Source organism: Lewinella sp. IMCC34183 (assembly GCF_003390915.1).
GTDB lineage: Bacteria > Bacteroidota > Bacteroidia > Chitinophagales > Saprospiraceae > Neolewinella.
Genome location: NZ_QMEM01000001.1, coordinates 575,185 through 805,870, shown reverse-complemented (window position 1 = coordinate 805,870; position 230,686 = coordinate 575,185). Strand labels below are relative to the sequence as shown.

Sequence of the window (230,686 nt, the reverse complement as noted above, 5' to 3'; positions counted from 1 at the left end):
AATCAGCTGGTTTAACTGGGACTGGACCGACGAACAGAAGGCCCTGCACGCGTTCACCCGTTACCTGATTACCCTGCGGCGCGAAAATCCCGTTTTCCACCGCCGGCGCTTCTTCAGTGGTCTTAAGATCAAGGAAACCGAGATTGGTGATATCCTCTGGCTCAACCCCGCCGGCCACGAGATGACCGCCGCCGACTGGAACGACGGCAACCAGCTCAGCGTAGGCATGATCCTCAACGGCGAGGGCATGGACGAGTACGATGAGCGCGGCCGGCGCATCAAGGACGACATCTTCCTCCTGATCCTCAACGGCTACTGGGAAGGTGTGGAGTTTACCCTCCCCGGCGTGCGCGAATTCACCCGCTGGGAACTGATGGTGGATACCCACACCAGTGATATCCCCAAGCCGAAAGAATACACGGCCGACGAGCCCTTCCTCCTCGGCCCCCGCAGCCTCTACCTGTTCCGCCTCAAGCTGCAGAAGGCCAACCGCACGGCGACCGGCAACCGCAAGGTGTCGATTGTGGAGCAGGTGCGTAAATTGCTGCAGATGATTCAGGAGTAAGCCTATGCAGTTACTGACCCACGACCAGATCAACGCCAAGGTCACCCGGCTGGCGATGGAGATCCTGGAGCGGAATACCGAAGAGAGCGAACTCTATATCCTCGGCATAAACAACCGGGGTATGGAGCTCGCCCGCCGCTTGCAGCACGAGCTGCAGCGCATTTCGGATGCCCCCCTCCACCTCTGGAACCTGCGGATTTCCCCTTCCGACCCCCTCGCCGCCGGCCCCGAACTGGACCACGACGTGCGGGAACTCAACGGCAAGCCCGTGCTCGTCGTCGACGACGTCGCCAATACCGGCCGCACCCTCTTCTACGCCCTGGGCGCCCTGCAGGCAGTGCTGCCCAGCAAGATCGAGGTCGGCGTGCTGGTGGACCGGCGGCACAAGAACTGGCCGATCTACGTGACCTACAGCGGGATGGTCTTGTCCACCACCCTCGGCGACAATATCCTCGTAGAGTTCGGGGAGAAGGACGTCGCCCTCCTCGAGTAAGCCCTATTCGGGCGTTCCGGCCAGGTCGACGCCGACCGTCAGGTAAAAGGTGCGCGGCGCGCTGGGCAGGATGCCCGGTCCCGGGTAGCCGGTCGCCCGGCGGGTGAAGTAGATCTCGTCGGTCAGGTTATTGACCCCGGTTTCCACGCGAAGCCACTGCCACCGGTACGCCAGGCTGAGGTCGGCCACGCCGTAGGCCGGGATAGCGCCCACGATGCCGCTCTGGTTGTCGCGGCGGTCCTGGGGCGCATTGCTGGCGTCGGTGAATTGCCGGGAGAGGTAGGTGTACTGCAGCGTACCGAGGAGGTTGGCGTACCCGAACCGCAGTCCCGCCTTCACGTTGGCCCGCGGGATGAATTCCACCTCGCGGCCCTCCACGCCCGGTATCTCCGAGCGGACGTACCGCGACCGCGTGAGGCTCAGGTTGGAGAAGGCAGTCGCGGTATAGGGCCGCTTTTCCCCGCCGGCCACCCGGTCGAGGATGCGCCATTCCACCAGGCTTTCCAGTCCGTAAAGTAGCGCCGTACCGATGTTGCCCCGGCGGCGCACCACGCGGCCCGTTTCCACCGTACGGCCGTCGGCGTCGGTGCGCACCTCCGGGGTGAGCACCTCGCCGAGCCGGTTGCCGTAGCGAATGAGGAAGCCGTTACCGGCGTAGTTGAACCGCCCCTTGCGTCCGCGAAGGCCGGCATCCGCCGTGTAGCCGCGCTCGTCGCGGATGTCCGGATCCACCTGAAAGCTGGGGTTGACGGTGCGGATGTCGTTGAAGGTGACCGAGCGGTAGTTCTGACTGACGTTGGCGAAAAGCTCCAGCGCCTCGCTCCGGCGGTAGCTGGTCCCCACGCCCAGGAGCAGCAGGTTGCGCTCGAAGGTGCGGTCGTCGGCGAATTCCTCGTCGCGGATGGGATTGCCCGCGAGGTCAAAATCGAAGCGGCGGTAGGTGCCGCGGCTCTCCGTACGGATGTACTCGAAGCGGGCCCCCGGCGTGATGCTGAGGCGGTCGCTGAGGTAGAAGATATGCTCCCCGAAGACGGCTACGTTGCGGTTTGGAAAGGTGAACTGGCTCTGGTTCGGGTAGCTGGGAAAGCGGTCCGTGGCCAACCGGAAATCAGCGTCGTCGCCCGCGCTGCCGGGCCCCTGTACCGCGGCGTTGTTGGCCCGGTAGACCTTGGCGCCGACTAGGGCCACTGCCTCCTGTCCACCGAGGGTATAGCGGTGCAGCAGGCGGGCCTCGGCTCCGTAGTTGCGGAATCGGCCGACGAGCAGGTCGCGCGGGGCGTCGGGGTCGTCGGTCTGGCTCACCCGGTTGGTGCGGAAACCTACGGCCCGGCGCCCCGCGTCCAGGCCGAACACGCTGAGGCTGGCGTTCGTGCGCGGACTGAAGCGGTGGTCCACCCGTAGGTTGTACAGCTTCCAGTCCACCGCGAACCAGTTGCGCGTCCGGTTGCTGCCGTAGGGATCCCGGTAGAACTGGGCATCCGTCAGTCCGCCGGGTTGCTGCGCGAGGTAGTCCAGGTAGGTGAATTCGGCCGCCACCCTGGTGTTGGGCGCGGACGCAGGTGCCAGGTCCACGTGGACGAAGGCGTTGTGCGCCCGGTAGCCGCTGTTGGGGCGGAATCCGTCGCCGCGTTTGAAATTGTGGAAGGCGTAGTACCCCACGGGGCCGAGCTGACCACTGAGCCGGTTGAAGGAAGTGAACAGCCCGTTGGAGCCCACCGTCTGCCGGCTCAGCAGGCTGATCGGTCGCCGCCGGTCCGGCTCGTGGAAGACGAAGTTGACCAGGCCCCCAAACTGGGTACCGTACTGCAGGCTGGCCGCCCCCCGCACCACTTCGATGCGCGCGAGCGCCTCCGCCGGCGGGGTGTAGTAGCTCTCTGGGTAGCCCAGCACGTCGGCGCTGATGTCGTAGCCGTTCTGGCGGGTGTTGAAGCTGGCCGAGCGGTTGGGATCGAGGCCGCGCCCGCCGATGTTGAGCTGCAGGCCGGCGTCGTCGTTCTCGTAGATGTTGAGGCCGGATACCTCGGCGTAGATCTGCCGGGCCTGGTTGGTCGCCAGGTTGACGGTCAGTGCCTCGAGGCTCACCACCTCCGTCTTCCGGCCCGCGTAGATGGCCGTGCCCTCCACGGCCCGCAGGCGGGTGAGGGCCTCCCGCCGGCGGGCCTCCGCCACGACCGTGACGGAGCTGAGGTCCTGGCTCAGCCGCTGAAGGGTGACCGTGAGCGCCGGCTGCGCCCCCGTCAGCTCCAGTTGGCGCGTGGCGTAGCCGACGGCGAACACGGTAAGGGTGGCCCGGCCCGCCGCGGGCAGGGCCACCACCGCCTCCCCCCGCACATCGGATGTGGTGAGGCGACCGGTCTCCGCGACGTAAAGTTCCGTGCCGGGCAGGGCGCCGCCGCTGCTGTCCACCACCGTTACGCGCACCGACTGCTGGGCGGCGGTCCACAGGGAGAGCAGAAGGAATAGTAGAAGCAGCGAACCGCGGTCAAAAGCCATAGATGGTGTCTTCGAAGGGCAGTAGCCAGGTACACGGCGGTGCGTCGGGTGAAATTTCGGTGAGGTCGAGCTCCGGGTCGACGTAGCGGGTACTGAGTCGTCCGTTGAGGGCCACGTAACTGTCTACGTACACCCGTGGGTCAGCCATTCCGCGCGACCGGTAGTGGTCGGCCAGAAAGTGACCGAACTCCAACAGGAAATCCGGCTGGGTGGCCATCTGCTTTTCCTGGAAGGCGGTAAGGAACTCGCGGTTGTTGACCACCACGCGGTCACCCGTGGCGGCGTCTTCCACCCGGAAAGTGGCCATGCCGGCCTTTTCCATCAGCATGACGCGCCACGAGAAACGGTAGCCGTTTTCGGTCCAGAACACCTCGCCGGGGTGCAGCAGGTACCGCCAGGGGAACAGCAGGTGAAAGGCCAGGACTACGGCAACCGCCACGCGACGGGCCGGCGACACCGGCGCGCAGGCGGTGGCTACGGTATCGCGGCCAGCCCGGAGGAGGGCCGCGATCCGGTCCAGGATCTTGGCGTGGGTGGCCGGCTCAAGAAAGATGAGGGCGCTGACGATCATGATCCAGGGGAACATGCCGATGGGGAAGAGCACCCACGTCAGGAAGTGGAATACGACCACGAGTACGAAACCCAGGTGGCGGGTACGCGGCGCCAGCAGCAGAAAGGGGATGACCAGATCGTACAGCGCGCCGCCCCAGGCGAAAGCGTAGTGTACCCAGCGTTCCTGCATCCACGCACCCAGCAGCGGCAGGTGGGCGCGGGCCGGTAGCCAGGTGGCGAGGGGCTGGGCGTCGAGCAGCCAGTCGCTGTTCAGCTTGGCCACACCGGCGTAGAAGTAGACCACCGCCACGAAAAGCCGGAGGGCGTTGATGTATACCGAGTTGACCCGGCACCCGCGCGCCGCCGCAATCCCCGCCGGGATGGGGATCCAGAAGAGGAGGAGGGCCATGAGGCTGACGAAGTAGTAGTGGTTGAGGTAGGTGGTCTTGTCCATCAGCTCGATGTAGGTGAAGCCGAGGAAGAAAACGGCCGTGGCCAGGCGGTAGCGGTAGCCGACGGTAATGCAGGCCGCCGCCACGCCGACGACGGCGAAGAGCAAATAGGTCCAGTCGCCCAGCGGCTTGACCCAGTCGAAGTAGCGGTAGGAAAAGAAGAACTGGGGCCAGATGTACAACTTTTCGATCCAGCCGTACACCCAGAAGCGGACGATGCCCAGGAGCATCATCAGCCCGAAGCCGATGCGGAACACCACCAGGGGGGCCGCGCTAGTCTCCGTCTGCGTCCACATAGTCGACGTTGATGCTGAGGGCCTGCAGGAGGTCGACCTTGAGCAAGATCACGTTGGCCTGCAGGGCATCGTAGAGGCGCAGCATGGGGGTATTGACGAGGCGTACCTGGGTGGCGAAGTCGGCGTTGAGGTCGGTGGCGATCGCGTCGGCGGATACGAAGCCCGCATCGATGCGCTCGCTGAGCAGTTGCCCGTCGCGCTCGACGCGCAGGGCGTCGAGGTAGTCCGCCAATCCGGGCTCCGAGCGGTAGAACGCCCGGCCGGCGGCCAGGGCTTCCAGGAAAAGCCGCTTGCTGAGCGCGCCGTGGTAAATGGCCTCGGCCAGTTCGGGCCGGGGTTCGCTGGAGAAGACGCCGGCGGGGATGCCGACCTTTCCGGCGCGCAGGTTGCGCTCGTACCAGTAGAGGAAGTCATTGACGGTGCGGTCCACGGAGGCGGTGGCGCTGCTGCCGGCGCTGGCGACGTAATCGTCGCGGTAGCCGTCTTGCCACCCAGAGAGCGCCTGCCCGCTAAGGGTAGAGATCCGGCCGGCGATTTCCGCGATTCGGGCGCGGTGCAGCGCGGGGTCCTCGACGCCGAAGAGGAGGAAGTCGAGGGCGGGCATGCCCTGTACGTCGGTGTTGGCGGGCAGCTCGTAGACGATCTCCTGCCGGGCCGTGAGCCGCTGGGTATCGGTGGGGTAAGTATTTACCTGCTCCCGCAGCCGGACCGATTCTCCGGGGCCGGTCATGTAGGGCGACACGCGCTGCCACGCGAGGTAGGCTTCCTCGAACTGCTCTTGCAGGCGGCCGAGGGAGGCCTCGGTAGGCTCGGTGGCGTAGTCGGTGGCCGCGGCGGATTGTGCGGCGGCGGCGGCCGAGAAGTCTTCGAAGGCGGGGACGATGAGGTCGTCGGCCCAGTGCCGGAGCAGGGTGGCTCGGTCGAAGGTAGTAGTGGCCTCGTCCGGCTCGGTTTCGGACTGACAGCCGAGCAGGAGCAGCAGGGCGATGGGCAGCAAGCGGAGCATAGTAGTTATTCAGCGGCCTGGGCCAGGGTGAGGGTAAAGCTATCGGCGATGGTAGCGGCCTGCGCGCGGATGGTGGCGGGGGTAAGGTCCCAGAGGCCGTGGGCGCCGTCGCCCAGCAGTCGGGCCTGGATCTGCAGGGCCTCCTCCCGGTCGAGGTAGGGTGCCCCGGTGGCCGGGTCGTGGGTAAATTGCAGGGCGTATACGAAACCGTAAGCCTCGCTGAGGGCGTGGAAGGCGGCGGTGGGGGAGGAGCCGGTCTCGATGGCGTCGGCACCGCGCATGAGGTAGAAGATGGCGCGCACGGCGGGTACGCGGCTGAGGCGTTCTTTGATCCGGTCGGCCTGGGCATCGCGGGTGGCATAGTCGCCGGCGACGATGGCGGCCCGTCCGGTGCGGAAGGCTTCGTAGACCTCCGCCGCGATGCCGGCGTAGTCGGGATCGTCGTTGACGCGGTCGAGGTATTCGTTGAGGAAGCTGTCGTCGTCGCCCAGGGTGGCGAGGGGGTCGGCCGGGTCGGCGGCGGCACCGAAGACGTAGCCGTAGGCCTCGTCCCACTTATGTTCCATGGTCGTGTAGACTGCGCCGTCGGCGGGGGTACCGGCGTCGTTGGTCTGCCGGTTATCGGCTTCGTCGAGGACCGCGGGGCTCAGGTAGTTGTTCAGCGTCTGGTCGAGCATGAGACCGCCGATCAGGGATTTGGCGAAGGCCTGGTTGTATTCGAGCCCTTGGGCGTTGACGTAGCGGGCGCGGGATCCGTCGGCCACCTGGCCGGGAACACCGGCGGCGGCGAGCGCTTCCCAGCGGGGGAAGACCTCGTTCACTTGTGCTTCGATCCAGCCGTCGAAGTCGGCGCGCACGGCGGCGGAGGTGGTGGCGTCGGCGAAGAAGTAATCGCGGCTGGCGGCGACCTTACCCCGTACCGATTTGGTGGAGGCGTTCAGGGCGGGGTCGGCGTAGGGGCTGACGTCTTCGCCATTGGGGCCCTCGTTGCGGAACATGTCGTCGAGTTGGGCCTCCGAATTTTGGGGGTCGAGGAAGGCACCGACGAGTTCCTCGGACATCAGGATGCGTTCGGTCTGCCCGGGGAAGGAGACGGTGGAAGCACCGTTGCGGCTGAAGGTGTACGTTTCCGGCACGTTGTATGCCGTGATCGGCTCGTCTTCCTCACAGGCGGTAAAGAAGAGGACGCAAAGGGCGAATAGGGGCAGTAGTCGGGTCATGGTCACGCTTATCTGTACTAAGTCTTAATAAACGCAAAAATAGAACAGCGGTGCCGGTACCTGCAATCCCGGCGGGTATTATTTCAAATTTGTCTAAATAAGTGGGGTCGCCGACGGTATTTAGGCCGGGTTGCCGTCGGCGGGGTGACAGTATGCGGGCCGTTCTTATCTTTCCCCACCCCAAGAGATGAACGACATGGCCACCCAACAACGAAAGCGTTTCAAGAAAATCCTCGTAGCCAACCGCGGCGAAATCGCGATCCGCATTCTGCGGGCCGCCAGTGAGCTCAAGTTGCGGACCGTTGCGATCTACACCTACGAGGACCGCTACAGCCTCCACCGCTACAAGGCCGACGAGAGTTACCAGATCGGGCCGGATGACGAGCCGCTGCGTCCGTACATCGATATCAAGGCCATCATTCAGCTCGCGAAGCAGAAGGGGGTGGACGCCATTCACCCCGGCTACGGCTTCCTGTCGGAGAATGTTGACTTTGCCCGCGCCTGTCTGGAGGCGGGCATCGAATTCGTGGGCCCCTCGCCCGACAGCATGGACCAGCTCGGCGACAAGGTCGCCGCCAAGAACCTGGCGCGCCGGGTGGGCGTACCCCTGATCCAGGACAGCGACAAGGACATCTCCGATCCGGAGACCGCCGTCTCCGAGGCCGCCCGCATCGGCTATCCCGTCATCATCAAGGCGGCCTCCGGCGGGGGCGGGCGCGGCATGCGCGTGGTGCGGGATGAGAAGCAGTTGCGTACGGAAGTCGTGGATGCGAGCAGCGAGGCCGAAAAAGCCTTTGGCGACGGTACCATCTTCCTGGAGAAGTTCATCGAAAATCCCCGCCACATCGAGGTGCAGCTGCTGGGCGACCGCCACGGTAACCTGGTGCACCTCTTCGAGCGCGACTGCTCGGTGCAGCGGCGGTTTCAGAAAGTGGTAGAGGTGGCCCCGGCGGCCAACCTGTCGCAGGAAGCCAAGGACAAGCTCTACGCATACGCCCTCAAGCTCGGTGAGGCAGTGGGCTACTACTGTGCCGGTACGGTCGAATTCCTGGTCGACCAGGACGACAGCATCTACTTCATCGAGGTCAACCCGCGGATCCAGGTCGAGCACACCATCACGGAGGAGATTACCGGTATCGATCTGGTGCGCACGCAGTTTCTCGTTACGATGGGGTACCGGCTGGACCACCCGACCATCTTCATCCGCAGCCAGGACGACATCCGCGCCAACGGCTTCGCGGTGCAGTGCCGCGTTACGACGGAGGATCCGGCCAACGACTTCAAACCCGACTACGGTACCCTGATCGCCTACCGTTCGGCTAGTGGCATGGGCATCCGCCTCGACGCCGGCTCGGCCTTTCCGGGGGCCATTATCAGTCCCTACTTCGACAGCCTGCTGGTGAAGGTCACCGCTTCCGGGCGGACGCTCAAGGGCGCCGCCGAGCGGCTGCACCGGGCCCTGCGGGAATTCCGCGTGCGGGGCGTAAAGACCAATATCGGCTTCCTGCTCAACCTGCTGCAGAACCAGGATTTTCAGGAGGGCAAGGCCACCGTGCGGTTTATCCCCGACCACCCGGGTCTGATGGAACTGCCGCAGTTCCGCGACCGGGGTACCCGCCTGCTGCGCTACCTGGCCGACGTGATCGTCAACGATAACCCGGACGTGGGCGACAAGAAGGACCCCAACCGGGAGTTTCTCCGTCCCGTCGTGCCCGCCTTCGACCCCTACGCCGAATTTCCCAAGGGAAGCCGCGACCGGCTACGGGAGCTGGGCCGCGACGGCTTCGTGGAGTGGTTGCGCAACGAAAACCGGATCCAGTATACGGACACGACCTTCCGCGACGCTCACCAGAGCCTGCTGGCCACGCGGATGCGCATGATCGACCTGCTCAACGTATCGCGCAGCTACGCTATGAATCAGCCCGGTGATCTCTTCAGTATGGAAGTGTGGGGCGGTGCCACCTTCGACGTGGCCCTCCGCTTCCTAAAGGAAGACCCCTGGCGCCGGCTGCGCAAGCTGCGTACCGCGATCCCCAACACGATCTTTCAGATGCTGCTGCGCGGCAGCAACGCGGTAGGGTACAAGGCTTACCCCGACAACCTGATCGTGAAGTTCATCGAGGAGGCCGCCCGCGGCTCCCTGCTGTACGATGCCCAGGGGCGGGAAAAAGGATACGCCGGTGGCATCGACCTCTTCCGAATATTCGATTCGCTGAACTGGATCAAGAACATGGAGGTGTCCATCAAGACGGTCCGGGAAAACACCGACAGCCTCGCCGAAGCCTGTATCTGTTACTCCGGTGACCTGACGGACCCCAAGGAAACCAAGTTCACCATCGGCTACTACGTCGACCTGGCCAAGCGCCTCGAAAGTGCCGGGGCCCACATGCTGGCCATCAAGGACATGGCCGGCCTGCTCAAGCCCCTGGCCGCCCGCGAACTGATCACCGCCCTGCGCGAGGAGATCGACCTGCCGATCCACCTGCACACCCACGATACCAGCGGCATTCAGAGCGCTACCTACCTGGAGGCCATCAACGCCGGCGTCGATATTGTCGACGTGGCCATTAACAGCCTCTCCGGCCTTACCTCCCAGCCGGGCTACAACAGCATCGTGGCCATGATGGAGGGCCACCCCCGGGAAAATCCCGTTGACCTGCCCCTTCTCAACAAGTACGCCGACTACTTCGAGGCGGTGCGTAACTACTACTATCCCTTCGAGACCGAGTTACGCGCCGGCACGGCCACGATCTACGACACCGAAATCCCGGGCGGACAGTACTCCAACCTGCGGCCGCAGGCCCGGGGGCTGGGCCTGGAAGAGGAATTCAGTACGATCCGCGAAAACTACTCCGCGGCCAACCGGCTCTTCGGTAACCTGGTCAAGGTGACCCCCTCCTCGAAGGTCGTTGGCGACATGGCCATGTTCATGACCAGCAACGGCCTGACGGAAACCGACGTCCGCGAGCGTGGCGATAAGCTCGACTTTCCGGATAGCGTGAAAAGCCTTATGCGGGGCGACCTCGGGCAGATCGAGGGCGGGTTCGATAAGCAGGTGCAGGCTATGGTCTTGAAGGGCGAGGAGCCCTATACCGACCGGCCTAACGCCCACCTCGAGCCGGTCGACTTTACTGCGGTGGCCCGGGAGTACACCGAAACCTACCACGAGGAACCCAGCACCATGGACCTGCTCAGCCAGCAGCTGTATCCCAAGGTCTTTGTCGAATACAAGGATTTTCAGGCCGCGTACGGCCAGGTGGCCAACCTGCCGACCCCGGCCTTCTTCTACGGGCTCAAACCGAACGAGGAGATCCTGGTCCGGCTGAGCGCCGGAAAGCGGATCGCGGTCAAGTACCTCAACATGACCAACGCCGACGAGCTGGGCAACCGATTGGTCTTTTTTAGCCTCAACGGGCAGACGCGCAGCATCACCGTCCGCGACCGCAGCCTGAAAAGTAAGGTAGCGGTACACACCAAGGCCGGCGGCAAGAATGAGGTGGGGTCACCCCTGCAGGGCAACCTGAGCCGTATCCTCGTGAAGGTGGGCGACACCGTTCGTGCCGGGGATCCCCTGTTCGTCATCGAGGCGATGAAGATGGAGTCAACGATCACCAGCCCGCTTGACGGCGAGGTTACCCTGATACCTCTGAAGGAAAAAACCCTGGTGGAAGCCAACGATCTGGTCGTGCGGGTGGAATAGTTGGTTAAACTTATTCGGCGTTTTGCGGTCTACCTCCCAAAGTCACCGGTAAACATGCTGAAGGGAATCAGCTCTTTCGTATTTCTTCTTTTGGTATCCGCCTGTATGGAAAGCGGCGATCCTCCGACCAGCCAGTCCGCCTACGGCCCGCTCCCGGCCGGGGCGGTTGAGGTGCCACGGGAGAGCGACCGCAGCTTCGTCGCCGGTGAGCGAATCGGCGGTATCACGGCGGGAATGCCGATGTCGCTAGTGGAGAACCTGTACGGTTCCGATCAGCTGACTCCGCGCGACTTGCCGGCCGGGGAGGGTACCACGGTCCCGGGCTACGTCCTATTTCCCGGCACCCGCGACGAGCTGTTCATCGAGCTCGGACACGATAAGCAGCCGGCGCGCGTACGGTTCAGCCATCCCCGGTCGGAGTGGCACGACGCGGCCACGGGACTGAGCATCGGCACCACCCTCGAGGAACTCCGGGAAATGAACGGCCGGCCCTTTACCTTTTTCGGCTTCGGGTGGGACTACGGCGGTACGGTAGGCGACTGGTCCGGCGGAAAGCTGGAGCAACTGCTGGTGCGACTAACGTACTCCCCGGAGCGGGTACCCCCCACGGGGCTGCCCGACACGCTGATCGGGGATCACCCGGTTTCGAGTACGGCCGATAGCCTGGACGGACTGGGCTTGCGGGTGCGGGAGATCATCGTGCCGATTCGCCGGCCCGCGGAGGAATAAAAGGAACGGGGGCCGCCGAAGATTCGGCGGCCCCCGTTTTCCGGCGGTAGCAAGGGAAGCCTAGCCTACGACGCGCTGGACCTCGCGGGCCGCGTCTTCCAGCGAAACGGCGGAGCGAACGTTCAGTCCGGAGTTGTCGATCAGCTCCTTGGCGATGTCGGCGTTGGTCCCCTGAAGACGGACGATGATCGGCACCTTGATGTCGCCGATGTTCTTGTAGGCATCGACCACGCCCTGGGCGACCCGGTCGCAGCGGACGATACCGCCGAAGATGTTGATCAGGATGGCTTCGACCCGTTGGTCGCGGAGGATGATGCGGAAGGCCTGCTCAACGCGAGCGGCGTCGGCGGTACCGCCGACGTCGAGGAAGTTGGCGGGTTCGCCACCGGACAGCTTGATAATGTCCATCGTGGCCATGGCGAGCCCGGCGCCGTTAACCATGCAGCCTACGTTGCCGTCGAGGTTGACGAAGTTGAGGCCGTAGCTCTGGGCTTCGACCTCCGTGGCGTCCTCCTCGGTGGTGTCGCGCATCTCGCCGATGTCCTTGTGGCGGTAGAGGGCATTGTCGTCTACGCTAAACTTGCAGTCGACGGCTACGATGCGGTCGTCTCCGGTGTGCAGGCAGGGGTTGATCTCGATCAGGCTGGCGTCGGCGCCGAGGTAGGCCTGGTAGAGCTTGGCGATGAACTTGGTCATGTTCTTGAAGGCGGTGCCCTCCAGGCCAAGGTTGAAGGCTACTTCCCGGGCATTGAAGCCCTGCATACCCAGCTCGGGGTCGATGTAGGTCTTGTGGACGAGGTGGGGGGTCTCCTCGGCTACGGCTTCGATGTCCATACCACCCTGGGTGGAGTGGATGATCACGTTTTGCTTACGCTCGCGGTCCATCAGGATGGAAACGTAGTATTCCTTGTTGGCGTCAAAGTCGGGCGCGTAGGCGTCCTCGGCGACGAGGATCTTGTTTACCTGCTTTCCTTCTCCCTCCATGCCGCCGGGCGTTTGGGGGGTCTTGAGTTGCATGCCCAGGATGTTGGAGATATGGGTTTTTGCTTCGTCGCGGTTCTTCGCGAGCTTGACGCCGCCGCCCTTACCCCGTCCACCGGCGTGAATCTGCGCCTTCACGACCGCGTAGGGACTGCCGGTTTCCTTGGCCAGCTGGTCATATTTGGTCATCGCCTCGTCGACGGTGTCGGCCGCGTAGCCGTTCTGGATCGGTACGCCGTACTTGCTGAGGATGGATTTGCCCTGGTATTCGTGGAGGTTCATTAGCTAGATTTTGGTGGGTGGTGAAGGTAGGAAAAATGTCGCGTAGACCGCAGGTACTCCCGGACGGGGGCTTTTGCCCCAGCTAGCGTCTGTGCGATGGTGCGGCACGCATCCCCCATAGGTGATCAGGGCGAATGTCACCCCACCCTGGTGCTACAGCTCTTCCGCATGTTCCTTCACCCAAGCCGCCCGCTCCAGGATGGCCGCCTGTTTCTCCGAGCCCTTCTTGTCCCAGGTGCTGTACATGAAGCCCATGCGGTAGTTGCTCTCGAAGCGGTCGCGGTGGCGGTCGAGGAAGTCCCAGTACAGGCTGTTGAAGGGGCAGCTCTTCTCGCCGGTGCGTTTGGTGTGCTGGTAGTGGCAATTCTTGCAGTAGTCGCTCATCTTGTTGATGTAGTTGGCGCTGCTGCAGTAGGGTTTGGTAGCGATGCGGCCGCCGTCGGCGCGCTGGCTCATGCCCCGGGTGTTGGTGATCTCAACCCACTGGATCGCGTCGATGTACACACCCAGGTACCAGGCATCGACCTCGTCGGGGTGGGCCCCGAGGATCAGCGCGAAGTTGCCCGTGATCATCAGCCGCTGGATGTGGTGGGCGTAGGCGCGGTCGAGGCTCTGGTTGATGGCGTGGCTGAGGCAATTCATCTTGGTATCGCCGGTCCAGTACCAGGAGGGTAGATTACCCTTGTGCTCAAGGTGGTTAACCGTCTCGAACTCCGGCATCTGCGCCCAGTAGACGCCGCGCATGTATTCCCGCCAGCCGATGATCTGCCGGACGAATCCTTCCAGCTGGTTGAAACTTATCTCGTCCTGCCGGTCCTTCCAGGCCGCGATGGCCGCGTCGATAACCTCCTTCGGGGAGATGAGCTTCGTATTCATGGCGAAGCTCAGGTTGGCGTGGTAGAGTAGGGGATCCTTCTCCGTCATTGCGTCCTGGTAAGTCCCGAAGTAGGGCAGGCGATTCTTGCAGAAATCGTCCAGCGCCCGCAGGCATTCTTCCCGCGTGACGGGGTAGGTGAAGCGGTTGTCCTTCATCCGGCCCATGGTGGGAATCCGGTGGCGCTCAATCAGTTCCACGATTTCGGTAGCGTCGCGCTCGAAGATCATGGCCTCGGGAAAGTCAATGTCATTTGGCAAGGTGCCGCGGTTATCGGCGTCGTAGTTCCACTGTCCGGTAGTCGGCTCGTCGTTGGCGTCCATCAGCACGTCGTGGCGTCGGCGCATCTCCCGGTAGAAGGTTTCCATCAGGTAGGTCTTCTTGCCTTCGAAGAGCTTTTCCACGTCGTCCCGTGTTGAGAGAAAATGCTCCGTATCGCAGCTTACTCCGCCAACCTTTTCTGAAAACGATTTCAACTCCTGGTCCAACCGCCACTCGTCGGGTAGCTGATATTCGAACGATTCGGCTTCCACCTCGCCGGCGAGTTGTTTTACGCATTGCGTGATGGTGAGCAGTCCGGCACCGTGGGTTTCGTCGAGGGTGCGGTAGAGCACTTTGTGACCGAGTTCCCGCAGGCGGTCGGCGAAGGCCCGCATGGCCAGGAAGAAGCCCGTGATCTTCTGCACGTGGTGCTCACAGTAGGTAGCCTCCGAATGGGTCTCGAAGATGCAGTACAAGGTGTCGTCGTCGGTCTCGGAGAACCAGGAGTGCTTTTCGTTGAGCTGATCGCCGAGGATCAGGCGCAGGCGGGAGTAGGGCAAGGGTGGTCTTTTCTGGTCTAACTGGAGCTACGTGGAAAGGGTTTAGGGGCGGGGGCGCGGGTGCCGTGCTCCCGGGTTGAGGACCTCCGGTCCGATTCATTGCGGGCGCGGCTAAGGATCAACCACAGAGGCTGCGCTCACGGAGGATTGCACAGAGTTACCACAGAGAAGTTGAGCAGAGGGCGCTGCGCGCGGGGGAGGCTAAACGCAGAGGAAAGGAGGGACGCTGAGGTGCGCAAAGATTCCCGGGTTGAGGACCTCCGGTCCGATTCATTGCGGGCGCGGCTAAGGATCAACCACAGAGGCTGCGCTCACGGAGGGTTACACAGAGTTACCACAGAGAAGTTGAGCAGAGGGCGCTGCGCGCGGGGGAGGCTAAACGCAGAGGAAAGGAGGGACGCTGAGGTGCGCAAAGATTCCCGGGTTGAGGACCTCCGGTCCGATTCAATGTAGGCGCGCCTAAAGGTTAACCACAGAGGCTGCGCTCACGGAGGGCTGCACAGAGTTGCCACAGAAAAGCTGAGCAGAGCGCGCTACGCGCGGGAGAGGCTAAACGCAGAGGAAGGGAGGGGCGCTGGGGTGCGCAAAGATTCCAGGGTTGAGGACCGCCGGTCCGATTCATCGTGGGCGAAAGATTCCGTGCAAATCTGGGTGAAACCAAAAGCGCCACAGGCGCGCAAAATTAAACCAGCCGGTAACAGCGGCACCCCCCCGAGCCCAGCATCCCCAGCGAAAGCGACCTCGCCCGTACCGGAAGCAGGTGGTGAGCGGCCGGCAGCGAGGTAAAGAGCAAATCGGCCTGGGTAGCGGAAGTGACTACGTCGAGTGTCAATTCCCGTTCCTGGGCGGCGAAATTGACGACAAAGAGTAAATCGGCGTCCCCGTAGGTGTCGGGCCGGAGCCAGTATGCGCAGCCGTCTTCGCGGACCGACACCGCACCCGCGGCCGCGCCCAGATGCGGAAGCGTACCCGCCGCGAAGCGATGCACCTGCTGCAGGGCCGTGAGGAGTTCCAGGTTGCCGCCCCAGCGCCAGGGCCCCGAAACGGCCTTCGGACTATTGCGCTCGCGGAAAACGTACAGCTTGGTGTAGTACTCGTTGGGGGCAGGGGAGTAGTGGCGGTCGCGCTGCTCGAAGCCGAGGGAATAGTAGAGCGGCAGCCGCCCTAGAAAGAGTCCGGTGAACAGCCGCGCCACCTCCCCGTGGTGGTGGAAGTGGTCGAAGCGGGGATCGTCCTTGTCGCCCGTAATGACGGTAAAGGCCGGTGTAACCGAGGTGACCTCGGCGATCTCCAGATAGGATTCGAGCGCGTTAAGGAACTCGGTGGTACCGGGCACGATGCTCTGCAGATTGCCTAACGTGACTTCCGCTTCGGAAGCCATAAGGTGCTGTACTTCATCGCCGTAAGCCATGGTACCGGAAGGTGCAAGGAAGCTCTCGGCGAAATAGGCGAAATGGGGAACCTTCGCTGCGATGTGCTGCTTCACCGCCCGCAGGGGATCATAAAACCCGTCGATGGTATCGGGTACGCCATCCGGGCGCATCTGCACGTGGGACATGTCCCCGCGCATAAAGTCGAAATTGTAGCGGGCCTGTTGCTCCGCGTATCTCTGCGTGAAGTAGTCCCAAACCTCCCGGCGGGGATAGTCGAAGTCGATGGCCCAGTCGCGGTTATCGTTCTTACGGCCGTACAACTTGAAGCGCGTGAGGGGGCCGAAGACCCGGCTCATGGGCTCCGGGCGCGTGATCCGGTAATCGCGCCAGCGGTGGCCGGCGTCGTCTACGGTGAGGGCTTCCGGTGAGGGGTCCACTTCGAGTCCGCGGTAGGGCGGACCCATGGTGGCGGGTACCGGCTCGAGATGAGCGTGGTAGAGGAAGTCGACCAGGTCCACGCGGCGCTCCACGCGACCGTCGTAATCGTCAGGGGACCCGAAGAGCCAGGTCAGCCGCTCCGTCTCGGGCATCTCGTAAAAGAACCCGCGTCGGGTGAAGGTCTGGTCCGGATGGTACTCGCTCAGCCATTCGAGGATTGCGGCCTCGGCATCCTCGTGGAGGTTCTCTCGGTGGTTGACGATGCTCAGGTCGTCCCGCTCGAGCCACTCGAAGTAGGAAGGGTTAGCCAGCACGATCTCGCTGTAGCGGTCGGTGTGGGGGATCACGTCCATTCCAACCACCTTGCCCATCGCGTGGAGGAGGTTGACGGTGACCTTGAGCTGATTTTCCAGGGAGCGCAGTTGGGGGAACATGTGCAGGGCCTCGTGGTCGAGGAACTCCCCGTTGAGGTTCCAGCTGGCCATCCCGTATAGACTGCCGACAACACCGGGCTCCCAGATCGGTAGGAGGTGAATGCCTCGGATGTGGTCGGGCAGCGTGAGGGCGTACTTCAGCACGTTCCAGAAGCTGCCCACCGTACGTACGTTGACACCGACGGTATGGCAGCGCTTGAGCCACTCACCGTCGGGGCGGTCGGCGAGATGGGAAGAGACCTTGTTTTCCGGATCCACTGCCCCCTCGAAGGCCTCGGCACCGAGGCGATCGCGCAGGATGCCCGCCAGTTGGATTCCGGTGTACTCCATTGCCCGCTGCGGGGCCAGGCCTACGACATAGGAAGTCTTTCCCTCGGTGTAGTCGGCAATCGCGGATGGACCGTTCGTTCGCCACCAGGCGCGGTATGCGTCGTAGTCCCCGGCCATTTTACTCGGTTTCTGCCAGCATCTCCCGGAGCAGCGACTGGGTTTCTTTCGGCTCCGCGCTGCCCTTGCTCTTTTTCATCACTTCGCCCATAAAGAAACCGATCAGTCCCTTTTTGCCCTTGCGGTAGGCGGCCACTTTGTCCGGATTGGCGGTCACCACCTCGCGGGCGATGCTTTCCAGGAAGCCGGAGTCGGTGTTCTGGATCAGACCCAATTGCTCCGCGCGGCCGGCCGGGTCGCCGGGGCGTTCCAGTAGGTCGGGGAGCAGGCGGGAGGCGGCATTGGCGGCGCTGACCTTTCCATCGCGGATAAGCCCTTGTAGAGCACTAAATTGATCGGGGGCGAGGGCGGGCTCGGCGTCGCGCGTGTTTGGCAGGACGCGGTTTACCCACAATTTCGCGAGCTCGGCCGGGGCGGGTGACACAGCGGCGTAGCGGCGGAAAGTCTCGAAGCGCTGGCGGTCCTCACCAATAAGGGCGGCCTCGTCGGCTTCCACGCCCAGCGCTACCAGTTCCTTGTAGGCCTCCCAGGGGAGGATGCCGAGAGATTCCCGCAGCTGAGTGATGTAATCTTCCGTCAGCACTACCGGTGGCAAGTCGGGGTCCGGGAAGTAGCGGTAATCGTGGGCGTTTTCCTTGTCGCGCAGGGCGGAGGTGGTGCCTGACTCCGGGTCGAACTGCCGCGTTTGTTGGGTGACTTCCTGGCCGTCCTCCACGAGTGCGATCTGCCGGTCGACCTCGTAGGCGATGGCTCGACGCGCGAAGCGCATGGAGTTCATGTTCTTAATCTCGCAGCGGGTACCGTATTCGGCACTTCCTTCCGGTCGTACGCTGATGTTGACGTCGCAGCGCAGGCTGCCCTCTTCCATGTTGCCGTCACTGATGCCAAGCCAGCGGACGAGCTGCCGCATGCCGCTCATGAAGGCGTCAACCTCCTCGGCGGACCGCAGGTCGGGCTCGGTAACGATCTCAAGCAGGGGCGTACCCGCCCGGTTGAGGTCGACCTGGCTGTGGGGATCGCCGGCGGCGTGGATCGACTTTCCGGCGTCTTCCTCCATGTGGATATGGTGAAGCTTTATGCTGCGACCTGTGGCCCCGTCGAGGCGGATCGGCAGATGCCCCCCGATGCAGATGGGGTGCTCGTCCTGGGTGATCTGGTAGCCCTTGGGCAGGTCGGCGTAGAAGTAGTTCTTCCGGTCGAAGGTGCTGCGGCGGCTGATCTGGCAGCCCAGGGCCAGTCCCAGTTTGACGGCAAATTCCACTTGCCGCTCGTTGAGGAAGGGCAGGGTGCCGGGGTAGCCCAGGCTCAACTCGCTGACCTGGTGGTTGGGGTCGGCTCCGAAGGCGTTGCGGTCGGCGCAGAAGGCTTTGCTCTCGGTGGCTAGCTGTACGTGGGTCTCGAGCCCGATGACGGTTTCGTAGTTGGCCATGGGGGCGAAGATAGCAGTCGCGGGTGTAGCAATTGGTGGTGGGCTGGCGATGGGCGCCGCAAAAATCGATTTGCATTTTTGCGGAAGACTTACTAGTACTCGCGCGGCGAGTTGCCGCCGCGCCACTAGCGACGCCAACGATATAGCTAAGGTGCACCCACCCGGACGGTGGCAAACTCGGTCCGCATATCCAGCTTTTCAAAGCCGTCGATACGGGTGAAAACATCGGGACGAAAGCTGATCATGATTTCGTGGAAGCCACCATCGGTTACTTGCAGCGGCCGGTCCATGGGTAACACGTCGGCGCTCTTCACCAAATAATCGAGGACTTCTCAGTCGTCCAAATTGCGCAGTTCTGCGGTGAAGATCTCGGTACGGATATAATCCACCCGCTGCGGAGGGAGGGAGGTAGTGAGGTAAGCCGGTCCGTCGGCAAGGTCCAATTTTTCGTCAAGGAAGCCGGACTGATTTCTTTGGTCGGGCAGGGACTGGAACGCATCACCGTTGCGTACCCCCGCGTCGCCGGCTTGCCCTTTGTGGATGGATCTGACGTCCATCGAGATTACTTCGAAAGCGTCGCTTTCGGTGGGCTGAAAGTAGATCCTCACCTCTCCCCAGGCGGGGTCTTCCCGGCAGCCCGTAAGGGCCAGGAGGCAGAGGAAGATTATCGGGAAGCTGCGTTGAATCATAGCATCCCCCCCAGACGCTCCACCACGTAGTCCACCTGCTCCCGCGTATTGTGGTGACCAAAGCTGAAGCGGATGGTGTGCCGTTTTGAGTCGGGGTGCAGGTGACCGACCACGTGGCTGCCCACATCGATTCCGCTCGAGCAGGCCGAACCACCGCTGGCGGAGATGCCGGCGAGGTCGAGGTTCATCAGGAGCAGGTCGCCCTTCGGCGATTCGGGGAAGCTCACCGAAAGCACCTTATAGTGGCTCCGCTCGGGGTCGCCGTTGAAGTTCACTTCGGGGTAGGTAGCCCGCAGCCGTTCCATCATGTACCGTTTGATGTCGGTGAGGTGGCTGGCCCACGCTTCCCGCTCCGCGACGGCCTTCTCCAGGGCTTTGGCCAATCCCACGATACCGTAGATATTTTCGGTGCCGCCGCGCATGTTGCGCTCCTGGGCACCGCCGTCGAGGTAGGGCTTGACGATATTTTCGCTGTTTATGTATACGAAGCCCACGCCCTTGGGTCCGTAGAATTTGTGGGCGGATCCCGAAAGGAAGCCCACCCGGGTGCGGTCGAGGTCAATGGGGAAATAGCCCATCGTCTGTACGGTATCGCAGTGGAAGAGCACGTCGTATTCGGCGCAGAGGTCGGCCACCTCCTGGAGGGGCAGCAAATTGCCGATCTCGTTGTTGGAGTGCATGAGGCTCACCAGCGTCTTTTCGTCGGTTTCCTCCACTCGGCGGCGCAGGTCATTGAGGTCTACGTGCCCCTTTTCGTCGATAGCCACCATCTCGATCCGGGCCGCCCCGGTAGCCGCGATCGCATCGAGACTGTGGAGGACGCAGTGGTGTTCGAGCGGGGAAGAGACGATGCGCGTAACGCCGAGGTCGCGCACCGCGTTCTTCAGCGCCATGTTGTTGGCCTCGGTACCGCCCGACGTAAAGAAGATCTCGCCAATGCTGCAGTTGAGGGCATTGGCCACGGTCTTGCGTGCCGCTTCGATGAGGCTGCGGGCCTTGCGTCCTTCAGCGTGGATGCTGGAGGGGTTGCCGTAGGTGGCGGCCATCACCTCGGTCATCGCGGTGAGTACCTCAGGATCGAGGGGAGTGGTGGCGGCGTTGTCGAGAAAAATGCGGTCCACGGGTCAGTCGGTTAGTTCAATCAGGATGGGGCAGTGGTCGGAATGGAGCGCGTCGTCGAGGTGCTCCACGCGAGCGATGCGGTCGGCCAGCTGGGCCGGGTAGCTGTGGTAGTCGATCCGCCACCCCTTGTTGTTGTTGCGGGCGTTGGCGCGGTAGCTCCACCAGCTGTAGGCGACCCGCTCGGGGTGGAGGTGGCGGAAGGCGTCGACCAGCTCGGTCTCGGCGAACCACTTGGTCATCCAGGCCCGCTCCTCGGGGAGGAAGCCGGTGGTCTTTTCGTTGCGCTTCGGGGCGTGCAGGTCGATCTCGTGGTGGGCGATGTTGTAGTCGCCGACGACCAGCAGGTTCGGGCGGGTCTTCCGTAACTCCTTGACAAAGTCCAGAAAATCATCCAGGAAGCGGTACTTATACGCCTGACGGTGTTCGCCTTGTCCGCCGTTGGGGAAGTAACAGTTCAGGATGGTCAGGTCACCGTGGTCGGTACGCAGTACCCGCCCTTCGCAGTCGTAAACGTCCAGTTGACAACCTTCGATCACCTGGGTGGGGGCTTCCTTGCTTAGCGTCAGTACGCCGGAGTACCCCTTCTTGCTCGTGGCGCTGTGCCAGGCGGCGTGGGGGTAGCCCGCGGCGGCCAGTTCGTCCAGTTCCACTTGGTGGGGGTGCGCCTTGGTTTCCTGCAGGCAGAGCACGGCCACGTCCACCTCGGCGGCCCATTCGGCCAGGCCCTTGCGGAGGGCGGCGCGGATTCCGTTTACGTTGTAGGTGGCTATGGTCACGGCTAAGGAATTAGGGGTGAGGGGGGGCGGATCAGTTCTTGAACAGTTCTTTCAGGCGCGGGGCGTTCTCGGGCTTCATCCGGCCGGCGAGCACCAGTCGGAGCTCGCGGCGGTTCATGGCGGCCTCGTAGCGCTGCTGCTCGATCTCGGTGAGGGGGAGCAGCTGGGGGACCTCCACCGGTGAGCCGTTGTCTTTGTTCAGGGCCACGAAGGTGAAGTAGGCGTGGTGGGTACGCCGGGGGTCGGTACCCTGCATGCTGGCCGCGAAGACCTCCACGTATACCTCGATGCTGGTGTTGAAGGCCCGGGTGACGCTGGCCTCGAGGGTGATCACTTCGCCGTTGCGGATGGCGCTGTTGAAGGCCACGTTGTCGACGCTGGCGGTGACCACCGGGCGCGCGCAGTGCTTGCCGGCGCAGATGGCGCAGCAGATGTCCATCCAGCGCAGCATATTGCCGCCCATCAGGTTGTCCTGGGGATTGGTGTCGTTGGGCATCACGAGCTCCGACATGGTCGTGAAGCTCTCGGCTACCCGCTTGGCTGGGGGGCGGCTCATTGCATGACTACTCCGGGGCGGCCCACGACGGGCAATTCGGTGAGGGCGTCCGGGCCGATGGTGCCGGCCGGGAAGGTGTAGCGCTTGTCGAGCATGTGCTCTCCGCGGTTGAAGCTGACCCAGTACTCGTTGGTAATGCCGAACAGGGCCGGCTGGATGGGCTCGATCTTTGCTGCCTCGCGGGCACCGAGCGACTGGTGGAAGTGGCGCAGCACGGTGGTCGTCTTATCGACGCCGTCGATGCTGCCGTAGCCCTGGCTGGTGATCAGTACGTTCTGCAGGGGGGTATCTCCGAGGTTGATCAGGTAGATGTCCCACAGTTCTTCGCCGGCCTCCCGGCGCGGTACTACGGCTACGGCTACGTCGGTTACTTCGGGCGTTGCTATATCTTTCTTCATGGGGAGGCAAGCAATTGGGCCGCAAAGGTAACAAGAAAGGCCCAGCCACGAGGCACCTACCCCCGGAGGTGTCGGCGGGCACAAACAACGCCGCCCGCCGCACCCGTCAGAATCCGTACAAAAGGCCCAGCTCCAGGCGCGACCCCTCCACCCGCAGGTCTCCGTCGCGGTACAGCGGCGTGAGGTGGCGGGTGTAGCCGAGGGTAAGGTTCAGGTGTCCGGACAGGCGGTAGTCGGCCCGGAGCCAGGCGGATAACAGGGAACGGTTTACGGTATGCACGGAGTAGTCTCCGGCGCGGGGCACCCCGCTGGCGACGGCGTTCAGGTCGGCCTGACGGACGCCGTTGAGGTCGAAAAAATCGGCGGTGGCGGGTGCGGCGACCACTGCCCCGTCCCGCTCATTCAGATTCACGGCCGGTCCGGTGCCCGCGAGCAGGTAGGTGTATTCGCCGCCCGCGGACAGGGACAGGCGCGGTATGACGTACCGACCCGCTCCGGCCCGGAGCGACGCGGAGTGGGTGGTGACGGTCAGCGATTCGTCGAGCGCTACCTGGTAGGCCATGACGCTCCCGTTGGCGGTCGTCGGATTATAGCTTACATATTCCAGCGCCAGTTCGTCCCCGGGGGAACTCTTTACACCCCGGCGCGCGTAATCGTACCGCAGGGCTACGGGAAAGAACCAATCGCCCCGTCCGAAGCGGCGTTCTACCATCCCGTAGCTACCGGGTAGAAAACTGCCGGGATACACCTGGGTGCCCGCCGCCAGGAAGTAGCGGCTGTGGGCGCTGGCGGGCACCAGGGGATCGGCCGGCGTGGACAAGCGGACCTCAGGCAATTCAGGGTTTACCGACAAGGCAGCCAGTGGAGCGAGGGGCAACGGCTCGACTATCAGGGCAAGTTTCGTGACCGGCTCCGGTGCGGAACCGGATGGGGCGGGCGGGGTAGGGGAGGTCGCTTCCCCCGAAACCGGGGCGGGGGCCGCAGGTGCCATGCCGCTTCGGAACAAGCCAGGGGATGTGGTTCGCCGGGCCGTTGCTGATCCGCTGGCCGCGGGGTTCAGCGGTTGAGGCGACCGGTCGGTGCCCGGAGTGGCGGCCCGGGCGGGACCGGGAGCTGCCGCGGGGGCGGGACCATTGGTTGCCGGAGCATCGGCGTAGGGTCGGGCGACGGGTGCCGGACCGTCAGCCGGGGAAGCCTCCGGCGGGAGGTTATACAGCACCAGCGCGCCCGCCCCGGCAAGGAGCAGGCACAGCAGGAGGGGAAGCAGGAACCGGCGCCGCCGCTGGCGGTCCAGACGGTGCTCCATATCGTTCCAGCCTTCGTCCCAGAAGGATTTGTCCGCGGTCCAGTCGGTATTCTTATCCGGCATAGCGATTGTGTTTGTGGGTTTCCTGACCCAGGCGTTCGCGCAGCAGCTGCCGGGCCTTATTCAGGTGCCAGCGGCTGTTGCCCTCGCTGAAGTCAAGCTTGTTGGCGATCTCGGCGTGGCTATAGCCCTCTACGGCAAAGAGCCAGAAGACCTCCTTGCTCGTTTCGGGCAGCAGGTCGATCAGTTTGCAGAGGTCGTCGGCGTAGAGCTGGTGGGTGGCGTCGTCGTCGGTGGGCCGGTCCCAGTTGGCGATCTGCAGAGTGGGGCGGCGGCGGTCGCGCCGAAACTGATCCACCGCGCTGTGGAAGACCACCCGTTTGACCCAGCCCTCCAGACTGCCCTCCCAGCGGAACTGGTCGAGCTTTTCAAAGACCTTCATCATCCCCCCGTTCAGCAAAGCCAGGGCCTCCTCCCGCGACGTGGCGTACCGCCTACAGGCCTGCAGGGCCGCGGGACCGTACCGGCGGTAGAAGGTCTCCTGGGCCCGGCGGTCCCCCGCCAGGCAGCCCTTCACAAGCGTTCGTTCTTCGGGGGTGGCGGACAAGGTCAGAATCGGGTGGCGAGGGAAAGGGTGAGGCGGCGGTAGTTGAGGTCGCGGTCGATGCGCCGGTTGCCCTCATCGACGAGGGTGTAGCCGGTATTGACCAGCCGGTAGCCGATATCCGCCGTCACGGCCCCCCAGTTGCCCGCGGGCGGCCGCAGTTCGAGCCCGAGTGAGGGGTGCAGCAGCAAGCCCGTCCGGCGGTCCTGGACGCTGACCCGGTCCTGCGTCACCACGGGAAGCCCGACCCCGGCCCGGAGCCGCAGTGCCGGGCGGAGCCGCCCGTGGCCGAACTGCCGCTCGAGCAGGGCGGTAGCACTGAGGAGGCGCTCGCGGCGCGTGGCGTGCAGGAGCTCGTAGCCCCCGCCGAGGCCCGCTCCCCAGCCGCCGAACTGGCGGATCAGGTGGTAGGCCCCACCGAAGCCGATGGTCCGGGCGGCGGCGCTGCTGCCGTCCAGGTCCTCGCGCACGAAGCCCAGCATCACGCTGATCTCGTGCCGCCACGCCAGCTCAGTCGGTTCAACGGGCAGCCCGTCGGGCAGCTCGTCCGCCGGACCGCGCGGGCGGCGCAAGGTGACGCGCTTGATCTGCTCGTAGGGTACGGTCACCGTCCGCCCGTCCTTCGTTTTTATGGTGGCTTCCCCCCCGTATACGTATCCGATCAGCAGGCCCTGCAGCTGGCCCCCGCCGCGCCGCAGCGTGACCTGGTCGAAGGTGTGTACCGTGACCGCTTCCTGCGCCGGCAGGGCAGCGGCGGCCAGGAGGGAGAGCAGCAGCGTAAGCAGGATGAAGTAGGGCTTATTCACCGTCGCATACGTTGATGGCGCCGGCGTAGGTTGGCTTTCCGTTGCTGGCGTAGTCGTACTGCCGGATACCTCCCTGCTGCCAACCCAGGACGATCAGTTCCCGCTTGGCGGGCAGCACGATCACGTCCTTGGCACTGAATTCGTCGGCTACGAAGCGCTCGTCGCCGAGCAGGCCCTCGTCGGTCAGGTCGAAGACCTTCAGCCCCTCCTCCCCGGAGCAGAGGAACAGCTTGTCGCCGTCGACGCCGAGGCCGTGGCTGTTGGACATCGGCACGCTCTGCAATTCCCGCGGGGAGCGCGGATTCGCTACGTCGATGACCGTCAGCTGGTCGCCGCGGGCGCCGCATTCCGAGCCGCCCCACATGGTCACGTAGGCGATGTCGTCCTGCACGACCACGGGGTCGCACGACAGGACGTGCTGGAAGGTAGACAGGTGCTCCGGGGCGGCGGGGTTATCGATCCCGTAGATCAGCATGCCGGTCTGGGAGCCGAGGAACAGCATATCCTTGTAGGGGAAGATCGTCTCGATGCCCCACCCCAGATCGGTGGTGGCCACCAGGGCGGGCGCGGTGGCGTCGGCCAGGGAGAAGGTCCGCAGGTCGCTCTCGCTGACTACGTACAGGTTGCCCCCGCTGATGGTGAAGCGGGCCAGGCTTCCCCCGATGCCTACGGTACCCGGGGCGCCGCTGGCCAGCGGAGCGACGGAGAAATCGCGCCCCGCATTGCTACTCACCTGGTTGAAGGCAAAGAAAATCAGGTCGTCCTCGAGGAAGAGATCCCGCCCCTGGTAGAGGGAGCCGCAGGAGACTTCGCGCGTCTCGGTGGTTTCGGCGTAGCCGAGGAGGATGTCGCCGCCGGCTGCGTTCAGGTAGCCGTAGCTGTAGTCGCTCTCGTTGCGCAGCACGTCCTCGGTCCGGCTCAGGAATTCGGGGCTGGCCGGATCGCTCAGGTCGAACGCCAGCATATCCACGAACTGGTTGACGTACAGGATCCCGTTGCGCACCGCCAGTCCGGTGCCGCCCTTGACGGGGATGAACTTGAGCGGCCGGGGGTTGGCGTTGTCGGCGTTGTCGAAGATGTGGAGCCCCTCGCCCTGGTCGAGGATGAACAGCAGATCGCCGTATACGTAGAAGGCGCCGGGATTGCATACGCTTTCGGATTCCAGTTCCGGGAAATCATCGTTCCGCCACTCGGCGGCGCTAAGCAGGATGGGTTCGTAACCGACGTAGGTGATCGTTTCGTCGCACGTCTCTTCCAGACAGCCGGTGAGCAGCAACACGAACGGCAGTAAGGCCAGCAGGGGGTGTTTCATTGTGAGGGTATTTACCGGGCAGACGCAAATCAGCCGTAGCGGCGTTGGTGCAGGAGAGGAAAAATGCCCGGTCCGCAAAAAAACGAACGATCAACCTTTTTCGCCGCCCCGCTTTTAGTACCAAAGCAGTTACCGCCGATGACTACCCTTCGCCGGGTCAACGATTACCTGTCCCTCGTCAAGTTCGCGCACACCGTCTTTGCGCTCCCCTTCGCCCTGCTGGGTTTTTTCCTGGCTACGTTCGACCACGGGACGCTCAGCCTGTACAAGTTAAGCCTGGTCCTGCTCTGCATGGTCTTCGCCCGCTCGGCGGCCATGGGGTTCAATCGTTACCTCGACCGCGACATCGACGAGCGCAACGCCCGCACCGCCGTGCGGGAAATCCCGGCCGGGACCATCTCCGCCCGCGCGGCCCTGGTCTTCGTGATCGTCAATTGCCTGCTCTTCGTGGGCACGGCCGGTCTGCTCAACCCGCTCTGCCTCGCGCTCTCTCCGGTAGCCCTGGCCGTCATTCTCGGGTACAGTTATACCAAGCGCTTCACTTACCTCTGCCACTTTGTCCTGGGACTGGGGCTGGCCCTGGCGCCCGTGGGGGCGTACCTGGCCGTTACGGCGCAGTGGGCGCTGCTGCCGGTGCTTTACGGGACCACGGTGCTGCTGTGGGTGACCGGCTTCGATATTCTCTATGCGCTGCAGGACGAGCACTTCGACCGGCGGGAACAACTCTACTCCATCCCCGTGCGCCTGGGAACCAGGAGCGCCCTGCGCCTGGGCCGCGCCCTGCATCTGCTCTGCGCGGTCACGCTCATCACGGCCATCACCATCCAGCAGCGAACCTACCCCGAAGTGGGCGCCCTCACATGGCTGGCCGGGGGCATCTTTCTCTCGCTGCTCGTCTACCAGCATATCATCGTCCGGCCCGACGACCTCTCGCGGATCAACCTGGCCTTCTTCACTACCAACGGGGTGGCGAGCCTGATCTTTGGGGCGCTGGCGGTCCTGGATATGTATGTTTAGGGATTGAGGGATTGAGGGATTGGGTTGAGGGATTCTTCCGCGTGTATGGAATACGGCGGTAATTCATCAATTCACTAACTCACCAATCTCGCCTCAAAGCACGCTGGCAAACTGCCGCAGGAACCGCACGTCGTTCTCAAACATCAGTCGGATGTCGGTGATGTTGTAGAGTAGCATGGCTTGCCGCTCGATGCCCATGCCGAAGGCGTAGCCGGTGTACTTCTCCGGGTCGATGCCGCAGTTTTCGAGTACGGCCGGGTCGACCATGCCGCAGCCGAGGATCTCGAGCCAGCCGGTGCCTTTAGTGATGCGGTGATCGTGCTCGGTTTCGAGGCCCCACCAGATGTCCATCTCGGCGCTGGGTTCGGTGAAGGGGAAGTAGCTGGGCCGCAGGCGGATCCGGGTATCAGCACCGTACATCTCCCGGGCGAAGTGCAGCAGGGTGGCCTTCATGTCGGCAAAGCTCACCTTTTCCGCGATGTAGAGTCCTTCCACCTGGTGGAACTGGGCGTGGCTGCGGGCGCTGATCGTTTCGTTGCGGTACACGCGGCCGGGAGCGATGATACGTATCGGCGGCTTTTGGGTTTCCATCGTCCGCGCCTGTACCGAACTGGTGTGGGTGCGCAGCAGCATGGCCGAGTTATTGGGGCCCGCGGGCAGTCCCTCGGCGACGTAGAAGGTATCCTGCATATCCCGGGCGGGGTGGTCTTCCGGCGTATTCATGGCCGTGAAGTTGTGCCAGTCGTCCTCGACTTCGGGACCTTCCGCCACGGCAAAGCCGATCCGCTCGAAAATCGATACGATGCGTCGCATGGTCAGCGCCACGGGATGGCGGCTGCCCAGTGGGAGGGGCTCGGCGGGGGCGGTGAGATCCAGCCCCTGACCTGCGACGCTGTCCTCCGTGGTCGCGGCGGCGCTGCGCAGGGCATCGTACTTTTCCTGGGCGGCCGTCTTGGCGCGGTTGACCAGCTGGCCGAAGTCGCGCTTACGGTCGTTGGGCAGGCTGCGCATGGCGCCCATGAGGGGCTTGAGCACGTTCTTGCTGCCCAGGTACTTAATGCGGAAGGCCTCCACGTCCTCTGGGGTGGGGGCGGTAGCGGCCCCGATCTCGGCGATGAGTTCTTCTACGCGGTCGAATACGTCCATGGCGGTGGGTTTGGCGGCGAAGATAGGCACGAAGGGGCGACCCGGGGTATCTTGCCCCCGATGAACTGGATCACCCGCCTGAGCTGGGCCGACCGACTGGTAGCCCTTGGCATTGCCGGACTGGTGTTCGGCCTGGTGCTTTCGCCGGCCGTACTGTCGATATCGGTGATCGTCACGGTGGCCGCGGCGCTGTTATTCCATCCCGGCAGTTTGCCGGGCTTCTGGCGCCACTCCCTGCCGCCGGCCCTGCGCAGCAGCCTGTTTTGGGGGCTTACCGGACTTTATTTGCTGCTGCTCCTTGGTGCCCCGCAGACCTGCGACTGGACCTATTACCTGGAACGGTTGCGGGTCAAGCTGCCGCTGCTGATGCTGCCGCTGGCGTGGGCCGCGCGCCCCTTCGCCTCGCTGGATGCGGCCGATCGCGCCGCGGCCGGGCGGACGGCCCGCACGGCCCTACTGGTTTTTCTGGCGCTGGTACTTGCCGGCGTGCTTATCAACTATGCTCTGCACTTCACGGAGATCAACGTACGGATCGGCCGCGGACAGCCGGTGCCGGTGCCCCGCGACAATCATATCCGGTTCAGCCTGCTGCTCGCCATCGGCGCGGTGCTGGGGCTCGACGGCGCGTTCCGCTACCGCAGCGCCTGGCAGCTGGGCCTGTGCGCCTTCCTGTTTTTGGGCCTGCACCTGCTCGCGGTCCGCTCCGGCTTACTCGCCGCCTACGCGGGGTGGGCCGTGGTACTGGCCGGGCGGGCGCTGCGGGCGGGACGCTACGGGTACCTCGCGGCGGGGCTGCTGGGAATGGCCGCCCTTCCGGTGCTCGCCTATCTGTTTGTTCCGTCTTTTCGGACCAAGGCCGACTACACGCGCTTCGAGGTAATGCACCGCGGCCTGGGCCGGAATGCATCGCAGTACAGCGACGAGGGGCGCTTCACCAGCGTCCGGTTGGGCCTGCAGCTCTGGCGTGAGCATCCCGTGATCGGGGTGGGACCCGGCAACCTCCGGGCGGCGATGGACACCCTGTACGCCACCGAGTTGCCCGGGGCGGAGGGCAAGCGACCCCACAACCAGTTCGTGACCGCGCTGGCCGGCGGCGGGCTCGTCGGTGGCGTACTTACCCTGTGCTGCTTTGCGGCCATCGGCTACGGCGACGGACGGTGGCGGCAACCCGTCTACGCGGCGGTCTTCGTCCTGCTCACGCTGAGTTGCCTGGTTGAAAATACCCTGGAATCAAGCGTAGGGGTAAGCCTGTTTACCTTCTTTCTGCTGGCCGTGGCCTATCCGCCGTGGCGGAAACCGGGGTAGAGGGTCATGCCACCGTCGATGTAGGTGGTGGTGCCGGTCATGTAGTCGCTCAGGTCGCTGGCCAGAAATACGCACAGGTTGGCGATATCCTCCGCTTCCCCGATGCGTCCGTAGGGGATGAGGGTAAGGAGCTTGTTCAGCGCATCGGGGGTGCCCCAGGCTTTCTTATTGATGTCGGTCTTGATCGCCCCGGGCGATATGGAGTTGACCCGGATCTTGTCGGCGGCCAGCTCCTGGGCCATGCTCTCCATCATCATCTTCACGCCCCCCTTGGCGGCGGCGTAGTTGACGTGGCCGGCCCAGGGGATACGGTCGTGCACGCTGCTCATACAGATGATCTTGCCGGCGGCCCGTCCGTGCTGGTGCACGCCTTGCTTGCGGAAGATGCGCGCCGCGTGGCGGGCGCAGAGGAACTGTCCGGTCAGGTCCACCTCCATGGCCTTGTTCCACTGTTCCAGCGTCATCTCGGTGAAGGCGGCATCCGCCTGCAGGCCGGCGTTGGCGACGAGTACATCGAGGTGGCCGAAGGCTTTTTCGCATTCGCTGAAGAGCTTCTCTACGTCCTCCTCCTTCGATACGTCCGCCTGTACTACGATGGCGCGGCCGCCGAGCGACTCGATCTGTTCGGCGGTGGCGTGGGCTTCCTCATCGCTGCTGTGGTAGTTGACCACCACATTCATACCCTCTTTGGCCAGACCGATGGCGCAGGCCTGTCCGAGGCCGGTGCTTGATCCGGTAACGATAGCGGTTTGTCCTTTCAGCTTGGTATCCATAACGTTTCTTTTGGCGGTGGAACGTCAGGGTGGTGGAGGGGTTCGGTAGCCCTATTTCCCGGTCGGCCCGCCCGTGCCCTTACTGCCGAGGTAACGGAAGCTGCGGAAGAAGGTATCGGAACTTTCGCCGAGCCCCCGCCCGGTAAGGGTAAAGGTCTTGAGCTCGTAGTACCGCCGCCCGGCTACGAACGCCAGCGTGCGCGCGCTGGCCTCCCCGTCCTTATAGTCGATCCGCCACAACCGGCCGGGAAAGCCCTCCACGGCCCGGTCGGTGGCGTAGATCACCTCCCCGCGGAGCGCCTCGGCGGCCGATTCCTGGGTGTTTACCAGGAACTCTTCCACCAGGTCGGTACTATCCTGGTGCAGGGCCCCTTCGGGGTAGTCGACGTAGCTGAGGACGTAGATCAGGTTCTCCGCCCGCTGCACGTCGGGCACCTTGAAGAAGAAGGTGTGGAAGACCTGCTCGCCCATGGCCGTGGCCAGGGTATCTTCTTTATGCTCCAGGGGGCCGGGGGTGAGGATGCGGAAGCGGCCTTCCAGGTCGTCGACCTCCGTCCAGCCGTGGTCGGCCTCGTAGCTGCGCACGGGTTCGGCGTCGGGGGCGGCCATGGGGGTCTGGGCCACGGCAAGACCGGGCAGGATCAGCAAAAGCAGGTAGAGGTAAACGCGCATACCGGAAAGACACCGGGCGACCCGGCGGGGTTGTGTGGCCGTTGCCGGCATTCGGAGTTCCGGCCGACGGACGTTGCGGTTACGCGATCCGCCGCACCTGCGTGCCCGCCCCGATGCGGAAGTCCTCGGGGGTCGTACCCGTCAGGTCCGTCAGGTTGAGCAGCCCCGGGGTCTTGCCCCGCTCCAGGCTGCCCAGGTCGGCGTCGAACTGCAGCGCCTCGGCACCGTTGAGGGTGGCCCAGCGCAGCAGGGAGGCCAGGGGCACGTAGCTCTGGTAGCGACTGATGGTCCTGAGCTCTTCCAGGATACTAAGCTGCCAATTCGAGGTGAGGCTGTCGGTACCGATGCACACCTTCGCCCCGGCGTCGAGGAAGTGGTCGTAGCGCGGCAGCCGGTTCTCGATGTAGAGGTTGGCGTTGGGGCAGGTAACCCAGTACACGCCGTTCTCGCCCCAGGCTTCGGCGGCCAGGATCGCCTCCGGAGCGGTGAGGGTGTTGTGGACGAACAGCGTGCGCTTGCGCGGGTCCATGTGCTGCAGGGCGTGGTAGATGGAGGGGGTGCCGGGGGCCTTGAAGTCGTCGAGCGAGGCTCCAAAGCCCGCGAAAAACTCCCGGAAGGCGCCCTGACCGGTCTGGAAGAGTTCGTCCTCGGCCGGCGTTTCCTGGTTGTGGATGCTGACGGATTCCGTACCGGTATTGAGGGCGTTGATGCGGGAATAGAGCGGCTCGCTTACCGTGTAGGGGGCGTGGGGCACGGCGCTCTTCGGTTCCGGCTGCGCGGCGTAGGCGGGCAGGTACCGCTCGTAGCTGGCCTCCGCCTGCCCGGCCTGCAGAAAGTCAAACATCTCCACGAAACTGTAGTACCGAATCGGGCTGTCGCGCTTGGTCGCCGCGGTATCGTCCTGGTTGCAGATGTCGCCCACGGCCTGAATGCCGGCCTCCCACATCAGGCGGTCCTGCTTGCGGATGGTCGCTTCGATCTCCTCCGGGGAGGCGCCGCGCAGGGTCACCACGTCGACCAGGAAGGGCAGCAGGGTTTTGCCGGTGGCACTGCGGCCGCGCAGGTGGCTCAGCTCCAGGTGGCAATGGGCGTTCACGAAGCCGGGGATAAGGATTCCTCCGAGTTTTTCGGGCGGGGTCGCGGGTGCGGTGTAGTCCGGGGCGGCGGGGTCCTGTATATAGATTATGGTGCCGTGGTCGTCGAGGGTAACGATGCCGTTTTTGATGGGCTCGGCGGCGATGGGGTAGAGGTAGTCGGCGGTGTAGCTGGGCATGGGGCAAAGGTAGCAATTAGGCTTCCGCACGGTGCGCTTTCGCCCCCTGCCGTGCCCCTCCGGAGGTTCGGTCTGCGGGCCGTAGCTTTCCGGCCCGTCAATCCACCGTCATGCGTTACCTTTTTCTCTGGCTCTGCCTGCTTACCCTTATCGGCTGCAACGCGGATCGATCCCCGGACCCCGCCGCAAGCGTCTCCGTCACCGCGGATACCCTCTCCGACGAGCGGTTGCGGGCCCCCGACGAACTGTTCGGCGAGCTGTTCCGGGAGGTGCAGCTGCAGCAGGTCTTCGCGGACGGCAAGACCTTCGTCGACATGGTGCCCCGGCGGAGCGCGCGCGCCATCATGACCGATTACGCCGACCGCCGGGGAACGGAGGACTTCAACCTGCGGGCCTTCGTCGAGGGCCACTTTGACCCGCCGGCGACGCCCGAGAGCGGCTTCGTCAGCGACGGCGAACGCAGCATCGGCGAGCACATCAATGCGCTCTGGCCGGTGCTCACCCGGCAGGCGGCTAGCGACGAGGGCAGTGCGGGCAGCCTCATCGTGCTGCCCGAAGCCTACGTGGTGCCCGGCGGGCGCTTCCGGGAGGTGTACTACTGGGACAGCTACTTCACCATGCTCGGACTGGCGCAGGCCGGACAGGATTCCCTAGTGCGGGACATGGTAGAGAACTTCGCCTACCTCATCGACGAACTCGGCTTCATTCCCAACGGCAACCGCACCTATTACCTGACGCGCTCCCAACCCCCCTTCTTTTCGCTGATGGTCGGCGTCCTGGCGGACATCGAAGGTGAGGAGGTCTACGCCGAGTTCCTGCCGGAGCTGAAGGCCGAGCACGCGTGGTGGATGCGTGGCGCGGAAGAAACCGGCGCGGATACCCGGGCAGTGAACCACGTCGTCTGGATGGCCGACAGCACCTACCTCAACCGCTACTACGACGCCGGCGACCGGCCGCGCGCCGAGAGTTACCGGGAGGACGTACTGACGATCCGGGAGAGTGGCCGCGACAGCCAGACCGTAGCCCGTCACCTGCGGTCCGGCGCGGAATCCGGTTGGGACTACAGCGCCCGCTGGTTCGCCGACGGGGAAAATATCTCCACCATTATCACCACCGATATTCTGCCGCCGGACCTGAACAGCCTGCTCTACCACCTGGAACGGACCATCGCCGATCATACCGAACTAGTGCCCGAGCGGGAGGCGTGGGAGCGGCGCGCCGAGCGCCGCCGCGCCGCCATCGAACAGTACCTATGGAACGACACCAGCGGCTGGTACGAGGACCGCAACTGGACCACCGCTGCCTTCACCGGTTACCTCACCCTGGCCGGAGTCTACCCCCTTTTTGTAGGGGCCGCCGGGGAGGACCACGCCGCCCGCGTGGCACAACGGCTGGAGCGTGACTTCCTCGCGCCCGGCGGCCTGCGGACCAGTCTGAAGCGTACCGGGCAGCAGTGGGACGCCCCGAATGGCTGGCCACCGCTGCAGTGGATGGCCTACGCGGGCCTGCGCGACTACGGCTACGATGCCCTGGCGATGACCATCCGGGAACGCTGGATGGACAACAACGAGCGAGTGTACCAGAACGTGGATAAGATGGTCGAGAAGTACAACGTGGAGGACATCACCCTCGAAGCGGGCGGCGGGGAGTACCCCGTGCAGGACGGCTTCGGCTGGAGCAACGGCGTCTACCTGCGCATGTCCGACGAAGCCCAATAACCGTGGAGCGGCAAAAAGCAACACCGGACCTGATAGTGCTGCAGCAAGCGGTGATCTTCCAGGGCCCCCTCCGCCCGCTGGACCTCCGCGTTCGCGCCGGGCAGCACTTGCTCGTCACCGGCGCGCGCGCGACCGGCAAAACCCTGCTGGCGGAGACGTTGGCCGGCCAGCGGCGGCTCACGGCGGGAACCCTGACGTACCCCTTCCTCTCCGGCGCACCGGGCTACGAAGCGCGGCGCACGGCCCTGCGGCTGGTTTCCTTCATGGATAATTCCCGCCTGGCCCGCAATCCGACGAACGTCCATTACTACCAGCAACGCTACAACGCCTTCGACGCCAGTGGCCACCCCACCGCCCGGCAGTACCTCGCCGCCGGTGGGTTTACGCCGGAGCAGCACGCTGCCCTGCTGGATGCATTCGGTATCCGGGAGCTGCTGGACCGGGAGATGATCAAGTTGTCGAGCGGGCAGACGCGGAAGGTCCTGCTGGCGCGGGAGTTGCTGCGCCGGCCCCGCATCCTGGTGATCGACAATCCCTATGTGGGACTCGACGCCGGTAGCCGGCAAGTACTCAATGACCTATTGGACGATCTGGTAGCCCGTCTCGACCTGACCCTGGTGCTCTGCGGCCACGCCGATGCCGTACCGGATGCGATCACCCATCGGCTGCACCTCTACGCGGACGGCAGCAGCTGGCAGGGGACGATCGGTGACCTGCCGCCGGAACGGACTACCGCGACCGTCGACGGAGACGCACTTGGCCGGATCTCGGATATCTGGGCGGAGTCCCCCCGGGAAAATACGGGGGAAGGAGTGGTCCGCTTTACAAACGTGACCATCCGCTACGGTGACCGGGCCGTGCTGGATGGGCTGGACTGGCGGGTGCGGCGGGGCGAAAAGTGGGTGGTCAGCGGTCCCAACGGTTCCGGAAAATCTACCTTGCTCAGCCTGGTGTACGCCGACAACCCGCTGGCCTACGCCAACCAGGTCTGGCTCTTCGGCCAGCGGAGGGGTAGGGGCGGCAGCATCTGGGACATCAAGCGGCGCATCGGGTATACCTCCCCGGAATTGCATACCTACTTTCGGCAGCGGCTGTCCGCCCGTGGGGTGCTGCTGACGGGCTTCTCCGATACCTTTACGCTGCCGCGAACGTATACCCTGGAACAGGAAGCAATGGTGGATCTTTTGCTCCGCTACTTTGAGTTGGCGGAGGTGTCCGAGCGGCCATTTCTTGCACTATCCGCAGGAACCCAGCGGCTGCTGCTGTTCTGCCGGGCCCTCGTAAAGGCACCGCCGCTGTTGCTGCTCGACGAACCCTTCCAGGGCCTGGACCGGGCGGCGGTGCACCGGGCGCGGAAACTGCTGGAAACCGTCCTCGGGCCGCGGGATACCGCGGTCTTTATCTCCCACTTTCGCCCCGAAGTGCCGGGCGGCAGCGAGTGGCGGGTACTGGAATTAGGCCGCGCGCCCGCAGTGCCCTAGACGGTACCGCCGGAGGCCTGCGCTACGGAGTTGGCTTCCAGCGCACCCGCGATCTCGTCCCAGAGACCGATGCGCCGCCGCAGGGCTTCTTCGGCGACGGCCCGGGCCTCTGCCCATTTTTCTTCGTCCGTACCGCAGAGTTCGGTGACCATGGCTTCGGACAGGGGGCCGTGCTCGTCGCCGTCGACCTCGATGTGCCGTTCCAGGTAGTACACCAGGCGGGGAAAGGCGGCCTTATCCTCCGTCGACTGGCCGAGAATCTCGATGAACAGTTCCGGGATCAGGCTCTCCCGACCGAAGGTGAAGGCCGCCGCGATCTTGTGCGGCGCGCCCTCCTGGATCAGCTCGAAGGTGTAGTCCACGAAGCGGGTCACCCCGGGGCCGAGGTCCGCCGCCCGCAACGTGTCACGGGCGTCGGCAAGGCCGCGGATGTTGCCGAGCAGGCGAATGATGGGGACGGTATCGGCATCGACCTCATCCATGGCTTCCAGGTACAGTTCGAAGTGGCTGGCCGGTACACCGTGGCGGTCGATGTCGGTTTCCTCACCGAGGACGATCTCGTTAATAAAGCGGGCCGTCTTGGCGTTGTTGCTAGGCTTCCAGGGCAGGGTGATGCAGGTCAGTTCCCGCTGCAGTGCCTTGAGTAGTGACATGAAGTCCCAGACCGCGAATACGTGGTACTCCATGAAGGTGCGGATGCCCTCCACGTCGTTGAGCAGGTGGTAAATGCGGTGGTCGGTGAGCTGGCGGGTGAGCGGCGCGGTAGCCCGCTTGATGGTCGTGATATCTGACATTCCGGAAGGTTGGACCAGGTTAACACCGCACCTTCCGCCTGGTTTGGCGGCCCGGCTACTCGCGCAGGGGCGCTGGGCGGTTAAGGTTTTTCCAGATCAGCAACAGCGCGGCGATGCCTACAGCGGCCACCAGGGCGGCGATCACGGCCGCCGTCAGATTAGCGTAGAGGTAAAATCCGGTGGCGAACAGGATAGAATAGACCGTGACCGCACCCACAAGCATGGCGAGGATACGCAGCGGCAACTGCCCGTCGGCCTGTGCGTCGGTGCCGGCGGGCAGCGTAGCCACCACCGGGTCCCAGCCGGGACCCCCCGGTCGGGTGGTCGTGTAAAAATTCTGTAAGGTTGCCATGTCGGTCGGTCGGGTCAGGAAGGTCACGGCCAGCCAGCCTACCGTCGTGATGGCGATCCCGAGCAGCAACTGCTCGTGACCGGCGAGTTCGGGCAACCCCAGGGGCGTCCAGGCAAATTGCAGGAACAGGGCCACCGCGAAGGAGATGAACATGCCGGCCACCTCGGTGTAGGCATTGATCCGCCACCAGAACCACCGCAGGATAAAGATGAGTCCGGTACCCGCCCCGATCTGCAGCAGAATGGCGAAGGCCTCCAGCGCGTTGGACAGGGCCAGGGCGAACAGGGCAGCCATGATCATCAGGGCTACGGTACTGATCCGGCCGATCAACACCAGCCGGTCCTCACTGGCATCCGGTTCCACGAAGCGGTGGTACCAGTCGTGGACCACGTAGCTCGACCCCCAGTTGAGGTGGGTCGACAGGGTCGACATGAGCGCCGCGATGAGGGAGGCGACCACCAGCCCGAGCAGTCCCGTGGGCAGGAAGCTCAGCATGGCGGGGTACGCCAGGTCATCGTTGACCACGTTGGCGGGGACGTTGGGGAAGGCGGCGGCGATGCTGTCCAGGTCGGGGAAGATGATGATCGAGGCCAGCGCGATCAGGATCCACGGCCAGGGCCGCAGGGCGTAATGGAACACGTTGAAGAGCAGCGTGGCCCCCACGGCGTGGTTCTCGTTCTTGGCCGCCAGCATGCGCTGCGCCACGTAGCCGCCGCCCCCGGGCTCGGCACCGGGGTACCAGACGCTCCACCACTGCACCGCGATGGGCACCACGAAGAGGGGCACGTAGACTTCCGGGTTGTCGAAGGCCGGGATGAGGTCGAGTTGCGAGGTCACCTCGGGGTGGGAAAGCAGCCCGTCGAGGCCGCCCACTTCCGGCAGGTTGATGATGACAACGGCTGCCCAGACGGCCCCGATCATGGCGAAGGTGAACTGGACGAAGTCGGTGAGGATCACGCCCTTAAGTCCGCCCGACGCCGAGTAGATCACGGTCACGATGGACACCAGGGCGAGCGTGGTCAGGGGGTTGATGTCGAGCAGCACCCCCGCGATCTTGATGCCGGCCAGGCACACCGTGGCCATGATCATCACGTTGAAGAAGACGCCCAGGTAAATGGCCCGGAACTGTCGCAGGAAACGGGCCGGGGCCCCGGCGTAGCGCAGTTCGTAGAACTCCAGGTCGGTCATGACGCCGGACCTGCGCCAGAGTCGCGCGTACACGAACACCGTGAGCATACCGGTGAGCAGGAAGGCCCACCAGGCCCAGTTGCCGGCTACGCCCTGCTTGCGGACGATGTCCGTCACCAGGTTGGGGGTATCCGCCGAGAAGGTGGTCGCCACCATCGAGACGCCGAGCAGCCACCAGGGCATGTTGCGGCCGGAAAGAAAGAATTCGGAGGTGGACTTCCCGGAGTCGCGGCTGGCCCACAGGCCGATGGCCAGGGTGATTGCGAAAAAGAGGAAGACGATGATCCAGTCGAGGGAAGTGAGCTGCATAGTGGGGCGCAAAGTGCGCATCCAAGGTAGAAATACCAAACTATAAATCGACGGAATCCCCCGATTATACCAAATCGCGGAACCGTAAGGCCGGCGGCCGAACCGGCAGTAGTTTGGTTTTTACCACAACAATTTTCCCTCCGCCGCGGTACCTATTCCCGTGAAGTGGCTCACCCCGGCTATCCTGTTTCTGTTTCTCGGTGCCTTCGCGCCGGTCGCTGCCCAGGACGCGGTGCGTACGGCGACCGGCCCCGATCCGCATTCCCTTCACCTCCTGCCCCAGCGCGCTTATCCGACCTACGACCTGTACGAAACCATCATGTACGGCCTGGCCCGCCGCTACCCCGACCGCTGCCGCGTGGAGGTGTGGGGGCGCCTGCCCTCGGGCCGGCGGATCCTGGTCCTCCGGCTGGGCAACCGGCCTGCGGCAAAGCAGGCGCGGCCGCAGGTGCTGTGTACGGCCGCCATGCACGGAGACGAACTGGCCGGGTACTGGATCCTGCTCAAGCTCGCCGAATCCCTGCTGGAAGACGACGCCAGCGGCCTGCTCGACGACGTGTTCCTCTACATCAACCCGCTGGCCAACCCCGACGGCGCCTACCGCGGCGGCAACCACACCCTGGCCGCCGCCCGCCGCGGGAACGCGAACAACGTCGACCTCAACCGCAACTACCCGGACCCGGATGACGGTCGCTTCCCCGACGGTAACCAGCACCAGCCCGAGACCCGCATCTTCATGCGCGCCGCCGATACCCACGGCTTCGACCTGGCCATCAATTTCCACGGCGGCGCCGAGCTCTTTAACTATCCCTGGGATACCTTCCGCAGCCGCCACCCCGATACCGACTGGTGGCGGGACGTGAGCCGCGATTTCGCCCGTACCGCCCAGAACGACAGCCAGCTGGGCGACTACTTCAAAGACCGCGCGAACGGCACCACCAACGGCCACGACTGGTACCCCATCGCGGGCTCCCGGCAGGACTATATGAACTACTACCACCGGACACGGGAAGCCACCGTGGAGATCACCAACGCCAAACGGTTTCCCGCGGCCAGTCTCCCCGACCTCTGGCTCTCGCTGCGCGGTGCCCTGCTCAGCTACCTGAACGAAGCGCGCCTCGGCATCCACGGCATCGTAACCGATCGCCTTACGGGGCGCCCCGTGCGCGCCCACGTGACCATTCCCGGCCACGACGAGATGCACTCCTCGGTCTTCAGCGAGGCCCTCACGGGCGATTTCTACCGCTACCTGGCCCCGGGCAGCTACCGCTTGCTCATCTCCGCTCCCGGATACCGCTCCCGGAGCGTTATCGTAAGTTTGCGGGACCGGGAGCGCCGCTCCGTGCAGGTCGCCCTGGAGCGCCTGGACGATGCGCTGCCGGCCCGAAAGAAATAGTCGGCACCGGCATCTCCCCGGCACCGGCCTCTCCCTGTACCAAGCAAGCTACCAACCTTATGTCAGACGCCATTTTCAACCTTTCCATTCCCCCCAACGAGCCGGTCCTGGCCTATGCGCCCGGCAGTCCCGAGCGTGAATCCCTCAAGCAGGCGCTTGCGGACGCCAAATCCGCTGCCCGCGAGTTGCCGGCCTTCATCAACGGCGAACGGGTACTGGAGGGCGAAAAGGTAAGCGTACATCCGCCCCACGAGCGCTCCTTCACCCTGGGGCATTTCTACCGGGGCACCGACGACCACGTACACCGCGCCATCGACGCCGCCCTGGCGGCCAAGCCGGCCTGGGAGGCCCTGCCGTGGCAGCAGCGCGCCGCCGTCTTCCTGCGGGCGGCCGACCTGCTCGCCGGTCCCTTCCGCGCGCGGATGAACGCGGCCACCATGCTCGGGCAGAGCAAGAACGCCTACCAGGCGGAGATCGACGCCGTCGCCGAGATGTGCGATTTCTTCCGCTTCAACGCCTACTTCCTGCAGGAAATCTACCGGGAGCAACCCCTGCACTCCCCGGACGGCATCTGGAACCGCCTCGAGTACCGCGCGCTGGAAGGCTTCGTGCTGGCCATCACGCCCTTCAACTTCACCAGCATCGCGGCCAACCTGCCCGCCGCGCCCGCGCTCTGCGGCAACACCGTCGTCTGGAAACCCGCCGAGACGCAGATCTACTCCGCCGTCGTCATCATGGAGCTCTTCGAGGCCGCCGGCCTCCCCCCGGGGGTGATCAACCTGATCTACACCGACGGGCCGCAGGTGGGCGATATCGTATTCAAGCACCGTGACTTTGCGGGCCTTCACTTCACCGGTTCAACCAAGGTCTTCCAGGAGCTGTGGAAGGAGATCGGCAACAACATCGGACACTATCGCAGCTACCCCCGCATCGTGGGCGAAACCGGCGGCAAGGACTTCGTGGTGGCCCACCCATCCGCCCGCGCCGAGGAGGTCGCCGTAGCCCTGCTGCGCGGCGCCTTCGAATACCAGGGGCAGAAGTGCTCCGCCGCCTCGCGCGCCTACCTGCCGGCTTCGCTGTGGCCCGCCATCAAGGACCGGCTGGTGAGCGATATCCAGACACTGAAGACGGGTACCGTCGAGGATTTTGGCAACTTTATCAACGCCGTCATCGACGAGCGGGCCTTCGACCGGATTGCCGGCTACCTGGAGGGCGCCAAGGCCAACGACGCCGTGGAAGTGATCGCCGGAGGCAACTGCGACAAGTCGGAAGGCTTCTTCGTGGAGCCAACCGTACTGCTCAGCTCCGATCCGCGCTCGACCACCATGGTGGAGGAGATCTTTGGTCCCGTCCTGACCGTCTACGTTTACGAGGACGACCAATGGGAAGAGACGCTGGAGCTGGTGGATTCCACCTCACCCTACGCCCTTACCGGCGCCGTATTCGCTACCGACCGGACGGTCATCGAATCGGCCTCGAAGGCCCTGCGCAACGCCGCCGGTAACTTCTACGTCAACGATAAGCCCACCGGAGCGGTGGTCGGTCAGCAGCCCTTCGGAGGTGCCCGGGCTTCCGGCACCAACGACAAGGCGGGCAGCGCCATCAACCTGCAGCGGTGGATCAGTCCCCGCTTGATCAAGGAGAACTTCGTGCCGCCGGTAGACTACCGCTATCCCTTCCTCGGAGAAGACTAGCCCGGTACGGCACACGTATAAGCCCGTCGCGAAATGCATTCGCGACGGGCTTTTTTATTCTGTGCATCACTGCACCCGCGTCCGCGCCTAGACCTTGCCGGCGATGACGGACTCCACCGCCTCCGGGTTAAGCAGGGTGGAGGTATCCCCGAGGTTGTCGGTTTCGCCGGCCGCCACCTTGCGCAGGATGCGCCGCATGATCTTGCCCGACCGCGTCTTGGGCAGCTCGTCCACGAACTGGATCTTGTCGGGCTTGGCAATGGGGCCGATCTCCTGCCGTACGGTAGCGACGATCTCGTCGCGCAGGGTGCTCTCGTCGTGGTTGCCCTCGGAGAGGATAACGTAGGCGTAGATGCCCTGCCCCTTGATGTCGTGGGGGTAGCCGACAACCGCCGACTCTACCACTTCGTCGTGCTCGTTGATGGCGTTCTCCACCTCGGCCGTACCCATGCGGTGGCCGCTGACGTTGATGACGTCGTCGACGCGGCCCACGATACGGTACATGCCAATTTCGTCGCGCCGGGCGCCGTCGCCGGTGAAGTACATGCCCGGAACGGTGCTGAAGTAAGTGGTCTTGCACCGCTCGTGGTCGCCCCAGGTGGTGCGCAGGATGCTCGGCCACGGGAACTTGACGCAGAGCAGGCCGCTCTCGGGGTTCTCGGTGAGCTCCTCTCCGGTGTTCTTGTCTACGAGGGCCATCTGGACGCCGGGCAGGGGGTAGCCCGCGAAGGTCGGCTTCTGGGGACTGAGCCCACCGAGGCCCGAGATCATGATGCCGCCGGTTTCGGTCTGCCACCAGGTATCCACGATGGGCACCTTGCCCTTACCGACCTCCTCGTGGTACCATTCCCACGCCTCGACGTTGATCGGTTCACCGACGGAACCGATCACTTTAAGGTCGCTCAGGTCGTGACCCTGGACGTACTGCTTGCCGCGGGCCATGAGGGCGCGGATGGCGGTTGGGGCGGTGTAAAACTGGTTGACCTTGTGCTTGGCGCAGATTTCCCAGAAGCGGCCGGCATCGGGGTAGGTGGGCACGCCCTCGAACATCATGGTGGTGGCGCCGCACAGCAGGGGGCCATACAGGATGTAGCTGTGGCCGGTGATCCAGCCGATGTCGGCGGTGCACCAGTAGACGTCGCCCGGACTGTACTGGAAGACGTTGAGGAAGGAAAAGGCCGTGTACACCATGTACCCCCCGCAGGTGTGCACCACGCCCTTGGGCTTGCCGGTACTGCCGGAGGTATAGAGGATAAAGAGTACGTCTTCCGCGTCCATTTCCTCGGCCGGACAGGTGGTGGACTGTCCGTCCACGCGCTCGTGGTACCACTGGTCGTAGCTCGGGTCCCAGGTGACCTCCTCCCCGGTATTGCGGTGTACGAGCACGGTTTCCACGCTGGGGCAGCCGATGGCCAGGGCCTCGTCGACCACCTCCTTGACCGGGATGTTTTTGTTGCCGCGGCGGTTGTAGTCGGAGCAGACGATCACTTTGCAGTCCGCGTCGTTGACCCGGTCCGCGAGGGCCTGGGCGCTGAAGCCGGCGAATACCACGGAGTGAATGGCTCCGATGCGCGCGCAGGCGAGAACCGCAATGGCCAGCTCCGGCACCATGGGCATGTAGAAGCAGACGCGATCGCCCTTGCCGACCCCCAGTTTGCGGAGGGCGTTGCCGGCCTTGCATACCTCGGCGTGCAGCTGGCGGTAGGTGAGTCGGATCACTTCGCCATCGGGCTCGTTGGGTTCGTAGAGAATGGCCGTCTGCTCGCCGCGCTCCTCCAGGTGGCGGTCGAGGCAGTTTTCCGTGATGTTGAGCTTGCCACCCTGGAACCACTTAACGTCGGGGCCGGTGAAGTCCCACTCCAGCACCTGCTGCCACGGCTTGCGCCACTGGAAGGTGTTGGCCTGTTCGGCCCAGAAGCCTTCGGGGTCGCTGATGCTGCGGTCGTAGGCCGATTGGTAATCCTGGAAGGTAGATAGCTGGAGGGGAAGGGTAGTGGGCATGATCGTTCGCGTTGGGGCGCCAATATAGGCAAACCGGGATGCTCCGGTACCCGCGGCCGGATCACTCTTTTCCGGGGGCTGCCGACCGGGGTTGGGGCACCTGCTGCGTCAAAAACTCCAGCGTATCCACCCCATCGGCGTAGTCGGTCAGGGAGGGCTGCTGCGCCTCGCCAAAATCGTAGGTGGGCAGGTCCAGCAGTCCGGGGGGCGCGACCACGAGCTGGATCTCTCCCGCCCGGCGCCCGAGTTCCTCCGTCACGGTTGCCGGATCATCGTACTCGGAGTAGTAAAGCCCGGCGATGTGGCTGGCTATAGCATCGTCGGGACGCACGATGATGGCGCCGTTGTGGCGGAAGGATTCCTTGTTGAGGGTGAGCAGGGCGAAGTTGTAGTCGAAGTTATTCTTCCACTTGGTGTGGTTTTGGTATTCCCGCCAGTCGTGCAGCACCTCCAGCAGCGGGGCGAAGTCGTAGTCGCGCGGCACGTAGATCTTGGACACGTTGCGGCACCCCAACCCGAAATAAGAGAAGATGTCGTCACCGAGGCGGCGGAGTTGCTCTTCGGATTCCTCGCCGCTCAGTACCGCTACGGCATTCCGGTTGCGCCGGATGATGTGGGGGTATTTGCTGAAGTAGGCTTCGAAGTAGCGCGAGCTGTTGTTGCTGCCCGTGGCGATGATGGCGTCGAAGCCGGACAGGTTATTCACGATCTCGAAGTACGGCTCGGCATCGGGCGTGAAGCGGGCCAGGAGCTTCAGCAGGTACGGCAGCACGTAGGGATCCTTGCTGCTGGGCTTGATCTGCGCGCGGTGGCCGGCCACGAAGGTGCTCACGATATCGTGCACGCCGACCAGGGGGATGTTGCCGGCCAGCACCAGTCCTACGGTGGCGTACGGCGGGGACGCAGGTGCGGTGATGGAGTAACCGGCGGCCCACTTTTGCAGCCGGTCGCCGTCGAGAAAGCGGTCGGCAATGGCGCGGAGCGCGCGCTGCTGTTGCTCGAGGGTGAACCAGCCGTTATTGAAGGCCGTGCGCTTCATGAGGGCGGTGAGAAATTCATCCTCCGGTCCGCGGAGGTGGTCGCCCAGGCGGGCGAGGGCTTCGATTCGTTCTTCTAGCTGCATCGGGAATGGTACAATTTGGGTGCTCCCCGGGTTGAGGGCCTACGGCCCGAACGGTGGGGTGTTTGTTGCTCGCGAGAGCAATGGGTAGAGGGCCTCCGGCCCGAGCGTTGAATTCTGCCGCTAGCTTAGCTCGCGTGTGTATCGGGCCGGAGGCCCTCCACCCGGGACGGTAATGGGTAGAGGGCCTCTGGCCCGATGCTTAGTGCTTGCCGCTCGCTTAGCTCGCGTGTGTATCGGGCCGGAGGCCCTTCACCCGGGACGGTAATGAGTAGAGGGCCTCTGGCCCGATGCTTAGTGCTTGCCGCTCGCCTAGCTCGCGTGTGTATCGGGCCGGAGGCCCTCCACCCGGGACGGCAATGGGTAGAGGGCCTCTGGCCCGATGCTTAGTGCTTGCCGCTCGCCTAGCTCGCGTGTTTATCGGGCCGGAGGCCCTCCACCCGGGACGGCAATGGGTAGAGGGCCTCTGGCCCGATGCTTAATGCTTGCCGCTCAATTAGCTCGCGTGTGTATCGGGCCGGAGGCCCTTCACCCGGGACGGCAATGGGTAGAGGGCCTCTGGCCCGATGCTTAGTGCTTGCCGCTCGCTTAGCTCGCGTGTGTATCGGGCCGGAGGCCCTCCACCCGGAACGGTAATGGGTCGAGGGCCTCTGGCCCGATGCTTAGTGCTTGCCGCTCGCCTAGCTCGCGTGTGTATCGGGCCGGAGGCCCTTCACCCGGGACGGCAATGGGTAGAGGGCCTCTAACCCGATGCTTAGTGCTTGCCGCTCGCCTAGCTCGCGTGTTTATCGGGCCGGAGGCCCTCAGCCCGGGGGGGGCTCACGCAGCAGCGCCGCGCTGCGAACGGGGATACCTTTTGGATCGGGATAGTGCTCTACCGCCCGCGCCACGCTATCGACCCGCAGCAACTGCACGGTAGGGTAGGGGGCCCGGTTGGTGGCGTTGGCGGGGTCGTCCGGGGGGGCATCGGCGAAGGTGTAGCGGGGGTGAAAGTGGGCCAGTTGTACCGCCGCGTCGGCCCCGGAGTCGGCGAGGAAATCCTCGATGGCCTCCACGAAGCCCAGGAAGTCGGTGAAGTCATCCAGCCCGGCAGGAAAGATCAGCAGGGCGGTATCCACCCGGGTCGCCGGGGTAGCCAGCAGACCCTGCACCTGCGCGCCCGCCCAGTAAAAGGCATCTTCGGGGTTCGGCTCGCCGCAAGCGAGGAACGCCACCTGGCCCGCCCGCAGGGGCCGCGCCGCGAAGGGGCACAGACCCAGGGCCACGACGAAGTCCGTCACCCACGCCTCCGTAGCGGCTTCGGGGCTCACTGCTCCAGGGTATTGTTGTGCCGGCGGTGACCGACGTAGGTGCGCCAGCGCTCCAGGGCGGCGTGCATATCCTCGGGCAGGTCGCTGTCGAAGTGTACGTATTCGCGGGTGGTGGGGTGCACGAAGCCGATGCTCTTGGCGTGGAGCGCCTGCCGCGGACACAGGGCGAAGCAGCCCTCCACGAAGGACTTGAACTTGCTGTACACCGTGCCCTTCATGATGCGGTCGCCACCGTACTTCTCGTCCTGGAAGACGGGGTTGCCGATGCTCTTCATGTGCACCCGGATCTGGTGGGTGCGGCCGGTTTCCAGTTTGAGCTCCAGGAGGCTGACGTAGTAGAGGTCCTCGAGGGTCCGGTAGTGGGTAATGGCGTGCTTCCCGGCCTCCTCCTCGTCGAATACCGTGTAGATCTGCCGCAAGCGGGGGTGGCGGCCAATGTAGCGGTCGATCGTGCCGTCGGCGGGGTCGGGCGCCCCCCAGACGAGCGCCTGGTAGGTGCGGTCGATGGAGTGGTCGAAGAATTGCTTGGCCAGGAAGCTCATGGCCGCGTCGGTCTTGGCTACCACCAGCAGACCGGAGGTGTCCTTGTCGATGCGGTGGACGAGCCCCACCCGGTCGTCGTCGTTGCCCGGCAGCACGGGGATGTCGTCCTGGGCCCGCAGGTGGTGGGCCAGGGCGTTGACCAGCGTACCGGAGGGGTTGCCGACCCCCGGGTGCACGACCATGCCCGGCGGTTTGTGTACGATGAGGATGGCCTCATCCTCGTAGCGGATGTCGAGGGGAATGTCTTCCGCGAGCAGCCCTTCCTCGCGGTCGCCGTGGCGGGGCAGCAGCACGGTGATGCGTTCGCCCGGGGAGAGCTTGTGGTTCGGCTTTACGGGCCGCCCGTCTACCAGGATGCTGCCGGAGCGGATGCCGTTCTGCACGCGGTTGCGGCTGATGCGGGGCAGCTTGTCGGTAACGAACTTATCGATGCGTACGGGTGACTGCTTGGGGTCGACCAGGATCTCCTGGACGTCGAAAAGGTCCTCGCTGTCGGCTTCGTCTTCCATCCCGCAAAGGTACTCCGGCCGAAGCGGTTCCGATTAATTCCGGCGGCGCGGGAACCGGAACAGTATATTGTGCCCGTCCACGACGTTATCTATGTTCCCGTCCGTTGTGCGGGTACCAACTTACTTAACGGGCCCGCCACGGCCACGCCCCCTACGATATGAAATTAGCCAGCCTAGCTGCACGGGATCCGCAGCTTATGAATTATAACCCGCCCCACCAGGTTCCCCTCGTTGCCGCCTCTAGCTTCGTATTCGATTCCATCGAGCAGGGCATGGATATTTTCGACGGGGTGGAGAAAGGACATATCTACGGCCGGTTCGGCAACCCGACCGTCGACGCCGCCGCCGCCAAGATCGCGGCCCTCGAGAATTACGGCGGCGAAGGCGAGGTGTACGGCCTCTTCTGCGCCAGCGGTATGGCCGCCATCGCTACGGTGCTTACGGGACTCTGCCGCCCGGGCCACGTCATACTCACCCAGGGGGATCTCTACGGCGGCACGAGCGCGCTCATCGACGACCTGGCCCCGCACGGCGTACGCCGGATCACGGCCGACCTGCGCGACAGTGAGCGGCTGGAGGACCGCCTCGCGGAACACTCCGATCTCAGCATCGTCTACGTCGAAACGCCCAGCAACCCCACTCTGCGCTGTACCGACCTGGCCTACCTGGCCGACCTGGTCCATCATTACGGGGCGCGACTCGTGGTCGACAACACCTTCGCCACCCCGATCGGGCAGCAACCCCTGCTGCTCGGGGCCGACGTGGTGCTGCACAGTACCACTAAGTACCTCAACGGCCACGGCACGGGGGTCGCTGGCGCCATCGTGTGCAAGGACAAGCAGTTGATGGACGAGGTGTTCGTACCCAATTACCGGCTCTACGGCGGTACGGGCAACCCCTGGGACGCCTGGCTCGTGCTCAACGGCCTGAAGACCCTGGCCCTGCGCATGGAGCGGCACTCCAGCAACGCCCAGCAGGTCTGCGACTTCCTGCTCCGCCACCCGGAGGTGGTGACCGTCAATTACCCGGGGATCCCCACCCACCCCGACTGCGGCACGATCGACCGGCAGATGAAGCTGCACGGCGGCATGCTGAGCTTTGAACTGAAAGGGGGGCTCGAGGCGGCCAAGGCCTTCATGAACCGGCTGAAGTTCTGCACCCTGACCCCGACCCTCGGTGACGTGGATACGCTCGTCCTGCACCCCGCCACCATGAGTCACCGGTCCATCGACCGCGAAGTGCGGCTGGCCAATGGCATCACGGACGGACTGGTGCGGCTGAGCATCGGGATCGAGGACATCGAGGATATCGTGGACGATATCGACCAGGCCATCGGAGGCGGCAAAAAATAGCTCGGGGTGTGGGGGTTATGCACCAACGGCAGACCCGGCAGCCGCCGTCTACAGGGAAATCCACGCCATGCTGCTTCGCATCCTGCTTGTTCTCGCTTTGCTGGCCCCCTCCTTGTCCTGCTACGCGCAGCAAGGGAGTTGGACGGCCCACCTGGTATATGGCCGGGCTATCGGGGCATCCGCCAACCTGGAGCATACCGCCAGCTACGGGCTTTTGCTCGAGCGGACCGTAGCCTCCACGGGCCGCTGGTCCTTCGCGGCGGGGGCGGGCCTTAGCCGCATGACCACCGACGTAATCGATACCGAAGGTCCCGGCATCCTGAAAATCGTAGACGGGGTGATGCCGCGCGGAAACGTGCGCTTCGCGGCAGACCCACTACTCGCCGGGCTGAGCCTTTCCGCCGGGTACCGGCTGGGCGATTTCCGCCTGCGTGCCGCCCTGCTGCCCGCGTACGTAGTGGCCGGCGGCGTTGCGGTCAGCGCGGAGCAGGAACATGCCGAGTACTTCGCCCGAGAGTACTCCGCCGACTTCGACCGCCGTTTCACGCTGGGCGCGCGGACGGGCATCAGCCGGCGCATCACCGGACCGTGGTCGGCGGGGGTGATGCTGGACGTTGCCGTGGTGGCTCCGCGGGTGAGCTTTACCTACGATTACGTCATTTGTCCGTTGCTGCCGCCATGCTTTACCCGGACGGACGCTGACTACGATACCGCGGCGTTGCGGCGGCCGGTCTTGTCCGTATTGCTCAGTCGTGCTTTCTGAGGCGTTGCCCATTAGGATTGACCGGGTGGCCCGGGGAAGGGAGGGCTACTCCGCGGGGGCGGGCCGAATTCGGCAATTCGGTCCCTCACCAATTCAGTCCTTCCGCCGGTGCCTATCTTCGCCCTCCCAAAGCCACGACCCATGTCCGCCAAAGCCACCTACGACAGCAGCCAGGTAGAAAAGAAATGGTATGCCCACTGGATGGAGCACGACTACTTCCGTAGCGTACCCGACGAGCGGGAGCCCTACACCATCGTGATCCCGCCACCCAACGTGACGGGCGTCCTCCACATGGGGCATATGCTCAACAATACGGTACAGGACATCCTCATCCGCAAGGCCCGCCTCGACGGCAAAAACGCCTGCTGGGTACCCGGTACCGACCACGCCAGCATCGCCACTGAGGCCAAGGTCGTCAAGCGGCTCCGTGAGCAGGGAGTTAAGAAATCGGACATCGGCCGCGAGGAATTTCTCAAGCACGCCTTTGCCTGGAAGGACGAGTTCGGCGGGATTATTCTGCAGCAGCTCCAGTTGCTGGGCGCCAGCTGCGACTGGGAGCGGACCCGCTTTACCATGGAGCCAAAACTTTATGGGGCCGTCATCAAGGTCTTCGTCATGCTCTACAAGCGAGATAAGCTCTACCGCGCCAAGCGCATGACCAACTGGGACCCCGAGGCCCAGACCGTCCTCAGCAACGAGGAGGTCATCCACACCGAAGAAAACGGCAACCTTTACCACGTCCGCTACCGAATGGAGGGCACCGACGACACCTACATTACCATCGCCACCAGTCGCCCGGAGACGATCATGGCCGATACCGCCATTGCCGTGCACCCGGACGACGAGCGCTACACCTCCTTCCACGGCCGCAAGGTGATCGTACCACTGGTGGACCGCGTGGTACCCGTCATCCCCGACGACTACGTCGACCCGGAGTTCGGTACCGGGGCGCTGAAGATCACCCCCGCCCACGACCCCAACGACTACGCCCTCGGCGAGAAGTACGGATTGGAAGTGATCGACACCATCAACGCCGACGGCACGATGAACGAGCGAGCCCAGTTCGCGGTCGGCCTTGATCGCGCCGAGGCCCGGATAGAGATCATCAAGCTGTTGAAGGAGCGCGGCGACCTCGTCAAGATCGAGCAGTACCGCACCAGCGTCGGGCGCAGCGAGCGGACCAACGCCGTCGTGGAGCCCCGCCTCACGCTGCAGTGGTTCATGAAGATGCGCGACACCGCCGCCACCGCCCTGGAAGCCGTGGAATCCGGGGAGGTCACCTTCCACCCCGAGAGCATGGTCAATATGTACCGCTCGTGGCTGAACGAGGAGAACGTCCGCGACTGGTGCGTGAGCCGTCAGCTCTGGTGGGGGCAGCGTATTCCCGCCTGGTACCACGGCGACGAGGTGTACGTGGCCGAAACGGCCGAGGAGGCCTTGGCGGAAGCCCGTCACCATCACCCTGGCCTTACGATGGACGACCTGCTGCAGGATGAGGACGTGCTGGACACCTGGTTCTCCAGCTGGCTCTGGCCGATGTCGGTCTTTGACGGCTTCGGCGAGGACAAGACCGAGCTAGCCTACTACTATCCCACGAACGACCTGGTCACCGGATGGGACATCATGTTCTTCTGGGTGGCGCGCATGATCATGGCCGGCTACGAGTTCAGCGAGGACCTGCTCGGCGAGGAGTTCGTCACCGAGAACGGCCGTCAGCCCTTCCGCGACGTCTACTTCACGGGCATGGTGCGCGACGAGAAGCGTCGCAAGATGTCGAAGTCGCTGGGCAACAGTCCCGATGCCCTCGAGCTCCTGCGTACCTACGGGGCCGATGGCGTCCGCTACGGCATGCTCTCCAGCGCCGCGGCCGGCAACGACATCATCTTCGATGCCCCCCTGCAGGACGGCGAGGTGCTCAACGAGAGCCAGCTTTGCGAGCAGGGCCGCAAGTTCTGCAACAAGATCTTCAACGCCAACCGCCTGATCCAGAGCTTCGAGGTCGCCGACCGCGCGCCCGAACCCGCCGCCGCCCTGGCGACCCGGTGGATCGAGGCCAAGCTCAACGAGACCATCCGCGAAGTGGACCGCCTCATCGCCGAGTACCGCCTCAGCGAGGCCATGGTCACCCTGTACCGCCTCATCTGGAGCGACTTCTGCAGCTGGTACCTCGAGGCTATCAAGCCCGCCGACGGCGTGATCAGCCGGACCTCCTACGACGCCGCCATTTCCGTATTCGAGCGGATGATGACGCTGCTGCACCCCTTCATGCCCTTCATCACCGAGGAGGTCTGGCACCAGCTGCGCGACCGCAAGGAGGGGCAGGACTGCATCGTGAGTACCTGGCCCGTCGCCGGCGAGTACGACCGGCAGCTGCTGCGCGATTTCGACCTGCTGCAGGACACGGTCAGCCACGTGCGCGACCTGCGCAACCAGCGGGGCATCTCGCAGGGCGAAACGCTGCAATTGGCCGTCAAGCGCGGCGCGGATGCCGAGCGACTGCTGGGCGCGGACGCGGGTGCGGTGGGATTCCTGAAAAAGTCAGCCAATCTGGGTTCCGTAGAACTGACCGACGCGGCACCCGGCAACGGCCTTCCCTTCCTTATCGGTACCGACACCGGCTACCTCATCCTGAACGAGGAGGTCGACCTGGCCGCCGAGCGCGCCAAGACCGAGGAGGAACTCACCCGCCTGCGCGGCTTCCTGAAGGGCATCGAGAAAAAGCTGGCCAACGAGCGCTTCGTCGCCAACGCCCCCGAGGCCGTCGTCGAAATGGAGCGCAAGAAGCAGGCCGACGCCCAGGCCAAGATCGCCAACCTCGAAAAGATGCTCTAGTACAACGCTGCCTCCGGCAGCAGAAGTACGCTGCGGTCTCCGACCGCGAAACAACGCCGTCCGCCAGGTGTACCATTTATACATGCTCCAAGACCAACACGGCCGGCAACTCACCTACCTCCGCCTGGCGGTAACCGACCGTTGTAACCTGCGGTGTCGCTACTGCATGCCGGAAGAAGGCATCGACTTCGCCCCGAAGGGAGCCCTGCTGGACTACGACGAGATCCTTTACCTCTGCAGCGTACTCGGCGAGCTCGGCGTCACCAAGGTGCGCCTGACCGGCGGCGAGCCCCTCGTCCGCCGCGACCTACCCGTGCTGGTCCGCGGACTGGCCGATATCTTTCCCCGCTTGGCCATGACCACCAACGGGGTTCTCTTGCCGAAGTACATCGACGAGCTGGAGGCAAGCGGGTTGCGTCACTACAACCTGAGCCTGGACACCCTGCGTCCGGAGCGCTTCCACCGGATCACCCGCCGCGACAATTTCGCCGAGACGCGCCTGGCCCTGGAGGAGATGCTCCACCGGGGGTATCCGGTAAAGATCAACGCGGTAGTGATGCGCGGCGTAAACGACGACGAACTGCTGGATTTCGTTGAGCTTACCCGGGAGAACAGGGTAGGGGTAAGGTTCATTGAGGCCATGCCTTTCAACGATGACGACGGCAACCACGACGTCTTTCTATCCTACGCCGATATGCTGGCCCGGATTCAGGCCGCATACCCCGACCTCGAACGGGTCGGCGACGCGGGCGGTAGCTCCGTCAACTTTCGCGTGCCCGGCTACGCGGGCCACGTCGGTATCATACCCGCCTACAGCCGTAGCCTCTGCGGTTCCTGTGACCGCCTGCGGGTGACGCCTAAGGGGACGATGCTCAACTGCCTGTATTCGACCAAGGGACTAGAGCTGCTCCCGCTACTCCGCGCCGGTATAGGACGGGACGAACTCGCCGAGCTTGTCCAGGCCTTCGTGTGGGGGAAGCACGCCACCGGTCACGATACCGAACGGGCGGAGCAACAGGGAAATATCTTCGCCAGCATGACCAGCATCGGCGGCTAATAAAAACCACTACCATGCCCTTTACCCACCTTGACGATTCGGGTCGGCCGTCCATGGTCGACGTCGGCGACAAGTCCGTCACCAAACGCGTAGCCACCGCGCGGGCTACCGTTGTCCTGGGCGGTGAAATCATGACCGAACTCCGCAAGTCGGGATTCACCACCGGCAAGGGATCGATAGTCCAAACCGCCATCGTAGCCGGTACGATGGCCGTCAAGCAAACCTGGTCCGTCATTCCCCTCTGTCACCCATTGCCCATCAACGGCGTACAGCTCACCGTTGAGGAACTGGACGACACCACCCTGGAAGTACGCTGCACGGTAAAGACCGAAGGCAAGACCGGTGTAGAGATGGAAGCACTACACGGAGCCTCCGTGGCGGCACTGACGGTCTACGACATGTGCAAGGCGATGTCGCACGGCATCACCGTCCGGGAACTGGGCCTAGTCAGCAAGCGGGGGGGTAAAAGCGACTTCGATCATGGCTGAACACAGGTACGCACGACAGACCATTTTGCCCGAGATTGGCGCGGACGGACAGCAAAAACTGGCTAAAGCCAGAGTGGTCATTGTTGGCTGTGGCGGACTCGGTAGCCCCGCCGCTGCCTATCTGGCCGGTGCCGGAATAGGGGCGCTTCGCCTGGTCGACGGTGACCGTCCGGAGACCACTAACCTGCACCGGCAGCCCTTCTACGATGCAGACGCGGACGGAACAAAGGTGCAGCAGTTGGCCCGCCACCTCTCGCGCCTCAATCCGGACGTAAAGGTCTCCACCGTCCCCAAGGCGCTGACTCCGGACAACGCACGCGTCCTCCTTACCGGGGCTACCCTCGTCCTCGACGGCACCGACGACGCCCGCACCAAGCACCTCATCAGCGACGCCTGCGTGAAGCTGGGTATTCCGTTGGTCTACGCAGCGGCCCAGGGCTTCGGCGGCTACGTAGCCCTCTTCGAAAACCGGCCGGGGGGCATCAACCTGCGCGATGTCTATCCTGCACCGGATCCCAGCTTGCCCGACTGCGCCACGGCCGGCGTGCTGCCCACTGCCGTCGGCATCGTGGCGCTGTTGCAGGCCAACGCCGCCCTCTGCTACCTGCTCGGCATTGGCGATCCACCGGTAGACCGGCTACTTACCTACCAGGCACTCGACAACAGTCAGCACCGTGTGAAGCTCAGGAAGACGTACTTCGATCCCATCCCGGCGCCCTGGTCGGCCACCTGTCCCGAGGTTGACCGCGATGCACTTGAAGTTGTCGCGGACACGCTTACGCCACCCGGCTACGATGCGGTCTACAGCATGCTTTCCAACGCACGCGAACCGGAGCTGCCCACAGGTGTACGACGGCTCGACCAGCGGAACCCCCTGGGGCAGTGTCTGCGGGAAATGGAGGACGACAAACGCTATCTCCTTTACTGCAATTCCGGAAAGCTCAGTCTGGTCCTGGCCGCACAGATCAAGAAGGAACGACCTGCGGTGGAGGTAGTGAGCTTGCGGGGTGGGATCAAGGGAGTTGGTATGAACTGAAGTCCGGGTAAAGGAGCTGTTTGTCTGATTCGGGTACAAAACCGGGAATAACCCCTCCTGAGATAGGCTGGACTGGCGCTAATTACCGCGAAACCGGTGAGTTGGGGGGATTTCCGCTTTGTTGAGCACGTCCAGGGTCGTAAACTACCCAAAGTAACCGCGTATTCCTGCTCAGGACATTGCGCACCGTAGGCTACGGGAGGTCCGTGCTCCAATCAATCATAAGGTCTCTATGTGACGAATTACTTGAGGGTCGTGTGCGACAATCCTGTATCAGTTGGAGTAGATCACGGCAGGGGGGGTATTACGCGGTTTCGGTATCGTCCGCCGGTGGTGGCATCGGATCCCCGGGCGGTAGGTTATCGCGTAGGCGGTTCAGCTCCCGGACGCGGGCCGGATCAACCGGCTAGTCTGCGCTCAGTTCGGCCTGCGCCAGGCGAAGGGCCTCGGGGTGAGTCTGCGCGTACTGCCGGGCGGACAGATTGAATCGGGCCTGGGCGAAACCCGACAACTTGGCGGTGGCCAGGTTGCGATCCATCTCAATGATCCGGAAGAACGCGGCCTGCCAGTCCTGGTACTCCTGCAGGTGGCGCAGGGCTTCGTTGATCTTGTAGACGGACGTATAGTTATCGGACATAGCGAATTGAAGTGATCCCACATTGAGTCGGTTGAGGCTCTACCGTCGGTGGGTGTTGTTGGATTGCGCGCGCTCAGTAGACCGGCGCAACGCCGGGATTCGGCCGCGCCGGGATGCTGTCCAGGGTGCTAGCTAGCTCTTTGCGGGCAACCTTCAGCTCGTAGGCCTTCTGCAGGTTCATCCATAGCTCCGCGGACGTACCAAAGTAGCGGCCGAGCCGTAGGGCGGTGTCGGCCGTCACGGCCCGCTTGCCGGCCATGATGGCGGTGATGCGGTTGGGCGGGACCTGAATGGCCCGCGCCAGCTCCGTGGCGGTCATCTCCAAAGCTTCGAGCTCGTCGGTTAAAATTTCTCCGGGGTGAATTGGTGTTCTGCTCATGATTGAGGTGCTTAGTGGTAGTCTACAATTTCTACGTTCTCCGGACCGTCGGACTCCTTCGGCCACTCAAAACAGATGCGCCACTGCAGACTTATGCGGATACTGAACTGCCCCTGCCGGTCCCCCTGCAGGGCTTCGAATCGGTTGCTGCGCAGCGCCGTCAGATCCTGGACGTCCGTGGCCGCGTCCAGTAGCTCCAGGCGGCGCTCGGCCTGCCGGCGGAAGGCCTCAAACTGTTTGACCCGCTCGCCGGCGGTAAACTGCCGAGTCTTTTTATCCCGGTAGCTCTTGATCATGTAACCGCTTTGAGTGCAAATATGCGTTACGTAACGCATATTTTAATGGACTTTCGTCGCCTATGGGAAGATCAATGGATCGAACTTGGTAAGCGGCCGCGCCTGGAAAAGAATGAAGCCACTAGATCAGGCCCTCTTCCACCCGCGCTCGCCAGCGGGGGAACCCGTCCACGAATTCCGATCCAATGGAGTCGTGGCGTACCGTCCAGAAGGGGTAGGGGAAAGTGTGGGTGCGGCGGTAACTGCTGCGGCCTACGGCGTTAAGGTGCTGCACCTCCGCGGTGACCCGTTCCAGGTGATCGGCCAGGGTGCCTTCCACCCGGGGGAAGCTCCAGACGTAGGTGGCGTGACTGTCCAATAGCTCCAGCAGGAAGTGGTGCATCCCCGCGCCGCGGACGAAGAAGAGAAAGCCAAAGCGGGGCGAGAGCACGAACCGCAGCTTCTGCCCCGCCTCCTGCCGGCTGGCTAGGTGCGCCAGCTGAGCGGCGTTGCGAACGTCCCGGGTACGCAGGATTTCCTCCAGCAGTTCCGCGCCCGGCGGCGGCAGCAACATCCGGGCCGGATCGTCCGCGGCGTAGTTGGCCAGCAGTTCCTCCGGCGTAAACAGCCGCCGGTCCGTTTCGTCCGGCCGGAGCAGATCCTGCAGGGAGCGCGCCCGCAGCACCTCGAGGAACCGGTCGTCGATGCGTCCAAGTTGGGCTGAGCGCGCCAAAAGGATTTCGGGTTCGCCGGCGGCGTCGAAGGTCAGCTGCGCGGTGACGTCCACCGTCTTGCGCCGCAACTGGCGGGCGAAAAAGCCGCGGATGGGGTGGAACTCCCGGCGCAGGTACGGATTGGGAATGCGGTAGCGGAGCGCGCCCAGCCATTCCCGGTAGTAGCCCTCCGCGTAGCCGTCGCCGATGGTGAGTTCCGTGATGGGTACCGCAAAGGTGAGGGGGAAGGAACGCGGCGGAGCAGCCTCCGGGTCCGGTCCGGTAGGCGGGCCCTGAAGGGTATCGGTAGCGGGTGGATCTGGCGGATCGGCCGCGGTGATAATTGGAGGATCGGGGACACTCAGGGGCAGTTCGCCGGCGCGGTAGTAGGTGAGCTGGGCGCAGAATTGCTCCCGATCAAGGGGGGCGAAGGTCACCGTCCGCACGGCGGACCGGGCCGGCCGGGTGGGCTGGTACTGCCCGGCGTGGGCGGCGTAGTCGACGATCCGCACGGCCAGGGTTTCGCTGGTCCGGTCGTAGCCGATCATCTCGGCTTCCCAGTAGACCGGCTCACGCGTCCGGAACCGAAAGTTACCGGCGCCGAGATTGGTCGCCGTCCAAGGCAGCGCCAGCTCGTCGGTCAAATAGAGCCGTTCGTTGGTTGGTCGCAGAACGATAGTGGCCACGGTCGGTAAGGTTCGGGGCGCGGGTGAGCGCTAGTCCACCAAAAGGTACGGCGGTTCCGGTATTCCGTTTATCCGTGCTCGGTAGGCTTCCAACCGCAATCATCTGGTATGGTGGGGGAGCCCTCTCAAATCCCCCCTACTTAACATAAAAATCTATGGTCTGCAACTGGCCAAACCTGAGCCAACATAGTATTTGTTAGGTCGAATAGCAATGTATGATTGGGTCGTTCAGGATTGGGGTGGTGATGTATTCAGAACGGCCGCGGGCTCCTGTTCAGCAGACTGTGCATTGTATGCCCCTACAGGCGCCCGCTTACCAGCCAGTGGAGCTGGGACCCGGCGATTGTGGGCCTCATTCTGTTATGGCGTACGTGCAAGCCGACGACCGAGTAAGGTCCCAAGAAAATACGCGCCAAACCCGCCCCCCCCCCGAGCTCCTCGTCTTTTTTACCTACTTCCCACCCAATGCGGATAGATCGGTTCCCGCTTTGAAGCTTCGTCGAGTCGATCCAGCTGTGACGAGCTCAGACTCCATCCCACCGAGTCGATGTTGGCGAGCAGCTGAGCTTCGTTTCTCGCGCCGATGACCACATTAGAAACCGTCGTATTCCGAAGCAGCCAATTGATTGCAACCTGCGGAATTGACCGGTCCGTCTCCCGGCTGATTTCCGTCAATACATCCACGACATCGAGCAGGTATTTTTCTTCGATGGGAGGTGACCCGACATCTCCCCCGGACTTGATTCGGCCTGCTTTGATCTCCATGCCCCGCTTTATCTTGCCCGTCAACCGTCCCCATCCCAGAGGGCTCCATGCCATCAGCCCCATGTGCTGATCTCTCAATAGTGGCATGAGTTCCTGCTCGTAATCGCGCCCGATCAGAGAGTAATATCCCTGGTAAACGACGTACTTTTCAAGGTTCATCCTTTCCGCCGTGGAAAGTGCCTTCATCAATTGCCAGGCAGCAAAGTTGGAGCACCCAATGTACCGCACTTTTCCGCTCCTCACCATATTATCGAGGGTTCTTAGTGTCTCCTCGATAGGGGTGGTTTGGTCGAAGCCGTGCATGATGTACAGATCGATATAGTCCGTATCGAGCCTGGTCAGGCTGCCCTCAAGGGCACGCATCAGATGGTGCCGGGATGAGCCCTTATCATTCGGATGCTCGCCCATCTGAAAAGTTGCCTTCGTCGAAATAATACTCTCGCTTCGGTTACGCTTCAGGGCTTTGCCCAAAATCCGCTCCGAGTCTCCGGTGGAATACACATCCGCCGTATCGAAAAAATTGATGCCCCTTTCCAGGCATATATCGATTAGTCGGGTAGCCTCGTCGACGTCCGTCTGCCCCCAACGCCGGAAAAATTCATTGGTTCCTCCGAAAGTGGCCGTCCCAAAGCTGAGGGCGGGGACGCTTAGTCCCGACTTGCCCAAATTTCTGTATTCCATGCTATATGATTTTTGTAAACTTATTTTCTTGCTTCCTACTCATGACCGCTACCCCAAAGGCAACTGCCGAAAACAGGGCGCTCATCATGGTGATCGAAGCTATTCCCGGGGAAGTGGAAATGAGGATTCCGCCGCCGATCGAGCCTGCGGCAATTCCCACGTTGAAGGCGGAAATATTCAGCACCGAGGCGACGTCTTCCGTTCCGGGTAGGTACTTCTCTGAGAGTTCGATGACGTATAACTGAATTCCGGGAACAATCGCAAATCCGAGGAAGCCCATGCCGGCGACTACCGCAAGTGCCGGGATTTTGTAGGGTAGCAGGAGAAACATCAGGCAGAACGTGACGACTAGCAGGGCCAACAGGTTCGCGATAACTCTTGCGGGCTGATAATTGGCGAGCTTTCCGCCCATCAGGTTCCCGAGCGCGACCGCCACTCCGTAAAGCAGTAGTATGAGGGTGATCTGATCCTCCGTGAACCCCGCCTGCATTTCCAATAGCGGCGACAGGTAGGTGAACGTTCCAAAAAGCGCGGTAAACGAAAGGGCAGTCAAGGCAAAAGCCAGCATCATCGATTTATGCCTTAACACCCTCAACTGGTCGGTAAATTCGATTGCCCTGCCCCGCTTGATGTAGGTGGGCAGCCAACGCTGGTTGGCCACGAGACAGAACAAACCTACGATCGCAATGCTCCCGAAGGTGAACCGCCACCCCACGCGCTGACCGATGTAGGTGCCCAGTGGGACGCCGGTGACCATCGCGACGGTCAGGCCCGTAAACACTATCGAAATAGCCGTAGCCCGCTTCTCCCTGCTTACCATACCGCTGGCAACATTCGCGCCGATACCCACGAAAACGCCGTGGGCGACGCCGGACACTACCCTACAGAATAGCAGTAGACCAAACGTTGTCGCCAGGGCGGCGAGGCCATTCCCCGCCACGAACAGCAACATAATGGCAAACAGTAACTTCTTCCGGTGCATCCGGTTAGTTAAGGCCGCGACGAGTGGCCCGCCAACCGCTACTCCTACGGCGTAGGAGGTGACCAGCCACCCCGTCGAAGCGATACTGGTCGACAAATCTTCGGCAATCGAGGACAGCAATCCGATCATTACAACCTCCGTGGTTCCAATGGCGAAGACGCTTGCCGCGAGAGCCCAGATGGCGGTCGGCATGCCGAGCCATTGCTCCGGTAATGCGATATCAGTTTTCATACAGCAAAGGTCCGGAGGGCCAGCCTGGGCCGACAGGACAATTGTCACTGATCCGCTGTGACCTTTATCACACGCTAGGTATCGGCTTTCGAGAGTCGGCTTAGGGTTTCGCGAGTGACGCCGAGGTAGGAAGCGATCATGGACTTGGGTACTCTCTGGATCAGGCCTGGATAGAGCGTTGTAAGATTATGGTAGCGCTCGTGGGCGTTACTACTCAGAAAACAAAGGATACGCTTCTGTAAGGCGATATACCCGTTCGTTGTCTTTTTGAGAAAGAAGGATTGCATCTTAAAAAGCTCCCTGCTCAATTTCTCCTTGTTTTCCAAGCTGAGTGCCAGCGCTTTGGTGTCCTCGAGGCAGTCCACAATAAGGGTCGATTTGCTTTTGCGGTGGAAAGCCTCCGCATCCGTGATCCACCAGTTTTCCATTCCAAACTGGAGAATGTGATCCTTGCCGTCGAGATCAAGTCTGGACACCCGCATCAGTCCCTCCACCACGAAGTAGTCGAAGTGGGCGTAATCCCCTTCGTGCAGCACGATCTGGTGCTTCTTGAAAGTTTTCGGCCGGAAATGCTCTAGCACAAACACGAACTCGTCATCGCTGAGCTTGACGATTTCTTCTATTTGCCTTCTTAGCGGATGACTCTTCATTTCTATAAGACGTACTGGCCTAAAGTTATACGCCACGAGAACCTGCTTCAAGAATTTCAGGCATTCGTATTTGACATGGGTCGGACAGCGTTGTTGCCAAACTGTAGACCGCTTCAGCATCAAACACCCCCATTCGTGGCTGGTTGCCCTTCCACCTCTCGGTAGGTTTTAATAGACAGTAGTGCTAAGTGAGCGCAACGCGTGAACCCCCGTGTGGTCACTCAAGATTTAGGCCTGTGGGCGAGACGACTGTTGCTCGAGTGCGCAGTTTCGGGAACTGAGAACGGTAATTCGAGGTCGTAGAGGCGTGGGAATCAAGGCGAAAAGTGGGGTCATCCGGTACGGAGGGGAAGGCCTTCAAACCGTCTACTTGGCATTACGAAAGACATGGTCCGCCACCGGCCGTCCGTCTATCTCGCCGCAGATATTCCCGAGGGAAGCACCGAGGTAAAAATCCTTGGGGGCGAGTCTCTCCCCATCGTCAACCAGGACGGATTGATCCGGACCGTGCTGCCGGCGAGTGGCGAAGCGAGGGTCGTGCGGGCGGAGATCCAGGCGGTAAACGGCGTCGTTCAAGCCATCAACGAGGTCATTACGACCGCGGAGCGAGTCGTTCCCCGCTACTTGAACGATTCGACGATCCGTTCGAATACCTTAGCGTGATGATTGCCAAGACCGTCATGGATACCTCCCTGGATTTTTTTACCGATTTGCCCCGGGAGCCGGAGCGGAAGCTCGCTTATCTGTACACGCTGCTGGATCTAGGCGAGGTGGAGGACCTTTCTTACGATACCGCGGAGAAGATTACCCTGAGGGTGATGAAGTGGAAGGGCAACTCCGACGACCTCTTCCTGCACTGGCTGCACTTCATCGGCTATTACGTAAAGGTCAACTACGGCGGGAAGTGGCACCTGAGAAAAAGGGTGCTTACTGAATCATTGACCACGTACTATCCATGCATCATAAATTCGGAGGACCGTCTCTGGAATGTGGGTGACTTCTGCTGGAAAACGTACTACGTTAAGGGAAAACTGGGAGGTATCGGATTCCCATTATTCTATAAACTGCACATCGCTCAGGTGCTCGGACCCTTGAAGGCATCTTATTACTGCGGCGCAGCATTTGAGGCTTTGGAGTAAGGGATATGGCGGTGGGCGGCCGTCCGCCAAGGCCGGCGAGGCGATCTTCTATCCCCGTTTCGACGTTGCCTGACTACTTTTGACCCGCCGGCGCACGAACAGAACCCGGTCCGAATACGCATACCCCTATGGCCACAGGACTTCTCGCATTACTCGACGACGTTTCGGCGCTGGTTAAGGCCAGTGCCGCCAGCCTAGACGACGTACCAGCCCAGGTTTCGAAGACCACGGGAAAGGTGTCAGGCATCGTCATTGACGATACGGCGGTAACGCCCAAGTACGTAGTGGGACTGGATCCCTCCCGGGAGCTGTCCATCATCTGGCAGATCGCCAAGAAATCACTGATTAACAAGGTATTCATCCTGAGTCCGGCGGCACTGTTGCTGGGCTTCTTCGCCCCCTGGGCCATCACGCCGATCCTTATGCTGGGCGGCGCTTACCTGTGTTTCGAGGGTTACGAAAAGGTCCACGGTATGTTCGTCACCCACCACGAGGGGGACACCGACGACCCGGCGGAGGCAAAAGTCGTCACCCCCGAGGAACTTGAGGCGGAACGCGTGAAGAGCGCCGTCCGCACGGACATGATCCTTTCCGCCGAAATCGTCGCCATCACCTATAGCACGGTGGCTGGCCAGGACCTAGTAAACCAGATCGTAGTGATGCTGGCCGTGGCGGTGTTTATCACGCTGGCCGTTTACGGATTCGTGGGGCTCATCGTTAAGGCGGACGACATTGGCGTACACCTAGCTAAGACCGGTAAACAGGAAAGCATCAGGTCACTCGGACGGGGCATCGTGAAGGTAATGCCTAGCTTCCTCAAAATACTGGGCTACGTCGGTACGGCCGCCATGCTGTGGGTGGGAGCCGAGATCATCGCCCACGGTATTCCCTTCCTCGGTCATGCGCTGGACGATATGGTAGAGGCCCTCTCCCATCTCCCAGTGCTGGGCTGGCTCGCCAAGGTGACCGTCTGCGCACTGGGCGGCCTGCTGTTGGGGTTCATCATCGAGAAGATAGTGGTACTGGTGCGCAGGGCGATCTGAGGAAATCTACGGTCCGGGAACGTCAGATCGTGAACGCCAAACGGTAATCCTTCCTACTACCCTGGCATTTACTCAGGTGAATCCATAACACGAAGCAAGAACTCAGATGCTTGACCGTAAGCCCTAAAAAGGGTCCGCACGATGCAGCATGCGGACCCCAGAATGAGTTGTAAAAATCTATAAAGCGAATTGTACAAAGGGGGGGGAGTACCTAGGTTCTTGCCAAGCCACCTTGGATGGGGGTGTTTTTCAACCGATAGGGCTCAAAAAAGGGCTTTAGCACGGCCAGCAGGTCCTCCGGACATTCCTCGGGTATGAAGTGGCCGCAGTCGGGTATGATCGTGCACTGTACATCGGTGGCTACCCGGCGGAGCTGTTCTTCCACCAGCTCGCCACAGGCGAGCGCCCCGGCGAACCCCAGTACCGGCATGGGGAGTTTGGTCTTTTTCCGTGCGTAATTTTGCGGCAGATCGTCGTCGATGGCGCGGTAGTATTCGAAGCTGGCCCGCAGGGCGTTGCGGTCACGCTTCAGCAATTCGATAAAGAAGTTCCGGGCGTATTCCGGCAGGGGGTGGGGGGTGTCGATCTTGGTAAACTGGTAGCCGAAGAAGATCTCTTCCCGCCCTGCGACCATCTCCTCATTGATCCCGCGCGCGCGGCAGAAGTTGTTGTGCCAGAGGAAGTCGCTGATCTTTCGATCATCCGGTATGAGCGGGGGCGAGTCTGCAACTCCGGGGATGATCGCTTCTCCGAGGGCGATACGCAGGATGCGTTGGGGCTGATCGGCCGCCATGGCGTAGCCGACCCACATGCCGCAGTCGTGGCCGACCATGGCAAAGTGCTCGTGGTCTAGGGCGGTCATCAGGGCAAACAGATCGCCGCCCAGGGTGCCGGTATCATAGCCGGTGGCGGGCTTGTCGGAGAGGCCGAGTCCCCGCGGGTCGGGCACGATTAGGGTATAGTGCTTGGCCAGGGGCAGCATCATGTCGCGCCAGGCGTACCAATTCTGCGGCCAGCCGGTCAGCAGCAGCAGGGGAGGGCCCTCGCCCCCGATCACGGCGTGCAGGGATACGTCGCCCACCGGGATGCGGTAACTCTCAAATACATCGAGGAATCCGTTAGGTAGTTCGGGCACCTCGTGGACCGAACCGAAGTCGCGTACAACAGGAAAGGAAAGCGCTTGCATAGCGGGTAATTTGATGATGTCGCAAATTGCAGCAGCTACCCCTATCTTTGTACGTACCTACAAATTTGTACGGTACGTACAAAAAAGTAAGTAATGGATACGCGCAAGGCTAACAGTACCAATGCGGAGAACGAGCGGTGGATGGTCCGGGAGTGCGACTCCGTCTACGCCATCGGTAAGATCGGCGGCCGCTGGAAGATGATCATCCTCTGCCGCCTCAAGCGCCGTATCCTCCGCTTCGGCGAACTGAAGCGCGAAATCGACGGCATCTCCGACCGGATGCTCACTGCCCAGCTCCGCGAACTTGAACGTGATCAACTGGTCGTCCGCACGGTCTACGCTGAGGTTCCCCCGCGGGTCGATTACCGGCTCACGCCGTTAGCCTGTGAGTTGATCCCGCTCTGGGATCAGCTGGCGGCCTGGGGGGGCAGGCACAAGGAAGAATTGAGGGAGGACAAGTAGGGCAGGCCGTGAAGCTGCGTTTCAACGCTACTTAACATCGGTAAATTACGAGCTGGCCTACCTCCACAACCACCGCAGCAAAAGGACTCGCCGGCGGTTAGCGGTGCGGGTGTTGTTTCAACATATCCGGTTGTCCTACTTGCCTGAAAAAACATGCACTGCCCCCCAGACAGTCGGGAAAAATAAAAAGGCGCGGTGAAGCACCGCGCCTTTTTAATTGGCTAATCCTGCAGGGGGATTGTGTCGCTTGCGAACCCAATGACCCTGAGTCACCCTACAGGCTCGCAGGGGGCATGGTTACAAGCAACGTTGCTAGACCGCCTTCTTGTTGATCTCCTGGATGGCCAGATCGTTCAGTTCCTCGTTGAACCTGGATTCCTCATCGAGAATGGCGTCGAGTACTTTTACCATCTTATCGTGTCCGAGGGTCATGGCGTACTTGGTCGCCGTACCGTATCCGGAAATCTCATAGTGCTCACAGCGCTGGGCGTCGGCGATGAGTCCCGCGTCCATAACGGCGGGGGTGGCATCCTCTCCGATCATCTCTACGCATTCCTTCACGAGTCCCTCCATGGCTTTGCACTTCACGCCACCGGGCTTGACGTTGATGTCTTCCAGAAGTTGGCGGACGCGGTCCTGCTGGGACTTGGTCTGATTCAGGTGGTCGGTGAACATCTTTTTGAGCTTGTCGTCCGAAGCGGCCTCGATCATTTTCGGGAGGATCTCGGCGTACTGCCCTTCCGCGGAGTACAGGTCCCGCAATTGATGCTCGAGTAGTTCTTGTAAGTTTTTCATAGTTCTGATGTATTGATTGTCATTTAGTTATAAATGCAACCTCGTGGTAGTGCCCATGTTCGGTTTCGTCCCTCCCCGTGCCCGATTAACCCCAGGCGTGTACCGCTATTTAGCATCAGGTAGCAGGTAGCGTATAGTGCCCGGCTACCTGCTAGCCACTACACGCTAACCACTACCCGCTACCTACGGTCTAGCATTAAGCCAGTGCGTACCGTCCGCCCGAAACTCTCGCTTCCAGATCGGGACGGTCTTCTTTAGTTCATCGATGACGAATTCACATCCCTCGAAAGCGGGTTTGCGGTGCTTGCTGCTGACGGCGACGATGACGGCGGTATCGCCGATGGCCAGGTCGCCCGTCCGGTGGTGGAGGGAGACGGCGTGGAGTCCGAAACGCTCGCGGGCGGCGACGGCGATCTTGCGCATCTCGCGCACGGCCATGGGAGCGTAGGCCTCGAATTCGAGGTGGGTAACGGTCTCACCGAGGTTGAGGTCGCGGATGGTGCCCACGAAGAAACAGAGCCCGCCGCAGGAAGGGTGGGCGACGAACGACTGGCAATCGTCCAGGGAGAGCGGCTCACCGCTGAGCACGACGTCGATGTGTGGATCCCGATCAGCCACCGGCAACGGGGGGAATGATGACGACTTCGTCGCCGGCCTCTACGATATCGGTGTCCTCAGCGTATTCCTCGTTGCGGGCAACGGCGAAGCTGACCAGTTCGCCGAAGGCCGGGTAGTCGCGCAGCAGGCGCTCGCGGAGGGAAGCGACGGTGCCGCCGGCTACGTCGTCCAGGAAAAGGTGGGAGCCCCCGGCGATCTCGCGGGCGACCCCGAAGCAGAGAATCTTCATAGGCGTCAGGTGGGCCAGTTTGTCCATACTAACCTGAGGCCTACCAAAAGGATGAGCGCCGCGGCTACTTTTTGGATGACGTGGGGAGGGAAGCGTTCCAGCGTCAGCCGGGTCCCCAGCCAGCCGCCGACCAGCACCGCCAGCACCAGGACGGCGGTGAGCGAAAGGTCGAGATCGATCCCCACGCTGAACTGACCGGCCAGTCCGGCGGCGGAATTGAGCACGATGAACAGACTCGTGGTCGCCGCGATGGCCCGCGCGTGGGCCCACCGCGTGAGGAACAGGATGGGGGATAGGAAGATGCCCCCGCCGATGCCTAACACCCCGGATACGAACCCGACCACGCCCCCGATACCGACGGCCACCGCACCCGCGGCCGCGCCACCCGCACGAGCCGTGTCCCGCGGAGCCGGTCGGAAAACCATAAGTATCCCCGCCAGCAGCAGCAGGCCGCCAAGCAACAGAAGGTACTGCTCGCGGGGAAGTGCCTGTCGCCCCCCCAGGAAGGCGGCCGGCATGCTAGCGGCAACCAGGGGCAGGGCGCGCCGCCAGGGCGTGACACCCGCCCGGGCGAAGGCGTAACTCCCCCCACCGGTCACGACGAGGTTGCAAATCAGCGCTATGGGCCGGATGATCCCCGCCGGCAGGCCCGCCAGCGCCAGTACCGCCAGGTAGCTGCTGCCGCCCCCGAATCCGGCGGAGGCGTAGAGCAGGGCGACAACGAAGAAGGCCATGAACAGCCAGAGGGTTTCCAAGGCGGAAAGTTAGCGCGCAAACCCCAACAAAGCACGGGGCGGCGGAACCCCGCACCCCCCGCGCGACATCCACCACCATGACCCTACGCGAACGCGCCCTGACCATCGACGAGATCCTCTGCCGCGAATACGGCGCGCCCTTCGAGCCCTTCGGCTACCGCGATCCGGTGAGCGAATTGGTGGGCAGCCTGCTGTCCCACCGGACGAAGAACCCCGTGACCCGCAGCGCCTTCCTGAAGCTGACCGAGACGCTACCCACCTGGGAGGAAGTGATCGACGCCCCGACGGAGCAGGTACAGTCGGCCATCGCGGCGGTCACCTACCCGGAGGTGAAGGCCCCCCGCATCCAGGAGGCCCTGCGGCAGGTGCGCGAGCGACGGGGCGGCAAGCTGGACCTGGAATTCCTGGCCGACCTGTCCGTGCGGGAAGCCCGCGACTGGCTGGAAGAGATCCCCGGGGTGGGAGCAAAGACGAGCGCCGCCGTGCTGAGCTTCAGTCGCCTGCGTATGCCGGCCCTCGTGGTCGATACCCACCACCAGCGCGTGGCGCAGCGCAGCGGTATCGTGCCGCCGAAGGCGAGCATCGAGAAAGCCTCACAGATCCTTCAGGCGTACCTGCCGGAGGAGTGGGACGGACTGCGCGTCTACGACTCCCACCAGGGATTCATGCGCCACGGGCAGCGGGTGTGCTTCTACCGCCATCCGGCCTGCGACCGCTGCGTGATCCGGGAGCTTTGTGACTTTCCGCAGAAGACGTAGCCCGCAGGGATGTACTACCTTTGCGCGCTTAACTTATCGCCCCCATGATCGAACGCCAGGAAATAAGGACTTTGCTACAGGACCCACCCGTGGGTGAGGAAGTTACCGTAATGGGGTGGGTACGCGCCTGGCGCGGCAACCGCTTCATGGTCCTCAACGACGGCAGCGGCCCCGAAACCCTGCAGGTGGTCGTCAACGGCGATACGTTCGACGAGGAGACCGTCCGTGCCATCGGCTTCCACGCCTGCGTGGGCGTGACCGGCACCCTCGCCGAGAGCCAGGGCAGCGGGCAGGCGGTGGAGGTGATCGCGGAGCGTATCGAGATCTTCGGCGCCAACGACCTCAGCCAGTACCCGCTGCAGCCCAAGAAGCAGTCGATGGAGTTCCTGCGCGATAACGGACAGTTCCGGATGCGGACCAGCACCTTCAGTTCGGTCTTCCGCGTACGGCACGGCATCGCCTACGCCGTCAACAAGTACTTCCACGACCGGGGCTACTACTATCTGCATACGCCCATCATCACCGGCAACGATGCCGAGGGGGCGGGGGAGATGTTCCGCGTGTCGGTCTTCGATCCCGAGCAGCCGCCGCGCAACGAGGAAGGGGCCATCGACTACCGGCAGGACTTCTTCGGCAAGGCCACGAACCTCACCGTGAGCGGCCAGCTGCAGGCCGAGATCGGCGCCCTGGCCCTGGGCAAGGTGTACACCTTCGGCCCCACCTTCCGCGCCGAGAACAGCAACACCAGCCGCCACCTGGCCGAGTTCTGGATGATCGAGCCGGAGATCGCCTTCGCCGACATCGAGAACGACATGGACCTGGCCGAGGACTTTGTCAAGTACCTCATCAACTACTGCCTGGAGCACTACCGCGGCGACCTGGAATTCCTCGATGCGCGCATCAAGGACGCCGAGAAGAACATGAAGGCTGCCGACCGTCGCCCCATGGGCCTGATCGAGATGCTGGAGTTCGTGGTGCAGAACGACTTCGCCCGCGTAACCTACACCGAGGCGCTGGACATCCTCATGCGCTCCAAGACCTACAAGAAGGGGAAGTTCGAGTTTCCGCTCGAGTGGGGCACCGATCTGCAGGCCGAGCACGAGCGCTACCTGGTCGAGAAGCACTTCGAAAAACCCGTCATCGTACGCGACTACCCCAAGGACATCAAGGCCTTCTACATGCGGCAGAACGACGACGGCAAGACCGTCGCCGCCATGGACGTCCTCTTCCCCTACATCGGCGAAGTGATTGGCGGCAGCCAGCGCGAAGAACGCGAAGACAAGCTCCGGCAGCGCATGCAGGAAATGGGCATCCACGCCGAGGAACTCGACTGGTACCTCCAGCTGCGCACCTTCGGCGGTTGTCCCCACGCCGGCTTCGGCCTTGGCTTCGAGCGTATCGTACAGTTCATCACGGGGATGGGGAATATCCGGGACGTGATTCCGTTTCCCCGGGCTCCGAGGTTGGCCCAATTTTAATCACTGAATTACTGAATTACTGAGTTGCTGCGTTGCGCGCAGGACATGCGCGCAACGCAGTAATGCACCAACTCAGCAATTCACCAACCATAAGAAATGATCCGAATCGGCACCCGCGGCTCCCGCCTGGCCCTCTGGCAGGCCCATTTCGTACAGGCGGAACTCCGCAAGCACGGCATCGAGAGCGAACTGGAAGTCATCAAGACCCAGGGCGACCGCGTACAGCACCTCGGCTTCGACAAGCTGGAGGGTAAGGGCTTCTTCACCAAGGAGATCGAGGACGCGCTGCTGGAGGGCCGCGTCGACTGTGCCGTGCATAGCCTCAAGGATTTGCCCACCAATCAGCCGGAAGGGCTGGTGCTGGCCGCGCTTAGCTACCGGGCTTCGGTGGAGGACGTGGTGCTCATTCACAAGGACCGGGTGGTGAAGGGACAGCCCCTCTGGCTCGGGGAAGGGGCCACCATCGGTACCAGCAGCAACCGGCGCAAGGCCGTACTGCGCGACCTGCACCCCGGCCTGGTGCCGGTCGATATCCGCGGCAACGTGCCCACCCGTATGAAGAAGGCGCTAAGCGGTGAACTGGACGCCGTGGTGCTGGCCGCCGCCGGGCTCGAGCGACTGGAGCTTGACCTGAGTGAGCTGGAAGTCATTCGGCCCAGTCCGCGGGAATTCGTGCCCGCCCCCGGGCAGGGCGTCATGGCCGTGCAGACCCGCGAGGACGATATCGAGATGCGCAAGAAACTATCCCTGCTGCACCACCCGGTGGTCGGGGAGTGCACCAACGTGGAGCGCACCGTCCTCAACCTGATGGAGGGAGGCTGTTCCATGCCCCTGGGCGTATACTGCGAGAAGGACCAGCTGGGCAACTACCACGTCTGGGCGGCCTACGCTCCCGATGCCGCTGCCCCCCTGCGACGGGTGCAGGTGAGCCGCTCCACGCGGGCGGGCCTGCCGGAGGAGGTCGTGTCACAGCTGCTCAACGGGACATCCGACTAACGGCAGCCTCCTGCAGCTGTAGCCGCCGACCGCTGCCCAGCGGTACCGTGAGCCCCGCCCCCGTACCGGTGTCGGGACCGCTAACGGGCCCCAGGTGCAGGCTCAGGTCGTCACTGATATCGAAATTTTGCAGGTGGGCGTCGGTAAAGGCCTCCACCGCCTGCAGTACGTAGCCGGCGATCACGAAGATGTAGGCGGTCTGCCGGTTGCGGTTCACGCTGTTGCGGGCCCGGATCAGGGCCTCGGTGGGCACGGCGGCCAGTGAAGGCTCGTTGGGGGTAGGGGTGCAGGCCGCGTTGGGAATGATAATGATGCGGCCGTTGCCGAGGCAGCGCTCCTCCAGGGCCGTGACGTAGCGGGAGAAGAGCGTCTGGTTGTAGTCGGCCACCGCTACGATGCCGAGGAGGCCGCCGTAGACCAGGGGTACCTTCCACCAGGCCCGATTGTACACCTGCCCGCCGCCGGGAATGATGGACCAGAGCAGGGCCTGCTTGGGCTCGCGGTTGATCTCCCGGAGGGTACGAATCTCGTCGCCCCCCGGCAGGGTATCGCGGACGGGTTCGGTCTGCGCGGCCGCGGGTGCCAGGGCAGCGAGCAGGAGGAAGGCCAGCAGGCAGGAGCGGATTAAGGAAGTAGAAGACATACGGGCAAGTGATGCCGGACGTGCGGGATTGGTTGCCTGCCGGCTACTCCACGGCCTTGTAAAACTGGTCCAGCTGCTCCTTGCTTTCGAAGCGCAGGGTGATAGTGCCCGAGCGGCCCTCCCGGTTGTCGACCTTGACCTTTACTTTTTTGGTGCCGAAGAACTCGGCGAAGGCCTGCTCCACGCGACGGGCCTCGTCGTTGGAGGGCGGAGCGCCTTTAGTCACCTTGTTCTTATTCTTGTACACGCGGCTTTCGCGCTCGATGTCGCGTACCGACCAGTTGGGGTGGGAGAGGATATCGTCGAGGAAGGTCTCCTGCTGGCCGATGTCCTTAATACCGGAGAAGGTCTTGGCCGCGCCGATGCTAATCTTGCGGTCCTTGATGGCCTGCCGCACCCGGTTGGAGGTACTCAGGATCGTGAGGTAGTTGGTTATCGTGGAGCGTTTCTTGCCTACCCGGGCGGCGAGTTGCTCCTGGGTGAGGTCGAACTCCTCCTGCAGGCGGAGGTAGGAGTAGGCCACTTCCATGGGGTTGAGGTCTTCCCGCTGGATGTTCTCGATGAGGGCCATTTCCAGCAGCGTCTGGTCGTTGGCCGTGCGGATAAAGGCGGGTACCTCCCGCAGTCCGGCCAGCTGGCTGGCGCGGTAGCGGCGCTCGCCGCTGATGATCTGGTAGGTACCGTCGCCCATATGGCGAACGGTCATCGGCTGGATGATGCCGTGCACGCGAATGCTGTCGGCCAGTTCCTTAAGCGCCTCCTTTTCAAACTCCTGTCGGGGCTGATCCGGGTTGGCCGAAATCTTGTCGACGGGCAACATCGCGAAGTTGCGGCTGAGCGTCTTGATGGTTTCCTCCTCGCTGGCCCGGTCGAGCCGCTGGCCGGGGAACAGGGCACTTAGTCCGTTTTTCAGGTCGCTGCTGCTGGGTTTTCCTCGCTTCAGTTTTTTGGCCATAGGGCAGGGTCGGGTTTGCCCGCAAAGATAGCAAACCCGCGCCGCCCCCCGCACCCGCGCCCCGCCGCCCGGTAACGGCCCGGATTTTCTGAAATGACAGAAGTGAGTGAAATAAGGGCCTGCGGCCGCAATCGGATCTAACGGCCCCCCAGGGGCGCTTAAAAACGAACTTGACCGTCAGAAAAACAGTTAAAAATAGGCGGATTTCTCCGTCCCTACTTAACTCCACCACGCGCCGATGAAGATTGCATTCCTGGGAAATTATCCGCCGAAAGCCTGTGGCATAGGCACCTTTACGAACAGCCTGGCCCGCGCCATCCTGAGTAACCTCAAGGCTACCGCCATCGAGGAGTACGCGGAGATCATTGCCATGGAGGATCCCAGCGACAATCACGATTACCCGGTCGAGGTCACCCGCCGGATCCGGCCTCAGGTAGCCAAAGACTACCGGGATACGGCGGATTACCTGAACGATAACGACTTTGACCTGCTGGTGCTCCAGCACGAATACGGCATTTTCGGCGGCGACGACGGAGCCTACGTGATGCACCTGCTGGACAAACTGCGCATCCCCCTGATCGTAACGTTCCATACGGTACTTAAGGAGCCCAGTTTCGGACAGCGCAACGTACTCACCCGCATTGCCGACCGCGCGCAGGCCGTGGTGGTCATGACGCAGTTGGCCTCCCGCCTGCTCCAGGAAGTCTTCAGCGTATCCTCCGAAAAGATCCAGGTGATCGAGCACGGGGTTCCGGTGATTCAGTCCGACGACCGCGACGTCCTGCGCGAACGCCTCGGCTGGACCGATCGGCGCGTCCTTTTCACCTTTGGTCTGCTGGGACGTGGCAAGGGCATCGAAACCTCCATCCGCGCCCTTCCGGCGATCGTCAAAGAATATCCCAATACGCTCTACGTGGTACTGGGCAAGACCCACCCGCACGTCGTGCGCGACAACGGTGAAGAGTACCGCAATTACCTCCAGGATCTCGCGCGGGAGCTCGGAGTGGGCGATAACCTGCAGATGATCAGCCGCTTCGCTTCCGAGCAGGAACTGTTCGACTGCTTGCGGGCCACCGACATCTACGTCGTACCCTATCCCAACGAAGCCCAGATCACCAGCGGTACCCTGGCCTACGCCGTAGGTGCCGGCGCGGGCATCGTAAGTACGCCCTTCTGGCACGCCAGTGAGCTGCTGCAGGAGGGTAGGGGACGGCTGTTTCCCTTCCACGACAGTCCTGCCCTGTCGCGTACTATCCTCGAGTTGTTCGGCGACGACGCCGCCCTGCGCGATATGCGACAGCGGGCCGCCGCCTACGGGCAGTCGCTGCTCTGGCCGCGCATCGGCAAGGAATACCTCCAGGTATTCGGCCGCGCCCGGGTATCCTACAAGAGCTACCGCAGTTCCGGCGTGCCGGTCACCGACCTGCCGGAACTCAAGCTGGACCACCTCTACCGCCTGACCGACGATTGCGGTATTCTGCAGCACGCTAAGTACGCCGTCCCGGCCCGCAGGGAAGGCTACTGTCTCGACGACAACGGGCGTGCCCTGCTGCTGGTCGGTATGCTGCTACAACGTGGCATGGGCGACCGGGATCGCCTGCTCGCGCTCTCCGATACCTATCTCAGTTACATCTATCACGCCCAGAAGGAAAGCGGTACGTTCCGCAACTTCATGTCCTACGAGCGTAGGTTCCTCGAGGACCAGGGCTCCGAAGACAGCTACGGCCGCGCCCTGTGGGGCGTCAGCTACTGCCTGGCGCATCCGCCGCGGCCCGACCAGCGGCCGCTGCTGGAAGAAATTTTCATCCGCGCCATCGGCCACCTCGACGAGATGCGCAGCCCGCGTACGGTGGCCTACGGGGTCCTGTCCCTGACCTACTACCTGGACCACAAGCCCTCGGACGAGGCAATGCTCAACCTGCTGGACCGCCTCTGTAACCGCCTGCTGGACCACTACGGCGACAGCCGCCGGGAAGGGTGGGACTGGTTCGAGAACTACCTCACCTACTGTAACGGTATCCTGCCGCTGGCGATGTTCCGCGCCCTGCGCCACATCAGCAAGGAAGCCATCCGGCAGGCCGCCGTGGACTCCACCAACTTCCTGGCCTCACAGACCATCATCGACGGTATCCTCTGTCCGATCGGCTGTGAGCAACCCTTCCTCCGGGAACAGGAGCGGCCCCACTACGACCAGCAGCCCATCGACGTGATGTGCAAGGTGCTGCTCTTCAGCGAAGCCTGCCGCCACCAGGGACTGCAGCCGCACTGTGACAACCTCTACGTGACCTTCGGCTGGTTTACGGGCCAGAACGAAGTGAAGGCTACCATGTATAACCCAGAAACCGGGGGATGCTACGATGGACTGATGTCGGGCGGTGCCAACCATAATCAGGGCGCCGAAAGCCTGCTGGCCTACCTCATCAGCCGCGTGGAAGTCGAAAACTTTTGCCGCGACCGGCCCGCGGGAAGGTGCGAAGGGGACGAGGAAGAAGATTCCGAATCGGCCCTACGCCGGTTGCTGAATGGTTTTGCCATGCCCGAGGTGCGCTCCGGCATATCGAGTGACGCGCCGACCGAATCCGTGACGGAGTAGTGCGGGTCGCCATGCTTGCCCCCATCGCCTGGGCTACGCCGCCCGCGGCGTACGGCCCGTGGGAGCAGGTTACCAGCCACCTGACCGAAGGGCTCGTTGCCCGGGGCATCGATGTCACCCTCTTCTCCACCGGCACGAGCCGCACCGCGGGCACTCATGTGGCTACGGTCGCGGCGGGCTACGCCGAACGGGAGGGACAGGATCCCAAGGTGCTCGAATACCTGCACATCAGTCAGGTGATGGGGGCCGCGGGGGACTTCGATCTCGTACACAACCAGTTCGATTTTATGCCGCTCGGTTTCAGTCAGCTGATCGCCCCGCCGATGGTGACCACCGTACATGGCTTCAGCAGCGAGCGCATACTCCCGGTTTACGAAAGATTCAACGCCGACAATCACTACGTCTCCATCAGCGACGCGAACCGCAGCGAACGCCTGAAGTACGTCGCAACCGTCTATAACGGGGTGGATCGTAAGCAATTCACCTTCCGCGAGGTCGCCGGGGATTACCTGCTCTACTTCGGCCGTATTCATCCGGAGAAGGGAGCGGCCGAGGCCATCGCCATCGCCCGGCGGGCACGGCGCCCCCTGTGGATAGCCGGCCTGGTACAGGACCGTGCGTATTACGAGGAGCAGGTGGCTCCCCACGTCGACGGAGAGAACGTGCGCTACCTAGGCAACGTAGGTCCCGCGCAACGCGACCGCCTCCTGGGCGGCGCGGCGGCCCTGCTGCACCCCATCAGCTTCGCCGAACCGTTCGGGCTGAGCGTAGCCGAGAGCATGATGACCGGCACACCGGTCATCGCCTTTGCGCTGGGATCAATGCCGGAACTGATCGACCACGGGCGCACGGGCTTTCTGGTGGACACCGTCGAGGAGGCGGCCGACAGCGTGGCCGACCTGAGCCGCATCGACCGCTTCCTGACGGCCGAGATCGCCCGCGACCGGTTCAGCGTGGAGCGCATGGTCGCCAGCTATATCGAAGTCTACCGCAAGGTACTGGCCGGCGTGGCCTGATCAGTCCGCCAGCAGGGCCTCCAGCAGGGTATCGAGGCGCACCGTCGCGAAGCGGGCCGCCTCGTCGCTGATGCCGTACGGAATGAATACTTCCCCGTTGTGAATGATGCTGCCGCAGCTATAGACCACGTTGGGAACGTACCCTTCGCGCTCGTCGTCCATCGGGCTGATGAGCGGTTCGCGCAACTGACCGATCACCTTGGTAGGGTCATCGAGGTCGAGGAGCATGGCCCCGAGGCAGTACCGGCGCATCGGACCTACGCCGTGGGTAATTACGAGCCAGCCCTTGTCGGTTTCCAGAGGGGCTCCGCAGTTACCGATCTGGTACAGCTGCCAGGGGTACTTGGGCTCCGACAATTTGATGGCGTCGTCCCAGACCTGCAGCCGGTCACTCTTGATGATGTAGTTGTTGATGCCGTCGATGCGGCAGAGCACGTAGTAGGAACCGTTGATCTTGCGGGGGAAGATCGCGTGGTTCTTGTTCACGGCCGCGTCGCCGTAAACGGGCCGGATCGTGAAGCTGTAGAAGTCCTGGGTCTCGATGATCATCGGCCGGATCTGCTTACCGTTGTAGGCCGTATAGGTGCCGTAGTAGACGGTAGACCCGTCTTCGTGGACGAACTGCAGGAAGCGAGCGTCCTCCATACCCTTCATCTCAAAGTCGATCATCGGGTAGAGTACCCGTTCGCTGATGTCGGTATCCAGGCTGAAGTGCAGCTCGTAGTACCGGTCGGCTACGGTCATGAGGTGGTTCAGCTGGTCGCGTTCCTCGCTGTCGGTAGGGTACCCGTTCCACAGGCTCCAGTACCGCTCGTATAGCTCGCGGTGGTTGAAGTTCTCCGGCAGGTCTCCCACGAGGCGCTCGTACATCGCTTCGTCGACGTCGTCGCGCTGGTGGGCGAGCTCGTTGAAGTTTTCCTTGGTGTACTGGGAGTAGTAGATGCGCTCGGCCAATCCTACGAAGGGGTTGGTAGGCTCGGCGAGGGGGTCGTTGTTCTGATCAAGAATGATGTTGCGGAATACCACCGAGCTGGTGTGCCCTTCGCCCACGGCACGCATGCTCATGACGATGCGCATCTGTCCCCGCTGCAGACCGGTCTGGTCGAGGGCCGGCACTACGGAGGGGTTAAAGAACGCCGCTGACTCAATGCTGTATTCGTGGGTGAAGTAGGCACCGATGAGGGCCTGCTTTTCCTCGCTGAGCATCATCACCTTTTCCCGTTGTTCCGGGACCCGTTCGAGGGCCGCGTTGAGGTGGCGCCGGTAAATGCCGATGGTGTTGCGGTGGCGGCGGGCGAAGTCGCGCAGGGTGCGCATCAGCGTGTCGTGCGTTTCTTGGTCGTCGAGGTCGATGACCCGGTCGATCAACTGGTACGCGCGGTCTTTGCCGGCCCAGAAGAAGCGACCGATCACGCGGCTTGAATCGCCATACATGCGCAATGGTTTGCGCTCAACGGGTAATTGCATAAAGGTAGGTGGTGCTTAATAGGTCGCGAAACTAACGAAATGAAACTGAGAGCCACCCGGGAGGGGGCCGTGAGCCACTAACGCGGCGGGCCCGGCTGTAGTATCTCCGGCCCGGGGGGGGGAAAGCGGGGTCAGACCGCCGGGTTGGGGTACCGTTCGTGTACGGCCTCCAGGTCGGCGAGGACGGCTTCCGATAGGTGAACGTCGATGCTGTCGAGGTTATCCTGCAGCTGATCCAGGGTGGTGGCCCCGATGATGTTGCTCTGGGTGAAGGGGCGGTCGGTCACGAAGGCCAGGGCCATCTGGGCCATATTCAGGCCGTGCTTTTGGGCCACCGCCGCGTAGGCCTCCGTGGCCGCGAGGCTGTTCGCACCGTTGTACCGGGTGTAGTGGGTAAACTGGTTGAGCCGGCTACCAACGTCGGCCGTTCCGTTCAGGTACTTGCCGCTCAGGCGACCCATGGCCAGCGGGGAGTAGTGGAAGCCGGCCACGGACTCCCGGAGACAAATTTCTGCCAGACCGTTCTCGAATCCCCGCGCCAGCAGACTGTAGGGATTCTGTATGCTTACCGGGGCCGGGAGGTCGTACCGCTCCGCCGTACGCAGGGCGTGCATGAGCCCCCAGGGAGTCTCGTTGCTCATGCCCCAGTGGCGGATGAGGCCTTCCGACTGCAGGTCGCGCAGGCCTTCCAGCATCTCCTGGAAGTTATCCTCCCAGGCGTCGAGTTCCTGCACGCCCCGCACCCCGAAGAAGTTGGCCCGCCGTTCGGGCCAGTGCAGCTGGTAGAGGTCGAGGTGGTCGGTCTGCAGGCGGTCCAGGCTCTTGCCGATGGCCTCCCGCAGTTGCTTCTTCCCGTACCCCAGGTCCGGGCGGATGTGCTCGGCCATCTGGTTGGGCCCCGCGATCTTGCTCGCCAGGTAATACTGCGATCGGTTGTTGCGGGCCCGTATCCAGGTGCCGATGATGCGCTCCGTACTGCCCTGGGTCTCGGGCCGGGGCGGCACAGAATACATTTCCGCCGTATCGATCAGGTTGATGCCCCGCTCGAGCGCGTAATCGAGCTGCCGGTGGCCGTCGGCCTCGGTATTCTGCTGCCCGAAGGTCATGGTGCCGAGGGCGATGCGGGACACCTGCCAGTCGGTGGTGCCGAAGGGGCCGTACCGCATGGCGGCGTTGTGGTTCTTGACGTTCATAGTGCCGTAAAGCGGCGGGTACGCACAAAGTTTCACCCCCGGCCGGTGTAGTTACTCGTCGGCGGAGCGCGGGTGCGGAGCGAAGCGGTACAGGTAGGGGGCCTTGTGCGCCGCCCCCGTAAGGAGCTTTTCACAGCGCTCGAGCAGTCCGGACGCCAGCATCTTGCGCTGAAAGCTGCTGCGGTGCTGCGGCTCCCCCAATATGGCTTCGTAAACGCACTGAAGATCCTTCATGGTGAAGAGGGGGGGCAGCAAATTCGTCTCCATCAGGTTCCTACCCAGGTTTTCGCGAAGGGTCCGGAGTGCCTCCCGCACGATGTGCTCGTGGTCGAACAGCAGCGGCGGCAGTTCTCCGACCGCGTACCAGTTGACCGAATCCGACAGTGCGTCCGGCTGCAGGGTAACCTTCTTATAGTCGATCAGTGCATAGTAGGCTACCGTAACGAAGCGCCCGAGCAGCCAGCTATTGGCCACTGGATCAATATCGTTGGCGACCATAATCGCCTCCATGGCCGCCGCGTCAAAACGGTCAGTGGCCCCGAAGGTGTGGAATTGCCTCAAGAAGATATTGTCCAGCGCGGTGCGCTCCTTGAGCCCGCGCTTGACCGCCGTGTCGAGGTGCTCGTCGCGCCGCACGAACCCTCCCGGCAGGGCAAACCACCCGGTTTTGTGGTATTCCATGATCAGGATCCGCAGGCTGTCCCCGGAAAATCCAAATACGACCGAGTCGTAGGCCAGGTGGGGGAGGTAGATTGCCGAGGACGGAAGGTGCATAAGGGTAAAGATTCGTCTATGACGCCAAGGTATTGCGCGGAATTGAAATAGTCTGTATCATTGTCGCACGGTGAGACAATAGTATGTGCTTACCCCCCCGATGTTATGAAGCAAGCCATCCTCCTTTCAGTACTTCTTTCTGTTCTCATGCCCTACGCCTCCGCCCAGGACTCCAACTTCGCCTTCGGGCACCAGGTGACTACTACCTCGGGTACCGTGGAGGGCATGTACGATGTACGCGACGGCGTGCAATCCTACCTGGGTATCCCCTTTGCTGCGCCACCGGTGGGAGACCTGCGCTGGCGGGCCCCGCGGTCCCCGGAACCGTGGGAGGGGGTGCGGATGGCTAAAAACTTTGGCCCCCGCGCGGTACAGCCCGCCGTATTCGGCGACATGGACTTCCGCTCGGACGGGATGAGTGAAGACTGCCTCTACCTCAATGTGTGGTCGCCCGCCACAAGCAACACTGCCGGCCTGCCGGTCCTGGTCTACTTTTACGGGGGCGGCTTTGTGGCTGGCGACGGTTCCGAACCGCGCTACGACGGCCGCAGCATGGCCCGGGAGGGCATCGTGGCGGTGACCGTAAACTACCGCCTCAACATTTTCGGCTTCTTCGCCCACCCGGAACTGAGCGCAGAGGCGGAGTACGGCGGCTCAGGTAATTACGGCCTCCTGGACCAGCAGATGGCCCTCCAGTGGGTCCGTGACAATATCGCCGCCTTCGGTGGTGATCCCAGCCGGGTAACGATCGCCGGCGAATCTGCGGGCTCCGTTTCCGTGAGCGCCCAAATGGCCAGCCCCCTGTCGCGCGACCTGATCGCCGGAGCCATCGGGGAAAGCGGAGCGAGTATTGCACCCACCCTTGCTCCGGTCCCCCTGGCGGAGGCGGAGCAGGTAGGCCGGGAGTTCGCCTCCGCCGCCGGGTTCACTTCCCTGCAGGAACTCCGCGAGCTTAGCACCCGCGATGTCTATCAGCTCTACGTCGATTCGCGGCGCTTCGGCTTCCCCCTGGTGGTCGATGGCCACTTCCTGCCCGCGACCCTGCCGGAGATCTTCGCCGCCGGGCAGCAGGCGCAGGTACCCCTGCTGGTGGGCTGGAACTCCGCCGAGATTCCCGGCGGGGCATTGATGCAGGGCCAGCCCTATACCTCCGGCGATTTCGCCGCGGCGGTCACCCGCGCCTTCCCGGAGGCCGGGGGGGAACTGCTGGCCGTCATGCCCGCCGGTACGGAGCAGGAGATCGAGCTGTCGGCTACCAACCTGGCCTCCGACCGCTTCATCGTGTACAGTACCTGGAAGTGGTTTGACCTGCAGCGAAAGAATGGCAAGGCACCGGTGTATCGCTACCTCTTTACCCGCATCCGGCCCGAGTTGCGCGACCAGAACCGCATAGCCGCCCTCGCCGGGGGCACCGTGGAACGCTCGGCCGATGCACCCCCGCCGCCCCGCCCGGTCGGTGCTCCGCACGCCAGTGAGATAGAATACTGCCTCGGCAACCTCCCCCTCGTCGACGACTACGCCTGGACGGCGGAGGACTACCAGGTGTCCAAGACCATGAAAGCCTACTTCGCCAACTTCATCAAGACCGGCGACCCCAACGGAAAGGACCTACCGCAGTGGCCCGCCACGGAGGCGGGCGATCCAACTCCGCCTGTCATGCACATCGACGTAACCAGTGGCAGTAAGGCCGCCGACAACGACGCACGCTTCCCCATTCTGGACCGCGTCTACTCGGCCGACTGATCCGGGCCGGGACTTAACTCTTCTAAATCAGTAGTCATGCAGAATCTTAAATACTTTCTCCTGTTCTCAGGACTGTTCTTCCACGCAGCCCTCCACGCTCAGTTGGAAACAGGAATGGACGTAGCCGTAACCGATACCGAAGCCGGCAAGGTCCGCGGGTATGTGTCCGACGGTATATATACGTACAAGGGCATCCCCTACGGACAGGCCGGTCGCTTCGAGACGGCCACCAAGCCCGAACCCTGGGAGGGCGTGCGCAGCTCCATGACCTGGGGGCCGGTTTCCCCGCTGATGAATGAGACGACCGTCGTCCAGGACGAGTCCGAATTCGTATTCGACCACAGTTGGGGCTACCCGAACGAAGACTGCCTGGTCCTGAACGTATGGACGCCGGAGATCAACGACGGCAAAAAGCGCCCGGTACTCTTCTGGATCCACGGCGGCGGCTTCGCGGCCGGCTCCTCCCAGGAACTGCCCAGCTACTACGGGGAAAACCTGTCCCGCAAGGGCGACGTGGTCGTCGTCTCCATCAACCACCGCCTCAATATTCTCGGTTTTCTCGACCTGAGCGCCTACGGTGAGCAGTACGCTACCTCCGCCAACAACAGCATCGTCGATATGCAGCTGGCCCTGGAGTGGGTACGCGACAACATCGAAAACTTTGGCGGTGATCCCGACAACGTCATGATCTTCGGACAGTCCGGTGGCGGGGCCAAGGTCAATACTCTCATGGCCATGCCCGCGGCCCAGGGGCTGTTCCACAAGGCCGTCAACCAGAGCGGTGCGTTCCGCTCCGCTTCGCCTACCAAAGAAATGACTCGGGCCATCGGGGCCGCCACGGTAGCCGAACTGGGGCTCGACGCCTCCAGTATCGACGACATTCAGAACGTTCCCTACGACACCCTGGTAGCCGCCGGTCAGCGTGCCCTGAAAAAAGCCTCCGACAAAATGCGCGCCGAAGGCCAGGACATTCCCGCCTTCGGACTCAGCTGGGGACCCAGCGTCGACGGCAAGGTGCTTCCGTACCAATTTATGTCCGACGAGGCACTCGCCCTCTCCAAGGACGTGCCCCTGCTCATCGGTACGGTCAAGAACGAGTTCATGCCCTCCCTGCGTAGTGGCCTGAGCGACGCCAGCGAGGAAGAGATCGACACCTACCTCAATAACCAGTACGGCCAGAAAGCCGAGGCTTTCCTCGATGCCGTCCGCGAGGCCTATCCCGACGATACCCGGCCCAGTGACCGCATCGACGTAGACATGATGTTCCGCCCCGGTGCCGTACACCAGGCCAACCTGAAGTCGGCGGTTTCCGGCGGGGCGCCGGTGTACATGTACCTCTTTACCTGGCAGTCGCCCGTACTGGATGGAAAGTATAAGGCCCTGCACTGCATGGAGATCCCCTTCGTCTTTGACAATATCCAGCGTGCCAACCAGATGACCGGGGGTGGGGTCGATGCCCAGGCGCTGGCCGACCGGGTCAGCCAGGCATGGATCAATTTCGCCCGCACGGGCAATCCTAACGCAGAAGGCCTGCCCACCTGGCCACCGTATACCCGGGAGAACGGTAACACGATGATGCTTGACGTTAAGAGCGAAATCCGTCAGCATCCCGACCGGGCCCTACTCGAGTTTACCTCCTCCGCGGCCAGATAGTGTTTTCCCGATTTTTGAATGAATTCCATTCTGCGTCCCCGGCCCCTCGGCCGGGGACTTTTTTTGCGGGGAAGCGCAGGTGCGGAGCCCGCTAGTAATCCCTGACGGGGGCGGGCTTTAACGCCGTGGTAACGGTTGGAAGGAGTGATGACGGGTAGCTTTACGCAAATCCCGGCTATGAAGGCTCTTTTCCTCGTTTCCCTGTTTGGTGTATCCCTGTCGCTGACGTCCTGCCTCGCGGCGCTGGCCGTTCACAACGTGACGGCCCCCGATACCGGCATGGCTGCTTTTTCCGTGCCGGCCGGCGCTACGGTCAAGGTGGTGACCGCCGATTTCGATCAATCGCTCCAGTCCTTTGTCGAGCAGGCGCTGGCCGGTTGCGGGCTCACGGTAGTGGCCTCCGGTGAACTGACCGGGACCGTCGCGGCCGCCCGACTCCCGTACGGCCAGGGAGACACGACCGGTTACCGCCTCGGAACGGAGCCGGTGGTACGCCAACTTTACGACGAACCTTCCAGCGATCTCCTGCTGCGGTATGCCAGCACGGGAGAGGCATTGGCGCTAAACTCCTTTTCTGCCTCGCTGATCGACCCGGCTACCGGTCGGGTGCTGACCACCTTTGCGCGGAGCTACGCGCTGCCCCGGGCCCCCGAGCGGGTGATGACCGAATTCGCGGAGGCATTTCGGGCCGCTGTGGAGTAGCGGGAAGGGGTGGGGGAGAGACTTCCGGGTTTCTTCAGGGGATGACCTACTACGGTGCGTGGGATACGCTGGACAGGTAGGTGTTCGGGTACGGTCTGTCGTCGGGGCACGAACAGCAGTCTGCGCTTCGGGCGGCCCGTCACGCGTTGCCCATGCTCCGTCGGTGTACCATATCATGAAGGCTGTGTACCGCCCGAAACCGGATTTCGGGGAAAATCATCCCGAAACGGAGCAAATTTCGGTCAATTGCGTAGACGAAATCTAAATAAGGGATACCCATTGACCTAAGTTTGTCCAAGAATTGTCACCAAAGTATCTTTGCCCGACCAGCGGAAAGGCCCTTGATGGGGCCGACCCGCAATCCCTTAAATGTCAACCGTATAATGACATATTTAACCAAAACCTTCTCGTCGCTTCTGCTGCTCTGCGTCTTCCTGCTACTCGCGGGCGGATTGTCGGCCCAGGCGGATCAATCTGCTGCCCCCACCGCCGCTTCGGTCGCTGACGGCGATCCCGTTGCTACGGCCGCGGCCGATTCCGCCGCCACTCCGGCCGCCGCTGCCGCGCCGGTTGCCGCCGGCCAGGGCGACCCCGCCCTCGGTGCCGCCCTGTGGAAAGCCAACATCTGTGGATCGTGCCACGCGGCCAGCATGAAGGACAACATGACCGGTCCCGCCCTCGGCGGCGTACAGGAACGCTGGGCCGGTGAGCCCCGCGAGCACCTCTACCGCTGGGTGCAGAACTCACAGAAGCTGATCGGATCGGGCGAAAGTGCCCGCGCCCTTGCCGTATGGTCGCAGTGGAAGCCGACGAAGATGTCGAACTACACGAACCTGAGCGACAGCGACGTAGAAAACCTCCTGGCCTACATCAACGGCGTGTACACCGGTAGTTACAACCCCGCCGGCGTCACGAACGGCCCCGCCGTCGTCAGTACGGAAGAAGAAACCGACAACACTTGGCTGTTCGTCGTTCTTGGTGGTGCGCTCATTCTACTGTCGCTGATCCTGGCCCGCGTGACCAGTAACCTGCAGTACATGGTCGAGACCTCCGAAGGATCGGCCCCCGCCACGCGGCGTACCCTGGCGCAGATCCTGACCAGCCGCGGCATGATCGCCTTCGTGATCTTCGCTTTCGTCGTCTTCGGCGGTTACACCACCGTCAACCACGCCATCGACTTGGGCCGGCAGCAGGACTACCAGCCCGAGCAGCCCATCAAGTTCAGCCACGAGACGCACGCCGGCATCCACAAGATTGAATGCCAGTACTGCCACGACGGTGCCCGGCGCTCCAAGCACTCGGTAATCCCGGCCGTCAATACCTGTATGAACTGTCACCGGGCCATCAACTACGGTAGCCAGTACGGAACCGCCGAGATCACCAAGATCTTCGCTTCGGTAGGTTGGGACCCCACCGAGGGTGCCTACATCTCGAACTACGACAAGATGACCAACGATCAGGCCCGCCGGATCTACAGCAAGTGGATTGCCGACAAGTACATCAGCGAAGGCGGCGACATCGACGAGGTAGAAAACGTGGTCGAGGAGCAGTGGGACGGTATCTACGCCGCCCTGACCAACGAATACACCGACGACGATCGCGTTCCCGGCCCCATCGAGTGGAACCGCATCCATAACCTGCCCGACCATGCTTACTTCAACCATGCTCAGCACGTGACGGTCGGCAAACTCAAGTGCCAGAACTGCCACGGGCCCGTAGAGGAGATGGAGGTCGTGTACCAGTACAGCCCCCTAAGCATGGGCTGGTGTATCAACTGCCACCGCGAAACGCAGGTACAGTTCAACGACAACCCGTACTACGATTCATACAAACTCTACCACGAGGAGCTCGACGAGGGCACCCGCGACGGAGTCACCGTAGAGGACGTCGGAGGCCTGAACTGTCAGCGCTGCCACTACTAAGAATATCTTTCCAAAATCGCCGCCCCCGGCGGCATCCCGGTGTGCGGGAAGCCCTCCCCACCCAAAGCAAAGTTGCATGAAGAAGCAAGTCAACAACGTCTGGATAGGAACCGACCAGTTAGCGGATACCCCCGAATACCGGGCGGCCACCGACGGCGAAGTCGCCCAGCAGCAGCAGCTTGAGAACCCCCGTCTGGAAGCCAGCCGGCGCGATTTCCTCAAGTACCTCGGCTTCGGCATGACGGCCGCTACCATCGCGAGCTGTGATATTCCGGTCCGTAAAGCCATCCCCTACGTCTCCAAGCCCGATACTATCGTGCCCGGCGTAGCCACCTATTTCGCTTCCACCTTCGTACAGGGCGGCGACTACGTTCCCGTGCTGGTGAAGACCCGCGAGGGACGTCCCATCAAGATCGAGGGCAACTCCATGAGCCCCATCACCGAGGGGGGTACCAGCGCCCGCGCGCAGGCCAGCGTCCTCTCCATGTACGACACAAGCCGCTTTGACGGACCCTACCGCCTCCGCGGCGGACAGGTCGAGCGCGCCCGCAAGTACGCCGACAACACCAGCTGGGAAGAATTCGACGCCGAGATCGGCGACCGGCTCCGCGACGCCCGCGAAATCCGTATCGTTTCCCATACCATCCTAAGCCCTTCGCTGAAGGCCTCCATCCGCGACTTCAAGAACCGGATGCCCGGCAACACCGTGCTCGTCCAGTACGATCCGGTGTCCTCTTCGGCGCTCCTCGATGCCCACGATTCCGCCTTCGGCGTCCGTGCAGTGCCCCACTACCGCTTCGATAACGCCAACGTTATCGTCGGTTTCAACTGTGACTTCCTCGGTACCTGGATCTCGCCCGTTGAGTACGCCCGGCAGTACGCCACCGGCCGCCGCGCCAATACGGGCCGCATGTCGCGCCACATCCAGGTCGAGAGCCACATGAGCCTCACCGGCTCCAACGCTGACAACCGGATCATGGTCAAGCCCAGCCAGCAGGGTCAGGCGCTGCTCGCCCTCTACCAGGCGGTAACCGGCAGCGGCGGCGGTTCCACGAACCTCGACGCGGCCGTTACGGCCAAGATTCGCGCCGTGGCCCGGGAGCTTCAGCAGTCCAACGGTGCCGGTCTCGTAGTCTCCGGTAGCAACAACCTCTACGAGCAGCAGCTCTGTATAGCGATCAACCGCGCGATCGGCAGCTACGGCAGCACCATCGAAACCAACCGCTGGAGTTACCAGCGGCAGGGTAGCGACCAGGACCTCGCCCGCTTCGTGGACGAGCTGGAGGCCGGCCAGGTCGACGCCGTCATTGTCTTCGACGGTGCCAACCCCGCCTACGATAACCCCTTCGCCGCCCGCTTCACCGAAGTGATGCGCCGCAACGACCCGAACTGGAACCAGGTAGGCAACGGCACCGCGCTCGACGCCGACGAGGTCGGCGACCGCAGCGAACAGGCCGACGTCAACGACGAGAATGACCCCGGACTGGATCCCAGCGTAGTGGACGGCGACCCGATCCGGGCCGGCTTCCGCCGCATCCTCGCGATCTCCATGGGCAGCGTGGCCAACGACACCACTCCCTACTGCGAATACGTCACCCCCACGAACCACTACCTGGAGAGCTGGGGCGACGCCGAGGCTATCCAGGGGGTCTACTCCCTGATCCAGCCCGCTATCGTGCCGATTTTTGCCAGCGTCAACCGGTTCGGTACGCGGCAGGAGGCCGAAAGCCTGCTGATCTGGTCCGGTGAGAACCAGCGATACGACGCCGCCGCCGACCAGCCGTACATGCAGTACGTAATGAATAACTGGCGGGAAACCGCTTTCCCCAACCAGACGCGGTTCGCCTCCTTCCAGGCCTTCTGGGACAGTGCCCTCCACGACGGTGTTTTTAACAGCAACGCTACGGGTGGTATCCAGGACCTCGGCCTCGGCTACGGCGGAACCACCGCTCCCGCGGCCGCGCCTGCGGAGACGATGGAAGAGGACGGCTCCCCGCAGCAGCCCCCCGCCACCGGTACGGCCATTACGGCGCGTTCGGTAGATGACTTTGACGCATCGGATGCCGCACGGCGCATCGGCAGCGAAGCCGGCGGCGAAAACGAGATCACCTTTTTTGAAACGGTCAACATCGGCAACGGCACCTACGCCGGTAACCCCTGGCTGCAGGAGCTGCCCGACCCCGTTACCCGTACGGTCTGGGGCAACTACCTGACCATCCCCGTAACTTGGGTGGAGGGTAACCGCTACACCGCTTTCAAGGGGCTGAACGAAGAGGAATACAAAGGAAAGGCCGACATCGTCGAGCTTACGGTAGGCGACGCTGCCGATAACCCCGCGACCATTACGGCCGTGCGTCAGTTCGGTCAACTGCCCGGAACCCTAGGACTCGCCATCGGTTACGGCCGCAGCATGGTGGGTGACCCCGGTCGTGAAATCGGACAGGGAGTCGGTGTCAACGTATACCCCTGGCTGACCGTAGACGGCGATGGCTACATCCAGTACTACGCCACCAGCGCCACGGTGTCCGACCGCGTCGCCACCGAGCACGAGTTCGCCAGCGTGCAGTACCACCATACGATGGGCCTTACGACCCAGAACGAGAACGGTACGGTCTACTACAACAAGCTGACCAGCGACCGGGAAACCATCGCCGGGGAGCTCACCGAGGAACAGCGCGAGTACCTGGAGCCCTTCCACGTCGACGAAGCTACCGTAATGGAGATCGGCGAGGGTATGCAGGGCGGCCTGACGGATCGCTCGATCATCTTCCAGGGAACGATGGAAGACCTGCCCGCCCTCCGGGAGGAGATCGCCGAGCGCCGCGCCGAAGCTCAGCACCTGAACGAGCAGACGCTGTACCCCTACGAGGAGTACGCCAAGGACATCTACAGCCAGGGTCACTGGTGGGCGATGCACGTGGACCTCAACGCTTGTATCGGCTGTGCCGCCTGTGAAGTAGCCTGTGTGGCGGAGAATAACGTCCCCATCGTCGGTAAGTATGAAGTCTGGCGCCACCACGAAATGAAGTGGCTGCGCATCGACCGCTACTTTTACGGCGACGTGGAAAACCCCCGCGCCGTTTACCAGCCTATGATGTGCCAGCACTGCGACAACGCACCCTGCGAGAACGTATGTCCGGTAAACGCTACCCAGCACAGCGACGAGGGGGCCAACCAGATGATCTACAACCGGTGTATCGGTACCCGCTACTGCGCCAATAACTGTCCCTACAAGGTGCGGCGCTTCAACTGGCTCGACTTCACTACGGCCGACCTCTTCAGCAGCAACGAGCCCGAGGTCGCCGACGAGGAACTGCCCTTCGGTGCCGACAACCTCACCCGTATGGTGCTGAACCCCGACGTGACCGTCCGCAGCCGCGGCGTCATCGAGAAGTGTAGCTTCTGTGCCCAGCGCCTGCAGGCCGGTAAGCTGACCGCCAAGATCGAGAAGCGCGCGCTGCGCGACTCCGATGTACGCACGGCCTGCCAGACCGCCTGTCCCACCGGCGCGATCACCTTCGGTGACCGCAACCACACCAACGGAGACGTACGGCAGAAGCTGGACAACCCGCTGAACTACCTCGTCCTCGAGGAAACGAACACCCAGTCCTCGGTCTTTTACGCCGCCCGCGTGCATAACCCGGTCCCCGAGCTCGAAGCCTGATACGAACGAAGCACGCCGGCCCCGGTCAACGGACTGACGGTCAGCTTCTTCGATTTAAATTAAGAACCCGCAACAACAACTGAACCGATTTGCTTTAGCTGCCGGGGCTTCCGGACCAACAGCCCGTAAATCGAAAATTGCACATCCCTATGAGTGGACATATAGCACCGGTTCGCCAGCCGCTGATCACGGGTCACAAGACCTACCATCAGATCACGGAGGACATCTGCCGGCCAACGGAGACGGCGCCTTCGCTGTCGTGGGTGGTCACCTTCATCATCTCGGTCATATGTCTGGGGCTGTTCGCCTTCAGCGTGGCCTGGACGATCTGGATCGGTATCGGCTCCTGGAACCTGAACCGAACCATCAACTGGGGTTGGGACATTACCAACTTCGTGTGGTGGGTCGGTATCGGTCACGCCGGAACGCTGATCTCCGCGATCCTCCTCCTTTTCCGCCAGAAGTGGCGGACGGGCGTAAACCGGGCCGCGGAAGCCATGACGATCTTCGCCGTCATGTGCGCCGGTCAGTTCCCGCTCATTCACATGGGCCGCCTGTGGCTGGCGATCTTCATCTTCCCGTACCCCAATACCCGGGGTCCATTGTGGGTGAACTTCAACAGCCCGCTGCTCTGGGACGTATTCGCGATCTCGACCTACTTCACGGTATCGCTGCTGTTCTGGTACGCCGGTCTGGTTCCTGACCTCGCTACGGTCCGCGACCGCGCCGTGGGCCTGCGCAAGAAGATCTACAGCGTCGTTAGCTTCGGCTGGAACGGTTCGGCCAAGCACTGGCAGCGGTGGGAGAGCCTCTCCCTCATTCTGGCCGGTCTGGCTACGCCCCTGGTACTTTCGGTACACACCATCGTATCCTTTGACTTTGCTACCTCGGTCATTCCGGGCTGGCATACCACGATCTTCCCTCCCTACTTCGTGGCGGGAGCTATCTTCTCGGGCTTCGCGATGGTACTTACCCTGATGCTGATCGCCCGTAAGGTGCTGCACCTGGAGGACTACATCACCATTGAACACATCGAGTCGATGAACAAGGTGATCCTGCTGACCGGCTCCATCGTCGGCGTGGCGTACCTCACCGAGCTCTTTATCGCATGGTACTCCGGCTACATTTACGAGCAGTTCGCCTTCCTCAACCGCGTCCTCGGTCCCTACTACTGGAGCTACATCGGCATGATGCTGTGTAACGTGGTATCGCCCCAGATTTTCTGGAGCCGCCGCCTGCGCACCAGCCTCTTCTGGACCTTCTTCATGTCGATCTTCATCAACATCGGTATGTGGTTCGAGCGCTTCGTCATCATCGCCACCACCCTGGCGCGGGACTACCTGCCCTCCAGCTGGAGCTACTACGTGCCTACCTGGGTAGAGATCTGCATCTTCATCGGTACGATCGGTCTCTTCTTCACGCTCTTCCTCATCTTCACCCGGGTCGCTCCGGTGGTCGCCATCGCGGAAATCAAGAGTATCCTGAAGACGGCCGGCGACCAGTACATCGGTCCCAATGCGCTGGCACACGCCCATGCCGGTACCCCCCACACGCCCCATCCCGTCAAGGGAGGCACCGCCCCGGCCCACGGCAAGACCACCCGTCCGGAGGTCAACGACATCCCGGCCGGCGGAACGGTCGATATCGACGGAGAAGACGACAAACCCCTAGACTAAGCCGCTTAACGCGAATTATACCATGGCAACAATCAGAATAGAACGAGACGGCGGGGACGCGGGTGCAGTGAAGCCCAACCAGGACTTCGTATCCGCCGGCCAGCGCGATATCCTCTTCGGACTTTACGACGACGAGGTGAAACTCCTGGATGCCGTAAAGGCGGCCAACGCTGACCACCTGGACATCGACGACGTATACACGCCCTTCCCGGTCCACGGCCTGGATCCCCTGCTGGGACTTGAGGAAAGCCGCCTGCACATCGCCGGCTTCGTATTCGGTACGATCGGCTGTCTCTTTGGCTTCGGTTTCATGACGTGGGTCTTCACCCGCGACTGGCCGATCATCTTCGGCGGTAAGCCGTACTGGTCGGTACCGGCCTTCATTCCGATCACCTTCGAGCTCACCGTCCTCTTTTCGGCGGTAGGTATGGTGACGGTGTTCTACATCATCAACGGCCTGGGCCCCGGCGCCGAGCCGCGTCGCCTGCACGACCGCATTACCGACGACAAGTTCTGTATTGCCTTCGACGTCACCGAACGCAGCCGTTCGGAAGTGGACCAGCTGCGCGAATACTTCAGCCGTACCGGCGTGGAGACCGTGCACCAAAAAACGGTAGCGGCCTAATCGGGCGCTACCACTAAACCCTTCAGCATGAAATTGCATAACCTGATCCTGACGCTCGGCCTTGCGGTGGTCCTTACCGCCTGCAGCGACGCCGAGGGCGAGTTCACCGGCAGCGAGTACATGCCCGATATGGCACACTCGGTGGCTATGGAGGCGAACACGTACAACTACTACTACTACAATACCTGGAATGACCGGTCTACCGTCAAACTCGGAGAGTTGGCCTACCCCAAGTACACCGTAGAGGGCACCGTACCCCGCGGATACGCCGGCAGCTACACGCCCGGCATGCAGCCGCCCACCAACCTCGACGAGGCCGAAAGCATGCGTGGCAGCATCGTCGACGGAGACCATATGAACGCCATTGCCATCCCCACCAACGGCCACGTCCCGTACTACTACGACGACACGCCGGAAGGACGGGAAGCCGCCCTGGCCGACAACTCCACCAACCCCTTCCCCATCACGGAAGCGGGACTCGCCACCGGCGCCAACCTGTACGGCATCTTCTGCGCCATCTGCCACGGCGAGGCCGGTGACGGACTGGGCTACATCTACGATACCGACAAGAACCCCCAGGCGAAATATCCCGCAGCACCCGCGAGCTTCCTGCGCCCGGAATTCCTCGAAGCCTCCAACGGCCGGTACTACCACGCCATCATGTATGGCTACAACGTCATGGGGGCCTACGCCGATAAGATGAACTACGAGGAGCGCTGGCAGGTGATCCACTTCATCCGTACGCTACAGGCCAAGGAGACGGGCACCGAGTACAGCCCGACGGTCAATACCTTCAATCCCGCGGTAGGTACGCCCTCCGGTGAGATCGATCCACTGGCCCAGCAAGCTCCGGCCGCCGAAGATGGCGAACTGATGACCGACGCCGGGGGGGGTACGACCAGCCCCACGCTCCGCAAGAAATAAAGCAACTTCCCATTGGCGGCGCTCAGGCTCCGCAAAACCGAATACTCCCCATGGAGAACTTTGTATTCTCTTCCCGCGCCAAGACCACTAACCTAGCCCTCATGGGCGTGGGCCTGGTGTGCTTGATCATCAGCTACTTCGTGGACGGCGGCGAAGGCCACCACATGCGGTTCTGGACCAATTTCCTCCACAACACCGTGTTCTTCCTGGGCATCGGGGCTATCGCCGGTTTTGCGCTGGCCGCCTTTACGACCGCCTATGCCGGCTGGTTCGTCCAGTTCAAGCGCGTGTGGGAAAGCTTCTCTTCCTTTCTGCTGCCGGGACTCTTCCTGATGGGCGTGATCATCGTAGGTCTCTGGCTGCACAGTCACCACCTGTACCACTGGAACGACGAGGCCGCTGTGATGGAGGACGCGATCCTGACCCACAAATCTTCTTTCCTCAATAAGTACTGGTACACCTTCGGAACCATCGGATTTGTAGGACTGTGGTACTTCCTGCTCGGCAAGATCCGCAACCTGAGCCTGGCCGAAGACGCCGACGATAAGGACAGTACCTTCAGCTACTTCCGCAAGTACAAGGTATACGCCGCGATCTTCCTTCCGATCTTCGGCTTCACCAGTGCCGCCCTGATCTGGCAGTGGATCATGTCGATCGACAGCCACTGGTACTCCACGATGTTCGCCTGGTATGCTTCCGCTTCGCTGTTTGTAGCCATGACTGCCCTGACGATCATGCTGCTTATCTACCTGAAGAGCCGTGGCTACTACCCGGGGGTCAACGCCGAGCACTTCCACGACCTGGGCAAGTACCTCTTCGCGATCTCGATCTTCTGGACGTACCTCTGGTTCAGCCAGTTCATGCTCATCTGGTACGCCAACGTAGGGGAGGAGACGATCTACTTCCGGGAGCGGATGGACAATTATCCCGTCCTGTTCTGGGCCAACCTAGGCATCAACTTCGTACTGCCCTTCCTCATCCTGATGCGGAACGACACCAAGCGCAAGATGGGTACCCTTTTCTTTGCCTCGGCCCTGGTCTTCTTCGGCCACTGGCTCGACTTTTTCAACATGATCAAGCCCGGTGCCCGCCTGACGCTGATCGAAATGGAAGCCCACGAGGGCGGCCACGGCGTGGGTGAGGCCCATGGTGAGGATACGGCGGTGATGGGACACGATCAGCACGCCGAAGGCCACGACGGCGACGAGACCGCCGCCCTTGCGGCGGGGGAGGTTGTCAGCGAGGGGGACAACCTGGAGCAGACCGCAGGTACCGATGACTCGTTTGACAACGACAACGTCCACTTCGATGCCTCGGAGACGGACAGCGGTATTCCGGTAGCGAACGAATTCCGCGGCGGTACCCCCGAGACCCGGAGCACCGGAACGCAGGCCCTGGCCACCGCGGCCGACCGCACGGATGCTGATGTCTTCGAACCCAACAAGTTTATCCAGGAGGAGAACGTCGAAGAAACCGAAATGCAGGGTCACCTTGAAGTAGCCGGTGGGCACAGCGAAGCACTGCATACGCTGGGCTATAAATCGGGCTTCACCCTTCCCGGCTTGCTGGAAATCGGTATCTTCCTAGGGTTCCTGGGTGGCTTCCTCTACTTCGTCCTCTCTCAGTTGGCGCGTTACCGCCTGGTACCCAAGCACGACCCCTACCTGGAGGAAAGTATCCACCACCACACCTAGGCACTTGTCTAGACTCAGTCTAAACAGTGTGTTCGGGCGTAACCAAGAATCTTACCACTCGTTAACTTTACAGCTGCTGCCGGAAACGCCGGTCTGTGGTACGAACGAAGCTAATTAACCGGAATGACTACGTTGATCGTCTTACTTTGCATTGCGCTCCTCCTGCTCATCATCGTGCAGGTGGCCCGGGTCCGTGACCTGGCCCAGCGCCTGCGCGGCAGCGAGGAAGTGGAAGCAAAAGCCACGGCCGCTACCGGTCGGGGGCTCATGTTCTTCATGATCGCCCTGCTGGTAATCACCAGTGCCTCCGCGCTCTACTACAAAAACTACATCCTCGGATTCGGTCCCAATGCCTCCGCTTCGGAGCACGGTGCCGAAATCGACAGCATGATGAAGTGGACGCTCGGCGTCACCTACTCCGCCTACATCCTCACCCACATTGCCCTGTTCTACTACGCCTACAAGTTCCGCAGCCGCAAAGGCCACAAGGCGCAGTACCTGAGCCACAACAATACGGTGGAGCTGGTCTGGACGGGTATCCCCGCCATCGTAATGACCTTTCTGGTGGTCGGTGGACTGGATGCCTGGAACACCATCATGAGCGACGTAGGCGACGACGACAACTACATGGAGATCGAGGCCACCGGCTACCAGTTTGCCTGGGCCATGCGCTACCCCGGACCCGACGGTCTGCTGGGCCGCAAGGACTTTCGCCTGATCACGGGTGCCAACCCCCTGGGCGTAGACTACACCGACCCGAAGAGCTGGGACGATATTCAGATCAACGACGTTACGCTTCCCGTCGATCAGAAGGTCCGCGTGCGGATCACCGCCCAGGACGTCCTTCACGATTTCTACCTGCCCCAGTTCCGCGTCAAGATGGACGCTGTTCCCGGCCTGCCCACCTATTTCGTCTTCACCCCCCGCACCACTACCAAGGAGTGGCGGAAGGGTCTTTCTGAATACCCCGAGTACCAGCTGCCCGACCCGGAAACGGAAGGCAAGCAACTCTGGGAGACCCGCAATTTCGAACTGGCCTGCGCCGAGCTCTGTGGCATCGGCCACTATTCCATGGCGCGTACCGTCAACATCCTCGAGCAGGATGATTTCGACACCTGGTACGCACAGCAGGAGTCGTACTATGAAACCAGCGTAAAGGGCACCAAGGACGATCCCATGTTCATGGCCGACGTCAAGCAGCGCCGCACCGACTTCAATCAGGCGGTATCCACCGCGATGGGCACTTCGAGCGACGAGGACAACTACCTTACCCTGGATTACGTGACCTTCGAGGAAGGTACGGCTACCCTTGGCGGAGATTCCGAGTACCAGCTAGACGATCTGCTTTCCTACCTGGAGCGCAACGAGAATGCCGGTGTCGTCCTCATGGGCTACGAAACCGGAAACGCCGCCGACGAAGCTGCTAACATCAGCCTCAGTGACCAGCGTGCACAGGCTGTACGGGATTATCTCATTGAAAACGGCATTGAAGCTGACCGGCTGCGCAGCCGCGGCTACGGTTCCAGTCGGCCGATGACCACAATGGGTGGAAACCCCGGGGAATCCCGCAACTCTGGCATCGAAATGTATATTACAGAAGGAGAGATCGCCATACCCGAAAATGCGGCTCTCTCCTCCAAGTAAGCTATCCTTTAAAGAAATACCTACAATCTAAATTCCATGGCTACAGCAGTTATTACGGCCCCGCTGAAACGCGACGAAGCACTGATTGAGGAATTTGGTTACGACGATCACTTCCACGAGCACCACCACGGGGATAAGTATCAGTCGAACTTCATCTCTCACTACATTTTCAGCATGGATCACAAGATGATCGCCAAGCAGTTCCTGATCACGGGAATGTTCTGGGCCATCATCGGTGCCGTAATGTCGCTCATCTTCCGGATGCAGCTCGGCTTCCCCGAGGAGAGCCTTGCGTGGCTTCAGCCGCTGCTCGGCAAGTGGATTACCGTTAACGCCGAAGGAGTAGGAACCCTGGCTCAGGACTTCTACTACGCCCTGGTGACCATGCACGGCACCATCCTGGTTTTCTTCGTGCTTACCGCCGGTCTGTCCGGTACATTCAGCAACCTGCTGATCCCCCTGATGATTGGTGCCCGCGACATGGCCTCGCCGCTGTTGAACATGCTCAGCTACTGGTTCTTCTTCGTTTCCGGTACCATCATGTTCGCCTCGCTGTTCCTGTCCACCGGCCCTTTCGCCGGCGGTTGGGTAGCGTATCCGCCTCTGTCGGCCCTTCCCCAGGCCATGGACGGTTCGGGTGCTGGTATGACCCTGTGGACTATCTCGCTGGTACTGCTCGTTGTCTCCCTGCTGCTGGGGGGTATCAACTACATCACCACGGTACTTAACCTGCGCACCAAGGGAATGAGCATGTGGCGCCTGCCGCTGCCGATCTGGGCCTTCTTCGTGACGGCCATTCTCGGTCTGCTCTCCTTCCCCGTACTTACCTCCGCCTTCTTCCTGCTGATGCTCGATCGTGGTATCGGTACCAGCTTCTATCTCTCCGATATCTACATCGGTGGTGCGGCGCTCGATCACGTAGGCGGTAGCCCGATCCTATACCAGCACTTGTTCTGGTTCCTGGGTCACCCCGAGGTGTACATCATCATCCTGCCGGCCTTCGGTATCGTATCCGAAGTATTGGCCGTCAACAGCCGCAAGCCGATCTTCGGCTACCAGGCGATGGTGTTTTCGATCCTTGCGATCGCCTTCCTGGCATTCATCGTATGGGCTCACCACATGTTCATGTCGGGCATCAACCCCTTCATTGCCAACTTCTTCGTGATCTTCACCCTGATCATTGCCGTTCCCTCCGCGGTTAAGGTGTTTAACTGGATCGCCACGCTGTACGGGGGTAACATCCGCTACAATCCCGCCAGCCTGTTCGCCATCGGCTTCGTATCGATGTTCATCTCTGGAGGTCTTACGGGTATCTGGCTCGGTAACTCCGCGCTCGACATCCAGCTGCACGACACCTACTTCGTAGTTGCTCACTTCCACATCGTGATGGGGGTTGCTGCCTTCTTCGGCATGTTCGCGGGCATCTACCACTGGTTCCCCAAGATGTACGGTCGCTTTATGAACGGTACCCTCGGTAAGATCCACTTCTGGGGTACCACCATCGGTGCGTACTGCGTTTTCTGGCCGATGCACTACCTCGGTATGGCCGGCGTACCGCGCCGCTACTACAGCTTCGACAGCTTCCAGACCTTCGGTCACTTCGATGGTATGAACAAGTTCATCACGATCGCTGCCATCCTGACCTTCGGTTTCCAGCTGCTGTTCGTCATCAACTTCTTCTGGAGCATCTGGCGCGGCAAGAAGCTGACCACCAAGAACCCCTACCAGGCCAACACCCTGGAGTGGACGACCCCCATCGAGGTGGGCCACGGCAACTGGCCGGGCAAGCTTCCTACCGTACAGCGCTGGGCCTATGACTACAGCAAAGACGGTATCGACAACATCTCCCAGATGCAGCCGACCATGGAAGGCGAAACGACCGACCACTAATTAACTCTTACCCGGTGCGCGCTTGCGCGTACCCTTGGCGACCCGTAATTCGTGAGGCCCGTCGCCGCGAATTACGGGTTGTTTTTTACTCCCCATGAAAGCATCATCCACAAGTCGGGTAGAGGTTGCCGAACAGACTTCACGGCTCGCCGATCTGGCGGCTCTGGTGAAGTTCCGGCTTTCCATTACCGTTGTCCTGTCTTCGGTGCTGGCCTACCTGGTCGCCCTCTCGGGTACCGGAGTGAGCTGGTGGGCCGTCGCGGTCCTGACCGCCGGCGGTTTTCTGACCACGGCCGCCGCGAATATCCTGAACGAAATCCTCGAGAAGGATTACGACCGGCAGATGGAGCGGACCCGCCGTCGGCCCCTGGCCGAGGGGCGGATGTCCACCAGCGAAGCACTCCTGCTTGCCGGTTTCTCCAGCCTGGGCGGCATTGCCCTGCTGGCACTCTTCAACCCCTGGACGGCCGTGCTCGGTATGGTGTCTTTGATGAGCTACGCCTTCGTGTACACTCCGCTGAAGCGGGTAGGCCCCGTCGCCGTAGCGGTAGGTGCCGTACCCGGCGCCCTCCCAGCCCTGATCGGCTGTGCTGCGGCGGAGGGATCCATCACGACCCTGGGGATTACCCTTTTCACCCTGCAGTTCTTCTGGCAGTTACCCCACTTTTACGCTATCGGCTTTCTCGGCGCCAGGGATTACCGCAAGGCGGGATTCCGGCTGGTTCCCGAACGTGATGGCGAGGTGGACGCCCGGCAACTCGGGCGGGACGCCGTACTGGCAGCTGCGGCACTTATTCCGCTGGGTGTCATTCCCTATCTCCTGGGAATCACCTCCGCCGGGGCTGCCGGGTTCGTGGTCGTTTGCGGGGCCGCTTTCTGTTACTACGCCGTACAATTTTATCGTCGCCCGGAGCGGTCGACGGCACTCCGGATGATGTTCTTTTCCTTCGCCTATCTGCCGCTGGTTTTCACGGCTTACTGGGCGGGTAAATTCTTTATGTAATGAGTGCAATACAAACAACCGCGGATCAGCAACTTGCGGCGGTAACCCGCCGCAGCAAGCTGCATCCGCTCAAAATGGTCATGTACATCGGACTGGGGAGCCTGGTCATGATGTTCATTGCCCTGACCAGCGCGTACATCGTACGTCGCGCCTCGGGAAACTGGTTGGAATTTTCTATCCCAACCATTTTCTACGTCAACACTTTGGTCATCCTCGTCAGTAGCCTAACTTTGCACGCTGCATACGGGGCCTTCAAACGGGAGGCCGCAAATGCGTACAAGATTTTGCTCTCGCTGAGCTTCGTCTTGGGTATTGCCTTCCTCGTGATGCAGTACCTGGGGTGGGAGGAACTGGCCGCACAGGGCGTTCCGCTCAAGATCAACCCGGCGGGTGATTTCGTGTACGCGATCAGTTGGCTGCATGCCCTGCACGTAGTGGGGGGACTGGCGGCGCTGGCCGTCGCGCTCGTTCTTGCTTTCGTGCTGAAATTGCGGCGAACACCCGCACGCCAGCTGCGGCTCGAACTGACCATCATCTACTGGCACTTCGTAGACGTGCTGTGGATCTACCTTATCGTTTTCCTGAGCCTGCAACGCTAGGCTTACCACTCATACTTTATCAACGACACCGATATGACCGAAGAAAGAGATACGGATATCATCATCGCGGAAGACCAGAAGCCCGAACTGAATAACGACTGGTCGGGCGGCGACCGCAAGCCTTTCCGTACGTCCTACGGAAAGCTGATGATGTGGTACTTTCTGCTGTCCGACGCCTTTACGTTCGCCGGATTCCTGATTTCGTACGGCGCCCTGCGATTCAGCAGCCCCAGCTGGCCGGTACCCGATAAGGTATTTGCCACCGCGCCGTTCGGCATCAACGAGTTGTTTCCCAACAATGAGGCACCGCTCATCTTCGTGACCTTCATGTCATTCCTGCTGATCATCAGCTCAGGTACCATGGTCCGGGCCGTTCAGGAAGGCGCCCGCGAAAACAAGCGCGGCGTGGTTTTCTGGATGCTGCTTACCGTTATCGGCGGTGCGGGCTTCCTCGGTTGCCAGGCCTGGGAATGGACGAACCTAATCGTGCGGGAAAATATGACCGTCACCACCAACCCCTTCGGTACCTATACGGAGAACGGCTTCTACCTGGATCCTGAAACCGGCGAACCCACCGAGGAGGAAGTAGTCGAGGGCGAAACCTACCTGCTGCACGTGGCGGGTGAAAGCCACGGTGAGGAAGAAGCCGATCCCGGCGGCACCCAGCACACCGCAGGCGCGGATCACTTCTCTTATTCCACGACCCCCGGCGACTACCCGGGCTACGTGGTCGACGGCCTGCAGGCCGACGGTACGGTAAATCCGGATTCGAAGCCCTTCATCCACCGCAAGTACGTAGTGACCGACGAGCTCTCCGGCGACCTGGTAGTACGTACCCAGGAGTTCGGCCCCTCGGCCTTTGGTGCCCTCTTCTTCGGCATTACCGGCTTCCACGGTTTTCACGTGGCCACTGGCGTTATCTTCCTGCTCATCATCCTCATCAATGCCGGCAGTGGCGTCTACGTCGCCCGGATGAACGGCTACGAGATGGTGGAGAAGATTGGCCTGTACTGGCACTTCGTCGACCTCGTATGGGTGTTCGTATTCCTGGTATTCTACCTCCTCTAATAGCTGTCCGGGCCGTATCCGGCCCCGTATCCATCGCATACCTTCCCGCCCGGCGGGTCTAAATTATCTCCCCATGGCACAACACCTTAGTTACGAAGAGTCCAAAAGCGCCGTCTGGAAAGGGCTGGGTTTGCTCGCGGCGGTGACCGTTGCGGAAGTTCTTCTCTCGCTGCTCAAGGCTGCCGAGTTCGCGGAAAGTATCCGTCCGCTCATTTACGTTGCCTCCCTCGCCATCATCGGCCTTTCGGTATATAAGGCGTACTTCATCATTTACGAGTTCATGCACATGGGCTACGAGGTCAAGGGCCTCGCCATGACCGTACTCTTACCCACCATGCTGCTCATCTGGGCCCTGATCGCCTTCTTCAATGAAGGTGATGCCTGGCGCGAAAAGCGTGAGAAGGTACTGTACAAGAACTCCCTGCAGGTGCCCCAGGGCGGGGACGTCGGCCTGGCCCATGACGTTCTCCGGCTGGAGCTGGATTGCTAAACGGATACCGTCATTGCAGTACGGCAAAGGTCCGGGCTCGGTACGTGCCCGGACCTTTGTCGTACCGGCCGGCGCCTTCTCACCTGGGCGTCATAATTCCGAGGTCACGCATCCGTGCCGCTTCCCCCGCGTTATCTAACAAAGCAAATTCCGTGACCGGTAAGAAGAAACTCCTGAACTCGGGCGTCCTGCTGCTATTGCTTGTGGTGTTTCCCCTGATTTCGTTCCTGTACCTGCGGCAGGGGTCCAACTACCGTCGGGACGCGATCCTCACCCAGGGTGACTACGGCACCATGCCCGACCTCTACCGCCTTACGCCGGTTCGGGGACAGCTGCCGGATCAGTTGCGTGGGGCAATGACGGTAGTGGGGTGGCTCGATCCGACCAAGGAGGAAGGTACCCGACTGTACGGCCACATGCTCGACAGCCTGTACCAGCAGTTCCAGGATAGTCCGAATCTCTACTTCACCACCATCGTTCTGGCCGATTCTGCAAGCCGGGCGGCTGACGCATTCGCCGATACCTACAACCTGCCCGACGACCCGATGATCAGCTTTCTCCGCGCCGACGAGCGGACGTTCGGGCAAACGGCCGAGAATTTTCGCCTGCCGCTCGGCACGTACGACTCTCCCGGCATCCAGCCGGTAGTGGCCCTGGTCGATAGCTCTCTGACCATCGTTAAGCACTACGACCTCGCCCGCCGCGACGAAACTATCGGCCTGGTCCAGCTCGTATCTCTCATCATCCCTCTTCCCCAGAAAAAGGAAATCATCCTCGACCGCGGTAAAGAACTGTAACCATGAACGGACGGCCCCATCCCGAACTCACCACCTATCCGGAAAGCGAAGGCTGGCTCAAGACGGCTACCTACGTATTTTCGGCCGTTGTGCTCATCCTGGTCTTCGTGATGCGGGAAGTGAGTCTTCCCATTGACTGGGACGTGAGCTTCCTGCCCGCCGTCAACGCTGCCCTGAACGCCCTTACCGCCGTGGCCCTGCTGTTTTCTCTGTACTTCGTTAAGCAGGGAAAATTCGTCCGGCACCGCAACGCCAACGCGGTGGCACTTGGCTTGTCGGTGATTTTTCTGCTGTGCTACGTTGCCTACCACTTCACCACTCCCGAAGTCCTTTTCGGCGATGCCAATGCCGATGGCGTGCTGTCCGACGCCGAACGGGTCGCGGTGAGCGGTACCCGCCCCTGGTATCTCGTTATCCTGATCAGTCACATCACGCTCGCCGGCATCCTTTTACCCTTTATTTTGTTAACTACAGTACGGGCGATCGCCGGCAAATGGATGCTCCACCGCCGCATGGCCCGGTACGTATGGCCGCTGTGGTTCTACGTAGCCATCACCGGTCCGGTTGTCTACCTGATGCTCCGTACCTATTACCCCTAATCCGCTATCATGAAAAAGCTGCTGCCCATTTGCCTCGTCCTGGTTCTGCTGCTCGCCGGCGGCACCGATCTGCTGGCCCAGTGCCCTATGTGTCGAGCCACCGCCGAAAGCAATCTGGCTAACGGGGGTACGGAAGGACAAGGGCTCAACCAGGGGATTCTTTACCTGCTCGGTATGCCCTACGTACTCGTGGGCGCCATCGCCTTTATCTGGTGGAAGAACCGGAAGCGGGAGGAGGAGATTGTCTAGCCACCAAGAGCTTTTCGGCCGTCGCGCGCGGCAAGACCGCCGTGCGGCCCGCGTAGGACAGGGTGACCGTTCCGTCAAAGGCCTCCACCTCCTCCACCGTAATCAGGCTCCCGAGTTTCAGTTGCTTGGAGTCGAGGTAGGTCAGGAAGTCCGGCGTACTGTGATCCAGGCCCACCAGCTTTACGGCCGTACCCGCCCCGCAGTCACTCAGCCGGTCGCCCCCCTGCTCGCGTAGATTGCCCTCCCGGTCCGGGATCGGAGAACCGTGGGGATCCGCATGCGGGGAGCCCAGTAATTCATCCATCCGCTCGAAGAGGGCCGGACTGTCGATGTGCTCGATCTGCTCGGCGATCGGGTGGACCTCTTCCCAGCCGAAACCCATCTTCTTTACCAGATACATTTCCGTCAATCGGTGCTTCCGTACGATGAGCGCCGCCTGCCGCCTCCCCGCCTCGGTAAGCCGCAGCGGCCGGTACCGTTCGTAGATCACTAGTCCCTGCTCGTCCAGCCGCTTGACCATACTATTGGCCGACGGCTTGCTGACCCCGAGCGTTGCGCTCAGGTTACTGACGGTAACCGTTCCCTGCTGTCCGCTCAGCGCCAGGATCGCCTTCAGGTAGTTTTCCACGGTGGGTGATGCCATGGACCGAAAGTAGAAATTAAGTTTGGTAAACAAAGTTAGTCTTTGCTAACTTAATGATTAGTTAACTGATCGATCTATGTTTTACATTGCTTACTCGCGCCGGCGCGCGGGTGCCGTGGGGTGGGGGAGTCCAACCCCTATGGGGCTGGGTGCCCTCGTTCTTTCCTTGCTCGGTTCGTTGCCGTTCGGGACATCCCTGGCGGCGCAGGAATTGATTACGGGGCTGGTCATAACGGCGGAGGGCCTCCCGATCGAGTCGGCTACGGTGCAGGTTACCGGTACGGACCGGGGTACCCTCACCGGTGCGGACGGTTCCTTTATGATCGAAGTACCGTCCGGTGATACTGCCCGCCTGCGCTTTTCCAGCCTCGGGTACCAGCCGGTGGAGGAAGCGGTGCGCCTGCCCCCAAAACAGCCGCTGACCGTGGTACTGCAAGCCCGGGGCGAGTTGCTCGATCAAGTGGTGGTGAGCGGATCCATGAAACCCGTGAGCCGCAGCAACAGTCCCGTACCGATCGAGGTATATACCGCCGAATACTTTGCGGCCAATCCCGCGCCGAGCTTCTTCGAGTCCCTGCAGCAGGTCAACGGCATCCGCCCCCAGCTCAACTGCAACGTCTGCAACACGGGAGATATCCACGTCAATGGACTCGAGGGGCCCTACACTATGATCCTGATCGACGGAATGCCGATCGTCAGCGGCCTGGCGTCCGTCTACGGGCTGAGCGGTATCCCCCAGGCCCTGGTCGAACGGGTCGAGGTAGTGAAAGGACCAGCCTCCACCCTGTACGGCTCCGAGGCGGTGGGGGGGCTCATCAACGTTATCACCCGCAGTCCCGGTACGGGCCCCCGGGTTACGGCCGATGCCATGACTACCGGCTGGGGCGAAACCAACCTTGACCTCGGCCTTACCCGAAACCTCGGCACCCGCGTCCGCGCCCTGCTCGGGGCGAACGTCTTCCACTACGGAAATCCCCGCGACGATAACCGAGACGGGTTTACGGATGTCACCCTGCAGGACCGCGTCAGCGTTTTCTCCAAGTGGAACGTCACTCGGCCCGACCACCGCGCCCTGACCGTGGCCGTACGCTACCTCTACGAGGACCGCTGGGGCGGTCAACTGGCCTACGGCCCGGAATACCGGGGTGGGGAGGAGGTCTACGGAGAGAGCATCCAGACCCACCGGTGGGAGACCTTTGGCACTTACGCTTTCGCGACGCCCCGCCCCCTGGAATTCCGGTACAGCCTGACGGGGCACTACCACGACAGCGCCTACGGGAGTACGATCTATCTGGGTTCCCAGTACATCGGGTTCGGCCAGCTCACCTACCGCCCCGCCGACGTGACCAACCACGATCTCCTCCTCGGGGCGGCCTACCGCTACACCTGGTACGACGACAATACCCCCGCCACCGCCGGGGAAGTGACGAACGCTCCCTCGCGTACCTCCCTGCCGGGGCTGTTCGCCCAGGATGAGTGGACCCTCAGCCGACGCAGTACGCTACTGACAGGACTGCGTCTCGACCACAACAATCGCCACGGTATGATCCTGACGCCCCGCCTGAACTACAAGTATTCCGGTCGCGATGGAGGGCACACCCTGCGCCTGAGCGTGGGCAACGGCTACCGGGTAGCCAACGTCTTCACCGAGGACCACGCTGCGCTGACCGGGGCCCGGGAGACGGTTTTTGCCGAGGCCCTCCGCCCCGAAACCTCGTGGAACGGCAACGTCAATTACGTCCGGCGGATCTTCGACTGGGGTCCGGGCATTATTAGCTTCGACGGTAGCCTGTGGTATACCCGATTCGGTAACCGCATCCTGCCCGATTACGAAACCAATCCCAACCAGATCATCTACGCCAACCTGGACGGGCACGCCGTGTCACGGGGTGGGAGCCTCGCGATCGACCTAAGCCTCAATTCCGGCGCCACGGCCAACCTGGGGCTCACGGTACAGGACGTATATACCGTCAGCGGTGGACGCCGCCGGCGGCAACTGCTCACCGAGACGGCCTCGGCGGTATGGCGGATCAGTCAGCCCCTGCCGCGGGGCTGGTCGGTGGACTACACCGGCAACCTGTACGGACCCATGCTGCTGCCCCGGCTGGGCGAGCTCGATCAGCGGCCGGGCCGGTCGCCGTGGTTCAGCCTGCAGAACCTGCAGGTCACTAAGCAATGGGACTCCGGACCGGAAGTGTACCTGGGAGTAAAGAACCTGCTGAACTTTACGCCGCCCGCAAATAGTATCGCGCGGGCCTTCGACCCCTTTGATAAGGAGGTGACCTTCGCGCCCGGGGGTGGGGTAGTGCCTACGGCCGACAATCCCCAGGCGCTCACTTTCGACCCCTCCTACGTGTTTGCCCCCAACCAGGGCCGACGGCTGTTCGTGGGCGCGCGCTATACCCTCAAGTGAGCTTACCTTGGCCCCCAACAAACCAGTTAGCCATGTCCGTAATCAACCTCGAGGATAAGTTTTCCCGCTTCAACGACCACTGGTCGCCCAAGGTGGTAGCGGAGCTCAACGGGCAGGCCGTAAAGCTGGCTAAGGTAATGGGGACCTTCGTATGGCACGACCACGCCGAAGAAGACGAGCTCTTTCACGTGGTACGGGGGACGCTCACCATCGATTTCGAGGACCGGGACCCCGTGGTCCTGCACCCCGGCGAGTTGTACGTGGTGCCCCGGGGAATCCGCCACCGGCCCCGCACCGCGCCGGACGAGGAAGTATGGTTGCTGCTGCTGGAACCCATTGCCACCCGGCATACGGGAGATGTAGACAGCCCCATGACCGTCCGGAACTACGAGCGTCTGTAGCCCCCGGCGCTTACTTTTGGGCCATGGCAGAAGAAACGAATCCCTGGACCCGCAAGTCGACCGACGTCCGCTACGACAACCCCTGGATCCGCGTGGAGCACCACGAAGTGATCAACCCGGCGGGAAACGACGGAATTTACGGCCTCGTGCGCTACAAGAATCACGCGGTGGGAGTCGTGCCGATTGACGAAACGGATCATACCTGGCTGGTGGGGCAGTACCGCTACGCCCTCGATGCCTACAGCTGGGAGATCCCCGAGGGTGGATGCCCGGTGGGAACGGACCCGCTCGAAACGGCCCGGCGCGAATTGCGCGAGGAAACCGGACTGGTCGCAACGGAGTGGACGCGCCTTTTCGAATTTCACCTGAGCAATTCCGTAACTGACGAATGGGGGGTGGTCTATACCGCGCGCAACCTGCGGCAGGAAGCCCCGGAGCCCGAAGACACCGAAGACCTCCGACTGCGCCGCGTCCCCCTGCGCGAAGCCATAGCGATGACCCGCGACGGTCGGATCACCGATGCGCTCAGCATTATGGCGTTACAGCGGGTGGCATTGGACCGGATAGGATAGGGCAATCCCCCCGACGAAAGAAATTTTCGAAACAAAATGCTTTTTGCTTAGGGGGGGACGGCTGGTTTCGTGTCCTACAGACAGACGGACGAAGACAAAAGTCTGCGGGCGTCTCGGGAGACCAAATGGTCTTCGTCCTAACCACAACGTGCAATCATGGATTCTGTCAACAAAATTAACCTCCTCGAGCAATTCGATCTGTTCGACGGCCTCAGCAACGAAGAAAAGAAACGCCTCAGCGAGGCTATGGAGTTTAAGAAAAAGCCCCGCTACTCCGTCATCTACCAGCCCGGTGAAGCCAGCGAGCACATCTACCTGCTGGCCAAGGGCCCGATCAAGATCAGTACCCACAGCAACGAGGGTAAGGAGGTGATCAAGCAACTCATCCACCCGGAAGCCGTTTTCGGCGAGCTTTCCCTGGTCGGTGAGACCACCCGCTCCGAGACGGCCCAGTCGCTCAAGGAAGAGGTGCATTACTACACCATCCGCGTGGCCGACTTTCAGCGGATCATCTTTGGTAACCCCGTCCTGAGCCGCCGCATTCTCAACCTGTTCGGCAAGCGTATGATGGCCGCCGAGCACAAGCTGGAGGACCTCATATTCAAGGATGCCCGCAGCCGGATCGTCGGATTCCTGCACCAGGTCGTCAGCGAGCGCGGTCGCCGCGTGGGGTACGAGATGCTGCTGAAGCACAGCCTCACCCACCAGGACATCGCCAACATCACCTGCACCAGCCGGCAGACGGTGACGCTGGTCCTCAACGAGCTCCGCAAGGAGAACCTGATCTACTTCAACCGCGGCCGTATTCTGGTACGCGATATGGACGAGTTGCTCGCGAGCGCCGCTTAGGACTTTTCTATCCCGGGAATCCTTCTACCTTTGCGTGTAACAAACATTATGATCCCAAAAATTTGTATCCCCGCTGGCGGCAACGCCGGCGGGGATTTTTTCGTTTCCTTCCCATGCGTCTGCTGACCCTTTACTGCCTCACCCTTCTCCTAACGGCCTGCTACACCTTTCGCGGCATATCCATTCCCGCCGGCGTGGAGCGGGCCTTTGTCCCCGTATTCGAGGATAATGCCCTGAGTGCCCCGCCTACGCTGGCCCTCGACATTACGGAATCCCTGCGCGACAAGGTCCGGGATGAGGCGCGCCTTGTGGTCACTGAGGAGGATCCGGACATTGAATTGCGCGGTACGCTGGTCGATTTCCAGGTGACCGCGGAAGGCGCGAGCGCCGGCAACGAGACGGCCGCCTTCGCCAAGCAGAACCGCCTGACGGTGGTGGTTGCCATTGAGTACACCAACCTGCGGGACCCCGATGCCGAAAACTGGCGTAGCAACTTCACCGAGTCGTTCCCCTTCGACGGCAATCAGACGCTCGCCAGCGTGCAGGATGAGGCCATCGCCTTCATCCTCGAAAACCTGAACGAGAAGATCTTCAACCGGGCCTTTGCTGACGACTGGTAAAATTTAGAATGTAAAATTTTACATTCTAAATTTTCAGCACTCCGGCAGGGCGACGGAAACGTGCACGGCCAGCCCGCCCTCCGCGGTCTCCTTGTACTTGCTGTGCATGTGCTGGGCGGTTTCCCACATCGTAGCCACGACGGCATCGAAGTGCACGACCGCCTCGCTGGCGTTGCCCGCCAGGGCGAGGTTGCTGGCGGTAATTGCCTTCATCGCCCCCATGGCGTTGCGCTCGATGCAGGGCACCTGCACCAGCCCCCCGATGGGGTCGCAGGTGAGTCCAAGGTGGTGCTCCATGGCAATTTCGGCGGCCTGCAGCACTTGCTTGGTACTCCCCCCCAGCACCTCGGTCAGCCCCGCCGCGGCCATGGCCGAGCTTACGCCCACTTCCGCCTGACAGCCGCCGACGGCCGCGGAGATGGTTGCCCCCTGCTTGAAGAGCGCGCCGATCTGGCCGCTGCTCAGGAAGAAACGGAGCAGGTCGTCCTCTCCGAAGTTGCCGAACAGGTAATGGTACAGGAGGACGGCGGGGATCACGCCCGAGGCGCCGTTGGTGGGGGAGGTAACCACGCGGCCCAGGGCGGCGTTCTCCTCGTTGACCGCGAGGGCGAAGCAGCTGATCCACTGGTTGACGGTGCTGAAGTCGCGGGTGGTCCGCCGGATGGCCGCCAGCCAGCTCTGACGGTCGGGGCATACCTTGCCGGCCAGCAACTTGCGGTTGAGGGCGGCGGCCCGCCGCCGCACGTTGAGGCCGCCGGGCAGTACGCCGTCGGTGTGGCAGCCCCGGTATACGCAGTTGAGCATCACCTGAAACAGGCGCTCGATCCGGGCGTGGATCTCCGCGCTGGAGCGGATGCAGCGCTCGTTCTCGTACAGCAGGCGGGTGACCGTCTTGCCGGAATGGGCCGACAACTCGATCATTTTGCGGCCCGAGGAGACGTCGTGAACGAAGCCGTACTCCTCCTCCACCGCCGCGGCCTCCCCCTCGCGCTCGATGAACCCGCCACCGAGCGAGAAGTAAGTAGTGCGCACCAGCTCGCCGGCTTCGGTCAGGGCCGTGAAGATCAGGGTATTGGGGTGACCGGGGTGGGTGGTCGGCTGAAATACGATGTCTTCCCGGAAGGAAAAGGGCACGGAGTGTGCGCCGAGCACAAGGCGACCGGACGTCTTCACCTCCTCAATCAGCCGGGGAATATCGGCCGTCACTACCGTAACGGGATCGTGGCCCAGGAGCCCGAGGACCACCGCCAGGTCGGTACCGTGCCCGACGCCGGTCTTGGCCAACGAGCCGAAGAGTTGTACCGAGATACTCTGCACCCGCGCACCCGCCAGGTGGGTCACGAAGTCCTGGGCGGCACGCCAGGGACCGAGGGTGTGGGACGAGGAAGGCCCTACGCCGATCTTGTATATGTCGAAAACGCTGAGCCGGGTCATGGGGGAGAGGTGTCGGTGAAATCAGTTGCCGTGACAACAACGTAAAGATACGGGTAGTACGTGCTCAGTCGCGCCACACGAAGGGGAACAGCACGATGCCCACCGCCACGGCGATCAGGTCGACGGCCAGGGTAAGGTAGATGGGTTGCCAGAGGTCGTTGCTGCCCGCGTCGATGGCGTACAGGCCGGTGTCGAGCAGCAGCTTCAGCAGGGGAATGACCAGCGGGAAGGAGAGGATGGCCATCAGCGTACCGCTGCCGCCCGCCCGCGCCGTGATGGCGGATACGAAGGTAAGAATGGCCGAAAGCCCCACGCCGCCCAGCAGCACGCCCAGGACCAGGGGGAGGGGGCGCGTCACCACATCCGCCGGAGCGAACAGGGTAAGCAGCACGAAGGTGAGCCCCGCGATCATCCAGATGACCGCCGCGTTAAAGAGCAGTTTGCTGAAGAGCAGCGCCAGCGGGCTGGCCAGGGTATAGTAATAGTAGTGGCGCCGTCCGCCCTCCCGCAGAAAGCTGCGCCCCGCCGCCACGGTGGCGCCGAAGAAAACGATCACCCAGTATAGGGCGTTGAATACCGGGCCTTCGAGCCCGTTGCCCACGGCCAGGTAGACGATGACCACCGTGGTCACTACGTACAGGAAGATGCTGCCCAGCGCGTACTTGTCCCGCCACTCGAGCCGCAGCTCCCAGCGCAGGAGTTCATAAATTTGCCGTACCGTGGACATAGGACGGGCAAAGATACGTTGCGCCCCACGCTATCTTGCCCCCGCCGCGTTTACGCTTTCCCTCGCCCGCCATACTTACTGAACCGTTGTTGATGCCCCTGCCGTTTCGCCTGCTTCCCCTCCTTCTCCTGCTGACCGGTCCCGTGCTGTCCGCTCAGCAGCTGACCGTGGAGGCGCGCCGCGGCGACGGGATCTACTCTCTCCTGCGCCGCTACGACCTGGTCGCCCACGGCTGCAACATCGATGAATTCAAACGCCTGAACCGCCTCACCAGCAACAGCAAGCTGATGGTGGGCGACCGCTACGCGCTTCCCGTGGAGATCTTTACCTACGACGGCACCAGCATCCGGACCACGACCGGCAACGACGACTGGGACCGGGCCGTGGCCATCAAGGAGTACAACGAACAGCTCTTGAGCGCCGGGCTCCGCGACCGCGACTACCGAAAGGACCGCGTCCTGTACCTGCCGTACCACATCGACCACTGCTCCTTTTCCGCTTCGGTCGCCGCGGCCCTGCAGCCGGAGATCGTCAACCTTGGCGAGAACGCCGGCAGCCAGGAGGAGATCGACCGGCTCAAGGACCGGGCCGCCGAGCGCGATCCGATCGCGGTGCCGGACCAGGTTACCCTCGCCGGGCCGCGGACCTTCCGCATCTTCGGCCCCAAGTACGCCGAGGTGCCCCTCATCGACCGGGAGCTAGCGGGCCGCATCTTCTACATCGTCTCGGGACACGGCGGACCCGACCCGGGGGCCGTCGGCCGCCGCGGCAACCACCAGCTGCCCGAAGACGAATACGCCTACGACGTCGCCCTCCGCCTCTGCCGCAACATCCTGGAGCACGGGGGCACCCCGTACATGATCGTCCGCGACGAGAACGACGGCATCCGCGACGACAACTACCTCAAGCCCGACAAGGACGAAACCGTCTGGGGCGGTGCCTCCCTGCCCCGCAATCAGAAGGCCCGCCTCTTCCAGCGCTCCGACATCGTCAACGCGCTCTACGAGGAGAACCTGGCCAAGGGCATTACCGACCAGACCATGATCGCCATTCACGTCGACAGCCGCCACCGCGGTCAGCGCATTGACGTGTTCCTGTACTACGGGGAGGGCGACCTGGTGGGGGAGAAGACGGCGCAGCGCATCCAGCGCACCTTCGCCGGCAAGTACGAGCAATACCGGCCCGGCCGCGGCTACGAAGGCTCGGTCACCGAGCGCGACCTGCACATGCTGCGGGAAACCAAGCCCAGCAGTATCTATATCGAGCTGGCCAATATCGCCAACGCCAGCGATCAGCACCGCATCATCAACCCCCAGAACCGGCAGCTGCTGGCCGACTGGCTGCTCCTGGGCCTGATCGAGTAGGGCTGATCTAGCTGCCGTGATCCACCACGTCGAGCACCGACCGGAAAGTCACGAACTGTCCCTTGAACTTGCGGTCGTGCAACTGCTGGTGATCGTAGGCGAATTTTTCCTGGTAGATGTCGAAGGCCGGCCGCGAGCTGACCGTGAACTGGAGCGCGTAGGTGAAGCCGTCGGACTCGTCTACGCCCAGCAGGCGGCTCAGTTTATAGTCCTCGAATACGCCGCTTTCCATCACGTGGGGGATGTAGGACTGGCGCATCCAGCTTACCCACTCATCGTGGACGGCGTGTTCGATTTTGTTGGTTATGTTATACAACAGCATGTAGGGAAGTTAGTCCTCGCGGACGATCTGGGCCCCGAGGGCCTGCAGACGGGTATCGATATTCTGGTAGCCGCGGTCGATCTGGTAAATGTTGTCGATCCGGCTGGTGCCTTCGGCCGAGAGGGCGGCGATGAGGAGGCTGACGCCGGCCCGGATGTCGGGGCTGGTCATCCGGATACCCCGCAGGGGCGTACGGCGGTCCATACCGATGACGGTGGCCCGGTGGGGATCGCAGAGAATGATCTGGGCCCCCATGTCGATCAGCTTGTCGACGAAGAAGAGGCGCGACTCAAACATCTTCTGGTGGAACAGCACGGAACCGCGGGCCTGGATGGCCGTCACCAGCGCAATGCTCATCAGGTCGGGCGTGAAGCCGGGCCAGGGCGCGTCGTAGATGGTGAGGATGCCGCCGTCGAGGAAGTTCTGCACCTCGTAGTGGTCCTGCGGGGGGATGCGGATATCGTCGCCGTTGTACTCCAGTTTAATCCCGAGCTTCTCGAAGGTGCGCGGGATGATGCCGAGCATGTCGAGGCGTACGTCCTTGATGGTGATGTCGCTCTGGGTGATGGCCGCCAAGCCGATGAAGCTGCCGATCTCGATCATGTCGGGCAGCATTCGGTGGGTGCAGCCCTGCAGGCTGTTCACGCCCTGGACGCGGAGCATATTGGAGCCGATACCGCTGATCTTGGCGCCCATGTGGTTGAGCATGTGCGAAAGCTGCTGCAGGTAGGGTTCGCAGGCGGCGTTGTAGATGGTGGTCTCCCCCTCGGCGAGCACGGCGGCCATCAGTACGTTGGCGGTACCCGTTACGCTGATCTCCTCCATGTGCAGGAAGGTGCCCTTGAGCCCGTCGGTCTCGAAGGCATAAATTTTCTTCTCGTCGTCGTAATCGAAGGAGGCCCCCATGGCCTGCAGGCCGAGCAGGTGGGTGTCGAGGCGGCGGCGTCCGATCTTGTCGCCCCCCGGTTTGGGCAGGCTGGCGCGGCCGTAGCGGTTGAGGAGGGGAGCGATGAGCATCACTGACCCGCGGATGCGCTGGGCGTCGCGTACGTAGTCGGCGCTGAGGACGTACTCCAGGTCGATTTCGGCGGCGGTGATTTCTACGGTGTGGCGGTCGATGCGGTCGACGCGGGCCCCCAGGCCGGCGATCAGGTCGATCATCTTGTTCGCGTCCTCGATGTCCGGCAGGTTCTCCACGCGCACGGTATCCGCCGTCAGGAGGGTGGCACTCAGGATTTGCAGGGCCTCGTTTTTGGCCCCCTGGGGGATGATTTCGCCCGACAGGCGGTGGCCGCCTTCGACGATAAAGGTTCCGTTGGTGTTCATTGGGGGCAAGGTAAGTTTAGTTGATGGATTGCTGAGTAGGTGTACGGTGCCCCGGCCGGCTGGGGGGAAGGGTTCGGCGCCGGAGCGCAGGTGCAACGACGGTCGCGGACCGCAACGTACCCGGCATACCGTACTTTGTGGGCTTACGTACCTATTTATGCCCGCTACCCACCACCTTCCGCTCTACCTCGTTGCCCTATGTTTCCTGTTCGTCGCCTGTGAACGGGAGCCGTCTGCCGGAACGGAAAACGGCGCGCGCCTGCTTGTCTACAACGCCGACGTCTGGGCGGGCGTCGATAAGGCACCCGCCAGCGCCCTGCTGGTCGGCAACGACGGCACCCTGCTTGCGCTCGGACAGGACACCACCGAGTGGGCGGATCGCCTTGGCCCCGACGTAACCCGCCTCGACGCCGGCGGCCGCTTCCTGATGCCCGGCTTCATCGAGGGGCACGCCCACTTCAGTGGCCTGGGCAACAGCCTGCGCAACCTCAACTTCCTGCGGTCGCGCAGCTGGGACGAGATCGTCGCCATGGTGGAGGACCGAGCGGAAGAAACACCGGAGGGCGTCTGGATCACCGGCCGCGGCTGGCACCAGGAAAAGTGGGAGCAGCCCCACGACCACAGCATCGGGGGCTACCCCCTGCACGACGAACTGAGCAAGATCACCCCCAACCACCCGGTGGTGCTGCGCCACGCCAGTGGCCATGCGCTCTTCGCCAACGCCAAGGCCATGGAGCTGGCCGGCGTAAGCCGGGAGACGCCCGACCCGCGGGGCGGACGCATCCTGCGCGACGAGGTCGGTGACCCCACCGGCGTCTTCGAGGAGCGGGCCATGGACCTGATCGCGGATGCGTACCAGAACTTCGTACAGACGATGTCGCCCGTCGAGCGCAAGGACGAGTGGCTCGCCGGTATCCGCGCCGCCCAGGAAGAGGCCCTCAGCAACGGCATCACGTCCTTCCAGGACGCGGGCAGCACCTTCCGCGAGATCGACTGGTACAAGGAGCTGGACGATACGGACAGCCTGCGTCTGAACCTGTGGGTCATGCTGCGGCACGACTACGACGAGATGGCCGACCACATGGAAGGCCTGCCGTACTACGGCGACCGCTTCACCTGCGCCGCCATCAAGAGCGAGCTCGACGGGGCCCTGGGCAGCTACGGGGCGTGGCTGCTCGAACCCTACTTCGATAACCCCGGCTTTACCGGGCAGAATACCACGCTGGTGGCAACGGTAGACAGCATCGCCCAGCTGGCCGCGGCCCACAATATGCAACTCTGCGTGCACGCCATCGGCGACCGGGCCAACCGGGAAACCCTGGACGTGATGGCCCGCTACGTGGATACGACCCAGGACAAACGCTGGCGCATCGAGCACAGCCAGCACATTGACCCGGCCGATATTCCCCGTTTCGCCGAGCTTGGCGTGATCGCCTCGATGCAGGGCATCCACTGCACCTCCGACGCCCTCTTCGCGGAAACGCGGCTCGGAACGGAGCGCGCCCGGGAGGGCGCCTATCCCTGGCGCAGCCTGCTCGACGCCGGGGCCGTCGTCACCAACGGTACCGACGCGCCGGTAGAGGACGTCAACCCCATCGAATCGTTCTATGCCTCGGTCACCCGGAAGCGGGCCGATGGAAAGGCGACCTTCTTCCCTGAACAGGCCATGACTCGCGAAGAAGCCCTGCACAGCTACACGGCCGCTCCGGCCTACGCCGCTTTTCAGGAGAAGGAGCGCGGTACGCTTGCACCGGGGATGCAGGCGGACTTCGTCATCCTCAGCAATAACCTGCGCGACTGCGCGGATGAGGAAATCCTGGGCACCGAGGTCCTCGCCACCTACGTCGGGGGCGAACGGGAGTACCAGGCCAAGTAACACGCTGCCTGCCCCAGCGCAGTACAATGCTGCCTCCGGCAGCGCCAGTACGATGCTGCCTCCGGCAGCGCCAGTACGATGCTGCCTCCGGCAGCGCCAGTACGATGCTGCCTCCGGCAGCGCCAGTACGATGCTGCCTCCGGCAGCGCAATACGACGCGCTCCAAAAGCGCATAAGCAACGCCGTCGGGTCTGCCAGAAAGTCTTCCGGGAGCGGGAGGCAATCGGCGACTATCTTGTAGCCATTCACCCTGAAAGACGCCATGAAACACGCTCTCCTTGCCTGGTTTACCCTCCTGCTCGCCGGGCAATTACCTGCCCAGTTGTATGACCTGTTTGGTTCTATGCAGCCGACCTACGCCCGGGTAAACTTCATCGGTCAGTACGGTCACCTCCCCACGCTGGGTTCCGAAGCCAACGAGTCAATGATCGCCGGACTGGCGCAGCTTGAATTGTCGGCCGTACCGGGAGTCATCCGAATAGGCGATAACTACCTGGACACTGTGTCGGGAACCTCCCTGCTTTCCCTGCGCGCGCCAAATGGGGAGGCCTGGTTCGGCATCTGGAAACCGACGGATCCCGCAGCCGACCTGCGCCGTATTTGGGGGCACGTGCGGGGCGTTTATTCCGGCATCGATAGTCCGTACTCCGTGTATTACCCGGAAAGCGATACGGCGTTTACGATGCAGTTCGTCTTTCACACCGACAGCACCATCGTAGCGGGTGGGGTGAAGGTTGCTACGGTAGCCAGCCCACCGGCATTCGAATGGAGACCTACCTCCGCAGAGGAGGATCAATACGAGAGGGCATTGGCCCGCCTCGCCACGATGGTCGATCAGGTGTACCAAGTCAGCGTAGACCCCGCCGATACCGTCTACGCCGCCCACCCCGACCGACAGTTGACCGCCGACGAGCGAGTGTACGGCCTGGTACAGTTCTGGACGGACGTCAAGTACAACTTCGCCTTCTTCGACCAGGTACCGGACCTCAACTGGGACGCAAAGCTGCTGGAGTACCTCCCCCTGGTGCGGGAAGCGGACAGCGACTACACCTATTTCCGGCTTTTGCAACGGCTCTGCGCCCAACTGCAGGACGGCCATACCAACGTGTACCCCCCGGGCTCGTTCTACCGGACGCGGGTAGCACCCCCCGTCCGCATCGGGGTAGTCGACGGGCAGTTCATCGTTGAGAACGTCGATTCATCCTTGCTTGCGGAACTGCCGCTGGGCAGCACCATCACCGCGGTTGGGGGAGTAGACATCGACCCCTTCGTGACGGATAGTATCTACCCCTACCTGTCGGCGGGCAGCGATCACGTACGTCGCATCCAGGCTACCAACGAGCTACTGCGCGGGCGGGAAGGAACCGTGGAGGTCACCGCAGTCACCCCGGCGGGCGAAACCGTACGCACCCGGTTGCAGCGTCCGGGGAACCGGCAGGGCACCCGCTGGGCCAGGACCGACCCGCAGCTGCCGCCCGCCCGCTTTGCGTTGCTGGCGGATGGTGTAGGCTACCTCCAGTTGAACACCTTCGCTGACCCGGCGGTCGCCGATTCCTTCCAGGTCTACCGCCCGCAGCTTGAAGGGGCCAACGCTCTGGTCATCGACCTGCGAAACAACGGCGGTGGCAACTCCTCCGTAGGATACGACGTACTGCGCCACTTTCTGCAGGATCCCGTGGTGACCTCCGCCTGGCGCACGCGGGAGCACCGCTCCGCCTTTCAGGCCTGGGGACAGTACTACGCAGATAAGGGAATCACCTCCCCCGACGATTTCACGCAGCGGGCCCTGCGGACCTTCCGCGGCGACTTCTGGTACTACGGAGATGCCGACACCCTGACGCCGGCGGACACCGTATATCATCTGCCGGTGGCGGTGCTGGTGAGCCACCAGACGGCCAGTGCCGCCGAGGATTTCCTGGTGGCGGCCGATGCCGTACCCACCTTCACCTACGTGGGGGAGGCCAGTTTCGGGAGTACGGGGCAGCCCCTGGCCATCTTCCTGCCGGGCGGGGCCTCGGCCCGCGTGTGCACCAAACGGGATACCTACGCGGACGGGCGGGAGTTCGTGGGGCCGGGGGTGCAGGTAGATGTGGAGGCGCAGCCGTCCGTGGCGGATTTTCTTGCGGAGCGGGACGTGGTACTGGAGGCTGCGCTGGAGTTGCTGCGTAGTAAGCGGTAGGCTGGCGCGGTCGGAGACCGCATTTTACTAGCGCGGTCGGAGGCCGCATCCTACTGCGCGGTCGGAGGCCGCATTGTACTAGCCGACGATGGCGGCGGCGTAATTGTCCCAGCTCATTTCTCTGGTGGTCTCGTAGACGTGCGCGCGGGGGATCGGCGACTCGATCATCCGCTCGAGCTGGCGGGCCATGTCGGCTACGTCGCCGGGTGCCGCGAGGTAGCCGTTGTAGCCGTCCGTGATAGTTTCCGGGAAGTGGCCGACGCGGGTAGCTATCGCAGGCAGCTGGAAGTTATAGCTGATGCTCTCCACGCCGGAGGGGGTGGCATACTCGTAGAACAGTACCACCGCATCGCTGGCCTGGAAATACTTATGCACTTCCTCATTGGCCACGAACTCGTTCTTGACCATGACCCGGTCGCGGATGCCCAGTTCGTCGAGCAGTTCGAGGGGGCGGTACTCGCGTTCGTCGTCGGCCTTTTTGAGGAATAGCTGCTTGGCCAGTCCGAAGGTGACGTTCTTCAGCTTCGTACTGAGCTTGTCGCTCTTCAGCGTATCCCAAAAGGACTCTCCGCAGATAATCAGGCTCACGTCTTCCCGCCGGCCCGCCAGCTCGGCGAAGGCCCGGATCACGTGGTGGAGGCCTTTGTACTTGCGGATGAAACCAAAAAAGAGGAAGACGTGTTCCCGCAGCCCGTGCTCGCGCCGGAAGGCCGTGGCATCGAAATCTTCCCGTGGGGCAAAGAGGTCGTACACCGGGTGGTACAACTTGATCACCGGGGTCGACCCCTGCACCTGCGCTCCGCCGCCGGCCCCCTCCGCAATACTGCGCTCACCGGTCTCCGTCACGTCGAACGCGCGGCCGGGAAAGAGTTCCTTGAGCTCGTCGACCGTTTTGTACGCGTGGGCGATGAACGTATCGGCCGGGGCGATGCCGTACTGGGTGAAACGGCGGTCGAGGCTGCTGTTCTCCTTCTGGATCACGAAGTGGAGGTCGAAGATCACTTCGATCTCCGGGTGGCGCCGCAGTTTGCGGGCGATGTACCCCATGGGCAACCCCTGGATGGCGATGGCCCACTGAAAGATCACCTTGTCCGGTTTGAGCTCCACGATCCGCCGGTAGGTCTCCTGCCAGGTCAGCGGATTGTTGTAGTTGGTGACGTACTGCACCTTGATGTCGGTCCCCTCGAGCAGGTCCACCTTACTGGTCTTGTCCACGAACTCCCGCGGGATAATCGCCGGATATTGCTGCGTCCAGCTCACGATGTGCACCTCGCAGTCGCCCCGTCGGTCCAGCGCCTTGGCCAGTGAGGTATTGTAGTTCGAGATGCCTCCTTTGAATTTGGGACCCGGGCCGAAGCAGACTATGGTCATGTTGGTTGTTGCGTTAGTGATTTACTGCGTTGTTGCGTTACTGATTCACCGCGTTGAAGCGTACGAAACGCAGTAATGCGGTAACGCAGTAACTCACCAACTACCCCTTTTGCGCCTCCAAAACCCGCCGCATACCCTCCCGCACGGAGATGCTCGCCCGCCAGCCCATGTTGTGGACCTTGTCCATATTGGAGTAGCGGCTGAAGACGCCTACGGGCTTGTTGAGGAGCTGCTTGATCTCGGGGTCGTAGCCCTCGATGTCGCACATGGTGTTGATGATGTCGATGAAGGAGAGTAGCTCCCCGCGGCCGATGTTGATGGCCGAGCCGTCGGTAACGCGGTCCATAGCCCAGAAGATGCAGTCCAGTACGTCGTCGATGTGGACAAAGTCGCGGCCCTGCCGGCCGGTGCCCCATACCTCGACCGGGTCCTCGCGGTTGGCGATGCGGTTGGCGATGGCCGGGATGGGGTAGGAGAGGTCCTGGTCCTCGCCGTAGCCGGAGAAGGGGCGGATGCAAGTGACGCTCAGGTCGTAGTGCTCGGCGGCCGTTTTGGCCAGGAACTCGCCCGTTAGCTTGGACCAGCCGTAGGTCATGTCCGGCTCGCCCATGGCCTTGAAGTTGATGTCGGACTCGGCGAGGGCGATGGCGTCGCCTTCCGTCTGCAGGTCGATAGGGTAGGCCGCACTGCTGGAGGGGTAGAGGGTGCGATCCGGGCGGTGGCGGGTGATCCAGTAGAAAAACTCCGCGTCGATGCTGAGGTCCAGGGCCACCTTCATGGGATCCCCTTCGATCGTCGACCGTCCGCCTACAATGGCGGCAAAGTGAAACACGTCGCTGAAGCGCTCGAAATTGGGCGCGTAGTGTGTCTTGATGTAGGCCTCGTCGTCGATGATGTCGCGCAGGAACTTGCGAAAGTCCTGCTGCAGGAAGAGCAGACGTCCCTCCTCGCCGAAGACTTCCAGATCACCGTCCTGCCGCGTGACGGGCACGTTGAGCCAGGTGGACGGGTGGGTACCCACGCTCAGGTTATCGACGAAAATGATCGTGTCGCTGGTGGTGGCGTAGAGCCGCTTGACCATGTTACGGCCTACGAAGCCACAGCCGCCGGATACTAGGTGGTATTTCAAGGGGGTGAGGGGTTAAAGGTTGAACGAAATGCCCTGCGCCAGCGGCAGCTCGGTAGAGTAGTTGATGGTGTTTGTCTGCCGGCGCATGTACACCTTCCAGGCGTCCGAGCCCGATTCGCGACCGCCGCCGGTTTCCTTTTCGCCGCCGAAGGCGCCGCCGATCTCGGCCCCGCTGGTGCCGATGTTCACGTTGGCAATGCCACAGTCGCTGCCGGTGGCGCTCAGGAAGCGCTCGCTCTCGCGCATGTTGGTGGTCATGATGGCCGAGCTCAGCCCCTGGGGGACGCTGTTCTGGATCTCGATGGCCTCGTTGAGGTCGCCGTACTTCATCAGGTAAAGGATGGGGGCGAAGGTTTCCGCCATCGCGATCTGGCTGTTGGTCTCCACTTCCGCGATGCAGGGCTTCACGTAGCAGTCGCCGAGGTTGTTCAGGCGTCCGCCCTCCACGACCATGGTACCACCTTCCTCCTTGACGGCGGCGATGGCTTTCTCGTACATCTCCACGGCCTGCGCATCGATGAGGGGGCCTACGTGGTTTTTCTCGTCGAGGGGGTCGCCGATCTTCAGCTGGCCGTAGGCGGCGGCGAGCTTGTCGCGCACCTCGTCGTAGCGGCTCTCGTGGATGATGAGGCGGCGGGTGCTGGTGCAGCGCTGTCCGCAGGTACCGACGGCTCCGAAAAGGGCGCCGGTCAGGACCAGGTCCATATCGGCCGAGGGCGTGATGATGATGGCGTTGTTGCCACCAAGCTCGAGCAGCGATTTCCCCAGTCGGCCGGCGACGGTCTGGGCGACGGCCTTGCCCATACGGGTGGAGCCCGTGGCGGATACCAGCGGGATGCGGGTGTCCTTAGTCATCAATTCGCCGACGGTGTAGTCGCCGTTTACGAGATTGCTGATGCCTTCGGGCAGATCGTTGTCGGCGGCCACTTGCGCCCAGATGTTCTGGCAGGCGACGCTGCAGAGGGGCGTCTTCTCACTGGGTTTCCATACGACCACGTCGCCACAGACCAGCGCCAGCATCGTGTTCCAGCTCCAGACGGCCACCGGGAAGTTGAAGGCCGATATCACGCCCACGATCCCCAGCGGGTGGTACTGCTCGTACATCCGGTGGAGGGGGCGCTCGGAGTGCATCGTCAAACCGTGCAGCTGCCGGCTCAGTCCCACGGCAAAGTCACAGATGTCGATCATCTCCTGTACCTCGCCCCAGCCTTCCTGCAGGCTTTTTCCCATCTCGTAGCTGACCAGGCGGCCGAGGGCATCCTTGTGTTTCCGCAGGGCCTCTCCGTACTGCCGTACCACCTCGCCGCGCCGGGGGGCGGGTACGGTACGCCAGTGCCTGAAGGCCTCGGCGGCCTGGCTTACGATCTGTTCGTACTGTTCGGGGGTGGTGATGCTTACCCGCCCGATCAGCTCTCCGTCGACCGGCGAGCGGCTTTCGAGGTGGGCATCGGGATTATGCATGCCGGTCTGTCCGGTACTGCTGCCATCGTTGTCGGCGGCGAGGCCGAGTTCCTGGAGAAATTCCTTGTTCATGATCGTTGGTACGGTTAGGGAAGGCAAAGGTAGCAAGGGGCAGCCGGAACGCGTAGCGCGGCCGCGGGTGCCGTGGTCACTCGGAAGAAGCCAGCAAATACGGTCCTGGCGTCCGGCCCGGCACCTGCGTTCGCGCCCTGATCGAGATGGGAACGCACATTTTTTCCTCGATCTCTTTTCCATGCGGATGAGGCTCCTTACATTTGCGTCGCTTTAGCAACGACGGCACGGCAACTTTTACCGGATTCCGCGCCGTTTCAACAAACCCGGAGACGTGGGTGAGTGGCTGAAACCACCAGTTTGCTAAATTGGCGTACGTGCAAGCGTACCGCGGGTTCGAATCCCGCCGTCTCCGCCATTCGGGGCATAGCGCAGTCCGGTTAGCGTGCCTGCTTTGGGAGCAGGAGGCCCCAGGTTCGAATCCTGGTGCCCCGACCAGGAGTAATTGAAGGGACGATCGCCGCAGGGCGGTCGTCCCTTCTCTATTTCGGCAACAGCGTGGTGCGTACCGAGCGCGAGTATCCGTCCTGTACGAGCGTAAGCATGAGCTCGTACCGCAGGTGGTCGGGGGGCAGTTGCAACTTTAGTACCGGCCCGGTCCCCACCCGGGTCATCGCCGTGGCGTTTCCGTAGCCGTCGGTGCGGATCAGCCGCCACTCGTACGTGCCGTTAGCTACGGCCGCCTGATCCGCCATCCGCCAGTCGTTGTCCAGAAATACGGCGGCGCGGTACGTATACCACGCATCGACGTAGGGCAGGACGGCCGGCAAGATCACTCCCGGTTCGGGGAGTTCGCGGATCGACGTGGTATCGTCCCACCGGTGGGCGATGGTGGTAAAGGCAACCGTAGGTCGGCCCTCGAAATCAAGCAGTCCGTCAAAGGTCACCGACTCTTTCTTCCATTCGTTCTGCCAGTTCGTCAGCACCTGGTAGTCGGGCAATACGTCTGCGGGCAACCTAGCGAGTTGCCCGGCCCGGATGTCGCTCAGCGCGAGCCCGTCCGGGTAGCGGGCAAGCAGTCGCGCTACGAGTTCCGGTCCCGTACCCCGCGGAACGGACAGTCCGAGCGCGTCGCCCCCGGTTTCCAGCAGGCGGTACTGTCGGATGAGCGGGTCGGCGCTTTCGGTGGCTGCGATCGTGGTCATCACCGCGTGGGCGGGGTCAAGGTCATGCATGTCCCCGATCAGCTCCGTCAGCCAGCGCAGGTAGGCGAGGCGCTGCTCGTGGAGTTCCGGCTGCAGGTAGTAGTCAGACAGGCCAGTCAGCACGTCGTTGCTGAAGTCCCAGTTCAGCAGGGCGGGGGTGGTGTGGTGATCTGCGACGGACTCCAGGATTTCCCGCCGAAGATCAGCCAGGGCTACCGTGTCGCGCAGGAAATTCAGCGTATCCGGAACCCAGAAGTTGTAGATCACCCGCAGGTCGTACTCCGGCGCGATGGTCAGCAGGTTGTGGCTGTAGATGCCGGGAGAGGTGATGCGGATCGCGTTGATGCCCAGCTTGCGCATACGCCCGAAGTCCTCTTCCAGGTTTTTGCGGGAAGGGATATAGAGGTGGGACCTCCATCCCTCGGCTTTCTTATATCCGACGGCCCGAACGATGCCGCGCGGCAGCTCCACGCGGGTGCGGGGTGCCGTGACCTCATCACCTGCGCCCCGGCTTTCCTGGCCCGGGTAAAAGAACTGGGCGGGGTCCAGCGTCCAGTCCAGCGTCTGTCCCGCGGCGGGGTGGTTGTCCGGCAGGTTGGTATCGTATGAACTGTTAAACGCCACCAGGGCCGCGATTTCCGGGTGTTTGGTCTGGACTTCCGTACGAGCGGCGCGCAGCCATTCTTGTTTTTGCCGTGGATCACCGAGCGAAGCAAATTCGGCCAGGATCACATTTTCGGTCGGCAGGCTGTCGAGGACCTTTGCGAAGGGCGTGTACAGGTCGGTGAACCGCTGACTGGTAGCGGGACGTTCGGCGGGGCCGTAGTTGAGGAGGGTGAGCCCTACGTAATCCACGAATTCCGCTCCGGGATAGTAGGTGGTCATCGCCTCCGGTCGCCAGGGATTCCAAACCCAGTCGACATTGGTCGCACCTGCCTGCTGAAAGAGACGATGGACGTGCCGCCAGGCAGCAATGAAGTCCTCCGGCCGGTTGTTGCCGCTCGGTGACCAGGGGTAGTCGGGGTTATCAAATTCGTGGGCGAAACGCAGGTAGACCGGCTCTTCCAGATCGCTTAGCATCGTTGCGAAGTCCAGGACATACGCGTCAAAGCGACCCGCCGCGATGGCCGCCAGAGCGCCTTCCTCACGGGACAGCGCGGGCAGGCTGTCCACCCCCGGAAAGTGACTGACCCAGGGCTCCCAGGTGATTAGTGGGGTGGCATCCAAGTTGACCACCGCCCGTAAGTAGACTGCGGTAGCGGTCGTGTCCGCCCCCCCGCTCCAGGGTATGTACGCCGAGACAATGTCCGTCGAAACGTTCCGCTCTTGCTGGAGGGCCCGGACCGCCTCCAGGTCGGAAAGTCCACCGTTATCCGACGGGTAGAAGATCCCCAACTGGGGGGCGGTGCGTACGCCGGTGGAAAGGGGAGGAGCAGAGCGCATATAAAATTCGGGTCGGTTGAACCGTTGCATGAGAAAGAGCGATCCGACAAGCACGCCGAGCAGCAGCAGCGGACCCACGGTACGTACCGCTACCGTCATCGCGTCCAGGCTCCATAGTAACTGCCGCTTGGCGCGCCTACCGATGGACCGCGCCGTGACCGGCAATTTTCTGCGCATCACCCCGAAATGGTTCGTGGAGCCGTATCCCAGGTAGATTGTGAAGAACATGAAGGCGGCGTTAAGTAACGCAAAGGCGGCCATGGCCAGGGAGAAGGGGGTGAAGTCGCGGGGAAGGCCGTAGGCGATGGCCGCGAGAGAAACGACGCCGACCAGCAAGTTCGGCAGTAACAGCGAAAAGTGGGTGACGTCGTCGTCATTCTTGGGCGTGGGCAGGTAGGGCACTTTCTTGTCCACCAGCGTATACACGAAGCCGAGCGTAAAAATCCACCAGGTTAGTATCTCCAGGATGCCGCCTACGATGTGGAAACCGCGTTCGTCGTCCGAGATCAGCCACTTCTGAATGTAGAATCGCAGAATGAATGAGGTGAACAATACCGGCCCGATCAGGAGCAGGAAGTAAAAGAAGTTGCCCGTCCACGGCACGTCGGACATGACCAGGGAGAGCACCGGTATCAGGAACCCCATCAGGTAAATCAGGCCGGCCAGGTAATGGATCGGCATCAGGGCGTAGTGCAGCCGTTGGCGCCAGGTGAGCTGGGTAAAGATGCGGGGATACACCTTGACCAGCAGATCGAAGACGCCCCGCGACCACTTGATCTGCTGCTTGAAGTAGGCGGTGAGTGAGGCCGGCACGAGCCCCTTGGCGAGGATTCGCGGGACGTAGACCGATTTCCACCCCTTGCTGTACAGCCGCATGGCGGTATGCATGTCCTCCGCCAGGCCCGGCGCGTGGCCGCCGATGGTGTCCAGCGCCGCGCGGCGGAACGTACAGTTGGCCCCGATCGCGTTGACCGTGCCATAGCTGTTCATGGTCATCATCATCGGACCGTAGAAGTGGAAGGTCTGCTGGGCCGATCCCTTCGCCACCAAGGTGTCGAACTTGTTGTAGTAGGCCTGCACCGTCTGTACGAAGCCGATCTCCGGGTCCTGGAAATGCGGTACGATGTGATCGAGGAAGTCGGTCTGGGGAATATGATCCGGATCGAGCACCAGGCATATGTCACCGGTAGCCTGTTGCAGCGCGTTGTTGATGTTGCCGGCCTTGGCGTTCACCCGGACCGTGCGGGTGACGTGAATGATCCCCATCTCTTTACAGAGCCCCTTGAGGTAGGGGTCGTTGGCTTCGTCGCACAGGTACGTGGTGTGGGGGTAGGTGATTTTCTGGATTGCCCGCAGCGTATTGACGACCATGTCGTACGGTTCGCCGGGGAAGTACGTCGTCAGAACATCCACCGTGAATTCACCGCGCATGGGCGGCGTTTCCGGTACCTTGATGTCAGCGTAGTAATACCACAGGCTCAGGTCACGCACGAGTCCGTATACGAGGACCGTGCACAGGAGGCCGAAGAGCAGGGGATGGCCGAAATACTCGTCCTGGGAAAAGAAGTGGTAACAGAAGTTTCCCACGAACAGCAATCCAATCAGGATGAGCAGGCGAATGACCGCCAGTTGACGGCGGGTCGGGGAACGTACTACGGGGTCATTTAGCACGATCGGAGCTTAAGACGTAAAAAGGTACGTTGGCGGTAGAATAGTAGCCCCGGCCATCGGAGATGTAGCAGTACAGGCGGTACGGGCCCGGTTGGCGTGGAGTGAGAAAAGTAGCCGCTGTACTGCCCGTTTCCAAGAAGAGGCCGGGCAGTGGCTCGGGACCCCGTCCCTTTTCCCCGGCGGCCAGCCAGTCTTCGCCGCGCACCTCCCAGGTCGCGGAATAGCTGCTGTCGGGCGGGGTGCGGTAATCAACCGTGGCGGTCATGGTCCGTCCGGCGGGCAGCAGAATTTCATCGTTACTGCCCTGCCCCCCCAGCAGAAGGTAGTTTACCCGGGGGCCGGGGAAGGGGGTAGTGCGGTCCCGCCAGAGATTTCCGAGTTCAAAGGCCATTTCGCTGACTTCGCCCGTCTCGGAGAACATACTGAACCAGGTGGGCGTACGCTCGTACTTGTTGCCCCAGTAAAAGGCGAGGCTGCCCAGTACGCGGGTGTGGTCCGCGGAGGCGGTCACCCGCCGCTCGTAGCGGCCGCGGAGGTGGTCGGTCTTGGTGGGGCCAGGCGGTTCCAGGGGCGCGCGCCAGGTGGTCGTCTGGGATTCCCACGGTCCGTTGTAGCTCCATTCCGAGATCAGGTAAGGGCCCCGCCACACGGGGTAGGACCAAAACATCAGATCCTCCAACGTCTTGAAATTGCCGAATACATTGAAGGACAAAAAGTCAACCCCGATGGACCGCCGGCTTAGTTGTATCCCCACGAACTGGTGTGGAACCAGCGTGGTGCTTACGGGGTGATCGGGGTCGGCAAGTCGCACGGCCGCTACCACATCGGTATAGGCGCGCAGGTAGTCCACGTCAAACCCACTCTCGAACAGTTCGTTACCGACCATCCAGCAGAGCAGGGCGGGGTGGTTACGGAAGCGTTCGACTACCCCGACCAAGGAATCCTGAAGCGCCCGCATCTCTGCCGACGCCCCCCGACTCTCGCCCCTGAACCGGGGAAGGGGCAAGTCGGCGATTACGGCCAGCCCCAGGCGATCCGCCTTGTCGAGTAGGTTCGCCAGGCTGTCCGGGTGGTACGCCCGTATGGTGTTGCCGCCGTATTCCTTAAGTAGATCCAGGTGGCCGGTCCCGGCAACACCACGCACGGTAAACGCCCGTCCGTCGCGCACGAGGGTGTAGCCGGTAGTATCCGTGAAGGCCAGGTGCACGCGCCCGGTGGTGACACTATCGGTCCCGGAAGTTCCACAGGCCAGCAGGGTCGCAAGGATGGCCAGTCCCGCGAGGAACGGACCAAGTGTGGACATGCACCGTCGATGTGCGGAAGGGGAGGTTCTCACTGTATGTAGGGGGGGCAGGTAAAACGCAGCGGGCAAGGCCCATAAAAGCGGCTGCGCAGATGTGTGTGGGTACGTGAAACTACAGTAACTATACGTATAAATAAAGAACGGTAGATTTCTATACGGCGTATAGTAGCTGCCAAATCGAGTTGCTCTACTGTACGGCGGGTTTTGCATGATTGTTCAAATCGTTACCCGCTCCGGTTGTCCGTCTCCTTGCGTCGCTAATCCCCCGGATCGGTCACGTTGTCAGTACATTAAATGTTGGTGACCGGATTGGCGAATTGTTTGAATTATTGACGCCGGTGGAAAAAATTCTTCAACAAAAGTCCCGATCCGTCAGTTAGGCGTAGAATTTGAACACACATACATGACCAACATAGAGAGTCTCTACAGCTACACCCCCACGCAGTACGAAGCCATCGACCACCTGCTCAGTATGGGGGTGGGCGCACACTTCGCGGCACTGGTTTTCTTCTTCCTGACGTCGCGCTTCATCGCGCCCCGTTACCGCACCGCTACCGCCTTGAGCTGTATCGTTATGGTGTCGGCCGGTTCGATCCTTTACGGCCAGTCGGGGCTCTGGGAAACCGCTTTTTCCTACAACGGGGCATCCGGTACTTACGAGCCGGGGGAGGCAACTTTTAGCAACGGCTTCCGCTACGTCAACTGGATGGTGACCATTCCGTGTCTGCTCACCCAGTTGCTGCTCGTCCTTAACATTCGTGGCGAACGGCTCTTTCGCGACGCAGCGCTGCTCGTGCTGCTGGCCTGGGGCATGATCGTTACCGGATACATCGGTCAGCTCTACGAAACCACCGATCTGGCCAGCCTCACCCTGTGGGGGGCTATCTCTACGGTCTTCTTTATCGGGATGAACTGGATCGTCGGTACCCGCATCTTCCGCGGTCTCCACGAAATGCCCGCCCCGGCCGCGAGTGCCATGCGCAAGGTGTTCTGGCTCATGATGTTTGCCTGGACGCTCTATCCCCTGGCTTACGCGGTCCCCTACTTCGCACCCAGCGCGGGCGGCGTCGTACTCCGGCAGGCCTTTTTTACGGTGGCTGACGTCAGCTCCAAGGTTATCTACGGCCTGATGATCACCTACATCGCCCTGCAGCGCAGCGCCGCCGAGGGGTTCGAGCCGGCCATGCAGGTCACCGACCTCGCCCCGCAGAAGGGCATCGTCGCCAGTTAAGTTACCGTGCGCCGCTTCTTCTTCCGTGGCCGCGACCTGCTACGTTCGATCGCCAGTCTGCCGGCCCTCATCTTTTTCGCCTTCGTGGTGGTGGCCTTCGTGCAGCTGGCTACCACCGATGACGCGCAGCGGTTACCCCGCTGGCTGGAAGGGTTCAACATTCAGGATCTCGACACCATCCGGACTATCCTGGCGGCGGTCGTCACCGGGGTGTTCACCCTCACCATCTTCGCCTATACCATGGTGATGAACGTGATTGACCGGTCCATCAGCTCCTATTCCCCCCGCTTGCTGCCGCTGATCCTTGCCGAGCGCTACCACCAGGAGATCCTGGGGGTTGGCGCGGGTACCATCGCCCACAGTGTTATCCTGCTCCTCGGGGTGGCCGATCCGCCCGACGCCGCGCGCCCCCCCGTGCTTGCCGCTGCATCGGCCGGTTTCTTCGCGGTGGTCAGCCTGGTGCTCTTTATCTACTTCATTCACCGCGTGTCCCGCAGTATCCACGTCAACGTGCTGCTGCGGAAATCCTTCGAACATACCCTCCGGCGCCTGCACGAGATTACCGGTGGTGGAGCGAGACTCGTGCTAGTGGAGGTTGCTCCCGACCACGACCAATACTTCCGGGCCGATACCTGCGGGTACCTGGATGAGGTCGATATCGACGGGCTGTGCAAGCTCAGTACCCGCATCGGTGCTCCCCTCCACCTGCTGGCGCGTCCCGGTTCCTTTGTATTCGTCGGTGATCCGGTGGTTGGCTGGTCGGGCGGATCGCCCGACAAAGCCGACGAGCCAGCGGATTACTTCAAGATTAGCGCCAACGAACCCGTGGATAGCTACGCCACCGGCTTTCGTCATCTCGTGGAAGTAAGCATCAAGGCCGCCAGCCCTGCCATCAACGATCCGGCTACGGCCATGACGGCGGTCAATTACCTGGGGCAGCTGTTCCGGGTACTGACCGACGTTCCCGTCCATAATGCCGCGGAGGATACCGCGGGGGAGGGTAGACTGCTTCTTAACGACTGGACCTACGCGGACCTCCTGGAAAGCTGCTTCCGGCAACTCCGGTGCTACCTCGATTCCGATCCGTGGGGCGTCGACGTACTGCGCAAGAACCTCTCGGGCGTGGAAGAGGCCTGCAAGCGGGCCGACCGGCCCGAAGACGCGGCCGCGGCCCGGCGCGAGCTTGCCCTGCTGGCCAATAAGCCCGATTAGTAGCGGCGCATTCCGTCCTCGCGGAACACGCGCCGGAGGCTCTCTGCCAGCCGGTCGGCATCCCGCCGGCCGAAGCACAAGGGCGGCTTGATCTTCAGTACGTTCTCGTGGGGGCCGTCGGTGCTCATCAGGATGCCGAGTTCCCGCATCCGGTTTTTGAGGTATGCGGCGGGCGCAGTCGCGGGTGCAAGGTCGGTACCGGCCAGCTCAAAGCCCAGGAACAGCCCTGCGCCCCGTACGTCGGCTATCAGCGGCTCTTCGTCCCGGAGCTGGTTCAGCAAGCCGGTCAGGTAAGTGCCCGTTGCATGGGCGCGCGCCTGCAGATCCTCGTCCCGGAGCACTCCCAGCACGGCCAGTCCGGCCGCCGCGCTCACCGGGTTGCCGCCGAAGGTGTTGAAGTATTCCATGCCGTTGGCGAAGGCCTCCGCAACGGCGGGCGTACACACCACCGCGGCCAGCGGGTGGCCGTTGCCGAAGGGTTTTCCTACGGTCACGATATCGGGGATCACCCCCTGCAATTCGAACGCCCAGGCGCGGCTGCCTACGCGCCCGAGGCCGGTCTGGACCTCGTCGGCAATGGTGACTCCCCCCGCTCCCCGAACGTGATCGTACACCCGCCGCAAATAGCCGGCGGGAAGCATCAGTTGTCCCCCGCAGCTTACGATCGACTCGGCAATAAACGCAACCGCGCCCCGGTCGGGGAGGGGAGGATGCAGGTGTAGCCCGCGCAGCGTGTCCGGCAACGGTAGTAAGTCCGTCTCCGCCGGCCGGCCGCCGCCGCCGCGGCGGTCAAACTTGTAGCTGCTTACGTCCACCGTGCGACTCGTGTTGCCGTGGTAGCCCATTTCCAGGGCGAGGACTTGCCGGTTGCCGGTAACCGCCTCGGCCATCCGCAAAGCCAGCTCGTTCGCTTCGCTGCCGGAATTGACGAAGTGTACGACCGACAGTGGCTCGGGCAACAACCCGGTGAGCTCGGCAGCCAGTTGCAGGACGCCCGGGTGGAGGTACCGGCTGTTGGTGTTGAGCACGGCCGACTGCCGGGAGATGGCCTCTACTACCCGGGGGTGTTCGTGACCGACGTGCGCCACGTTGTTCACGGTATCGAGGTACCGGCGGCCGGTAGCATCGTAGAGGTACTGCCCCGCGCCCCGCAGCACCTGCAGGGGGCTGGCGTAGGAGACACTGAGGCCGTAGCCCAGGACGCGCTTTCGTTGATCGAGGAGCTCGTCGTTCGCGGGCGGGGCGGGGATTTCACGGGGCACGTGGTGCGGGAGTAAGGTGCGCGGATCCGGACAGATGCCCAGCCAGATATCCCGTTCCTCGGGGTAGGCTACCCCCGGGAAGTCGGCCCAATTATCCAGTAGGTCCAGCATGACCTGAAAATGCAGGTGGGGAGGCCAGCCGCCATTCTCTTCGGTACCCCCCAGCGTGGCGATGGCCTGTCCCCCCTGCACCTGCGTCCCCGCCGGCGCGTCGGCAATCGAGTCCGCGGAGAGGTGTCCGTATAAGGTATAGAAGCATAGGTCCGGTCGGGGAGTATGCTCCAGAATTATGACGGCCCCGTATCCCCCGGTGGTGGGGTCGACGCCACTGACGTACACCCGCCCGTCGAGGGGGGCAAACACCGTGTCCCCGGCCCGCCGTGTCCAGAAATCCAGTCCGAGGTGAACGCTGCGCCAGCGGGGCCCCGCATTGCCCTCGCTCTGAAAATCATCGGTGGTATAGACCGGCCGCACCTCGCCGTAGCCGCCTACTCCGATGTCCGCGCCTTTGTCTTCCAGGTGGCGGCGCAGCCGCCGGACGAAGCGGGGCAGCTCCTCGAAGTTCCGGTTCAGGCCGAGAACGGGGCTGCCGACGCTCAGGTCCAGGGGGATCAGCCTCCCCGACACGTCCATGACCGGAAACGGTTGTGCCGTGGCGGCCCACTCCAGGTAGGTTTCCCGTAGCGGATGCGCCGGCAGGCCCGCCGCGTCGCGCAGGGCCGCCGTAGCGAAGGCCGGTGCTACGGAGCGCAGGTAACGGAGCAGGGTCCAGGCCGTGGTTTCGGATACGGTGAGGTAGGCATTTTCGGGGTGGCGCTGGCGGTTTTCGGCCGCCGCGGTGACGGTCAGGACCAGTCGTGCCCCGATGAGGGTGCAGAGCGCGTCGGCCTCTGCGGGGAGCAGCGGCCGGATTTCGCAGTAGCCGGCGACCACCTCGCGCATGGCCCCCAGGGGGTCGGCGGTTCCCATGCCCGCGTAGGCGCAGGCGATGGCCACCTCGCACACCGTAGCCGTGACTACGGCATCGCCGAAATCGATGACCCCGGTCACCCGGCCTTCTTCCGTGAGCAGGTTACTCTCGTGGGCGTCGTTGTAGTTGACCTGCCGGGGGAGCGTTGCGCACGACAGTTCTTCCAGCCGGTCAAGAAAGCGGGCGGCAAGCTCCCGCTCATCTTCCCCGAGGTACTCCAGCAGGGGGCGTGCGGCACCCGCCTGCAGCGGATCCCATTTGTAGGCGCGGCGGGCAGCTGGCAGGTCGAGGTCGGAAAGGTGCCGCGACAGCAAGCCGCACGCCCGCCCCCACGAACGGCGCAATGCCGGGGTCCGTGGGTGAAGGTCGGCCACCGGCCGGCCGGGGACCCAGCTGTGGATACGGAGTACTCCGGGGCCCGATGGCGTAGGGAAACCGTCCCGCACGAGCAGCACGCGGGGAAGGTGCAGGCGGATGGGCTTGCCGGCCAAATGGTCCAGCAGGGGGGTGGGGTCGAAGCCGCCGGGGCGGCAGACCTTGACGAGAAAAGTGCCCCCATTTTCCGACCCAAGGCGGTAGTTGTCGTCTACCTCACCGGGCAGCTCATCCAGCGACAGCGGGCGCCCGACTTCGGGGGGCAACTCCATCGTTTGCAGGGCGGAAAGGAGGTCTTCGGCGGGTGTCATGGCGGCGAAGCTACGGGGTGGCGGGCGATCGAAGCGGCCGGTGTACCGTTCGTAACATCTGACCTGCTATTCAGCACATAAGCGAACAAAGGCTTGCATGCGCCTGCCTACCCGGCCTACTTTTGAATCATGAGAACATTTAGAGTTTGAGTTTCTCCTTACACTATGACTGCACACGCTTTTCTTTTTTTATCTAGGCTACTTTGAGACACTTATATAACACTCTTTCGTAAAACGGAGTCAATTTGGACGCCCGTTATGAATCATCACCCGGACACAGTTATTTGTCCGGGTGATTTTTTTGTCTGATTTCCGACCGTTGTTTTCCGCAAACAACAAAATGCTTACGTGGTATGCGTAGCATACCCGATCGAAAGCTTAGTTTAGTGCATGGCAGTTTGGTAACGTTAGCCAGGTTCTTCTATTTCTACTCCAGTTCAACTGTGTACCACCGATTTCTCATCCTGCTGATTTCCGTACTGCTGGCTTCGCCGGGGGTGAGCGCGCAGCCGCTTCCCTCGTATGCGGAGGGGGTACCCGCCCGGGAATACGAGGTGTTCCTGCGGGCTCAGGAGTTGAACGATAATTCCCTACACGAAAGCGCCAGGGTACTGCTCACGGAACTCCACGGACTGCTGTCCGCCCGGCAGGCCCTATATACACCCTTCGGGCTCCGGGTGCGACTGCAGCTGGCCTACAGCTGGGAGCGTAACGAGCAATTTCCGGAAGCCGCCGCGGAGTTGCTGTCCGTGATCGGGGAAGCGCGCTCGTTGGGGGAATGGCAGACCGAAGCCTCGGCAAGGTTGCTGATGGCACTGATCTATGAACAGGAAGATGCACCCCAGCTCTGCCTAAACTACCTGACTTCCGCGGAGAAGCTTATCCGGGAGCACGACCTGTGGGAGCTGAATGCGCTGCTGGCCATCCGCTTTGCTTCCTATCACCGCTTTTTCGATTCCATGGAGCAGGCGGAGTATTTCGCCCGGTTGGCCCTCAACGAGGCTACCAATCACAAGCAGATCGCCCATCAGGCTACCGCCAACCTGCTGCTCAGCGTTATCTTCAAAGCTACCGATCCGGCCAGAAGCCAACTTCACCTCGAGCAAGCGGCCGCACTGTACCGCGAGTCCGACAGCGAGATCACCAGCATTATCGTCTCCTTGAACCGGTGCAATCTCCAGTTGGCCCAGGGTAGCCTCCTGGCAGCCCTGCGCCACAACGACGCCGCCCTGGCCATCCTCCACCGAACCCGCGGCGACAGCAGCACCCTCGTGGAGTATGCCGGCAGTGCCTACCTCCAGCGGGCAAAGATCCTTCAGCAGCTGGGTCGGCTCGATTCCGCGTTCGTATACCTGGACCGGGCGCGGCTGGCGGAGAACGAACACCAGAGTAATCTGGCCCGGTCCCGCGTCAGTGAGATCGAGGCCCGCTACCGCGATGAACAGCAGGAACAGCGGATACAGGAGCAGGCCCAGTTGCTGCAGTTCCGGCAGAAACGGGAAACCTGGATGCTGTGGTTCATCCTTATGGCGATTACGAGCCTGGCCCTGATGGCCTTCAGCCACTTCCGTCTCCACCGGGCCAAACGTGACGTATCCACGCAACGGGACGTGATCGCCGGCAAGAACGAGGAGCTGGCCGGCGCACTCCGCGAGCAGCAACTGCTGCGGGGCGAATTGCACCACCGGGTAAAAAACAACCTGCAAATCATCATCGGCCTGCTGGATCTGCAAATCGGCGAAACGGACGAGCCAAATTTGCGCGCGGGGCTGGAATCCACGGCGGGCCGGGTCTACAGTATTGCGGCGATCCACGAAATCCTCTACCGCGAGGACCGCGTCGGGGCTATAAACTTCTACCGGTACGTTGAAAAACTCACCGACCACTTCTGCTCGCTCAGCTATGCCAATACCAATTGTACGTTCGAACTGAATATTCCAGAGAGCGACTTCTGTCTCGAAACCGCGATTCCCTTGGGCACCATCCTTAATGAGCTGCTGACCAACAGTTTCAAGTATGGCTTACGTCATGCCGAGCTCCTTCGGATTTGCATTTCCTTGTCCGTCGAGGGGGAAGAATTCGTCTTGCAGTACTGCGATAACGGACCCGGGTTCCCGGAGGGAGAGCTGAAATCGAGGGGTGGCGGTATCGGCAGCTACCTGTTGCGCGGTATGGTGCGGCAGCTCGGCGGTTCCTTCCGCACCTTCAACCGTAAAGGTGCGTGCTGCGAAATTCGCTTTTGTCCGCAGGCCATGGTCAGGGAGACCGAACCCGGCCCGTATCAGGTTGCCGAAGCCATGCAGTAAGTCGCTACGCCCGGGATGCGTTACCTTATTTGAGCTTTAGCCTGAATTATTTTTTTACACTCCTCACGTATGGTAAACAGCACAACTTCCGCCTACCGCATCTTACTGCTGGAAGACGAAGTCATCATCGCCGACACCATCGCCCGCCACCTCGAGCGTGCCGGGCACACGGTGGTAGCCTCGCCGATCTCCTTTTCGGAGGCCGTAGCCGCCTACCGCGCCGACCGGCCCCAGCTCGCCATCCTCGACATTCGCATCAAGGGGGACCGAAACGGCGTAGAATTCGCGCGTTTCTTGCGCCAGCAACCCGATCCGATCCCGTTCATCTACCTCACGTCGCAGACCGACATGCGCTACGTCAACAGCATCAAGGATACTTACCCGAGCGGCTACCTCAGCAAACCCGTACAGGTTGGCAGCCTGCTGGCTACGGTAGAGGTGGCCATGCACAATCACCGCTCGCTGAACGTCGCCGCACCGGTGCCGCAGGCTACCGTCGTGCTGCGCGACGGCCGCCATACGCACCGGCTCGTGGTGGCCGATATCGCCTACCTGCAATCGCGTCACGTATACGTGCACATATACCAGCGTGGGCAGGATCCGCTGATGTTGCGGGCGACCCTCACTGACCTGCTCAACCAGTTCGGGAGCGCCCCCTTCGTGCAGGTTCACCGGAGCTTTGTGGTAAACCTGGATCACGTGACCCGCTACGACCGGGAGCAGCTACAGGTGGGCGGTACGACGATCCCCATCTCCCGGGGTCGCCGGGGACAGGTATTCGACCGGCTGGAGAAACACTGTCAACATAAGGGGACGCCGGACAGTATGTAGGGTATAGTAACCTGCCTATGCTCCGAATTTTATGTTTGCTTTTACTTTCGATTTCCCCCCTGGCGGCCCAGGACGTCCTGCGGGTAGGGGTGGTAGAGCGACCTCCCTACAGCATACAAGACGAGCGGGGCAACTGGTACGGCATGGCGGTGCAGCTGTGGCGGCACGTGGCCGAGGTGCAGCAGCTGCGTTACGAGTTCCGCGAGTACCCGCCCGAAGACACCCTGCTGGGGCGGTTACGCTCGGGGGAGATAGATGTGGTGCTCGTCGCCCCCCTCAACGCCGAGGAAGAAGAATTTGTCGACTTCCTCCAGGCCTACCATCGCACGGCACTGGGCGTGGCCCGACCGCGGAGCAACGGGCTGAAGAATACCATCAACGGCCTGTTCAGTCTGCAATTCCTTTACATCGTTATCGGCCTTTCCGCCCTGTTGCTGCTCGTGGGAGTGATCATGTACTTCCTGGAGCGGGGCGGCAACGGCGAGCAATTCGGCGGAGAGCGTACGTGGTACCAGGGTATTGGAACGGGATTCTGGTGGGCGGGCGTCACCATGACCACGATCGGATACGGCGATAAGGCACCCGTCACCCTGGCCGGCCGGGCCGTGGCCATGCTGTGGATGCTGCTCGCCCTGGCGGTCACCTCCAGCCTCACCGCCGCCATCGTATCGGCCACCAACCGTTCCCAGCCGATGCAGTTTCCCCGGGACCTGCGCACCCGCACGGTCGGCGTTACGCTTGACTCTCCGGCAGCAGCTTTTCTGACCTCGCGGGGACAAGCGTTCCAAACGTTCGACTCCCCAAGGTCGGGGCTACGGGCACTGGCCGATAAAGAGATCGAAGCCTTCGTGGACGATGAAACCGCGCTGCGTTACGTGATCGACGAGTACCGCTCCCTATCGGCTACCATCGACCGGACCAACGCCGAAATCGAAGCCTATGCTTTCGCGGTGCCGCAGGGGAGCCCCCTGCGCGAACCCCTCGACCGGACCGTCATCCAGATCACCCTCACGGAAATGTGGCGGGACATCATGACGGCCTACGATGCCATGCGTACCGATGGGCGATATAAGTAACCTCCGCAGATACCCGCCGACCTCTAACCGGTCGCTGCGGGCGGTAAGCGCCGCCGATGAGCTGTTGCTGGGGTGGGCGGCGGACCACGTCGCTCCGGGGCAGCGGGTGGTGGTTGCCCACGACCGCTTTGGGGCGCTGGCGATCGGCCTCGGCAGACCGGTCACCTTCGTAGCTGCCTTCCACAGCCAGGAGGAGGCCCTGCGCCGGAACGGGGGTAGTGCGGAAAATACCACGGTCGGCCCGCTGGCCACGTTGGAGGCGGTGGACCGGGCGCTCCTGCGCGTCCCGAAGTCACTGGAGCTTTTCGAAGTATACCTATCCCAGATCGCCGCGGCGGCCGGTCCGGACACCATCGTGGCGGCCGGCTTTTTCACCCGCCATTTCACGCCCCGCTTACTCGAGATCGCGGGCCGGTACGCAGCGGGCGTCGAGCAGGGCCGGGCGCAGAAGAAGGCCCGGTTGCTGGTCCTTTCCGGATTCAGGCCAGTGGCGAGGACGCAGGTGCAGTGCCATGTCCTGGAATTTGCGGGACGTGGCTACCGGCAGTATCCCGGCGTGTTTTCCGCCGGGCGGATCGATCTGGCCACGCGGTTCCTGCTCGAGCAGTGGGAAACGGTACCGGAGCTGAGTACGTTGGCCCCCGGGACCATCACAGATTTCGCCTGCGGTAACGGCATCATCGGGGCGGAACTGCTGCTGCGGTATCCGGAAGCGAAACTGATCGCCACGGACGATTCCGCGCTGGCGGTAGCCAGTGCGCAGCTCAACCTACCGGCGGATCGTACCGAAGTATACTACGACCACACGTTGGATCGGGTGGAACGGGGATCCCAGGACCTGGTAGTCACTAATCCCCCTTTCCACTTCGGTTACGAAACTAATATCGAGGTGAGCCTTGCCCTGTTTCGGCAGGCCCGTGGCCTACTACGTACCGGGGCGTATCTGGTCGTGGTGGCCAATGCCCACCTCAACTACGCCACCCACCTTCGCCGGCTCTTTGGGGAGGTGGGGGAGGTAGCGGCAACGGACCGGTACGTGATCTACCGGTGCGCGAACGGATGAGTTATCCGAAGGTCTTGTAGTCGGTGAGGTAGGAGAGGTTGGCTCCGAAATCGGGGGATCCGCCGCGCAGAATCTGGCGGCGCCACCGCCACAGGCTGCCGAAGCTCAGCTTCCAGAGCTTACGGCACTCCTTCAGGTACCGCAGCACGCTGTGGCGTTCGCCGGCCTCCAAGAGGCCGGCGGCCAGCAGCATATTGGGGCCGAAGGCAGTGAGTTGGGGGGAGCCCGGCGTACGGGCGGAGTCCAGCAGACAGGTAGCGGCCCGCTCGACGTCACCCTCCTGCAGGTGTACCAGCCCGAGCAGAGTGTTTGCCTGGTGGATGGCATTGCCGTAGTGAGAGCTGTTGCGGTGCTGCTCGGCGGCTTGGAGATAATCTTGGGCGATCGAATTGACCGCCAGATAATCCTTCCGGGCGTAGGCGCGAAGCAGCCTGCGGCCAAGGTGGACAAGTTCAGTTTCCATGGTTGAGGTTTAGGTGGAACGTAAGTAAACCTCTACAACAAGATTTTTCCCTGCCGGATCGGGAAATGCAAAAATTTTCGTGTGAAAGTAACGCATGTAGCTACGCATTAATTTCTCGCGACCGCGGTCACCCCAGACTAGCCAAACGACTTGTAGTCCAGCAGGTGATGCAGGTTGGCACCAAAGTTGGGTGTGCGGCCCAGGCGCACGTCGAACGCCCAGAGCCACAGGCGGCCGAAGTGGAGCTTCCAGATCTTGCGACAGCGCTTCAGGTAATCGAGGACGGGCTCCCGCCGGCCCGCTTCCAGCAACTTTCGGGCCAGTAGCATATTGGGGCCGAAGGCAGTAAGCTGCGGAGAGCCCGGCGTCCGGGCGGCATCGGTCAGGTGGCGTTCGGCCCGGTCAAGACAGCCGCGTTCCACTTCCAGTAACCCCAGTACGATGTTGGCCTGGTGGATGGCGTTGCCGTAGTTTTTGCAATTGGTATGCTGCGCCGCGGCGGCGAGGTACTCCTCGGCGAGTTTACGGACAACGTGTCGCTCGCAGGAGGCGTAAGCCCGCAGCAGCGTGCTGCCGTGGTGAACAAACCGGTTGGCCCGCGGCGGGGTGGGGGGCAGAGCGGCAGCGACGGAAATGTGAGTGTGCATGAGAGAAGGCATTATCCGGATGCGCCGCAACAGTGGACGATCTTCTTCCTCTAACGGCGCAGAAGGGACTTACCGTATACTCTTAAGACGCGCATTCGGTGCGGATGGTAATTTTCGCTTTCGGCCTTCACCGGCGCACCCGGACTGAACCTCCCGCCCGGTGATGTATTTGTTGAGTGAGCCTGATCCCATAACCAACCCAAGTCCGTATGACTACCACCGAAGAACTGTTTGAAGCCATCCGCCAACAACGCACCGATCACGTCGCCACCCTGGTGCGGCAAGACCCGGCATTGCTGCAGAGCCGCGACCCCCGCGGCTCCACGCCACTGGTGCTCGCTACCTACCTTGGCGACCTTCCGACGACCCGTGCCCTGGTGGACGCCGGAGCCGACCTGAACGCTCGCGACGGCGCCGGCAATACTCCCCTGATGGGGGTGTGCTTCAAGGGTACCGCGGACATCGCCAATTACCTGCTGGAGCAGGGGGGCGACCCGTTGGCTACCAATCAGACGGGGGCTACCGCCCTGACCTTTGCCGCCATGTTCAACCGTACGGAGATGGTCGACCTCCTGCTACGTGCCGGGGCCGACCCGGCCAAGGCGGATGACCGGGGACTCACCGCCGCCGATCACGCCCGCAGCCAGGGACTGACCGCAATGGCCGATCGCCTCAGCTCATCCCGGTAGGGTAGGGCCGGCGGCGCTGGCACAACTGCAGCGGAATGCCGAAGGGGTCACGTAACATCACGAGGTGCGTCCCGGGCTCGGGCTGCATCTCCTCGAGCAGTTCCGCCCCCGCAAGCAGTAGCGCATCCCGGAGCTTTCCGGCCGCCTGGGTTTGCAGCGCGAAGTGAAAGGTCAGCGGGTGGCGCTCGGCGAATGCGTCGATTTCGGCAAGCCCGTTCCGGTATACTTCCAGAAAAACCCGCCCCGACGCGTCGGCCAGAAAGGTGGTATGCTTGGGACCGTCTTCCCGGCGCAGGATTGTGGCACCGAGGTGGGCAACGTACCAGTCGCCGACCGCTACCGGATCCGGGACATTCAGCGCAAAGTGTTCAAAAACCATAGATAACGAGAAGACTGGGGCTTAGGGGCAGCTAGCCGAAGTGAAGAAAACTGTTTCGCAGCCGGGATTCCACCTCCTCGCGGCGTCCGCGGCTGACCGGTATAGTGCTGGTGCCGATCTTGATCCGCTCGGGGCTCCAGGCGTCTACCCACGATAAATTTACCAGAAAGCTGCGGTGGGGCCGTAGGAAAGTCTGTGGTGGTAGCACTTCCTCCAGGGCCGTTAACGTGCTGCGCCAGACCACGGTTTCCCCTCCCGGGAGATGACCTTCCACGAGGACGTGACTGGCCTGTACGAAGCGGATCGCCCGACTGTCAAGCTTGCGTTCTCCCGCCTGGATCATAAGCCCCTGGGGGACCGCTCGTGGTTCGGGTGGCGGGGACGCTTCCAGGGTCATTTCCACCGCAACCCGCAGTTGCAGTTGCCGTACGGGTAGGGAAAGCACGGTGACGGACGAATCGGTCGGGACAAGGTGGGTAGGATGATCCCCGCCGACCAGCAAGATTACTGGCAGAAACGGATACGTGATTCTGAGCCTCCGCAGCACCCCGGTACCGCCACCACGGACCAACGCCATCCGCGGTCGCGCTTCCTCCGACAGATCAGCCTCCGTAAGCAGGCGGTAACCAGTATGGGCACAAAGTTTTTCTACCTGCCGCCGCAGCCCGGAGTCGCCCTGGTCGATCAGGAGCAGGGTAGCGGAGGATGATGGCGGTGCCAGAGTGGGCATAGCAAAGAATTGGAGATACAGTATACCATAGTTGCGCGGGACAGGCGGCAAATCGCCACCGGGTCGAACAGGTGCTGCCTACGCGCCCGGGATTTTCGTGTATACACCTTATATTTAGAAATTGTTAATAGGTTAAGGTGACCGGTCGGATCTGGTCGCTACCGTTTTCCTACTACGGCCCGATGTCTCCAATCGGTTTCCCGGGAACGTAGCTGACATATGGCAGATCGCGTGGCACGCACGCACGAAATAATGAATCAACGCCCCGCTGTTTTACTGGTGGAAGACGATAACGTCGTCCTGCATGATCTGCATACGCTGCTTACGGCGGAGGGCTACTCGGTAAGCGGATTCGCAACCAACGTAGCCGAGGCGATCGATATACTACAAGCGGGGGGGACGGACATGGCCATCGTCGATATTCGCCTGCGTGACGGCGATAGCGGCATCGCCGTGGGGGAGCTGCTGCGGGAGCGCTACGGCAGGCCCTTCATATACCTTTCCGGGGCTAGCGACCCGGCCACGTTGCGGGCGGCCGCCGCCAGCCGCCCGACCGCCTTCCTGGTAAAGCCGGTTTCGGGAACTGATCTACTGCGCGCCCTTTCGGTGGCCGCTCAGGCTACGCTGCCGGGAAGCAAGCCGCAGCCGCCCGGTACCGCCGAAGGCGTACTGCTCGACGGCTGTGTCTTCGTGAAGGACGGGACCGTCTATCGACGCGTATCCGTGGAAGAAATCCGCTACGTAATGGCCTTCAGGAATTACCTGGAACTGCACCTGGCCAACCGCCGGTTGGTGGTACGGCACACGCTTTCCGATTTCTTCGGCAGCATGCCGGCGGGGCAGTTCATTCGACCCCACCGGTCGTACTTGGTCAACCGTCAACACATTACCGGCTTCACGGACGGCAGCGTGCTGCTGGATACTATCCGCATTCCGCTGAGCCGTGACTTAGGTGAGAACCTGGGGGAAGGTCCGTTGTGGGCGGGCTGATGCCGACCTGCCGGCCCGCCGCGGTCACCGGTGGACCACCTTCATGCCGATGGCTACCTGCCCGGCACGAAAGCCGTTGTCGCGGCGGTAGAAACTCGTATTCAGGTCGACGCTCTTCAGTCCCCAGCCGAGTACGGACCGGTCGCCGAGAATGTCCAGGTAGCTCAGGCCGAGGCTGTACTGACTGGCGGTAAAGGCCGACAGATCAAAGTCAGAGGTGTAATAGGTCTCCGTGGAAAGGTGGCCGTTGAATCCGGCAAAATAATCGGCGGCCGTTTGGTGGTAGAAACGGTAGCCGGGGCGGAGGCTGAAGTACTGTCCCATTTTTATGGGCACTTCCAGGTTAGCGGTATGGGAGCCGATGCCCCAGTCGTCGGTGTAGTAGCGGTAGAAGGTGCGCACCACGAAGCGTTCGCTCAGGTAATAGTGCAACCGGCCGCCAAAGGCCAGTTTGGTACGGGTACCGGGCAGTCGCTCGACGTCGTCGGCCAGGGGAAAGTCCTGCACGTAGCGGTCCGCCACGTCCCCGAAATACACCCGCTGGAAGGGTGTGGACAGCAGGCCCTGCTGCTGCACGAAGTCGAAGGAGAGAGAACCCTGTGCGCGGCGGGAAAGCAGCTGAGAAAAATTAATGCCGGCGTTGTAGCTGTTGCGGGCCGTCTCGTCCAGCAGTTCCTCGTTGGTCCGTAATTCGATCGGGTAGATCCGCTTCCAGTTGTCGAGGTAGGCGCTGCCGTGTACGGTGAGCTCGGTATTCTGCTCGTTCATCAGTCGCGTATAGCTGCCCCCTACGCCGAAGGACTTGTAGTCGTACTCGTTGGAGCCGCTCAGGGTGGCGGTCACTACGTTGTTGCGGTCGTCGGAGCTGTGGGCGTAGGTCACCGTGCCGTTGATCCATACGTCGCTTCCCGAAGCACCCGAGGAAGCCTGAAAGGGAGAGGCCTCGCCCCGCCCGTCGAAGGGATCGACGTTGCTCGAACTGGCCGAGGTATAGGCCGACACGCCGAAGCTTGCGGTGAGTACGTCGTCGTCGTTGAGGGGGACGGCCATGATGACGGTGGGGTGCACGTCGGTGAGGTATTCGGTGCCCCGCCCGCCGGTGACCGCGGCATTGTTGCCGTCCTGCTGGTAGTAGCTCGTGAGGATCTGGAGCTCGGCGGACTCCAGCACCCGTTTCTTATAAGTGGTAGCGCCCGGGGTAGTCACTTCCTGGGCGCGCACGCAGGTGCAGAGGACCAGGGCAAAACCGAGGAATACCGGTTTCAGCCATCCGCGGGACGGGAAATTAATTGCAACCACAGCCACCGCCCGTTTTGCCGCCGTTGGCCCCGGAAGCGGCCTCGCGGTAGGATTGGAAATCGCCCTGCTGTACCTCCACACCGGTGGGGGAGAGGGCCATGTCGGGGTCGTTAAGTTGCACCATCTCGTAGCCCTTCACCGCCACGCAGGACGAGAGGGAGAGCGCGCAGCAGATGCCGAGGAGAAGCTTACTCATGGTTAGCGGTTTTCAGGTCTATGCCCGCAGAGGACAGAACCCGGTTGTCAGTAGTAACGATGATGACATCGATTCCGGGCAACTGGTTTACAAAATCGATGCCCGTATCGACGCCCATGACGAAAATCGAAGTGGCCAGGGCGTCCGCCAGTTCGGCGCGGGGTGCGAAGACGGTGGCGCTGATGATGCCGGTCGCCGGGTACCCGGTCCGGGGATCGATAATGTGGGCATAACGGACGCCATCGAAGGAAACGTATTTTTCGTAGTCGCCGGAGGTGACTACCGCCCGACCCGCCACGGGCAGCCAGGCGAAGGCGTTGGCTTTATTCAGGGGATTGGTGATGGCGACCATCCAGTCGGTGCCGTCGGGCTGCTTGCCCCAGGCCGTGAGGTCCCCGGAAGCATTGATGATGCCGGACCGCACGCCCGCTGCTTCCAGCAGGGCCCGGGCCCGGTCGGCGGCGTAGCCCTTTCCGATGGCTCCAAAACCGATCTTCATCCCGGCCTCGGGGAGGTACACGGTGTGGAGGTCGGCGTCGAGCCGGATCTTCTGGTAACCGATCTTTGACACGGAGGCGGCAATGGCGTCCGCGGCAGGCATTTCCTTCAGGCTGCCGTCGAAGTGCCAGATCTTGTCCATCGAGGCGTAACTGATGTCGAACGCGCCGTCGGTCAGTCGGGAGATGCCCGTGGCCCGCTGGATCAGGTCGAAGAGTTCCGGGTCGACCTCCACCGCGGAGGAACCGGCCTGGCGGTTGATCTCCGAAGTCTGTGAATCGGCATCCCAACTCGAAATAAGGCGCTCGATGCGGGAGATCTCCCCGATGGCGAGGTCCAGGTAGCCGGCGGCCTGCTGCTCGTCTTCCGCGACGACGGTCAGGTCGAACCGGCAGCCCATCAGCTTTACCGTACGGTGATAGCTGTTATCCTGTCCACGAAGCAGCAGGGGCAGGAAAAGGAAGATCAGGACTACGGCGCGATTCATTTGCGAAAGCCGGTCAGCACCGCCAGGTATTCGTCGGGGGACACTTTCTGGTAGCCGGTTTCACCGAGTACCTCACCCTCCGGTGTCAGGACCACGACGAGCGGAAAGGCTCCGCGCCGGTTGTATTGTTCGGCGAGCTTACCGTTACTGGCGCTCAGCTCGGCCGGGAGCTGGTTTTCCTTCTTGCGGGGAAAATCGGCCCGGTAGAAGACGAAATCCGCTGCGGCCTGCTCCTGGAAAGACGCGTCCTGCCATATCTCGCGGTCCAGTTTAATGCAGGGGGCACACCAGTCGGAGCCGGAAAATACGAGCACTACGGCTTTGTCTGCCGCCGCCGCTTCCGCCTCCGCGGTTGCGAAATCGGGGGCCCACTCCTGTGCCGTGGCGGTAAGGGAAACGAGTAGAAAAGTCAGGCTAAGGATCAGCGTTTTCATGGCGTCAATGTATTAGCACGTATAACAGATGTCCCCGCGGAAGGCACGATTCGATTACCGACTTTAACGTACCGATATGCCTCCCTTACTCTTCCGTGTTGCTATAGTACTCAGATCGTGATGGGTCTCCCAGCCTTTTCGGTGGCCGTGTGTTTACTCACAAAGTTCCGCAACATGCCTTTTCTCGCCCTGCCCCAGATCCTCGGTGGATATACGCCGATCGCCTGGGTGGTTTTTGCCGCCATCGTCATCGTCGTGCTGCTGATCATTCGGTATTTCTACCTCATACTGCGCGAGGAATAGGTGGGCTTTTACCGGGGCGAGCCGGCTCCTTCGGTCGTGGTCCATTCCCCGGCTGCCAGCTCGGGGCGTGCGTTCAGCTCTCCTACCGGCTGGCTGAGACGTTGCCGGCGGGTGTAGGTACGCTGGGGGTTGACGGTGTAGTCGGTAACGGTTTCGGTCAGTTCCGATCCGCCGGGCTTAGCCTCGTACCGAAAGGCGCGGGTCTTCAGCAGTTTGCCGCCCATGGTGGTGAGCGTATAGAGCCGGGAGTAGTTTTTGTCCGCCGGGACTTCAGTAGTTTTGACGGCGAGCCGGCGATCGTCCTTTTGGTAGATAAGGATCTCGCTGACGGATTTGCCGGCGCGGGCTTCGTAGGGGGCCTGGCGCTCCCAGTCCGTGAGGTCGAAGGAGCCGAACTGCGGGAAGGTAAATTCCAGGTTGCTGCGGTAGCCGTCATCCTTCTGCTCGCCCGGTGCGGTGGTGGCCCCCCCGAACACCCATCCCTCGCGGTTGTCAACGGTCCGTACCTCCAGCCACGGCTGGCGAAAGGCGATACCGCGCAGTACGATGGTGGAGGTGGTATCGGATTGCCGGCCGGTGTAGGTGAGCTCGGCACCACCGGGTACCTGGGCCACAATCGTACCGCCGGTAGCCGGTTGGGCGCGGAGAAAGAGCCCGTCCACCCAGGCGGTCAATACGGTACCCGGGGCCAGCTCAGGCGCGGGTTGAACGTTGGTAGCCAGCGAATCCGCGGCCGCGGCCGGCGGACCGGTCGGTTCCGTCGCAGCGGGGTCGTCCCCGCAGGCGCACAGCAGCAGGATCAGGGTAACGAAAAGGGTAGGAAAGCAGGAGGCGGCTAGGTGGGGCATACGGTCAATAGAAAACACCCGCAAAGGTACCCGTTTTCCGGCAACCGTACCGGGCTATAACCAGTTTCCGGGGGCGAGTTTGGAGTCGCTGACGGCACCTACCGCCATCTCGCCGAGTTGCTCGCCGGCTTCCGCGAAGGGCTTCGGAACGGGTGCAAAGGCTGCGGGAATCAGCTTGGACTGACTCCGGCAACCTGCCGCACCGTCGCTTAGCCCGCCCGGTACGGGCGCTACCCCTATGCCGATTTCCTTGGCCGGGGGGACCACGCCCTTCTCCGTACGGACCGGGTCGCTACCCAAGGAAGCGTCGAAACCGAAAATGGAAATCTTGCGCCCGATGGAGCCGCCTACGCCGGCGACCCTGAATTCCACGCTATCGTCCTTACTACCGGCCCCCGTACGGACGCCGACCACGAGGTTAATATCGAAGATCGAAACTTCATCGCCGGCGAGGGAAACCCCGGCCGAAGCACCCCGGAACATCGAACTCCAGGTCAGCTCGGCGTGGCCCTCGCATCCGGACACGTCAACCGCGTCGAGGCCAGTGCCCGTACCTTCCCGGGCGACGTGCAACACGGCGGCCGAGGTAAGCAGGCAGTACCTGGGACCGGTCGTGGTAAGGGGCACCAGGACGCCTCCGACGAGGGCGACGGTAGAGACCGGACTGCCGGGCAGGGCAGTAATGAAATTACCGTCCGCCGTCACGCCGAGGAGGGTCGATTCGCCGATATCCAGCGTCGGGTAATCGGCAGCATTTTTCCAGTTGAGCCTGGCATTTTTGAGGGCATTAGCCAGACCAAAGGGAGTTGGTCCGGCGGGCGAGGGCTACACAAGTAACATTCGGGCACCGGGGGGCTACACTGCACAACAGACGTACCGGCGCCGTGCCGAATTGAGCCTGCAACCGAGCAAAGATGACGGGGTGCCTCCCGGCCATCCACTGAAGAAGTTCCCGCCGACATGGCACCCGCGCGCCGCCGCCCAACCGTTTGGCTGTGGTCACCGTTATTGCAGCCATGACGACGGAAGACTTCAAACGCATCGCCGACACCGTGCCGCGGCAACCCGGCGTGTACCGCTTTATCGGGGCCGACGATACTATCCTGTACGTGGGTAAGGCCAAAACCCTGCGCAACCGGGTGGCCAGCTACTTCGGCGACCGCAAGGACCGGCTGAACCGTACCCGCGTGATGGTGAAAAACGCCCAGCGGCTGGAGTTTACGATCGTGGAAACCGAAGCCGATGCCCTGCTGCTCGAGAACGCGCTGATCAAGACCCACCAGCCGCGCTACAACGTCAACCTGAAGGACGACAAGAACTACAGCTACATCTGCATCAAGAACGAGCGCTTCCCGCGCGTTTTCATCACCCGGCAGGTGTGGCGTGACGGGAGTCACTACTTTGGTCCCTACACCAGCAAGGGACGGCTGAAGATCATTCTGGATCTGGTCAAGACACTGTTTCCGCTCCGCACCTGTAACCTGAACCTGAGCCAGGAGAATATCGAGTCGGGAAAATTCAAGGTTTGCCTTGAGTACCACATCAAGAATTGCGAGGGCCCCTGCGTGGGCGAGGAATCGGAGGAGGCCTACAACGAAAAGATCGAGCAGGTAAAGAACATCCTGAAGGGCAACTTCGCCGAAGTGAAGCGCCACTTCCAGGGGGAGATGGAGCAACTGGCCGAGAACCTCGAATTTGAACGCGCCCAGCAGATCGCCGACAAGTTAAAGGCCTTCGAGAAGTACCAGAGTAAATCGACCATCGTAAGCACGAGTATCCGGGACCTGGATGTCTTCGGGCTGGCCATGGACGAGAAGGAAGCCTACCTCAACTACATTAAGATCGTCAACGGGGCGGTGATCCATACTCATACCCAGGAGATCGAGATGAACCTGGACGACGACGAGGAGAGCCTGCTGAGCTACGCCATCCCCGAACTGCGCGACCGCTTCAACAGCATCGCGCCGGAGATCATCCTGGCGCAGGAGCTGGACCTGAGCGGCATCGAGGCTTCGGTGACCGTACCCAAGATCGGCGACAAGAAGAAATTGCTTGAACTCAGCGAAAAGAACGCCAAGTACATGCTGCTGCAGCGCAAGAAGGCGCGCATCAGCCACGCCAACCGGCAGACGCCCGCCGAGCGGATCCTGAAGCAGTTGCAGGCCGACCTGCAGATGGATGAGTTGCCCTTTCACCTCGAATGCTTCGACAACTCAAACATCCAGGGTAGCAATCCGGCCAGTGCCTGCGTGGTATTCAAGAACGCCAAGCCCAGCAAGAAGGACTACCGCCACTACAACATCAAGACGGTGGTGGGTCCCGACGACTTCGCCAGCATGAAGGAGGTGGTGCACCGGCGCTACCGCCGCCTGATGGACGAGGGCGAGCCGCTGCCCCAACTGGTCATCATCGACGGCGGCAAGGGGCAGCTGAGTCACGCCATGGAAAGCATCGACCTGCTGGGCCTCCGCGGCAAGATGACCGTGGTCGGTATCGCCAAGCGGCTGGAGGAGATCTACTTCCCGGACGATCCGGTGCCCCTGCACATCAACAAGAAATCGGAATCGCTCCGCCTTATCCAACAGGCGCGCGACGAGGCCCACCGCTTCAGTTTGCGCCACCACCGCAACAAGCGCAGCAAGGGCATGATCCAGACCGAGCTGACCAACATCCCGGGGGTAGGGGAGAAGACCGTCCAGAAGCTCATTGCTCACTTCGGCAGCACCAAGAAGGTCAAGAACGCTTTGGCCAGCGAGATCGCCGAGGTCACCAACCTGAGTACTGCGAAGAAGGTACTGGATTACTTCCGGCGGCAGGAGGTTGCTGCCGGGGAGGTGCCTAAGGATCGGGGGGAGTAGTGTAGTCTTGTAGTAGGGTAGCGCAGGTTACCGGATGCGCGGCGACGCAGGAGGCCTCATCCGATGCCCGGAGCGGTAATTCAGTACTGTAGTCTTTTAGTCGGGTAGCGCAGGTCATCGGATGCGCGCCGACGCAGGAGGCCTCATCCGATGTCCGGAGCGGCAACATTAGGCACCCCCGAGGTCTTCTCATGCAGTTCCTCCGGGACGTTTACTGCCAGGTTGCTGCTCCTGATCCCGACTTCACTAACTACTCCTCATGGACGGTATCTTCTATCTAGTCGCATGTCTTTTCGCGGGAATACTGCTGCGGAAAAGGCTGGGCCCAAAGGGTCCGGAGGTATTGAACAGTCTCATCATTTATTTTTTTCTTCCCCTCCTGGCCCTCCATCAGGTACCCCGGATTCACTTCGAATGGAAGCTTGCCTGGTTGACGATAATTCCATTCGTGGTCTTTGGAGTATCCCTGGTGGCCGGTAACCTGGCTTCCGGCACGTTCGGGTTCGACCGCGATACGAAAGCTGTACTTATTTTGACCTGTGGCATCGGTAGTACCTCCTTCGTGGGGTTTCCCATATTCGAGATGCTGTACGGCGACACCGGTCTCGCATACGGTATACTTATGAGTCTGGGGGGGACGATCCTAGTATTCAACACGGTCGGTTTAGCGACGCTATTTCACTACGCCAAATCGGGAATGTCATGGATGGCGACCGCGGGAAACATACTCGTGTTTCCTCCCTTTCTGGCCTTTTTGGTGGCCCTGCTAATGAATCTGTTCAGCCTTACCTTTCCGGTACCGATCGAAACACTTCTTGCTAAATTGGTAGCTCCGTATTCCCTTGTAGCATTTCTGAGTATCGGCCTGCAGGTCGAGCTGGGAGACATCAGGGAAGTAAGGAAGCCACTGCTGGTGGGACAAGCCATCAAACTCTTTCTTATTCCACTCATCATTTATGTACTCCTCTGGCACGTGATGGGACAGCATAACCTGGTTGCCAAGATCTGCATCCTGGGCGCGGCTATCGGTTCCATGAGTTCCGTTTCGATCCTGGCCGCACAGCGCGGGCTTAACCCTAAACTGGCCCTACTGATGCCCGCCATCGGAATACCCCTTTCTATCCCCCTTCTTTACCTTCTGGAAATATTTTTACGATGAAATCAATTACCAATGCGCTAGCGTTCGTTGGGGGGCCATTGCTATTCGTAGTCATCCTGCTGTTCTTTCACCCGCCGGGAATGAATGACCAGGCTAACGCCGTCCTGGCCAGTACCGTCTGGGTCGCCATCTGGTGGATTTTCGAAGTACTCCCCATCAGCGTAACCGCCTTATTACCCCTAGTCCTGTTCCCGCTCTCCGGAGCCCTAACCATTGACGAAGCGGCTACCTCTTACGGCCATAAGTATGTTTTCCTGTACCTCGGTGGTTTTGTACTTGCCATCGCCATCGAACGCTGGGGCCTGCATCGCCGCATCGCCCTGACGATCATCGACCTCATGGGAACGGGAATATCCCGGATCATTTTAGGTTTCATGGTAGCGACCGCCGTGCTGTCCATGTGGATATCAAATACGGCCACTTCCGTGATGATGCTGCCCATCGGAATGGCCATCGTCCAACAACTAAAGGATAACCCGGCAACTAAAGCGGACGAAAACCTCCTGTTCGGTAAGTCCCTGATGCTGGCCATCGCCTACGCAGCTTCCATCGGGGGCATTGCTACCCTCATCGGCACCCCTCCTAACCTGGTGCTGGCGGGGGTATTACTGGAGATATACGGCATCGAACTGTCCTTCGTCGGCTGGATGAAGTTCGGTCTTCCGATCTCCGTCATCATGCTGGCCAGCTGCTGGTGGTACCTCACTCGGGTGGCCTACAAATTCGAAGACAGTGAGTTTCCCGGTGGCCGGGCCGAGATCAGGCGACTCTTGAAGGACCTGGGGCCCATGAAATACGAAGAAAAGGTCGTCTTCGGCGTCTTTATTACCACGGCTTTACTGTGGATACTGCGCTCGCTGGTGCTGACGCAGTACTTGCCCGCCCTCGACGATACCATCATTGCCGTGGCGGCGGCGATCGTCCTGTTCATCCTGCCCAATCGGGACGGATCCCGCAAGCTCATCACCTGGGAAGAAGCCGTTGCGTTACCCTGGGGAATTATCCTGTTATTCGGTGGGGGGCTGACCCTGGCCACGGGGTTCCAGTCCTCCGGACTGGCCGAATGGATCGCTACCCAACTGACCCTGTTGCAGGGCATCAGCTTGCTGCTCCTGCTCTTCATCATCATTGCAGCGGTCAACTTTCTGACCGAGATCACCTCCAATCTGGCGACCACCGCCATGCTTTTGCCGGTACTGGCACCCATGGCGTACTCCCTTGGGGTACACCCCTACATCCTGCTGGTGGCAGCGACGGTGTCGGCATCCTGTGCGTTCATGCTTCCGGTTGCCACTCCACCCAATGCCGTAGTCTTCGGCTCCGGCTACCTGCGCATTCCAGATATGGTAGGGAAGGGGATCTGGATGAACGTGTTCTCTATTGCACTGGTGGTACTCGCGGTCTATTTCTTTCTCCCCTTAGTCTGGGACTTCGACCCGTACACATTTCCCGCCGGCTTTCTGCAAGAATCCGAGTAAATCTATTAACTGGTACCCACCAATTGCGTGAGGAAGCGGCTGCGAACGAAGATCTCATCTAACCCTATTCACTGGCGCAAAAACTCACCCTGGAACACGCAGGCGTACAGCGCAATCTCCCCGTCTCCGCCAAGCAACCATCAAAACCGGGGAAGGTCACCTCTGCGATACCGGTGCGCCCATCACCACTACCGGAAAATACCCCGGCAGATCCCCACGCGACCGCTATATCGTAGAAGACGACACCACTAAGGACACCACGCGGAGTCCTTCCTCGGACTTAGCCTTCCGCCTTCCCGCCCCGACGTCCCCACTGCCACTTTCGATACGCGGAACACCTGGAGAAACGAGGACAACTACGATGCTGCTGCGGAGAAATTAGTAAATCTGTTCAAGGACAACATTTCAACCTACGCCGGGAAGTCCAGTGCGGAAATTTCAGCCGCTGGGCCAACCGCGGTGAAAAGCCAATCCCCTCTTCTGGTTAGCTCATCACCCTGCACCTGCGGCCGCGCATAGTATTACATTCCTGCCGTCAGGTCTTGTCGGTTTTCGCTTCGTGGCGGCAGGATAGGGCCCTGACCCGAACGGCAGGGGTGGCGGGGGGTGGTTTCTCCTATCCGGGGTACCCGTGTACGCTCGGACAGGCAGCGGGTTTCAGCACATCTCGTCTGGTTGTCGGTTGTAGGAGCGTCGGGCGGCGCGGAAGACCAAGTGCCCGACGCTATTGTTTAACTCCTAGACAACCAAAAGCTTATGCGACTGCAAACCTTTACTCATTACTTACTTGTTTTTCCTGCCCTTTTCTTCGCTACTGTCCTGGCTGCCCAGGTGCCGGCCTCGGGCGTGGCGCGTCTCAGTGGGCAACAGGAGGTCATGCCCGTGGTCACCGAGGCCAGCGGGCTGGTCAACGTGACCTTCACGGATATGCCCGACGACATGATCGAGGTTCTGGTGACCGGATCCTTTTCCGATCTCAGCTCACCGCTCGCGACCGATATCAATATGGGCGCCCATATCCACATCGGCTATCCGGGCCAGAACGGCGGCATCGCTGTCCCGCTCAATCCGAGCCTGGATGCTGACTCCCGTGGCGGATCCTTTACGGCTGAAGACAACACGTTTATGGTAGCCGATGCGGTTTTTTCGGATGCCGCGCCGGGCCAGCTGTACGTCAACCTTCATACGGTCAATTACCCGGGCGGGGAAATCCGCGGGGCTATCGTAAGCAACAGTACCGAACAATATTATGCCAACCTGTTCGGCAGCAACGAAGTGCCGAGCGTACTTAGCCGCGCCTCCGGCGCGCTGGTGTTGGAGCTTGACGAACAGGACCAGCTGATGGTCACCGGCTCGTTCAGGAACCTGTCGGACACCCTGGCAACCGCTATAAACGGAGGTTCCCATCTGCATTTCGGGTTTCCGGGCGCCAACGGCCCCGTGAATATCCCCCTGAAGGCTACACTCGATGCGGATGGCCGCGGCGGGGTGTATACTATGGGGAACAACACCTTCGAACTGGATGACGTACAGGTCGATGCACTGCGCAGCGGCGAGTACTACGCCAACCTGCACAGCGGCGCCCACCCCTCCGGGGAAATTCGCGGTCAGGTGCTGCCGCCCGCCGACATGGTTTTCCGGGCCCACCTGTCTGGTGCTAACGAATGGCCGGTGGTTTCCACCGATGCTTCCGGTCAGGTCCTGGTACACCTCGACGGAAATACCATACGCGTGCTGGGAACCTTCGGCGACCTGAGCGGGCCCGTCGCGACCACCATTGGCGGAGGCGCTCACCTGCACCCGGGCTACGCCGGCCAGAACGGAGCGATCGCCGTGTCGCTCCTCCCCAGGCTCACCCCTGACTCGCTGGGTGGCACCTTTCGCCTTACGGACAACCGCTACACCGTGACCGACGCACAAAAGTCGGCCATGCTGGATCGTGGACTGTACCTGAACATCCATACCAGCCCGCATCCCGCCGGGGAACTGCGCGGACAGGTACTCCCGGAGAGTCAAGCCATATTCACCGCTTTCCTGAGTGGCAACCAGCAAATCCCCTCCGTAATCACCACCGGCCGTGGGCTCGTAAAAGTAGAACTACGGGGAGAGACGATGACGGTCACCGGTAGTTTTCAGGGCCTTATGAGCGACCTCAATACCGCCATCTCGGGCGGCAGCCACCTGCACGCCGGCTACCCCGGCCAATCCGGTCCCGTCGTATATCCTTTGAGCGCCACGCAGGAGAACGGCGACACGGCCGGGGTGTACCGTCCCATGGATAACACCTTTAGCATCGGTGGCGGGGGCGTGGATACCCTGATGCGCCGCTTCTTCTATACCAACGTTCACAGCATGGAGTACGGCGGCGGCGAAATCCGCGGCAGCGTCCTGGCCGAGGCTGAGAGCTACTACCTGGCGCCCCTCTCCGGGGCCAGTGAACCCCGGGGCGTAGCCACCATGGCTACCGGATTCCTCGCCGTGGAGGTGGTCGATACCAACCTTACGCTCGTGGGTTCGTTCTCGGACCTCGACAGCGACTTCGCGACCGCCATACAGGGCGGCATGCACCTCCACCAGGCCATCGCCGGGCGAAACGGCGACATCATCCAACGAATCCGCACGGTGGTCGGAGACGATAACCGCAGTGCGGTCATTCCCGCCGACAGCAACCGCGTGGCCCTCTCGATGGAAAATTTTGAACTGATGACCAAGCGCCGCGTGTACGCCAATGTACACAGCGCCGATAACCCCTCCGGTGCCATCCGCGGGCAGCTGCTCCCCCTGGCGGGCAGCTATTTCCATACGACCTTCTCCGGGGTGAACGCCACCAACTACGTGATGACGACCGCCGAGGGTGGCCTGAAACTCGAACTGGTCGACTCGGTACTCACCGTTACCGGTGCCGTTGTCCAACTGGACGGCGATTACGACGAATCCATTCAAAACGGCGCCCACCTCCACCTGGCACCGGCCGGACAGAACGGCCCGATCCGCATCGCGCTGAATCCGGACGTGATCCTCGACCGTAAGGGAGCGCGCTTCTTCGCCGAGGAGAACACCTTTACTCTGGCCGACTCCGTGGTGACGGCGCTCCGGGAAGGCCGCCTGTACGCTAACGTGCATACCACCGAGGTGGCCAGCGGCGAAGCCCGCGGACAGGTGCGTGGCGAACTGAACCTGCCCCCCATGCCCTCCGCCATCGCCTCGCCGGCCTCCGGTGCCAGTGTCACCATCGAGGGCGATCCCAACCAAGCCTTTGTCGCCACCTACCTGCCCACTACCGACCCCGACGGCGATACCGTCATCTACGTTTGGCAGCTCTCGGCCATGGAGGACTTCACGGACATCCTCTTCGCCAGCAACACCGGCCGCGACACGGCCTTCACGACCGACTTCGGTACCGTTGAAACCCTGCTCGACGGCGCCGGCGTCGACGTGGGCAGCTCCGTCACCCTGTACCACCGCGTACTGGCCAGCGACGGCAGCAACTACTATCCGAGTGCGCCCGCATCGATCGTCCTGGAGCGCGGTGACCTCACCGGCGTGCGCGATTTCCGGCCCGACGGCTTTGCCGCCCGGGCGTACCCCAACCCGGCACGCAGCAACGCAGACGTCAGTTACGAGCTCTCCACGCGTGAGTCTTTCACCGGCCGCCTGTACCTGCATAACTCCCTCGGACAACTCGTGCAGGACCTACCGGTCAACGCGCAGGTCGGTACCCAAATCTTACCGCTCCGGTCCGCCTCCTTGTCCGCCGGACAGTATTTCCTGACCCTGCGCCACGCCGACGGTCGCCTGATCGACGCTACGCGCATCGTCGTGCAATAAATCCTGCTATCTGAAGATCCCTGTCGGAACAGGGTGGTTCGCGCCGAGGTTATACAGTAATGAACGACACCCTTACTGTATCCCTCGGCGCGGCCGTTTCGGGAGACGCCGTGACCTTTGGCCTCTGGGCCCCCAACGCAAAATCCGTCGCCGTAACCGGTGACTTCAACAAGTGGAGCAAGCGCGGTACCGCGCTCGAGCCCGACGGCTCCGGCAACTGGTACGGCACCGCCAAAGGGGCCAAGAAGGGCTCCGAATACCAGTACATCATCGTCGGGGCCGACGGCGAGCGTCGCCAGCGGATCGACCCCCGCGCCCGCCGCGTCACCCAATCGGTTGGCAACGCTATCGTCTACGCCGACGACTTCGACTGGGAGGACGACAACTTCACAATGCCCGGCTGGAACGAGTTGGTGATCTATGAGCTGCACGTCGGCACCTTCAACGTGAAGGAAAAAGGCCGTCCCGGCACCTTCGACTCGGTCATCGAGAAGCTCGATTACCTGGTCGACCTGGGTATCAACTGTATCCACGTCATGCCGGTCTGCGAATTCGCAGGCGATTTCAGCTGGGGCTACAATCCGGCCCACCCCTTCGCGGTCGAGGAAGCCTACGGTGGCCCGGACGGGCTCAAGCGGTTGGTCAAGGCCGCCCATGCGGAAGGAATCGCCGTGGTGCTGGACGTGGTCTACAACCACTTCGGACCGAGCGATCTGGCCCTCTGGCAGATCGACGGCTGGTACGAGAACGACAAGGGCGGCATTTACTTCTACAACGACTGGCGGAGCAGCACCCCCTGGGGTGACACCCGGCCCGACTACGGCCGCGATGAGGTCCGCGTATACATCCACGACAACGCCCTCATGTGGCTGGAGGAATTCCGCTGCGACGGGTTGCGGATGGACATGATCCCCTACATGCGCCACGTCAGCGGTGGTGAGGACGATGGTGACCGTCTCGAGGAAGGCTACAGCTTGCTGCGCTGGATCAACGAGAGCATCCGCGAGCAGTACCCCCACAAGATTACCGTAGCGGAAGACCTGCACGGCAACGCCTTCGTGACCGATAGCCCCGAATCCGGCGGCTGCGGGTTCGGAACCCAGTGGGACGGTGACTTTGTTCACCCCGTCCGGGAGGCCATCATTACCTCGGAAGACGCCCACCGCAATATGCACACGGTAAGCACCGCCCTGCTGCGCCGCTACTCCGATAACGCCTTTAGCCGGACGGTCTATACCGAGAGCCACGACGAGGTCTCCAACGGCAAATCGCGCGTCGTAGAGGAGATCGCCGGCGAGGAAGGCAAGGTGGACAATTACTTTTCGGTCAAGCGCGCCGCCCTTGGGGCCGTCATGACCCTTACCGCGCCGGGTATACCCATGCTCTTTCAGGGGCAGGCCCTGCTGGAAGATCGCTGGTTCAGCGACCAGGATCCGCTCGACTGGAAGCGCCTGAAGACACACAGCGGCATCAATGCCATGTACCGCGACCTGATCCGCCAGCGCCGTAACCTGAATGGAAACACCCGCGGACTGCAGGGACAGCATACCCAGCTGCTCAAGGTCGACGACCACGACAAGGTGATCGCCTACCTGCGCTGGTACGACGATCCGACCCGCGACGGTGTCCTGACGATACTGAACTTCAGTAACGACAGCTTCGACGGATACGCGATCGGCATAAACTTCGACAGTCACTGGCAACTCACCTTCGACAGCAACTGGGTAGGCTACAGCGACCACAACGTGGACGCCGCCGTTTACCCCCACCTGGAATCGGAGGCCGTGGAGCAGGACGGTCATCACCACCGGGTGATGCTGTCGCTGGCCCCCTACGCCGGGCACATCTACGCCCTGATCCCGCGGGAAGACTGATTGCACAACCACACTACCCGCTATTTACTTTAAGGGGTATGAACGACTCACTCTCCCTCCGCGACATCGACCGGGTCATTGAAATGGCCTGGGAAGATCGTACGCCCTTCTCGGCGATCGAATTTCAGTTCGGTCTCGCGGAGCCGGAGGTGATCGAGCTCATGCGCCGGGAGCTCAAGCCCGGCAGCTTCAAGCGCTGGCGGGCCCGCGTGCAGGGTCGGTCGACCAAGCACCGGGCCCTGCGGCAGGAAGGCATGACGCGCTTCAAATCGGACAACCAGCGGACGATCAGCCACAACCGCAAGTCGAAGGACTAATCCAGGCTGCCCGCTGGGAATCTTGCGTCTCCGGACTATCTCAACGTGCCCAACGATAGGCTGCCATGGGCCGGCAGGCAGGTGCGATGTACACTGGCCGTGCTGCGGGCGGCACGTGGTGTGTAACGATCAAGCGCGGATCTGGTGGCTCGCTATGAACCCGAAAGCCACCACCGGGTATCTAGGAGAAATTCGTCGTCACTAAAGATCCAGAGGCAATGACCATCATCGTAATTCTAGTCGTATCCGGTGCTCTCGTCGCGGGTGCCGCCTGGGGGGTGTATGGGAGCTTATCCGAAGCTACCGAGGGCTTTATTGTTGCGCTGGCGGGTGGTGCGCTGATCGTCTCGGCCGTCCTGGAACTTATCGAGCCTTCGATCAAGGAAGTACCGGTCGGGTGGGGCCTGGCGGTCGTACTGGCCGGTGCCTTGGTATTCGCCGGTCTCGATTACCTGGTAGATGAGGTGTGGAGTTCCGGGGCAGGGGGTGGTCTGCTGGCGGCGATAACGTTGGATGGAGTACCGGAAAACCTGGCTTTGGGCGTATCCCTGATCGGGGCCGACCCAATGGCGGTGGCCGCGCTATCGGGTTCTATCCTGTTATCTAATCTTCCGGAAGCGGCCGGCGGGGCCCGGCGCATGTCACAGGACGGTACCTCGGACGGGGAGACGATGTGGCTGTGGGGGGGAGCGGCCGTGTTGCTTTCCGGAGCGGCACTTGCCGGTCACTACCTGCTGGCGGACGTCCCCGAGGAGATTCTGATGTACATCCGCTGCTTCGCCGGCGGGGCGGTGGTGGGCTCCCTGGCCATCGAAGTATTTCCCAAGGCCTTCAAACAGGACAACTACGTCGCTGGCGTGGCGGCCGGTATTGGGCTGTGCGTGGCCCTCTACCTGGATACGCTGGGGTAAGGGGTGCGGTATTGACCGACGGCTGACAATTTGTCAACTATGGCACCGCTGTACCCTGCCAAATCGCCCCGCACCCGCGTCCGCGTCCGAAAAACCGGCAGAAAACCCGAACCGCGCCGGTTGGCACGGTGGTTGCACTATAAGGGGCGACAGTTTTGTCGAAAAATTTAGAAATAACAATCGTATGAGCAAGATTATCGGAATTGATTTAGGTACGACCAACTCATGCGTGGCGGTAATGGAGGGCAACGAGCCCACCGTAATCTATAACGACGAGGGCCGTAACACGACTCCCTCGATCGTGGCGTTCCTGGATGCCGGAGAGCGCAAGATCGGCGAGCCGGCCAAGCGCCAGGCCATTACCAACCCCACGCGGACGGTCGCATCGATCAAGCGCTACATGGGACAGCGCTTTGACGAAGTGAAGAATGAAGTGGACCGCAGTGCCTACAAAGTCGTCAAGGGCGACAACGGACTGGCACAGGTAGAGATCGACGGGCGGAAGTACACCCCCCAGGAGATCAGCGCCATGGTCCTCCAGAAAATGAAGAAGATCGCCGAGGACTTTCTTGGTACCGAAGTGACGGAAGCCGTAGTGACGGTGCCCGCCTACTTCAACGACTCCCAGCGTCAGGCCACCAAGGAGGCCGGCGAGGTGGCCGGACTTACCGTTCGCCGCATAATCAACGAGCCTACCGCGGCCGCCCTGGCATACGGCCTGGACAAGCGGAGCAAGGACATGACGATCGCCGTCTATGACCTCGGTGGCGGTACCTTCGATATCTCCATCCTGGACCTGGGTGAGGGTGTATTCGAAGTGAAGTCTACCAATGGTGATACCCACCTGGGTGGTGACGACTTCGACCGCGTACTCATCGACTTCCTCGCCGACGAATTCAAGAAGCAGGAGAACATGGACCTGAAGAAGGATCCCATGGCCCTCCAGCGCCTCAAGGAAGCCGCCGAGAAGGCAAAGATCGAGCTCTCCAGCTCCATGGAGACCGAAGTCAACCTGCCCTACATCACCGCAGTAGACGGCGTGCCCAAGCACCTGGTCATCAAGATCAGCCGCGCCAAGTTCGAGCAGCTCGCCGACCAGCTGGTCCAGCGTACGCTGGAGCCCTGCAAGAAGGCCATGGCCGACGCCGGCGTGAGCAACAGCGAGATCGACGAGGTCATTCTGGTCGGTGGTTCCACCCGGATCCCCGCCATCCAGGAAGCCGTCGAGAAGTTCTTTGGCAAGAAAGCCAACAAGAGCGTCAACCCCGACGAAGTAGTAGCCATCGGTGCCGCTATCCAGGGTGGTGTACTCAGCGGCGACGTACAAGACGTACTTCTGCTGGACGTAACCCCGCTCAGCCTCGGTATCGAGACCATGGGTGGTGTATTCGACACCGTGATCGAGTCCAACAGCACGATCCCCGTCAAGAAGTCCAAGGTGTACTCCACCGCCAGTGACAACCAGCCCAGCGTGGAAATCCACGTACTCCAGGGTGCCCGCCAGATGGCCAAGGACAACCGCCCCATCGGCCGCTTCGTCCTGAGCGACATTCCGCCCGCCCCCCGCGGCGTACCCCAGATCGAGGTGACCTTCGATATGGACGCCAACGGTATCCTCAGCGTAACCGCCAAGGACAAGGGTACCGGTAAGGAGCAGTCGATCAAGATCGAGGCCGGTACCGGACTCAACAAGGAAGACATCGAGCGCATGAAGGCCGAAGCCGCCGCTAACGAGGAAGCCGATAAGGCCGCCCGCGAGCGGATCGAGAAGCTGAACGGTGCCGACCAGTTGGTCTTCCAGACGGAGAAGCAACTCAAGGAGTTCGGCGAGAAGATTCCCGCCGAGAAGAAGACGGCCATCGAGACGAGCCTCAACGACCTGCGCGAAGCCCACAAGGCCGAGGATATCGACAAGATCGATTCGGCTACGGAAGCGCTCACCGCCGCCTGGAACGCCGCCAGCCAGGACATGTACCAGGCCCAGCAGGACCCCGGTGCTACGGCCGACGCCGGAAAGGGCAACGCCGGACCCGGTGCGGGTGCAGGTGCCGCTAATACCGGAGCAACCGGTGGAGCCGACGACGTACAGGACGTGGAGTTCGAGGAAGTGGAGGGCAAGTAAGCCTCCCGCCTGACCGCGTCAGAAGAGTAAGCCCCCCGGCCACGCGGTCGGGGGGCTTTTTTTATGCCGGTCAGTCATCGTGACGGGTAACTCTTGTCCGGCGGGAGGTATAGACCGGTGGGAAACAGCGATAAATCCGGTAGCTCAAGAGTGATTTGCGCTACTTCGCTTCCCTCCGTTACACTCGCGACGCTATGACCGAACCCTACACCCTCACGATCCGTGGAAACCGCCTGACCGAGCGGGAAATCGGTGATCGCATACCCGGAGATTTTACGGTACGTGCGGCCTACGAATTACAGAATAACCGGGCGCAGAGCATGTCCTACCCGGAAAACCTGACAACGGAGATCGTCAACCTTCGTACGGAGGAAGGGGTGGAGTGGCTCGGTCTGCCGGACGACCTGCCGGAAGTCTACGGAACCTACCTGTCGCCCGCCCGTGGGGATTCGAGCGGCTTCCTGGTGCCCAATACCATCGGGGCCCCTACGGACCAGACCCGCGGGTTCCTGCAGGAGGTGAAGGCCAAGGTACTCGAGATCATTACCCGCCGTGCGGTCGACACGGCCGCACGCACCACCGCCGGTCAGGTGGCCCACCGGATCGATGCCCACCTCCTGGCGCGGCGGGGGCTATTTGCCGTGTCGGCGCGGGGGGAGCTGGGGGCAGCGGTGCCTGCCATACACCCCGGTGGCAAAGCATTGGTTTTCATCCACGGCACCATATCGAATTTCGAGCAGGGCTTTGCCGGTGTCGAGCCGCGCTTCTGGCAGCGGATCCACGAACGGTACGATGGGAGGGTGTACGCCTTCAATCACGCGACGCTCACGGTGTCACCCGTCGGTAATGCCCTTGAGTTACTGGCTACGCTGCCGGACGACCTGGAATTGGACCTGATCACCCACTCCCGGGGCGGGTTGGTCGCGGACGCCCTGGCCCGCTGCGACGGTCGACTGATGGATAAGGGGTTTCGGAAGGAGGAAATCGGACGGGTGCAGGCCGATTTCGATGCGTCGGATGCCGACGGTAGCGAACTGCTGACGGCTATGGAGCAGCTGGGCAGCGCCGCAGCGTCGCGGAACCTACGCGTGGACCGGATCGTACGCGTAGCCTGTCCCGCGCAGGGGACCGTGCTACTCTCGGAGCGGCTGGATCACTACCTGAATGCCATGCTCGCGCTGGTCGGTCAGGGTACGGGGTTGGGGCTGAGCCCCCTGTACCAGCTCGTGAAGGAATTTATCCTGGAAGTCATTGACCAGCGGTCCGATCCCGCCATCTTTCCGGGACTCTACGCCATGGTTCCTGATCGCGCCTACAGTAAGGTCAATAACAATCCGACGCTGCACCTGCCCTGCAAGCTCTTTAGCATCGTAGGCGACGCCGACGTAGGGGGTGGGGTGCTCACGTCGCTCAAGGTCATCCTGGCCAATTTGTATTACTGGCACGAAAACGATCTGGTGGTGAATTCCTCCAGTATGTCACGGGGTATACTCCGACGGGAGGTCAATCAGGTATGCCGGGTGGAGGGGGAGCACGTCGATCACTTCAGCTACTTCGACGAGCCCTTTCACATGGAGATCGTGGTGAGCCTGCTGGAGGGGAATCCGCCACCCACCGGGGTGACTCTCCGCGACCAACTGGGGGAGGAGGCCACCTCCGGACCCGCTTCGGATGTGGGGGACCTGATCTCGAACGGAAACAACTTTACCAAACCTACGATCGTACTGCTGCCGGGCATCATGGGGTCCAACCTCTACGCCGGCAACGACTGCCAGTGGGTGAGTGTCGGCGCCCTCCACCGGGGTGGCTTCGTGCGGCGATTGCACGTCGGTGCCAACGATGTCGAGGCCCGCAGCCTCGTTGAGCGCTCTTACGGCGGCTTCGTGCGAAAGATGGAGGAGCAGGGGGTGGGCGTCCGTGTCCTGCCTTACGACTGGCGGCTGTCGCTCGAAGAAGCAGCTACCGAACTGGAAAGCGTAATGCAGGCGGCGCACAAAAGTGAGTATCCGGTGTACGTGCTGGCCCACTCGATGGGGGGGCTCGTCGTACGCGAATGGATCGGCAAGTATTCCGATTCCTGGAAGCAATACCGCGGCCGTCCTGGTGCGCAGGTAGTCCTGCTGGGGACGCCCTGGCGGGGGTCCCACCTCATCACCGAGATCCTGACGGGCCACGGAAAACGCGTGCGCCAACTGGGGCTGCTGGATTTTGAGCACAGCCGCCAGCAAGTGCTGCATGTGCTGGCTCGTCTGCCGGGACTGTACGAGTTATTGCCGCTCGACGAGCCGGAAATGGTCAAGGCCGGGTACTGGCGCGATCTCCGGAAGACCGTCGGGGAGGAACATATGGCGGAAATACCGGAAGAACTGCTCGAGCACCTGGCGGATTACCGCCAACGTGCCCGGGACTATATCGACAAACTGGAAGCGAAAGACTGGAAGCACATTACCTACGTGGCCGGTCACTATCCGACCACGGTCGACGGCTTCCGGGAGACCTATTCGTTCTTCCGGAAAGGAAAACGCATCCGGTATACAACCGTAGCCCAGGGCGACGGCAGCGTGACCTGGGCCCGCGGGATTCCCCGCAAGATTCCGCGCGGTAACGTTTACTATACCGGGGTACCGCACGCCGAGCTGGCCAATGCCCCGGAACTCTTCGCCGGCCTGCTGGACCTGCTGCGCACGGGCAAAACGGCTCGACCGACCTTTTCCAACACCGCGCCCCCGGGCAGCGGGTACCGCGGCGCCGTCGGTGTGGCCAACCGGGTGACCGCCGCGCAGCCACCCGTAGCCGAACTTTCGCCCGTAGAAAATCTGCTGGGCGGCCAGCCCGGCCGGCGTCGGGCACCGGGGGAGGTTGCCCCCGTGCGGGTCACCGTCTTCAACGGCGATCTGCGGTGGGCCGAGTACCCCGTGATGGTCGGTCACTTCAGCCACGACGGGATCGTTAGCGCGGAAAGGGCACTGGACGGCTACCTGAACCGCACGCTCAGCGAACGGCACGGGATGGGCTTCTATCCCGGTGACGTCGGGGAGCAGGACGTGATCGTTGATCCTGCTTCCTATCCCCGCGGGGCCCTGATCGTGGGATTGGGAGACAAGGACGAACTGACCGGATACAACCTTATGCGAACCGTGGAAAAGGGGGTACTCAAGTATGCCGTATTCTGCCGCGACCACTATCCGCCCCCCGGTGGAGCCTTTTCCCAGGGCATCAGTACGGTACTGATCGGAAGCGACTACGGGCAGATGCCGCTGCGCGAGTCGGTGCGCAGCATCCTGATGGGCGTGCAGCGCGCTAACGAACTTATCGTACGGCTCCGCAGCCAGCGACCCGGTTTACGGCCCATCACCAACGTGCAGTTCGTGGACTTTTATGAGGACCGGTCGTATGAGTGCTTCAAGCTGTTGCAGGACATCGCAAGCCGTGAGCGATCACTTCCCCTCGCGGTTACTCCCTCCATCACGCGCGGGTTCGGTAGCCGGAAGCGGTTCCTGCGGGAGAACGGGCGAAGTTGGTGGCAGACCTTCACCACCGTGGTACGCAGCGAACCGCCCAAAAAACCGGGGGGGCACTCCCGAAAGTACCTGGACTTCACCGCCGACAACCGGGCCGCGGCCATCAGCAGCGACTTCGTCATCAGCAACCTGCGGCAGGCGCGCTTTCTGGCCGAGGAAATGGCCCGCGAGAGTACCTGGGATCCTGTCAGCGCCAAGGTGCTGTTTGAGATGCTCGTACCCAACCGGTACAAGGACTTCATCCGGAACCACCGCAACATCAGTTGGCGGATGGACGAGGAGAGCGCTTCCTTCCCCTGGGAGATGTTTCACGATCCCCAGTGCGGCGAGCAGCCGACCTTCGTACGCAGCGGCATGATCCGGCAACTGTATTCGGCTACGGCACGGGTGCGGCCCGCCCTGGTCCGCGACAACTGCGCGCTGGTCATCGCGATGTCCGACTTTTCGGCTACCCGGGAACCGGGGTACGAAGGGATTGCGCTCGGGGACATACCGGGCGCGGCAAGGGAGGGGGCAGCGGTAGCCGACAGGCTGAATTTGTACGGCTATAGCGTCAACAGCCTAATCAATTCCTCGCCGCTCTCGATCTACAAAGCGCTGCTGGGACGCGGCAGCAAGATCGTACATATTGCTTCCCATGGCATTTACGATCCCGAAAACGACCACGTAGGAATCGAAATCGGCTCCCCGGATCCGATCACGCCCGGCAGCCTGCGTCAGATGTCCGATGTGCCCGAACTGGTATTCATCAATTGCTGCCACCTGGGGGCGACGCGGTCCGGTGTCGAAGCCTACGACGCTCACCGTCATGACCTTGCCGCCAACGTTGGCACCCAGCTGATCCAGATCGGGGTGAAGGCCGTGATCGTGGCCGGCTGGGCGGTCGACGATGCGGCCGCGGCCACCTTTGCCGGCACATTCTACGAGGAGATGCTCACCGGGTGCTACTTCGGGGAGGCGGTGCGCCGTGCCCGGCAGGTGTGTTACGAGCAGCATACCCAACGCAATACCTGGGGGGCTTACCAGTGCTACGGCGACCCCTACTACCAAACCGAACTGATAGCGAGTACGCCCGCGCCGGAGGGCTCCTTTTCGCTGGAGCAGGAACTGCTGCTGGAACTCGAAAACCTCATCTCCCGATCGCGGAGCCTGCCCCCTTTCCGCGACGCAAGCCTGCTACAGGGACTGCGTACGGACGTACACGCCATCGTGGCGCGGGCGGAGGCCGCGCCCTGCTATACCTCCCGGATCAAGCGGCTGGAGGCCCGGTTCCACGTGCTCATGGGAGATTACGCCGTTGCCCTCCTGCGGCTGCGCGAGCTCTTCGAGGCAACGGACGATGCCTACGGCGTGGAAGATGTCTACCTGTACTGCAACATCCGCGCCAAGCACCTGGTGGCCCAGCGGGCCTGGAAGCAGGAAACGGGGGCCGTCGCGGCGGCGGACACCGCGTCCACCGAAGTTTCGGGGGGAGAAAACGGGGCTGCGCAGAACGACGAGCTAAGGAGCATTCTCAACGATCTGAGACTTCCCAGGCTTATCTCACCGGGCCACGCCCTGCTGGCATCCAAGGCGAGTACCTACAAGCGGGCGGCCATGCTTTGTGTTGCAGACAACACCACCAGGTACCTTCGGTACGCGGCGGACAACTACCTGGCAGCGGCCCGTCGCGACGGGACCGGGCAGCGTAGCAGCATTTACTACGTCACCAGCTTTCTGACCCTAGCGACCTTCTGCAGTACCGACCCGAAACGCGCGGTGAACGTACCGAAAGCTCTCGGATTCGACGCTTATTCGTACCTGGATGGGTGGCTGCAGGAACCCTCCGGCAGCCGCCAGCGATTCGAGGAACTGTACGAGCAACTGGCCGATACGCAACTCCGACGGTGTAAACTGGTGGTTTCCGCCGCCGGTAATGACCTGTCCGGAGCGGAGCGCAATGAACTGGTCCGCGAAATTATCCTGCTCAACGACGAGCAACTGGGTACGGCGATTAATGTCCGCGACTACTTCGGCGAGAAAGAGCACCTGGAATTCCTGATCCGGATGTCCGACCGGCTGGGGAGTCCGTTTAAGCAACTGCGCGCCGAGGCGGAGCAGATTCTGGACGCACTTACGGACAGTTGGCCGGGCTGAACGTAGACTGGATCCCGCGCCGCGGCGGAACTAGAACCGCGCCAGGTCCACTTCCGGCGGGAGGGCAGTCCCATCCTCCAGGTGATCAACCAGCCACCGGCTCGTGAGCGGAGCCAGCGAGGCCCCCTTGGTGCCCAGTCCGTTAAAGATGGACAGCGCCGGATGTTTCGGGTGCCGGCCGAGCAGCGGGCGCCGGTCGCGGACCGTGGGGCGCACCGCCGACTGGTGTTCCAGGATCTCGTAGGGTACGGTGAGCACCTCCCGCAGCCGGTCCTCCAGGTACTGCCGGTTGGTCGGGGTGGGGGAGTCGTCGTCGAAGCGGTTGGCGTTGGTAGCGCCTACCCAGTAGGTGTTCCGGCCCTGCGGCACGAGGAAAATCCGGTGCTTGAACAGGCGGTCGAGCGCGGGTGCGGCGGTACGCACGATCAGTACTTCACCCTTGGTTCCGCCGTGGGGCAGGTAGCCGAACCAGGGATTGTGTCGGGCAAGCCATCCCTCGCAGAATACGACCCGGTCATACCGCCGCGGGTCTCCGCCGAGCGTTACCCGGACGGACGCACCCTCGGGCACCACGTCCGGGTACGCAAGGGCTACGGCGTGGAACCGGCCGGCGTCCCGTTGCCGGACACGAAAGGCGGAGACGAGCGCAGCTACGTCGACCCGCGCGCTGTGGCCCACGCCGGCGTAGGCGTAGGCCGGTTGTGTGAGCTCCGGAATGCGGCCGAGGGCGGGATCGTCGATCAGGTAGCCGGCGTAGGCGGGGTCGCCTCCCCGCGCCAGCCAGTCGTTCTCGTCGCCCCGGTTGAAGAGGGTGCGGATCAGCGGCAGCTCGTACCACAGTTGCACCCCCAGCAGGGCTTCCAGCTCGCCGTAGAGGCTGCGGGCGGCCGGCAGCAGTTCGTCGATGCGCCAGCTCTTTACGAACCGCCGGCCCGTAATGGGGTTGATGATGCCGGCGGCCACGCTGCTCGCGGCGCGTTGTTCGGGCGCGTCCACGTAGTCGACGTGGTGCCCCGCCCGTTCCAGGCGGTAACCGATAAGAGTGCCGGCCAGGCCCTGGCCTACGATCAGGTAGTCGATGGTTTTTGCCGCAAGGTACACCCGCGGTCCCCTTCCCGGTCCGCATATCCCGACCGGCAAATGCGTTACTTTGGTCGCGGTGCCTCACCGGCCCGCCAACAGAGAGATTTTGCACTATGTACCACAAACCAGTTCTTCGGCCCGCTGGCCATCCACAACCTGTCTCCTTTCGCACCCGGCTCCGTGGGGTGCTCACCCTGTGCTGCCTGCTCGTGCTGACCGGCAACGCCGTGGCTCAGCGGCAGACGCTTGATGAGTCCTCCAAGGTCGTACTCGACGTCGACCACCCCGGACGTGAACTGATCAACTTCCGCTTTGGCACCTCCATCGACAGCGTGTACGGCCTGCAGCCCGGCCAGTACACTACCTCCATCGAAGGCACCTCTATCCTGCGCGTGCCGGCCGAAAACATCGGGCAGGTCATCCTGTACGCCCGCATCATCGGCTCCGGCGATACGAGCATCTTCGTGGACAACCCCAGACTCGAAGGCACCATCACGATCCAGCCGATCTCCGACAACAAGCAGATCGAGGCGGCCCGGGCCGTGTACCAGTTCGGCGGTCCGGATACCTACCGCCAGATCTACTACCTGAGCCAGACCGTGGGCGTAGACGAGGTAGAGATCACCCTGCAGAGCCAGAACGGATACTTTATCCTCAGCCGGGTAGAGGTAATTCCCTACACGGCTTACGGCCTTGAGAATATCCGTAACCAGCTGGCGTACGACAGCCAGCTGAGCTCCAAGCCAGACCGGTACCGCAACCTGCGCAACGGCTACACCGAGGAGCTAAAGCGCATCGAGAACTACCACAAGGTGCTGCGCGAACTCATCGGCCGGGAGGAAAGCGCCGGCCTGGCACGGCTGAAGACCCAGAGTTACAACCCCTTCGGGGCACCCGAATTCCAGCAATACTTCAACGACCTCATCAAGAAGGCCGACTCCGGTGAAAAGGCCGAGCTCTCGCAGGTACGGCGCGACATCTCCCAGTTTAACTTCGAGGAGATCGCGCTGACCGTCGATAACCTCCTCCTCGGCGGCAAGTTTTCGACCCTGATCGGCCTCATGGGCAACGCCTTCTCCGGTGGACTGGCCCTCGCGGACCGCCGCGGCGAAGAGCGCGCCATCCTCGAGCTCGACGGCACCCACTACTTCCGCGACGACCGCGGCAACAAGATCCGCCTGGAGGCGATCGAGGACGAGGAGGTGCTCCGGAAGGTCAACGAACTGACCACCCGGAACCACCAGTATCAGCAGTACATCTCGATTCTGCAGCGCTTTATGGGGCAGGACCTCGACCTCCAGAACAAGATCAACCAGGACGTTATCGTCGCGCGCACCCTCATGAACGAGCTGGAAAACGTGCAGTGGCAGCTGATGGACGATATCACGGACCGGCCGCGCAAGGAATTTATCGCCGACAATACCATCAACTATACCGCTTCTTACGATGCCATCGTACGCTCGTTCCCGGAACTCGACGCGGCCTCCCTGGATTTTCTGGACGCCCAGGAACTCCGGATGCAGACCGTGCGCAACGAGCTCAAGGAGATCCGTACCAAGTACCAGCGTCTGCTGGGCAACCTCAAGACCCACTACGATAATCTCTACCAGGATTACCCGCAGGACCGCCTGGCCGCCTTCCAGCCCCTCAACGAATTGCCGGTCTCCCTGGGGGAGGCCTGGAACGCGAACCAGCGGGAGATCATCGCCCGCTATAAGGAAAGCACCCTGCTGAAGATGCTGACCGGAGCACTCTCGGGGCAGTAAACGACGATCCCCCGCCGGCAGCTGCCGGCGGGGGATCGAAAATGCGGTAGGACCTTATCAGAAGATCAATCCGCTCAGGGTCAGGTCGACGGTGGTGCTGCTTTTGGCGTTCACCTTCAGGCCGGTCAGGTTGAGGTTGGCGGCGCTGGACATGTTGAAGGTGCCCTGCATCTCGGTCTTGCCGTCGTCGTCGCGGTCGTCGTAGGCCACGGCCACCAGCTCGTACTCTCCCTCGCTGAGGAAGGCCAGGGTGTACTCCATGTTGCTGTTGACGGTGGCGCTGCTCACGGCGTTGAGGAAGAGCTCGTCGTCGCTGTCGCCGGTGGCCTCGCTGCTGCGGTAGGTACCCTTGGCGTAGGCGTAGACCACGATCTCGGTTTCGGTATCGGAATTATCGGTTACCGTGCCGGTGAGGGTGCCGCTGCGGTCCTTGTTAACGAAGCGGAGGGAATTCTCCAGCCGGCTCTCGGCGGCAAACTTGTAGGGCTTGGTTTCGTCTTCGGCGCGCACGAGGGCCTTGCGGAGGTCGAAGTCCACGACGGCGGAGACCGAGGCGCTCTCGGTGATGGTGAAATCCGAGTTGTTGACGGTGAGGACGCCGTCACCGGTGGCTTCCAGGGCAACTTTGGTGTCGTCCTTGGTGAGCACGTAGCAGCCGGGGCCGCCGTTTACCGCTTCCGCGCCATCCTCCAGAACGAGTTCGAGCTTCGAATAGCTGTCGGCGGCAAGTTGCCCGTCGAAAAGGGTTTCGGTGGTGCCGTCGGTGAGGGCGGACACGTTGACGGTGGTAGCACTGAAGCCTTCGATGGCCTGTCCGTCTACGCGTACTTCGGAGACGGTGACGAATACGGCCTTCACGTTGGCGTCGTCGAGGGGGGCGTCGGTCATCTCGACGGTAAAATCACCGCTGCCGCTCCCGCTGGGGGTTGCGGGCTCTTCCTCACCACAGCTGAAGGTGAAGAACATGACGGTGAGGGCAACCAGCAACTTGCTGGAACAAAGGGAAAATTTCATTGGGGAAAGGTTTACTCCGTCGCTGCGGTGTACGGCGCGACGACGCGAGAATTAGGGGAAATTGGCAAGGTGGAACTGCTACATAATATAGGAGACACGTGTAGGGTACTGGTGAGAATCCCGGAAGAACACACTGTATCCGCTCCGGCAATCGGGTAAACGCCCGGATTGCGCTGACGGGGCGGAGGTGCCACCGGCGTACTGCCTCATAACGTGCCGCGAATGATTTGTAGTATACCGGTCTATTCGTAAAGACTAGCGGCCGCTGCTCCCGGCGGAAGTTCTACCTTTGCCCGCCAAACCCGGTACCATGAAATCCCTTACCCTCCACCGCGGCCGCGAAGGCGCGCTGCAACGCTTCAGCCCCTGGGTGTTCTCGGGTGCCGTCAAGACCGAAGCGGAAGGGCTCGAAGACGGTGACCTGGTGCAGGTGTCGGACGCTTCCGGCCAGGCCCTCGGTACCGGCCACTACCAGGAGGGGAGCATCCGGGTACGCATGCTGCACTTCGGCGACGCACCCTATCCCGAGGACCTGATCGACCGGCGGCTCGCGACCGCGCTGGCCTTGCGGGGCCGGCTCGGGCTCGCCGAAGACCCCCTCACCAACGCCTACCGGCTGGTCCACGCGGCCGGCGACGGGCTGCCGGGCCTCATCGTGGACCGCTACGCCTCCGTGGCCGTCGTGCAGTGCCACAGTATCGGCATGCACCGGCAGCGCGAGCGGATCGCCGCGGCCCTGCTGCGGGTGCCCGGCATCGATTCGGTCTACGATAAAAGCGCGGCGGCGCTGCCGCAGCGGTACGCGGGGCAGGCAACCGACGGTACCCTGGCCGGATCGGCGGTCAACGAGGTGGTCGTGCTGGAGAACGGCCGCCGCTTCCAGGTGGACCTGGTGAACGGACAAAAGACGGGATTCTTCCTGGACCAGCGCGACAACCGCTGGCTGCTCGGCAGTTACGCCCGCGACTGCCGGGTGCTCAATACCTTCTGCTATACCGGAGGCTTCAGCGTATACGCCCTGCTGGGCGGCGCCGCGCAGGTGCAGAGCGTAGACCTGAGCGAACGCGCCACGGCACTGACCGAGGCAAACGTGGCCGCGAACGGCGACTTCGCGGACCGGCACACCGCCCACATGGCCGACGTCATGGACTTTCTCAAGGAAGCGGAACCGCGCTCCTTCGATATCGTCGTAGTAGATCCCCCCGCCTACGCCAAGAACAAGCACCGCCGGCACAAGGCGGTACAGGCCTACAAGCGCCTCAACGCCCGGGCCATGGCCGCCCTCCGCCCCGGGGGACTGCTCTTCACCTTCAGTTGCAGCCGCGTGGTCGACCGGCAGCTGTTCTACGATACCATCGTCGCGGCCGGGCTCGAAAGCGGCCGCAGCGCCCGGGTGTTGCACCGACTCGCCCAGTCGCCCGATCATCCGGTCAGCCTCTACCACCCCGAGGGAGAGTACCTTAAGGGGCTGGTGCTGCAGGTCGACTGATGGCGGCGGGCGTACGGAACCACCGTACAAATTAGCGAACCTCGGTTTTGAGTAGCCGTTAGGCTACAATATTCCCCGATCAACCATACCCCGCATTGGCAACACATATAGGTAAGCAGATAGGACGGTTCGTTTTCTGGCTCGTGGTGTCCCTGCTGGGGCTGCTCGTGCTGGTATTTCTGCTCATCCAACTGCCCTTCGTCCAGGATCGCATCACGCGTGAGGTCGAGAAAGTGGCCCAGTCCACCCTAAACACCGACGTGGGGATTGGCAACATCGACCTGGAATTCCCCACCCGCCTCGCCATCGAGGGGGTCTACGTAAATAATCCCGCGGGCGATACGGTCGCACGGCTGGGATCGCTGGACGTCGGCCTGGATATGTGGGCGCTGATCCGGTCCACCGTGGACATCAAATCCATCACGATCGACGACGTCTACGCCAACGTCGTCACCACGGACTCCACCTCCAATATCCAGTTCCTGTTCGACGCCCTCATGCCGGTGGATACGGTGGCCATGGAGGACAGCCCGCAGGCCGATTCGGTGGCCAACACCTCGGGCGGTTTCCTGATCAACCTCAACGGAGCCAAGCTACTGCTCACCAACGCCGACATCTACTACCAGGATGACCCGGCGGGCCTGCTCGCCGACGTGACCGCGCATCGGCTGGAAGGGGAGATCGACGAGGCCGACCTGAATACCATGGACTTTGGTATCGACTTCCTGGAACTGGAGGCGGCCGTTGCGGACATTCGTCTGGGCGAAAGCACGACCCCCGTGGACACCACCGCCGAATCGGCTCCCCTGGCCCTGCGTGCCGGGCGCATCACCATTACGGAATCCTCCCTGGCCCTCGGCATGGACAGCCTGGAAATCAAGACCGGCCTGCCCTACGTCAACCTCGAAGGAGCCGACGTGGGCGTGGGCGACAGCATTGCCTTCCGCGGGGACCTGTTCCAACTGCGGGATCTTTCCTTCAGCATGGACACCCCGGCGCCCGCGCTCGAGGGCCCGGGAATCGACTATGCCCACCTGGCCCTGGACAGCGTGGAGGCCGAAGCCACCGACATCAGCTACCTGGTGGATTCCCTGCACCTGCGGCTGCGCCAACTGAGCGGCGTAGAGAAAAGCGGCCTGGCGATCCGACGGACCGAAGGGGAGATCACCTATGACCCGAACTACCTCGCCCTGCGCGATTTCCTGCTGCGTACCGACAACAGCGAGCTGCGGTCCGAGAATACGGCGGTCGACTACGACTTCGCAGCCGCCAATTTGGAAGAACTGGTGGCGCGCGCCGAGCTCGACGGCTACCTGGGATTGCGTGACATCGCCCTGGTCGCGCCGGACGTCGCCACGGAAAACGTGGTGCGCAACAACCTGGCGGACCGCCTGGAATTCAGCCTGCGGGCCAACGGCACGGCCGCCGACCTGGAAATTGGCCGTATCAGCCTGGACGGGCCCGGCATCAAGCTGCGCGCCAACGGCCGCGCCCACGACATCCTGAACACAGAAGCGGCCGGCGGCCGGCTGGTACTGCGCGAACTGAGCATCGTACCCGGACCCCTGCTGCCCCTGCTGCCCGCGGGCACCCTGCCCCCCGACATCGACTGGCCGAAGCGCATCGTGGCGGAGGGGTCGGCCAGCTACGACAACGAGCGCCTGGAGCTGGACCTATACGCCCTGGAGAACCGTGTTTTCGGCAACGGCCTGAACAGCCGCGTACGGACGAGCGGCGTAGTGAACGGAGTGACCACCTACCCGAGTACCCGCCTGGACGTGCGCCTGGACACGCTGCTGGCCACCCGGGCGACGATCCTGGCATACGTACCGCCCGGCTCGATCCCGGAAGACTATAAACTGCCCGACTTCGTACGGGGCAGCGGCTCGGTGAGCGGCCCCATGGAGAACCTCGACGTGAACCTGCGGCTCAACCTGCCGGGCGACAGTACCTACGCCCGCATCAACGGCAACATCCGCAACGCGACCGACCCCGATCAGCTGGCGCTGAACCTGGAGATCAGCGACCTCGGCATCAACATCGCCGACGTACGGTCCATCCTCCCGGACAGCCTCCTGCCGGCCAACCTTAACCTGCCCAGCCTGCGTATCCGCAACGCCAGCGTCTCCGGCAGCCTGGCGGACCTGACGTTCGACGTACCGCTGGAAACAACCAACGGCAACTGGAACCTGCAGGGGCGGTACAATCCCGAGAACCTGGACGTCACCGCCGACCTGACCAACGTGAGCATCCCCGACCTCTTTACCGGGCCGATGCGCGACTCCCTGCTGTCCCTCGAGTTGGGACCCCTCGACCTGCAGGCCCAGGTGACCGGGCGGCTCGAGCCCAGCATGGACCTGGCCATCGACGCCACGGTGGTACAGGAAACCGGCAGTCAGCTGCTGGACCTGACGGCTTCGGTCACCGACTTCCGCTACGCCGCCGAATTTGACGTGACGCACCCCTTTTTTCGGGCCGACGGCTCCGCGCGCTACATCATCAACGCCGACAGCTCGGTGTTTGCCGAGGCCCTCGTCGACGTCGGCACGGTGCAGCTGGAACGCTGGAACCTCACCGCCGTGCCGCTGGCGATATCCGGCCAACTCGTGGCCCGCACCGAGGGGATCGACCCCTACGACCTGGACGCGTTCGTCCGCCTGGATAGTCTGATCCTACGCACTGATGAGGGGAGCACCTTTGTCGACAGCCTGTTGATGACGGCCGCGATGCACGACTGGGACAACGAAATCTACATTCGCTCCGACGTGATGGACGGGGAGGTACTGGGGTACTTCGACCCCCTGACCACTCCCGAGAAGATGGTCAACTTCCTGCTGGCCTACGTCGACGAGGACATGCGGCAACCCGATCCCGTAGAGGACGGCAACCGGCTGGACGTGGCGTTCCAGCTCAAACGACCGCAGGTGCTGACCGGGGGGATCATCAACGGCCTGACCCAGCTTTCCCCGCTTTCGCTTTCCCTGCTTTATCGCGACGCGTCCCCTGAGTTTGTTGTCAACCTGGACGTGCCCGAGATCGAATACGCCGGACTGGAGGCGCGGAACCTGGCCTTCCAGGCTGTGGGCGATACCGCCAGTCTTGGCTTCAATGCCGACTGGGAGGACATCAACCTCAACGGCAGCCTGGAACTGGGCCGAACGGTCATTTCGGGAGAAACCATCGATGACCGTCTGCAGGTCGAGCTTAAGCTGTATACGGAAGAAGACAGCCTGCGGCACTACCTCGGCACCTATATCGACCAGCGGGGCGACTCCCTGATCGTCAGCCTGGAACCGGAGCAGATCCTGAACTTCGAGACCTGGACCGTGCCGGTGGACAACGTCATTATGCTCTACGATTCGACGCTCATCGTACGCGACCTCGCCCTGGAGCACGCGGGACAGTCGCTGCGGGCGGAAACTAAGGATCCGAGCGACGTACTGATCTCCTTCACGGATTTCGATCTGCGGACGCCCAGCCGCCTGGTATTTTCCGAGGAAGAAACCGCGGCCGGAATCCTCAACGGCACCGTGAGCCTAAATAACGCGATGACCAACCTCGGCATCAGCACCAACCTGACCATCGATCAGTTGGCCTACGCCGGAACGCTGCTCGGCGACATGACCGCCGACGTGACGACCACCAACGAACAGGCGTATAACCTCGATATCGGCCTCGAGGGCTCGGGTAACGACCTCGACGTGACGGGTACCTACCGGCTCAACGGACCCATGGACATCATGCTTGACGTGAACGCTCTGCAGCTGGAGAGTGCGGAGCCCTTCAGCCTGGGTTATCTCCAGGACACCGAGGGTTTCCTGGAGGGGCAACTTGCCCTCACCGGCACCATAGAAAATCCGGTCATGGACGGCCGGTTCTCCTTTAACGAGGCCAGTTTGATTATCAGCCTGCTGGGCGAACGCTTCCGGCTGGGAGAGAATCCGATCGTTTTCGAAGATCAGCAAATAACCTTCTCCAACGGATTACAGATTTACGATACCAACGGCAACGAAGCCGAGGTGAGCGGTAACATCATCCTCAACGGGCTGGACGACATCAAACTCGATATGCTCGTGGTCGCCGAGGACTTCACGGCCATCAACTCGACCGTGGAGGATAATCCCGACTACTACGGGTTCATGTCCGTCGACGCCCGTGTAGACATCGGCGGAACCGCTACGCTTCCCGTCGTGGAAGTGGAGGCGACTACCAACGAAGGGTCCGATATCACGTATGTGTATACTGTCCCCTCCGCTACGCTGGTGGACGCCGAGGGCGTGGTGGCCTTCGAGGAAGAGTACCAGTGGTCGGATATCCTGCGCCGCGACACCATTACCGACGACAGCACGGTCACCTCGCGCACCGGGCTGAGTATGACGCTCAACCTCGAGGTCAAGCCCAACCTCCAGGTGACGGTGGTCGTGGACCCGGTTACCGGGCAGACCTTTACGGGGCGGGCCGAGGGTAATCTGGCCCTGCGGATCAATCCCGACGGCAGCCAGGAGGCTACGGGCCGCGTGGAACTGGTCGAGGGCAATTACGACTTCGTTTACCAGGTCATCAACAAGGAGTTCGAGGTGGTGCCGGGCAGTAGTGTCACGTTCAACGGGGAAATCGAGAACCCGACCCTCGACCTGACCATCCGTCACCGGGTACAGACCTCCCCGCTGCCCCTGGTGGAGGCACTGAGTCAGGGCACGCCCACCGACGCGGCGACGCTGCGCCGGAAACAGACATTTTACGTGGTGATCGGACTGAAGGGCGACCTGCAGTCGAGTAACCTGACCACGAACGTCGTCTATCCGGAAGATGCCTACGGTAACCTCGGAATAAACTCAGTCGATAACGCCCTGGCCAAGCTGCGGCAGGACGACAGCCGCCTGACCACTACCGCCTTTCAGTTGCTGGCCTTCGGTGGATTCAACATACCGCTGGTGGACCAGGGTGGGGGAGACGGTACCAGCCTGGTCAATACCACGCTGAACAGCGCCCTGGGTGGCTACCTGAACAACCTGGCTAACCAGTACGTCGGCTTCGTGGAGCTGGACTTCGGACTGGACAGCTACCAGGACACCGACGGCACCACCAACACCAACCTGCGGGTAAGTCTGCGCAAAACCCTGTTTGACGACCGCGTGGTGGTCAGCGTGGATGGGGTGGCCGGCAACGACGCCGATGAGGTAGCGGGGACCTCGCAGACCTACCTCGATAACATCACCGCGGAGTACCTGATCAATCCTGACGGCTCCCTACGCCTCAAGTTCTTCAACGACCGCGACCGGGACGCCCTGATCGGTGGTAACGTGATGCGCTTTGGAGGGCGCCTCACCTTCAGCAAGGAATTCAACCGCTTCTTCTGGAGCCCGGACAAAACGAAATAATGATGCGCAGACTGTTGTTCGTATTCTTGGTCCTGAGCGCGATGGGCTGCAACGTTACCCAGTTCCTGCCACCGGATCGCTACCTATACCAGGGGGCCAGCGTCTCGATCTCCGCGGCGGACTCCATTCCCACCGCTGAGCTGGAGACGCAGCTGAACGCTGTCCTGGACCAGAATACCAACTCGAAGATCCCCCTGATCGGATACCGCAACATCTGGCGGTACTACAAATTCGAGGAGAAGAAACGCAAGAAGCCGGAGAAATACGCCGAGGACTCCACCGAGACCCGGGGGGAAGAGCCCATCTTCTACGACGAGGCGCTCGCCGAGGGGGTGACCACCCTGCTACAGAACCGGGCGGCCAACATCGGCTACTTTACTAACGACGCCAGCTACCGCGCGGATACCCTGCTCGATGACCGGGAAGTGACGGTCGACTATACGGTGACCGTAGGCGCTCCCTACGAACTGGACACCGTGCTGCATTACTGGAGCGACACCGCCGTGGCCCGGATCATCGACAGCGTGCAGGAAGAGACGGTGCTGAACCCCGGGATGCGCTACGATCTCGCCCGGATAAAGGCCGAGCGGCAGCGTTGGCAGCAGTCGCTGAAGGACGAGGGTTACTTTTACGCCAACGCCAACGATTTTCTCTTTCTGGCCGATACCGCCCAGGGGGAGGAGCGGGTGAAGATGCTCGCCAAGCTGAAGAGCGACGTACCCCCCCAACACTTGATTCCCCAGCGCATCGTCGCGGTCAACGTCTACCCTAATATAGACGTAACGGATACCCTCGGCCGCGGCCGCCTGCCGGTACACCGCACCGGCGGCCTGAACATTTACTGCGATGACTGCCCCCTGCGGCCCTCTATCCTCGACGAAGGGTTCGCGATCGAGGAGGGGATGTTGTACAACCCTGAGCGGCACCGCAAGACATTGCGCCGTCTCGCCAGCTACAATACCTTCCGGTACATCAGCCTCGATTACCAGACCGTACCCGGCTCGGATTCCACCCTCATTCTGAACGCCTATATGGAACCCCAGCTCCGGCGGCGCATCGACGGGGAGCTGGGCCTGACGTACAACTCCGCGCGCTACATCGGTCCCAACATCCGGCTGGCCTATACCAACCGTAATCTCCTGCGCGGGGCGGAATTATTTACCCTGGAGGGCGACTTCAGTTACGTGGTGTTTATGGGCAACACCGACCAGATTCGGGTCCCGCGCTCCGGGATTTACGGTCTCACGGCAACCCTCAACGTACCCCGCCTCTGGCTACCCTGGCGCCGGAAGATCATCCCCCGTGTAATGACCAGCGGTACGGTTATGAGCCTGGGCGCTAAGGCGGAAAACCTGCGGCTCACACTGGCCAAGTTCTCCCAGGAGATTTCCGACCAGGAACTGACCGACCTGGCGCAGGTAATTGAACAGGATCCCGAGGCTACCGAATCGGTGAGCCTGCTCCAGATCCGGGCGGAATACGGCTATACCTGGCAGCGCCGGGTGAAAAAGACCCACCTGCTGAACCCGCTGTCGGTACGCGTGCAGGATCCTGTGGTGAGCAATTCCGGCGTACTGCAGCTGGCCAATAACCTGGGCATCAACAACGCCGTAGAATCCGACGCGGCGGCGGTTAGTCGCTTCGACCGTATGATCGTGTACTCCCCGAATTACACCCTGACCTACGATACCCGACTGGACGGGCAGGACGACAACAACGTGTTCTGGCAGCAGTACCTGTCCATGAACTTCAACAACGTGTTTCCCCTGGACGCCGAGCTCAACCGGAGCAACCGCGTTCAGAGTATTTACCCCCAGGTGGAGACCGACCTGCGCTACTACCACAACTTCAGCCAGCAGACCCAGCTGGCTATGCGGATACACGGCGGGGTTGCCTTCCCCTTCACGGATCGGGCGATCGTACCTTACTTCGACCTGTATTCGGTCGGTGGTCCGAACAGCCTGCGCGGCTTCGCGCCCCGTCAACTGGGCCCGGGCCGTACCGCACCGATCAACAACAACCTGCTAACGCTGCGGGGCTATGGTAACCTGATGCTCGAATCCAGCATCGAGATCCGCCAGAAGCTAAACGCCCTGATCGAACTGGCGGCCTTCGTGGATGCCGGCAACGTCTGGACCTATAAAACGGAAGTAGAGCCCCTGGATACGGATTTCCGGTCCACCTCCTTCATCAACGAGCTGGCGATGGATTACGGCATCGGCTTCCGCTTCGACCTAACGTTCCTGATCTTCCGACTGGACCTCGCCAAGCCGTTCCAGATCCCGTACGAAGAAACCGTGGAGGACTTTCAGATCCCCCAGACCTTCGTCGGTGACCCGGTCGACCGCAGTATCCGCCTGGTGGTCGGCTTCGGTTATCCATTCTGACCGCCGGGCGAAGATTCGCTGACCTAACACTGGTCACGTACGAACTGATCGCTCTCTATTCCGGTATATTAGAAAACACACTACATGAGAGCATTAACGTACCACGGCCAGGGAGATGTCCGCGTCGACACCCACCCCGACCCCAAGATCGAACTACCCACTGACGCCATCATCCGCATCACGTCGACCGCCATCTGCGGTTCCGACCTTCACCTCTACGACGGCTTCGTACCGATGATGAAGGCCGGCGATATTATCGGCCACGAGCCCATGGGCATCGTGGAAGAGGTAGGATCCGCCGTCAAAAACATCAAGAAAGGCGATCGCGTGGTCGTCTCCTTCACCATTTCCTGCGGGCACTGCTGGTTCTGCGAGCAGGACCTCTACTCCATGTGCGACAACTCCAACCCCAAGGCGGAGAATGCCGTCAAGGCCATGGGCCATTCCCCCGCCGGACTCTTTGGTTTCTCCCACCTGCTGGGTGGTATTCCCGGTGGGCAGGCCGAGTACCTCCGCGTTCCCTACGCCGACCACGGTACCATCAAGATCGAGAGTGACCTTGCCGATGAAAAGGTCCTGTTCCTCTCCGACATTTTCCCCACCGGCTACATGGCCGCCGAGAACGCCCAGATCGAGGAGGGAGATACCGTAGCCATCTGGGGCTGTGGCCCCGTGGGGCTCTTCACCATGAAGAGTGCCTGGATGATGGGGGCCGGCCGCGTAATCGCCATCGATCAGGTGCCCGAGCGCCTCGAAATGGCACGGCAACACTGCAACGTGGAAACCCTGGACTTCTCCAAGGAGGACGACATCGTCGGCAAACTCAACGATATGACCGGCGGCCGCGGCCCCGACCGCTGCATCGACGCCGTCGGCGCCGAATCCCACGCCGCCAACATGGTATCGGCCACCGCCGACAGCCTGAAGCAGACCGCTCACCTCCAATCGGACCATCCCTACGTACTGCAACAGGCGATCATGGCCTGCCGTAAGGGAGGTACGCTGTCTATCCCCGGGGTATATGCACAGAGCGTAACCGTACCAATGGGAGCCGCCATGAACAAGGGCCTCACCTGGAAGATGGGACAGACCAACGTTCAGCACTACATGAAGCCGCTGCTCGAGAAGATCGAAAAGGGAGAGATCGACCCCAGCTTCATGATCACCCACACCGAACCGCTGGAGAACGCCCCGGCGATGTACGCCAAGTTCCGCGATAAGGAAGACGGCTGCATTAAGGTCGTCCTGAAGCCGTAAAACACCACTGTGTGCCCGCCTGGCGGGCAACACTCATTGGCCACGCCGGAGCATTCCGCGCGTGGCCACTTTTTTGCAAAAAAAATCCAACCGTCATGAACGTTACCTTCCTTGGACTGGGCATCATGGGCTCCCGCATGGCCCGCCACATCCTCGCCACCGACCACCGCCTCACCGTTTGGAACCGCTCGCCGGAGCCGGTCAGGGACCTGGTCGACGCCGGGGCCGCATCCGCCGACTCTATTACCGGGGCAGTTTCCGAAGCCGACCTGGTTCTCTCGATGCTCGCTACCCCGGAGGTAGTCCGCAGCGTCGTGCTGGAGGGAGGGGTACTCGAGGCCATGCAGGAGGGCGCCATCTGGGCGGACGCTTCCACGGTCGGTCCGGCCTTTGCCGGCGAAAGCGCCGCGGCGGCCCGGCAGGCCGGGGTCCGCTACCTGGGCGTCCCCGTATCGGGTACCCGCGAACCGGCGGAGCAGGGCACGCTTAAGGTACTGGTCGGTGGCGACGGGCAAACCCTGGAGGAATGCCGTGACGTCCTGGCGGCCTACAGCGATGGAATCGTCCACGTGGGGATGGAGCCGGACCGCGGCGCGGTCTATAAGATCCTCATTAATAACCTGCTGGCCCAGAGCATGGCCGCTTTTTCCGAAACGGTTCGTCTCGGGGAAGCCCTCGGGCTGAGCCACGACTTCCTGCTGGACAACCTCCCCGGCCTGCCCGTCATTGCCCCCTTCGTAAAGAGCAAGGTGGAGAAGATGCGGAGCGGGGATTATTCCGATGCCTCCTTTCCACTTGAATTGATGCATAAGGACGTCAACCTCGTGGTCGAAGCGGCCTTCGCGGCAAACTCCCCGGTGCCCCAGGCCGCCACCGGCCGGGAAATCTACGGACGCGCCAAGGCCGCCGGCCTCGGGCGGGACGACTTCAGCGCCGTACACGGCTGATCGCCTACTTCACCTTCAGGGGCGTAGTAGCGGTCTCTCCACCCGCTTCGAGCTCCAGCGTATAGGTGCCGGCGCGCAGGTAATAGCTCCCGTTTTCGGCGGCCTCCACCGTTACCGGTTTTTTGTTGTCCTTGCGCTCCGCGTTGAGGGCTTCCTGTATCTCACCGGCCTTGTCCGCCGTAAAACTGAGGTCGTACGTGATGGTGTTGAAGCCGCGGGTCAGGTTCACCGCCTGGGTGTGCAATACCGAACCGGCCGCGTTCTTCACCCGCAACTCCGCACCCGCGTCCGCCGCCGGTACGTAGGCCTGCAGGGTGACCTCCGGCGTGGTATCGTCGGTGTACCAGCTCGCCGAGCCGTAGCGGCTGGAGTAGCGCTGGTCGGGGACCTCGGCAAGCGTGAGGGTGGGGGAGGCCGCCCCCGCTATCTGCTGCAGCAGGCCGACGGGGCTGCGGTAGAGACTGCGGCCGTGGGTGCCGACGATCAGGTCGTGGGCCGTGGGTTGAACGACGACGTCGTGGACGGCCACGGCGGGCAGGTCGATGGCGGTGGTAAAGGTGGCGCCGGTGTCCAGGCTGACGTAAAGCCCGTGGTCGGTGCCCACGTAGAGCAGGGCGGGATTGAGGGGGTCTTCCTTGATCACGTTGACCGGTTCGGCGGGAAGATCGGTGCCGATGCGCGTCCAGGTATCTCCGTAATACGTGCTGCGGTAGACGTGGCTTTCGAAGTTGTCGTCGCGGTAGCCGTTCAGACCGAGGTAAACGACGCCCTCCGTGGCGTGGGAGGCATCGACGCGGGCTACCCAAAGGCCGTCGGGAAAGCCCGTGAGGCGCTCCCAGTTCTGGCCGCCGTCGCGGCTGCGGTGCACGCGTCCGTCGTCACTACCGGTATACAGCAGGCCGAAGCGGAGCGGCGACTCGTCGATCGTCGAAAGGGTGCCAAAGGCTACGTCGCCGCGCCTTCCGCCGCCGGTCAGGTCGGGCCCCAGGGTCTCAAAATTATCTCCGCGGTCGAAGCTGCGGTGAAAGTGATTGGAGCCCATATAGAAGATATCGGGCTGGTGCGGGCTGATCAGGATGGGCGTCTGCCAGTTCCATCGGTAGGGGCGCTGGCCGAGCTCGTGCCGCGGGGTGACGTAGGTACGCGTACCCTCTTTCGGGTTAACGCGGTAGTAGTTGCCGAACTGGAAGCCGACGTAGGCCGTCTCGTTGTCCCGGGGATCGACCTCAACCTGCATGCCGTCGCCGCCAAAGAGCGACTTGTAAGGATATTCCCCGTCTTGCTGCCAGCCAAGGCTGGGCGTGTAGTCGTGGGGCCCGCGCCAGGTCCCGTTGTCCTGCAGTCCGCCATAGACCCGGTAGCCGTCGGGGTGATCGTCCACGGCTACCGCGTAGTACTGACCTACGGGCGGCACGTTGGCCTTCAGCCAGGTATCGCCGCCGTTGTAGCTGATGTTGATGCCGCCGTCGTTGCCGTTGATGAGGTGATCGGGCCGGTCGGGATTGATCCAGAGGTAGTGGTGGTCGGAGTGCACGTTGGCGCCATTGGCCCCGCTCCAGGTCTTGCCGCCGTCGGTCGACTTGACGATGGGTACACCCATGGCGTAGATCGTCTGCGGATTATTGGGATCCACCGCCAGGGAACCGAAGTAGTAGCCGTAGCTGTAGTAGATATCGTCGAGGTAGTCGTCGTGGGTCCGGCTCCATTTTTTGCCGTCGTTCGTGGAATGGTACAGCTCGAAACCCTTCACCGGTGTCTCGAACAGGGTGCTGTTAGCGTCTTCAAGGTACTCGACGAGCTGCAGGGGCGTAAGGTCACCGTCCTCGACCCGCTGCCGCACGGTGGCGGCGTCGAGCTCCCGCGGGAAGCCGTTGGAGCGCAAAAAGTCCTCCAACAGGTAGGTTTCCAGGCGCAGCAGATCTTCCTTGGGCATGGTCCGCAGCTGGTTCTTGGTCAGGGTCGTGGAATCGGGAGCTTCCGGGTCACGCAGAAAGTAATTATCGAGACTGGCGTACAGGTGACGCCGCCCCCGCTTGTCGTAGCTGACGGCCAGGCCGATGCGGCCTACGCCCTCACCGACCGGGAAGCCCGCGCCTTCCGTGGATAGTAGCGACCAGGTGCGTCCCGCATCGGTACTGCGGTAGATGCCGGAACCGCGGCCGCTCTCCGTGAAGTCCCACGCCTTGCGTTCGCGCTGCCAGGCGGCGGCGAAGAGTTCGTCGGGTTTGCGGGGGTCGCGGATCAGGTCCACCACGCCGGTACTGTCGTTGATGGCCAGGGTCTGCTGCCAGGTGGCCCCGCCGTCGGTTGTGCGGTACACACCGCGCTCGGGATTGGGGCCGTACAGGTGCCCCAGCGCGGCTACCCAGACCCGGCGGGGATCCTTCTGGTCAACGATCACGCGACCGATGTGGTGCGTTTCGTCAAGGCCCAGGTGCTCCCAGCTTTCTCCTCCGTCGGTACTCTTGTACACGCCATTGCCCGCGTAGGAGCTGCGGCTGCTATTGACCTCGCCCGAACCCAGGTAGATGGTACCGCTCGGCCAGTGCACGTCCAGGTCGCCGATGGTCATGACCGCCTCCTGCTGAAAGAGGGGCGTAAAGGTGCTGCCGTTATCAAGTGTCTCCCAGAGGCCGCCGCTGGCGTAGGCTACGTAAAAGTGGGTGGGATCGGTGGGGTCCACGGCTACGTCGGCCACCCGGCCACTCATGATGCTGGGACCGATATTGGTAAAGGGTAGTCCCTGCAGGGGAGACGCCTCGCGGAGGGCCGTCCGTTGGGTATACCCGGCTTCCCGCTCGGCGGCGGGCGTCGGCCGTTGGGCGCGGACGCAGGTGCAAAGGAAAAGCAGGAACAGGCAGAGAATCCGGTTACGAGGCATGGGGGGCAATTTGACCCCCAAGGTAACTGTGGGATAGCAACCAGCAAAAACCGGAACGGAGCTCAACCGGCGTGTCGAGCGATAAGAACACCAGTGAACTTGGCCAGACTGCGTTCACAGCGTCTCTCTAACAAATAAAACAGTCAAGGCGGTGGGTACCCGTCGCCGTAACGTCGGAGAGTCCGTTCCGTTAGGTTTTATAATCCGCAAAAAAGGGTTGTCAGGATTGGGGTCCGCTACGCAGCGCGTAGCCCAGGTAATATAAGCATAATATCAATATGTCTTCATAGCGGGGACAAAAGTTTCGGTGGCCCCAAAATCACGAGAGCGACCGCCACCCGAAGGTGACGGCCGCTCTCACGATGATATCAGGCGGGAGTTACCGGTTAGTTGCGGGGCGTCAGCACGCCGTCGATGGCGTGGATGATTCCGTTGCTGGCTTCAATATCGGTGTCGGTTACGGTGGCGTACTCGCCGTTTCCGTCGGTCAGGATGACGTTGTCACCGTCCATGGAAGCGATCAGGCTGCTGCCGCTAATGGTTTGGATGCGGAAGTAACCGTTGCTCTTTTCAATGGCCTTCATCAGGTCGGCGGCGGAGATCTTGGAAGCGATCACGTGGTAGGAAAGCAGGGTCTTAAGCATGTCCTGATTTCCGGCCTGCATCAGCATGTTAGAGGTGCTGTCGGGCAGGGCGTCAAAGGCAGCGTTGGTCGGGGCGAACACGGTGAACTCACCGTTGCTGTTCAGCAGGTTGACCAGGTCGGCCGACTTGGCGGCGGTGACCAGCTTGCTGAAGTTGCTGTTGCTGGAGGCTACCTCGGCGATGGTGGCGTCGGGTGCGGAACCGGTATTGGCGGTGCTGCGGTTCATCGTAGAGGTGGTGGTGTTCATGGCGTCTTCGTCCATGTCGCGGTCGGAGGTGGTCACCTCATTGTAGGTTTCCTTCACTTCTTCCTTGGCACCTTTATAGGCACTCGAAGCGGTGTTGGCTACGGCATCGGCGGCGTTGCCAATGGCGTTTCCTACTTCCTTACCGGTTTCCTTTACATCTCCCCACAGACCTTCGCTGGAGTCCTTGGCGTCCTTTTCCATGGCCTGCATGGCCATATCGGAATCGGTGGCCAGGCTGGCTACGTCTACGTTTCCGGGTACCAGCACTTTGTCGATTACGTGAACGACTCCGTTGCTGGCAACAATGTCGGCCTGGGTTACGGTGGCGGTGCGACCAGCGGCGTCCTTGATCATCACCTTACCGTTCTGTTCGGTTACGGTAAGGTCACCGTGGAGGGTCTGGGGCGAGATCTGGCCGTTGTCGGCGTCGGCTACCTTAGTAGCGATGTCACTGGCCCTCACCAGGTTGGGCGAGACGTGGTACATCAGCAGGTACTTCAGCGAGTTGGCGTTCTCCGGCTTCATCAGGTTATCCAGTACACCGGCGGGCAGGGCCTCGAAGGCGGCGTTGGTCGGGGCGAAAACCGTGAAGCTGGCGCTTGCGTCGGAAAGGGGTTGATCATATCCGGTAGCTTTCAGGGCCTTTACCAGGATGCTGAGGTCGGGGTTTTCCGCCGCCAGCTGAGCGATCGTCTGGGCATCGCCCATATTCGATTGGCTCATGTCGTCGGTCGATCCCGAGTTGGTCATCGGGGTTTGTGCGGAAAGATTAGAAGGCGTAAGCGCTGCGACCACAAGCAGGGCCAGCAGGGTGGATAATATAGTTTTCATCTTTGAAGGTTTTGTAAACAGAAATATGCTAGAATCCGGAATACCGGATGTTGGTACCTCTAAAACGTGACCCCCGGTGGCGATGTTCGGAAACGCGCCGGCGCCGGCCCACTCCACCGAATCCTTCCCCGGCGGTGCACATATTCCCGGGGGAGGCGTATCTATGGCGAATCGCAAAAATTACACCCATGCTCAGTACCCTGAACCCCACCACCACCCTCAGCTGGAAAGAACTCGAGATCCACGCTCACGAGATGCAGCAGCGGCACATGAAGGACCTCTTCGCGCAGGACCCGGAGCGGTTCGCCTCGCTCAGCCAGCAGTTTGAGGACATCCTGGTGGATTATTCCAAAAATATCCTTACCCAGGAAACCCTGGACCTGCTGACCCGGCTGGCCGAGGAATGCGGCGTCAAGGAGGCTACCGAGAAGATGTTTACCGGCGAGGTGATCAACGGTACCGAGCAGCGGGCCGTCTTGCACGTCGCGCTGCGCAACCGAAGCGGGGAGCCCATCCTGGTGGACGGCCAGGACGTGATGCCGGAGGTGAAGGAGGTACTGGACCGTATGAAACGCTTCAGCGACCGCGTCCACGCGGCCGAACACGTCGGGTATACCGGCCGGCCGCTCACCCAGGTGGTCAATATCGGTATCGGGGGGTCGGATCTCGGTCCGGTCATGGTGACCGAGGCCCTGAAGCCCTACTGGATCGACGGCCGCGAGGTCTATTTCGTTTCCAACATCGACGGCACCCACCTCACCGAGGTGCTGAAGCAGGTCGACCCCGAAACCACGTTGTTCCTGGTGGCCTCCAAGACCTTCACTACCCAGGAAACGATGACCAACGCCCGCAGCGCCAGGCAATGGTTTCTCGATAACGGCGGCAGTCAGGAGGACGTGGCCAAGCACTTCATCGCGCTGTCCACTAACGCGGAGGGCGTGAAGGACTTCGGCATCGACGAAGAGAACATGTTCGGTTTCTGGGACTGGGTGGGCGGCCGCTACAGCCTTTCCAGCAGTATCGGCATGAGCATTGCCCTGACGGTGGGATTCGACAACTTCGGCAAATTGCTGGACGGACTCCACAGCATGGATGAGCACTTCCGCCACGCCCCCCTGGAAGATAACCTGCCCGCCAAGCTGGCGCTGATCGGTATCTGGTACACCAACTTCTGGGACGCCGAAACCGAGGCCATACTGCCCTACGACCAGTACATGCACCGCTTCCCCGCCTATTTCCAGCAGGGTAATATGGAAAGCAACGGAAAGAGCGTGGACCGCGACGGCAACCCCATCGAGGACTACGACACGGGCCCCATCATCTGGGGCGAGCCCGGCACCAACGGGCAGCACGCCTTCTATCAGCTCATCCACCAGGGCACGCGGATCATTCCCTGTGACTTCATTGCACCCGCGGTATCGCACAACCCCCTGGGCGAGCATCACCCGATCCTGCTGAGCAACTTCTTCGCCCAGACGGAAGCGCTTATGAATGGCAAAACCGCCGCCCAGGTGGAGGAGGAGCTGCAGGCCGACGGGAAGAGCGACGATGAGATCGCCAAGCTGGTGCCCTTCAAGGTATTCGACGGAAACCAGCCCACCAACAGCCTGCTGGTGCGGCAGATCACCCCCTACACCCTCGGGCAACTGATTGCCCTCTACGAGCACAAGATCTTCGTACAGGGCGTGATCTGGAACATTTACAGCTTCGACCAGTGGGGCGTGGAGCTCGGTAAGCAACTGGCCAAGGCCATTCTGCCGGAGCTCAAGGGAAGCGAGCAGGTCAGCAGCCACGACAGCAGCACCAACGGACTCATCAACGCCTTTAAAGAGTGGCGAAAATAAGGCGCCGTTAAAGCGGGGCAGCGGGGGGATAAAGCCGCAGGAGTCAAGTACTTTTGCGGCCCGCAACGGGATGCCCCCCGTTGCCCGACCAACCGTAGTACCCTATGAAAGACCGCAGCCTCGCCGGAACCCTGGCCTTCCTGATTTTCGAGGTCCTGGTCCTCGCGCTGGGGATCTACCTGATCCAGTTCGACGACCGTATCCTTTATACCACGGGCCGGCCCGAATTTTGGCGGGTGCTGCTCTATTTCGTGATGACGGTCGCCGTGCTGAACATCATCACCCGCTTCATCAAGTGGCTCTACCAGCAGCAGAATTACGCCAAGCGGCGGGGCGCGAAGAACTTCATCTACGGGGTCGAGAATATCCGCAAGCTGCTACTCTTTGGGGTGGTGGTCTTCACCATCTTCAGCTTGCTGGGTATCGATTTCCGTACGCTCTTCACCTCGCTGAGCATCGTGGCGGCGGCCATCGCCATCGTCAGTAAGGACTTCGTGAACGACCTCATCGTAGGGATTTATTACAGTTTTACCGATGTTTTCGAGGTCGGCGACTACGTGAAGTTCTATACCTACCGGGGGCGGGTGGCCGACATCGGCCTGCTGAAGGTGAAGATCATGAACGACAACGACGACGTGGTCATTCTCCCCAACGGCAAGGTGTACACCAGCGAGATCATCAACTACACGCGGCGCGACGTACGCCTGCTGAGCATCGACTTCGAGATGGACATCCGGGCCATCCAGGACGTGGACAGCCTGGAAAGTGAACTGACCGAATCCATCGCGCAATTCGCCGACGTGATCGAGCCCGACAGCTACCTGCTGAAGATCGTGGAGGTAAAGAAGGACTTTATGGAGCTGAAGTTTCAGTTTCGTCTGATGAGCCTCGACCGGGAGCGGCAGCGGGACATCAAGCGCCAGGTAGTACGCAAAGTCTTCAGCTACGTCAGCTCCCATAAGCCCAAGTAAGCACGGCGCAAGGTCCGGCACCCTCACGACAACGCTGCCGGTAACCGGCCGGCGATCCGGGCGGTTGTAGTACCTTAAGCACCTACTAATTCAGCTTTCCGTATGCGTTTAATATTCTGCCTGCTGGTGGCCGCCGCTTCCGCCAATCTCCTCGCCGACGACGGCTACCGACTGTGGCTCCGCTACGACCCCATCGCCGATACCCAACTGCGGAATACCTACGCACGACAGCTCGGCCGACTGTACGTCGAGGAGGGGACCGATACCACGTCGGCCACTCTGGCGGTAACGCTGCGGGAATTACGCAATGGATTGCAGGGTTTGCTGGGATCCGGAATGCTGACGGGAACGTCCGAAGACGGGAAGCCCGGGCTTACGCTGGCCCGCGTCAGCGACGGTGAGGTGGGGCCGGAAGGCTACCGCCTGCAGCAGAACGCAGGCGGACTACGGCTATCGGCCAGTGACGACGCGGGTTTTTTGTACGGCACCTTTCACCTGCTACGCCTTCTGCAGACCGGCAGCTCACTGGACGGCCTGGACAATACGGAGGAACCGGCCAAGGAAATCAGGATTCTCAATCACTGGGATAACCTGGACGGTACCGTGGAGCGCGGCTACGCCGGATTCTCGATCTTCGACTGGCACACCCTGCCCGAGGTGATCGACCAGCGCTACATCGATTACGCCCGTGCCTGTGCTTCGGTGGGCATCAACGGTAGCGTAGTGACCAACGTGAACGCCAATGCCCTGATCTTCCGCGACGACTACCTCGACAAGGCCGCCGCTCTCGCCGACGTGTTTCGGCCCTACGGCATCAAGCTGTACCTCACGGCCCGCTTCAGTGCTCCGATGGAGCTCGGGGGACTGGACACGGCTGATCCCCTCGATGCCGACGTGATCGCCTGGTGGAAGGAAAAGGCGGATGAGATTTACAAAAGGATCCCAGACTTCGGCGGCTTCGTGGTGAAGGCGAACAGCGAAGGACAGCCGGGCCCCAACGAGTACGGCCGCACCCACGCGCAGGGTGCCAATACCCTGGCCGATGCCCTGGCACCCCACGGCGGGATCGTGATGTGGCGTGCCTTCGTGTACGGCAGCAACCCCGACGACGACCGGGCCGCCCAGGCCTACGACGAATTCGTACCGCTTGACGGGCAGTTCCGCGACAACGTGCTGGTGCAGGTCAAGAACGGCCCCATCGACTTCCAACCGCGCGAGCCCTTCAGTCCGCTGTTCGGGGCCACCCCCGAAACGCCCCTGTTGCTTGAACTGCAGATCACCAAGGAATATCTCGGACAGGGCACCCACCTGGTCGGACTCGCACCGCTCTTCGCGGAGGTGCTGGACGCGGACACCTACCGCGGTGGGGCCGGCCATACCGTGGCGAGCACCGTAACGGGGCTGGCCGGCGTCAGCAACGTGGGCACCGACCGCAACTGGACGGGCCACCCCTTCAACCAGGCCGACTGGTATGCCTTTGGGCGACTGGCCTGGGAACCTACCCTGACCCCCGAAGCCATCTACACCGAGTGGGCGGCCATGACCTGGAGCCACACCGCGGCCGTCCAGGATGCGGTCACGGAGATGCTGCTGGCCTCCCGCGAGATCTGCGTCAACTACATGACGCCGCTTGGGCTGGCCCACCTGATGGCCACCGGCCACCATTACGGCCCCGGCCCCTGGGTGGCCAACCTGGGCCGGCCCGAGTGGAACCCCGCCTACTACCACCGGGCCGACAGCGCGGGGATCGGGTTCGACCGCACGGCTACCGGCAGCAACGCGGTGGCCCAGTACGCGCCGGAAGTGCGGGACCGCTTTGCCGACCCGGCGACCTGTCCAGAAGATCTGCTGCTCTGGTTCCACCACCTGCCGTGGGATTACCAGATGGACAGCGGCAACACCCTCTGGACCGAACTCTGCCTGAAGTACCAGTCCGGCGTGGAGGGTACGGAATGGCTGGCCGAAAAGTGGGCCGCCCTGGAGGGCGAGGTGGACGCGGAACGCTTCACCGAAGTCAGCCAGTTGCTGAAGGTACAGCAGCGGGAAGCCGCCTGGTGGCGCGACGCCAGCCTCGCCTACTTCCGGTCGCTCAATGGGCTACCGCTGCCGGAAGGCGTGCCGGAGCCGGCCCACGACGTCGAGTACTACAAAGGTCTGCGTTACCCCTACGCTCCGGGCATCGCGCCGCAATGGTAGGCGCCTACCGCAGATCGATGTGCCCGATGCCGATGCCGTGGGCCCGGGTCCGTTCACTGACGCTAAGTCCCGGGCCTATGCGAATTTGCACCGTCTGAGCCGCGGACAGGTCGAAGGGTTGCGGAGTTTCCGACTCGAAATAATAGGGGAGGAAGGAAGGGTAGGGCCGCGGCATCGTTACCGTCGGTTCCCGGCGCAGCCTGGAGAGGGGGATGAGGTGTTCCCGGCGCTCCGGCGTCAGGGTGACCGGGGCGGCGTAGCTGGTCCCGTCTTCGAGAACGAGCGCTACCTGTACCGTTTCGGTGGACTCGCTGAGGGAACGGCCGGTGACGACGAGCGTAGAATAGTCGGGAAGCTCCGTTGCGGGCAGTCGGTCGTCCAGGAAGTGGGCGATCGTATAGTCCGCAACCGGGCTTGCCGTCGTGTTTTCGGGGTCGACGGGTGCGAGTTCCTCCACGGTCACGTGTAGCTCGTCTTCTCCGCCCGCCCCCACGGGATACCGCGACAGGCTCGGTAACCACCGGGAATAGGCCAATTTCTCAAAGTCTCTCCCCGCGTCGAACAGCCGTAGCGGCGTTCCCTCGGGTACGACGCGGATTCGGTAGGGCAGGTCGGCGTAGAAATCCCACGCGTACGGCGAGCCCGCCGCGTCGGCGGGGAAGGTGCGTACGGAATCGCCCGCGGCCACGGTCAGGAAATAGGTAAGGTAACCGGCCATCATCCGGTCGGCGGGTACGGTGCCTGTGTAGGTGAAGCCGCCCCGGTGGGTGAGCTTGATGGGCGGTCCGCCGGCCCCCACCAGCGTGACAGCATCGGGTAAGCCGTTTGGGGTGGTGGCACGTACCTCTATGTGCAGCTCCCGGCCCGCCACGGCGACGGACGGCGCTTCGTGGGTCAGGTAGGTCCGGTCGACCCGTCCGGCCGGTCCCCCGTACTCTCCAACCAGGCGGTTGCCGACCCGGCGGTCCGCGGGCCAAGTCGCGGTCGCATCGGGCTTTCCCAGTAGGTATACGCCGGGGCGGACGGCGAAGCTGTCGCCGGCGACCTCTACGGCATGGTCGTTGCCGGGAGTTACAGGGCTTACGGTAAACGGTCCGGCGAGGCCGGGCAGGCGTACGGACATCCCGCGCAGGTTATGTTGGAGGACCGTCACGGCCTTGTCCGGGCTGTTGCTTCCGTAGGCGTTGCCCACCCGAAAGGCGTCGGGCATCACCTCCAGGCGCCAGGTGGCCGCGTCGAGCCGGTCGAGAAAGTAGGCCCCGGTACCGTCGTAGGTTACTACCGGCGAACTGCCCGTCCCGGCGAGGTGAAGCAGGGAATCGATGGCCCGCGGACCGACAGCAACGTCACCGGAATAGTAGTAAGTTTCCGCTGCGTTCAGGAGCGCCAGGTCGCGCCGGTAACTCACGGTGAAGTCTCCGAAGGTCGTATCCCGCGGGTAGGCGCCGAAGTCCGCGTAGCGGGGCACGCGGTGGAAGACCTCTCCAGCGATCATGAGCCCGATGGCCTTGGCCGGTGTGTAGGCCAGGTTCATGTAGTGGGTATTGTACTCGGTATTGGCGTAGGCCAGGAAGGTGGGGTCGTAGGCGAAGTGGGTGGCCAGCTGGATGCCCGCGCTGCGGAACGACCGGGCCATGGCGGGGTAGGGGTAGGCGTGGTCGATGTCGGCCGGGTCGAACTCGTAGACGATCTTGGCTCCGCCGTTGGCGCGCACTACGCTGTCGAAGGGGATGGCGTAGTCGTCGACGTACGGCAGGGCATTGACCGGCAGGGCTTCGCCGTAGACGAGTCCGGCGGGATACCACTGAAAGGTGCCGCCGTTGATGCCGCCAGCGAAGTAGTCCGGTACCCGCTGTACGCTGTGACTGATGTTGTAGAACACCGGCTTCTCCGTGCCGCTGGCCCGCACGGCTTCAACCATCCGTCGTACGAAGCGCGTCACCTCCGCCGCCGTACCCCGGTGGTGGGGCTCGTTGCTGATCTCCACGGCGATGAGGCGCGGATCGTCGCGGTAGGCCACGCCCGTGTAGGGATTGACGTGGTTCATGAACTGCGTTAGGTAGTTTTCCTGCGCGCGGATAGCCGCTTCATCGGTCAGGCTTGCCGCCTTCCCGTACCGGTGGCTGAAGCCCGGAGTATCTTCATCGGGCTCGGGCCAGCCGTTGCCCCAGAAGGCAATGGGGGTGAGGACGTAGTTGATGTCGCGCTTGGCAAGTTCCGCCAGCAGGTAATCGAAGGCGTTGAGGTGCCGGTTAAAGATGAGATTGCCCAGGGTATCGGAGATCTCGGTGTCCCAGACATGTATGCGGTACAGGTCGAAGCCCATGCGCGCGAAATGATACACGTCGCGGTCGATGGCGCGTAGCGGATCTACGCCCAGCCGTTCGGCCGAGCGGTAGGCGTGGGCGAAGGGTACCGTATAGTTGACGCCGAAGCCGTGAACTTCCGCGTCGGTTCTCGACCACCGGATCACGCCCTGATCATCGACGTAGGCGGGTCCGTGCGCGGGCAGGTCGGACGACTGGCCCCGCAGCGGACCGGAAGCCGTTGCCGTAAAGAGCAGGAAAATGACGACGGTAGACAGGATGCGGTACGACATGGCGGGAAATTTCCGGGGGCGAACGGTTGAACAACAATCCATTCCCTCCCTTTAGCTACGGAACCGCCAAGGTACGCGGCACCCGCGCTTCGCGCCTGATTTGATCCCCCGCATGAGCGACTTCCACCTACTGACCCTCGTACTCTTGCTTATCGGACCGGCCCTGCCCGGCCAGGTGCCGGAGGAAGACTGGACCCGCGAGGCCTGCATCGACTACGCCCTGGCCCACCAGCCCGACCTGCTGGCGGCCCGCGAGGGGCTGGAGCTTACCCGCCTGGATAACCAGATCGCCCTGAGTGACTGGTACCCGGAAGTACTGATCTCCGGCAACCTGCAGCACTACTTTCAGCGCCCCGTTTCCATATTCCCCGATTTCGAGAATCCGGAAAGCGGCGCGACCACCGAAGTGGAGGTGGGCACCATCAACAGCTCGAACCTCAGCCTGCAGGCCCGGCAGACTATCTACAATCCGACGGTCGCCGCCGCCCTGCGCCGGCAGGATCCCCTTGTTGCGGCGGCCCGCCTCGACATCGAGGCGGTGGAGATCGACCTGCGGGAGTCGGTGAGCCGCGCCTGGTACGCCGCGGTCCGCGAGCGGGAGCGGCAGCAACTGCTGCAGTCCGACCTCGATCGCCAGGAGCGGGCCCTGCGCGACGCCCGCCTGCTCTACGAGGAGGGCATCAACGACAAGGTCGACTACAAGCGGGCTACCATCACCCGCAACCGTACGGCCCTCGACCTGCAAAACGCCCTGATTGGTTACCAGAGTCGCGTGGCCGAACTGAAGGCCGCCATGGGCTACCCGGCCAGCCGGGAGCTGGATCCGGCCTACGACATCGACCGCATCACCCTGGAGACCTTCGTTGACAGTTTTCCCGTCCTCCGGCCTACCGACCGGGTCGAGCTGCGGCAACTGGACCTGCAGGATCGCCTTCTCGGGCTCGAGTTGTTGTTTTACCGCCAGTCCTGGCTACCCGATTTCTACCTAGGAGGTACCTACAATATGACGTGGCAGGACAACAGCCTGACCGACCTCTATAACCGCGTATTTCCCAACTCCCTGGCCAGCCTCAACGTAAGCGTACCCCTGTTCAGCGGCGGACGGCGCGGACGACAGGTGCAGCGCCAGCGGGTACTGCAGGATCAACTGGCCTACGACGTGGCGGCCGTCCGCGACCGCATCGACCGGGAGTACCGCGTGGCGGTCAACACCTTCGAGCAGGCGCGTAACGCCTACGAAGTGGCCCGCGAGAACTGGGACCTGGCCGAGGAGATCTACGAGGTGGTCGACCTCCAGTACCGGGAGGGGATCACGCCTTTCCTGAGTGTCATCATTGCCGAGAACGACCTGCAGGCGGCCCGCCTGGCCATCGTCAACAGCCTCATCGACGCCGCCCTGGCCCGGGTAGGCGTACGCTTCGCCGCCGGAACGCTTTAATCCCTTCGACCATGAAAATCTACCCGCTCCTGCTTTTTCCGTTGTTGCTGGCCTGTGGCGGCGGCGGTTCCGATGCCGGGCAGGAAGGTTCGGCGAAGGAGCAGGAGCGCGCCGTTGGGGTTCGCGTGGCGGAGGTGGAGGCCCGCGACCTGGTGTTTTATGAATCTTTTCCCGGGACCGTATCGCCGCTGGAACGGGTGGAGGTGCGCCCCCAGGTGAGCGGCTACATCACGAAGAAGCACTTCGAAGATGGTGCACGCGTCCGCCAGGGACAGCAGCTCTACACCATCGACGTACGCCGTTACGTCGCCGACGTCAACCAGGCCGAGGCGGGCATCGAGGCCGCCCGCGCCGACGTGGCGCTTGCCGAGAAGAACGTGGCCCGCTACCGCCGCCTAGCCGAGGCCGAGGCCATTGCCATCCAGACGCTGGACCAGGCGGAGGCGGAGCTCGAAAGTCGCCGCCAGGCGCTCAACCAGGCGGAGGCCTCCCTCAACTCGGCCCAGACCCAGCTCGACTACGCCGCCATCCGCGCGCCGCTGACCGGCATCACCGACCTGGGAAGCGCGAAGGTGGGTACCCAGGTTTCCCCGGGCAGCCCCGTCCTTACCGCCATCTCCCAGGAAGAACCGGTGGGGGTGGATTTTGCCCTGCCGCAGGACGACATTCCGCGCCTGGCAGGTTTTGAGCAGATGAGCCGGGAGGAGCTGGACTCTACCTTCCGTCTCCGCCTCCCCGACGGGACGATCTATCCGTTCTTCGGCGTCGTCTACGCCAGTGATCAGGCGGTGGACGCCCGTACCGGGGCACTTACGGTGCGGCTGCGTTTCCCTAACCAAACCAATGTATTACGTAACGGCATGAACGTAACGGTGGAACTGCTCAACCGGCAGTCAGGTCGTCAACTGGTGATCCCTTCCAAAGCCCTCGCCGAGCAGATGGGGGAGTTCTACGTGTACACCGTCCGCGACAGTATGGCCTTCCGGCAGAACGTGACAACGGGCGAGCAGGTACGCGACCTGCAGATCGTGCTGGACGGAGTAGAGGAGGGGATGCAGGTCGTCGTGGAGGGCCTGAAGGCCGTCAAGGACAGTTCCCGCGTCAAGATCACTCCCCTGCAAAACTAGCCGCCGGTCATGCTCAAGTTCTTCATCTACCGGCCCAAGGCGGCCATCGTCATTTCCATCGTGCTGGTGCTCGTGGGGGCGGTGTCGCTGATCTCCCTGCCCATCACCCAGTTTCCGCAGATCACGCCGCCGAGCGTCTCCATCAGCGGCACCTACACCGGGGCGGATGCCCGCACGGTGGAAGAAACCACCACCACGCCCATCGAGGTACAGGTGAACGGTACGCCGGGCATGGACTACATCACCAGCAGCAGCACCAACAACGGCGTAGTCAGCATCGACGTCACCTTCGAGTTGGGTACCGACATCGATATTGCCGCCCTCGACGTACAGAACCGGCTCGGTATTGCCGAGCCGGTGCTTCCGGAGGCCGTACGGCGACTGGGGCTGACCGTCCGCAAGCGAAATCCGGGACTCTTCATGCTGGTGGCCCTGCAATCCCCGAACGGAACCCACGACGCCGAATTTCTCGACAATTACGCCAGTGTCTACGTGAAGGACCGCCTGCTCCGGGTGGAGGGGATCGGCGACGCTTTTGCCGTCACGAAGGACTTCAGCATGCGCCTGTGGCTGTACCCCGACCGGATGGCCCAGCTCGGCCTGACCCCGGACGACGTGATCGCGGCCGTGCGCAACCAGAACCTGCAGGTGGCGGCCGGATCGGTGGGGGCACCCCCGCAGCCCTACGACCAAGCGTTCGAGTACACGGTGTTTCTCGATGGCCGCCTGGAGGAAGTTTCGGAGTTCGAGAACATCATCATCCGCAACGACCCCGCCAGCGGCGGTCTGCTGCGCATTAAGGACGTTGGCCGCGTGGAGCTGGGTACCTTCACCTACGGTAACCAATCGCTGGTCAATCACGAGCAGGGGGCCATCCTGATCCTGTACCAGGCTCCCGGCAGCAACGCCCTGGCCACGGCCAAGGGGGTCTACGCCGCCCTGGACGAGCTCAGTGCGGACTTCCCGCCGGACGTGACTTACCAGGTACCCTACGAGGCGGCCTCCGTGGTGGAGGTGTCCATTCGCGAGGTGGTCAATACGCTGCTGATCGCCCTGGCCATTGTAGCCTTCATCGTATTTCTGTTCCTGCAACGGTGGCGGGCCTCCCTCATTCCGTTACTGGCGATCCCGGTCTCCATCATCGGTGCGCTGATCTTCTTCAGTCCGCTGGGTTTCAACATCAACACGCTCACGCTCTTCGGCTTCGTACTGGCGATCGGCATCGTGGTGGACGACTCCATCGTGGTCGTGGAGGCCATACAGACCAAACTCGACGAGACCGACCTCAGCGTCCGCGAGGCGACCGCCGCCGCCCTTGACGACGTGGCCACCCCGGTCATCACTACCTCCCTGGTCCTGGTGGCAATATTCGTACCGGTGGCCTTCATCACGGGGCTCACCGGCCAGCTTTACCAGCAGTTCGCCATCACCATCAGCGTAGCCGTACTGCTGTCGTCGTTGGTCGCGCTGACCCTTGCACCCGCGCTCGCCGTCATGTTATTTCGCCGGGAACAGGAACAGCCGCAGTGGCTGGAGAAGGTCTTCCGGCCCTTCAACAAGGGCCTGGACAAGCTGCGTGGCTCCTACGGCCGGGGCCTCGATTGGGTGCTGGGGCACTACTACATCGCGCTCGGCGTACTGCTGGCGTTGCTGGTCGGTACCTACGCGCTGTTCATGATCGAGCCCACGGGCTTCGTACCCACAGAGGACGAGGGCCGCGTATTCGTCACCTTCGAGCTGCCCGAGGCGGCGGCCAACCAGCGGACGCTGGCGGTGATGGAAACCATGATGAGCACCCTGGACACGGTACCCGAGATCGAGTCCTACACCGCCGTGGCCAGCCTCAACGCCATCACCTTCACCGAGCGGTCGAATACGGGTACCTTCTTCGTACAGCTGACCCCCTGGGACGAGCGCAAGGGCGACGACCAGGGCATTTTCGCCATCGTGGGGAAGCTGGAACGCTACTTTTCCACGATCGTCGACGCGCGGGTGGTCGTCATCCCCCCGCCGCCGATCCCCGGTCTCGGGAGTACGTCGGGCTTCAGCTTTATCCTCCAGGACCGGTCGGGCAATGCGTCCGTGGCGGAGTTCGAGCAGACCATGAACGAATTCATCGGGCGGATCAACCAGCGGGAGGAGATCACCGGGGCCTTCAGCTTCTTTACGGCCCAGTCGCCGAGCTACCAGCTTACCGTGGACCGCGTGCGGGCCAAGCAGCTGGACGTGCCCCTCACCAATATCTATAACACCCTGTCTACGTACCTCGGCAGCTCCTACATCAACGACTTCACGCTGTACGGGCGCACCTTCCGGGTGGTGGCCCAGGCCGATACCAACTACCGGGCGGAGATCGAGGACCTGCAGGACTACTACGTGATGAATACGGAGGGTACGATGGTCCCGATGTCGAACCTGATCACCTACGAACTGGGCAGTACTGCTCCCCTGATCAGCCACTACAACCTTTTTCGCTCCGCCAGCATCAGCGGTAATGCCGCGGAGGGCTTCAGCAGCGGTCAGGCCCTGGAGGCACTGCGCGAGGAGGCGGAAATCCTGCCCTCCGGCTACGGCTACGAGTTCTCCGGACTGAGCAAGGAGCAGGCCGAGTCGGGCTCCACGACCATCTACATCTTCGCCTTTTCCATCGCGCTGGCCTTCCTGATCCTCGTGGCCCTCTACGAGAGCTGGACGGTACCCTTCGCCGTATTGATGGCGGCCCCTACGGGCGTGTTTGGGGCGTTGCTTACGCTGTGGTTGCTGCCGGACATCGACAACAATGTATACGCACAGATCGGGCTGATCACTATCGTGGGGCTGGCGGCCAAGAACGCCATCCTGATCGTTGAATTTGCCAAGCAGAAGGTGGAATCCGGCATGGACATCGGCGAGGCTACCGTAGCCGCGTCCCGCGAGCGACTGCGGCCCATCCTGATGACCAGCGCCACCTTTGTTTTCGGCATGATCCCGCTTGCCCTGGCCAGCGGTGCGGGGGCTAATTCGCGGCAGACCATCGGCTTCGTGGTGATCGGCGGCCTAGTGGCCGTTACGGGGCTGGCGATCTTCTTCGTACCGGTGCTTTACGACCGCATCACGCGGCTGGCGTACAGCGACGAAGAACTGCAGGCCTTCAAAAAGGAGGGTGGGGGAGAAGAGGAGTAGGCTAGATCTTGCGCCGCTTGACCATGCCGCCGTGCACGTCGTTGATGCTGTTCATGGTCACGAAGGCGCGATCATCGATCTCGCGGATCACCTTCATGGCCCGGTGGATCTCGAGGCGGGTAATGACCACGTAGAGTACCTGCGACTCCGGACGGTCCGTGGGGGCCCCGTAGCCGCCCTGCCCGCGCAGTTGCGTCACGCCGCAGCCTACTTCGGTGATCAGGGCATCGCGGATGGCGTGGTTTTGGGGGCTCATCACGAACACGCCAGTGTACTCTTCCACGCCGTCGATGATGAAATCGAGCGCCTTGGAGGCTACGAAGTAGGTAAGTACGCTGTACAGGGCCTGCTCCACCGAGAGCAGCAGGGCCGCCGACCCGAAGATCACTACGTTGATCAGGATCACCCAGTCGCTTACCTTGGCCCCGATCCGGCGGCTCAGGTAAATGGCCAGTACCTCGGTACCGTCCAGCACGCTGCCGCCGCGCATCGACAGGCCGATGCCGGTACCCAGGAAGAAGCCCCCGAATACGGAAACCAGCAGGGTGTCATCCGTCAGTTGGGGGAAGTGGACGAAGTAGATGCTCAGGGCCAGCAGCGCGATGGCTGCGGCGGTCTTGACGGCAAAGGTGCGCCCGATCACCTGGTCGGCGAGGTACAGGAAAGGGATGTTGATCACCACCAGCAGGATCGGCAGCGGTACGCCCGTCGTCTGGGACACCAGCAGGCATACCCCGGTCACCCCGCCGTCGATGAAGTGATTGGGAAGGAGGAAGCCTTCGAGTCCGAAGGCGGCCAGGGCTACCCCCAGGACGATGAAGAGCAGGTCGGCGAAAGAAAGATTGGGCAGGTAGTTCATAGCGGGCGGCGGAGCGGGCAAAGATTGAACGCCTTGCGGAATAGTTCGGCCATCAGCGGGTAACTTTACCGCAATTCCCCGACCATGCGCTACCTCTTCCTGGCCTGTCTCGGCCTGCTGGCCTGCTCCGACGGCCCCCCGACCACCCCCGAAACCCGGCCCGTCGAGTACCCCAACGCGGGGAATACGGCCATCTACGACGTCGACCCCGATGACCCCTACGAGATCGATGGCAACCGCTTTCTTGACCTGCGGCCGGGGGAACCGCTCAGCGAAAGCCAGTACCTGATCGACGCGGGCCTCGTCGACACCGAGGAGGGGCAGGCGGACCGCTACCACATTCGCGGCGACCGCAACGATACCCTGGGTTACCTCCTGCAGCCGCCGGGCGACCAGCAGATCGGAAATATCTACATTACTTCTCCGGACGTGGTGACCACCAACGGCCTGCGCGTCGGCGTGACCCTGGCCGACCTCCGGGAACGCCTGGGCCGGCTGGAGTTCTCCCGGGTCCCGTACGGCACGGCCATCGTAGCTGCCCGGGACGGTATGGGCTTTGTACTGGAATTCTACCAGCCCGACCTTGGAGCGCCGCTGCCCGAAGTTCCCGACAGCATCCCGGTACAGGCCCTCATCATCCTGCAGTAGGGTGCGGCCGGCGATCATCCTGCTGGCGGCCGGTCGCTCGTCGCGTATGGGCACCGCCAAGCAGTTGCTCCCGTGGGGCGACACGACGCTGATACGTCACGCGGCCCGGTGTGCGTTGGCCGTGGAGGTAGCTGATGTATTCGTAGTAGTGGGGGCGGAAAGGGAAGCGGTAGTCAAGGAGTTAACAGGATTGAACGTAAGGATTATTTACCATTCAGGTTATGCCGGGGGGCTGGGCAGTTCCCTTGCGGCGGGTGCTACGGCCGTGACTGGAGCCACCCCGGATGGATACACCCACGTGCTGGTGCAACTGGCCGATCAGCCGGCCGTGACCGCCCCTTACCTCAAGGTACTGCTGAGAGAGGCCGCCGTGCAGGATACCCTGGTCGCGACCGCCTATCCCGGACGCCCGGGCGTACCGGCCGTGTTTCCGGCGCGCTACGTTGCGGAGCTCCGTGCGTTGGGCGGGGACGCAGGTGCGGGGAAAGTGCTGCGGGCCGCGGGCGAAGCGGTACACCTCATCCATCCGCCCTTCGATTTGTTTGACCTCGACACGCCCGAAGATTACCGCCGCCATGAAGGAGATTCGTAACATCATTGCCCTCTACGACCAATTGCGCGAGCAGAGCACCCCCAGCGCCCTGGCCACGGTGGTCAGCGTGGAGGGTTCCTCCTACCGCCGCATCGGGGCGAGGCTGCTGGTGGGGGCCGACGGGCGCTATACCGGGGGCATTAGCGGAGGTTGCCTCGAAGGGGATGCCCTGCGCCGGGCCCAGCGGGCCATCCACCAGGATCAGCCGTCCAAGCGTATCTACGACACCCTGGACGGTGATGATCGCGAGATCGGCATCGGTTTAGGCTGTAACGGCCGCATCGAGGTGCTCTTCATCCCCCTTGATTACGCGGATCCGGACAACCAGGCAGAAATTCTTCGTGCCCGCACCGACACCCGCGTTCCCCGCATTCTGGTGCAGACCGTGACGGCACCGCCCGGGGAAGCCCTTACCGGCCGGCTGCGGGAGATTCCGGCGGAGAGCGTGGAACTCCCCCACGGTCGCAGTACCGTAGTCGACTACACGGATGATGCCGGGCGCACCTGGCAGCGGCTCTACGAACGCCTGCGGCCCGAGCTCCACCTCATCGTGGTCGGCGACAACTACGATATCCTGCCGCTGGCCACTACCGTCCGCTACCTGGGCTGGCGCTGCAGCGTGATCGGCACCCGCCGGAAATTCACCGCCGAACTCTCCGCCACCGTCGAGCGCCTGTACGACTACAGCCAGGCGGCCTCGCTGCCGATCGACGACTACACCGCCGTAGCGTGCATGTCCCACGACTTTCACCGGGATAAGGAAATGGTGCAGGTCTTTCTACCGCAATCGCCCCGCTACCTGGGGTTGCTTGGCCCCCGCAAGCGCACCCGCAAGATGGACGCCGAACTGCTCGAGGAATCGAATGTCCGCCTGCTAGCGTACCCGCACCTTTACAGCCCTATCGGACTTGACATCGGGGCCGAAACGCCGGAGGAGATCTCGGTGGCGGTGGTTACGGAAATCATCAGTGTGTTCCGCGACCGGTCCGGCACCCTGCTCAGGGACCGGGAGGGTACGATCCACGCCCGCTAACTTCGGGTGGAGGGCCTCCGGCCCGATCTCATCCTTTCCGCTCGCTACGCTCGCGCATTAGTCGGGCCGGAGGCCTTCAACCCGACAGGAGTATGTGACGGTACTCGCCCCTTTCGGGTGGAGGGCCTCCGGCCCGATCTCTTCCTTTCCGCTCGCTACGCTCGCGCATTGTTCGGGCCGGAGGCCCTCAACCCGACACGAGTTTGTGACGGTGCTCGCCCCTTTCGGGTGGAGGGCCTCCGGCCCCATCTCCTGCTTTCCGCTCGCTACGCTCGCGCATTAGTCGGGCCAGAGGCCCTCAACCCGACACGAGTTTGTGACGGTGCTCGCCCCTTTCGGGTGGAGGGCTTCCGGCACGATCTCCTGCTTTCCGCTCGCTACGCTTGCGCATTGTTCGGGCCGGAGGCCCTCAACCCGACACGAGTTTGTGACGGTGCTCGCCCCTTTCGGGTGGAGGGCCTCCGGCCCGATCTCCTGCTTTGCGCTCGCTACGCTCGCGCATTAGTCGGGCCAGAGGCCCTCAACCCGACACGAGTTTGTGACGGTGCTTGCCCCTTTCGGGTGGGGGGCCTCCGGCCCGATCTCATCCTTTCCGCTCGCTACGCTCGCGCATTAGTCGGGCCAGAGGCCCTCAACCCGACAGGAGTATGTGACGGTACTCGCCCCTTTCGGGTGGAGGGCCTCCGGCCCGATCTCCTGCTTTGCGCTCGCTACGCTCGCGCATTAGTCGGGCCAGAGGCCCTCAACCCGACAGGAGTATGTGACGGTACTCGCCCCTTTCGGGTGGTGGGCTTCCGGCCCGATCTCATCCTTTCCGCTCGCTACGCTCGCGCATTGTTCGGGCCGGGGGCCTTCAACCCGACACGAGTTTGTGACGGTGCTCGCCCCTTTCGGGTTGAGGGCCTCCGGCCCGATCTCCTGCTTTCCGCTCGCTACGCTCGCGCATTGGTCGGGCCGGAGGCCCTCAACCCGGGAAACTTACTCTTCCAACTCCATCTTCTCCGCTACCAGGGTCCGTTTGATCAGGTGGTAGGTTTCCTCCTGGCTGCGGATGGAGAGGTCGCTTCCGCCACGGTAGTAGGAGTTACCCTGCTGATCGCTGAGGAGGCGGGCCTTGACGTTGTCGGCGAGCTGGATGTCGAGGATCTCGAGGATCTTGTCCTTGAGTTCCTCGTTGTAGATCGGGAAGGTGGTTTCGATGCGGTGGCTGAGGTTGCGCGTCATGAAGTCGGCCGAGGACAGGTACACCAGTTCCTCACCGGCGTGGTGGAAGTGGAAAACGCGGGCGTGCTCGAGGTAACGGTCTACAATGCTGATGCCGTGGATATTGTCGCTGTAGCCCTTGCGGCCGGGGATGAGGCAGCAGATGCCCCGCACGATCAGGTTGATCAGTACGCCGGCCTGACTGGCCCGGTAGAGCAGGTCGATCATGGCCTTATCCTGCAGGCTGTTCATCTTCAGTGTCATCGCGCCGGTACGACCGGCCTGCGCCTCGGCGATCTCGAATTCGATAAGTTCCTCCAGGCCGCTGCGCAGGTTGAATTGCCCCACCATCAGGTGCTGGAAGGGTTGGTCGGGAATCATCACGTTCTCTAGGAAACTGAAGATCCGTGAAACCTCGCTGGTGATGCGCTCATCGGCCGTAAAAATGCCGAAGTCGCTGTACACCTTGGCGGTATCTTCGTGGAAGTTTCCGGTAGATAAGTAATTGTAGATCTGTTCTTTACCGTTTTCGACCCGACGCACCAGCGCAAGCTTGGAGTGGACCTTCACACCGGGGAAACTGTAGTGCACGTGCACGCCGGCCTGTTCCAGCTTCTCGCCCCAGCGGAGGTTGGCCTCCTCGTCGAAGCGGGCCTTCACCTCGATGAATACGCTGACCTGCTTACCCAGGGACACCGCCCGCATCAGCGCCTGCATGATCCGCGACTTGCGAGCCACGCGGTACTGCACGATCTTAATGTGGCTGACGGCGGGGTCCTCGGCCGCCCGCTCGAAGAAGCGGACCACCGACTCGTAGCTGTGGTAGGGGTAGTGCAGCAGGTGGTCGGAGGCGCGGACGGACGCCCAGAAGTCCTCGCTCTCCTCCAGGGCGGGGTAGGGCAGGGGCGGCTGCGGGGGGTTCTGCAGCTTGGTCATCCCGAAATTCGGGAAGCCGAAGAAGTCGAAGTTGTTGTGGTAGCGGCCCTCGGCCAGGATGTCGTAGCGATCCAACTCGAAGGTATCTTCCAGGTACTCGCGCAGCTGGGGCGGCATGGTGCGGTCGTACACGAAGCGGCTGGCGGGCCCGACGTGGCGACGGTTCAGACTGGTCTTGATCTTGGCCAGCAGGTCTCCCGAAAACTCATCGTCAATGTAGAGCTCCGCATCCCGCGTGAGCTTGATGCTGTAGGTATCCTCGATGTCGTAACCGGGGAACATCCACGACACGGAGTGCCGCACAATGTCGTCCAGCATGATGATGTTGCGGTCGTCGTCGGTACTGGGCAGCTCGATGAAGCGCGGCAGGTGATCGCTCGGGATCTTAACGATCGCGTAGGCCGTCTTGCCCTTGGCCTTGTCGGTCATCAGGATGGACAGGTACAGCTGGGCGTTGTTGAGGAAGGGGCGCACCATGTCTTTGACGAGGAGGACGGGCTGCACGAACGGAAGCATGTACTCCCGGAAGTAGTTCTCCACGAACCGCTGGTCTTCTTCCGACATGTCCAGGCGGCGCTTCAGGTAAATGCCATTGCGGGCCAGCTGGGGGATGATCTTCTTCTCGAAAATACGGCTGAACTCCTCCTGTTGGCGGTTCACGATGCGCTGGATGGTCCGTACCGTCTGCTTCGGGCTGATGTCGAGCTCGCGCTTGGTCTTCTTGTTGACCCGCAGGAGGTTACGGTGGTTGGCCATGCGGACCCGGAAGAACTCGTCCAGATTCGAGCTGTAGATAGCCAGAAACTTAAGCCGCTCGAAGAGGGGCAGGCTTTCGTCTTTGGCCTCCTGCAACACCCGGTGGTTGAAGGAGAGCCAGCTGATGTCGCGGGGAATAACCGGGTAGTCGTTTTTCATAGAACAGGGTAGTCGTCTAAAACAGGCTCATTTGCTCGGGTCCCTGCCGGGGGGCGGGGCCGCGGGTTTCGGCGAAGTCCAGGGCAGTGAGGTGGTCGGCCAGCCAGGCGGCTGCATCGGGCGCCAGCACGTTGTCCGGTTCGTGGGGAAAGATAAACGTTTCCGGCAGATTCCATTCCCGCAGGCGTTCGCCCCACTCGGCCAGGCGGGTAAAGTCGCTGTCGATCAGCCCGTTGCCCACGAAGCGTACCATCGTGCGCGGGGCCGTGACGTAGCCGTGCAGGACGTCGCGTCGGCCGGCCACGTCCGTGATCACCGCGGCGGTTTTATGGGCGGCCAGGGTATCCATGAGGGCCTCCGTGGCGAAGGGGTCGCTGAACCAGCTGGGGTGACGGACTTCGACCGCCAGCGGCAGCACCTGCGGCCAGCGCCCCAGGAAGGCACGCAGCACCTCCAGCCGGTCGGCACCGAAGTAGGGCGGCAGCTGGATGAAGGCGCAGCCGAGCTTTTCGCGGAAGCTGTCGAGGGCGGCTACGAACTTTTGCAGGCCCCCGTCGCCGCGCCCCAGGTCGCGGCTGTGGCTGATGAACTGGGGCAGTTTCGGACAGAAGCGGAAGTCGGCCGGTACGCTGTCGTACCACCTGGCCACCATCTCCGGCGAGGGGATGCGGTAGTGGGTGGTGTTGAGTTCGATGGTATTGAAGAGTTCGCCGTAGTGGGTAAGGTAATCCGCGGACCTGGCCCCCTCCGGGTACCACCGGCCCACCCATTCCTTCATGCTCCAGCCCGTGGCCCCGATGTAGATGCGCGGCCGCTCCTCGCCGACACCGAGCTCGTAGCGGTCGAGCCGCGCCCGGTTGGCAAGCGGCTCGACGGGCAGTTGGTATTCGACGGCGGCGGGGTCGGGGACCTTTCCGAACTTCATGGGGCAGCGGGCTTGAGGGGTTAAGAGATGCGGTACCATCCAATAAGTGCCGCGGCCGATAAGTTTACTTTCTACGTGCTATTGCATTTATCCGCGGATCGTGCCTTGTGGTTTCGTTCCGCCCAAGCCCCCCGCCATGGTCCTCCGCGTGCTCGGCCCCCTGCTCTTTGTTTTATTTACCACGGGACTGCTCGCGCAGGACTATTCGGACGTCCGCTTCGGAAAGCTCAGCGACTCCGACCTTGCCGCCCTGCCGCCCGCTCCCGACAGCGCGGCCAGTGCCTACGTCCTGTACGACCACCTCGACCTGAAGTTTGATTACCTCAGCGGTCAGGGTCCCGTCCTCCAGGAGTACGTTCACACCCGCGTCAAGCTCCTGACCCCCGCTTCCTTCGATCGGGCCAACGTCACCCTGCGGTACAACCCGAGCTACCAGGACATCAGCGGCATAAAGGCCGTGATCCACCTGCCCGACGGCGAGCGGATCAAACTTAGTGGCCGCGCTATCGTCCGGGAGCGGGACGGCGACTACCGCACCATCAAGTTTGCCTTTCCGCAGGTCACCGCCGGCGCCGTCATCGAGTACACCTACAAGCGGCGCTCCGACAACATCCTCATTCCCACCCCCTACGCCTTCCAGCGCGACGTGCCCGTGCGCTGGGCGGAATACAGCGCGCTCATCCCCGACTATTACCGCTACGTAAGCCTGGGAACGTCCGGAGAGTACGCCATCGATGAGGTGAAGCAGAGCAGGATGCGCTGGGGACCGGTGTTCGCCAAAGCCCCGACGGCACACGAAAGCGTGAGCCACAACGATATCCGCTGGGCCATGCGCGACGTAGCCGCTTTTGAACGGCAGCCCTACACCAACAACGCCACCGATTACCTGCCCCGCGTGCGCCTGCAGTTGCAGTCGGTCAACTACCCGGGAGAGATCGTGGAACCGATCTTCCACAACTGGGAGGAAACCGTCAAGGAACTGCACCAGCGGCGGGACTTCGGCGGTGCCTATACCAACCGGTCGAACTACAATCAGCTCTGGAAGGCCGCCGAACCCGTGATCATGGCCGAACCCGACTACAAAAGCCGGATCGACGCAGCCTACACCTTCGTCTGTCGCAACCTGCGCTGGAACGGCAGTACCAGCATCTTCGGTAGCGAGAGCCCCAACAAGGTCTTTACGGCCGGAGAGGGCAACAGCGCCGACCTCAACCTGGCGCTGCTGGCCCTGCTGAAGGAGGCCGGCATTCCCGCCCGTCCGCTCCTGGTGTCCCTGCGTGACGGCGGAACGCCCATTGAGGTCTATCCCATCCTTACCCAGTTCGATCACCTGCTGGTCTATACCGAGCTGGACGGGAAGCCCTACTTACTCGACGCCAACGGCCCCGGCCGCGCCGCGGGCCTGCCCCGCCTCGAGGCCCTCAACCACCGCGGGTGGGTGGCCGACCCATACGCGCCCCGCTGGGTGGACGTGGAGGTACCCCGCGCCCGGCAGGTCGTGATGGCCAACATCAACTTCAACGCGGAAGGCGAACCGTTGGTGGACCTGCAGAGCCGCCTCAACAGCTACTTTGCCCTCCAGGGGCGCTACGCCCTGGCGCGCACGGAAACGCCGCTGGACTGGCCCGTCGTGCAGGATATTGCCGCGACCTTCCCCGCCACCCGGGTGATCGCCGAACTCGGCCACGAGGGTGAGAACGATACCGCCGGCCCGCTATCGCTGCACGTGAAGCTGCGCGTTCCCGCCAGCGTGGTAGCCGACGAGTACATCTACCTGCAACCCGTCATATTGCCTGTCCTGGACGACGAGCTCGACGACGTGGAGCAGCGCCTGTACCCCGTGGACTTCCCCTATCCCTGGCAGCTGCACTACGTGGCGAACGTACAGGCCCCCGAGGGCTACGCCGTAGACGAGCTGCCCGAGTCCATTCGCCTGGTAAGCGAGGACCGGGGCATGACCGCCACCTACACCGCCGTAGAGCGGGCCAGCGGGACCGTCAGCATCACCCTGCAGGTGCAGCTGGACCGCACGGTTTACCCCGCGACTGCTTACCCGACCCTGCGCCACATGTACCGCCGGATCATCGAAATGCAGGAGGCAAATATTGTCTACCGGCGGGCCAAATAATTAATGAATTATCCCGCGAACCCTACCTAATTTTAGTGTCGCAAAGGTCACAGGCCTTTCCCATCCCCCCATGCTGCACTACCGCCTTATACTGGTTTACCTGCTCTCCGTAACGGCCCTGGCGGCCCAGGAAATACCCGACATCACCTACGGGCGCGTTTCGGACGAGGACCGCGCGCTGCGGCAGGTTCCCGGCGATTCCACGGCCGACGCCTACGTACTCTACGACCGGCTGAGCCTCGGCTTCAATTACAATGAGCAGGATGGCCCCTCGCTCGCGGAGCGGCACCACCGGCGCGTGAAACTGTTGCGGCCCTCGGCCTTCGACCGTGCGGACGTGGAGCTAACCTTCGACCGTGAGTTCTCGGAAATTTCCGACCTGGAAGGTATAATCCATCTTCCCACCGGCGGATCCTTGCCCCTGTCGCCGGCAGACATTCACCAGGAACGGGTGGGCGGCACCCGGGAGGTGATCAAGTTTACCTTTCCCCGCGTGACCGAGGGGGCGATCATCGAGTACCGCTACGTGGCGCGGCGCAAGAGTATCCTCATTCCCTCGACCTACTACTTCCAGGAAGACATTCCGGTGCGCTGGGCGCAGTACGACGCCCTGATCCCGCCCTACTACCGCTACGTGAGTCTTACGACGCCGCGGCTCGACGTCAGTCAGACCAAGTTGACCGCCCGGGCTTGGGGACCGCGCTTTAAGGTCGGGGCCTACAACGCCGGGGAGCAGAAGCTGGAACACGCCGATGTGCTCTGGGCCATGCATGACCTGCCCGCCTTCCGCGATCAGCCCTACAGCAACAACGTCTCCGATTACCTGCCGAAGGTGCGCCTCCAATTACAGGCCGTGCAGTACCCCGGCCAGGCCGAGATGTCGATCTTCGGCGACTGGGAGGAAACCGTGAAGGAGCTGCAGGACCGGCAGGACTTCGGCCGCTACTACCGCAACAAGATCAACTACGGTAATCTCTGGAAGGCCGCCGCCCCCGATATCGAGGCCGCTGCCACGCCCCGCGCGAAGATCGAGGCGGCCTACGCCTTCATTAACCGGAACATCAGCTGGGACGGGGATTTTGCTTTGCTCGCCAGCGAGTCTCCCAACCGCGTATTCCAGAACGGCACCGGCACTACCGCCGACCTTAACATCGCCCTGCTCAGCCTGCTGAACGAGGCGGGTATCGAGGCCCACCCCCTGCTGGTTTCGCTCCGGAACACCGGCGCGCCCATCGAGAGCTACCCCATCATGGAGCAGTTCAATCACCTACTGGTCTACACGGAGGTCGACGGCGCCCCGCTGCTGCTCGACGCCGGCTCCCGGGACCGTCCGGCGGGCCTTCCCGCGGAAGAGGCCCTCAATCACCGGGGCTGGGTGGCGGACAAGAACAATCCCCGCTGGGTGGACCTGGAGGTAGGTACATCGCGGCAGGTGCTGATGCTCGACGTCGACGTTGCCGCCTCCGGTGAGGCCACCATCGCGGTTGTCTCCCGCATGCAGGATTACTTCTCCTTTGCCGGCCGCCGTGCCCTGCGCGGCCTCAACGACCCCAGCCAGGCCCCCCTGGCACCCGGCCTGCTGCGTATGTTTCCCGGGGCGCGCATCACCTCCTACGCGGCGGTGGACGATACGGATGCCCCGCTCAACCATCTGAGCTACGAGATGCAGGCGACCGCACCGGTGGCCCAGCCCGTCGAGGACTATCTGTACCTGCAGCCGGTCCTTATCCCCCTCATCGACGGCGAGCTGGCCGACGCCGAGACCCGTGACCTGCCCATCGACTTTCCCTACCCCCTGCAGCAGCAGTACCTTGCCAAGGTGCACCTGCCCGCCGGCTACGTCCTCGAGGATGCCCCGGCCCCGGTCCGCCTGCGGACCGCCGATGGCAGCCTGGTCGCCAGCTACAGCGTCCAGCAGGTAAGCCCGGAGGTGGTTTCGATCATGTACAGTGTGCAGCTTGGCCGCACCCTCTTCACTGCCGAGGAGTACGGCGACCTGCGCGAGATGTTCCGGCGCATCAGCGAGCTCCAGGAGTCTCCGCTCGTATTTAAAAAGCAATTATGATCCGTCTTTTATTCCTCGTCCTTCTCCTTACGCTGGCGGGGCCGCAGGTGCGGGGGCGATGCGCGGGCCCGCCGACGCCCGGGGTACCGGACAGTCTGCTGGCGCACGCTAATTCGGTGGTGCTTTCCCACGACAAGGAGTATCACGTTACCTCGCTCCGGACCGCCACGGTCCGCGACCGCTGGGTCATCCTGCTTCTCAACGGGAAGCACAACGCCGAGAACGTGATCGGTACCTCCTACGACGACGAATCCAAGATTACCACCTTCGAGGTATCGGCGACCGATGCCTTCGGGAGGGAATTCTTCCGGGCCCGGAAAGCGGACATTACCGACGAGCGCTACACTTCGGAGGGCACCTTTCTACAGGACAGGTGGGTACGTTACACGACGGTGCCCTGCGGGGCCTACCCCTGCACCATCACGGCGGAGGTAGAGCGCAAGCTCACCGATTTCGCCGCGATGGAATTTCCGCACTGGGCACCCGTAGCGCGCGATCAGTCCCTGGTTTCCGCGACCTTCACCGCCACCGTACCCGTAGACAACGAGCTGCTCTTCGACGAACGGGGGGTAGGAGAACCGGAGATCAGCAGCGACGGCAAGGAGCGCCGCTACCGCTGGCAACTGGCTAACCTGTGTGCCCAGGTTACTGAACCCCTGGCCCCGGTGGAAACCGAGACCCTGCCCTTCGTGCGGGTGGCGCTGGCCGACTTTCAGATCAACGAGTACCGGGGAAGCTTCCGGGACTGGCAATCCTTCGGCGCCTTCATTGGCAGGATCATGGAAGGACGCGATGCGCTGCCGTCACCGCTCGCCTTCGAAGTTAACCAGCTCGTGGAGGGCGCCGCCGACGAGCGGGAGAAGGTCGATCGACTGTACCGGTTCATGCAGACGCGTTGCCGGTACGTCGGTATTCAGCTCGGAATCGGCGGCTGGCAACCGTTCAGCGCTTCCTACGTGGACCAGCACCGCTACGGTGACTGCAAGGCGCTGAGCAACTACATGGCCGCCATGCTCCGGGAGGTCGGTATCGCTTCTTATCCGGTACTCATCCAGTCGTCGGAGGTACCCTCCTACGCGATCGGTCCCGAGTTTGCCACCTCCGCCTTCAACCACATGGTGCTCTACGTACCCTCACAGGACATGTACCTGGAGTGCACGAGCACTTACGCCCCACCGGGCTACCTGAACGAATCGACGCTGGACCGTGGCGTCTTGTGGATCACGCCCGAGGGGGGAGAACTGGCGCGTACGCCGCCACTGGAACCGGCGGACCACGGACACCTGCGTACGGTGACTCAGACGATCACCGCCGATAATACCGTCGACTTCCGTTTGCGGTCCACCCACTACGGAGCGGCGCAGGAGCTTTTCCGTAGCCTCGGCGCCTACATCGCCGACCGGCGCGACCAACTGGAATGGTTGCACCACCGCGACTTTCTTCCCGACGTCTCGGGCAGCGAATACAGCTATGAGGTCTCGCGGGACGCGCCTGAAGTAAGCCTCCGGTACGCTACCACCCTGAACAATCGCCTGCGGAACCTCGGGAAGCGACGGTTCTTTCCCCTGAACCCCTATCCCCAGAGCTGGGTGCCCGACCTCCAGGAGGAGCGCACCCTGCCGGTCGATTACCACAATACCCGCTTCCTGGTGGATACCGTACACGTGTCGTTTCCGGCGGACCTGGAAATTGAGACCGGCCTGTTCCGCACGCCGGTGGTGCTCGAACACGCGGTGGGCGAGTACCGTGCCGAGATGCGGCCCGAGCAGGATGGCGTAACCTGGATCCGGACGCTCAAGCTCCGCCCCGCCCGGTTGCCCGCCGGGGAGTACGCCGACTTCCGGCAGTTTTTCGTGGAGGTGGCGAAGGCCGAATCCGTCCAGCTCGTTCTGCGGGAAAAACGCACGAAATAACCGGCCTTAATTGCCCAGGTTAACGCCCTGATTTTGCTGGTCTTCGTCCACTCCCGCGTACAGCCATTCGGAGAACAGGGAATCGACCACCGGGGTAATTACGTAATTCAGTAATGGAACCAGGAACAGGGTTTCCAGGAACAGCTTGAACCACAGCGGCTCGATCTTGAGCCACTGCAGGAAATAGGCAATGAGCAGCAGGGGAGGGAAGAGGCCCAGCCATTTCACGAGCATCAGTTTCCAGGTGGGAGGTGCGGGGCCGTCTTTGGGATTACCCATAGGGTAGGGGGTTTGACTACCCAACTACCGGGCGCAACTATGGTTGCGAATACGCCCGACCCGTCCAATAGCCCTCCCACAAACGGGCACGCCCGGTCGCGAAGCGACCGGGCGTGCGGATAGTACCGTTTGACGGTCCTGCAGATGCCGGCTAGTAGCGGTAGTGGTCGGGTTTGAAGGGACCGTTCTGCTCCACGCCGATGTACTTGGCCTGGGCTTCGCTGAGGTCTTCGAGCTCAACGCCGATCTTTTCGAGGTGGAGGCGGGCTACCTGCTCGTCGAGGTGCTTGGGCAGCATGTACACCTTGTTCTCGTAGTTCTCGTGGTGCTGCCACAGTTCGAGCTGGGCGAGAACCTGGTTGGTGAAGCTGTTGGACATCACGAAGCTGGGGTGACCGGTTCCGCAACCGAGGTTGACCAGGCGGCCTTCGGCGAGGATGATCACGTCGTTGCCGTCGATGTTGTAGAGGTCGACCTGGGGCTTGATGTTGTCCTTGGTCTTGCCGTAGTTCTTGTTGAGCCACGCCATGTCGATCTCGTTGTCGAAGTGGCCGATGTTGGCGACGATGGTCTTGTCCTTCATGGCGCGGAAGTGGCGCTCGGTAAGGATGTTGAAGTTGCCGGTGGCGGTCACGATGATGTCGGCGCGGGGAACCACGTTGTCCATACGCTTCACCTCGTAGCCGTCCATGGCGGCCTGCAGGGCGCAGATCGGGTCGATCTCGGTCACGATGACCCGGCAGCCGGCGCCGCGGAGGCTGGCGGCGGTACCCTTGCCTACGTCGCCGTAGCCGGCTACGATGGCGACCTTGCCGGCCATCATAACGTCGGTGGCGCGGCGAATGGCGTCGACGGCAGATTCCTTACAGCCGAACTTGTTGTCGAACTTCGACTTGGTCACCGAGTCGTTCACGTTGATGGCGGGCATGACGAGGGTGCCGTGCTTCATGCGCTCGTACAGGCGGTGTACGCCGGTGGTGGTTTCCTCGGAAAGCCCGCGGATACCCTCGACCAGCTCGGGGTGCTCGTCGAAGACCATGTTGGTGAGGTCACCGCCGTCGTCGAGGATCATGTTGAGGGGCTTGCCGTCGGGGAAGGCGTAGAGCGTCTGCTCGATGGCCCAGTTGAATTCTTCCTCGTTCATGCCCTTCCAGGCAAATACCGGTACCCCGGCGGCGGCGATGGCGGCCGCGGCGTGGTCCTGGGTGGAGAAGATGTTGCAGCTCGACCAGGTGACCTCGGCACCGAGCTCGACCAGCGTCTCGATGAGGACGGCGGTCTGGATGGTCATGTGCAGGCAGCCGGCTATGCGGGCGCCCTGCAGGGGCTTGCTGGCACCGTACTGCTCACGCAGGGCGATGAGGCCGGGCATCTCGGCTTCGGCGAGGCGAATTTCCTTGCGGCCCCAGTCGGCCAGGTTGATGTCTTTTACTTTATAGTTCGGGCGGGTGTCCGTGGCGGGCATAACGTTCGTTTTAGCGCGCAAAGGTACGGATATTTACCCATCCGCGCGCCCGGTCGCGGTTACCGTTGCCGGACCTGGCATGGCGTACCTTGTTCGCCATGCTGGAATTCACCTTCACCCCGGCCCCCGGATTTAATTTCCTGGAATCCTTCAGCCAAACCTTCGGCCTCCGGCCCGTCGGTAATCGCTTGCAGCTGCCGCCGGAGATGGGGGAGGGCTGGCTGCGCAGCCTGACCTTCACGGAAGATTTTCGCTTCACTATCCACCATTACCGGCTGCGCGAGCCCTTGCGGCTGCGCCGACAGGCGCCGCAGGAACAGCACGGCATCGTTTCCTTCATCTTTTATACCACCGCCGGTCCGGAGGCCGTACTGCGGACCGCCTCTATAACGTACCAGCACCGATACACCATGGGCATGGAGGTGGGCTCCGGCGACCTGGTGGCCGACATCCTGTTTCCGGCCGACACCGACATCTTCATCGGCGTGGCCGCCGTTGGGTTCCGGGAGTTACGGCGGCTGCTTCACCCCGGTCCGGGTAGTGAACTCTTGCGAACGCTGACAGACCCGACGGCCAGCTTTCTCTACCACGAGTCCATCACGCCGGAGGCCACGCGGCTGCTCACCCACCTGTCCGAAACCGACGACCGTGACGTACTGGGAAACTTCTACCTCCGCATCCGGGTGGAGGAACTGCTGTACGAGGTACTGCACCAGCTGGCGCTCCGGGAACCTCACCCGCCCCGTCCGGTTGCCAATACGGACCTGGACAACCTGTTCCAGCTGAGGGCGCGCATACTGCGCGACCTCAGCCAGCCGCCCGTATTACCGGAGCTGGCGCGGGAATTCCAGCTCAGCGAAACCCGGATGAAGGCGCTCTTCAAGCAGGTGTTCGGCGAAACCATCTACGCCCACTTTCAGCGCGCCCGCATGGCCGAGGCAGCGGCCCTGCTCCGCCCGGGCGGCCATTCCGTGGCGGACGTCGGCTACGCCCTGGGCTTTACGAACCTCAGCCACTTCAGCCGGCTCTTCAAACGCTACTACGGGCTGACACCTAAACGGTATGCCCTAGACGGATAGGACTGATTTTACGTCCTATGCGGCTATTTAGCCCTATCGGTTGGAAATACCTTTGCGGGACCAAACCGGGGGATGCCTCTCGGTGGATGCCACCCCGCCGCCGGTCCGGCACGCGCCCGGCACCCGCGGCCCCGCCAACTGAGAACTATGAAATACCTTATTCCCCTGCTGCTCGTACTCCCGCTCTCCGCGGGACTGGCGGCACAGTCCGGCGCCCTGGACCTGCAGCAGGCCATCGCGCTTACGCTGGAGCACCACCCCCTGCTGCAGCAAAACCGGGCCGAGACCGAAGCGGCCATTGCCGCTACCGGAGCGGCCCGGGCGGCCAAGTACCCACAGGCGACCGGAATGGCCAGCTACAGCCACCTCGCCCCCACGGGCTACGTGGAATTCCCCACCGGGGGAGAGATGATCCGCTCGTCGTTTCTGGCACCGGACACCTACAACGCTGCCGTCGACGTGTCCTATACGCTGTTCGACTTCGGCCGGGCGCAGACCGGCATCGATCTGGCGGAAAACCGCAAGGCCCTCAGTGAGACATCGGGGGAGGTGCAGCGGCAGTCGCTTGCCCTGCAGACCATCCAGTACTTCTACCAGGCCCACTTCCTGCAGGAGGCCATCGCCGTACAGGACCGGCAGCTCGGTGCATTGCGCCTGAACCTGGAGCAGACCGAGAAGCTGCGCGATAACGGGGAGGCGACGGCCTACGAAGTGCTGTCGACCGAAGTACGCATCTCCGCCGCCGAAAATCAGCGGTCGGATCTAGAAACCCAACTGCGCGCGGCCTACATCGAACTGGAACGGCTCACCGGCCAGCCGGACCTGGACCGGACCGCCCTCGTGCACGAGTGGGTGGACACCACCCGGCGTGAGCAGCTGCCCGTGGCGCAGGGAGACCGCCCCGAACTGCAGCTCGCCCGCTTGCGCGAACGCGGAGCCGCCCTGCAGGAGGTCCTCGCCGGGGAGGCCTTCAAGCCCACGGTGGTGGCCGATGTGCAGGCGGGCCTCAAGAATCAGATCCTTCCCGATACCCGCGCCATACTCCCCAACTACGTGGCCGGCGCACGGCTGACGGTGCCCATCTTTACCGGTTATCGCAACCGCTACGCCCTGGCGGAGGCCCGCGCCAGCCGGGAGGCGGCGGGGTACGCCCGGGCTAATACGGAAGCAACGATCGGCTCGGAAGTCAGGCAGGCCACCGACCGCCTGAACACCGCCTACGACAAGATCGAACGGTCACGGCTGCAGGTGCGTCAGGCTTCGGAAGCCGCCGAGCTGGCCCGGCTGAAGTACGCTAACGGCGTCATCACCAACCTGGACCTCCTGGCCTCGGAAGTGGCCGTATCCGAAGCCGAGATCAACCAGCTGCGGACCATTTTTGACTACACCCTGGATACTTACCTCCTCAAGCAGGCCCTCGGTCTGCCACTCTACTAATATCCCATCCCCATGAACCCACCCGAAGTACTGGTAGCCGCACCCCCCGCGGAACCCGATCAGGCCCACCGTACCGGCCGCATCGTTCGCTTTGTCCTGCTCGGTCTCGGGCTGGCTATTGGCGGCTATTTCGGTGTCCGCTACATCCTGTACGCCATGCACCACGAAACCACCGACAACGCGCAGTTGTCCGCCGACGTGTACCAGATCGCCCCCCAGGTATCCGGCCGCATCGCGAAATCGTACGTGACCGACTACCAGCGGGTAGCGGCCGGGGACACGCTGTACACCATCGCGCCGGAGGACTTTGCGCTGCGCGTGGCATCGGCCGAGGCCGCCCTGCGCAGCGCCGAGGCGGGTGTCGACCTGGCCCGCCGCAACTCCGGGACCAGTTCCACCGGACTGGACGTGAGCAACGCCAACATCGATGCCGCCCGGGCCAGCTACGAAAAGGCCCGACAGGACCTCAAGCGGGCGCAGAACCTCGTCGACGCGGACGTAATTACTCGCGCCACCTTTGATGCCACCCAGGCCACCGCCCGCAGCGCCGAGGCCCAGTACCAGGCGGCCCAGGCCCAGTATCGGGTGGGCCGCACCCAGGTCGGCTCGGCCGGCAGCCAGATCCGGGCCGCCGAGGCCCAGGTGGCCCTGCGGCAGGCCGAGCTGGACAACGCCCGGCTCACCCTCAGCTACACCACTATCCTGGCCCCGGCCGCCGGCCGCCTGGCGGAGTCCCGGACCCGGACCGGACAGTTCGTCCAGGCCGGACAGCCACTTACCTCGCTGGTGGGGGAAGACATGTGGGTCATGGCCAACTTCAAGGAAACCCAGCTGGAGAGCATCCACGTGGACCAGCCGGTGACCTTTTCCGTCGACGCCTACCCGGGGCATGAGTTCCGGGGGAAGGTGGTTTCGGTGTCCCCGGCTACCGGCGCCCAGTTCAGCCTCCTGCCCCCCGACAATGCCACCGGCAACTTCGTCAAGGTGGTACAGCGCGTCCCCGTCAAGATCGCACTCACCGAATCCGTTCCGCCCGATTACCACCTCGAAGCCGGCATGAACGTGGAGGTGAGCGTCCCCATCCAGTAAGCCATGGTAGAGACCGGCATCCGCAAGTGGCTCATCACGGCCACCGTCATCCTCTGCTCCATGCTGGAGCTGATCGACGTATCCATCGTCAACGTGGCCCTTACCGACATGATGGGCAATCTCGGTGCCACCCTCAACGAGGTCAGCTGGGTGGTGGCGGCCTACGCGATCGCGAACGTGATCATCATCCCGATGGCGGGCTTCCTCTCGGACCGCCTCGGCCGGCGGGCGTACTTCATCGGGTCGGTGGTGGTCTTTACAATTGCGTCGGTGTTCTGCGGACTGTCGACCGGTATCTGGGAGCTCGTTGCCTTCCGCTTCCTGCAGGGCATGGCGGGCGGGGCCCTGCTGACCACCTCCCAGACTATCCTGGTGGAGAGTTTTCCGGAGGAAGAACTCGGCCTGGCCAACGGGCTCTTCGGTATGGGGGTGATCATCGGGCCGACGATCGGTCCGACCCTGGGCGGCTACATCGTCGATAACCTTTCCTGGCACTGGATCTTCTTCATCAACCTGCCGGTCGGTACCGTAGCCGCTCTGCTGGCCTACACCTTCGTGCGGGAACGGCCGCGCACGGCCTCGGCGGGGCGGCGTTCTACCGACTGGCTCGGGATCGGCCTGCTGGTGCTGGGCGTGGGTTCCTTGCAGCTGGTACTCGAAAAGGGGAGGGAGGAAGACTGGTTCCAGTCTGCCTTCATCCTGGCCATGAGTGCCCTGGCCGCCGCCGGGATCATCGGCTTTATCGTCCGGATGCTGCGGACGGAGCAGCCCATTGTCGACCTGCGGGTGCTCCGCTACCGCAACGTGGCGGTGGGCACCTTCCTCTCCTTCATCATGGGCTTCGGGTTGTTTGGGTCGGTGTTCATCTTCCCCATCTTCGCCCAGCAGATCCTGGGGTATACGGCTACGCAGACCGGTGAACTGCTGATTCCCGGGGCCCTGCTCGGGGGATTCATGATGCCCCTTGTGGGGCGGCTTATCGCGGCGGGGGTATCGCCCAAGTACCTGATCCCCCTGGGCTTCGCGCTCTTTGCGGTCTTTACGTTCATGATGGCCGGCATCATCACGCCGGAGACTTCCCAGGCCGACTTCTTCTGGCCGCTGCTGGTGCGCGGGCTGGGGTTGGGCTTCCTGTTCCTGCCGCTGACCTTTTTGTCGCTGCAGGGATTGAAGGGGCGTGACATCCCGCAGTCCACCGGCATCAACAACATGCTGCGGCAGCTCGGCGGCTCCTTTGGGATCGCGGTGCTGGCCACCTACCTCGGCAACCGCACGGTCTACAACCGGGCCCTGCTCGGAAGCCACCTCAGCGTGAACGACCCAAACGTGATGAATCAGGTCCACGGCATTGCCAATCGGCTCGCCGCTTCCGGGACCAACGCGGTGGAAGCCACCCAGCAGGCCTACCGGGTACTCAGCGGCATGCTCAGTCAGCAGGCGGCACTGGTGACCTACACCGACGTATTCCAGGTGCTCGGGGCCTTTTTCCTGCTGTGTATTCCGTTGGTTCTGTTCATTCGTCGGGTGAAGGGTGCCGGGGCTACCGGACCCGTATCTTTGCATTAGCGGGAACTCCCCGCACCCGCGTCCGCGCCCGAACATTGAACGGGGCACCGCGGTAAGGCAAAGCCACGTTATAGTACCGATGACTCTCAGCACCTTACGTACACTCTTATTTCTCGGCGTCCTGGTGGCCGTCGTGTATCCCTCACCGCCCGTCGCCGGCTACCCGATAGACGGGTACGCGAATACGGGCATCGCCCGCCTGCTGCGGCTGACCAATATGGACAGCGCGGCCCTCGTCCGGACGCTCCCGTACGGCGCCCGCCATAGCCTGGAATACGTACGGCTCAACCTCATGGCGGACCCCGTGACGGAATTGCCCGAGGTGGACCCCGAGCTGCAGGAGGAGATCGGACAGATCTTTCCCAATATGCACCCGTCGTACTCCGTCGCCGTGTTTGACATGACGCCGGGTCGCCCCCACCGGTACGCGGAACGCAATCCGAACGCCGGCTACCAACCCGGCAGCGTGGGCAAGCTCGCCGTAGCCACGGCCTTCTTCTGCGAACTGCAGAATATGTACCCCGACAGCGTGCAGCAGCGTTGGGCACTGATGAAGAAAAAGGTCGTGAAGGCCGGACCGTTCGGCGTCTACGACCACCATACCATCCCGCTCTACGATGCCGAAACCGAGCGCTACGCCCGCAAGCGGGTCGACCAGAACGACGAATTCAATCTGTACCAGTGGGTAGACCACATGCTCTCCGTCAGCAACAACGGCGCGGCCAGCATCGTCTGGCGGGAAGCCCTGCTGATGCGGGTATTTGGCGATAAGTACCCGGACCTTACCTACGACGAGATGATGGACTACTTCAAGACCACGGATCGCGGTACCCTGCGCGACCTGGGCGAAGACATCGTCAACGGTCCCCTCCGCGATATGGGCATCGACGGCGACGCCTGGCGGCTGGGCACCATGTTTACCCGCGGGGCCAGCGCCATCGTGCCTCCGAAGGGCGGCAGCCTCGGCACCGTGCGCGGCCTGATGGTTTGGCTCACCGCCCTGGAATCGGGCAGGGTAGTGGACGCGCCCTCCAGCCTGGAACTGAAACGCCTGATTTACATGACCGACCGCCGGATCCGTTACGCCCACGCGCCGGTCCTCGACAGCGCGGGGGTATACTTTAAGTCCGGTAGCCTGTACGGCTGTAAGCCCGGTACGAGCTGCGCCAAGTACAAGGGCAACCGCATGAACTACATGAACTCGGTCGCGATCGTCGAGCAACCCGACGGCACCCGCTACCTAGTGGCCCTCATGTCCAACGTACTCGGCCGCAACTCCGCCTACGACCACCAGGTACTGGCTACGCGCATCGATAAGGTGGTGCGCCGTACGCAAGTAGCTGACCCGAGTGAAAGTATTGGTACGGGGGAAGGGGATTAGTTCTGTAGTTCGGTAGTTCTATAGTCGCGCAGAAGACGTGCGCGACTACAGAACTATAGTACTACCGAACTACTTCGGTACCGCAGGCCTCACCTCCACCTTACTGGGCAAGGTACGCGCGGGCATCTTCAGCAGGTCGACTACGAGCTGACCGAGGTCTTCGCTCTGGATCTTCCAGGCGTCGCTGTCGTCGGGTTCGTTGCCGTTGAAGTGGGTAGCGACGGAGCCGGGCATGATGGTGGTCACCTTTACTTCCTGTTTGCGTACGTCGAGCATGACCGCCTGGGTGAATCCGACCAGGCCGAACTTGCTGGCGTTGTAGGCGCTGCCGCCGGCGAAGAAGTTGGTGCCCGCCAGGCTGGCGATGGTGAACAGGTAGCCCTTGCTTTCGATGAGGGCGTCCACGGAGGCTTTTACGGTGTTGAACACGCCGGTCAGGTTGATGTCTACCGTCTCGCTCCATTGCTCGGAGGTCATCTCCTGGATGGGGGCGAAGTGGCCCACGCCGGCGTTGGCGATCACGATGTCGAGGCCTCCGTAAGTTTCGGTGGCGAGGCGCACGGCGTCCTGCTGGCTGTGCAGGCTGCGGACGTCGGCCTCGGTGCCGATGCAGTGGCCCGGGTAGCCCTTTTCATTGAGGTGATCGGCGGCCTGGGAGGCGGAGTCCTGGGTGCGGCTGGTGATGATGACGTTTACGCCCTGCTCGAGGAGCTTTTCGGCGATCCCGTAACCGATACCCTTACTGCCGCCGGTCACGTAGGCGGTCTTTTTCTGTAGATTTTCCATGTCGGTTGCAACGTAACCGTCCACGAAAGGTTGGTCGCTGAACCCGGGGCGGGCACCGGGTGTCTGTGTATGGGATGAACAAGCTCACCATTGGTATCACCCTGTCGGGCGGCGGCGCGCGGGGTGCGGCGCACATCGGGGCGCTGCGCGCGCTGACGGAGGCCGGCATCGAGCCCGATAAGGTCGTCGGGGTCAGTGCCGGCGCACTGGTCGGGGCCATGTACGCGGCCGGGGTAAGCCCGGACGATATGATGGCGTTCGCCCTGGAATCCTCCATTTTCCGCTTCTACAAGCTGGGAATGCCGCTGGCCGGACTCACCAGCAGCGACTACCTGCAGGAGCGCCTGGCGACCGTCATCCCCGAGAACAGCTTCGCGGGGCTGCAAAAACCCTTCTTCGTCGGGGTGACCAATCTCAACACCGGGCAGCTCGAATGTCACGACAGCGGACCCCTGCACACGCTCGTCGCGGCCAGCTGTGGCATCCCCTTCCTGTTTCGCCCGGTGGTGATCGACGGGGCGCAGTACGTGGACGGCGGGGTGATCGAGAATATGCCCGTGAAGCCGCTGCTCAACCAGACGGACTTCATCATCGGCAGCAATCTGATGCCCTACGAAAGCCTGAAGCCCGCCGACGTCAAGACCGTGATCGGCATCGTCTGGCGCTGCTTTGATTTGTCCATTATGGCAAATACCTTGCCGTCGGCCGAGCTCTGCGACGTGGTGCTCGAACCCAGCAACCTCAACGATTACCACATCTTCAACCTCAACCGGCTGAGTGATCTCCACGACGTCGGCTACGAACATACCCGCAAGCGCCTGCCCTATATCCGACGGCTGCTCGACAGTAAGCGCGAACTGCTCGAAATACTCTGATCTTCCCATGCTTGGTGTAGTCAATACCCTGTTCAAGACCTACCTCGGTCGCTACCGCAAGGAGCTGATGGCCCATTACGACCATCCCCACCGCCTGCAGCGCCAGCAGCTGCTGGAGATTCTGCGCACTAACCAGCACACCCAATTCGGACAGGAACACCAGTTCGACCGGCTCATTGCCGATCCCGAATCCCTGGCAACGCGTATGCCGGTGCGGAACTACGACGGCCACCGGCCCTACATCGACCGCGTACTCGGCGGGGAGCAGGGAGTGCTGACGCAGGATCCCGCCGCCTGGATCGCGACCACCAGCGGTACTACCGGATCGGTAAAATTGCTGCCGATGCCGCAGTCGGCCGTCGGGTCCATCCACCTCAAGGGCAGCTGGATGAGCCTGGCCGCGCTCTACGAGAAGAACTCGGAGCTGGAGGTATTCTCCCACAAGAACCTGCTGATCGGCGGGGCCTACCAGGGGCTGCACGAGCCCTCCGGCTTGCCCAAGGCGGACATCAGCGCCATCATCATCCTCAGTATTCCCCGCATCATGCGGCCCTTTTACATTCCCGACGTGAAGCTAGCCACGGCAGGCAGTTACGAGGAAAAGATCGAGAAGATCGCCCAGCTGGCGGCCCGGGAACCCGGCATCACCATTCTTGGCGGCGTACCTACCTGGAACCTGCCGCTTTACCGGAGGATCCTGGAGATCCACGGCGGGGAAAACATGCACGACGTTTGGCCCCACGCCTCAGTCTTCAAGCACGGCGGCGTCAACTTCGCGCCCTACCGCGGCCAGTTCGAGCGGCTGTTTCCCAAGTCGGACTTCATCTTTCAGGAGATATATAATGCGACCGAAGGGTTCTTTGCCGTCCAGGACCGGGACGAGCTGCGCAGTATGCTCCTGCTGCTGACCAACGGTATCTACTATGAATTCATTGCGTGGGACGACTACCAGCGCGACGAGATGAACGCCATCCCGCTGGCGGAAGTCCGCGCCGGGGCGGTGTATGTGATGCTCATCACGACGATGGCCGGCCTCTATCGCTATCCGATGGGAGATCTGATCAAGTTTACCGAAACGGATCCTTACCGCTTCGTGATTGTCGGGCGTACCCAGGAATTCATCAATGCCTTCGGGGAAGATATGCTCCGCTCCGAGGCCGAAGGCGCCCTGCTGGCCGCCTGCGCGGCGACGGGCGCCCTGGTACGCGATTACACCGTGGCCCCCCAATACATAGAGGTACAGGAGAAGGGCCGCCACCACTGGCTCGTCGAATTCGAGCGCCCGCCCGCCGATCTCGAGACCTTTAACCGCGTACTCGACGAGGCGCTGCAGGAACGCAACTCCAACTACCGCGCCAAGCGGGCTAACGACTACGCCATCACCCGCCACGCCCTCACCGTCCTGCCCCAGGGCTTCTTCCGGCAGTGGCTCGCCGAACGGGGAAAGTTAGGGGGGCAGCACAAGGTGCCACGGCTGGCCAATCACCGCAATTTCCTGGAAGATATCCTGGCCCGCGTCGGGGGGTGACGTTCACGGGCAGGCTATTTGCTCTACGCTTACCCGCTCGTTCCCCAAGGAAGTCGGCTCGAGGATGACCCCACGTGCCGTCGTGATTCCCGCAACGTCGGTACTTACGCCTCCAGAATGCCAGTCGGTGTACCAGTTACGGACCAGAAAGGTGGCGGTGTCCGCGGCCGCGTCCACCGTGCAGGGGGGCAGCTCGTCGAGAAGGCGGAAGGTAAGGTCGGTATCCGCGAAGGCGGTGTAGTACCTGCCATAATTCACGAGTACCTGACTCCCGTAGACCGTCGCCGGGCGGGGGAGCGCGGCAATGATATCTTCCAGCGCGGGCTTTACCCGTTCGTACTCGAGCGACCGGTCGTAGCGCGCACCGGCAGCGGCGGGGGTAAGGAGCGCCACGATAAGGAGCGTAAGGGGGACATAAAATGACCAGCCACGGGGCTGCATCCGGCTTCGTCTCAGTAGATCGGCCAGCGTCAACACCGAGCTTATGGCCAGTATCGGGCTGAACAGCAGCAGGTGCCGGGGGTCGAGGCAAATAGGGTTGTAACTGGTCAGTGAAATGGACATAAAATTGATCGACAGCAAACAGATCACGACCGTCAGGGGAAAGAAGTAGGCGCGTCGGTCACGTGTCCGCCGTACCGCATAGTAGATCAGCGCACCCGCGGCAATAAACAGGTGGGGAAGCAGGTAGGCCTGGGTCAGCAAGGAGAGGAAACCGCCGGTCAGGCGCTCCCGCAGGTGGGGCCACGGCAGCACGTCGTAGGAACACGGATTCAGGTAGTGGTTGGCGGTAATGGCGGTAAAGCGGCTCAGGGGTGACCCGGTCAGGCTCCATATAATGGTAAAATAGACGGCCAGCAATGGCAGTAGGACAACCAGCAGGCGCCCCCACCAGCGCAACCGTCCGTTACGTACGTCCAGTACGAAGTACCACAGAAAGAGCGGCACGAGTAGAATAACGGTCCCCTTACTGTTGAAGGCCAGAAACAGCGAAACCGCGGCAAGTGCCGCTCCCCGGGTCGAGCCTTCGGTACGCTGCGTCACGTAAGCCGTCCAGGCGACCGCCGAGAACAGGCCCACGAAGACATCGGGCATGAGTTTGTCGGAGTAGAACAGGTTCCAGCGCATCCCGAAAAAAAAGGCTACGGCCAGCGCGTACTGCCAGGTGGGACGGTCCCGCAAGGCGTACAGCAGGACCGATAACAACGCCACCGTTGCCAGAAAGGCCGGGAGGGCGGAAGCGTGGTCGCCGATTCCGAAGATCGCGTAGGAGGTCGCCCAACATGTGAGGGGGACGATGCGGTAAGAATAGTGATCGGTGGGATCCCAGCTACCATGAAGCAGGCGCTGGGCCAGTTCGGCGTAGTACAGATCGTCGAATCCGAAATGGCCGTAAAAGGCCCAGTAGTGGTGGGCCAGGAGTACCCCCACCGCAACCGCAAGTACCGCTAGCTTACCCTTCACCGCGCCGAAGCTACCGCACGCGCGCCGGACGACCAAGCCGTTCACTTACGGCCGCGAGGGCCTGCGTGAGGCGGTCGGCACCGGAGATCACGCGGGCATTGGGCAGCAGCTGATGGTAGCGGTCGAAGAGGTGCTTACGATCTTTCTCTTCGGGGTGTTCGCGCAGCGGATCGTAGGTCCAGGGGAGGTCCGGATAACACAGGAGGGTAAGGTCGTAGCTGCGGGTACGGGATGCCAGGAATACCTCCGGATCGCAGCGACCGAACTTAACCTCCGACCAGATTCGGATGACCTCCGGACCCGTATCGCAGACCACGAAGGAGGCCCCGGTCGCGACGGCCGCGGCCTCGGCGTCCCGCTGACGGTGCCAGATGGACTGGAGGTCTTCAAAGGCATAAGGCCGGTCCAGGTTCTTTAAGTATTCTCGGGCCGCTTCGGGCACGCAGACGCCGTCGAGCGCCCAGGCCAGCTGGCGCGACAGGGTAGACTTCCCCGCGGATTCGGAGCCGGTAATCAGAATTTTCAATTACCGCTCCAGCTCGATCTTCTTGCGTTTTTTCTCCGCCTTGAGCTTTTCGCTCTGCTCCTTCATTTCCTCGCCCATTTGCTGGCTGGCTACGAAGCTGGCGGTCATATTGGCCAGCATATCGGAGCCGGCGGTGGGGGCGTTCGGCAGCATGATCAGGTTAGAGTTGACGTTCTCACCCATACTCTGCAGGGTGTCGTAGTGCTGGGTGACGACGATCAGGGCCGAGGCCTCCTGGCTGTTGATACCTACGCTGTTAAGAATATCGACGGACTCTTCCAATCCCTTGGCGATCTCCCGACGCTGGTCGGCGATACCTTGTCCCTGTAGACGCTTCGATTCGGCTTCGGCGCGGGCCTTGGCCACGATGCGGATGCGGTCCGCCTCACCCTCGTATTCGGCGGCGAGTTTCTCGCGCTCGGCGGCGTTGATGCGGTTCATGGCCACCTTCACCGTAGCATCGGGGTCGATGTCCGTGACCAGGGCCTTGACGATGTTGTACCCGTAGCTGGTCATGGCTTCCTGCAGTTCGGTCTTGATGGCGTTGGCGATGTCGTCCTTCCGCTCGAAAACGTCGTCGAGTTTCATCTTGGGAACCTCGGCCCGGACCACGTCGAAGATGTAGCTGTTGATCTGCTCGTAGGGATTGTCGAGCTTATAGAAGGCGTCGTAAACGCTCTCGGGGCCCACGGCAAACTGCACGCCTACCTTCAGCTTGACGAAGACGTTGTCCTTGGTCTTGGTTTCCACGTTGACGTCGAGCTGTTGCACCTTGAGGCTCACCTTTCCAGCTACCCGGTCGATGAATGGCGCCTTGAAGTGGAAGCCCGGCCCACGAATGGACTGGAAGCGACCCAGCCGCTCCAGGATGGCCGCACTCTGCTGACGCACGGTGAAAAAACTGCCGGTGATCACCAGCAGCGCGAAGACGAGAATGACGATTAACACGATGGACATGAACGGGTATTTGTGGTAAGATAACGTTCCCCCGCGTAAAGCAGTTGTGGATTAATCCGGTCGTTGGTCTGCCCGCAGGTAACGTTGGTCGGTAGGGTGGGGGTCGAGCTTAATCCGTCGCCGGCGGGGTGCGTTACTGGTAATATTGTAATATTGCTATATGGGGTGGAAATACTACCGGTGAGCGTGCGGTGCTCAATTATTGGAGGGTTGCGGGCGTAGGCCGCGTTTCACCGCGCGGTCGGAGACCGCCTTGTACTGCCGCGACTCCTAAACTACCCGACTACCGAACTACAGCTCTACAGAACTACAAGACTACCGAACTACAAGACTACAGCACTACCGAACTATTCCCTATCTTCGCACCACAAGTGAGCTCACAGGAGCCGCAAGACCCTGGTAATGCCTTAAATGGCACTACCGGGTTTTCTTTTACTACGCTAAAGTTTCCCTACGTCATGTACGAACTGAACGATACCTATAAAGCCCACCTCGACGCCATCGCCGATGCCATTCAGGCGAGCCCCGCCCTGGCCCAGTACCTCGAAGACGAGGAGGACGACCAGTACGAGGCCCTCAAGGCCGAATTCGAGCCGCAGATCGAAGCCGCCCACGAGCAAATCAACCATTACTCCCCCTTCGAGATCGAAAGCTTCGAGCGGTACTTGCTAGATGATCGCTTCGAGGGCCTTTTCCTCCCCCGTATCCTGGGCTATAGCGTGCTGCGGCCGCAGATCAACCCTCAGTTCTTCTACACCCGGCAGAACGACCACTTCGGTGAGATTCTCAACTACATCGCCGGCAACATGAACTTCGACCAGCTCCGCAGCCGAATCGGACAGGCCGTGCAGGTAGGCTTTTCCCTCAGCAGCGATATTTACGTCACCGGTCTGGTCGACGGGATCCCCACCAAGCGCGTCCGGCAATTTTTGCTACAGCAGAAGGCCGACGACGCCCGTACCGCCGCCGGGCGGCAACAGATATTTAACCGGTACAAGCGGCAGTTCATGAGCCGCAACTATCAGTACGCTCCCTTCCCCCTGGAGGCCTCGGAGCTGATTTCCCACACGGACCACATGGTTGACTTCCTGCTTTACCGGGTATCTTCCACCGAGCTCAACAACGACGCCCTGCCCGCGCCGCTCTACCAGTTCGCTACGGAGGAGAGCTTCGCCGGCCGCCGGGAGCTCATTGCCCCCGTGCTGATTTACGGTGCCTTTCTGACGCCCGAAGACGAGACGCGCGATACCATCACCTCCATCCTGAGCCGGGAGCGGACCGCTGACCCCGCACGGGTGCAGGAACAGGTCATGGATTTCGTCCTCCGCCTCAAGACCGATCCCTCCGTCAATTTCGGCCCCGAACAGGAACTGGCCCTCGGGCAGGTGATCGACCGCAGTATCGAAGACGACCTCACCGCCTACTTCAACCTCACTGACCGGATTCACAACGAAGGATACAAGGAGCCCGACGTGCAGGAAGCCGTACGGGAGGAAGTGCTCAAGCACGACGGCCTGAGCACCTTCAACGAGAACGTCCGCAAGAGTGTCCTCGTCTACTTCGACCTGCTGGCCGCGAGCCTCGGCACCGAAGACTACAATGAGTGGTTCAGCGAGACGGGTAAGCAGTTCCCCGTCTACATGAAAATCTTCTCCAACGAGCAGTTTAACCAGGAGCTGCGCCGCCTAGCCATCCGCTACACCAAGCGCTTGATCAAGGTGCATACCAACAAGCGGGGCAAGGATTACCGCGACATCAAGAAGACGACGGTTTCCACCTGGACCGACTACAACTTCATGACCGAAAAGCAGCTCAAGGAATTCTTCAAGACGCCGCGGAAGCGGAAGAAGGCTGACGCGTAGGTAACGCGATCGCGAGCACGTCGCTGAAGTTTCTCGCGAAGTGGGCGGTAAGGCCCTCCTTGAGGTAATCGTCCAGTTCCTCGTAGTCCTCGCGGTTCTCCCACGGGAAAATTAGAGTGTCGATGCCCACGCGGCGGGCGCCGATGGTCTTCTCCTTCACGCCCCCGATCGGGAGGACCCGACCGGTGAGCGTCAGCTCCCCAGTCATCGCCAGGCCGCCCAGGGGTGCCGTGTCGGTGGCCAGGGTATACAGGGCCAGGGCCATGGTAATGCCGGCACTCGGACCGTCCTTCGGGGTCGCGCCGGCGGGCACGTGCAGGTGTACCTGGTGCTTGTCGTAGTAGTGATTTCCCGCTCCGGCCAGCAGCGCCTTCACGTAGCTGAGGGCAATCTGGGCGCTTTCCTTCATCACGTCGCCCAGCTGGCCCGTGAGCCGGAAACCGGGATTCTCGGCCGGGATGCCGGTCGCTTCGATATACAGCGTGGCCCCGCCGAGGGAGGTGTAGGCAAGTCCGAGGACTACCCCGGCGATCGGGTGTTCGTAGAGCTTCTCGGTGTTGAAGCGAGGCCGTCCGAGCATTTCCTCCACCATCGATTTACTCACCTCAAAGGTGTGCTGGTCGGTCTCGGCCTGTTTGAGCACGAGCTTGCGGATGATTTTGCGAATCTGCTTTTCCAGGTTGCGGACGCCGGCCTCGCGGGCGTAGCGGTCCACGAGAAAGTCCAGTGCCTCATCGGTAAAGGTCACCTCGTCGGAAGCGAAGCCGTGGTCCTTCAGCTGCCGCGGGATCAGGTACTGTTGTGCGATTTTGACCTTCTCCTCTTTGATGTACCCGCTCAGGCGAATGACTTCCATCCGGTCGAGCAACGGCCCGGGGATCGAATCCAGTTGGTTAGCGGTAGTCAGGAACAGCACGTTCGACAGGTCGTAGGGTACGTCGAGGTAGTGGTCCACGAAGGAGTCGTTCTGCTCGGGGTCGAGCACCTCCAGTAGGGCCGAGGCAGGATCTCCCTGCCCGCTCCCGAGCTTGTCGATCTCGTCGATCAGGATCACGGGGTTGCTGCTTTTCGCGCGGTCGATGGCCTGGATCAGTTTGCCGGGCATGGCACCGATGTAGGTGCGCCGGTGCCCCTTGATCTCCGCCTCGTCGCGCATGCCACCGACGCTGAAGCGGTAAAATTCCCGGCCCAGCGATTTGGCAATGCTCTGACCGATGCTTGTCTTACCCACGCCGGGAGGGCCCACCAGACAGATGATGCTGCCGGCTACCGAGCTGCGCTTGATGATGGTGGCCAAGAACTCCAGGATATTGTCCTTAACGTCCGTCAGTCCGTAGTGATCGGCGTCAAGGATTCGGCGGGCCTCGGCGATGTCGTGGGTATCCGGGCTGAAAATTCCCCAGGGCAGGCTCGCGAGGGTTTCAAGGTAGGTACGCGTGACGTTGAACTCCGGACTTTGGGTATTCAGCGTGGCAAGCTTGTTGAGTTCCCGGTCGAATACCTCCCGGACGTTCTCGGGCATCTTTTTCCCCTCGAGCATGGCGAGGATGCGTTCGCGGATCGACTCGCCGTCGCCCTGCTCCTCGCCGAGCTCCCGGCGGATCGCGGACAACTGTTCACGCAGGAAGTACTCCTTCTGCTTGGCGTTGACGCCCTCCTCGATTTGCTTATTGATCCGCGATTGGATCTTGGCAACCTGCAACTCGTCTTTGATGATGCCGAGCAGGAGCTTGGCCCGCTCGGTGATGTTCCAGGTTTCCAGCAGTTCCTGGAGCTTGGCTTTTTCGGAACTGACGAGGTTGGAGATCACGTCGATGGTCTGCCCCGGCTTTTCGTAGTTCAACTGGGTGACGACCATATTGACCTGCTCCTGGAAGAGCGGATTTAGCGCCAGCAGGCTTTTGATGTCGCTACTGATGGCCAGCATGTACGCCTTCAGTTCGGGGTCAGGCTTGACCGCGGGCTGATTGTCATACTCTACGCGCCACCGCAGGCTTGGCTCGGTCTGTACCACGCGTTGCCGCCGAAACCGCTTGACCGTTCGCCCCAGTACCTGTACCCCGTTGGTACCCATCGGCATGGCTTTGATGATCTGGTAGACCGTACCGACCTCGTAGTAGTCCGACTCGCGGTAATCGTCCTCGTTAGCTTCCCGCTCGAGCACGGCGCCGATGAAGCCGTCGTGCTGTTCCACGGCTATTTTCAGCGCGGTAAGTTTGACCGTCCCGCTGAAGGTCATGGGCAGGGCGGTCCCGGGAAATACGGGGCGTTGAGACAGCGGGAGGATGGTGAGTAACTGGGGTAGGGTAGGATCGACAAGTTGCATGGCTCCCTCCGCCATCAGTTCTTCGATATCGTTCGGTAGGGTGGTATCTGGCAAGGTTAGGCTGGTTTGGGGTTCGGTACAATACTGACCACCCTCGCTATTTGTTCAGGGTGGCCGTTACCTTGGGGCCATGTCCAAGACCATTATCATTACCGGTGCCGCCGGGGGCTTCGGCCGCGCCTGCGCCGTCCGCTTCGCGGCCGCCGGATACTACCTCGGCCTGTTCGATCTCGACCCCGCCGGCGTCGCCGAGCTCGGCCGCAGCTACGGCGAAGAACGCTGCTACGCCGCCACCCTTGACGTGACCGATCCGGAAGCCTGCCGCACGGCGATCGCCCGGTTCGGGGAACGCACGGACGGCAAACTTGGCATTCTGCTCAACAACGCGGGAATCATAAACGTGGGCGAATTTGCCGACCTCACGCTGGAGTCTGAACTCCGGGTCGTGGACGTTAACCTTAAGGGTGTCATGAATATGGCCTACCATGCCTACCCCCTCCTTAAAGCAACCCCGGGGGCTCGCCTGATCAATCTGGGTAGTGCCTCGGCACTGCACGGGAATCCCGAACTCGTAGCCTACAGCCTGACCAAGCGGGCCGTGAACAGTTTTACGGAAAGCCTCGACATTGCCTGGGAAGGTGACGGCATCCGGGTCTGCGATATCAACCCCATGTATGCCCGTACACCACTCATCAAGGACAACCAGCACCTGCTGCGTAAGCTGCCCGATTCCGGTATCCGCCTCACGGCCGATGACGTCGCCGATGCCATCGTGACCAGCCTCGACAGCAACCGCGTGCACCATTACGTAGGCGCCGATACCAAGCTTTTTTCCCTCGTGGGGGGCGTTTTGCCGTTTCGCCTGCGCAGGTTTCTGCTGAAGCGGGTGATCGGCTACTGATCCGATTTCCGTGCCTGGTGGAGTTGCCGGAAGGCATCTCCCAAGTGACCAACCAGGTCCTCGGCCAGCAGGCTTTCTTGTCCGAGCGCGTCAGCGGCGAGGTCCCCGGCGAGGCCGTGCAGGTAGACTCCGAGCCGGGCGGCCACGTCGGGCGCATAGCCCTGGACCAGGAGGCCCGTCACTACGCCGGTGAGGGCGTCCCCGGTACCGCCGGTACCCATGCCGGGGTTCCC

The 230,686-nt window shown here is 62.4% G+C and carries 178 protein-coding genes, 2 tRNA genes and 1 pseudogene (2 of these 181 running past the window's edge); 99 read left to right on the top strand and 82 right to left on the bottom strand.

Annotated elements, in window-relative coordinates; genetic code table 11:
- Together glgX and DQG19_RS03315 are read left to right on the top strand one after the other, a co-directional pair.
- Positions 1-565, top strand: partial view of a glycogen debranching protein GlgX gene (gene glgX / locus DQG19_RS03320; RefSeq protein ID WP_116124778.1) — the 3' portion only. Its footprint begins 1,712 nt before the window's first position; only the last 565 of its 2,277 coding nucleotides appear in the window; the start codon falls outside the window, past its left edge; the stop codon is at positions 563-565.
- A gap of 4 nt (positions 566-569) precedes the next feature.
- Positions 570-1,058, top strand: a complete 489-nt coding sequence (locus DQG19_RS03315; protein ID WP_116124777.1) for a phosphoribosyltransferase family protein — start codon at positions 570-572, stop codon at positions 1,056-1,058.
- A 3-nt stretch (positions 1,059-1,061) separates the two neighbouring features.
- Here the strand turns inward: DQG19_RS03315 and DQG19_RS03310 are convergent, their stop codons facing one another.
- Genes DQG19_RS03310 through DQG19_RS03295 form a run of 4 tightly spaced genes read right to left on the bottom strand, consistent with a single transcriptional unit; the run spans position 1,062 to position 7,077 of the window.
- A complete protein-coding gene (locus DQG19_RS03310; protein ID WP_116124776.1) occupies positions 1,062-3,551 on the bottom strand; it encodes a TonB-dependent receptor domain-containing protein in 2,490 nt (829 codons plus the stop codon).
- The gene (locus DQG19_RS03305; RefSeq protein WP_116124775.1) at positions 3,541-4,851 is read right to left on the bottom strand and encodes an HTTM domain-containing protein; all 1,311 of its coding nucleotides are present in this window, start codon (positions 4,849-4,851) and stop codon (positions 3,541-3,543) included. Before DQG19_RS03305 ends, DQG19_RS03310 begins: the two co-directional genes overlap by 11 nt.
- Complete coding sequence (locus DQG19_RS03300) at positions 4,829-5,857, bottom strand: imelysin family protein (protein ID WP_116124774.1); 1,029 nt, start codon at positions 5,855-5,857, stop codon at positions 4,829-4,831. The genes DQG19_RS03305 and DQG19_RS03300 overlap by 23 nt, the downstream gene beginning before the upstream one ends.
- 5 nt (positions 5,858-5,862) lie before the next feature.
- Positions 5,863-7,077, bottom strand: a complete 1,215-nt coding sequence (locus tag DQG19_RS03295) for a DUF4856 domain-containing protein (RefSeq protein ID WP_116125189.1) — start codon at positions 7,075-7,077, stop codon at positions 5,863-5,865.
- 196 nt (positions 7,078-7,273) lie between these two features.
- Between DQG19_RS03295 and DQG19_RS03290 the strand changes: the two genes are divergently transcribed.
- A complete protein-coding gene (locus DQG19_RS03290) occupies positions 7,274-10,777 on the top strand; it encodes a pyruvate carboxylase (RefSeq protein WP_116125188.1) in 3,504 nt (1,167 codons plus the stop codon).
- Positions 10,778-10,831: 54 nt separating this feature from the next.
- Entirely contained in the window at positions 10,832-11,506 is a 675-nt protein-coding gene (locus tag DQG19_RS03285) for a hypothetical protein (protein WP_116124773.1), read from the top strand.
- 60 nt (positions 11,507-11,566) lie between these two features.
- Here the strand turns inward: DQG19_RS03285 and sucC are convergent, their stop codons facing one another.
- The 14 genes from sucC to DQG19_RS03220 all read right to left on the bottom strand — a co-directional run bounded on the left by sucC (position 11,567) and on the right by DQG19_RS03220 (position 26,154).
- Positions 11,567-12,769: an ADP-forming succinate--CoA ligase subunit beta gene (sucC, locus tag DQG19_RS03280; RefSeq protein ID WP_116124772.1), complete on the bottom strand. Its 1,203-nt coding sequence runs from the start codon at positions 12,767-12,769 to the stop codon at positions 11,567-11,569.
- Positions 12,770-12,922: 153 nt separating this feature from the next.
- Positions 12,923-14,464 carry a cryptochrome/photolyase family protein gene (locus DQG19_RS03275; RefSeq protein WP_116124771.1) on the bottom strand — a complete coding sequence of 514 codons (1,542 nt, stop codon included), beginning with the start codon at positions 14,462-14,464 and terminating at the stop codon, positions 12,923-12,925.
- A gap of 682 nt (positions 14,465-15,146) precedes the next feature.
- Positions 15,147-17,156: a hypothetical protein gene (locus DQG19_RS03270; protein WP_116124770.1), complete on the bottom strand. Its 2,010-nt coding sequence runs from the start codon at positions 17,154-17,156 to the stop codon at positions 15,147-15,149.
- Between the two features lies 1 nt (position 17,157).
- The gene (gene gatB, locus DQG19_RS03265; RefSeq protein WP_116124769.1) at positions 17,158-18,585 is read right to left on the bottom strand and encodes an Asp-tRNA(Asn)/Glu-tRNA(Gln) amidotransferase subunit GatB; all 1,428 of its coding nucleotides are present in this window, start codon (positions 18,583-18,585) and stop codon (positions 17,158-17,160) included.
- Positions 18,586-18,731: 146 nt separating this feature from the next.
- Positions 18,732-18,899, bottom strand: a complete 168-nt coding sequence (locus tag DQG19_RS20735; RefSeq protein ID WP_198661640.1) for a hypothetical protein — start codon at positions 18,897-18,899, stop codon at positions 18,732-18,734.
- An 18-nt stretch (positions 18,900-18,917) separates the two neighbouring features.
- The gene (locus tag DQG19_RS03260; protein ID WP_116124768.1) at positions 18,918-19,274 is read right to left on the bottom strand and encodes a hypothetical protein; all 357 of its coding nucleotides are present in this window, start codon (positions 19,272-19,274) and stop codon (positions 18,918-18,920) included.
- The gene (locus DQG19_RS03255; protein WP_116124767.1) at positions 19,271-20,395 is read right to left on the bottom strand and encodes a cysteine desulfurase family protein; all 1,125 of its coding nucleotides are present in this window, start codon (positions 20,393-20,395) and stop codon (positions 19,271-19,273) included. Before DQG19_RS03255 ends, DQG19_RS03260 begins: the two co-directional genes overlap by 4 nt.
- Positions 20,396-20,398: 3 nt before the next feature.
- Positions 20,399-21,172 carry an exodeoxyribonuclease III gene (locus DQG19_RS03250; RefSeq protein ID WP_116124766.1) on the bottom strand — a complete coding sequence of 258 codons (774 nt, stop codon included), beginning with the start codon at positions 21,170-21,172 and terminating at the stop codon, positions 20,399-20,401.
- 31 nt (positions 21,173-21,203) lie between these two features.
- Positions 21,204-21,728: an acyl-CoA thioesterase gene (locus DQG19_RS03245; RefSeq protein WP_116124765.1), complete on the bottom strand. Its 525-nt coding sequence runs from the start codon at positions 21,726-21,728 to the stop codon at positions 21,204-21,206.
- Positions 21,725-22,126, bottom strand: coding sequence for a hypothetical protein (locus DQG19_RS03240; protein ID WP_116124764.1), 402 nt, complete (start codon positions 22,124-22,126; stop codon positions 21,725-21,727). Before DQG19_RS03240 ends, DQG19_RS03245 begins: the two co-directional genes overlap by 4 nt.
- A 106-nt stretch (positions 22,127-22,232) precedes the next feature.
- Positions 22,233-23,495, bottom strand: coding sequence for a hypothetical protein (locus DQG19_RS20730; protein ID WP_157974287.1), 1,263 nt, complete (start codon positions 23,493-23,495; stop codon positions 22,233-22,235).
- On the bottom strand, positions 23,485-24,039 hold the full coding sequence (locus tag DQG19_RS03230) for an RNA polymerase sigma factor (RefSeq protein ID WP_157974286.1): 555 nt from the start codon (positions 24,037-24,039) through the stop codon (positions 23,485-23,487). The genes DQG19_RS20730 and DQG19_RS03230 overlap by 11 nt, the downstream gene beginning before the upstream one ends.
- Before the next feature lie 2 nt (positions 24,040-24,041).
- Complete coding sequence (locus DQG19_RS03225; protein ID WP_116124761.1) at positions 24,042-24,842, bottom strand: hypothetical protein; 801 nt, start codon at positions 24,840-24,842, stop codon at positions 24,042-24,044.
- Complete coding sequence (locus DQG19_RS03220; protein WP_116124760.1) at positions 24,835-26,154, bottom strand: LVIVD repeat-containing protein; 1,320 nt, start codon at positions 26,152-26,154, stop codon at positions 24,835-24,837. Before DQG19_RS03220 ends, DQG19_RS03225 begins: the two co-directional genes overlap by 8 nt.
- 138 nt (positions 26,155-26,292) lie before the next feature.
- Here DQG19_RS03220 and DQG19_RS03215 point away from each other — a divergent pair, with 138 nt between their 5' ends.
- The gene (locus DQG19_RS03215) at positions 26,293-27,171 is read left to right on the top strand and encodes a UbiA-like polyprenyltransferase (RefSeq protein ID WP_116124759.1); all 879 of its coding nucleotides are present in this window, start codon (positions 26,293-26,295) and stop codon (positions 27,169-27,171) included.
- Between the two features lie 93 nt (positions 27,172-27,264).
- Here the strand turns inward: DQG19_RS03215 and pheS are convergent, their stop codons facing one another.
- Positions 27,265-28,317: a phenylalanine--tRNA ligase subunit alpha gene (gene pheS / locus DQG19_RS03210; RefSeq protein ID WP_116124758.1), complete on the bottom strand. Its 1,053-nt coding sequence runs from the start codon at positions 28,315-28,317 to the stop codon at positions 27,265-27,267.
- A 60-nt stretch (positions 28,318-28,377) separates the two neighbouring features.
- On the opposite strand from pheS, the gene DQG19_RS03205 reads away from it, so the two are divergent.
- A complete protein-coding gene (locus DQG19_RS03205; RefSeq protein WP_116124757.1) occupies positions 28,378-29,622 on the top strand; it encodes an O-antigen ligase family protein in 1,245 nt (414 codons plus the stop codon).
- Here the strand turns inward: DQG19_RS03205 and DQG19_RS03200 are convergent.
- The 3 genes from DQG19_RS03200 to DQG19_RS03190 all read right to left on the bottom strand — a co-directional run bounded on the left by DQG19_RS03200 (position 29,595) and on the right by DQG19_RS03190 (position 32,340).
- Positions 29,595-30,395, bottom strand: a complete 801-nt coding sequence (locus tag DQG19_RS03200) for an SDR family oxidoreductase (RefSeq protein ID WP_116124756.1) — start codon at positions 30,393-30,395, stop codon at positions 29,595-29,597. The genes DQG19_RS03205 and DQG19_RS03200 overlap by 28 nt on opposite strands.
- 51 nt (positions 30,396-30,446) lie before the next feature.
- A complete protein-coding gene (locus DQG19_RS03195) occupies positions 30,447-31,067 on the bottom strand; it encodes a hypothetical protein (protein WP_116124755.1) in 621 nt (206 codons plus the stop codon).
- 79 nt (positions 31,068-31,146) lie between these two features.
- On the bottom strand, positions 31,147-32,340 hold the full coding sequence (locus DQG19_RS03190; protein ID WP_198661639.1) for an amidohydrolase family protein: 1,194 nt from the start codon (positions 32,338-32,340) through the stop codon (positions 31,147-31,149).
- 110 nt (positions 32,341-32,450) lie between these two features.
- On the opposite strand from DQG19_RS03190, the gene treF reads away from it, so the two are divergent.
- Together treF and DQG19_RS03180 are read left to right on the top strand one after the other, a co-directional pair.
- Positions 32,451-34,058, top strand: coding sequence for an alpha,alpha-trehalase TreF (gene treF, locus DQG19_RS03185; protein ID WP_116124754.1), 1,608 nt, complete (start codon positions 32,451-32,453; stop codon positions 34,056-34,058).
- 35 nt (positions 34,059-34,093) lie between these two features.
- A complete protein-coding gene (locus DQG19_RS03180) occupies positions 34,094-35,539 on the top strand; it encodes an ATP-binding cassette domain-containing protein (protein ID WP_157974285.1) in 1,446 nt (481 codons plus the stop codon).
- Here the strand turns inward: DQG19_RS03180 and DQG19_RS03175 are convergent.
- Positions 35,536-36,333: a DUF3050 domain-containing protein gene (locus DQG19_RS03175; RefSeq protein WP_116124752.1), complete on the bottom strand. Its 798-nt coding sequence runs from the start codon at positions 36,331-36,333 to the stop codon at positions 35,536-35,538. The genes DQG19_RS03180 and DQG19_RS03175 overlap by 4 nt on opposite strands.
- Before the next feature lie 55 nt (positions 36,334-36,388).
- Positions 36,389-38,182, bottom strand: coding sequence for a sodium:solute symporter family protein (locus DQG19_RS03170; RefSeq protein ID WP_116124751.1), 1,794 nt, complete (start codon positions 38,180-38,182; stop codon positions 36,389-36,391).
- Between the two features lie 160 nt (positions 38,183-38,342).
- Between DQG19_RS03170 and DQG19_RS03165 the strand changes: the two genes are divergently transcribed.
- Together DQG19_RS03165 and pruA are read left to right on the top strand one after the other, a co-directional pair.
- Positions 38,343-39,578: a M14 family zinc carboxypeptidase gene (locus DQG19_RS03165; protein WP_116124750.1), complete on the top strand. Its 1,236-nt coding sequence runs from the start codon at positions 38,343-38,345 to the stop codon at positions 39,576-39,578.
- A gap of 59 nt (positions 39,579-39,637) precedes the next feature.
- Positions 39,638-41,272: an L-glutamate gamma-semialdehyde dehydrogenase gene (pruA, locus tag DQG19_RS03160; protein WP_116124749.1), complete on the top strand. Its 1,635-nt coding sequence runs from the start codon at positions 39,638-39,640 to the stop codon at positions 41,270-41,272.
- A gap of 87 nt (positions 41,273-41,359) precedes the next feature.
- Here pruA and acs read toward each other — a convergent pair whose 3' ends face one another.
- The 4 genes from acs to DQG19_RS03140 form a co-directional block, all read right to left on the bottom strand.
- Positions 41,360-43,273 (bottom strand): acetate--CoA ligase, encoded by a 1,914-nt coding sequence (gene acs / locus DQG19_RS03155; protein WP_116124748.1) that lies wholly within the window; start codon positions 43,271-43,273, stop codon positions 41,360-41,362.
- A gap of 61 nt (positions 43,274-43,334) precedes the next feature.
- Entirely contained in the window at positions 43,335-44,396 is a 1,062-nt protein-coding gene (locus DQG19_RS03150; RefSeq protein ID WP_116124747.1) for an acyl-CoA reductase, read from the bottom strand.
- Between the two features lie 800 nt (positions 44,397-45,196).
- Positions 45,197-45,703 (bottom strand): DUF1415 family protein, encoded by a 507-nt coding sequence (locus DQG19_RS03145; RefSeq protein WP_157974284.1) that lies wholly within the window; start codon positions 45,701-45,703, stop codon positions 45,197-45,199.
- Positions 45,700-46,755: an RluA family pseudouridine synthase gene (locus DQG19_RS03140; RefSeq protein WP_116124745.1), complete on the bottom strand. Its 1,056-nt coding sequence runs from the start codon at positions 46,753-46,755 to the stop codon at positions 45,700-45,702. The genes DQG19_RS03145 and DQG19_RS03140 overlap by 4 nt, the downstream gene beginning before the upstream one ends.
- Positions 46,756-46,952: 197 nt before the next feature.
- Between DQG19_RS03140 and DQG19_RS03135 the strand changes: the two genes are divergently transcribed.
- The 6 genes from DQG19_RS03135 (at position 46,953) to DQG19_RS03110 (ending at position 54,283) form a co-directional block, all read left to right on the top strand.
- Positions 46,953-48,107: a trans-sulfuration enzyme family protein gene (locus DQG19_RS03135; protein WP_232826431.1), complete on the top strand. Its 1,155-nt coding sequence runs from the start codon at positions 46,953-46,955 to the stop codon at positions 48,105-48,107.
- 67 nt (positions 48,108-48,174) lie between these two features.
- Entirely contained in the window at positions 48,175-48,870 is a 696-nt protein-coding gene (locus tag DQG19_RS03130; protein ID WP_116124743.1) for a hypothetical protein, read from the top strand.
- A gap of 141 nt (positions 48,871-49,011) precedes the next feature.
- Positions 49,012-51,702 carry a valine--tRNA ligase gene (locus DQG19_RS03125; RefSeq protein ID WP_116124742.1) on the top strand — a complete coding sequence of 897 codons (2,691 nt, stop codon included), beginning with the start codon at positions 49,012-49,014 and terminating at the stop codon, positions 51,700-51,702.
- Between the two features lie 82 nt (positions 51,703-51,784).
- Entirely contained in the window at positions 51,785-52,759 is a 975-nt protein-coding gene (gene moaA / locus DQG19_RS03120) for a GTP 3',8-cyclase MoaA (RefSeq protein ID WP_116124741.1), read from the top strand.
- A 14-nt stretch (positions 52,760-52,773) separates the two neighbouring features.
- A complete protein-coding gene (moaC, locus tag DQG19_RS03115; RefSeq protein ID WP_116124740.1) occupies positions 52,774-53,247 on the top strand; it encodes a cyclic pyranopterin monophosphate synthase MoaC in 474 nt (157 codons plus the stop codon).
- Complete coding sequence (locus DQG19_RS03110; protein ID WP_116124739.1) at positions 53,240-54,283, top strand: HesA/MoeB/ThiF family protein; 1,044 nt, start codon at positions 53,240-53,242, stop codon at positions 54,281-54,283. Before moaC ends, DQG19_RS03110 begins: the two co-directional genes overlap by 8 nt.
- A 406-nt stretch (positions 54,284-54,689) precedes the next feature.
- Here the strand turns inward: DQG19_RS03110 and DQG19_RS03105 are convergent, their stop codons facing one another.
- The 7 genes from DQG19_RS03105 to DQG19_RS03075 form a co-directional block, all read right to left on the bottom strand.
- Entirely contained in the window at positions 54,690-54,920 is a 231-nt protein-coding gene (locus DQG19_RS03105; protein ID WP_116124738.1) for a hypothetical protein, read from the bottom strand.
- A gap of 73 nt (positions 54,921-54,993) precedes the next feature.
- Positions 54,994-55,299, bottom strand: a complete 306-nt coding sequence (locus DQG19_RS03100) for a HigA family addiction module antitoxin (protein ID WP_116124737.1) — start codon at positions 55,297-55,299, stop codon at positions 54,994-54,996.
- Positions 55,300-55,310: 11 nt separating this feature from the next.
- Positions 55,311-55,595, bottom strand: coding sequence for a type II toxin-antitoxin system RelE/ParE family toxin (locus DQG19_RS03095; RefSeq protein WP_116124736.1), 285 nt, complete (start codon positions 55,593-55,595; stop codon positions 55,311-55,313).
- A 121-nt stretch (positions 55,596-55,716) separates the two neighbouring features.
- Entirely contained in the window at positions 55,717-56,973 is a 1,257-nt protein-coding gene (locus DQG19_RS03090; RefSeq protein ID WP_116124735.1) for a hypothetical protein, read from the bottom strand.
- Between the two features lie 447 nt (positions 56,974-57,420).
- Positions 57,421-58,419: an aldo/keto reductase gene (locus DQG19_RS03085; protein WP_116124734.1), complete on the bottom strand. Its 999-nt coding sequence runs from the start codon at positions 58,417-58,419 to the stop codon at positions 57,421-57,423.
- 1 nt (position 58,420) lies between these two features.
- On the bottom strand, positions 58,421-59,632 hold the full coding sequence (locus DQG19_RS03080) for an MFS transporter (RefSeq protein WP_116125186.1): 1,212 nt from the start codon (positions 59,630-59,632) through the stop codon (positions 58,421-58,423).
- Between the two features lie 74 nt (positions 59,633-59,706).
- Positions 59,707-60,282, bottom strand: coding sequence for a Crp/Fnr family transcriptional regulator (locus DQG19_RS03075; RefSeq protein ID WP_116124733.1), 576 nt, complete (start codon positions 60,280-60,282; stop codon positions 59,707-59,709).
- A 387-nt stretch (positions 60,283-60,669) separates the two neighbouring features.
- On the opposite strand from DQG19_RS03075, the gene DQG19_RS03070 reads away from it, so the two are divergent.
- The 3 genes from DQG19_RS03070 (at position 60,670) to DQG19_RS03060 (ending at position 62,464) form a co-directional block, all read left to right on the top strand.
- Positions 60,670-60,945, top strand: coding sequence for a hypothetical protein (locus DQG19_RS03070; RefSeq protein WP_116124732.1), 276 nt, complete (start codon positions 60,670-60,672; stop codon positions 60,943-60,945).
- Positions 60,945-61,421, top strand: a complete 477-nt coding sequence (locus DQG19_RS03065) for a hypothetical protein (RefSeq protein WP_116124731.1) — start codon at positions 60,945-60,947, stop codon at positions 61,419-61,421. Before DQG19_RS03070 ends, DQG19_RS03065 begins: the two co-directional genes overlap by 1 nt.
- A 128-nt stretch (positions 61,422-61,549) precedes the next feature.
- Complete coding sequence (locus tag DQG19_RS03060; protein WP_116124730.1) at positions 61,550-62,464, top strand: DUF808 domain-containing protein; 915 nt, start codon at positions 61,550-61,552, stop codon at positions 62,462-62,464.
- A gap of 211 nt (positions 62,465-62,675) precedes the next feature.
- Here the strand turns inward: DQG19_RS03060 and DQG19_RS03055 are convergent, their stop codons facing one another.
- Positions 62,676-63,650 (bottom strand): alpha/beta fold hydrolase, encoded by a 975-nt coding sequence (locus tag DQG19_RS03055; RefSeq protein ID WP_116124729.1) that lies wholly within the window; start codon positions 63,648-63,650, stop codon positions 62,676-62,678.
- A 93-nt stretch (positions 63,651-63,743) separates the two neighbouring features.
- Between DQG19_RS03055 and DQG19_RS03050 the strand changes: the two genes are divergently transcribed.
- A complete protein-coding gene (locus DQG19_RS03050; protein WP_116124728.1) occupies positions 63,744-64,112 on the top strand; it encodes a winged helix-turn-helix transcriptional regulator in 369 nt (122 codons plus the stop codon).
- A gap of 312 nt (positions 64,113-64,424) precedes the next feature.
- Here DQG19_RS03050 and DQG19_RS03045 read toward each other — a convergent pair whose 3' ends face one another.
- The 4 genes from DQG19_RS03045 to DQG19_RS03030 all read right to left on the bottom strand — a co-directional run bounded on the left by DQG19_RS03045 (position 64,425) and on the right by DQG19_RS03030 (position 66,509).
- Positions 64,425-64,907, bottom strand: a complete 483-nt coding sequence (locus DQG19_RS03045) for a ferritin-like domain-containing protein (RefSeq protein WP_116124727.1) — start codon at positions 64,905-64,907, stop codon at positions 64,425-64,427.
- Between the two features lie 183 nt (positions 64,908-65,090).
- Positions 65,091-65,525 carry a molybdenum cofactor biosynthesis protein MoaE gene (locus DQG19_RS03040; protein WP_232826430.1) on the bottom strand — a complete coding sequence of 145 codons (435 nt, stop codon included), beginning with the start codon at positions 65,523-65,525 and terminating at the stop codon, positions 65,091-65,093.
- A complete protein-coding gene (locus tag DQG19_RS03035; protein WP_116125184.1) occupies positions 65,518-65,754 on the bottom strand; it encodes a MoaD/ThiS family protein in 237 nt (78 codons plus the stop codon). The genes DQG19_RS03040 and DQG19_RS03035 overlap by 8 nt, the downstream gene beginning before the upstream one ends.
- Before the next feature lie 5 nt (positions 65,755-65,759).
- Positions 65,760-66,509 (bottom strand): sulfite exporter TauE/SafE family protein, encoded by a 750-nt coding sequence (locus DQG19_RS03030; protein WP_198661638.1) that lies wholly within the window; start codon positions 66,507-66,509, stop codon positions 65,760-65,762.
- Positions 66,510-66,586: 77 nt separating this feature from the next.
- On the opposite strand from DQG19_RS03030, the gene DQG19_RS03025 reads away from it, so the two are divergent.
- The 3 genes from DQG19_RS03025 to hemC all read left to right on the top strand — a co-directional run bounded on the left by DQG19_RS03025 (position 66,587) and on the right by hemC (position 69,741).
- Positions 66,587-67,267 (top strand): endonuclease III domain-containing protein, encoded by a 681-nt coding sequence (locus DQG19_RS03025; RefSeq protein ID WP_116124726.1) that lies wholly within the window; start codon positions 66,587-66,589, stop codon positions 67,265-67,267.
- A 44-nt stretch (positions 67,268-67,311) separates the two neighbouring features.
- Complete coding sequence (gene asnS / locus DQG19_RS03020) at positions 67,312-68,745, top strand: asparagine--tRNA ligase (protein WP_317127876.1); 1,434 nt, start codon at positions 67,312-67,314, stop codon at positions 68,743-68,745.
- Between the two features lie 96 nt (positions 68,746-68,841).
- The gene (gene hemC / locus DQG19_RS03015; RefSeq protein WP_116124725.1) at positions 68,842-69,741 is read left to right on the top strand and encodes a hydroxymethylbilane synthase; all 900 of its coding nucleotides are present in this window, start codon (positions 68,842-68,844) and stop codon (positions 69,739-69,741) included.
- Here hemC and DQG19_RS03010 read toward each other — a convergent pair.
- Entirely contained in the window at positions 69,722-70,384 is a 663-nt protein-coding gene (locus tag DQG19_RS03010) for a DUF5683 domain-containing protein (RefSeq protein WP_116124724.1), read from the bottom strand. The genes hemC and DQG19_RS03010 overlap by 20 nt on opposite strands.
- Positions 70,385-70,427: 43 nt before the next feature.
- Complete coding sequence (locus tag DQG19_RS03005; RefSeq protein WP_116124723.1) at positions 70,428-71,339, bottom strand: ParB/RepB/Spo0J family partition protein; 912 nt, start codon at positions 71,337-71,339, stop codon at positions 70,428-70,430.
- A gap of 238 nt (positions 71,340-71,577) precedes the next feature.
- Between DQG19_RS03005 and DQG19_RS03000 the strand changes: the two genes are divergently transcribed.
- Both DQG19_RS03000 and DQG19_RS02995 read left to right on the top strand, forming a co-directional pair.
- Positions 71,578-73,932, top strand: a complete 2,355-nt coding sequence (locus DQG19_RS03000) for a glycosyltransferase family 4 protein (RefSeq protein WP_116124722.1) — start codon at positions 71,578-71,580, stop codon at positions 73,930-73,932.
- Positions 73,933-73,943: 11 nt separating this feature from the next.
- Positions 73,944-74,948: a glycosyltransferase family 4 protein gene (locus tag DQG19_RS02995; RefSeq protein WP_198661637.1), complete on the top strand. Its 1,005-nt coding sequence runs from the start codon at positions 73,944-73,946 to the stop codon at positions 74,946-74,948.
- On the opposite strand, the gene DQG19_RS02990 is transcribed toward DQG19_RS02995, so the two are convergent.
- From DQG19_RS02990 to DQG19_RS02980, 3 genes are all read right to left on the bottom strand, one after another.
- Complete coding sequence (locus DQG19_RS02990; RefSeq protein ID WP_198661636.1) at positions 74,949-76,382, bottom strand: glycoside hydrolase family 130 protein; 1,434 nt, start codon at positions 76,380-76,382, stop codon at positions 74,949-74,951.
- Positions 76,383-76,546: 164 nt separating this feature from the next.
- A complete protein-coding gene (locus tag DQG19_RS02985; protein WP_232826429.1) occupies positions 76,547-77,608 on the bottom strand; it encodes an aldo/keto reductase in 1,062 nt (353 codons plus the stop codon).
- A gap of 51 nt (positions 77,609-77,659) precedes the next feature.
- Positions 77,660-78,382 (bottom strand): NUDIX hydrolase, encoded by a 723-nt coding sequence (locus DQG19_RS02980; protein WP_116124719.1) that lies wholly within the window; start codon positions 78,380-78,382, stop codon positions 77,660-77,662.
- Positions 78,383-78,487: 105 nt separating this feature from the next.
- Between DQG19_RS02980 and DQG19_RS02975 the strand changes: the two genes are divergently transcribed.
- The 18 genes from DQG19_RS02975 to DQG19_RS02885 all read left to right on the top strand — a co-directional run bounded on the left by DQG19_RS02975 (position 78,488) and on the right by DQG19_RS02885 (position 101,324).
- On the top strand, positions 78,488-80,125 hold the full coding sequence (locus tag DQG19_RS02975) for a carboxylesterase/lipase family protein (RefSeq protein WP_116124718.1): 1,638 nt from the start codon (positions 78,488-78,490) through the stop codon (positions 80,123-80,125).
- A gap of 36 nt (positions 80,126-80,161) precedes the next feature.
- Positions 80,162-81,778, top strand: a complete 1,617-nt coding sequence (locus DQG19_RS02970; protein WP_116124717.1) for a carboxylesterase/lipase family protein — start codon at positions 80,162-80,164, stop codon at positions 81,776-81,778.
- Positions 81,779-81,955: 177 nt separating this feature from the next.
- Complete coding sequence (locus DQG19_RS02965; RefSeq protein WP_116124716.1) at positions 81,956-82,480, top strand: hypothetical protein; 525 nt, start codon at positions 81,956-81,958, stop codon at positions 82,478-82,480.
- 383 nt (positions 82,481-82,863) lie between these two features.
- A complete protein-coding gene (locus DQG19_RS02960) occupies positions 82,864-84,402 on the top strand; it encodes a c-type cytochrome (RefSeq protein WP_116125180.1) in 1,539 nt (512 codons plus the stop codon).
- A 76-nt stretch (positions 84,403-84,478) separates the two neighbouring features.
- Complete coding sequence (locus DQG19_RS21280) at positions 84,479-88,066, top strand: TAT-variant-translocated molybdopterin oxidoreductase (protein WP_232826428.1); 3,588 nt, start codon at positions 84,479-84,481, stop codon at positions 88,064-88,066.
- 149 nt (positions 88,067-88,215) lie between these two features.
- A complete protein-coding gene (gene nrfD / locus DQG19_RS02945; RefSeq protein WP_116124715.1) occupies positions 88,216-89,742 on the top strand; it encodes an NrfD/PsrC family molybdoenzyme membrane anchor subunit in 1,527 nt (508 codons plus the stop codon).
- Between the two features lie 22 nt (positions 89,743-89,764).
- A complete protein-coding gene (locus DQG19_RS02940; RefSeq protein WP_116124714.1) occupies positions 89,765-90,367 on the top strand; it encodes a DUF3341 domain-containing protein in 603 nt (200 codons plus the stop codon).
- A gap of 27 nt (positions 90,368-90,394) precedes the next feature.
- Positions 90,395-91,291, top strand: a complete 897-nt coding sequence (locus tag DQG19_RS02935) for a c-type cytochrome (protein ID WP_116124713.1) — start codon at positions 90,395-90,397, stop codon at positions 91,289-91,291.
- 50 nt (positions 91,292-91,341) lie between these two features.
- Positions 91,342-92,985, top strand: a complete 1,644-nt coding sequence (locus DQG19_RS02930; RefSeq protein ID WP_198661635.1) for a hypothetical protein — start codon at positions 91,342-91,344, stop codon at positions 92,983-92,985.
- A 123-nt stretch (positions 92,986-93,108) separates the two neighbouring features.
- The gene (locus DQG19_RS02925) at positions 93,109-94,629 is read left to right on the top strand and encodes an OmpA family protein (RefSeq protein ID WP_116124712.1); all 1,521 of its coding nucleotides are present in this window, start codon (positions 93,109-93,111) and stop codon (positions 94,627-94,629) included.
- Positions 94,630-94,665: 36 nt separating this feature from the next.
- Positions 94,666-96,519, top strand: coding sequence for a cbb3-type cytochrome c oxidase subunit I (locus tag DQG19_RS02920; protein ID WP_116124711.1), 1,854 nt, complete (start codon positions 94,666-94,668; stop codon positions 96,517-96,519).
- A gap of 94 nt (positions 96,520-96,613) precedes the next feature.
- The gene (gene cyoE, locus DQG19_RS02915) at positions 96,614-97,522 is read left to right on the top strand and encodes a heme o synthase (RefSeq protein WP_116124710.1); all 909 of its coding nucleotides are present in this window, start codon (positions 96,614-96,616) and stop codon (positions 97,520-97,522) included.
- Positions 97,522-98,121 carry a heme-copper oxidase subunit III gene (locus DQG19_RS02910; protein WP_232826427.1) on the top strand — a complete coding sequence of 200 codons (600 nt, stop codon included), beginning with the start codon at positions 97,522-97,524 and terminating at the stop codon, positions 98,119-98,121. Before cyoE ends, DQG19_RS02910 begins: the two co-directional genes overlap by 1 nt.
- Before the next feature lie 33 nt (positions 98,122-98,154).
- Positions 98,155-99,189, top strand: a complete 1,035-nt coding sequence (locus tag DQG19_RS02905; protein WP_116124709.1) for a cytochrome c oxidase subunit 3 — start codon at positions 98,155-98,157, stop codon at positions 99,187-99,189.
- Positions 99,190-99,262: 73 nt separating this feature from the next.
- Positions 99,263-99,679 (top strand): cytochrome C oxidase subunit IV family protein, encoded by a 417-nt coding sequence (locus tag DQG19_RS02900; RefSeq protein ID WP_116124708.1) that lies wholly within the window; start codon positions 99,263-99,265, stop codon positions 99,677-99,679.
- 152 nt (positions 99,680-99,831) lie between these two features.
- Positions 99,832-100,476, top strand: a complete 645-nt coding sequence (locus DQG19_RS02895) for a hypothetical protein (protein WP_116124707.1) — start codon at positions 99,832-99,834, stop codon at positions 100,474-100,476.
- Between the two features lie 2 nt (positions 100,477-100,478).
- Positions 100,479-101,075 (top strand): DUF420 domain-containing protein, encoded by a 597-nt coding sequence (locus DQG19_RS02890; RefSeq protein WP_116124706.1) that lies wholly within the window; start codon positions 100,479-100,481, stop codon positions 101,073-101,075.
- 9 nt (positions 101,076-101,084) lie between these two features.
- Positions 101,085-101,324 carry a hypothetical protein gene (locus tag DQG19_RS02885; protein ID WP_116124705.1) on the top strand — a complete coding sequence of 80 codons (240 nt, stop codon included), beginning with the start codon at positions 101,085-101,087 and terminating at the stop codon, positions 101,322-101,324.
- Here the strand turns inward: DQG19_RS02885 and DQG19_RS02880 are convergent.
- The gene (locus DQG19_RS02880; RefSeq protein WP_116124704.1) at positions 101,281-101,967 is read right to left on the bottom strand and encodes a metal-dependent transcriptional regulator; all 687 of its coding nucleotides are present in this window, start codon (positions 101,965-101,967) and stop codon (positions 101,281-101,283) included. The genes DQG19_RS02885 and DQG19_RS02880 overlap by 44 nt on opposite strands.
- A 76-nt stretch (positions 101,968-102,043) precedes the next feature.
- On the opposite strand from DQG19_RS02880, the gene DQG19_RS02875 reads away from it, so the two are divergent.
- The 5 genes from DQG19_RS02875 (at position 102,044) to lptE (ending at position 106,822) form a co-directional block, all read left to right on the top strand.
- Positions 102,044-104,380 carry a TonB-dependent receptor gene (locus DQG19_RS02875; RefSeq protein ID WP_232826426.1) on the top strand — a complete coding sequence of 779 codons (2,337 nt, stop codon included), beginning with the start codon at positions 102,044-102,046 and terminating at the stop codon, positions 104,378-104,380.
- Between the two features lie 32 nt (positions 104,381-104,412).
- On the top strand, positions 104,413-104,781 hold the full coding sequence (locus DQG19_RS02870; RefSeq protein ID WP_116124703.1) for a cupin domain-containing protein: 369 nt from the start codon (positions 104,413-104,415) through the stop codon (positions 104,779-104,781).
- 23 nt (positions 104,782-104,804) lie between these two features.
- Positions 104,805-105,353: an NUDIX domain-containing protein gene (locus tag DQG19_RS02865; protein ID WP_116124702.1), complete on the top strand. Its 549-nt coding sequence runs from the start codon at positions 104,805-104,807 to the stop codon at positions 105,351-105,353.
- A gap of 156 nt (positions 105,354-105,509) precedes the next feature.
- Positions 105,510-106,202 carry a Crp/Fnr family transcriptional regulator gene (locus DQG19_RS02860; RefSeq protein WP_116124701.1) on the top strand — a complete coding sequence of 231 codons (693 nt, stop codon included), beginning with the start codon at positions 105,510-105,512 and terminating at the stop codon, positions 106,200-106,202.
- Between the two features lie 113 nt (positions 106,203-106,315).
- Complete coding sequence (gene lptE / locus DQG19_RS02855; protein ID WP_116125176.1) at positions 106,316-106,822, top strand: LPS assembly lipoprotein LptE; 507 nt, start codon at positions 106,316-106,318, stop codon at positions 106,820-106,822.
- Positions 106,823-106,855: 33 nt separating this feature from the next.
- Here lptE and DQG19_RS02850 read toward each other — a convergent pair whose 3' ends face one another.
- Entirely contained in the window at positions 106,856-108,256 is a 1,401-nt protein-coding gene (locus DQG19_RS02850) for an L-serine ammonia-lyase (RefSeq protein ID WP_116124700.1), read from the bottom strand.
- A gap of 64 nt (positions 108,257-108,320) precedes the next feature.
- Positions 108,321-108,983, bottom strand: a complete 663-nt coding sequence (locus tag DQG19_RS02845; RefSeq protein WP_116124699.1) for a heme exporter protein CcmB — start codon at positions 108,981-108,983, stop codon at positions 108,321-108,323.
- Between the two features lie 92 nt (positions 108,984-109,075).
- Here DQG19_RS02845 and DQG19_RS21140 point away from each other — a divergent pair, with 92 nt between their 5' ends.
- Positions 109,076-110,347 (top strand): N-acetylmuramoyl-L-alanine amidase, encoded by a 1,272-nt coding sequence (locus tag DQG19_RS21140; protein ID WP_198661634.1) that lies wholly within the window; start codon positions 109,076-109,078, stop codon positions 110,345-110,347.
- Between the two features lie 7 nt (positions 110,348-110,354).
- Here the strand turns inward: DQG19_RS21140 and DQG19_RS02835 are convergent, their stop codons facing one another.
- Together DQG19_RS02835 and murA are read right to left on the bottom strand one after the other, a co-directional pair.
- Positions 110,355-110,669: a DUF4286 family protein gene (locus tag DQG19_RS02835; protein ID WP_116124698.1), complete on the bottom strand. Its 315-nt coding sequence runs from the start codon at positions 110,667-110,669 to the stop codon at positions 110,355-110,357.
- Positions 110,670-110,678: 9 nt separating this feature from the next.
- Positions 110,679-111,995 (bottom strand): UDP-N-acetylglucosamine 1-carboxyvinyltransferase, encoded by a 1,317-nt coding sequence (gene murA, locus DQG19_RS02830; protein ID WP_116124697.1) that lies wholly within the window; start codon positions 111,993-111,995, stop codon positions 110,679-110,681.
- Positions 111,996-112,152: 157 nt separating this feature from the next.
- On the opposite strand from murA, the gene DQG19_RS02825 reads away from it, so the two are divergent.
- Together DQG19_RS02825 and DQG19_RS02820 are read left to right on the top strand one after the other, a co-directional pair.
- Positions 112,153-113,871: an amidohydrolase gene (locus DQG19_RS02825; RefSeq protein WP_116124696.1), complete on the top strand. Its 1,719-nt coding sequence runs from the start codon at positions 112,153-112,155 to the stop codon at positions 113,869-113,871.
- A gap of 262 nt (positions 113,872-114,133) precedes the next feature.
- Entirely contained in the window at positions 114,134-116,050 is a 1,917-nt protein-coding gene (locus tag DQG19_RS02820) for a S41 family peptidase (RefSeq protein WP_116124695.1), read from the top strand.
- 78 nt (positions 116,051-116,128) lie between these two features.
- Here DQG19_RS02820 and DQG19_RS02815 read toward each other — a convergent pair whose 3' ends face one another.
- The 3 genes from DQG19_RS02815 to DQG19_RS02805 form a co-directional block, all read right to left on the bottom strand.
- The gene (locus DQG19_RS02815; RefSeq protein ID WP_116124694.1) at positions 116,129-117,421 is read right to left on the bottom strand and encodes a glycosyltransferase; all 1,293 of its coding nucleotides are present in this window, start codon (positions 117,419-117,421) and stop codon (positions 116,129-116,131) included.
- Between the two features lie 100 nt (positions 117,422-117,521).
- Entirely contained in the window at positions 117,522-118,550 is a 1,029-nt protein-coding gene (locus tag DQG19_RS02810; protein ID WP_116124693.1) for an NAD-dependent epimerase/dehydratase family protein, read from the bottom strand.
- Positions 118,551-118,562: 12 nt separating this feature from the next.
- Positions 118,563-120,083 (bottom strand): aldehyde dehydrogenase family protein, encoded by a 1,521-nt coding sequence (locus tag DQG19_RS02805; RefSeq protein WP_116124692.1) that lies wholly within the window; start codon positions 120,081-120,083, stop codon positions 118,563-118,565.
- 268 nt (positions 120,084-120,351) lie between these two features.
- On the opposite strand from DQG19_RS02805, the gene DQG19_RS02800 reads away from it, so the two are divergent.
- Together DQG19_RS02800 and DQG19_RS02795 are read left to right on the top strand one after the other, a co-directional pair.
- Positions 120,352-120,441 (top strand) — tRNA-Ser (locus DQG19_RS02800).
- 2 nt (positions 120,442-120,443) lie between these two features.
- Positions 120,444-120,521: transfer RNA gene (locus DQG19_RS02795), tRNA-Pro, on the top strand.
- 44 nt (positions 120,522-120,565) lie between these two features.
- Here the strand turns inward: DQG19_RS02795 and DQG19_RS02790 are convergent.
- Together DQG19_RS02790 and DQG19_RS02785 are read right to left on the bottom strand one after the other, a co-directional pair.
- Positions 120,566-124,342 carry a glycosyltransferase gene (locus DQG19_RS02790; protein WP_116124691.1) on the bottom strand — a complete coding sequence of 1,259 codons (3,777 nt, stop codon included), beginning with the start codon at positions 124,340-124,342 and terminating at the stop codon, positions 120,566-120,568.
- Positions 124,332-125,645 (bottom strand): glycoside hydrolase family 2 TIM barrel-domain containing protein, encoded by a 1,314-nt coding sequence (locus DQG19_RS02785; RefSeq protein ID WP_157974283.1) that lies wholly within the window; start codon positions 125,643-125,645, stop codon positions 124,332-124,334. Before DQG19_RS02785 ends, DQG19_RS02790 begins: the two co-directional genes overlap by 11 nt.
- A 403-nt stretch (positions 125,646-126,048) precedes the next feature.
- On the opposite strand from DQG19_RS02785, the gene DQG19_RS02780 reads away from it, so the two are divergent.
- Both DQG19_RS02780 and DQG19_RS02775 read left to right on the top strand, forming a co-directional pair.
- Entirely contained in the window at positions 126,049-126,876 is an 828-nt protein-coding gene (locus DQG19_RS02780) for a bacteriorhodopsin (RefSeq protein ID WP_116124689.1), read from the top strand.
- A gap of 6 nt (positions 126,877-126,882) precedes the next feature.
- Positions 126,883-128,088, top strand: a complete 1,206-nt coding sequence (locus DQG19_RS02775) for a DUF2254 domain-containing protein (RefSeq protein ID WP_116124688.1) — start codon at positions 126,883-126,885, stop codon at positions 128,086-128,088.
- Here DQG19_RS02775 and DQG19_RS02770 read toward each other — a convergent pair.
- On the bottom strand, positions 128,085-131,006 hold the full coding sequence (locus DQG19_RS02770; protein ID WP_116124687.1) for an aminotransferase class III-fold pyridoxal phosphate-dependent enzyme: 2,922 nt from the start codon (positions 131,004-131,006) through the stop codon (positions 128,085-128,087). The two genes, DQG19_RS02775 and DQG19_RS02770, sit on opposite strands and share 4 nt — an antisense overlap.
- A 443-nt stretch (positions 131,007-131,449) precedes the next feature.
- Here DQG19_RS02770 and DQG19_RS02765 point away from each other — a divergent pair, with 443 nt between their 5' ends.
- The 4 genes from DQG19_RS02765 to DQG19_RS02750 all read left to right on the top strand — a co-directional run bounded on the left by DQG19_RS02765 (position 131,450) and on the right by DQG19_RS02750 (position 136,282).
- Positions 131,450-133,312, top strand: a complete 1,863-nt coding sequence (locus DQG19_RS02765) for a sensor histidine kinase (protein ID WP_157974282.1) — start codon at positions 131,450-131,452, stop codon at positions 133,310-133,312.
- A 69-nt stretch (positions 133,313-133,381) separates the two neighbouring features.
- A complete protein-coding gene (locus DQG19_RS02760; RefSeq protein ID WP_116124685.1) occupies positions 133,382-134,143 on the top strand; it encodes a LytR/AlgR family response regulator transcription factor in 762 nt (253 codons plus the stop codon).
- Positions 134,144-134,160: 17 nt separating this feature from the next.
- Complete coding sequence (locus tag DQG19_RS02755; protein ID WP_116124684.1) at positions 134,161-135,219, top strand: ion channel; 1,059 nt, start codon at positions 134,161-134,163, stop codon at positions 135,217-135,219.
- Complete coding sequence (locus DQG19_RS02750; protein ID WP_116124683.1) at positions 135,203-136,282, top strand: class I SAM-dependent methyltransferase; 1,080 nt, start codon at positions 135,203-135,205, stop codon at positions 136,280-136,282. Before DQG19_RS02755 ends, DQG19_RS02750 begins: the two co-directional genes overlap by 17 nt.
- A 1-nt stretch (position 136,283) precedes the next feature.
- Here DQG19_RS02750 and DQG19_RS02745 read toward each other — a convergent pair whose 3' ends face one another.
- Both DQG19_RS02745 and DQG19_RS02740 read right to left on the bottom strand, forming a co-directional pair.
- Entirely contained in the window at positions 136,284-136,745 is a 462-nt protein-coding gene (locus DQG19_RS02745; RefSeq protein WP_116124682.1) for a hypothetical protein, read from the bottom strand.
- A 137-nt stretch (positions 136,746-136,882) separates the two neighbouring features.
- Complete coding sequence (locus tag DQG19_RS02740) at positions 136,883-137,392, bottom strand: hypothetical protein (protein ID WP_116124681.1); 510 nt, start codon at positions 137,390-137,392, stop codon at positions 136,883-136,885.
- A gap of 209 nt (positions 137,393-137,601) precedes the next feature.
- Here DQG19_RS02740 and DQG19_RS02735 point away from each other — a divergent pair, with 209 nt between their 5' ends.
- Complete coding sequence (locus tag DQG19_RS02735; RefSeq protein WP_116124680.1) at positions 137,602-138,081, top strand: ankyrin repeat domain-containing protein; 480 nt, start codon at positions 137,602-137,604, stop codon at positions 138,079-138,081.
- On the opposite strand, the gene DQG19_RS02730 is transcribed toward DQG19_RS02735, so the two are convergent.
- The gene (locus DQG19_RS02730) at positions 138,065-138,460 is read right to left on the bottom strand and encodes a VOC family protein (protein ID WP_116124679.1); all 396 of its coding nucleotides are present in this window, start codon (positions 138,458-138,460) and stop codon (positions 138,065-138,067) included. The two genes, DQG19_RS02735 and DQG19_RS02730, sit on opposite strands and share 17 nt — an antisense overlap.
- Before the next feature lie 31 nt (positions 138,461-138,491).
- Positions 138,492-139,190 carry a LytR/AlgR family response regulator transcription factor gene (locus tag DQG19_RS02725; RefSeq protein ID WP_116124678.1) on the bottom strand — a complete coding sequence of 233 codons (699 nt, stop codon included), beginning with the start codon at positions 139,188-139,190 and terminating at the stop codon, positions 138,492-138,494.
- A gap of 252 nt (positions 139,191-139,442) precedes the next feature.
- Between DQG19_RS02725 and DQG19_RS02720 the strand changes: the two genes are divergently transcribed.
- Positions 139,443-140,180 (top strand): LytR/AlgR family response regulator transcription factor, encoded by a 738-nt coding sequence (locus tag DQG19_RS02720; RefSeq protein ID WP_198661633.1) that lies wholly within the window; start codon positions 139,443-139,445, stop codon positions 140,178-140,180.
- Between the two features lie 24 nt (positions 140,181-140,204).
- Here the strand turns inward: DQG19_RS02720 and DQG19_RS02715 are convergent, their stop codons facing one another.
- Genes DQG19_RS02715 through DQG19_RS02700 form a run of 4 tightly spaced genes read right to left on the bottom strand, consistent with a single transcriptional unit; the run spans position 140,205 to position 143,094 of the window.
- Positions 140,205-141,479, bottom strand: a complete 1,275-nt coding sequence (locus DQG19_RS02715) for a DUF3570 domain-containing protein (RefSeq protein WP_232826425.1) — start codon at positions 141,477-141,479, stop codon at positions 140,205-140,207.
- On the bottom strand, positions 141,466-141,675 hold the full coding sequence (locus DQG19_RS02710; RefSeq protein ID WP_116124676.1) for a DUF4266 domain-containing protein: 210 nt from the start codon (positions 141,673-141,675) through the stop codon (positions 141,466-141,468). Before DQG19_RS02710 ends, DQG19_RS02715 begins: the two co-directional genes overlap by 14 nt.
- The gene (locus DQG19_RS02705; RefSeq protein ID WP_116124675.1) at positions 141,668-142,660 is read right to left on the bottom strand and encodes an FAD:protein FMN transferase; all 993 of its coding nucleotides are present in this window, start codon (positions 142,658-142,660) and stop codon (positions 141,668-141,670) included. The genes DQG19_RS02710 and DQG19_RS02705 overlap by 8 nt, the downstream gene beginning before the upstream one ends.
- Positions 142,657-143,094 carry a thioredoxin family protein gene (locus DQG19_RS02700; protein WP_116124674.1) on the bottom strand — a complete coding sequence of 146 codons (438 nt, stop codon included), beginning with the start codon at positions 143,092-143,094 and terminating at the stop codon, positions 142,657-142,659. The genes DQG19_RS02705 and DQG19_RS02700 overlap by 4 nt, the downstream gene beginning before the upstream one ends.
- A 174-nt stretch (positions 143,095-143,268) precedes the next feature.
- On the opposite strand from DQG19_RS02700, the gene DQG19_RS21445 reads away from it, so the two are divergent.
- Positions 143,269-143,397, top strand: coding sequence for a hypothetical protein (locus DQG19_RS21445; RefSeq protein WP_255418682.1), 129 nt, complete (start codon positions 143,269-143,271; stop codon positions 143,395-143,397).
- Between the two features lie 8 nt (positions 143,398-143,405).
- On the opposite strand, the gene DQG19_RS02695 is transcribed toward DQG19_RS21445, so the two are convergent.
- On the bottom strand, positions 143,406-144,245 hold the full coding sequence (locus DQG19_RS02695; RefSeq protein ID WP_116124673.1) for an SH3 domain-containing protein: 840 nt from the start codon (positions 144,243-144,245) through the stop codon (positions 143,406-143,408).
- 54 nt (positions 144,246-144,299) lie between these two features.
- Positions 144,300-144,950 (bottom strand): hypothetical protein, encoded by a 651-nt coding sequence (locus tag DQG19_RS02690; protein WP_116124672.1) that lies wholly within the window; start codon positions 144,948-144,950, stop codon positions 144,300-144,302.
- A gap of 311 nt (positions 144,951-145,261) precedes the next feature.
- On the opposite strand from DQG19_RS02690, the gene uvrC reads away from it, so the two are divergent.
- The 10 genes and pseudogenes from uvrC to DQG19_RS02640 all read left to right on the top strand — a co-directional run bounded on the left by uvrC (position 145,262) and on the right by DQG19_RS02640 (position 164,449).
- Complete coding sequence (gene uvrC, locus DQG19_RS02685) at positions 145,262-147,103, top strand: excinuclease ABC subunit UvrC (RefSeq protein WP_116124671.1); 1,842 nt, start codon at positions 145,262-145,264, stop codon at positions 147,101-147,103.
- A gap of 259 nt (positions 147,104-147,362) precedes the next feature.
- On the top strand, positions 147,363-148,262 hold the full coding sequence (locus tag DQG19_RS02680) for an AEC family transporter (RefSeq protein WP_116124670.1): 900 nt from the start codon (positions 147,363-147,365) through the stop codon (positions 148,260-148,262).
- Positions 148,259-149,740: an SLC13 family permease gene (locus tag DQG19_RS02675; RefSeq protein WP_116124669.1), complete on the top strand. Its 1,482-nt coding sequence runs from the start codon at positions 148,259-148,261 to the stop codon at positions 149,738-149,740. Before DQG19_RS02680 ends, DQG19_RS02675 begins: the two co-directional genes overlap by 4 nt.
- A gap of 121 nt (positions 149,741-149,861) precedes the next feature.
- Positions 149,862-150,122, top strand: a pseudogene (locus DQG19_RS21610) (phosphoenolpyruvate carboxykinase (ATP)); the annotation flags it as partial.
- Between the two features lie 374 nt (positions 150,123-150,496).
- A complete protein-coding gene (locus tag DQG19_RS02665; RefSeq protein ID WP_116124668.1) occupies positions 150,497-153,568 on the top strand; it encodes a CHRD domain-containing protein in 3,072 nt (1,023 codons plus the stop codon).
- 59 nt (positions 153,569-153,627) lie between these two features.
- Positions 153,628-155,442, top strand: coding sequence for an alpha-amylase family glycosyl hydrolase (locus DQG19_RS02660; protein ID WP_116124667.1), 1,815 nt, complete (start codon positions 153,628-153,630; stop codon positions 155,440-155,442).
- A gap of 38 nt (positions 155,443-155,480) precedes the next feature.
- Entirely contained in the window at positions 155,481-155,759 is a 279-nt protein-coding gene (locus tag DQG19_RS02655) for a TIGR03643 family protein (protein ID WP_116124666.1), read from the top strand.
- A 218-nt stretch (positions 155,760-155,977) separates the two neighbouring features.
- A complete protein-coding gene (locus DQG19_RS02650) occupies positions 155,978-156,670 on the top strand; it encodes a ZIP family metal transporter (protein ID WP_116124665.1) in 693 nt (230 codons plus the stop codon).
- A gap of 184 nt (positions 156,671-156,854) precedes the next feature.
- Entirely contained in the window at positions 156,855-158,792 is a 1,938-nt protein-coding gene (gene dnaK, locus DQG19_RS02645) for a molecular chaperone DnaK (protein WP_116124664.1), read from the top strand.
- 194 nt (positions 158,793-158,986) lie between these two features.
- On the top strand, positions 158,987-164,449 hold the full coding sequence (locus DQG19_RS02640) for a CHAT domain-containing protein (RefSeq protein WP_116124663.1): 5,463 nt from the start codon (positions 158,987-158,989) through the stop codon (positions 164,447-164,449).
- Between the two features lie 30 nt (positions 164,450-164,479).
- On the opposite strand, the gene DQG19_RS02635 is transcribed toward DQG19_RS02640, so the two are convergent.
- A complete protein-coding gene (locus DQG19_RS02635) occupies positions 164,480-165,550 on the bottom strand; it encodes an NAD(P)/FAD-dependent oxidoreductase (RefSeq protein WP_232826423.1) in 1,071 nt (356 codons plus the stop codon).
- A 167-nt stretch (positions 165,551-165,717) separates the two neighbouring features.
- Here DQG19_RS02635 and DQG19_RS02630 point away from each other — a divergent pair, with 167 nt between their 5' ends.
- On the top strand, positions 165,718-167,298 hold the full coding sequence (locus tag DQG19_RS02630; protein ID WP_116124662.1) for a hypothetical protein: 1,581 nt from the start codon (positions 165,718-165,720) through the stop codon (positions 167,296-167,298).
- Between the two features lie 57 nt (positions 167,299-167,355).
- Here DQG19_RS02630 and DQG19_RS02625 read toward each other — a convergent pair whose 3' ends face one another.
- A complete protein-coding gene (locus tag DQG19_RS02625) occupies positions 167,356-168,312 on the bottom strand; it encodes a DUF4382 domain-containing protein (RefSeq protein WP_116124661.1) in 957 nt (318 codons plus the stop codon).
- A 310-nt stretch (positions 168,313-168,622) separates the two neighbouring features.
- Between DQG19_RS02625 and DQG19_RS02620 the strand changes: the two genes are divergently transcribed.
- The 5 genes from DQG19_RS02620 to DQG19_RS02600 all read left to right on the top strand — a co-directional run bounded on the left by DQG19_RS02620 (position 168,623) and on the right by DQG19_RS02600 (position 179,773).
- Complete coding sequence (locus DQG19_RS02620; protein ID WP_116124660.1) at positions 168,623-169,801, top strand: class I SAM-dependent rRNA methyltransferase; 1,179 nt, start codon at positions 168,623-168,625, stop codon at positions 169,799-169,801.
- 95 nt (positions 169,802-169,896) lie between these two features.
- Positions 169,897-175,182, top strand: coding sequence for a translocation/assembly module TamB domain-containing protein (locus tag DQG19_RS02615; RefSeq protein WP_157974281.1), 5,286 nt, complete (start codon positions 169,897-169,899; stop codon positions 175,180-175,182).
- On the top strand, positions 175,182-177,569 hold the full coding sequence (locus DQG19_RS02610; RefSeq protein WP_116124658.1) for a BamA/TamA family outer membrane protein: 2,388 nt from the start codon (positions 175,182-175,184) through the stop codon (positions 177,567-177,569). The genes DQG19_RS02615 and DQG19_RS02610 overlap by 1 nt, the downstream gene beginning before the upstream one ends.
- 84 nt (positions 177,570-177,653) lie before the next feature.
- On the top strand, positions 177,654-178,826 hold the full coding sequence (locus DQG19_RS02605; protein ID WP_116124657.1) for a zinc-dependent alcohol dehydrogenase: 1,173 nt from the start codon (positions 177,654-177,656) through the stop codon (positions 178,824-178,826).
- A gap of 95 nt (positions 178,827-178,921) precedes the next feature.
- Positions 178,922-179,773, top strand: coding sequence for an NAD(P)-dependent oxidoreductase (locus DQG19_RS02600; protein ID WP_116124656.1), 852 nt, complete (start codon positions 178,922-178,924; stop codon positions 179,771-179,773).
- Positions 179,774-179,777: 4 nt separating this feature from the next.
- Here the strand turns inward: DQG19_RS02600 and DQG19_RS02595 are convergent, their stop codons facing one another.
- On the bottom strand, positions 179,778-182,654 hold the full coding sequence (locus tag DQG19_RS02595) for a WD40/YVTN/BNR-like repeat-containing protein (protein ID WP_116124655.1): 2,877 nt from the start codon (positions 182,652-182,654) through the stop codon (positions 179,778-179,780).
- Positions 182,655-183,040: 386 nt separating this feature from the next.
- Positions 183,041-184,378, bottom strand: coding sequence for a fasciclin domain-containing protein (locus DQG19_RS02590; RefSeq protein ID WP_116124654.1), 1,338 nt, complete (start codon positions 184,376-184,378; stop codon positions 183,041-183,043).
- Positions 184,379-184,566: 188 nt separating this feature from the next.
- Here DQG19_RS02590 and pgi point away from each other — a divergent pair, with 188 nt between their 5' ends.
- From pgi to DQG19_RS02575, 3 genes are all read left to right on the top strand, one after another.
- Positions 184,567-186,222: a glucose-6-phosphate isomerase gene (pgi, locus tag DQG19_RS02585; RefSeq protein ID WP_116124653.1), complete on the top strand. Its 1,656-nt coding sequence runs from the start codon at positions 184,567-184,569 to the stop codon at positions 186,220-186,222.
- A gap of 104 nt (positions 186,223-186,326) precedes the next feature.
- On the top strand, positions 186,327-187,193 hold the full coding sequence (locus tag DQG19_RS02580; protein WP_116124652.1) for a mechanosensitive ion channel family protein: 867 nt from the start codon (positions 186,327-186,329) through the stop codon (positions 187,191-187,193).
- 102 nt (positions 187,194-187,295) lie between these two features.
- Positions 187,296-189,389, top strand: coding sequence for an alpha-glucuronidase family glycosyl hydrolase (locus tag DQG19_RS02575; RefSeq protein WP_116124651.1), 2,094 nt, complete (start codon positions 187,296-187,298; stop codon positions 189,387-189,389).
- A gap of 4 nt (positions 189,390-189,393) precedes the next feature.
- Here the strand turns inward: DQG19_RS02575 and DQG19_RS02570 are convergent, their stop codons facing one another.
- On the bottom strand, positions 189,394-191,988 hold the full coding sequence (locus DQG19_RS02570; RefSeq protein ID WP_116124650.1) for a hypothetical protein: 2,595 nt from the start codon (positions 191,986-191,988) through the stop codon (positions 189,394-189,396).
- Positions 191,989-192,100: 112 nt separating this feature from the next.
- On the opposite strand from DQG19_RS02570, the gene DQG19_RS02565 reads away from it, so the two are divergent.
- From DQG19_RS02565 to DQG19_RS02555, 3 genes are read left to right on the top strand one after another with little or no spacing between them, the layout of a single operon-like run.
- Positions 192,101-193,426 (top strand): TolC family protein, encoded by a 1,326-nt coding sequence (locus DQG19_RS02565; RefSeq protein WP_116124649.1) that lies wholly within the window; start codon positions 192,101-192,103, stop codon positions 193,424-193,426.
- An 11-nt stretch (positions 193,427-193,437) separates the two neighbouring features.
- Positions 193,438-194,553, top strand: coding sequence for an efflux RND transporter periplasmic adaptor subunit (locus DQG19_RS02560; RefSeq protein ID WP_116124648.1), 1,116 nt, complete (start codon positions 193,438-193,440; stop codon positions 194,551-194,553).
- A 9-nt stretch (positions 194,554-194,562) separates the two neighbouring features.
- Positions 194,563-197,715, top strand: coding sequence for an efflux RND transporter permease subunit (locus DQG19_RS02555; RefSeq protein ID WP_116124647.1), 3,153 nt, complete (start codon positions 194,563-194,565; stop codon positions 197,713-197,715).
- A gap of 1 nt (position 197,716) precedes the next feature.
- On the opposite strand, the gene DQG19_RS02550 is transcribed toward DQG19_RS02555, so the two are convergent.
- Positions 197,717-198,574 (bottom strand): YitT family protein, encoded by an 858-nt coding sequence (locus tag DQG19_RS02550; RefSeq protein ID WP_116124646.1) that lies wholly within the window; start codon positions 198,572-198,574, stop codon positions 197,717-197,719.
- Between the two features lie 84 nt (positions 198,575-198,658).
- Between DQG19_RS02550 and DQG19_RS02545 the strand changes: the two genes are divergently transcribed.
- Genes DQG19_RS02545 through DQG19_RS02535 form a run of 3 tightly spaced genes read left to right on the top strand, consistent with a single transcriptional unit; the run spans position 198,659 to position 200,847 of the window.
- The gene (locus DQG19_RS02545; RefSeq protein ID WP_116124645.1) at positions 198,659-199,222 is read left to right on the top strand and encodes a hypothetical protein; all 564 of its coding nucleotides are present in this window, start codon (positions 198,659-198,661) and stop codon (positions 199,220-199,222) included.
- Between the two features lies 1 nt (position 199,223).
- Positions 199,224-199,814, top strand: a complete 591-nt coding sequence (locus tag DQG19_RS02540; protein WP_116124644.1) for an NTP transferase domain-containing protein — start codon at positions 199,224-199,226, stop codon at positions 199,812-199,814.
- Positions 199,798-200,847 carry an XdhC family protein gene (locus tag DQG19_RS02535; RefSeq protein WP_116124643.1) on the top strand — a complete coding sequence of 350 codons (1,050 nt, stop codon included), beginning with the start codon at positions 199,798-199,800 and terminating at the stop codon, positions 200,845-200,847. The genes DQG19_RS02540 and DQG19_RS02535 overlap by 17 nt, the downstream gene beginning before the upstream one ends.
- Positions 200,848-201,825: 978 nt before the next feature.
- On the opposite strand, the gene ppk1 is transcribed toward DQG19_RS02535, so the two are convergent.
- Positions 201,826-203,901 carry a polyphosphate kinase 1 gene (gene ppk1 / locus DQG19_RS02530; RefSeq protein ID WP_116124642.1) on the bottom strand — a complete coding sequence of 692 codons (2,076 nt, stop codon included), beginning with the start codon at positions 203,899-203,901 and terminating at the stop codon, positions 201,826-201,828.
- Positions 203,902-203,917: 16 nt separating this feature from the next.
- Entirely contained in the window at positions 203,918-204,826 is a 909-nt protein-coding gene (locus tag DQG19_RS02525; protein WP_116124641.1) for a DUF72 domain-containing protein, read from the bottom strand.
- Positions 204,827-204,962: 136 nt separating this feature from the next.
- Here DQG19_RS02525 and DQG19_RS02520 point away from each other — a divergent pair, with 136 nt between their 5' ends.
- From DQG19_RS02520 to DQG19_RS02510, 3 genes are all read left to right on the top strand, one after another.
- Positions 204,963-206,954 carry a DUF3857 domain-containing protein gene (locus tag DQG19_RS02520; RefSeq protein ID WP_116124640.1) on the top strand — a complete coding sequence of 664 codons (1,992 nt, stop codon included), beginning with the start codon at positions 204,963-204,965 and terminating at the stop codon, positions 206,952-206,954.
- Positions 206,955-207,024: 70 nt separating this feature from the next.
- Positions 207,025-209,019 (top strand): DUF3857 domain-containing protein, encoded by a 1,995-nt coding sequence (locus DQG19_RS02515; RefSeq protein WP_116124639.1) that lies wholly within the window; start codon positions 207,025-207,027, stop codon positions 209,017-209,019.
- Positions 209,016-210,932: a transglutaminase-like domain-containing protein gene (locus DQG19_RS02510; RefSeq protein ID WP_116124638.1), complete on the top strand. Its 1,917-nt coding sequence runs from the start codon at positions 209,016-209,018 to the stop codon at positions 210,930-210,932. The genes DQG19_RS02515 and DQG19_RS02510 overlap by 4 nt, the downstream gene beginning before the upstream one ends.
- A gap of 6 nt (positions 210,933-210,938) precedes the next feature.
- On the opposite strand, the gene DQG19_RS02505 is transcribed toward DQG19_RS02510, so the two are convergent.
- Positions 210,939-211,211, bottom strand: a complete 273-nt coding sequence (locus tag DQG19_RS02505) for a hypothetical protein (RefSeq protein WP_116124637.1) — start codon at positions 211,209-211,211, stop codon at positions 210,939-210,941.
- Positions 211,212-211,362: 151 nt separating this feature from the next.
- The gene (ahcY, locus tag DQG19_RS02500) at positions 211,363-212,676 is read right to left on the bottom strand and encodes an adenosylhomocysteinase (RefSeq protein ID WP_116124636.1); all 1,314 of its coding nucleotides are present in this window, start codon (positions 212,674-212,676) and stop codon (positions 211,363-211,365) included.
- Positions 212,677-212,774: 98 nt separating this feature from the next.
- On the opposite strand from ahcY, the gene DQG19_RS02495 reads away from it, so the two are divergent.
- From DQG19_RS02495 to DQG19_RS02475, 5 genes are all read left to right on the top strand, one after another.
- Complete coding sequence (locus tag DQG19_RS02495) at positions 212,775-213,755, top strand: helix-turn-helix transcriptional regulator (RefSeq protein ID WP_116124635.1); 981 nt, start codon at positions 212,775-212,777, stop codon at positions 213,753-213,755.
- A 147-nt stretch (positions 213,756-213,902) separates the two neighbouring features.
- The gene (locus tag DQG19_RS02490) at positions 213,903-215,192 is read left to right on the top strand and encodes a TolC family protein (protein WP_198661632.1); all 1,290 of its coding nucleotides are present in this window, start codon (positions 213,903-213,905) and stop codon (positions 215,190-215,192) included.
- Positions 215,193-215,204: 12 nt separating this feature from the next.
- A complete protein-coding gene (locus DQG19_RS02485; RefSeq protein ID WP_116124633.1) occupies positions 215,205-216,281 on the top strand; it encodes an HlyD family secretion protein in 1,077 nt (358 codons plus the stop codon).
- Between the two features lie 3 nt (positions 216,282-216,284).
- A complete protein-coding gene (locus DQG19_RS02480) occupies positions 216,285-217,847 on the top strand; it encodes a DHA2 family efflux MFS transporter permease subunit (protein WP_116124632.1) in 1,563 nt (520 codons plus the stop codon).
- Positions 217,848-217,926: 79 nt separating this feature from the next.
- Positions 217,927-219,228 (top strand): hypothetical protein, encoded by a 1,302-nt coding sequence (locus tag DQG19_RS02475; RefSeq protein WP_116124631.1) that lies wholly within the window; start codon positions 217,927-217,929, stop codon positions 219,226-219,228.
- Positions 219,229-219,297: 69 nt separating this feature from the next.
- Here the strand turns inward: DQG19_RS02475 and DQG19_RS02470 are convergent, their stop codons facing one another.
- The gene (locus DQG19_RS02470; protein ID WP_116124630.1) at positions 219,298-220,014 is read right to left on the bottom strand and encodes an SDR family oxidoreductase; all 717 of its coding nucleotides are present in this window, start codon (positions 220,012-220,014) and stop codon (positions 219,298-219,300) included.
- Positions 220,015-220,088: 74 nt separating this feature from the next.
- Between DQG19_RS02470 and DQG19_RS02465 the strand changes: the two genes are divergently transcribed.
- Complete coding sequence (locus DQG19_RS02465) at positions 220,089-220,889, top strand: patatin-like phospholipase family protein (protein ID WP_116124629.1); 801 nt, start codon at positions 220,089-220,091, stop codon at positions 220,887-220,889.
- Between the two features lie 7 nt (positions 220,890-220,896).
- Entirely contained in the window at positions 220,897-222,417 is a 1,521-nt protein-coding gene (locus DQG19_RS02460; protein WP_116124628.1) for a GH3 auxin-responsive promoter family protein, read from the top strand.
- A 3-nt stretch (positions 222,418-222,420) separates the two neighbouring features.
- Here DQG19_RS02460 and DQG19_RS02455 read toward each other — a convergent pair whose 3' ends face one another.
- The 3 genes from DQG19_RS02455 to DQG19_RS02445 are packed head-to-tail and all read right to left on the bottom strand — an operon-like array spanning position 222,421 to position 225,364.
- Positions 222,421-223,881 carry an ArnT family glycosyltransferase gene (locus tag DQG19_RS02455; RefSeq protein WP_116124627.1) on the bottom strand — a complete coding sequence of 487 codons (1,461 nt, stop codon included), beginning with the start codon at positions 223,879-223,881 and terminating at the stop codon, positions 222,421-222,423.
- 10 nt (positions 223,882-223,891) lie between these two features.
- The gene (locus DQG19_RS02450) at positions 223,892-224,407 is read right to left on the bottom strand and encodes an AAA family ATPase (protein WP_116124626.1); all 516 of its coding nucleotides are present in this window, start codon (positions 224,405-224,407) and stop codon (positions 223,892-223,894) included.
- Complete coding sequence (locus tag DQG19_RS02445; protein WP_116124625.1) at positions 224,408-225,364, bottom strand: SPFH domain-containing protein; 957 nt, start codon at positions 225,362-225,364, stop codon at positions 224,408-224,410.
- 458 nt (positions 225,365-225,822) lie between these two features.
- Here DQG19_RS02445 and DQG19_RS02440 point away from each other — a divergent pair, with 458 nt between their 5' ends.
- On the top strand, positions 225,823-227,226 hold the full coding sequence (locus DQG19_RS02440) for a hypothetical protein (protein WP_116124624.1): 1,404 nt from the start codon (positions 225,823-225,825) through the stop codon (positions 227,224-227,226).
- Here DQG19_RS02440 and lon read toward each other — a convergent pair.
- Complete coding sequence (gene lon, locus DQG19_RS02435) at positions 227,189-229,606, bottom strand: endopeptidase La (RefSeq protein WP_198661631.1); 2,418 nt, start codon at positions 229,604-229,606, stop codon at positions 227,189-227,191. The genes DQG19_RS02440 and lon overlap by 38 nt on opposite strands.
- Before the next feature lie 76 nt (positions 229,607-229,682).
- Between lon and DQG19_RS02430 the strand changes: the two genes are divergently transcribed.
- A complete protein-coding gene (locus DQG19_RS02430; protein ID WP_116124623.1) occupies positions 229,683-230,453 on the top strand; it encodes an SDR family oxidoreductase in 771 nt (256 codons plus the stop codon).
- Here DQG19_RS02430 and DQG19_RS02425 read toward each other — a convergent pair.
- Positions 230,447-230,686, bottom strand: partial view of an NAD(P)H-hydrate dehydratase gene (locus DQG19_RS02425; protein WP_116124622.1) — the final stretch only. It continues 1,275 nt past the right edge of the window; the window shows 240 of its 1,515 coding nt (coding positions 1,276-1,515); its start codon lies beyond the right edge, outside the window; its stop codon occupies positions 230,447-230,449. The two genes, DQG19_RS02430 and DQG19_RS02425, sit on opposite strands and share 7 nt — an antisense overlap.

Bases quoted from the DNA above. Each gene is read 5' to 3' on its own strand.
- DQG19_RS03035 (WP_116125184.1), bottom strand. From the start codon at position 65,754: ATGAAGATTCTCTGCTTCGGGGTCGCCCGCGAGATCGCCGGGGGCTCC.
- DQG19_RS02660 (WP_116124667.1), top strand. From the start codon at position 153,628: ATGAACGACACCCTTACTGTATCCCTCGGCGCGGCCGTTTCGGGAGAC.
- DQG19_RS02655 (WP_116124666.1), top strand. From the start codon at position 155,481: ATGAACGACTCACTCTCCCTCCGCGACATCGACCGGGTCATTGAAATG.
- DQG19_RS02885 (WP_116124705.1), top strand. From the start codon at position 101,085: ATGAAAAAGCTGCTGCCCATTTGCCTCGTCCTGGTTCTGCTGCTCGCC.
- DQG19_RS02770 (WP_116124687.1), bottom strand. From the start codon at position 131,006: ATGACACCCGCCGAAGACCTCCTTTCCGCCCTGCAAACGATGGAGTTG.
- DQG19_RS02560 (WP_116124648.1), top strand. From the start codon at position 193,438: ATGAAAATCTACCCGCTCCTGCTTTTTCCGTTGTTGCTGGCCTGTGGC.
- DQG19_RS03175 (WP_116124752.1), bottom strand. From the start codon at position 36,333: ATGTCAGATATCACGACCATCAAGCGGGCTACCGCGCCGCTCACCCGC.
- DQG19_RS02595 (WP_116124655.1), bottom strand. From the start codon at position 182,654: ATGCCTCGTAACCGGATTCTCTGCCTGTTCCTGCTTTTCCTTTGCACC.
- DQG19_RS03305 (WP_116124775.1), bottom strand. From the start codon at position 4,851: ATGTGGACGCAGACGGAGACTAGCGCGGCCCCCCTGGTGGTGTTCCGC.
- DQG19_RS03285 (WP_116124773.1), top strand. From the start codon at position 10,832: ATGCTGAAGGGAATCAGCTCTTTCGTATTTCTTCTTTTGGTATCCGCC.
- DQG19_RS02600 (WP_116124656.1), top strand. From the start codon at position 178,922: ATGAACGTTACCTTCCTTGGACTGGGCATCATGGGCTCCCGCATGGCC.
- DQG19_RS03055 (WP_116124729.1), bottom strand. From the start codon at position 63,650: ATGCAAGCGCTTTCCTTTCCTGTTGTACGCGACTTCGGTTCGGTCCAC.
- sucC (WP_116124772.1), bottom strand. From the start codon at position 12,769: ATGAACCTCCACGAATACCAGGGCAAATCCATCCTCAGCAAGTACGGC.
- DQG19_RS02835 (WP_116124698.1), bottom strand. From the start codon at position 110,669: ATGCTGTTGTATAACATAACCAACAAAATCGAACACGCCGTCCACGAT.
- DQG19_RS03240 (WP_116124764.1), bottom strand. From the start codon at position 22,126: ATGAAGAAAGATATAGCAACGCCCGAAGTAACCGACGTAGCCGTAGCC.
- DQG19_RS02920 (WP_116124711.1), top strand. From the start codon at position 94,666: ATGGCTACAGCAGTTATTACGGCCCCGCTGAAACGCGACGAAGCACTG.
- pruA (WP_116124749.1), top strand. From the start codon at position 39,638: ATGTCAGACGCCATTTTCAACCTTTCCATTCCCCCCAACGAGCCGGTC.
- DQG19_RS03060 (WP_116124730.1), top strand. From the start codon at position 61,550: ATGGCCACAGGACTTCTCGCATTACTCGACGACGTTTCGGCGCTGGTT.
- DQG19_RS21445 (WP_255418682.1), top strand. From the start codon at position 143,269: ATGCCTTTTCTCGCCCTGCCCCAGATCCTCGGTGGATATACGCCGATC.
- DQG19_RS03080 (WP_116125186.1), bottom strand. From the start codon at position 59,632: ATGAAAACTGATATCGCATTACCGGAGCAATGGCTCGGCATGCCGACC.
- DQG19_RS02985 (WP_232826429.1), bottom strand. From the start codon at position 77,608: ATGAACGTCAAGAACCACAACGCCGCCATGCGGTACGGCCCCTTCGGC.
- DQG19_RS03310 (WP_116124776.1), bottom strand. From the start codon at position 3,551: ATGGCTTTTGACCGCGGTTCGCTGCTTCTACTATTCCTTCTGCTCTCC.
- lptE (WP_116125176.1), top strand. From the start codon at position 106,316: ATGCGTCTGCTGACCCTTTACTGCCTCACCCTTCTCCTAACGGCCTGC.
- DQG19_RS21140 (WP_198661634.1), top strand. From the start codon at position 109,076: ATGCCCCTGCCGTTTCGCCTGCTTCCCCTCCTTCTCCTGCTGACCGGT.
- pgi (WP_116124653.1), top strand. From the start codon at position 184,567: ATGCTCAGTACCCTGAACCCCACCACCACCCTCAGCTGGAAAGAACTC.
- DQG19_RS21280 (WP_232826428.1), top strand. From the start codon at position 84,479: ATGAAGAAGCAAGTCAACAACGTCTGGATAGGAACCGACCAGTTAGCG.
- DQG19_RS02605 (WP_116124657.1), top strand. From the start codon at position 177,654: ATGAGAGCATTAACGTACCACGGCCAGGGAGATGTCCGCGTCGACACC.
- pheS (WP_116124758.1), bottom strand. From the start codon at position 28,317: ATGGACGTATTCGACCGCGTAGAAGAACTCATCGCCGAGATCGGGGCC.
- DQG19_RS03260 (WP_116124768.1), bottom strand. From the start codon at position 19,274: ATGATTCAACGCAGCTTCCCGATAATCTTCCTCTGCCTCCTGGCCCTT.
- DQG19_RS02580 (WP_116124652.1), top strand. From the start codon at position 186,327: ATGAAAGACCGCAGCCTCGCCGGAACCCTGGCCTTCCTGATTTTCGAG.
- acs (WP_116124748.1), bottom strand. From the start codon at position 43,273: ATGCCCACTACCCTTCCCCTCCAGCTATCTACCTTCCAGGATTACCAA.
- DQG19_RS02640 (WP_116124663.1), top strand. From the start codon at position 158,987: ATGACCGAACCCTACACCCTCACGATCCGTGGAAACCGCCTGACCGAG.
- gatB (WP_116124769.1), bottom strand. From the start codon at position 18,585: ATGGCCAACTACGAAACCGTCATCGGGCTCGAGACCCACGTACAGCTA.
- DQG19_RS02925 (WP_116124712.1), top strand. From the start codon at position 93,109: ATGACTACGTTGATCGTCTTACTTTGCATTGCGCTCCTCCTGCTCATC.
- DQG19_RS02755 (WP_116124684.1), top strand. From the start codon at position 134,161: ATGCTCCGAATTTTATGTTTGCTTTTACTTTCGATTTCCCCCCTGGCG.
- DQG19_RS02485 (WP_116124633.1), top strand. From the start codon at position 215,205: ATGAACCCACCCGAAGTACTGGTAGCCGCACCCCCCGCGGAACCCGAT.
- DQG19_RS03045 (WP_116124727.1), bottom strand. From the start codon at position 64,907: ATGAAAAACTTACAAGAACTACTCGAGCATCAATTGCGGGACCTGTAC.
- DQG19_RS03010 (WP_116124724.1), bottom strand. From the start codon at position 70,384: ATGTCTTCTACTTCCTTAATCCGCTCCTGCCTGCTGGCCTTCCTCCTG.
- ahcY (WP_116124636.1), bottom strand. From the start codon at position 212,676: ATGCCCGCCACGGACACCCGCCCGAACTATAAAGTAAAAGACATCAAC.
- DQG19_RS03215 (WP_116124759.1), top strand. From the start codon at position 26,293: ATGACTACCCTTCGCCGGGTCAACGATTACCTGTCCCTCGTCAAGTTC.
- nrfD (WP_116124715.1), top strand. From the start codon at position 88,216: ATGAGTGGACATATAGCACCGGTTCGCCAGCCGCTGATCACGGGTCAC.
- DQG19_RS02695 (WP_116124673.1), bottom strand. From the start codon at position 144,245: ATGCCCCACCTAGCCGCCTCCTGCTTTCCTACCCTTTTCGTTACCCTG.
- DQG19_RS02725 (WP_116124678.1), bottom strand. From the start codon at position 139,190: ATGCCCACTCTGGCACCGCCATCATCCTCCGCTACCCTGCTCCTGATC.
- DQG19_RS02465 (WP_116124629.1), top strand. From the start codon at position 220,089: ATGAACAAGCTCACCATTGGTATCACCCTGTCGGGCGGCGGCGCGCGG.
- DQG19_RS02970 (WP_116124717.1), top strand. From the start codon at position 80,162: ATGCAGAATCTTAAATACTTTCTCCTGTTCTCAGGACTGTTCTTCCAC.
- hemC (WP_116124725.1), top strand. From the start codon at position 68,842: ATGATCCGAATCGGCACCCGCGGCTCCCGCCTGGCCCTCTGGCAGGCC.
- DQG19_RS02905 (WP_116124709.1), top strand. From the start codon at position 98,155: ATGACCGAAGAAAGAGATACGGATATCATCATCGCGGAAGACCAGAAG.
- DQG19_RS02865 (WP_116124702.1), top strand. From the start codon at position 104,805: ATGGCAGAAGAAACGAATCCCTGGACCCGCAAGTCGACCGACGTCCGC.
- DQG19_RS02565 (WP_116124649.1), top strand. From the start codon at position 192,101: ATGAGCGACTTCCACCTACTGACCCTCGTACTCTTGCTTATCGGACCG.
- DQG19_RS20730 (WP_157974287.1), bottom strand. From the start codon at position 23,495: ATGCCGGATAAGAATACCGACTGGACCGCGGACAAATCCTTCTGGGAC.
- DQG19_RS03195 (WP_116124755.1), bottom strand. From the start codon at position 31,067: ATGCGCGTTTACCTCTACCTGCTTTTGCTGATCCTGCCCGGTCTTGCC.
- DQG19_RS02590 (WP_116124654.1), bottom strand. From the start codon at position 184,378: ATGAAAACTATATTATCCACCCTGCTGGCCCTGCTTGTGGTCGCAGCG.
- DQG19_RS02965 (WP_116124716.1), top strand. From the start codon at position 81,956: ATGAAGGCTCTTTTCCTCGTTTCCCTGTTTGGTGTATCCCTGTCGCTG.
- DQG19_RS02625 (WP_116124661.1), bottom strand. From the start codon at position 168,312: ATGAAATTTTCCCTTTGTTCCAGCAAGTTGCTGGTTGCCCTCACCGTC.
- DQG19_RS02745 (WP_116124682.1), bottom strand. From the start codon at position 136,745: ATGGAAACTGAACTTGTCCACCTTGGCCGCAGGCTGCTTCGCGCCTAC.
- DQG19_RS02515 (WP_116124639.1), top strand. From the start codon at position 207,025: ATGCTGCACTACCGCCTTATACTGGTTTACCTGCTCTCCGTAACGGCC.
- DQG19_RS02470 (WP_116124630.1), bottom strand. From the start codon at position 220,014: ATGGAAAATCTACAGAAAAAGACCGCCTACGTGACCGGCGGCAGTAAG.
- asnS (WP_317127876.1), top strand. From the start codon at position 67,312: ATGATCGAACGCCAGGAAATAAGGACTTTGCTACAGGACCCACCCGTG.
- DQG19_RS02490 (WP_198661632.1), top strand. From the start codon at position 213,903: ATGAAATACCTTATTCCCCTGCTGCTCGTACTCCCGCTCTCCGCGGGA.
- DQG19_RS03190 (WP_198661639.1), bottom strand. From the start codon at position 32,340: ATGCCCAGCTACACCGCCGACTACCTCTACCCCATCGCCGCCGAGCCC.
- DQG19_RS02825 (WP_116124696.1), top strand. From the start codon at position 112,153: ATGCCCGCTACCCACCACCTTCCGCTCTACCTCGTTGCCCTATGTTTC.
- DQG19_RS02520 (WP_116124640.1), top strand. From the start codon at position 204,963: ATGGTCCTCCGCGTGCTCGGCCCCCTGCTCTTTGTTTTATTTACCACG.
- DQG19_RS02935 (WP_116124713.1), top strand. From the start codon at position 90,395: ATGAAATTGCATAACCTGATCCTGACGCTCGGCCTTGCGGTGGTCCTT.
- DQG19_RS03070 (WP_116124732.1), top strand. From the start codon at position 60,670: ATGGTCCGCCACCGGCCGTCCGTCTATCTCGCCGCAGATATTCCCGAG.
- DQG19_RS03315 (WP_116124777.1), top strand. From the start codon at position 570: ATGCAGTTACTGACCCACGACCAGATCAACGCCAAGGTCACCCGGCTG.
- DQG19_RS02550 (WP_116124646.1), bottom strand. From the start codon at position 198,574: ATGAACTACCTGCCCAATCTTTCTTTCGCCGACCTGCTCTTCATCGTC.
- DQG19_RS02445 (WP_116124625.1), bottom strand. From the start codon at position 225,364: ATGTCCATCGTGTTAATCGTCATTCTCGTCTTCGCGCTGCTGGTGATC.
- DQG19_RS02730 (WP_116124679.1), bottom strand. From the start codon at position 138,460: ATGGTTTTTGAACACTTTGCGCTGAATGTCCCGGATCCGGTAGCGGTC.
- DQG19_RS02460 (WP_116124628.1), top strand. From the start codon at position 220,897: ATGCTTGGTGTAGTCAATACCCTGTTCAAGACCTACCTCGGTCGCTAC.
- DQG19_RS02860 (WP_116124701.1), top strand. From the start codon at position 105,510: ATGGATTCTGTCAACAAAATTAACCTCCTCGAGCAATTCGATCTGTTC.
- DQG19_RS02890 (WP_116124706.1), top strand. From the start codon at position 100,479: ATGAACGGACGGCCCCATCCCGAACTCACCACCTATCCGGAAAGCGAA.
- DQG19_RS03290 (WP_116125188.1), top strand. From the start codon at position 7,274: ATGGCCACCCAACAACGAAAGCGTTTCAAGAAAATCCTCGTAGCCAAC.
- DQG19_RS03065 (WP_116124731.1), top strand. From the start codon at position 60,945: ATGATTGCCAAGACCGTCATGGATACCTCCCTGGATTTTTTTACCGAT.
- DQG19_RS02440 (WP_116124624.1), top strand. From the start codon at position 225,823: ATGTACGAACTGAACGATACCTATAAAGCCCACCTCGACGCCATCGCC.
- DQG19_RS03095 (WP_116124736.1), bottom strand. From the start codon at position 55,595: ATGATCAAGAGCTACCGGGATAAAAAGACTCGGCAGTTTACCGCCGGC.
- DQG19_RS02940 (WP_116124714.1), top strand. From the start codon at position 89,765: ATGGCAACAATCAGAATAGAACGAGACGGCGGGGACGCGGGTGCAGTG.
- DQG19_RS02555 (WP_116124647.1), top strand. From the start codon at position 194,563: ATGCTCAAGTTCTTCATCTACCGGCCCAAGGCGGCCATCGTCATTTCC.
- DQG19_RS02780 (WP_116124689.1), top strand. From the start codon at position 126,049: ATGACCAACATAGAGAGTCTCTACAGCTACACCCCCACGCAGTACGAA.
- DQG19_RS03110 (WP_116124739.1), top strand. From the start codon at position 53,240: ATGGCTGAACACAGGTACGCACGACAGACCATTTTGCCCGAGATTGGC.
- DQG19_RS02990 (WP_198661636.1), bottom strand. From the start codon at position 76,382: ATGTATGGCGATTCAAGCCGCGTGATCGGTCGCTTCTTCTGGGCCGGC.
- DQG19_RS02910 (WP_232826427.1), top strand. From the start codon at position 97,522: ATGAGTGCAATACAAACAACCGCGGATCAGCAACTTGCGGCGGTAACC.
- DQG19_RS02735 (WP_116124680.1), top strand. From the start codon at position 137,602: ATGACTACCACCGAAGAACTGTTTGAAGCCATCCGCCAACAACGCACC.
- DQG19_RS02960 (WP_116125180.1), top strand. From the start codon at position 82,864: ATGACATATTTAACCAAAACCTTCTCGTCGCTTCTGCTGCTCTGCGTC.
- DQG19_RS02845 (WP_116124699.1), bottom strand. From the start codon at position 108,983: ATGTCCACGGTACGGCAAATTTATGAACTCCTGCGCTGGGAGCTGCGG.
- DQG19_RS02900 (WP_116124708.1), top strand. From the start codon at position 99,263: ATGGCACAACACCTTAGTTACGAAGAGTCCAAAAGCGCCGTCTGGAAA.
- DQG19_RS03005 (WP_116124723.1), bottom strand. From the start codon at position 71,339: ATGGCCAAAAAACTGAAGCGAGGAAAACCCAGCAGCAGCGACCTGAAA.
- DQG19_RS02815 (WP_116124694.1), bottom strand. From the start codon at position 117,421: ATGACCATAGTCTGCTTCGGCCCGGGTCCCAAATTCAAAGGAGGCATC.
- DQG19_RS02620 (WP_116124660.1), top strand. From the start codon at position 168,623: ATGAAATCCCTTACCCTCCACCGCGGCCGCGAAGGCGCGCTGCAACGC.
- DQG19_RS02680 (WP_116124670.1), top strand. From the start codon at position 147,363: ATGGACGGTATCTTCTATCTAGTCGCATGTCTTTTCGCGGGAATACTG.
- DQG19_RS03085 (WP_116124734.1), bottom strand. From the start codon at position 58,419: ATGGAATACAGAAATTTGGGCAAGTCGGGACTAAGCGTCCCCGCCCTC.
- DQG19_RS02880 (WP_116124704.1), bottom strand. From the start codon at position 101,967: ATGGCATCACCCACCGTGGAAAACTACCTGAAGGCGATCCTGGCGCTG.
- DQG19_RS03245 (WP_116124765.1), bottom strand. From the start codon at position 21,728: ATGAGCCGCCCCCCAGCCAAGCGGGTAGCCGAGAGCTTCACGACCATG.
- DQG19_RS02930 (WP_198661635.1), top strand. From the start codon at position 91,342: ATGGAGAACTTTGTATTCTCTTCCCGCGCCAAGACCACTAACCTAGCC.
- DQG19_RS02650 (WP_116124665.1), top strand. From the start codon at position 155,978: ATGACCATCATCGTAATTCTAGTCGTATCCGGTGCTCTCGTCGCGGGT.
- DQG19_RS02740 (WP_116124681.1), bottom strand. From the start codon at position 137,392: ATGCACACTCACATTTCCGTCGCTGCCGCTCTGCCCCCCACCCCGCCG.
- DQG19_RS02870 (WP_116124703.1), top strand. From the start codon at position 104,413: ATGTCCGTAATCAACCTCGAGGATAAGTTTTCCCGCTTCAACGACCAC.
- DQG19_RS03170 (WP_116124751.1), bottom strand. From the start codon at position 38,182: ATGCAGCTCACTTCCCTCGACTGGATCATCGTCTTCCTCTTTTTCGCA.
- DQG19_RS02710 (WP_116124676.1), bottom strand. From the start codon at position 141,675: ATGAGTAAGCTTCTCCTCGGCATCTGCTGCGCGCTCTCCCTCTCGTCC.
- DQG19_RS02820 (WP_116124695.1), top strand. From the start codon at position 114,134: ATGAAACACGCTCTCCTTGCCTGGTTTACCCTCCTGCTCGCCGGGCAA.
- murA (WP_116124697.1), bottom strand. From the start codon at position 111,995: ATGAACACCAACGGAACCTTTATCGTCGAAGGCGGCCACCGCCTGTCG.
- DQG19_RS02995 (WP_198661637.1), top strand. From the start codon at position 73,944: ATGCTTGCCCCCATCGCCTGGGCTACGCCGCCCGCGGCGTACGGCCCG.
- DQG19_RS03130 (WP_116124743.1), top strand. From the start codon at position 48,175: ATGCTGCTTCGCATCCTGCTTGTTCTCGCTTTGCTGGCCCCCTCCTTG.
- DQG19_RS02750 (WP_116124683.1), top strand. From the start codon at position 135,203: ATGGGCGATATAAGTAACCTCCGCAGATACCCGCCGACCTCTAACCGG.
- DQG19_RS03205 (WP_116124757.1), top strand. From the start codon at position 28,378: ATGAACTGGATCACCCGCCTGAGCTGGGCCGACCGACTGGTAGCCCTT.
- DQG19_RS02505 (WP_116124637.1), bottom strand. From the start codon at position 211,211: ATGGGTAATCCCAAAGACGGCCCCGCACCTCCCACCTGGAAACTGATG.
- moaC (WP_116124740.1), top strand. From the start codon at position 52,774: ATGCCCTTTACCCACCTTGACGATTCGGGTCGGCCGTCCATGGTCGAC.
- DQG19_RS02575 (WP_116124651.1), top strand. From the start codon at position 187,296: ATGCGTTTAATATTCTGCCTGCTGGTGGCCGCCGCTTCCGCCAATCTC.
- DQG19_RS02570 (WP_116124650.1), bottom strand. From the start codon at position 191,988: ATGTCGTACCGCATCCTGTCTACCGTCGTCATTTTCCTGCTCTTTACG.
- DQG19_RS03150 (WP_116124747.1), bottom strand. From the start codon at position 44,396: ATGCAGCTAGAAGAACGAATCGAAGCCCTCGCCCGCCTGGGCGACCAC.
- treF (WP_116124754.1), top strand. From the start codon at position 32,451: ATGCGTTACCTTTTTCTCTGGCTCTGCCTGCTTACCCTTATCGGCTGC.
- DQG19_RS02720 (WP_198661633.1), top strand. From the start codon at position 139,443: ATGAATCAACGCCCCGCTGTTTTACTGGTGGAAGACGATAACGTCGTC.
- DQG19_RS02495 (WP_116124635.1), top strand. From the start codon at position 212,775: ATGCTGGAATTCACCTTCACCCCGGCCCCCGGATTTAATTTCCTGGAA.
- cyoE (WP_116124710.1), top strand. From the start codon at position 96,614: ATGAAAGCATCATCCACAAGTCGGGTAGAGGTTGCCGAACAGACTTCA.
- DQG19_RS03125 (WP_116124742.1), top strand. From the start codon at position 49,012: ATGTCCGCCAAAGCCACCTACGACAGCAGCCAGGTAGAAAAGAAATGG.
- DQG19_RS02535 (WP_116124643.1), top strand. From the start codon at position 199,798: ATGAAGGAGATTCGTAACATCATTGCCCTCTACGACCAATTGCGCGAG.
- DQG19_RS02675 (WP_116124669.1), top strand. From the start codon at position 148,259: ATGAAATCAATTACCAATGCGCTAGCGTTCGTTGGGGGGCCATTGCTA.
- DQG19_RS02700 (WP_116124674.1), bottom strand. From the start codon at position 143,094: ATGAAAACGCTGATCCTTAGCCTGACTTTTCTACTCGTTTCCCTTACC.
- DQG19_RS02525 (WP_116124641.1), bottom strand. From the start codon at position 204,826: ATGAAGTTCGGAAAGGTCCCCGACCCCGCCGCCGTCGAATACCAACTG.
- DQG19_RS02760 (WP_116124685.1), top strand. From the start codon at position 133,382: ATGGTAAACAGCACAACTTCCGCCTACCGCATCTTACTGCTGGAAGAC.
- DQG19_RS03135 (WP_232826431.1), top strand. From the start codon at position 46,953: ATGAATTATAACCCGCCCCACCAGGTTCCCCTCGTTGCCGCCTCTAGC.
- DQG19_RS03000 (WP_116124722.1), top strand. From the start codon at position 71,578: ATGAAGATTGCATTCCTGGGAAATTATCCGCCGAAAGCCTGTGGCATA.
- DQG19_RS03220 (WP_116124760.1), bottom strand. From the start codon at position 26,154: ATGAAACACCCCCTGCTGGCCTTACTGCCGTTCGTGTTGCTGCTCACC.
- DQG19_RS02705 (WP_116124675.1), bottom strand. From the start codon at position 142,660: ATGAATCGCGCCGTAGTCCTGATCTTCCTTTTCCTGCCCCTGCTGCTT.
- uvrC (WP_116124671.1), top strand. From the start codon at position 145,262: ATGACGACGGAAGACTTCAAACGCATCGCCGACACCGTGCCGCGGCAA.
- DQG19_RS03105 (WP_116124738.1), bottom strand. From the start codon at position 54,920: ATGTCCGATAACTATACGTCCGTCTACAAGATCAACGAAGCCCTGCGC.
- ppk1 (WP_116124642.1), bottom strand. From the start codon at position 203,901: ATGAAAAACGACTACCCGGTTATTCCCCGCGACATCAGCTGGCTCTCC.
- DQG19_RS02785 (WP_157974283.1), bottom strand. From the start codon at position 125,645: ATGTCCACACTTGGTCCGTTCCTCGCGGGACTGGCCATCCTTGCGACC.
- dnaK (WP_116124664.1), top strand. From the start codon at position 156,855: ATGAGCAAGATTATCGGAATTGATTTAGGTACGACCAACTCATGCGTG.
- DQG19_RS02510 (WP_116124638.1), top strand. From the start codon at position 209,016: ATGATCCGTCTTTTATTCCTCGTCCTTCTCCTTACGCTGGCGGGGCCG.
- DQG19_RS02665 (WP_116124668.1), top strand. From the start codon at position 150,497: ATGCGACTGCAAACCTTTACTCATTACTTACTTGTTTTTCCTGCCCTT.
- DQG19_RS03300 (WP_116124774.1), bottom strand. From the start codon at position 5,857: ATGCTCCGCTTGCTGCCCATCGCCCTGCTGCTCCTGCTCGGCTGTCAG.
- DQG19_RS03140 (WP_116124745.1), bottom strand. From the start codon at position 46,755: ATGGAAGACGAAGCCGACAGCGAGGACCTTTTCGACGTCCAGGAGATC.
- DQG19_RS03050 (WP_116124728.1), top strand. From the start codon at position 63,744: ATGGATACGCGCAAGGCTAACAGTACCAATGCGGAGAACGAGCGGTGG.
- DQG19_RS03295 (WP_116125189.1), bottom strand. From the start codon at position 7,077: ATGACCCGACTACTGCCCCTATTCGCCCTTTGCGTCCTCTTCTTTACC.
- DQG19_RS02805 (WP_116124692.1), bottom strand. From the start codon at position 120,083: ATGAACAAGGAATTTCTCCAGGAACTCGGCCTCGCCGCCGACAACGAT.
- moaA (WP_116124741.1), top strand. From the start codon at position 51,785: ATGCTCCAAGACCAACACGGCCGGCAACTCACCTACCTCCGCCTGGCG.
- DQG19_RS03075 (WP_116124733.1), bottom strand. From the start codon at position 60,282: ATGAAGAGTCATCCGCTAAGAAGGCAAATAGAAGAAATCGTCAAGCTC.
- DQG19_RS03100 (WP_116124737.1), bottom strand. From the start codon at position 55,299: ATGAGCAGAACACCAATTCACCCCGGAGAAATTTTAACCGACGAGCTC.
- DQG19_RS02875 (WP_232826426.1), top strand. From the start codon at position 102,044: ATGTTTTACATTGCTTACTCGCGCCGGCGCGCGGGTGCCGTGGGGTGG.
- DQG19_RS02850 (WP_116124700.1), bottom strand. From the start codon at position 108,256: ATGACCCGGCTCAGCGTTTTCGACATATACAAGATCGGCGTAGGGCCT.
- DQG19_RS02610 (WP_116124658.1), top strand. From the start codon at position 175,182: ATGATGCGCAGACTGTTGTTCGTATTCTTGGTCCTGAGCGCGATGGGC.
- DQG19_RS02430 (WP_116124623.1), top strand. From the start codon at position 229,683: ATGTCCAAGACCATTATCATTACCGGTGCCGCCGGGGGCTTCGGCCGC.
- DQG19_RS02980 (WP_116124719.1), bottom strand. From the start codon at position 78,382: ATGCACCTTCCGTCCTCGGCAATCTACCTCCCCCACCTGGCCTACGAC.
- DQG19_RS03270 (WP_116124770.1), bottom strand. From the start codon at position 17,156: ATGGCCGGGGACTACGACGCATACCGCGCCTGGTGGCGAACGAACGGT.
- DQG19_RS02480 (WP_116124632.1), top strand. From the start codon at position 216,285: ATGGTAGAGACCGGCATCCGCAAGTGGCTCATCACGGCCACCGTCATC.
- DQG19_RS02475 (WP_116124631.1), top strand. From the start codon at position 217,927: ATGACTCTCAGCACCTTACGTACACTCTTATTTCTCGGCGTCCTGGTG.
- DQG19_RS03025 (WP_116124726.1), top strand. From the start codon at position 66,587: ATGACCCTACGCGAACGCGCCCTGACCATCGACGAGATCCTCTGCCGC.
- DQG19_RS02545 (WP_116124645.1), top strand. From the start codon at position 198,659: ATGCGCTACCTCTTCCTGGCCTGTCTCGGCCTGCTGGCCTGCTCCGAC.
- DQG19_RS02975 (WP_116124718.1), top strand. From the start codon at position 78,488: ATGAAGCAAGCCATCCTCCTTTCAGTACTTCTTTCTGTTCTCATGCCC.
- DQG19_RS03200 (WP_116124756.1), bottom strand. From the start codon at position 30,395: ATGGATACCAAGCTGAAAGGACAAACCGCTATCGTTACCGGATCAAGC.